This window comes from Gillisia mitskevichiae (assembly GCF_003634585.1).
Taxonomy (GTDB): Bacteria; Bacteroidota; Bacteroidia; order Flavobacteriales; family Flavobacteriaceae; genus Gillisia; species Gillisia mitskevichiae.
The window spans coordinates 403,701-634,386 of record NZ_RBLG01000002.1 but is presented as its reverse complement, the minus strand read 5'-3'; the positions used below and the strand labels follow the sequence as shown (position 1 = coordinate 634,386).

Sequence of the window (230,686 nt, the reverse complement as noted above, 5' to 3'; positions counted from 1 at the left end):
TTTTAGAGCCGCAAGATAGTCAGGTTCTTCGGAAATATCCGGAACTTGTTGACTATGTATCACTTTTCCTTCTTCATCTAAAACAATTACTACTCGAGAAAGCAAGCCTTCTAAAGGGCCATCCATCATTTCTACTCCATAATCTTTTCCAAAATCCCCTTGTCTAAAGTCAGATAGGTTTGTTACTTTATCTAAACCTTCATCATCTACAAAACGTTTTAAGGCGAATGGAAGATCCCTGGAAATACTAAGTACTTCGGTATTTTTTAAACCTGTTGCTCTTTCATTGAAGTTTCTAACAGAGGTAGCACAAACGTTTGTATCTATACTCGGAAAAATATTCATGATCACTCTTTTTCCTTTAAAATCGTTCAAATTAGCCTTAGTCATATCAGAACGGATCAGTTCAAAATATGGAGCTTTTTCTCCATTCTCAGGTAAACTACCATACGTAGTAATTGTTTTCTCTCTTAAAGTTATCTGTGGCATAAATCCCGTGTTTATTGTTATAAAATCTAAATTTAATGTATAAGAAATGGGGTTTTACTAAAATTATCATAAAAACAAAGAAGGCCGATTTAAATTTTAAATCAGCCTTCTTTAATATAAATTATTAAATCTTATCGGTCTATAGAACCCATCACTTTCTTAACAAAATTGTTGGCGGCATCCATTTCAGAATCACCGTTTTCAATCATTTGATGTACTTCTACTGCCCCGCATAAATTAGTGAGTAATTCACCAATCACATCCATTTCCTCATCGGTAACAGATCTGTGCTCTGTAAAACTTTCTAATACATCTATGGTATTTTGAAGTTTTTCAGCGTCATTATTACGTTGCAAATGTTTAATTACTGGTAACTTCATTTACTAGATCTTTAAGTAATTCAAATTTATTTGTTTGAACTTGGTTCACTAATTTTCCATCTTTAAAAGCAGCAAAGGTTGGTAAATTATCCACGTTTGCCATCTTTCTAGATTCAGGAAATTTTTCTGCATCTACCATTAAAAAGGTTGCAGTCTCATTCTCTCCAGCCAATTTTTTAAATTTTGGCTTCATTACTCTACAGTTACCACACCAACCGGCCATGTATTGCACCATTACAGTACCATTTCCAGCGATGATCTCCTGAAGATTATCTTGTTCTAATTCCTTTACCATGATCTTTCTTTTTTTAGTTTAAGCTTAAATATGAAGCCACACCTTTGCGATCTGCCGTCATAGCTTCTTTTCCTTCTTCCCAGTTTGCCGGACAAACTTCTCCTTTTTCTTGTACATGAGTATAAGCATCTACCAAACGGATGAATTCTTGAACGTTTCTTCCTAATGGCATATGGTTTACACCTTCATGAAATACAGTTCCTTCTTCGTCTATTAAGTAAGTTGCACGGTAAGTTACATTGTCACCTTCTACGGTTACTGCTCCAGTTTCTTCATCATACTGCTCATTAGTAACATCTAGGATTCCCAGTTGAGAACTAAGATTTCTGTTAGAGTCTGCAAGTATTGGGTAAGTTACACCTTCAATTCCTCCGTTGTCTTTTGCAGTATTTAACCATGCAAAATGCACTTCAGCAGTATCACAAGACGCTCCAACTACCATTACATTTCTTTTTTCGAAATCTGCTAATGCAGCTTGAAAAGCGTGAAGTTCTGTTGGGCATACAAAGGTGAAATCTTTTGGATACCAGAACAACAATACTTTTTTATTATTTTTTTGAGCTTCTTCAAGGATATTTAATTTGAAGGTATCGCCCATTTCATTCATTGCGTTTACACTTAAATCTGGAAATTTTTTTCCTACTATTGACATATTGATTCTATTTTTTTGTTATTAATTTCTGGGGCAAAAGTATAAAAATAGCCCGCGCTTGCGGGCTATTGAAATTCTAATTTCTTATCACATTATAAACTTTGACTATAGCTATTTAATTTTTGAATAGATTAATTCTATTCTTATCTGTATAGCTGACTAAGCCTGAGCTTGTTGTGCTGTTAATTGTCGTATTTTAATACTGAATGCTGCAAAGAGTAAAGTCATAAATGGGCTAATATAATTGAAGAATGCGAAGCCTGCATAAGAAAGTGTTGGTACTCCTAATACTCCACTATGATATGCTCCGCAAGTGTTCCAAGGTACCAAAACAGATGTTACAGTTCCAGAATCTTCAAGAGTTCTACTTAAGTTTTCTGGAGCTAAGCCTTTATCTTTATAAGCTTTAGCAAACATTTTTCCTGGCACTACGATCGCAAGATATTGGTCTGATGCAGTTACGTTTAAAGCTAAACAACTAAAAACAGTACTAGCGAACAATCCAAAGGTAGTATGGAAAAGATTTAGTAGCGCAGTACTTATTCTGGTTAGCGCTCCAATAGCCTCCATAATTCCTCCAAAAACCATAGCACATAATATTAACCAGATAGTTCCCATCATTCCTGACATCCCTCCAGAGGAGAAGAGATCGTTCAAGGTTTCATTCTCTGTAACAATTGCGGTATCTACCGTCATAGCATTCATTATTGCCTTATATCCAGAAATGAAATCTAAATTCTCTACCCCTGAGATCTGCATTAATATCCCGGGCTGAAAGATCACTGCTGCAGCTGCGCCTAAAAGTGTTCCAATTAATAGGGCAATAAGCGGAGATGTTTTTTTAACTATCAAGAAAATTACGATCCCGGGAATAACAAATAACCATGGGGTAATAGTAAAAGTGGTTTCTATAGTATTTAAGATAGCAGAAGTGTCTGTGGTTCCCGAAACGTCCAAATTTAAACCTATTATGATAAATATAATTAGAGTAATTACAATGGTTGGAACAGTAGTAAGTAACATGTATCTAATATGCGTAAAAAGATCTGTGCCGGCCATTGCAGGAGCAAGGTTCGTAGTGTCACTTAAAGGAGAGATCTTATCTCCAAAATAAGCTCCAGATAGAATGGCTCCGGCCGTCATTCCAACAGAGATATCCAATGCATTTGCAATTCCTATCAAAGCAATACCTACAGTAGCAGAGGTCGTCCAACTACTTCCAGTGGCCACCGATATAATAGAGCATATAACTACACAGGCTGGTAAAAAGATGGTCGGATTAAGAATTTGAAGTCCGTAAAAGATCATGGTGGGGATAATTCCACTTACCATCCAAGTTCCAGCAAGCGAACCTACCATAAGTAAAATTAGGATCGCGCCAGCAGTACTTTGTACGTTATTAGCGACCTCATCTATCATAGCATCAAATTTCACCTTATTGTAAAATCCTACGATCGCGGCTATTGCACCTCCTATTAAAAGGATAAACTGATTTGATCCGCTAAGTGCGTCATCTCCAAAAACATACACGTTAAAGGCTAGTAATCCTATTAAACAAAATACAGGGATAAGTGCTTCCCAGATGCTTAGTTCTCTATTTACAATTATTGGGTCATTTTCTTGGTGATTCGTCGAGCCTTCCATTAAGTGTTATTTTTTGGTTCGTAATGTTACGATTTTAACACATATTTTGCAACCCAAATATTGTCCATGCTATATCTGATAGTAATATTATTAATCCTAATCATTAATAATATTACTTGGTCGAGTTAGATAGGTGTATTAAAAGGATAAAGTAAATTTCTTCTGAAGGGAATGAAACCTCTTAATTCGAAAAATATATTTTACAATAAACTTTTTTCTCCATTAAAAATTGCAATGCCAGAAGAAGTGCCAATACGAGAAACACCAAGATCTATGTAAGCTCTTGCAGTAATAAAATCTCTTATTCCCCCTGAAGCTTTAATCTTCATATTTGAAGAAACATTTTTTTTGATCTCTGAGATCAGGTCTAAGCTAGCTCCTTTGGGACCAAAACCCGTAGAAGTCTTCACATAATCTGCGCCTGCACTTTCTACAATTTTGCTAGCGGTGCTTATTTCTTCTGAAGTAAGATAACAGGTTTCAATAATAACCTTCAGCACTTTTATTCCGATGGTATTTTTAACTGAAGCTATGTCGGTTTCTACAGAATTCAATTTTCCAGATTTTAGAAGTCCTAGATTCATTACCATATCTACTTCATCTGCCCCATAACCAATAGCATCTTCCGCTTCAAATAATTTAGCTCTAGTAGACATTGCGCCTAGAGGAAATCCAACTACCGTACAGATCTTTACTTTAGAATCCCTTAGAAGTTCCTCTGCTAATGGCACATAGTAACCATTTACACACACCGAAAAGAAATAATACTTCATAGCTTCATTGCATAAAGTTGTGATATCGTCTATGCTTGCTGTAGATTTAAGTAAGGTGTGATCGATATAAGAATTAATTGGTTTCATAAAGTGCTGTTTTTAAGTAGTGCTTTGTAGGTCTCTAAGGTAAAACTAATCAATAAAAAATGCCTGTTAGAAAATTCATTCTATCAGGCATAATTTTAAAAGAATGGTTAATCTTAATTTACACTCATGTTTCGCAACAGCCCTACAGTTTCCATACAGTCTTTCATCATTTTATAGGTGCGTTCAATATCATTATCTAATCCTATAGAAAAACGGATAAGACCATCTGAAAGGCCCATTTCAATTTGTTCATCTGCTGGGATTTCAGAAGAAGTAGAAGTTCCAGGAGCGCTGAACAAAGTTTTGTAGAAGCCTAGGCTCACAGCTAAATATCCAAGGTTTCTCTCTTGCATTAATTCCATCAATTCGTTTGCCTTATCTAAGCTTCCAACATCTATGGTTAACATTCCTCCAAATCCGTAATCCTCATTCATCATAGATTTGAATAGTTCATGACTTGGATGAGATTCTAAGCCAGGATATACAGTTCTAAAACCATCGTCTTCAAATTTCTTTGCTAAGAACATCGCATTTTTACTATGTTGCTTCATCCTTATGTGCAAGGTTCTCATATTTTTTAATATAGAAGCAGAACGCAAACTATCCATAGTAGGTCCTAACAACATATTCGCTCCATCTATTACACTTCGTAAGGAATTGATGAATTCTTGCGTTCCACAGGTAACACCACCAACAGTATCGCTACTTCCATTTATAAATTTGGTTAAACTGTGAATTACTACATCTGCACCTAATTCAGTAGGAGTAATAGAGAGAGGAGAAAAAGTATTGTCTACTACTAAAGTAAGTCCGTGCTTCTTTGCAATCTTTGAAAGTCCCGCAATATCTGCCACTTCCAATAAAGGGTTACTAACAGATTCGCAATAGAGAACTTTGGTATTTGGTGTGATAGCCGCTTCTACAGTATCTAATTTAGTGATATCTACAAAACTGGTTTGAATATTAAATCTTGGAGTAAAATTCTTTAAGAAAGCGTAAGTACCGCCGTAAATAGTTCTGCTGGAGACTATATGATCGTCTGCTTTACAAAGCTGTAAAAGTGCAGCTGTGATGGCCCCCATTCCAGAAGCTGCAACATTTGCAGTCTCTGTTCCTTCCATAGCTGCCAAGGCTTCTCCAAGATAAAGGTTAGATGGAGTGGAGTGTCTGGAATATAAATAACAACCATCTGCATTCCCTTCAAAAGTATCGAACATGGTCTTTGCTGAAAGAAAAGTATAGGTAGAAGAATCTGAAATGGATGGATTTACTCCCCCAAATTCACCAAAATATTGAAGGTCTTGAATGTGGTTTGCTGGTTTATATTTCATGATAGCTGTTGTTTGATTTACTTCAAATTAAATAAATAAGAGATGATTAATCAATGCATAAGATAATATTCAGTTTTATTTTCAGTTAACTTTTATTATTATAGATTTTAAGTTTGTAAATTTTTACTTTTAGCATTGTAATTAGAATATTTTTCAGAATGAGTTTAGATGAAATAGATAAGAAGATCCTGCAGAAATTGCAAAATGATAGTAAGATCACCAACAAAAAACTTTCTTCAGAATTAAATCTTTCTGTTACCGCTATTTTTGAACGTATAAAAAGATTGGAGCGTAATAGGGTGATCTCTAGATATGTTGCCTTAGTAAAGCCTGCAGAAGTGGATAGGTCTTTTATGGTATTCTGCCAGATAAAACTCGTGCAGCACTCCAAAAATTACGTTATAAAATTTGAAGAAGAGATCATTCAATTACATGAGGTTTTAGAATGTTACCATGTAAGTGGAGAATACGATTACATATTAAAGATCTTAGTAAAAGATATGGAAGCCTATAGAGAGTTCCTTTTAAATAAGCTTACCAACCTAAATCATATAGGTAGCACGCAAAGCACATTTATAATTAGTCCGGTAAAAAGCACCACTGCGATCGATTTATTATGATCTAAATACCAAAAAGCTCGATCCTGCAGATTGGTCATTGTGTATAATAGTCGTAGTTTTGTAATCGATTTTCATCAAAACATTAAAAACATATTTATGAGCACATATGATGTAGTAATAATTGGATCTGGTCCCGGAGGATACGTGGCAGCCATACGTTGCGCACAATTAGGAATGAAAACTGCGATCATTGAAAAATATTCCACTTTAGGAGGAACTTGTTTAAATGTAGGTTGTATCCCAAGTAAGGCTTTATTAGATTCTTCACATCATTATGACGATGCGGTGAAGCATTTTGAAGAGCATGGAATTGAGATCACTGGTGAGGTAAAGGTGAATTTAGAGCAAATGATGAGCAGAAAATCTTCTGTAGTTTCTCAAACTTGCGACGGAGTGAAATTCCTTATGGACAAGAATAAAGTAGACGTATATGAAGGAATTGGTTCTTTTAAAGATGCTACTCATATATTAGTTGATAAAACTGAAGGTGGTCAAGAAACTCTAGAAGCTAAGCATACTATAATTGCTACTGGATCTAAACCTTCTAATTTGCCATTTATCAACTTGGATAAAGAGCGTGTAATTACTTCTACTGAAGCATTAACACTAAAAGAGATCCCAAAACATTTAGTTGTTATTGGAGGTGGAGTTATTGGTCTTGAATTAGGACAAGTTTATAAGAGACTTGGATCTGAGGTGACTGTAGTTGAATATATGGATAGAATAATCCCAACTATGGATTCTGCTCTTTCTAAAGAACTTAATAAAGTGCTTAAGAAACAAGGAATGAAGATCAATGTGAGCCATAAAGTAAAATCTGTGGAACGCAATGGTGATGAGATCACCATTAAAGCAGATGATAAAAAGGGGAATGAGGTTGAATTTAAAGCAGATTATTGTTTAGTTTCTGTAGGTCGTAGACCTTTTACGGATGGTTTGAATGTAGAAGCAGCAGGAGTTAAAATGGGAGATCGCGGAATGATAGCCGTAAACGATCATTTACAAACAAATGTGAATAATATTTATGCAATTGGAGATGTAGTTCGTGGAGCAATGTTAGCGCATAAAGCGGAGGAAGAAGGAACTATGGTTGCTGAATTGATCGCTGGTCAAAAACCACATATCAATTATAACTTGATCCCTGGAGTTGTTTACACATGGCCTGAAGTTTCTGCGGTTGGTAAAACTGAAGAAGAGTTAAAAGAAGCTGGTGTAGATTATAAAGAAGGGAAATTCCCAATGAGAGCTTTAGGTAGATCTCGTGCCAGTGGAGATACAGATGGATTTGTAAAAATATTAACCGATGCTAAGACCGATGAGGTTTTAGGTGTACATATGATAGGTGCTCGTGTTGCCGATCTTATTACTGAAGCGGTAACCGCAATGGAGTTTAGAGCTTCTGCTGAAGATATAGCAAGAATGAGTCATGCACATCCAACATATGCGGAAGCAGTGAAGGAAGCCGCGATGGCAGCAAATGATAGAGCAATGCACATCTAGGGTCTAAGACCCATTTTTAAACAAAGAATCCCCGTCGGTTAAAGATCGTAGGGGATTTTTTAGTTTTCAATTTTGTCACACTGCAAGTTGTCACACAGCAACTTGTCACACTGAGCTTGTCGAAGTGTGGTTGGTAATTGGAAAGAGTCTTCGACATCCCGATAGCTATCGGGACAGACTGACATATTTTTTATATAGGCTTTGCCTGACAATCGGATAAAAAATGCGAGTTCAAAAATTAGTGATGTAACCTAGCAAAACTTTTGTTACTTTTATTCTATTATTCATAATAACAAGAAATCATGGCTAAAGAAAAATCCCCTTCAAAAAATTCAGCAAAGAAAGAACCTGTGTTGAGTCTAAAAGAGAAGCGTGCTGCAAAAGCTGCAAAGAAGAAAACTAGAAACTAAAACATATCCTTAGGCTATCTTTATAGAGTTAGTAGCACTAAAAATTTGAGTAGGCATTAATTTATTAATGCCTTTTTTATTTTTTAAATCCTGATCTGTGTTCTCAAGATCTGCAATCCCCAGCCAAGGTTCAATGCATACATAAGGAGCATTGGGTTTTGCCCAAATTCCTAGATTTTTGAAATCTGTGTAATTCACTGTTAAGATCCTACCAGAATTCTTGCTGTTAAGACTTACTTCTTTAGAAGGAATGTCTTGAAAAATTAAAGCATCGTTTTTAAAAAGATCTTTCTTTAAATGGATCTTATTTTCGTTTTCTAAAACAGACTTAGATACAGAAGATATTAAACCACCTTCAGATAATGTAGCAGATTGCAATTCCATATCCTGATCAAATTCTAGATAATAATCTTCGTAAGTTTCACCTGGGAATATTGGTGCGTTAAAAGCTGGATGTCCTCCAATTGAAAAATAAATTGGTTTATCATCTAGATTAAAAACTGTATGTTTCACCTCTAACGTCTTTTCCTTCAGAGTAAAACTAATCTCCATTTCGAACTTAAAAGGATAATTGGTTAAGGTGTCTTCAGAATATTTTAAACTAAAAGTGAGATGATCTTTGGCTTGTCGTTTTAAAGTAACAGCTTCATTATTTCTAAAAAAGCCATGTTTAGGTAAATGATATTCTTTTCCTTCAAAAAAGTAAGTATCATTTTTTAATGCTCCAATTATTGGGAAAAGTACAGGAGCGTGACTAGCCCAAAATGCAGGATCTCCTTGCCAAATATATTCTTTACCATTCAGCTTATTTACAATACTGCAAAGTTCAGCGCCAATAGATTTTATGCCTACACTTAATAATTCATTTTCCAATCTATGTATTGCTACATTTTTCATAAAAACAAATTCTTACAAAGTTAAACTCTTATTTTTTATGTCTTCTATTTGCACCCTTATCACCTCTGGTTTGAGGTTTTTTATACTTCTTAGCAATTTCTCGCCTATATGATCCTCCTTGATTCTCCTTAGAGTTTTTCTCACTTCTATCATGAAAAGCAGGTCCTGGAGCATCTTCATCACCTCTTTTATTAGGGTTGTTTATTTCGAAGATCTTAGGTTGTTCTTCAGGAATAAGAATAGTAGAGATCTCTATATTTTCCGGCAACTCAAATTGAGGTACCTTCATATTCATAAGATTTTCGATCTTCTCTAAATTGTCCTGTTCCTTTTCTGTAGTTAAAAGGAAAGAGATCCCTTCTTTTTCTGCACGTCCCGTTCTACCAATACGGTGCATATAATTCTCAGGATATTCTGGAGTATCAAAATTAATAACGTGAGATACATTTTCTATATCCAATCCACGCGCCATAACATCTGTAGCCACAAGGATCCTACTAAAGCCTTCGCCAAATTGCTTAATGCTTCGCAATCTGTAATTCTGCGATTTGTTGGAATGGATCACAGTACATTCATCTACAAACTCTTCGGCCAAACTTTCAAAAAGCCTATCTGCTAAACGCTTGTACGCAACAAAAATAAGCACCTTAGTATAGGTTTCCTTATCTTTTAATAGATCTCTTAGGAAATTTACTTTAGTGTGGAAATTTGGGATCTTATAACCTCGTTGCTCTATATTATCTAGGGGAGTTCCACTAATGGCAACAGATATTTTTACCGGTTGCTTAAAACTAATTTCTATAATTTCTTCAACAGCTTCGGTCATCGTTGCAGAGAACATAATATTCTGTCTGTTCTGCGGAAGCAATTCAATAATATTATTTATCTGAAATCTAAAACCCAGATCTAACATAACATCTACTTCATCTATCACTAATTTCTGAATAGATTTCATTTGTACAGCACGACGTAATATAAGATCATACAACCTTCCAGGCGTAGCAACAATAATATCTAATCCCTGAAGCAGATCTGAATGTTGGGTGTTGATATTAGTCCCACCATAAATTCCTGTACTTCGGGTATTCATGTAAGCAGTTAATTTCTCAATTTCTTCACGTACCTGAACCACCAATTCCCTGGTAGGAACTAAAACTAAAACTCTCGGATTCTTTTGTTCAGAATACTTTAGCATTCTAAGAATTGGCAACATGTATGCAAATGTTTTACCAGTTCCCGTTTGCGCGATCCCTACCACATCTTTTCCAGACATGATCGAAGAAAAGGCCTGTTCTTGAATAGGTGTTGGCGTGTCGAATTTTAAATCTTCTAACGCGTTTAATAGAGGGGTATTTAAATTAAGATCCTGAAAAGTCACTTGAGTTTGTTTTAATTAGCTGCAAAGATAAGTTTTGCAGTTAAGGAATAAGATAAAAAAAGTATGGAAATACTCTTAATAGATAATAAACAGATTTTTAACGCTATTCATTTTAAAAGTATCCCAATAATTTAGGTATTTTTGATATCCTTGAAATACCCTATAATGAAAAAGATATTGGCCTTTGCAGGCTCTAATAGCAGTACTTCTATCAATCATCAATTTATCACTCATATTGCTAATAGAGTGAACGGTCATGATATTAAGATCATTAGATTAATGGATTTTGATATACCTATGTTTAGTATAGACAGCCAGAATACGAATGGATTTCCTTTAGATATTCAAGTTATTAAAAATCTAATTGCTGAACATGATGCCTTGATGATCTCTGTAAATGAACACAATGGAACGGTATCCGCATTTTTTAAGAACATTCTGGATTGGCTTTCTCGCCTTGATCGAAATTTTTTAGCTGATAAAAAAATATTATTAATGAGCACTTCTCCCGGAGCTCGAGGTGCAGCTTCTTCCTTGGAATATACCAAGGGCATCCTGCCGAGATTTGGTGGGCAAATTATAGAAAGTTTTAGTTTTCCTTCCTTCAATGATAATTTTAAAGATGATGCTATTCAAAATGAGGTTTTGAATATGGGGATTGAAGATGTCTTGACTACCTTTGCGCACGAAATTGAAGAATAAGTGCGTACTACAACCGAATTTTTATTAGAAGATCCAGCAGCATTCAAAAAGAAGCTTTTTCAATGGAGTTCTCAATTCTATGAGATCGCTTGGTTAGATAGTAATAACTATCCGCAAACCTCTTCTAATTATGAAGCCATACTTGCCGTTGAAGCTTTTACTGCTTTAAAAACAGATCACCATGGAGCTTTTGAGCAATTAAAAGAATATCAAGAAACTACTAAAGATTGGATCTTTGGATATCTCTCGTACGATCTTAAAAATGATTTGGAGAATTTAAGCTCTAAGAACATAGACGAACTAGAATTCCCAGATCTCTATTTCTTTCAGCCTCAAAAACTGATTTTAGTAGGGAAAGAGAAAGTTGAATTTCGTTATCTTAAAATGGTGGACGACGAGATCAATTCAGATTTTGATGAAATTCTTCAGCAAGAACTGGATTTAAAAAATATTGCTTCCGAAGAAATAATCACTGCAAAACCTATACAGGCAAGGATCTCCAAAGAGCAATATCTATCCAAAGTTTCAGAAATGCTGGAACATATTCATAGAGGAGATATTTATGAAGCCAACTTTTGTCAGGAATATTTTGCTGAGGAAAGAACGATAAATCCTGCAAAAGTGTTTAAAGATCTCAATGAAATTTCTTGCCCGCCATTCGCTACATTTTTAAAGCTTGAAGATTATTATTTGCTTTCTGCATCTCCAGAACGTTATATAACAAAAAAGGGGAACAAAGTGATCTCTCAGCCTATAAAAGGAACTGCCCGAAGAGCAGATACTGAAGAAGAGGATATTAAGATCAAGGAAATGTTGGCAAAAGACCCAAAAGAAATTTCAGAAAATGTGATGATCGTGGATCTGGTGCGTAATGATATTTCTAGAGTTGCTAAAAGAGGTAGTGTGCAGGTGGATGAACTTTGTAAAGTATATTCTTTTAAGCAGGTACATCAGCTAGTTTCAACTATTTCTGCAGACTTAGAAATTGGATGTACACCAATAGAAGTGCTTAAAGCTACTTTTCCTATGGGAAGTATGACTGGAGCTCCAAAAATTTCAGCAATGAAGATCATAGAAGAATTGGAAGTGAGCAAACGCGGTCTTTACAGCGGCGCAGTGGGCTATTTTACTCCAGATGGGGATTTCGATTTTAATGTGGTTATTAGAAGCATACTTTACAACGCGGGTAAACAATACGTTTCTTTCTCTGTAGGTGGCGCAATTACTTCTAGATCTATACCCGAACAGGAATATGAAGAATGCCAGTTAAAAGCAAAAGCTATGTTGGAAGCGCTTAGATCTTAAAAGCCTACAACTTCTTTTGTATTATATAAAAGTTCTCCATTTGCCAAGTCTTAAAACAGGCTTATTTCATATCTTTGAAACTTATGGAAAAAGCCTTCAAAAATCACCTGAAATCTGAATTTCCCTTTTTATGTCAAGGCAAATTACTGCTGGCAGTTAGTGGAGGAGTAGATAGTGTGGTTTTGGCTCATTTATGCAAGCTTGCAAAATTGAACTTTTCCATTGCCCATTGTAATTTCAACCTTCGAGATGCTGAAAGTGATTCCGATGAAGAATTTGTTCTGGATCTGGCTGATAGATTAGATGTAGAAGTCTTTATCGAGAATTTTGATACTAAGGCTTATGCTGAAGATGAAAAGATCTCCATTCAAATGGCAGCCAGAGAATTACGCTATCATTGGTTCGAGGAACTAAGTGTTGCTTTAAAGTATGATTATGTTTTAACTGCACATCATGCAAATGACAATCTGGAAACATTTCTAATCAACTTAGTTCGTGGGACTGGCTTAGAAGGTTTTACAGGAATCAAAGCTGTAAATAATACAGTGATCCGACCACTATTAACTTTCAGTCGAAAAGAGATCGAAGCCTATGCCGAGTTGCATAAAATAAAATGGCGTGAAGATAGTAGCAATGCTTCTAACAAATACCTACGAAACAAAATTAGGCATGATGTTGTTCCTGTACTGGAAGAGTTGAATCCGCAGTTGTTAAATGGTTTTGCCAATACTCAGGCTCATTTAAATGACAGCTTAAATCTTGTGGAAGATTATATTGGATTGATCTATCCAGAAATAGTTTCCAAAACTATGTATGGCTATAATCTGAAAATAGATTTTCTGAAGAAATTACCCAATACTAAAGCGGTACTTTATGAATTGCTAAAGACTTTTGGGTTTTCAGAATGGGAAGATGTATACCAATTATTAGATGCTCAATCTGGAAAAATTGTTTATTCTTCTACGCATAGATTGATAAAGGATAGAGATGTATTGATCCTTGCAGAAAATGAACCTGATAGAAAAATGCAGGAGTATTTCATAGAAGAAGGAGAAAACATATTGATGCTTCCCATGGGAAGATTTACGATCTCTGAGGTTGACGAGATCTCCAAAACCGCCCCTAATTGTGTTTTCTTAAATGCAGAAAAACTTACTTTTCCACTTGTTCTAAGAAAATGGAGCAATGGCGATGTATTTTATCCTTTTGGAATGAAAGGAAAGAAAAAGTTAAGCGACTTTTTTAATGACAATAAATTATCTTTGCCCGAGAAGGAAAGTACTTGGATACTTTGCTCTGGAAATGAAATTGTTTGGATCGTAAATAGAAGAGCAGATAACAGATTTGCCATTACAGATCCTTCTCAAAAAATATTAAAAATTACCTACACTGTATGAAATATTTCTGGTCACTGCTTTTAATTTTAACAGTATCTCTTTCCTCTTTTTCTCAAGTATTTACCTCTGCAGATAATGATCTTCAAATAGAAGAGCCTATTAGCTGGGATTCCCATTTAGAAAAAGAAAACGATAGTATCTATAAAATTAGTTTTACAGCAAAATTAGAAGAAGGCTGGCATTTGTATGCTCAAGATATTGAAGAAGGAGGCCCAATTCCAACAAGTTTTACATTTACCAATGCTGGGGTAGCTTTTGAGTTGGTTGGAGAAACATCTGAACCAAATGTACCAACCATTTTTGATGAGGTATTCGAAATGGAGATCAAATACTTTGAAAAGCAAGCAACTTTTTTTCAAACTATAAAAGTTTTAGATAAAGATGCGGTTATAGAAGTTGAGGTTGAGTTTATGGTTTGTAACGATACTCGGTGTTTACCACCTGATGTGGTGCCGTTTCAATTCTCTGTTGCAGATAATTCTGTGAATAAAGGCTATGCAAATGAGGAGGTCACTCCAATAGATATTCAAAAAACAAAGGATCTTACTTTAGCTTTAAATGGTTGGGATCAATATAAGCCAGAAGTAGAAGATAAAGATGGGTTTTTAACCATTTTCCTTTTAGGCTTCTTGGGAGGTCTTATAGCCTTACTTACTCCATGTGTGTTTCCAATGATCCCTTTAACCGTGTCGTTTTTTACTAAAGGAGCTAAAACCCGAAAGCAAGGATTAACAAATGCAATCCTATACGGCCTTTTTATATTTTTGATCTATTTGTTATTGAGTTTACCCTTCCATTTGTTGGATAGTCTTGCACCAGAGATCTTAAATAATATTTCTACCAATGTCACTCTGAACATCGTTTTCTTTGTGATCTTTATAATATTCGCCTTCTCATTTTTCGGTTATTATGAGATAACTCTACCTACAAGTTGGAGTAGTAAGATGGACGATAAAGCTTCCAGTATTGGTGGTGTTGTTGGTATATTTTTTATGGCTCTAACTCTCGCTTTGGTTTCATTTTCTTGTACTGGTCCTATTCTTGGATCTTTATTAGGAGGATCATTAAGCAGTGATGGAGGAGCCACCCAATTATCCTTTGGAATGGGCGGTTTTGGACTGGCTTTGGCTTTACCTTTTGCTTTATTCGCCTTATTTCCAAACTGGCTGAATTCGCTACCAAAAAGTGGAGGTTGGTTAAATACAGTAAAAGTGGTCCTAGGATTCTTAGAATTAGGTCTTGCTTTTAAATTCTTATCTAATGCAGACCTTGTAGAACACTGGGGAATCCTTAAAAGAGAGATCTTTATTGGGATCTGGATCTTAGTTGGAATTGGTTTAATGCTTTATTTGTTCGGAATAATAAGATTTCCGCATGATGGTCCTAAAAAGAAATTGACCAAAGCTAGATTTGGCTTTGGAGCGCTAACATTCGTTTTTGTTTTATATCTGTTTCCTGGTTTAAGTAACTCTGCTTTTGCTAATCTTAAGTTATTAAGTGGTTTTCCACCACCCCTGTTCTATAGTGTTTACGAAAAGGATACTCAAGGTCCATTGGGTTTAAAAGCTTATAAGAGTTGGGAAAAAGGATTGGAAATCGCAAAGCAAGAGAACAAACCTATTATATTAGATTTTACAGGGTGGGCTTGCGTTAACTGTAGAAAAATGGAAGAGCAAGTATGGAGTGATCCTGCAGTTTATGAAGTTCTAAAAAATAAATATGTTTTGATCTCTATGTATGTAGATGATAGAGAAGAGTTGCCAGAGCAGGAGCAATTCAACTATGTTAGAGCTAATGGAAGCATTAAAAAGATAAAGACTATCGGCGATAAATGGGCAACGTTCCAAACCGTGAATTTTCAGAATAATTCACAACCATTTTATGTGCTTTTAGATACAGATCTTAATCTTCTGAATTCCCCAATTGGATATACTCCAAATGCTAAGGAATACTTAGCTTGGCTAAGTGAAGGCATCCAAAAAGCGGAAATAGAGTAGTATTTAAATTTTCCGGGTTAAAGAGTTAATTTCTATCTTTAGGTTTTTAAAATCTGAAACTATGAAATTAACTTTTTCCCCGCTTATTTTTATAATGAGCCTTTTTCTATCCTTTTCTAGCTTTTCTCAAACTGAAGAGGACTATAAGGTAGCCGATCATTACACAAAACAAGAAGTAGATATTACCATGAAAGATGGTATTAAACTTCATACTACTATTTATTCACCTAAGGATACTTCTAAAAAGTATCCAATTATAATGCAACGTACCCCATATAGTTCTCAGCCTTATGGGCAAGATCAATTCAGATCTAAAATTGGTCCTAATGAGTTTCTTATGAAAGAAGGGAATATCATTGTTTATCAAGATGTTCGTGGAAGATGGATGAGTGAAGGAGTCTATGATAATATGCGTGCATATATTCCGAAGAAAAAAGGGAAACAAGTAGATGAATCCAGCGATACTTACGAAACTATAGATTGGTTAGTTAAGAATGTAAAGAACAACACAGGGAAAGTAGGAACTTGGGGTATTTCATATCCTGGGTATTATGCGTTGTATTCTCTTTTAGATGCACACCCTGCATTAAAAGCAGTTTCTCCACAAGCTGGGATCGGAGATTTTTTCTTTGACGACTTTCATCATAATGGAGCTTATTTATTAAGTTACTGGAGAGCAACAGCACTTTTTGGATATGAAAAGACTACGCCTTCAGATACCGCTTGGTATAAATTTCCTGAATTAAAAGAAAAAGATCAATATCAGTTCTTTCTGGATAATGGTCCCTTAACTAATTTAGATAAGTATTATAAAGAAGATAATGTTTTCTGGACTCAGTTGAAAGATCATTCTAGCTACGATGAGTTTTGGAAATCCAGAGGTTTAATTCAGCATTTAAAAGACATTAAGCCGGCAGTTATGATCGTAGGTGGATTATTTGATGCCGAAGATCTTTATGGGCCACTTCAATCTTATAAGAACATAGAGAAGAAAAGTGATAACTATAACACCATTGTTTTTGGACCTTGGAGCCATGGAGATTGGGCAAGAAACTCTAAAAGGCAAGCCATAGGGAATGTGTATTTTGGAGATGATATTTCCAAGAATTATCAGCAGGAGATAGAAACTAAATTCTTTAATCACTTTTTAAAAGGAAATGGATCTAAAGAATCTGGTTTGCCCGAAGCATATATTTATGATACAGGAAATATGCAATGGGATAGTTTTGATGTTTGGCCTCCAAAAGAAATTACGACTAAGAAAATGTATTTAGGTGCAGATGAAATGTTAACAGATTCCGCCTCAGAAACAGAAGTATCTTTTGTGAGCGATCCTAAAAAACCAGTTCCTTATTCTGAAGATATTAAAATGGTATTCACGCCAAGAAAATATATGACAGACGATCAGCGTTTTGCAGCTAGAAGACCAGATGTTATGGTTTATGAAACTCCAGTCTTAGAAGAAGATATGAGTTTAGTTGGTGCTATTCAAGCACATTTAAATGTTGCAACTACAGGGACAGATGCAGACTGGGTTGTAAAAGTAATAGACGTGTACCCACATGATGCTGAAGATACAGAGGAAACTCAATCCTATCTTAAAATGAGTAACTATCATATGATGGTGCGTAGTGAAGCTATGAGAGGGAGATTTAGAAACAGTTTTGAAAATCCAGAACCTTTTGAAGCAGGTAAGAAAACAGAAGTTTCTTTCGAATTACAGGATGTAAATCACACTTTCAAAAAAGGTCATAAACTTCAAATACAAGTTCAAAGTACTTGGTTTCCTTTAATAGATCTAAACCCGCAAACTTTTGTACCAAATATCTTTAAGGCGAAGGCAGAAGATTTCAAAAAGCAAACTCATACTGTTTTTGGAGATTCTTATGTTGAATTTTCGGTATTAACAGAATAGAATTAATTATAAGTCAGTTTTACATAAAAACACAAATCACTTAAATTTAATTTAATGAAATTCAAAATAAAAAGTATTCTTCTTTTATCCATATTAACGATGTTTTCCTGTAAGGATGATGTTTCAGATAAAGAATTATCCGACTCTATAATTAAAAAAAGTTCAGCAGAATTAAATGCTCATTTCGATGCTGAATTTGAAAAGGACGTAGCAGATTCTCCTATGTTGCAAACCATGTTAGGTAGAAAAACCGATTATGGGAAATGGGATGATTTTTCCTCTCAAAAATATAAGGACGATCTAGAAAAGGCTAAAAAGAGATTGGATTACCTTAATAAGAATATAGATGAAGCCGGTTTAGATGAAAGTACTCAGTTAAGCTATAGATTAGCTAAGCAAAGACTAAAGGATGAAATAACAGATTATGATTACCGTTTTTATAATTATCCTATAAACCAAATGCATGGCTATCATGCCGAATTACCAGCCTTTTTAATTAACATGCATCGTATAGATTCTTTAGCAGATGCTGAAGCCTATATAGCAAGATTGAATGGTATTCCAAAGGTGATCGAACAAATTGTGGAGGGATTAAAGGTGAGAGAACAAAACGGGATCTTACCTCCTAAATTTGTTTTTGAAAAAGTCATCGAGGATTCCCAAAATGTAATTAAGGGTAAACCCTTTACAAATTCTAATGAGGCGAGTACTTTACTGGAGGATTTTAAAAATAAGGTTAAGAATTTGAAGTTAACAGAGGAAGAGCAAGTTGTACTTATTAATAAGGCAGAAAATGCTCTAAATACCTCTGTAAGAAAAGGCTACGAGAATCTAATTGCAGTACTAGAAGACCAACAGCAGCGTGCCACTACAGATCATGGAGCTTGGAAATTCCCTAAGGGAGAAGATTATTACAATAATCGGCTTAAACGGATAACCACCACGAGCTTAACGGCAAATGAAATTCATGAAATTGGATTAAGTGAAGTAGGTAGAATCCATAGAGAAATGGAAGAGATCATGAAAACGACTGGATTTAAAGGGTCTTTACAAGATTTCTTTGAATTTATGCGCACCGATAAGCAATTCTATTATCCAAATACAGCTGAAGGAAAAAAGCGTTATTTAACTGAAGCTACAGGTTTGATAAATAATATGAAGGGGAAACTAAATGAGCTTTTCATTACAAAACCCAAAGCAGATATTGTAGTAAAAGCTGTGGAAGCCTTTAGAGAGAAAAGTGCCGGAAAAGCATTTTATCAGCAGCCAGCAATCGATGGTTCCAGACCTGGAACATATTATGCAAATTTATATGATATGAGTGCTATGCCAACCTATCAAATGGAAGCTTTGGCTTTTCATGAAGGGATTCCGGGACACCATATGCAAATTGCAATAGCTCAAGAATTAGATAGTATTCCAATGTTCAGGAAATTTTCATCTTATACAGCCTACACAGAGGGTTGGGGTTTATACAGCGAATTGATCCCTAAAGAAATGGGCTTTTATAAAGATCCTTATTCAGATTTTGGAAGATTGGCAATGGAGCTTTGGAGATCATGTAGATTGGTAGTAGACACTGGAATACATGCTAAAAAATGGACTAGGGAAGAAGGTATCGCTTATTATAAAGAGAATACTCCAAATGCTGAGAGTGATTGTGTGAAAATGGTGGAAAGACATATTGTAATGCCCGGACAAGCAACTGCTTATAAAATAGGCATGAATAAGATCGTTGAGCTAAGAGAAGAAGCAAAAATACAATTAGGAGAAGATTTCGATATTAGAGAATTTCACGATGTTGTATTAACTAATGGTGCAGTACCACTTAATATTTTAGAAGAAATGGTACAGGAATGGGTGAAATCTAAGAAGACAACCTAGTTGTTCTAAAAGTTTAAACTCTTTTTTTAGGAAATTTAAAAGCATGAAGCCATGAATATAAAATATTCATGGCTTCATGCTTATTTGATTAAAGCTTTTTGAGAATTTAAGTTATTTTTCTAGATCCATTAACCAAAGCGCAGCTTCTGGGAACAAGCTTGCCCAAAAAGCTTCATTGTGTTCTCCGTTGGGAACAGCTTCGATATTTATTTGTGCCTCTGAAATTTGTTTAGAAGAAAGTAGTTCTTTCATTTTTAGCATCAAGGGTACCATTGTTTCACTTTCTTTTTCGCCAGCCCTAAAGTAAAATTGATTTTTAGAAAGACTGTTCAATTCTGCACTTTCTGTTAAATTAAAAATGTCTTCAGAATACCAAAAACTAGGAGAAAAGACTAATGCTTTACCAAAGATATCTGGATGCTTTAATGTTGCATAATAAGCAAAAAGCCCTCCTAACGAGCTCCCTCCAATAAAGGTGTTCTTAGCAGTTGGGGAAGTGTTATAAAGTGAATCTATTTTGGGTTTTAGTGTGTTCAGGATAAAATCTAGATAAGCATCTGCTTTTCCACCCTTATATTCGGGATGAGGATAAGGAGTTAATTCATCTATTCTTTTTTCATTTCCATGTTCAATTCCTATTACAATTAATGGTAGATCTAGACTATCCAAGGTTTCATCTACCTTCCATTCTCCAGAATATGAAGTGGATCTATCAAATAAATTTTGTGCATCTTGAAGATAAAGCACAGGGTATTTTTTTGCGTTTGGGGTATAGGTTTTTGGTAAATACACCCATATTTTTTTTATAGTATCCAGTTGTGGGGCATCAATTAAAAAGCTACTTACGCTTTTAGAAGCGGAAGATTGAGCGATTGTAAGGTTAACAACCAAGAACGCTAGAATTATAAAGCAGGTTTTTAAGAATGTATTTTTATGCATTTGTGGTGGTATTATTTACTTGGAACGTTAAGCTTTCAGCCAAACTAATTAATCTATCTACATCGGCAGTATTTGTTACTGCTTCCTTTGCATCTGTAAGCAATAATGTAGCTTCTGCTTTTATAATATTATAATAATCTTCATTATAGGTTTCTTGCTGAAGTAGGTAATGTAACATGATTAATAACTTCTGATTGAGAGTTACATCATGCTTACAATAGGTTCTAATTGCTACCATTACCTGATAAATAAGCTCTTTAAAATTTACTGTTGTGATCTTTAAAAAAGCAGCTTCATCTCTTCGAATCACATTAATATCTTTTTTCTGCATTCTTAATGCGAACAATTCTGTAAGATAATCTATAGCATTAATGGCAGTTCCAGGGTCGTTAATTCCTGGAGACATCGCTTTCACAATAACTTCGGTTAGCTGTTTAAAACCTAATATATAATTATCTTCTACCAACTCTTCTCGGGCAAAGCTAATATTACTTAAAATTTGAGTTACCTGGTCTTTATTGAGTTCATTTCTAGATCTAAACAAAGGAATACCATTTAAAATAAAACTTCCTTTAAAAGGAATTATATGAAGCTGAGTGTCATTTTCTATACAGAAATCTATCATATTAGTATAAGACATGTTTTGTAGATACCCACTTTTTTCTGAGTGATATTCGTACCAATCTTCACTATCAGGGAAAGGAGCTAAATGAGTGGATTCCTTTTCAATAACCTCGGTCATCCTTATTTTAGACTGACTATAGATCTTCTTTAATATGTTGCTAATTTGTATGGACTGTGAGATATTATGAATAAAAAAGATAAATGCATAAATACATATTACAGTTCCTATGATTCCCATTAGCACTGCAAAACCTGGAATTTGATATTTATCTCCAGTAGGTTGGATAGAAAACAAAATGAAAATATTATACAGTATGGTGGATAGGTAGATCCCTAGAATTATCTGGTGTTTTTTATCTGAAATAAGACCTGGTAATAATCTTGGGGAATAATTACTCGAAGCTTGACTTAATAAAAGCATAACCATAGAAAAGCTAAAAACGATAACCGATATGAGTCCAGAAATTAACGCAGACAATATGGTCATAGCAGTATTTCCATTATCTACCACTAATGCTGGAGCTTTTTCTAACAGATATTTTGAAACTCCAAGATTTTCAAAATACAATAATAGAAAGGCAAAAAAGATTCCGAATATTGCTAAAACAGTAGGGTAGAAGGCGATCTTGCTTTCAACAATATTAAAGAAGGATAGGGCTCTATAAAGTAATTTTTTCATGAAGAAGTTTTCAGGTTTTAAAAATAGCATTTTAAGATTTAGGCTTCTATGTAGTTTACATTATTTTAGTTTTTGTTTCAGTTATAAAAGTCAAAATGACATATTTTTTGTGATGCTAGAAGACAAAATTTCAGAAAATATGGTCTGGAATTTAATTTGATATTAAAAAAATGAAACTAGTATTAATTAAAAATTTGATGTTATGAACTTAATTAAAAGAAATGAAGATCAATGGTTGCCATCTGTTTTTGATGATATTTTTAAAAACGATTGGCTTGGAGGAACTACAAATACTGGAGGTGTTGGTTCCAGAATTCCTGCAGTAAATATTCTAGAAAATGAAGAGAATTTTATTATTGCTGTTGCTGCACCTGGAAAATCGAAAGATCAGTTTAATATCGAGTTGGATAACGATGTATTAACTATCTCTTCTGAAGTTAAGGAAGAACATGAATCTACAGAGACCAATGCTAGGTTCACCAGAAAAGAATTTAATTACAATAATTTTAGAAGAGCCTTCACTTTACCAGAATCTGTAGAAAGCAATAAGATTACTGCTAATTATTCAAATGGAGTTTTGGAAATTAAACTTCCTAAAAAAGAAGAAGCAAAACTACAGGCAAAAAGAATGATTGAAATTGAATAGTAGTAGCTTATTAGGTTTAAATAAATAAAAGCACCACTTGGTGCTTTTATTTATTTAAAAGTATCCAGCGATTCCCAGCGCTCTGAATAGTGTAAATTTGGTTAGCTCCAATGGAAGTTACCAAAGCATTATTACGAACATCATATAGATTATCTGCATTGGAAAAAATAAAATTCTTAGCACCAATTCCATCCCAACCTATTATTCTTATAATTCTACCTTTATTAATATTTGCAGGAGGAATAATTACTTGTGTTAGATCATTATTTATTCTTAAAGTACCTACATCTTCAGTAATAAGGAAGTCTCCAGTTGCGCTCCCGGTGCTCACATAGTTTTGAGTATTAGGATAGCTCCAATTCATGTTACCAGAAGAATCTAATATTAAAACCTGAGAATTACTTCCTCTTGTTGCCGGGAAAACATATTCCTCGGTTGGTGTATTGCCAATGCCTAATCTACCTGCAAAATAGCCGGCATATACTTTATCTGGATTGCTTCCATAAGCCACGCTATAAACGCCATATATTTTACCTGTTCCAGTAATTTGTCCTATTTCACTAAAAATACCATAATTACTGCTATTTGTTCCGAAGGTTTTTCCAACTCTGTTAAAGATCCCGTAAATATCGTTAGTGCCGGAATTTTGATAAGTTTCATTAAAAATACCATAATGTATCCCTATTCCAACTCCACCTACATTATTCTTAATTCCATATTTATTACCATTGGTTGCGCTACGGTTGTCGCTAATTATGCCATAGGTTGTAAGATTATCCACCGTGGGATTATTATTATCTACTTCTAGTCCTTTCTTTATTGCAGCATCTGTAGAAGAGTTTAAAGCGATCTGTAATTTAGAGGTGATATCTTGAGTTCCAATTCCAATATTTCCTGTCCTAAAAAGTGGATCTGTAATATTATTTGGACTCACTGTAGTACTTGGTTTATAGAAATTTTCTGAAGCAATTCCAGATAAAGCTTCCCATTTTAGGGAATCATTATTCCAAAAGTAAAAGCCGCTTTTTGGTGAGAGGCTTATAGAATTTAAAAAGACCAACATACCATGCTGGTCTTTCGAGGGAGGATCAACTGGAAATTTGTGGATTCTAGGAATTAATAATCCATCAATTCCAAGTGGAGTATCGGGGGAATTTGAAACAATGTCTAATTGAGCCTTGGGTGACGATGTATTTATACCAACTTGGCAAAAAGCGATTAATGGTAAAAATAAAAAAGTAAGCACATAATATCTCATCTATAACACAATTAACCAACACAATAAATAGGGTTAATGTGAATAATGAATTTTAAAGATATTAAATTAAATAATTGATTATGAGTTAATTATGGAAACATTTAACGTTAAAAAATTAAATATTAACACATAAGCTTATTTTAACTTAAGGCCTTGGTTTTATCTTGTAGCATTTTTATTTCATCTCGAAGTCTTGCAGCTGTCATAAAATCCAAATCTTTAGCTGCTGTTTCCATTTCCTTTCGTTTAGAACGAATTCGTTTTTCTAACTGGGGTTTACTGAAATATTCTGTTTCCTTTTCAGCAGCTTTTAAAGTTGGTGCAGTTTCTATCTCATAAGCTATCTTCGCTTTAACGAGAGAACTTTCTATACTTTTAACCAATGCTGTTGGTGTAATATTATGTTTAGTGTTGTAAGCGATCTGCTTTTCACGTCTATAATTTGTTTGATCTATAGTTGTTTGCATACTATTCGTGATCTTATCTGCATACATGATCGCTCTTCCTTCCAAATGCCTAGCTGCACGTCCAATAGTTTGCGTCAAGGATCTATTACTTCTTAAAAACCCTTCCTTATCGGCATCTAAAATGGCAACAAGCGATACTTCTGGAAGATCCAGTCCTTCTCGTAATAAGTTCACTCCAATAAGTACATCAAAAATTCCTTTTCTTAGGTCTTGCATTATTTCTACGCGTTCCAGCGTATCCACATCAGAATGAATATATCTACATCTCACATTAATGCGAGTAAGATATTTTGTAAGCTCCTCAGCCATTCTTTTAGTAAGAGTGGTAACTAATACTCGCTGATCTTTTTCTGTTCTTATATGAATTTCTTCAATTAGGTCGTCAATCTGATTCAAACTCGGGCGAACCTCAATAATTGGATCCAACAATCCAGTTGGTCTAATTACTTGTTCTATATAAACCCCTTCGGTTTTTTGTAATTCATAATCTGCAGGAGTAGCACTAACATAGATAACTTGATTTTGCAAGGCCTCATACTCTTCAAACTTGAGAGGTCGGTTGTCCATTGCAGCTGGTAATCTAAATCCGTAATCTACCAGGTTCTCTTTTCTGGAACGGTCACCACCATACATTGCATGCACTTGTGGGATGGTAACATGACTTTCATCTACCACCATTAAATAATCATCTGGAAAATAATCTAAAAGACAGAAGGGTCTTGTACCAGGGAGTCTTCCATCCAAATAACGCGAATAATTCTCGATCCCAGAACAATAACCTAATTCCCTTATCATTTCAAGATCAAAATTCGTGCGTTCATCTAAGCGCTTTGCTTCCAGATGTTTTCCTATATCCTGAAAATAATCTACCTGTTTCACAAGGTCATCCTGAATCTCTCTTATTGCACCTTGCAGCACATCTGGAGAAGTCACGAACATATTTGCTGGATAGATATTTAATTTCTCATATTTCTCCAAAACCTCATTCGTCTGAGGATCAAATTCTTCAATTTCTTCTATATCATCTCCAAAAAAATGAATTCTAAAAGCATTGTCAGCATAACTTGGAAATACATCTACGGTATCTCCTTTTATTCTGAAATTACCATGATTAAAATCTGCTTCAGTTCTGGAGTATAAACTTTGAACAAGCCTATGCAATAATTTCGTTCTTGAAATGTGCATGTCTTTTTCAATAGAAACCACATTCTTTTTAAATTCAACAGGGTTTCCGATACCATAAAGACAGGAAACCGATGCCACTACTAAAATATCCCGTCTTCCGCTTAATAGGGAAGAAGTAGTGCTTAAACGAAGCTTTTCAAGTTCTTCATTTATAGAGAGATCTTTTTCTATGTAAGTTCCAGAGGAAGGTATAAAGGCTTCAGGTTGGTAGTAATCATAATAACTAACAAAATATTCCACTGCATTATCAGGAAAAAATTGTTTGAATTCTGAATAAAGCTGAGCGGCTAATGTTTTATTATGTGCCAAAATAAGAGTTGGTCGTTGGATCTCTTCAATGACATTTGCTACCGTAAAGGTTTTTCCAGAACCTGTTACTCCTAATAAAGTTTGATACTGCTCGTTTTTTTCTATCCCAGAAACTAGCTTTTTTATTGCTTGAGGTTGGTCCCCAGTTGGTTTGTAATCTGATTTTATTTTGAATTTCATGGATCTTTTCTTAGCCTCACGAAATTAAGCAAATATCTTGCCTATTCCATAAATGGCAGAACATGAAATTTCATAGGATAATTTGTTCAAAATTATGGTAATAGATATCCCACGAACAATTTTAATATTTATTAATCCGAGAACCATTTTTAATGAGAGCTTTAATTTTCATTAAAGTATAGAGTGAAGAATGTTTACCTCTTTAAGGTTAAATGATCACCAAATTCTTTTCCGTTAGATAATAAAATCTTAAACCAGTAATCATCACTCGGCATTTCATGTCCGTTAAAAGTACCATCCCAACCTTTACCATTAGGATCTAATTGCTTTAGTAATTTTCCATATCGATCGTAAATATAAATGCCAATTATTTGAAAATTGGGATCGCTAGATTTCTGTGGTTTCCAATGATCATGTATGCCATCATTATTAGGTGTGAAATAAGACGGGAAGCCAAAGGTGACTATTTCTTTCATACTTATATCGCAATCATTTTCTCCTTTTATATATATAATATGAGTTCCTCCCGGTACATCTCTAAAAACTGGATCGGTTTGGTATGGACCATTAATATCATCTAAAGCATATAGAACAGTTACATCTGTAATATTAGAAGTTACAGTAACTTGGCTGTTTACACCATTATTCTCTATTTGAACGTCTTGTATAATTGGACTTTCCTTATCTATTACATTAAATAATATAGTTCTCCCGCAACCTAAGTCTGGATCTTCTAATCTCAAACTATAAATCCCACCCTGTTCTACTAAAATTGTTGAGGTATTTTCTCCTGTACTCCATATAAAACTATAATCCTGTGGATTATTGAGAAGGATTTCTTCTCCTAATTTTATTGGAAATTGTGAAGTACATGCTTCAAATTCATAGCTCATTTCTGTTTTAGGGAAGGATGTTAACTGTAAATCTATTTGCCCAAACCCATAACATATATCATCACTATTCGCTCTTATATAAACTGTTTTTGGCGTTGAAATATAATTTTCGGGAAAGGGGTTCTCGCCAAGAGAGGCATCTGTCTCGTCTGCGTGAAAAGAAAGATTAATTGTGTTGTTTAAGGCTAATTCTGAAATTATAGCAGCTTCTATAGTTGCAAAATTAAATTCGGCAGTACCATCACCTAGATCACATCCACTCGCAGGGCTTGGATTGAGGTTAACGCTAGTTGTTGTTTTAAGTTTAATGCTGGTAATGTTGAAACATTCAGATCCAAAGCCAGTAACTTTTGCGTACAAAGTTTCGTTTGGCTGAGTGTTGCGATAAATATTATTTAATGCATTCTCATTTAAAGCATCATTCTGAGCGGCCTGTTGAGATACATAGAAAAATATTTGCAAAGAATTATTTCCAGATGTGAGATAATCTTTAGCTAGTTGTAAATTAAATTCAGTAATACCATCCGTAGGATTATTATCCTGAGTATCACACTGACTTAACTCAAAATCATTTGGCACTTGAGGAATCTCAACGATAGTGATCTCTTTGCAAACCGGGTCTAATGGAATTCCGTTAAAATTTTTGGTTAAGCTTACTGTATATACTCCTGCTTGAGAATAGGTATGGGTTGGGTTTTCTAAAGTAGATGTTGCACCGTCTCCAAATTCCCATGTAACCGTATCATAATCCTTATTCCCACTTATGGTAAATAATGTGGCATCTCTAAAACAAAGCTCCTCCACATCAAAGTCACTATTAAATAGGGATTGAACAAATGGAGGAAGTCCCAATTTTACATCTCTAGGAGAAATATCAAAACTATTATGTGTGTAATTACTGGCAGTTCCTAATTCCTCTGGATTGTTAATTACAGATAATTTTGAATGATGTTCTGCTCCAGCCCCCATTGGATAACCAGCTCTATAAATTTTACCATCTATAGCTAGTTGTAAAGCTCCAGCCACATTATTAGAGCTGTTTATAAGGGTTTTAGAGGCAAATACATTTGTACTATTAAGATCAAATTGATAAAGTTCTCCGCTTTGTAATCTATCCTCTTCATTAAAAGTATTTGCGGTTGCATACAATTTGGTAGATTCTGGTGAAAACTCAACCCCATAGGGATAAGTGTTCAATAGAATTAATTGCTCATTTGTTACTTTTCCGGTTAGGTCATCAAAATCATATAAAAAAACTTTACCATTACTTTTTGTTCCTCCACCAGATCTTGGGCTTCCTAAAGTTGTTCCGGCATAGGCAGCAGCCATTTTTTTTCCGTTAGGAGAAATTTTTAAATACCCTGCAGCCGTAACATTAATATCTAGGTCATTTATCAGCGGAGGGAAATTATTTGCAAGAGTAGAAATTATAGGGTTTGTATTTACTCCTGCTGCACTTACATTAAAGGAATAGAATTTATTTGTAAACTGTGTTACTACCCAGTAGGAAACACAATCTCCACTAATAACTGCCGAAATTTTCTCTGAACTTTTAAACTCATTTTCTAAGGAATTATTGGGGTTATAAGTTACTAAATGGATATTTTTTTTGCCTTCGATAATTGCCCCATTCCCATTGTTTAAAAACATATCTACTTCAGAATAATGAACCCCTTCTATGGGATTTGTCGCAAGCCTGAAATAATCTGGTTTATCTACAGTGAAGATATAATACCTGCCAGGAGTTGAGGGTCTTGGAACAACTATAGCAGATTGTGTACTGGAAACATTTCCTTTTAAACCAGTACCATTTTGCATTATGTTATGATTCCTGTCGTAAACAGTTATTCCCTCTGTGTAAAAAAGCAAATTTCCGTTTCTGTCTGAAATCGTCGTGGCTCCTTCAATTGTTTGAATTTTACCATCTTGCAATGCTACCGGCGAGCCAGAATTAAATGAGATCCCAGCGTGGTCACCAAAATACCAATTACCTGCTTCCTTTTGTGCTACTGCTTGTTGACAAAGAAGTAGCAGAAAAATGGTAACTATTGGAAATGGATGCCTCATATAAAACGGTATTTTTCAAGATCTATAAATCTCGCTTTTTTAGTAGGGCAAGGGATAAATATACGAAGATAACTGTCCAAATAATTACTATTAATAACTGATACCAATGCACTCCATAATCTTTATCTAATTCTTCCCCAATTTGTGTGGCAGCAGTTTTAATAAAATTTAATCTTGAAAATGGCTCTACCACGATATTGCTCATTGCGGTTAAAGGGAAGAATTGCATAATTTGTTCAGGAATATCACTATCTCTAAAGAATCTAAAATTTAAAACTCCATATAAGATATTCTCAAAAATCCACCAGATAAATAAAAATCCTAAGGCAAAAGCAGAGCGTTTAATTAAAATTCCAATGAACATACAGAATGTAAAAAATCCTAGAAGCTTAATAAAATAACCCATTATATATTCCATGTCTGAAAATACTATGGATAATTCTGTAAAGTCTGAAAATGAATAACCCAGTATTAGCGAAACAACCAATAGGAAAAAGGTTGAGATTACAGCAAATAAGAGAACGGTAATGAATTTTGATAAAACAAATTCTTTTTTACTTAAACCATCTATCAAGTTTTGCTTTAAGGTTCTATGGCTATATTCATTAGACATCATAGAAACAATAACAATTGCGAGAAAAAGCTTTAAAATAGCTGCTATATAGCTATTAAAGTGCCAAATAAAAGGGAAATTGAAGATCCCCTGATCTGCCAGTCTAAAATGTATAGGTCCTAGATCAAATTCAATAGAAGCGATCAATGCGATGAATGTAATTAAGATGAAATAGGTGCTAATAAGGATCTTGGCAGATCTATTATATCTTAATTTATGTAATTCTATATTTAATAATCGTAACATTTACTTGGCAGTTTCGTTGGTTAATTGTAAAAATTGTTCTTCCAGGCTTTCCTTTCTTTTTACCAAATAGGAAAGTATCATGCCTTTTTGATATAAATATGAGTTTAAATCATCTGCTCCCATAGGTTCTTCTAAAATTGCTGTTAAAAGATCTTCGTTTACAGTGATCTTCCCAATAGATGGATGTTCTTCTAGTATTTGCTGAAGTTTAACCAGATCATTTGATTTTAACTCGAAAAAGCCATTACTAGCGTTCATTTCATCAACTCTTCCGCTATATAATTTGATCCCTTTTCTAATGATCACTACGTGAGTACATACCTTTTCTACTTCATCTAATAAATGAGATGCTAGTAAGATAGTGGTTCCCATAGATGCGATCTTTCTAATGATCTCTCTAATTTGATGAATTCCTTGCGGGTCTAATCCGTTGGTAGGCTCATCTAAGATCAATATTTCAGGATCGTTTAATAGGGCAGAAGCGATCGCTAAACGCTGCTTCATCCCCAAAGAAAAAGTTTTAAATTTACTATCCTTTCGGTCTAACAATCCAACTATCTCTAGTTTTTCATCGATCTTATTTTTTGGAACCCCCTTTATTTTACATACCAAAGCAAGATTTTGGGAAGCGGTCATATATGGATAAAAATTAGGATGCTCAATGATGGCTCCTACTTTTTTTAATGCTTCATGTGTAGAATCTGATCCATCAAACCAATGAAAATCTCCACTAGTTTTATTAACTACATTTAGAACCATTCCTAAGGTTGTAGATTTCCCACTTCCATTTGGTCCTAAAATCCCATAAACATTTCCTTTCTTGATCGTAAAGGATAAATTATTTACCGCAGTTAAACTACCATATCTTTTGGTAAGCTGATTTATAGTAAGAATTGTTTCCAAATTATTCTGAATTTTTTAATAGGACGTCGAAGTTAACGTTTTGTTACTTCAGAAGTGAAACAGATACTGTATTTTTGAAAAAACCCTAAGAATGGAAGAAAATTTAATGTCCAGGAAAAAACCTTCCTTTCCTGTAAATGAACGTTTACATAAATATTTGGAAAAATATAACAGAGCTACAAAAATCCATGTTTTTTATGACGATTTGCTTAGATTCTCTGGTTCTATAGTTGTTTATGACCAAAATGATGAAGATACTCTTTGGGTGCGTTGCTACTATTCCGACAGCGAACGTTTAGAAATTGATGAATCTTTAAAGCAAATTTATACCATTTTGCACTCCGATGGAAGTGACGATTCTTTACCTTTTTTAAATATAGATGCAATAGATTATTGCACATTTGGAAATTCTAAACCTTTCAGAATTCGGGTAAGAAATACGCTAAACGATAGTTTTACATATTTCTATGTAAAGATAGCCGATGCTTCAAGAATTTATGGTTTAGAGTTCGAACATATTCTTTCACCAAACAGGATCAATTTTTTAGTTTATAAAGAGACCTTGATCGAAGAGCATATTGCTGGGATCCCTGGAGATGTTTTTATTCAGGATGAATTGCCACATTGTGATGATCGTGCCAAAACCCAAATAGCTAAACAGTTCGTGAAATTTAATGAGCGCTGCACCATTCGTTTGTTAGGCGATATGCGTTCTTATAATTATGTAGTGATCCCTACCCACGATTTTGATCATGTAGAATACACCATTCGAGCGATAGATTTCGATCAACAGAGTTATGAAGGTAATTTAAAAGTGTACCGTCCGCAGTTCTTTAAGGAGAATTTAAAAATGGTAGAATTGGTTACTCAAAAATTAGAGCATAGTTCTATAGAACAGTATAGAAAAGAAGAACGTTCGTTGCTAGCTAAGCGTATGATCAATGCGCAATCCCGATTTAAAGAATTGGTAAGATGTATGATCAATGATCATGTTTCTACTCCAGAAAACGTTAAGAGGCTTAGAAAAGACCTTTATTTGTTCACTAATGACATGAAGTTTAAGAGAGCCAAAACTATGGGTCAAATCTTAAGAACAGCATTGGAATTTGTAAAGAGAAATTACGAAAATGTAAATCTAAAGAAGAGAAGAGTTTAACTCTTTTCTTCTTTATTGAAATATACTAGGTAATAATACATTTGCTTTTCTTCATCCCAACCTTTCTCCACGAATTTTTGAGCAGATTCTGGATTGATAAAATCTAATTTAATCTGGATATTGGTATCCAAATTAATAGTGTTTTTAATAGATTTTCTAGCTGAAGTTACCGCTGCATTTGCAATTGGGAATTCTGTAAGATCTTCAATCTTATATTTTGGAGCTTTCTCTTGCTTGTAATTTTTAAATTCTGGAATAAGGTCTGGATTATCTATAACAGAACTCAAAAAGTTATTTTCTTCGAAAGAGTCATTTTTCGCGAAATAATCTACACTTCTGTTCATGAACATCACTTCTTCCTTTTTATCTTCTGCAGGAAGAACTACGTCTTTAGCGAAATTCTGACAGAATTTAAGGTATTTCTTAGTGTAGAAATTTTCATCTGCAAGTACATCTACTCCCAAGAAGTTTTCTAGCCAATATTTAGTGTCATATCTGTTAGAATCTACAGAAAGGATCTTGTAGCCTTCAGCTCTATTTTTATTGAAAATCAAGGCTCCCTTATCCATTTTCTGAAGATTGATCCCTTGCTGAATAACCATTTCTAACAAAGAACCTTTTTCCTGAAACTGTAGAAAATCATGTTTTAACTCAGATTTAAAGATCCCTATTGCCGAAACCTTTTCATTATCCAATAGCATGTTTTCAAAATAAACAACATACACTTCTCCACTTTTAATATGGGGATGAGATGATTGTTCAAATAACAAAGTGGTTATTTTCTTAGAAACTTCATGTACCGACTCTGGAGCATCAAAAATCTGATTTGCAAAATTATATAGCTCGTTAAACTCTAGATCTGTTTCGTGAGTAAATTGATAGTAATTCTCCTCTTTTTCTCTGAAGGATTTCAAGAAATATTCCTTGATCAAAGGAGCAATTTCATCATTAAGCTCAAAAGGAGCACCAGAAAGGAAAATATTTTCATTTCTACTTTTATTCCCAACTCTATGAATAGATAGGGATTCAATTTGAGCATTATATAGATTGATCATTTACTACTGAGATTTTAAATTAAGTGCTTTATTATCTAGCACGTTTTAAATAAAAGAATTTAATAGAAATTTGAATTTTAAGAAGAAAATTGAATGTCCCCTTAATTCCAAATATCGTCATAAGACAGGTCATCAAAATTATCCAGATCTAAATCTGAATCATCATCATCGTATTCATTTTTATCGGCTATAAATTCTTTATCTGGCGCATCTGTAGGTATTTGTCCATGTACATACATCAAGTTAGGATAGTCTCTGCCATCTTCGATTTCAGCAATATCGGCCAATTCAATAAGGAAGGTCCACATGCTTAGAAAATCGTAAACGTAGATCAGTTTTCTATGATTCTTTGAAACTACACTATCTAAAGTGGTTTCGTTCATCAATCTAACAGAGCCTAATTCTTCGCCAAGATCGAATTGAGATATTTCCTCGCCTTGATTCCATTCGTCATCACTTATATAAAAAGCGGCCATTTCATTTCCATCAAACCCAAAAGCATTCACTATAGAGTTATGAAAATCCTCCAACGTGTCTTCTTCTAAAATTTCAATATCTCTAAAAACGTCATCTTGCGCATCCAAAATAACTCTAAATCTATAAACCATTTTGATAATTTTTGTGGGGGCAAAGTTACAAACTTTTTATGCGAATAGGCGCACGCAAAGCTTCCAATAATATATAAAACTGCAGCCCAAATAATAAGCTTGCAATTACAAGATGTAAGGGTTGGGACAAAGCGGGAAAGTCGAAATTATACATTGCGATTCCGGTAATAACTTCTAATCCAATAATACCTAAAACCCAATTCACCTTATTAAACCCAAGATTCAGTTTCTTATTTTGCCACCAAATAAGTAGGTTCAAAATAACTACTAAAATAGAAAAAGATCTATGTATATAGAATATTACAGAAGGAGTAGCAAGCCATTCACTCGCCATATCATATCCAAGAAGTTTAATCTGTTCATCTACAAATTGTCTTACCTGTGTTCCAAGAATTATTTGGATTAGTGTGAAGATAACAGCAAAAAGACTTAGACTTCTGAAACTTTTTAATCCGATTTTAGTTGAAGAAATGGCTTTTGAAATTTGAAGCAGATATAAAATAAGTGCCACAATTACCAATGCCATTACCATGTGTATAGTGATCTTTACAGGAGATAATACAGAAAAAACGACCGTAGCTCCCAACCATCCTTGAAAACCCATAAGAAATACAGATAACCACGAGAGCAAGGTGATCTTCTTATTATCTCGCCAATATTTTAGAGATAAAAATGCCATGATCAGAACTGCAAGCCCCGCCAATGCCCCAAATAGCCTATTTATATATTCTATCCACGTATGCCAAGGATTAAAAATGGCATAATCGTGTTTGGTATATTTAACCCAATCTTGAGGATTGTATGTAGCGCCAGTTTTAAAATCTTGTGCTGCCGTCATTAGAGATTCGTCAACTATTATAACTTGTCCCTTTTTATAATTTCTATCTTCTTGAAATTGAATTTCAGTGATCTCAGTGGGAGGGATGTAATATCCAAAACATTTTGGCCAATCTGGGCAACCCATTCCAGAGCCCGTCATGCGTACAACAGCTCCAGCAATAATTACCAAATAAACTAGGATCAGCGATATTTTTACAAATTTTCTATACACCTTGTTTGAATTAAGCGCTAAAAGCTACTTATGAATATTTATATATTTTAGAACTGGTTTCATTCTGCACTTTTTAAACCAAGCTCTTTTCCTTTTTTGAACATATAAGCTTTTGCAGCTTCATATTCATTTGGGATTTCTCCTTCTAAAATTGCCTCTTTTATTGCTTCTTTAATAATTCCTATTTCTCTGGAAGGTTTCAAATTGAAAAAAGTCATGATCTCTTCCCCAGATACTGGAGGCTGGAAATTACGAATATGATCTTTTTCCTCAACCTCTTTTATCTTTTCACGAACCTTTTTAAAATTGTTATGATATTTTTTAAAACGCTTCGGATTTTTAGTGGTGATATCGGCTTCACAAAGAGTCATAAGATCTTCAATATCGTTTCCAGCATCAAACACCAATCTTCTTACTGCAGAATCGGTTACATTTTCGTCTGAAATAACAATGGGTCTAGAACTCATTAAAACTAGTTTTTGCACTAATTTCATCTTATCGTTCAATGGCATTTTCATCTGCTTAAAAAGCTTGTATACCATCTTAGAACCAACAAATTCGTGACCGTGGAAAGTCCACCCGATCTTTTTATGAAATTTCTTAGTAGGCGCCTTACCTATATCATGGAGCAATGCCGCCCAGCGTAACCAAAGATCATCTGTATTTTCTGAAATATTATCTACCACTTCCAGCGTATGCCAAAAATTGTCTTTATGCTTTTGGCCCTCAATTTCTTCTATTCCTTCTAAAGCTGTTAACTGCGGAAGGATTATAGGTAAAAGACCTGTTTTATGTAATAAAGCAAAGCCTATAGAGGGTTTTTCTGAAAGAAGAATCTTATTGATCTCGTCTATAATTCGCTCTTTTGAAATGATCTTGATTCTATCTTTATTCTCAGAAATTGAAGCTAAAGATCTCGGTTCAATTTTAAAATGAAGCTGAGTTGCAAATCGTATCGCTCTTAACATTCTAAGAGGATCATCAGAGTAGGTTATATCTGGATCTAAAGGAGTCTGAATTAGTTGTTGTTTTAGATCTTCCACCCCATTAAAAGGGTCTACTAAAGCTCCAAAATTTTCTTCTCCTAAATTTAATGCTAAGGCATTAATAGTGAAATCACGTCTTCTTTGATCGTCTTCAAGACTTCCATCTTCTACAACTGGATTTCTACTATCTTCATTATAGCTTTCTTTCCTAGCACCTACGAACTCGATCTCTAGATCGTATGCCCTAAGCATCGCAGTACCGTAGGTTTTAAAGATTTGTACTTTGGGAGTATTAGGCAGTAATTTAGATACTTCGGTAGCTAAGTCTATTCCGCTTCCAACAGCAACGATGTCTATATCTTTAGGTTCTCCGCGGTCAAGCAGAAAATCTCTTACAAATCCTCCTATTACATAACTTTCCAAATTTAAATTCTCTGCTGCTTGAGAGATGATCTTGAAAATGGGATGTTTTAAAGCTGACTTGTAGTTCGTGTCTTTAGGCATATCTTATTGTCGAATCACTTTAACGCTTCCATCTTTACCAATTTTGATAATAGAAGAAGGTTGGTCTGATATTTTTGAATGCTGCAAATTTACTATATAGTCTACACCTTTTAAAATTTCCGGGCTTATTTGAGAGAAAGATTTTGGGGTTGGCTCTCCACTAATATTTGCAGAGGTAGATACTAAAGCTTTTCTAAATTTATAGATCAGTGGTTCACAAAATTTATCATCTACTACGCGAATAGCAAGCGTTTCATCTTCAGCTATTAAATTATTAGCAACTTTTATAGGATCATCGTAAATAATGGTGGTAGGTTTAACAGCATAATCTATTAGATCGTAAGCGATATTTGGAATTTTATTTACATACTGTTCTAACATCTTTACAGAGTTAACCAAACAGATCATCGCTTTTTTCTCTTCCCTTTTTTTAAGTTTATAAACTTTTGCAACTGCCTCAGGGTTTGTGGCATCACAACCAATGCCCCAAACTGTATCTGTTGGATATAAAATTATTCCACCTTTCTTTAAAACCTCAAGAGTGTTTTCTATTTCTTGTTTTATGTTATTTTCCATGGAGAACCAATTTATATTCTTGTAATGTTTTTTTTGCCATCATTTCTGTGGTATATTTTTCGCGAACCTCATTGTAAGAGATATTCACAAATCTTTCTTTTAATTCTGAATTTTCTAATAATAGAACTACATGATCTGCCAGTTTCATGAAGTCCTCAGCGGTAGCCAGTAAACCATTTGTTTCATGCTCTATAATTTCTGAAATTCCTCCAACATTTGTACTTACAACCGGTACTTTGTTTAAGAACGATTCATAAATAAACTGTGGCACCCCTTCGCTTTTAGATGTGACTAGAGATATGTCGAACTGGAGTATTAACCTAGAAGCATTTGGAATAACATTCGTTAAAGTGATATGTTCTGATAAATTAAACTTTTCTATTTTTTTAATAAGATCTGGAGTTTCTGTAGTGTAATTCCCGATCTGAATAAAATGTAGGTTTTTAATTCCTCTCTCGTTTATCAGATTATTAGCAACATTAATAAAAGTGTCTAGATCTTTTGGCCAATTATGATTTGCAATATTTCCAATGATCTTTTTTAAAGGTTCAATTTCATATTGATCTCTTATATTAATAGCTTCAGTAGAACACGAGCCATTCACTTTTGTTCCATGATATATAGAAACTAATTTACTGGGATCATTTACGTTTGTTGCAGTTATCGCTTTGGTAGCTTCAGAAACACAAAGAATTTTTTTTATTTTTTTATAATTGTATTTATAAAGTGTTTGTTTTCTAGATCTTATTGGGAATGTTGTTTTTTTGCTGAAAACAAACGGAGGTAAATTATATAAATGATCTGCCATAATGCATAGTGTTAGGGCAGTACTATCGTGAATATGTATAAGATCTATATGTTGTTTTCTACAAATAGAGATTAATTTAAAACAGAATCTTAGATCCATTTTAAAATCTATACTAACCGTTTCAAAGGAGATTTTGGAATTTTGAAGTTTCTTATGAAACAGTCCGTTTTTTAAACATAAAACGCTGTTTTGCGTAGACGGAGATATTTGATGGAGTTCATTGCAAAGGTTCTCGATATGGTTCTCTCCACCTCCCCAACTTTTAACGGCCGAAACATGTAAGATATTCATGAATGAGAGCTTAAAAAATGCAAGATGAATTTCATTTAAATTTAATCTTCAAAAATCTATTTGACCTGTTAAATTGCGACACTTCAAAATTACATATTTTTATCTCATTAAAGAATTAGTAAGCGCATCTCTTAATTTTGGTAGTGGGTATTTATGAAAATTGATGTTTTAGACAATTCTCAAATGGATTGTTTATACTTATTTTATCTTTGCGCTTAATTAAAAATAAGATATGCCGGCATTTCTCGTTTCTAATGCTCGAAGTTTATAGGGTATTATGTGTAAATTCATCTGTTTAATTGCCTAGATAAATTATCAAATGAATATAGTTTTAGAGATATGCGATTGCAAATAATTTCCCCATCTGTTTACAAAAAGCAGGAATTGGAATATAGAAATTTAAAGGTATTATGAAAACAGCCCTATTGATCTCAACCTATAATTGGCCAGAAGCTTTGGAGCTGGTGCTTAATAGTGTTTTAGAACAATCTCAATTTCCAGATGAAATTTTAATTGCCGATGATGGTTCTAAGAATGAGACTAAATTATTGATAGATTCCTTCCGGTCAAAAAGCAGTATTTCTATTTTGCATGTATGGCAAAAAGATGAGGGTTTTAGAAAATCTCATATTTTGAATAAAACCATTTCTAAGAGTAAAGCAGATTATATTATTCAGATCGATGGAGATTGCATACTACATAAAGATTTTGTGAAAGATCATATAAGTAGGGCAGAAGAAGGGGTGTTTCTATATGGCTCTCGTGTAAATATTAAAAAGGCCGCGCTTTCTACTATTTTTGAAAATAAGATCTATCAATTTCCATTTTTATCAATGCTCATTAAAAAAAGAACTCGAAATTTAAGGATTCCTTTTCTTAGAGATAGATATAAATCTAGTCCATTATTCTCTACTAAGGTGAGAGGTTGTAATATATCTTATTGGAAAAAGGACTTTTTAGAAGTGAATGGGTATAATGAGAATATGGAAGGCTGGGGAAGAGAAGATTCAGAGTTGATTTTAAGAAAATTAAATAATGGTGTTTTAGGTAAAAGATTGAGATATGGTGGGATTCTCTATCATATTTATCATTTCCAAGCATCCCTGAGTAATTTTGAAGAGAATGATAAGATTGAGCAGAAAACAATACATGAAAATGTGGTGTGGTGTGAAAATGGCGTATCCAAATACCTTTAAAAAATGAAGATCCATATTTCTGAAAAATATAAAGTAAATAAAGAAGAGATTTCCCATTTAATTAGGTCTTTTGAAAACACTGGCGAAGCAATTACGCCTGGGGTGCGTAACCAGATAAAAATCTTTCAACTTGCAAGTCAAAAAATAAATATTAAATCCTTTAAAGTCCCGAATTTTATTAATCAGGTGGCATATAAGTTTTTCAGGAAGTCTAAGGCAGAACGCTCTTTTAATTATGCCCAACATTTAATAGCAAACCAAATAGGAACGCCACATCCTATTGCATATGCTGTAAATAATACTTCTCTCCTTTTTAAGGATAGCTATTATATTAGTGAGCATTTGCCATATGATCTTACGTTTCGAGAACTGGTAAAAGATCCTGCATATCCAGCACACGAGCAAATTTTAAGAGCATTTACTCGCTTTACATACGAATTACACGAAAAACAAATAGAATTTTTAGATCATTCTCCTGGAAATACACTTATACAACTTAATAAAGATTACGATTTTTTTCTAGTAGATCTAAACAGGATGAACTTTAAAAAAATGAATTTTGAAGACCGTATGAAAAACTTTTCTCGTTTAACTCCTAAAAGGGAAATGGTGGAGATTATGGCAGACGAATATTCCAAATTAATTAAGAAGGATGGCAATGAGGTATTTGAGAAAATGTGGTTTTATACTAATAAATTTCAAGAGGCTCACCTTAGGAAAAAAAAGTTAAAGGAAAAATTCAAAATATAGTCCTAACAGAAGCTAGTTTCAAGAAGATCTTTATAAAATAATTATCAATCAGAATCGATTTTAATCAATACTTATGTTTCAACATTATATTCTTACCCGTTTTAATTTAAGAGCAGAACATTGGACTACTACAAAAAATAATGAAAAGGTGCTTACAGAAGAATGGTTAGAAGAGCGCTTCGATCTATTTGAGAATTATTGTTTTAGTTCAGTTAAGAGTCAAACCAATCAAAATTTTAAATGGTTAGTCTTTTTTGATGTTAATACTCCAGAATTTTACAAGCAAAAAGTTGAAGAATATAGGAAGTCTTATGAGAATTTTCATCCGTTCTTTATAGATGGGATGCCTAACTTCTTGCCCGAGATCGTTAAAAATATAAAAGAATTAGATTCGGAAAAATATATTATCACCTCTAGATTAGATAATGATGATTGTATCCATGAAAATTATACCGAGGTTATTCAAAGTTATTTTTCACAACAGGATCATCATGCCTTAGATGTAATAGATGGTTATACTTTGGAAACAGGGAAAAACACTCGGTTAGGTGTTCTTATGAAACTCAATAATCCCTTCATGAGTCTAATTGAAAAGAAAGGAGATTTTAAAACGGTTTGGTTTAGAGAACGTCATGGGTCTTGGAAGTATGAGAAAAACATGACCAAGATCAAGAATAAGAGACTTTGGTTAAGTATCATTCATTCCAAAAATAAGGTAAATAGATTTTCTGGTTATGGGAATGTGAATCCTAAAAAACTTTATGAATTCCATATTTCAAAAACCCGTACCGCAGAGATCATGGAAAGTTTAGTGGACTTTAACTCTTGGAGATTTTTAAGCTTTAAGAATAGATTGAAATATACTTCTAAGCGACACTACAAGGATTTTAAAACATTTATAGGGCTTTATAAAAAGTAAGTTTTTTAGTTTTAAGAAACACTTTTTATACTGATTTTTTAATAGTATATTTTTGTAAATAGGTTTTAAAGGTAAAATAGCCTAGTCTTTTTCTAAGCTTAAATTTTCGGATTAAATTTAGAGGCTTATTCTTTAATTGAGAATTATCTTGATGTAATACCTCAATGCTAGCTTTAATAACACGTTCACTAGATTTCCCATCATTATAAGGATGAAGATCTAAAATGAATTTTTCAATATTAGCTAATAGAATAGTAGATGGGTTGAGGGATTGCTTTAGTGCACTTTCTATATGTTCTACTTCATGAACGTTTATTAAATAATCATATAAAAAGGTGTGATTAAATGCAACTACGGGCTTTTTCTGAAGTAAAAATTCTTGAATTGTGGAAGTAGTATCAGCAAAAAGGACATCACACTTTTTAAAGATTGGTATTAGATCTGTAGTATCATAAAAAGTGAAATTTTTATTTTCTAAGGATTTCCATTTATCTACAATATGGGAAGGTATTTTGGGATGAAGCACCATTTTAAAAGTAAATTCTCCTGTTTCGGATAATCTTTTTATTTCCTCAAAAACATTGTCGTTATAAGCAAGGCTCAATCGTTCAGTAAATGTGGAAGCTATCATTATGGTAGGTTTTGTTCCTTCCTTTTCATCCTTAATTGGAAATAAGGGATCTACTTTAGACCATCCCGTTTCAACTACCTTAAAATGCTTATATTTTTCCTCTAATTTTTTAAAGACACTTGTAGTACTAGGACCTTGAGTGCAATAGAGATCAAAATAACCACGTATATTAAATTCACTAAATAAATGTTTTTTCGAAGGCCTTTTCTTAGCTAAAAACCCATGAAATACCTGCACTTTTAATCCTGAGATAAAATCTGCAACCTCATTGGTAATAGTCAAAACAATATGCGGCTCATAATCTATTAACCCAGCCACATCGTTTATTAAAGTTCCTTGTTCAGGGAAAAAGGTTTTTGGTGGCTCTAGCTCAGAAAACCATTTTACTTCATGTCCTTGCCTTAAAATTTCTTTTTGTAGTGGAGCCCCAATTGGTAATGCGTATGTATGACTTATATAAATTAAAAAGCGATAATTCATTTACTATTAGCGTTTATGAAATTTAGCAATTTCTCTTCAAAATAGGAAGGCTTAAACAAATCATATAGTTCTTTTGACTTCTGTTTTACTTCTCTAGTGGAATATTTAGTAAACAACTCTGGGTGATAATCTTTTATATGAACAGATACATTTGTTGTTCCATTTTCATACATGCTCCAATTCTCTTTAGGTACTCCTGGCGAGAATATAGCAAAAGTTGGAACATCTAAAGCTTTAGCCATATTTACAGCTCCCCCTTCATTTCCAATTAGTGCATCGCAATGAGATGTTAGTGCCATAAATTCTCTAAGATCTTGCCTAAAAATATTTATAAAGATCGATTTTTGGGTGTGAGCATTACAAAGCTCATAAATTTTTAAAGCATCACTTTTTTGACTTGGAATGTAATTAAAAAGAAGCTGAGCATTGGTGTTGGCAACAATAAGATCTAAAATTTCAGCTAAATAATTAAACGGAAAGGTTTTAGATTCTTTACTTCCTAAAACTGAAACCATATAAAGCGTTTTACTACTAATAATTCCAGCAGATTCTAAGTACTCTTTCGCTTTAAGCTTTTCCTTAGCTGTAAGATAAATTTTAGGTTTAATTTCCTTTGGGATGTTTTTTAAAATTGGTTTTAATAGCCGCAGTCGTTTCTCTATTGCTGGTCCCGCATTAGTTTCGGGTATAATGTTTCTACTGAAATGATGGGTATAAAAAGCTTTGGTATACCACTTATTAAAGGATACTCGCACCTCTGCCTTAGAATATTTAGATGCCACAGCCGATCCTAATTTAGCATAGACGTCAATCACCGCATCATATTGCTCATTTCTAATCTCTTTGAGAAAACAAGAGAATTGTATTAGCTTTTTAAATTTAAAATCGAAATGTAGGATCTTGTCTATAAAAGGATTATGCTCAAGAACCGGAGTGGTATGAGCATAAACCAAATAATGTAATTGCGCATTCGGATATTCTTTTCTTAGTGCCTCAAAGAGAATGGAAGATGTTAACACATCACCAATCATTTTTTGTTGAATCACTAATATTTTCATTGCGCAATCATTTTTTATTGTAAAATGCCTTTAACTAAACAGCCACATTGTATTCTCTCAAAGCATCATTTAAAGAAGTCTTTTTGTTGGTGCTCTCTTTTCGCTGCCCAATTATTAAAGCACATGGAACCTGGAATTCTCCCGCAGGAAATTTCTTCGTATAACTTCCCGGAATCACAACAGATCTTGCAGGTATGTATCCTTTATATTCTTTAGGTTCTGCCCCAGTAACATCGATGATCTTTGTGGAGCCGGTAAGAACTACATTAGCTCCTAAAACAGCTTCTTTTTCCACGCGGATTCCTTCTACAACTATACAACGTGAACCTATGAAGGCATTGTCTTCAATAATAACTGGCGCTGCTTGTAGAGGTTCAAGAACTCCACCAATTCCAACTCCACCACTTAAATGAACATGTTTACCTATTTGTGCACAACTACCTACAGTTGCCCATGTATCTACCATGGTGCCTTCGTCTACATATGCCCCTATATTTACATAACTAGGCATTAAGATCACCCCGCTAGAAATATAAGCTCCATGTCTGGCCACTGCATTTGGTACCACACGAATCCCTTTTTCCTTATATCCTCTTTTAAGAGGCATTTTATCGTGATATTCAAAAATCCCTGCTTCTAAAGTTTCCATTTTTTGAATAGGGAAATAAAGCACAACCGCTTTTTTAACCCACTCGTTAACCTGCCAACCCTTTGCTGTAGGTTCAGCAACTCTTAATTCTCCTTCATCCAAAAGATTGATGACCTTTCTAATGGCATTTATTGTAGATTCTTCTTTTAGTAATTCCCTGTTTTCCCAGGCCTCTGATATTTGAGTTTCTAATAACTGCATGGTATATAATTTTCAACAAATATAACTGCTTCACTCCAATTTTTGGATGCATAGGGATATAAACCTTACCTTTGCCTAAAATTTACTATGGCAAGAATTTTGGCCTTGGATTATGGTACTAGACGTACTGGTATTGCAGTTTCGGATGAGATGCAAATTATAGCTTCAGGTCTTACTACGGTTGACACTAGAGAGTTAATGAAATTTTTGGAATCATATTTCGTTTCAGAAAATGTGGAGCTAGTTCTTGTTGGTGAACCTAAGCAAATGGATAATTCTGCTTCACAAAGTGAGGTTGCCATTTCAGAATTCATAAAAAAATTCACTGTGAAGTTTCCGGTGATGCAGTTAAAAAGAGTAGATGAACGCTTTACATCTAAAATGGCCGTTAAAACCATGATAGATAGCGGATTAAAAAAGAAAAAACGTCAGAATAAAGCTTTAGTAGATGAAATAAGTGCGACTATAATTTTACAATCTTATTTATATTCTTAAAAATTTAATATCAAACTTTCAATATTTTATTTAAAATGATTTTACCCATTGTAGCCTACGGAGATCCTGTGTTAAGGAAGAAGGGAATTGAGATCTCGGAAGATTATCCAAAATTAAAAGAGTTTATTGCTAATATGTGGGAAACCATGTATGAAGCATCAGGAGTTGGTTTGGCAGCACCACAGGTAGGAAGAGCTATCCGTTTGTTCATTATTGATGCTTCGCCATTTGCAGATGACGAAAATGTTAGCGAAGAGGAAAATGCACAACTTGCAGAAATGAAAATGGTTTTTATAAATCCAAAAATTATTGCTGAAGAAGGGGAAGAATGGGCTTTTAACGAAGGTTGCTTAAGCATCCCAGATGTTAGAGAAGATGTTTTTAGAAAACCGACGATTACTATAGAATATTTGGATGAGAATTTTAAATCTCATACAAAAACATTTGATGGAATAGGAGCAAGGGTTATTCAACATGAATATGATCATATTGAAGGGATCTTGTTTACAGACAAGCTATCCAGTCTAAAAAAACGTTTAATTAAAGGAAAATTGAGTAACATCTCCAAAGGGAAAGTGCATGCCGATTATAGAATGCGTTTTCCACTCATGAAAAAAGGACGTTAATCCTTTTGATATTAATAGCAGAGATGTGATATTTGTCAGCCAAAATTTATAATACAATATGGGTTTAGAAAAAATTTTATCGATTTCCGGAAAACCGGGATTATATGAGTTATCAGCACAAACAAGAGGTGGTTTTATAGCTAAATCTATTATAGATCAGAAGAAGATCGCTGTGAATGTGCGTCATAACGTAAGCTTACTAAGTGAGATCGCTATCTATACATATTCTGAAGAAGTTCCTTTAGGTACAATTTTTCAAAAAATGTTTGATAAGGAGGATGGGAAAGAAGCAATAAGCGCAAAATCTTCAAAGAAAGAACTAGAGGCTTATTTTTCTGAGGTTTTACCAGATTACGATGCAGAGCGGGTTTACCAAAGCGACATTAAAAAAGTGATACAATGGTATAATTTATTGGTGAATAATGGTTTTACAGATTTTTCTGTTGAAGATAAAGCTAAAGCCGAAGCAAAAACCACATCCGAAGAGAAATCTACTTCAGAAGAGGAAGAATAAAAGTTTAGGATCAATATTATATAAAGCAGTCTTAAGTAATTTAAGACTGCTTTTTTATGTCATTTATTGAGATATTAATATTCAGAAATAAATACACAATCGTATTTTTACAAAAAGCAGCATCATGAATACTAGACAAGATCAATTAAAAGCAATAGATAGACTTTTGACCATTATGGATGAGCTTCGGGCAGAATGTCCTTGGGATAAGAAGCAAACTATGGAATCTCTGCGACATCTTACCATTGAGGAGATCTACGAATTGGGCGATGCTATACTTGATGAAGATTCTGAAGAGATAAAAAAAGAGTTGGGTGATATTTTGCTTCATATTGTATTTTATGCAAAAATAGGAAGTGAGAAAAGCCAGTTTGATATTGCCGATGTTGCCAATAGTATTTGCGATAAACTTATAGATCGTCATCCTCATATTTATGGAGACGTGAAAGTTGCAAATGAGGAAGAAGTAAAACAGAATTGGGAAAAACTAAAACTAAAAGAGGGTAAAAAAAGTGTTTTGGAAGGAGTTCCTGTTTCCTTGCCTTCACTGGTTAAGGCGAGTAGAATTCAGGAAAAGGTTGCAGGTGTAGGATTCGATTGGGAAGAGCCACAACAAGTTTTTGAAAAATTAAAAGAAGAATTAGAAGAACTGCAGCATGAGGTAGATGTAGACGATAAGGATAAAATGGAGGCTGAATTTGGAGATGTTCTGTTCTCTATGATCAACTATGCCAGATTTCTCAATATTAATCCAGAAACGGCCTTGGAACGCACCAATAAGAAGTTTATTAAGCGGTTTCAATATCTGGAAAGTAAAGCCGATGAAAGAAAAACTCCCTTAAGTGATATGAGTTTAGCAGAAATGGATATTTTTTGGGAAGAAGCTAAGGCATTGTAGTTAAGAGTTCAATGAATTGTTTGCCTAAATTTCTATCTCAATTATTTTTAAGACATTCAATTTTCCAAGTAGGATAAATGGTGGTTTTGGTTTTATCCACCCATTCTCCAATCCATTTATAGCCAAAATTGTCCATGTCGTAGAATGTTAACCTAAAAAAACCATCCACTCCATTCGGAGCTTTTTGATCACGGGACAATACAATTTTCCCGTTTTCTTTTCCACCTTCCCAGATAGATAAGGCTTTTGAGGGAGTTGCAGAAGAGTAGTAATGTACAAACCATTTATTTTCATCTTCATGAAATTGTCTAATACTTCCCGAGTGAGCGCCATCTTCTTTTAGCGTTTCATCTTGTACAGCATAACCATTCATAATGTATTTAAATCGCCAAGTCATTTTAACAGGATCTTTCCAAGTCCCATCTGGAGCTCTTGATGTGGAGATGCAACTACATTCCCCTATCATAGATTCGAAATCTTTAATCTCTGCTGGGGCATCTGGATTGGGTAAACCGAATGGATTTTCATTAGAAACCTCATAATTATATTGTGCGTAGGATGTTAGGCTAAAAATGAAAGATGCAATAAATATGGATAATTTCAGCATATTATAAATATTGAAGTTCCCTCAAAGAGAAGTATTTTAAGTGAAACAATTCCAAGAAAAGAAGTGAAGCGCTAAATAATTGATTTAAACCAATCAATTATTTAATTTAGAATTATCCTCAAAAATTTTCTAAAAAATCATTAGGTGTTTTTTTATGCTATAATTAAAAACCCTCCTCATGAATTTATTTCAAGAGGAGGGTAGTTATAATTTTAAATGAACTGTTTGTTTTTTCTAGTATAAAGACTTCACTTTTTGTAATTTCTCTTTCCAGATAATTAATTGCTCTTTTTGATCTGCAATATTTTTATGAACAGATTGTACTAAAGGATTATCATCGTCTACATTAGAAAAGAACAGTAAATTATTCTCCAATTGACGAATTTCTGCTTTGGTTTCATCTACTTTCTTGCTCAAGAAATAATGCTCATTTCGAAGTTTTTTATCGTCATCTGCATCATTTATAGCCTGAATTTTATTTTCATACTTCATCATCTCCGCCTTGGTGTGATCTACATCCAGTTTAGAGAATAATTGATCCAGAACTTTATTGAATTTTCCTTCAATAAATCGCTTATTGTAAGGTACTTTTCCAATATTCTTCCATTCCTCTATAGCCGATTTTATTTTAGGAAGATCTTTCTTTTTATCCCCTTCAAATTCCATTGCCTTTAAAGAATCTAACAATTCTTTTTTCTGATCGAAAGCTTTTGTTTCCTCCTCATTTTCTTCATTACTAGCTTTATGAAGTCGGTCGAAAAAATGATTACATGCAGCCTTAAATTGTTTCCATACCTTATCACTATCTTTTCTTGGTACGTGACCCACCTTTTTCCAGTCGGTTTGTATCTTTTTCATTAAAGGCATGGTCGCTTTAAGATCTTCATTATCCTTATTATCTTCAGCGATCTGAATCAGCTCTTTTTTCTTGTTAAGATTGTCATATTGCTCCTTTTTCAAGGATTTATAATAGGCATTCTTATTGCGATTAAATTGTCTAACCACTTGTTTAAAAGCGCTCCAAGTAGCTTCGTTCTTTTCTCTAGGAACTTTTCCAGCATCAAAAAATGACTGTCTTAAAACTTCTAATTCTTTAATTTTTTGCTGCCATTGGTTATGCGAGCTAAATTCTGTCTCGGCAATGGTCTTTAACTTTTCTATGATCTCTTGTTTAGCTTCAAGATTCTTTTCGAAACCTTTTTCTAGATCATCATAATACGACTGTCTTAGATTATGGATTTTATGGGTAGCTGCACTAAATCGTTCCCAAATATCGTCTCTAAATTCTTTTGCAACAGGGCCCAATTCTTCTTTCCACATTTTGTGGAGCATCTGTAATTCTCTAAATGCACGATTAGTATCAGACTCAAGAGTTAGTTCTTCCGCACGATCTATGATCTTTAATTTTTGTTCTAGATTATGTTTGAAATCCATATCTCTAAAATCCCTATTGAGATGAAGGAAATCATAGAAATTCTCAACATGGTGGTGGTAAGTGTTCCAAACGGTATTGTATTTATCTCTTGGAATTGCCCCCGCTGTTCGCCATTTATCCTGTAATTCCTTGAAGTGTTTGTAGGTGGTATTTATATTTTCTTCTACACTTAGAAGACCTTTTAATTCCTCAATTATCTCCAATCTTAAGTTCAGGTTCTTGTTTAGATCCTGCTTAAGTTGTTGGTAATATTTATTTCTCTTTTCTTTATAATCAAAATAGATAGAATTGAATTCTTTTTTTATTGGAGTAGAGTAATGGAAATCTATTATATTTCCACCATCGGCAAGAAACTCTTCTTTTTTCTCTTCTAATTCTTCATCGAACTTAGCATTGAATTCTGCTTTAATTTCTTCAACATGTTCCTTAATAGCTTGAATTTTTTCAGACATGATAAGTCTTTCCAATTCTTTTACTAAGGCTTCCTTGGTCATGGAATGAAAATCCTTCTTTTCTATTCCATGACGTTCTGTAGCTGTTTCATCTTCACTATCTTCTGCTACAGAATCTTCAAATTCAGATTGAACACTTTTCTTTTCTGTAGATGCAGGAGTTTCCTCTTCTTCATCTTCCAGATCTTGATCTTTACTTAGTTCGTGTTGTTTTTCTTCGATTTCGGAAGATCTACCGGGCGATTTACTTTCATCTACCATGGCATGCTCCAATTCGTATTTTTCTTTTTCAGAAATCGTTTCTTCGGATTTTTTTGAATCAGAAAATGAATTTTCCTTGGATTCATTCCCATCGCTCTCCTTAATTTGTTCTGAAACAGTTTCTTCATTTGTAGAAGCACTTTTTTCAGTAGTGTTTAAATTTTCTTTCGGGAGGTCGTCATTCTTCATTTTTTCATTTTCTTGCTGAGACATATCTTTCAATGTTAAGGTTCTTCAAAATATTAATTGCTGAAAGATAACAACTCCGTAAAAACCTAACAAGGTTTTATATCATTTTATGGTCTATAAGCATAGATCTGTTAAAATTCCTGATTCCAGATTTCCCAAGCTTTTTCTGCCTGAAACTCTAGCATAGCTAGTCCATTTGCAACTTCCGCGTTTTGATTTAACGCAAGGTTCAGCAATTTTGTATGTGAAGGATTATAAATTAAGTCGAAAACAAGATGTTTCGGACTGAGAGATTGAGTGGGAATAGGGGGGAACTGCTCGATGTTTGGAAAGGTTCCCAGTGGGGTACAATTAATAATTAGGTTATATTCCTGCATTATTTCAGGAGTTACTTCTTCATAAGTGAGCTTATTAGGAGACTTAGTCCTAGAAACAAAACTCACTTTTAAACCTAATTTTCTAAGTGCATAGGAAACTGCCTTAGAAGCACCGCCAGTTCCTAATATTAATGCTTTAGTGTGATGTGGTTTTAGATAAGGTTTAAGAGCTTCAGTAAAACCATAAAAATCTGTATTATAACCTTTTAAAGTTCCATCTGCTTTGATTTTTATGGTATTAACAGCTCCAATTTCTTTGGCTGTATCTTCTACTTCATCTAGAAATGGAATAATAGCTTCCTTGTATGGAATTGTAACGTTAAATCCAATTATATTGGAACTTTGCCTAAGCAGTTTTGGAAATTCGGTTATTTCTGTAAGATCGAAATTTTTATAGGTGGCTTCAATTTTTTCCGTAGAAAACTTCTGATTGAAATAGGTTCTGGAAAATGAGTAATCTATGTTTTTCCCAATTAGGCCAAAAATTTTCATAATTATTTATTTCTTTTTTCATACCAACCCAGACCTAAAACAATAAAAATACCGAATAAAATAAATAGGATTGCAAACCAAGTTTCTGATACAGCAAACGTTGGGATATATCTATCATAATTATCCAAGACCTTATTCCCGTGTACATCCAGTGTAAAGTTACCTTCGGCATTTAGCTTGTAGATCTTCTCTTTCCAAGGCCAGACTACACCTAAAGAGCCAGTAATAAATCCGATGATAACTGAATAAGTTTCTTTTTTATAACGTTTAAGAACGAATCCTAATAAATGGGAGAGTGAAACAAGTCCAGCTAAAGATCCTAAGGAGAAAACAACAAGTACTTGTAGTAAGCGTAACCTTTCTGAATTATCTACAAAGGAGAAATCCATTAACAACACATCCTTTATAGTGTCGAATAATGCATTTACAGAATCTACTAGGAGTAATACATAATTACCAAGAAGAATCAATATAAAAGAGCCAGAAAGTCCTGGTAAGGTCATTCCGGAAACACCTATGATCCCGCATATAAAAACAAACCAAAGATTATCATTTTCTCTGGCTGGTTCTAAAAAACTGATCGCTATTCCTGCAACGATCCCCATCATCATGAAGGTGATACTGCGATTAGACCAGCTTTTAAAATCTTTACTAATGTAATAAATGGAACCTATTATCATTCCAAAAAATGAGGCCCAGACATACAGTTCAAAATGAACGATCAAATAGTCGAGAAGTTGGGATATACTAAAATAGCTAATCACCATCCCTAATATTAGAAGGCCTAGAAATTTTCCGTTTACGTATTGGAAGAGGCTTCTAAATCTTCCATTTATAAGCAATTTAAAAGCTTTAAAATTGATCTTTTGAAGGGAGTATATAAATTCTTCGTAAAAACCGGCAACAAAAGCGACAACTCCTCCCGAAACTCCGGGAACTTTGTTGGCGGCGCCCATTGCCAAACCTTTAAGTACTAAAAATACTTTATCACTAAAGGTTCGAGTCTGCTGCATTTTGAGCGATTGGTTTTTGGGTGGCTACTCGCTCTAAGATAAGAATTAAAGTAAATCCTGCAAGAATTAATGCTATTGCCGCAAGTAAATGTGATTCTCCTTGAAAATTAGTAGGCCAAACCGAAGCTTCCCTAAGTACCACAGTCTTTTCACCAATCTTTTCGGATTCTAGAACTTCTTTCCATGGCCATATTTTATTTAGAGAGCCTGCTATAAATCCTGTTAATACCGCTAAAGTTATACTGCTGTAATGATCGAAAAGCCATTTTAAAACTCGGGAAAAAGTTAAAAGTCCCACAATGGCACCTACCGCAACTACACCCAGAGTTTTAAATTCAAAATCATGTGCCGCTTCTGTAATAGTTTTATAAGATCCCAAAAGCACCAAAATAAACGCTCCTGAAATTCCTGGTAATATCATTGCACATACTGCAATGGCTCCAGCTAAGAATAAAAACCAGAGACTGGAATTCGCTCCCAATGGAGGTAGCATAACTATATAAAGAGCTATGGCAGCACCAATTAAAAGCGCTATAATAATTTTAAAATTCCATTTAGGGATTTGTTTCGCTACAAACCAGATACTTGCTAGTATCAAGCCAAAAAAGAAAGACCAGATCATTATCGGGTGTTCTTCCAATAGATAATTGGTTAAACGCATTACCGTAAAAATACTTATTAAGATACCAGAGAGAAGCGCAACCACAAAAGATCCATTTGCCTCTTTCCACATGGCTTTGAAACCTTGCTCTTTCCAAGTTTTAAAAAGTCCTAAATCAATGCCACTTATGGTAGCTATTAATTCTTGGTATATACCTGTAATAAAAGCGATTGTACCTCCAGAAACACCTGGTACTACATCTGCAGCACCCATAGCCATTCCTTTAAGTGTAATTGTAAGGTAGTCCTTGAAACTTCTTTGCATTTTCAAAAATTAAAAATTCTTTCCAAAAGTAACTAAATTATTAGGAGGTCTTTAGGTAAGAATTAATAATTTCTTTCACACTTTTTCTGCTGAAGATCTGCGGAAAAAGTTCTTCTATAATGATATAGTATTCAGAATCTAGTTTAAGTCCGTTATTCAAATGAAAATAACCTTTATCCCCTTCATTCAAATTAAAATATAAACCGGCTAACCTATATTCGATCTCTGCAGAATCTGGATAAAATTCTATCGCCTGCATTAAATTCTGAATAGCGGTTTCGTATTCTCCAAGATTAATAAGAATATCACAACGTCTTATCCAAGTCTCAAGTTCATAATTACCAAGTTCAATGGTTTTTTGATATCCTCGTTCTGCTTCTTCAAAGAAATTAAGTCTGCTATTGATCTTAGCAAAACGTTTCCAATAAAGGACATTCTCTTCATCTATATTAATGGCTTTATTAATATAATAAAGTGCTTTTTGATAATTCTTTTTCTTGAAGTAAAAATCTGTAATGGCGATCCATCCTTTATCCAACAAAGGATCTTCATGAACTGTTTTAGAATAATTTTCCAAAGCATATTCATCTAATCCTAATTTTTCAAAACATTTACCAATTCTTAAATAGGCAAAAGAGGTAGGATCGTCCAGATCTAAAGTGATCTTATAATTCTCTATTGCTTCATTATAACGACCTAATTTTTCTAAGACTTTTCCTTTTTCTAGGTAAGCCCCGATAAAATAATCATCACTAATGATAGCAAAATCAAATGCCATTAAGGCTTTGTCTAATTGTTTCAGGTCGAAATATTGCTTTCCAACTTGGTGCCAAGCAACTTCGCAATAAGGATTTTTATTTAGAAAGTTATTCAGAAAATCTATCGACTCATTTTTCTGTTCCAGAAAATCGAAACAATACATAATATTATATAATGCCGAATAATCTTCCTCATCTGCCTCTAAACACTGCATGAAGCTAAGTTTAGCATTCTCGAAATCTTCTAAGAACAAATATTCCATTCCTAAAAGAGAATAAACATCTGCAGTATCTAGAGTTATTTCTAGTGCGAGTTCCAACATTTGGATCGCCTTTTTATGATCATCTCTTTTAGAGAAAATATTAGCTTTCTGAATAAAGATCTCCTCATTAGAAGATTCTAAAGTATGTAATTCATTTAGTAAACCATCTGCCAAGTCTAATTTATCCTCAAATACAAGGATTTCAACTTTAAATAGTTTCAGGTTTGTAGAAGTGGGGTGTTGAGCCAGTCCTAATTTTACGGCTTTTTTAGCCAGAGCAATCTTTCCATTCTCCAAATAATGATGAATGATATCCTCAAATTCTTCTGAATCAAAAAACAACACATCGTTTGTTTTTAACATAGATTCAAAACGGGTAAGTGAGAAATTGTTTTCTTCGTTATGGCTTAATTGCATACACTGGGGATTACGAGATTTCTACAGTATTAAAGTTATAAATGATAACAGCTAAACTGTAAGGGTATCTATATTGTTTTTAACAAAGTAATTAACAAGTTAAGATTGACTTTCAATTTCATTTAAAATGTCAATAATAATGCCACATCCTTCTTTAATTTCCTGATTAGTAATTGTTAAGGGGGGAGTTATTCTTATGGCAGTTTTTTCAAATAAAAGCCAGAACAAAATTAGACCTTTCTCCTGTGCTTTCAAAATAATTGCAGTTGCCATTTCTTCTGAAATAGTTATGATAGCCAACATAAGCCCCATTCCACGAACCTCAATAATAAGTGGATGAACTAGTAGTTCTCTGAATAATATTTCCTTCTGAAGGCTTTCTGCCATAAGGTCAGATTCTGTAATTTCTTGCAGAGTAGCCAGAGCTGATGCTGCAATTACAGGATTACCTCCAAAAGTGGTAATATGTCCTAATTTTGGATTATCCATTAAAGTGTCCATCACATCTTCTGAAGCCGTGAAAGCACCAATAGGCATTCCGCCACCCATTCCCTTACCCATTACTAGGATATCGGGAATTATGTTGAAGTGTTCAAAGCCAAATAACTTTCCTGTTCTTCCAAAACCTGGTTGTATTTCATCTAAGATTAATAATGCTCCAACTTCTTCGCAATGAGCTTTAAGCTTACTTAAGTAGTTATTTTTTGGGATAATAAAACCTGCACCACCTTGAATTGTTTCAAGAATTACAGCTGCTGTATTCCTTGTGATAGCCTTAAAATCTTCTAGCACATTAAAATTTATAAAACTAACATCTCCAATTAAAGGTCTAAAAGGAGCCACTCTTTCTTCTATACTCATTAAACTAAGGGAGCCCATGGTGTTTCCATGGTAGGCCATTTTAGATGCGATAATTTCAGATCTACCTGTAGATCTTCTAGCTAATTTTAATGCGCCTTCAATAGCTTCGGTGCCCGAATTTGTGAGATAGGTTTTGTTTAAAGATGGTGGTAAAAGTTTTGCTAACAGTTTTGTTAATTCAACAGCAGGGGATAATGCATATTCGCCATATACCATAACATGCAAATATCGTTCTGCCTGATCCTTAATTGCATTCACTATTCTTGGATGGCAATGTCCTAGGCTACAGGCTGAAACTCCTGCTACAAAATCTAAGTGTTTCTTTCCTTGTATAGAATAAATATAAGATCCTTTAGCGTGAGATATTTCTAAAGCTAGAGGATGTGGGGAAGTTTGCGCTTGAAATTTTAAAAATTCTTCTTTCAATTAATTTAACTTTTAGTGGTTCCTTTTCCGGATGGTTTCTTCTTCTCTATTATCTTCTTCTTATCCATTAAAAGTGAGTCAACTTTTTTTATAGGTACGCCCAAACTATCAACTTTAGTGTCTTTAAGATCCTCTGGTGTTAGTCTGGAGTTTTCATTTAACAAGGAAGGTTCTCCATTCGATTCGTCAAAAAAGTCTTCCTGCTCCTCGGGTAAAGGGATTCCTTTTATCTTTGTTAAAACAGGCGGTTCTTCCCCTTTAAATAGGTCGGATTTTTCCAATAATTGCTCTTCTCCACGCCAGCTGAAACCTGGAAGTTCTCTCGCATTGGGTGGAAAATCTTCGGGCGGGGTAAGCGTGCCATCTACTTGTTTATAATAGTAAATATCTCGAATTGTTTTATCTTCAAAAAGAATTTTTATAGAACTAGATAAGGTTTTATTTATACCTAATAATTCATTTTCTTCATTTCTACTATAATATATGGTTTCTGTGTTTTTAATAATATCTACTTGATATAGCTCATTATTCACGAACAATCCGGTGAGTTCCTTTCCTTTTACCTGATTATATCCATCTATACTATCTTTTTGAATTAGGAATGCATCATAAAAAACTTTAAGAGAATCGAGCTTTTCGGTTACTGGATTATTCAAGATATGAATAGTATCCCCGGTCATTTGGTTGTTAGCTGACCATATTACTGGAGAGCGCTTCTTGGAGACAGAGGTAGAGGGCGTATTTCCAATATTAATTAATTTAGTGATCCCTTTTTTCTGATTAACATAAATGGAATCACTCTTACCGCTTAGATCACTCTTAAACAACTTTACATTATAAAATCCTCTAACAATTCTGTTTTCAGGTTTTCCCGTGATCATTAGGGTGTCACTATGAATAAAAATTGAATCGTTGTCTTGGATCGTAGCTGCTAAAGCCCTTTTCGTTATAAAAACAGAATCTTTTTCACGATACACTTCTGCATAATGCCCTGTTATTAAGCTATGATTTAAAGTATCTGTAACTTTTATGTTATTTGTACCAGATGCAAAACTTTTAGCCCGATTAAAATAGAGACTATCTCCTTCAAGAATTCTATTTTCATAATCTATTCTGGAATTCTTTACAAAATATCCTACATCTCCTCGGGTATCATAAAATCCACGTTCACAATACACTGTACTAGTTTCACTCACAATGGTAGTGGGACCGTATAAATAAGCAGCGCCACTTTCTGAATAAAAATCTAATTGCTGAGAATTTATAGTGTATTTAGGATTGGTTACTTTAACATTACTCAGGAAGGAATATTTATCCTGATCCATGTAATATCTACCAATTCTACTGGTAAGTACACTTGCAGTATCGCGAACTGTCCCACCACTTCTATAATAAGCTTGTTGTTTTACTCTATCAAAAAACAATGTATCTGTTTCTATGGAAGATTGAGGCCTGCTCATTTTTACATTACCGCTAGCGAAGGCAAATTGTGTAGTTCCATTATATTCTGCATACTTACTTTGCATAGTAACGGTATCTCCTTGTTGCATTCTAACATTTCCATAAGCCTTAAAAAAGTTCGCTTGATCGTAATGTATTGCCTGATCACACCATATTTCTATTCCTTCATGAATAAAGTGCACCTGATTGGTCACCTTACTTAGGATAATGGCACCGGGATATTTGATCTCATCTTTTAGAGTTCTGTCACTGGTATAATCTATTTTTTTAGATTCCTGAGAGTAGTTCTTACTAATGCTAAACAAGCAAAAAAGAAATATAAATATATAAGAATGAGAAATTTTCAAATCTGTAAAGTTTGAATCAAAAGTAATGAAAAGAGTAGTAACAGAAATAATACTAATTCAAAAACATTAATTAGATATAATTAATAATTCTACAAATGTGCCATTATGAAATGTAAAGGTTAATCGATCAATTTTTAAGATATCTGTTTAATAACACGCGATTTGTTAATATAAGTTAGAGAAAATGAGGTATATCATAAATCTTTCTAAATATTAACTAAAATTAGTAGTTCTAAAATCTGTTTAAGAAAATTTTAACCTTGAACAGAAAACCTTTAAGGATTTTGTCACGTAAGTTTAAATATAATCTAGAAAATTTAATTATGAAAAAACCAATTATTAAAGTGGAAACATCCATTGAAAACCACTCAAAAACAAATAATTCTCGTAGAAGATTTTTAAAAATGGGAGGATTGGCAGTTGCAGGAAGTAGTTTATTGCTTTATGGATGTAGTGATGATGACGATATGGACCCGGTTACACCACCAGATGGAGTATTTGATTTAGGGGCAGGAAATCTTGGGATCTTAAATTATGCATATGCTTTAGAACAGTTAGAAGCAGATTTCTACACTAGAGTGATCGAAGGAAATTATTATAAAGCCTTACCTGATGGTGAGGAAAAAACTCTTCTTGAAGACGTATGGTATCATGAAGTAATACACCGTGAATTCTTTAGAACTGCTATTACTGCAGTTGCACCAGATGATATCACACCAGATCTTGAGTTTGACTATGGAGATTTAAATTTTGATGATAGAGATTCTGTGCTAGCCACCGCTCTTATTCTAGAAGACACGGGAGTAGCTGCTTATAATGGGGCAGGTAAGTTGATTGATGTAACAGCAGCAAATGGGGATGTTTATTTAACATTAGCAGGGAAAATAGTTTCTGTTGAAGCGCGACATGCTTCTGCATTCGCAGATTTAATTAATCCAGGTACTACAGCCTTTGCTAGAGATGGTATTTTGGTTGATTTGGGTGGCACTGGATTGTCTTATGACAGAGCAACTCCTCCAAGTGAAATTCTTGCCGCAGCGGGTGGATTCATTACAACTGAATTTACTGCAAATCAATTACCAACTGATTAATTAATTTATCAACTTAAATTTAAAAAAATGAATTTATTAAAAATATTAGATAACCTTTCTAATGAAGAACTTTTAAACACAAAAAGTTCTAGAAGAGGTTCCATAAGTCAATTTACAAGTGCAAGCAAGAATATAGCTTTAGCATCTATTCCATTTGCATTAGCTGCAACAAGTAGTAAGTCTAAGGCTGCAACGGCAACAATGTCTGCCGCAGCATTTCAAGCTACCCCAACAGAAGTATTAAATTTTGCCTTGACCTTAGAATATTTGGAGCGTAATTTCTATCAAATAGCAATGGATACCACTGGACTAATTCCTGAAGCAGATCGTGCAGTTTTTGCTCAAATTTTGAAGCATGAGACTTCTCACGTGAACTTTTTCGCAGCTGCTTTAGGAGATGCCGCAATTGATGAACCAACGTTCGACTTTACTGGAAAAGGCTTGGGATTAGATACGTTTGAGAACTACGGAACTTTTATGGCCTTATCTCAAGGTTTTGAAGATACTGGAGTTAGAGCATTTAAAGGTCAGGCAGGAGCTTTGGCTAATGACAATGATCTTTTAACTTTCGCATTACAAGTTCACTCAGTAGAGGCACGCCATGCTTCTCAAGTACGTAGAATGAGAGGTCAAAAAGGTTGGGTTACTGGCGGTACTGCTGCGAGTAACGGTATTCCATCGGTATTTGATGGTATATACGAGGGAGAAGCTAACACCGTTCAAGGTGGAGTAGAACTTTCAGGTTTATTTGGAGACTTTGGAGGTCCAGAAGCAGTTAAGGAGGCTTTTGATGAACCTTTGACTATGGCTGAAGTAAACGCAATTGCAACAAATTTTATCGTTTCCTAATTCTAGATTAGTTTGAAATATAACATATTAAAAATGCCTTTCATTTCTGAAAGGCATTTTTTTATATAATATTTTATGTGAAACTATCTCTGGATTGTTTGCTTTCTGTCTGGACCTACAGAGATCACAGAAATTGGAGTTTTCAACTCTTTTTCTAAGAAATTCACGTATTCCATAAATTCAGAAGGTAATTCAGAAGGATCCGTCATTTTCGTAAGATCTTCTTTCCAACCTTTAAATTCAGTATACACCGGAGTAACATTTTCTGGCTCTATATTGTAAGGTAAATGCTTAATTTCTTCGCCTTTGTAAATATATGAAGTACATATTTTCAAGGTTTTAAATCCGCTAAGAACATCACCTTTCATCATGATTAACTGAGTGATCCCATTTATTTGTACCGCGTATTTAAGTGCCACTAGATCTAACCAGCCACATCTTCTTGGACGCCCTGTTGTAGCTCCAAATTCATTTCCAACTACACCCATTCTTTCCCCATCTTCATCGAAAAGCTCGGTAGGGAAAGGGCCACTTCCAACACGAGTAGTATATGCTTTAAAGATCCCAAAAGCATCACCAATTTTATTAGGAGCGACTCCTAATCCTGTACATGCTCCAGCTGCCGTAGTGTTAGAAGAGGTTACAAATGGATAAGTTCCAAAATCTATATCCAGTAAAGATCCTTGAGCACCTTCAGCTAAAATAGATTTTCCATCTTCTTGAGCTGTTTGTAAATATTGCTCACTGTCTATGAACTTTAAAGTTTTTAAAAGCTCCACAGCTTTAAAGAATTCTGTTTCCAATTCAGCCAGATCATATTGTACATCTACATTATAGAAGCTTATCATTGCCTCATGCTTGTCTGCCAATAATCTGTATTTTTCTTTCCAGTTGTCTAATTCAAGATCACCCACTCGAATTCCATTTCTTCCAGTCTTGTCCATATAAGTTGGTCCAATTCCTTTAAGGGTAGAGCCAATCTTGGCCTTTCCTTTAGAAGCTTCAGAAGCGGCATCCAACAATCTATGTGTAGGAAGAATTAAGTGTGCTTTTCTGGAGATGTAAAGATTTTTTCTGTAATCTGTTTTGAAAGCATCTAAATTCTCCAGTTCTTTTTTAAAAATTACTGGATCTATTACAACTCCATTTCCAACAAGATTTATGGTGTCTGTATGAAAGATCCCGGATGGGATGGTATGAAGAACATGTTTCTGACCGTCAAATTCTAAAGTATGACCAGCATTTGGACCACCTTGAAATCTAGCAATTATGTCATATTTCTTGGTAAATACATCTACAATTTTACCCTTTCCTTCATCTCCCCATTGTAATCCGAGTAGTAAGTCTACTGCCATAAATATTTAATTTGTTGGTTGTTTTTTTGTGCCGTAAAAGTATAAAGAATGTTTAGAAATTTCAATATTAAAAACCTCTTCTATTGTTTGTTTTATACTTTGAATTCTAGGATCGCAAAATTCTATTACTTCTCCCGTATCTGTTAAGATAATATGATCATGCTGTCTATCGAAATAAGACTTTTCATATTGAGATTGATTTTGACCAAATTGATGTCTTCTAACCAGACCGCAATCTAAAAGTAATTCTATTGTATTATATAAAGTGGCGCGACTTACTCTATACTTCTTATTTTTCATATTGATATAAAGCGACTCAATATCAAAATGCTCTTCACTGTTATAGATCTCCTGTAAAATAGCAAATCGCTCTGGGGTTTTACGGTGCCCTTTATCCTCCAGAAATTTGGTGAATACGTTTTTAACTACAGCCTGATCATTCTTATTTCCGCTTTTCTTGCTCATAATTTTCCTTCGTTTACAAAGGTATTGGTTTATTCTCTTGACACCTTGTCTATCCCACTAATTTTTTTAAGATGTTCTATTAGTGTATCTAAGATCGAATTGTTTTTTACAATAACCGTGATTTTCCCAGTAAATACTCCATCCGCACTATCAAAATTAATGCTTCGCATATTTACATTCATACTTTTCGAGATTTCTTGTGTGATCTCACTTACCAACCCTAAATTATCTATTCCCGTTAAATTAATGATCGCCTTAAAATCTTGTTGTGTAGAATCTATCCATTTGGCCTGAATGATCCTATATGCATAGTTACTTTGAAACTGAATGGCATTCGGACAATCCTTTTTATGAACTTTTATTCCCTCACTAACCGTAATAAAACCAAACACCCGATCTCCCGGAATAGGATTACAACAGTTAGCTAATTTATAATCTAACACCTCTTCTTCCTTACCAAATACTATCTGATCGTATTTATGAGTGATCTCTTCTTTGTTGAGATCTTCCGCAACCGGTGCTTTTCTAATTTTATTTTTAAAATAGCTTACAAAAGCATTACTTCTAGAAGCAGTAAATTCTTTTAAATTTTTATTATCTATTTTCCCAATTCCAACTCTGTAAAAGAGATCTAAGCTAGTTTTTAACTTAAAATAAATTACCAACTCGTTGATCATGCTTTCATTGAAACTGAGTTTTTGGGCCTTTAACTTTCTCGCTAACACAGCTTTTCCCTCTTCTGCAAGTTCTTTTTTCTCTTCTCTTAACGAAGATTTTATTTTAGATCTAGCTCTTGCGGTACTTGCATAGTCTAACCAGTTAACATTTGGCTTTGCATTCTCTGAGGTAATGATCTCTATTTGGTCCCCACTTTTTAATTCATGACTTAGTGGAACTAGCTTGTTATTCACCTTAGCCCCTCGAGTATGCAGTCCTATGGCCGTGTGAATACTAAACGCAAAGTCTAAGGGAGTTGCTCCTTTTGGTAAAGATTTTAGATCCCCTTGTGGAGTAAACACAAAGATCTCTTTTGCGTATAAGTTCAGTTTAAATTGTTCCACAAAATCTACGGCATTGGCTTCGGAATTTTCTAAAGCTTCCTGCAATCTATTTAACCATTCTTCCATGGTCTTTTCTTCCTGCTCGGCGCCTTGCTTATATTTGTAGTGTGCAGCATAGCCTTTTTCAGCTATTTCATTCATTCGCTCACTTCTAATTTGCACTTCTACCCACCTTCCTTTAGGTCCCATTACAGTAATATGCAAGGCTTCATAACCAGTGGATTTTGGAGAAGAGATCCAATCTCTAAGGCGAATAGGATTTGGTCTAAAATGATCTGTTACTATAGAATATATTTTCCAGGCTAAGAATTTTTCATTTGCGATATCACCCTTATAAATTATACGAACGGCGAATTTATCGAAGACCTCATCAAAAGTGATATTTTGGGTTTTTATTTTTCTCCAGATAGAATAGATAGATTTTGGCCTTCCCTTAATGGTATATTCTAATTGCTCTTGATCTAAAGAATCCTTTATAACTTTTGTAAAAGCATCAATATAGGCATCCTGCTCTTGTTTACTTTCCCGAATTTTCGTTAAAATATCATTGTAAACCTCAGGTTCTGTATATTTTAAACTAAGATCTTCAAGCTCCGTTTTAATGCTATATAATCCTATTCTATGTGCCAGTGGAGCGTAGATATATAGGGTTTCTGAAGCTATTTTAACCTGTTTATCTGGTTTCATAGCATCCATAGTTTGCATATTGTGCAACCTGTCTGCAATTTTAATAATGATCACCCTAACATCGTCGTTGAGAGTAAGCAGCATTTTCCTGAAATTTTCTGCTTGCAGAGAAACGTCTTTATCTTGTTGTTGCTGTAAGTGGGAGATTTTGGTAAGTCCATCTACAATTAAGGCAACGGTTTTACCAAACATCTTTTCAATTTCTTCTATGGAATATGTGGTGTCTTCTACCACATCATGTAATAGCGCTGCGGCAATAGAGGTTGCATCCAAGCCAATTTCTGAGGCAACTATTTTTGCAACCGCTATTGGATGAAATATGTAGGCTTCTCCAGATTTTCTCCGTTGATCCTTGTGCGCTTCTACAGAAGTATCGAACGCCAATCTAATTAAATTTTTATCTTCTTTAGTTAGGGTTCTATAACTTATGCGTAACAATTCCTTATACTGGCGAGCAATTTCTTTATTCTCTTTTACTATTGCAGCTTCTGTCATAACTTAAAATTACGATTAACATTGTAAAGAAACAACTACAAACTAAGAGCTTAAGTTTTTAATTCGCTGTAATAAGGTTGGGTGCGAATAATGCATAAAAACATAAGCTTTATGTGGGGTTAAGTTGCTTAAACTAGATTTGGATAATTTTTTAAGACTAGAAATTAATGATTCTGAATTATAGGTGTTTTTGGCAAAATCATCTGCCTGATATTCGAATTTCCGGGATAAATAATTCATAATTAATCCGGTGATTTCTGAAACAGGGCTGTACAAAATCCCGAAAGCTATCAATCCTATATGAAAGCTCGGATTTTCTACTCCCAAGGCTTGAGAAAGCAATGCATTCCCAACAAATAGGGAAAGAACCCATAAGGTTAATCCTGTGGTTAATATGGAAACTATTAAATTTACAATGATGTGTTTTTTCTTATAATGCCCCACCTCATGCGCTAAAACACTCACTATTTCTTCTTCGCTCAAGTCATTAACCAAAGTGTCATAAAGAGTGATCCTTTTTTCCTTTCCAAAACCAGAGAAATAAGCATTTGCTTTTGTGCTGCGTTTGGAGCCATCTATAATAAAAATATTGTCTAGCTTAAAACCAACGTTATCGGCATAGGCCTCAATTTTGGATCGAAGCGATCCGTCTTGTAAGGGAGATTGTTTATTAAAAAGAGGAACTATCAACTTAGCATAAAACATATTGGTAAATAGTATAAAAACAGTAACCATGATCCAGGAATACCACCAAAAGTTGGCTGAAGTTAACTGATAGAACCAAACGATCAAGCCCAAAATCCCTCCACCAACGATGATCATTAAACCCCAAGATTTTAATTTATCTAATATAAATAATTTTCTTGTTGTTTTATTAAATCCATATTTCTCTTCGATCACAAAAGTGCTGTAATAGGAGAAAGGAAGTGTGAGAATATCACTGGCAAGCATAATTATCCCGAAGAAAATCAAGGCTTTGTAAATTGGGTTCTCAGTAATATCACTTGCAATTCCATTTACATACGCAAATCCTTCAAAAAAGAGGAAACCTAATAAAAGTAGCAATGAGAAAACCGAAGAAACTACTCCAAACCTATACACCTCTTTTTTGTAATTCTGAGATTTTCGGTATTCTGCATCATCATAAACATCTTCCAATTCTTTAGGGATTGGATCGTTAAACCGACTAGCATTTAATGAATCTAAGATCTTATCGATTATAAAATCGATTAAAATGATGGCAATTATTATATAAAATAAAGTTTCAGCACTCACGTAGGTTCGGGTTTTGAGAGTTTGGGATTAATATAGGTTTAATATTCTGAATGGTTTCAAAATTTGTTTTAAATGCTAGTTTTAACAGTCGAAAAGTTTTAATTAAAGCCTCGTTGGCGTTTGGCTTCAAAAATTAAAATTCCGGCAGCTACAGATACATTCATACTATCTATTTCTCCACTCATAGGAATAATGATATTTTGAGTAGAATTAGCTATCCACTCTTCACTTAGACCAGTTGCTTCTGTACCAACAACTATTGCTGAAGAATTAGTGAAATCTATTTCCGAATAATTTTTTGAAGCTTGTAGTGCAGCAGTATATATGGAGATTTTATGTTTCTTTAAAAAACTTATTATTTCTGAAGTGGTTCCAACAGCGATGTTATTTGTAAACACACAACCTACGCTAGATCTTATGATATTAGGATTAAAAAGATCTGTTTTTGGATTGGCAATTATCACCGCATCTACATTTGCAGCATCTGCAGTTCTTAAGAGGGCTCCAATATTTCCAGGTTTTTCTGGTGCTTCAGCAATTAAGATCAATGGGTTTTCCGAGTTTAGTTGAAGCGATCCTATGGACAATTCTTTAGATCTAAATACTGCCATTACACCTTCTGTACTGCCTCTGTAAGCTATTTTTTCATAGACTTCTTTAGAAAACTCTGTGATTAAAGCTTGGTTTTCAGGATTCGTACCTAGATCCTTCAATCCTTCAGCAGCAAATAAGGAATCACAAAAAAAGAATTCCTCGCAGCTATAATTTCCTTTAAAAGCAAGCTGAATTTCTCTAACACCTTCAACTATAAAAACCCCTTCTTTTTTTCGATTTCTAGATTTCTCCTGAAGTTGAAGCAACCTTTTTACTACTGGATTTTGTGCGCTGGATATTTGTTTGATCATATTGTAAAAATAGACACTTCTTGAGAGTTATAAATAAAAAACCTCTGAAAATATCAGAGGTTTTTTATTTGATTTGAACTAATTCGACATGCAGAATTTATTTTCAGCATCTCATGCTTCTAAACTAAGGATAAGTAATTTTTGAAGCCCTAAAACAAGTTCAGGGTTATGATAGTCCTTTTAAGCTTTTCATAATGCTGAACCGGTTTAATCATCTTTTCGGAAATACTAATTTAATTCTTATCTCAAAATTAATCTTCTTTCTGGCTTTCATATTTATCAGAATACCTATGATATAATTCTGTTTGATGACTTTCTAAACTCAATTCTCGTCCTTGTATGTATGCTTTCGTCAATTTGTTTGTTCGCATATCTAAGGCATCACCTTCACTTATAAAAAGTGTAGCATCCTTTCCTTTTTCTAAAGTTCCTAATCTATCATCGATCCCTAGGATTTTAGCATTGTTCAAGGTGATCAATTTCAAAGCTTCTTCCTTATCCATTCCATTTGCTGCAACAGTTCCGGCATAAAAAGGCAAGTTTCTGGTACTAGCACGTTCCATTTGCCCGCTGCTTTCCAATCCTACTAAAATTCCTTTATCACTAAGTAGTTTGGCAAGTTTGTAATTATAGTCATAATCTTCATCATCTTGATTGGGAGTAGTATGTGGGCGAGGAGTTAATACTGCAATATTTTCGGCTTTGATAAGATCTGCAACCTTCACAGCATCATATCCACCTACAATTACCATATCTTTTATATTCTGATCTTTTTTAAACTGAATAGCATCCACAATTTCCCGTTCCCCATCTACATGAATAAACACCTTTTTACCATTAGAGAAAACTGTCTCCATAGATTTAAAAGGTAAATTTTCTTGTTTTTGATCTCCCTGAATATAAGCTCTAGAGTTATTAAAGAACTGCGTGAGTTTTAGAACATCTTCAGCGTAATCCTCATTTGGTTTCAAACCTCTTTCTTCACCTAGCCACCATCTGCCACGTTTTAAGCTATTTGGCCAATTAATATGAAGTCCGTTGTCTTTCTTAATGGCAGCATCTTCCCAGTTCCAAGCGTCAAATTGAACGATAGAAGAAGTTCCAGATATTGTTCCACCTCTTGGAACTATTTCTCCTATTAAAACACCATTTGGTCTCATGCTTTCTACAATTTGACTTTCAGCATTATATGCTACCAAACTTCTAATATGTGGTAACATTTCTCCAATTTCATCTTCATCATCTGTTGGTCTAAGAGAAGCGATTTCAACTAAACCAAGAGTGGTATTTGGAGCAATAATGCCTGGGTACACATGTTTGCCTTCAGCATTTATAATAGTTCCTCGATATTGCATTTTTGTAGTGGTAGCATCTAAAACCTGAGTTAAGATCCCGTTTTCAAAAATGATCAAACTGTTTTCTATGATTTCTCCATTTCCTATATGTGCAGTTGCGCCAACGATACTTACTGCTTCACTTTGAGCAGGAGTAGGCGTTTGCTGAGCATATAATGAACTTGTTATTATTAAAATACTCAGTAGGAGTGTTATTTTTATTCTTTTCATCTTTTTCAATATTAGTAGGTTTCCAAAGTGTCACAATGCATTTTTTGATCTTCTTTCTTGGTTGCAGGCTGTGTTTTTGCTCCTCCGTTTTTAGCACTTAGCATCTGGCCAGTAAGCATATTCTTCTGTTGAGCAATTTCTTTCCTAAGTTCCTTGTCTTTTTCAATGTCAAAATAGACAGCACCTTCAATGAGCGTTTTTTCAGCTTTGCTATAAATAGATAATGGATTACCAGACCATAGCACCACATCTCCATCTTTCCCAGTTTCTATACTTCCAACACGATGATCTAAATGCAATAATTTTGCAGGATTTAGGGTGACAAATTTCCAAGCTTCTTCTTCAGAAATGCCTCCATATTTCACACTTTTCGCAGCTTCTTGATTTAATCTTCGGCTCATTTCCCCGTCATCACTATTTATAGCCACAGTAAGACCTGCGTTGTGCATTATAGCCGCGTTATAAGGAATAGCATCTTTCACCTCGTATTTGTAAGCCCACCAATCTGAAAATGTAGAAGCTCCAGCGCCATGTTCCTTCATTTTATCGGCTACTTTATAACCTTCTAAAATATGAGTGAAGGTGTTAATTCTAAAATCAAATGCTTCAGCAACTTTCATAAGCATATTTATCTCACTTTGTACGTAAGAATGGCTACTTACAAAACGTTCTCCATTCATAATTTCAATTAGAGTTTCCATTTCTATATCCTTCCTGTAGTTTCCAGTTTTCTTAGCTGCTTCGTAATCTTTAGCCTGACTAAAATAATCTGTAAACACTTGTTCTACGCCCATTCTGGTTTGTGGAAACCTGCTTTTACTATCCCAGTTTGCTTGTTTTACGTTCTCTCCAAGCGCAAATTTTATAAACTTAGGAGAATCTGGAAAGATCATTCCATCTGCGCTCGAGCCCCACTTTAATTTCATAATTGCAGATTGGCCACCAATAGGGTTAGCAGAACCATGTAATAATTGAATAGTAGTTACACCTCCTGCAAGATTTCTATAAATATTAATATCGGTAGGATCTATAACGTCTTCCATAGAAACCTCTGCGGAAGAATTTTGTCCTGCTTCATTAATTGCTGATGCTCCAATATGTGAGTGTTCATCTATAATACCGGTGGTTAAGTGTTTTCCTGTGGCATCGATAACCTTAGCTTTTCCGGCATTAAGATTTGTACCTACACCAGCTATTTTTCCATTCCTAATTAAAACATCTGTTTTCTCTAAAATCCCTTTTTCGGTATTCGTCCAAACCGTTGCATTTTTAAACAGAACATCTCCTTGCTTAGGAAGCTCCTTAAAACCGTACGCCATATTAGGGTAGGTGAGTGGCACAATAGGTAGAATAGTTTCTTCTTTATCGTCTTCTTTTTTCTTATCTACTTTGGTTGAATCTGCAGACTTTGTAGCTGTAAAAGCAGTTTCTTGACCATTGCTTAAAATAGCTCGCCCATTTATTTTATTGCTTCCTTCGCTTACTTTTGCGACTAATCTTGTGTATTCTGTTTTGGTAGAATCTGGTGACGATAGTAATAGTTGCATCCAAGTATCTGAATAAGATAACTTAGATTTTATTTTTGTATCGCCCAATTTTACTTCGGCTTTCGGAGCATTTGGTTTTCCTGAAATTTCCAGATCATACTTTTTTCCATCTACGGCTAAAGTATATTTACCCTCCAGATTTTCTGTGTTCATATTTTCCAGAACAACTTTTTTACCTTGGATCCAATTCTCAAAAAGCACGGTTTCTTTATCAAATATCTCTCCTGAGGTAATTAAAAAATTAGCCCAAGCTCCTTGTTTGATCACTCCTAATTTATTCTCTTCACCCAAAAATTTTGCGGGAGTTGTGGTTAGTGCAGCAAGAGCTTTCTTTTTATCTAAGCCGTAAGAAATGGCTTTTAGAAGATTCTCTCTAAATTTCTTTTCATCCTTTAAATTTTGAGTGGTTAATATGAAAGGAATATCGTTTTTGGCAAGTTGCATTAAGTTAGAAGGAGCCTGATTCCAACGCTTCATATCTTGTAAGCTCACATTATTTGCCATAAATGGATTTTCAAGATCATAGGCTTCTGGGAAATCCAACGGAATTATAAAAGTGGCGTTTGTGTTTTTTATTTCAGCAATGTTTTCAAATTCATATCCACTACCAAATATGAGATATTGAATCCCGTATTCATCTCCAACTTTATCTGCTCTTAATTCATCAAATAAGTTATCGGTCTTAAAAATTTGGGTTAAAGATTTATTTCTATTTAAGGCTTCTAAAGCCAAATCTTTATTAGATATATTTCCTTTTTCATACCATGCTGCGTCTATGTAGGTTTGTCTTAATAAAGCCATGGCTCCCATTATAGAAGTAGGATAAGATTGTCTGGATTTTACACTCTTATCGAAAGAGAGAAAATTAGCAGATCTATCTTTTAAAATCCGATCTCCTTCAGAACCTGCAGTATTTAAACTTACCAACATTCCTGTTCCCCGCATAATGCCATCTGCAAGATGCGTATTTACAACTCCAAATCCGTTCTTCTGAAATTTTTCTGCTTCAGATTTATCAAAAGAAAAAGACTCCAGTGCATTTGTTTCTGGGCGAATGTGATCGTTCCAATAATAGCCTTCGCGACTTGCATTGTATTGTGGTTGACCATTTTCGCTTCCAGCTTTTGTTGCTTTTTTCATCCCAAAATCACTATAGATCTCGATGAAAGAAGGATAAACGTCTTTCCCTTTTAAATCTATAACAATACTATTTTTTGGAACTGATATGTTTTTTCCAACAGCAGTAATCTTGCCTTCTCTAACAGCGATCATTCCATTTTCTATAATAGTAGTAGGATCTACGTGAATTTTTGCATTTTTAAAAATGGTGTAATTCGTATTTTCCGTGTTAACCCCATCATTGTTGGGAAAGTAATCTTGTGCGTACAAGTTCAGCCCAGAAAAAAAGACTAGGCTTAAGAGTAGAAATTTTAATCTCATAAAATTAATTGTTTAAAAGTGGTTTGCTTTAAAAAATAAGAAAGCTGAATTTAAGAATTATTTATGAAATGAAACGGGCTATTAAAAAGCATTCTCTACATCGTCGAAATAGTTAACGAGTAGCGCCACCACATAACTATAGCTTTTCATTCCATCTGCTTGATTATTAGCTTTAAGAAAGCCATTGTAAGTGATCTGGAACATAGGTTCCAAGGGGTTTTTATGGGTTTCCCAAAAATCTCTCACTTCTTTATAATTAGCCAAGATCCCTGGATGGATCTTTTTTAACAATTGATCTGCTTTGGCTTGATCTCTAACATATAGTTCATTCAAACAATAACGCAGTGCAAAAGTAAATCCTGCATATTGAAAATAGGGATCTGGATGATTCATAGTTGCAAGACAGGCTATAAAATTTGCTTCGTTCTCTTTGGCAAAACCCAACTGATGACCAATTTCATGACTTGCAGTTGTTGGGATCTTATATCTTAAGATCTGGGTATTTACCTGAGCTTCATTGGTGAGTGGATTTAAATACCCATTAAATCCCATATAAGTTAAGGGTAAACTATAAAGAGATCGTTTTAAGCTTTTACCCTCGTAGGTAAGTTTAGGGTATTTGTGACTTAAACTTTCATAACCTTCAATAGTTTTACTGAAAAGTGTTGTCTTCTTAAAATTATAGTTCACTTTTAAAGAATCGTTATCCACCAGACCTGTGTGAACCTGATTTGATTTCTTAATTAAGGTTTCTGTTAAGAGAACTAATTCTTCTGTTGTATATGTGTTTTTAATTTTTAAAGTTCGGTGGAGTGGAAGTCTATAGTAATTGAAGCCCCAAAAAATATGAAAACAAGCATAGATAATAGAGAAAGTAGCAAGTAATTCCACAAACCATTTTTTATAGCTTCTAAATTTGGTTTTAAATCTAATATAAAGCCATCTAAATATAGAGATGATAAAGAAAGTGTATAACAGATCTCCTAGAGAGAACGGAAACACCCCAAGCGAAAACCTCATTATTTTAGAGATTAACGGATACAAACCTGTACTATACCATCTTTCAACAAATTCTGGAAATGCCGAAATTATTTTAATAGCAATAATTTGTACTGGCAATAAAATGGCTAAAATGAGACTTGTTTTATTTTTCACTTCCTAAATAAATTCTAATAAGCTGCTACAAAATTTCGTGGTTTGTGAATTACCAATATCTTTGTGAATATAGCAAATATTAATACTATGAATGAAGAAATAAGAGCACAAGAACCTAAAGTTTTATGGAACAAATTCGCCGATCTTAATGAAGTTCCCAGACCATCTAAAAAAGAGGAAAGGGTTATAGAGTTTATAAAAAACTTTGGTAATACACTTAAATTAGAAACGCTTGTTGATAAAGTAGGGAATGTAATAATCAAAAAACCTGCAACTTCTGGAATGGAAGATAGAAAAGCCGTTGTGTTACAATCTCACTTAGATATGGTACATCAAAAAAATAATGATACCAAATTCGATTTTGATACACAGGGAATAGAAATGTATGTAGATGGAGATTGGGTAAGAGCAAAAGGAACTACGTTAGGTGCAGATAATGGATTAGGAGTTGCTACGATCATGGCAATCTTAGAAAGTGATACTATAGAACATCCTGCTCTTGAAGCTTTATTCACTATAGATGAGGAAACTGGAATGACCGGTGCTAAAGGTTTGGAGCCTGGACTGTTAAAGGGAGATATTCTTTTAAATCTGGATACTGAAGAGGATGATGAAATAGGAATTGGTTGTGCAGGAGGAATAGATGTTACAGCTACTAGAAAATATACGCAAGAAGATGCTCCAGAAGACATGAGCGCTTTTAAGATCACGCTTAATGGTTTACAAGGCGGACATTCTGGAATGGATATCATTAAAGGTTTGGGAAATGCCAATAAGTTAATGAACCGTTTATTGTACTCAGCTTCTGAGAATTTTGGGATTCGTATTGCTGAAATAAAAGGGGGTGGGCTTAGAAATGCTATTCCCAGAGAAAGTGAAGCAACTGTCTTGGTAGATGATTTTCAGATCAAAGCATTCGAATCTGAATTAATGAATGATTTTGAAGCCATTAAGACCGAATTTGCTAAGCTAGAGCCTAATATGAAGTTGGAATTGGTGAAAATGGATTCTACTAGCAAGGTAATGGATACTGAAACTCAGGAAACCATTTTAAAATCTATGTATGCTTTGCATAATGGAGTTTTTAGAATGAGCCCAGAAATTGAAGGTTTAGTAGAGACTTCTAATAATTTAGCCAAAGTTGAAGTTAAAGATGGAAACATCAACCTTAAATGTCTTACAAGATCTTCTGTAGAATCGTCTAAAGACGATCTTACAAATTCCTTAAGAGCTAGTTTAGAACTTGCGGGTTTTGAAGTTACTTTATCTGGAGATTATCCTGGTTGGGCTCCAAACAGAGATTCTGACATCTTAAAAGTATTGGATAATTTATATTCTGAATTATTTAATGAAAAGGCAGATGTAGCTGCATGTCATGCAGGATTAGAATGTGGGATAATTGGAAGTCATTACCCAGAAATGGATATGATTTCTTTTGGACCAACGATTAGAGGAGCGCATTCTCCAGATGAGCGTGCTAGCATCAGTTCTTCTCAGAAATATTGGAAATTCGTTTTAGAGATCCTTAAAAATATTCCGAAGAAATAATTATTAAAGACTTAGAATAATTAATAGCATAAAAAAATCCCGCTTCCTAAAAGGAGCGGGATTTATAATTTTATATAATTTAAGATTTACTTCTGAATCTCTACTATTTCTAATTCAAAAATAAGATCAGTATTTGGAGGAATAGCATCACCAGCTCCTCTTTCACCATATCCTAAATGAGAAGGAATAAAAACCACAGCGCGGTCTCCTACATTCATATTTAATAATCCTTCTTTAAATCCTGGAATCATAGGTGCGTCTGGGCCATATTTAGTTGGCATTGGTTGGTAACCACCTTGATCTCGTTTAGCATGATTAAGTGCATCATTCTTTTCTGCAACATCTTGCCAGCTAGTGTCGAATATAGTTCCATCCTCAAAATACCCAGCATAGTTCACCATAACAGTAGACCCTTGTGGAATCTTAGTGTCTTCACCCTTTTTTAGGAAATGAATTTTAACTCCACTTTCTAATTCTTCTGTATCAGATTTTAAAGAGCTGAATTTACTAGCATTTTCTTTCTTTATTTCTGCAGTAGCTGCAGCCTTTTTTTCTTCATCTATCTTAGCTTGAGCTAATTTAGATTCAAAAGTTTTCGCAGCTTTAAAAGCTTTCGCATCTTTTCCTTTACGGATGATCTTTACGCTTTCTAAAACTACATCTTTTTCTGGCTTATCTCTTGCAAGGGTTTTAACCATCCCAATACTATCTACTACGGCTTGACCTTCCAATACTTTACCAAAAATGGTATGTTTTCCGTCTAACCAAGGAGTTGGAGCTAAAGTGATGAAAAACTGACTTCCATTAGTTCCCGGACCTGCATTTGCCATAGATAAGGTTCCTTTAGTAGCATGACTTAAAGTGTCTACTATTTCGTCTGGGAATCTATATCCAGGATCTCCACTTCCGGTTCCAGTTGGATCTCCACCTTGTATCATAAAACCTTTTATAACACGGTGAAAAATTAATCCGTCATAGTATTTTTTTCCTTTAGAGGTACTGTCAACCATTTCATGACTATCTCCTTCAGCTAAAGAAACAAAGTTAGCAACCGTAGTTGGAGTTTCCTTGTAATACAATTCAGTTATAAAAGAACCTTTATTAGTGTTGAATTCGGCATAAAGACCATCTTTAAGGTCTGGATAATCCTCTTTACAACTTACTAGGCCAAGTAGAATGGCACAAACCAAAAGCATGCTTAATCTTTTCATATTAATTAATTATCAGATTTATTAGTGTTTATTTCTTGGGTAATTGTGTGTAATGAAACTTCAGTAATAATAGGAATATTGGTGCCAATTCTATCTTTATCACCATAATAACCAAATGCTTTGTGAGAAGGGAAGATAAAAGTAACAATTTCGCCCTCTTTCATAAGTTTTAGACCTTCTCTTAAACCTCCAAATAGATTTTCCCTGTCCATAGCATATCTTTTAGTTGGAATTTCTCCAACATCGTAGATATAGTTGCCATTCAAATCTTTAATATTATAATCGAATCTCACGACATCGCCATACTCCGGCATATTAATATTTAAAGAATCGGTAGATCTTTTATTGTAATAATACCAGAAGCCATTGCTGGAGGCAATATATTCTTTAGTAGAATCCTGCTCGATCATTTTAAGAATAATAGCTTCTTCCTTTGCAACTAGTTTTTTATTTCTTTGAATAGATTCATTAATAAAGGAACCAGAATTTTGAGTGACAGGTCTTCGGGCTTCTGGAGATTTACACCCCATTACACCTAGTATTAATACGAGTATAGTTATGAGTTTTATCTTCATAAACTTAATTTTTCCTTGTATTGTGGAAGTACGCTATTAAATTTAATGATGGTGTTTTCCAATGAAATATCACTTTTCCCCCCAGCAGCATTTACATGGCCGCCTCCTTGGAAATGAGCTCTTGCAAATTCATTTACATTGAAACTTCCTTTAGAACGGAAGCTTATTTTAATAATACCATCTACTTTATGTTCTATGAATATGGCGGCAAAAATAATACCTTCCAGCGATAATCCATAATTTACAAATCCCTCGGTATCTCCTTTTCTGAAATTATTTTTATCTAATTCTTCCTGCGAAATAGTGATGTATGCAGTCCTTGATTCTTTATTAACTCTAAGGTTTTGAAGCGCTACTCCTAATAATTTTAATCTGCTTTCTGAAGAGGTATCATAAACTTCCTGATGGATTTTAGCATTATCGGCACCTTTTTCAATAAGATCTGCGATCACCTTGTGGGTTTCACTAGATGTAGATCTAAATCTAAAAGAACCAGTATCGGTCATTATCCCAGTATATAAACAGGTAGCAATTTCTGGAGTGATGCTTTTTACAGCTCTTAGCTTTTTAATGAATTGATACACCATCTGGCAAGTAGAACTCATAGAAGCGTCACTATAAGTATGGTGAGCATATGTTGATGGTTCAGGATGATGATCTATCATTATAAAGGTAGCTTCAGCCTGAGTTAAAGGATCTTGCATATCTCCGGTTCTTGAAAGATCGTTAAAGTCTAGAGTGAAGATAATATCTGCATTAGTGATCAAAGGTTTACATACCATATAATCCTTTTCATAAATCAAGATATCTTCCTGCCCTGGTAGCCATTTTAAGAAGTCTGGATAGTCGTTAGGAGCGATCACATTTACATGATGCCCTTTACCTTTTAAAAAATGGTAAAGTCCCAAGCATGAGCCAATGGCATCGCCATCCGGTCCTTTATGTGGTACAATTACAATGTTGTTGGCCCTTGATAGGTCTGAGGTGATCTCTAAAATGCTTTGTTCAATCATATTTTAATGCCAATTAAAGCGGAATTACAACAAAGTTGAAATATTCTATTCCAATTTCAAAAAAAACTCAAATCTTATTCTGAAGTTTTCTTAATAATACTGTTGAATCCAACTTTAAATTCGTGGGTGAAATTACAAAATATATATTTTATAAAATGATGGAATGTCGCTATTATAAATCGGGAATTTATAAGATAGTTAAAAGCAATTGCTGCAGTAGTTAGAATAAATTATCATTTTTAAAGTTGCCTTTAAGAGTAGTTATACTTTATGAATTTGTACCATACCTAAACTTTAGAAAAAATAACATACTAGAAGGATCATAAATAAAAAGTAAAATCTTGCATAAAGTGTTCAAATTCGTACTTTTGCAAAAAATTAAAAACCATATCATGGCTAAGAATAGAACTTTTACAATGCTTAAACCCGATGCAGTTGAAAACGGGAACATCGGTGCGATCCTTGAACTTATTAATACTTCAGGATTTAGAATCGTTGCAATGAAATTAACTCAGATGTCTCGTAAAGATGCTGAAACTTTTTATGCTGTTCATAACGAACGTCCGTTTTTTGGAGAGTTAGTAGAATACATGACAAGAGGACCTATTGTTGCCGCAGTATTAGAAAAAGATAATGCAGTTGAAGATTTTAGAACATTAATTGGTGCTACAAACCCAGCTGAAGCTGCAGAAGGAACTATCCGTAAGAAATATGCTGCTTCTATTGGAGAAAATGCTGTTCACGGAAGTGATAGTGATGAGAATGCTGCTATAGAAGCTGCTTTTCATTTTGCAGGAAGAGAATTATTCTAGATGTAATTTAGATAGAATTAAAAAAGCCGTTTCCTTATAGGAAGCGGCTTTTTTTGTTTTTTATTTATTTTATGATTGTAAAATAAAATCCGTCATTTTGAACTTGATCCAGAATCCCTCTGAAATAATTCCAATAACTATAGGAACAGGACGACGTGTTATGTTACCTAAGGACTAATTTTGTGATCAAATCCTTTTTAAGTGCTTCATTTAGAATCTTAATGATCTTCTCTCTCCCGTAACTCAATTCTTCCCTTAACACAGAAGAACTAAGTTGAATAAACAATGTGCTGCCTTCCAGCTTTATAGCCGTGGTATATTTTACAATTCCAGGTCCCATTTGGTCATTCCAAACATCCTTAACGTTTACTTTATCTAAACCTTTTTGAAGCTTATTTGAGGACACAAAACTTTCTAATGCCTCACTCAACTTCATATTCTCATTCATTCTCTTTTTCATCTAAATCTAATTTTAGAGGTTTGTATCGTTTATAGTGATAAATGATTCCACGCTCATTTTTTAAACTAAGTTCCTCTTTTTTGGAAGCTACAATAAATTCTTTCCAATTATTAAAAGATGTAGAATAATGTAAAACCACTTTTTTATCTTCTATTTTAACAAGGATTTTTTCTGGCTCTCCCGCAGGCTTATATGTGCCATCAAACTGTGGTTTTACTTTTATTCTAAAGCCAACACTATCCACGATCTCGATGTAATCTACAATTTCATTGATCTTAAAATCTCTAATGGAATCTTTTGTAAATTCAACTTTTTCAATGCCCCAATAGCCATTAATATGTTCTAATTGCTCTTCAGGTTTATTTGTACAACTGTTTAAGGAGATCATTAGGATTAATAGGATGCTAATTCTCATCATAATTTAAATATTTTGAAGGTTTGCTTGCTTTCTTTCATCACCTTTTCAGTTCTATCTTCATGTGTATCGCTAATAAAGATCTGTCCGAGTTCGTCTGTGGCTACAAGCGCTATAATATGTGCTACACGTTGTTCATCTAACTTATCGAAAATATCATCTAATAATAAGATTGGATTTACCTTGCTTACTCTTTTAATAAAGTCGAATTGTGCCAGCTTTAATGCAATAAGAAAGGATTTTTGTTGTCCTTGAGATCCAAACTTTTTAATAGGATGCCCATCTATTTCGAAACTTAGATCATCTTTATGCAGTCCTACGCTAGTATATTGAAGGACCATGTCTTTTTGAAGATTCTCCTCCAATAAAGTTGAAATAGACTTTTCAAATAATTTGCTCTTATATTCTAATCTAACTTCTTCCTGATTATTTGCGATCTCTGAATAGCGTTCGTTGAAGATCGGAATAAATTCATTTAAGAAATCCTTTCGCTTTTCAAAGATGATATTTCCAAATTCTGATAATTGCGCATTATAGATCTCTAGAGTATCACGATCGAATTTTGTGTTCGCTGCAAAATATTTTAATAAGGCATTTCGCTGCGCTAGTACTTTTCCGTAGGAAATCAATGAATTTAGATAAAGTTGATCGCTTTGTGAAATTACGCCATCCATAAATTTCCTTCTGGTATCACTACCTTCTATAATAAGGTCGCGATCGCCGGGAGAGATCATAACTGCAGGTATAAACCCAATATGTTCACTAAATTTCTCGTAAGGCTTATTGTTTCTTTTAATCACCTTCTTTTGTCCACGCTTCGCACTAACAAGGATGTGTTCTTCTCGCTCATTTTTATCTAAAGAGCCTTCAATAACAAAAAAATCTGCATCGTGATTGATGTTTTGACTAGTAATTGGGTTGAAATAACTTTTACCAAAAGATAAATGATAGATACTATCTAAAACATTGGTTTTTCCAACGCCATTTCTACCCACAAAACAATTTATTTTGGAGTCGAAATCAAAACTGGAGGAATCTAAATTTTTATAATTGACTAAGGAAAGCGTTTTTAAAAACATAAAATGCTGGTATTCAGCTTAATAATTATTAATTTCAATTTAATAAAGGTAATAGAAACGCGCCGAAAGTATTAAAAAATAAGAAATAATTTCTCTTTCAAATAAGAATAAAAATTTTATTTTTGCGACTCATTAAACCAATTTTATGGCTACGTACAAGAAAAAAGCTTCTAAACCTTCTACTAAAGAAGAAAGAAAGAATCATATAGAGGAAGAATCTACAACTGCAGAAGTTTTTAACACCTTAGATGAAGGTGCTGGAAGAACAGAAGAGTGGGTTGCAGAAAACCAAAAATGGATCTACATTATTGTTGGACTGGCGGCTGTTGTTGTTTTAGGATATTTAGGATGGCAACGTTTTATCCAAGAGCCTAATGAATTGGAAGCTTCTAACGAAATGTTTCAAGCGCAACAATATTTTGACACTGCTCTAGCTGGATCCGGCGCAGAGAGTGACTCTTTATATACTATGGCATTGAATGGTGGGGAAGGAAAATATGGTTTCTTAGATATCATAGATAACTACGGAAGCACAAATGCAGGAAATCTAGCTCATTACTATGCTGGATTTGCATATTTAAATACCAATAAGTATCAGGAAGCGATAGATCATTTAGAAGATTTTGATGGTGACGATGAGATCCTATCTGCTTTAGCTGTTGGTGGAATGGGAGATGCATTTCTTCAATTAGATCAGCCTAAAGAAGCATTAAATTATTACGAGAAGGCAGCAACTATGCGTTCTAACGACTTTACTGCTCCAAGATTTTTATTAAAAGCTGCTATCACTGCTATCCAATTAGGAGAAGGTGAAAAAGCTACTGAATATTTAAATAGAATTAAAGACGAATTTGCTAATACTCCAGAAGCAAATCAAGTTGCTATCTATTTAGGTAAAGCAGAAGCAATGAACTAAAGATTTTCTATGGCAACTCAAGGAAAAAATCTTAGCGAATACGATAAAAGCCAAATGCCGGAAGCTAAAAACTTCCGGTTTGGTCTTGTTGTAGCCGAATGGAATGAAAATATTACGGAAGGACTTTTTAAAGGTGCTTTTGATACTTTGAAGGAAAATGGGGTGATCAACGAGAATATTGTTCGTTGGAATGTTCCGGGAAGCTTCGAGCTTATTTATGGTTGTAAAAAAATGCAACAAAGCTATGATATGCTAGATGCAATTATTGCTATTGGAAGTGTAGTGGAAGGGGAGACCAAACATTTCGATTTTGTATGCCAAGGAGTAACTCAGGGAATTAAAGATCTTAATGTTCAAAATGATATTCCTGTAATTTTTTGTGTCCTAACAGATCAAAATATGCAACAAGCTATAGATCGTTCTGGAGGAAGATTTGGCAATAAAGGTTCTGAAGCTGCTGTTACCGCTATTAAAATGGCACAATTAAGAATAGACGCCAAGTTTTAATACTTATTCCTTTAGGCATTATTCTTGTACTTTTCTTTTTGCTTGAACAAGCTTTCTTTTCTCTCGCTTTTTAAGTAAATTTGAAGTTCTATTAAGAAATAAAAAGTATTTTGAAATTCAGCCTGTATAAATCTAAGAAGAACACCCGATATAATTACACTCCACGTTATTATAAGGGTAAGGATACAGGGAATATTTACGATTTCGATTCTAAATTCAACAAATATAAAAACACCACAAATTCTATAGACTTCGGTGCTCAATGGGCAGATGCCAGAAGTTCTAGTAGGACTAGAGGTAATCGCGAGATCAATAAACGTGTGATCTATATTATTATCATCTTGGTAATAATTTTCTTGTGGATCATAGATTTTGATTTATCCATCTTTTAGAATTAATTTTCCATGACCGATGTAATTCATCTACTGCCAGACCATGTGGCTAACCAAATCGCTGCGGGAGAGGTAGTACAAAGGCCAGCTTCTGTAATTAAAGAATTGCTTGAGAATGCTATTGATGCAAACGCATCAACTATACAAGTTTATATTAAGGAAGCCGGCAAGATCCTTATAAGTGTTATAGATGATGGTTCTGGAATGAGCATTACCGACTCCAGACTAAGTTTTGAGCGTCACGCTACCTCTAAAATTAAAGCTGCTGAAGATCTTTTTCAACTTCAAACCAAAGGATTTAGGGGAGAGGCACTAGCCTCTATAGCCGCAATTGCTCATGTTGAATTAAAAACAAGAAGAGAGGAAGATGAAGTTGGAACTTGCATAAAAATTGAGGGCAGCCAGATTACTTCTCAAGAAGTTTGTGTTACGGCAAAAGGAACTTCTATAAGTGTAAAGAATCTTTTTTATAATATTCCTGCCAGAAGAAACTTCTTAAAGTCGGATACGGTTGAAACCCGACATATCATAGATGAATTTCAGAGGGTAGCTTTAGCACATCCAGGAATTTCATTTTCATTAGTTCATAATACAGGAGAATTATTTAATCTTCCCGCTTCTAATTATCGGCAACGAATCACCAATATTTTAGGTGGAAAATCCAATGAGAAATTGGTTCCAGTTAATGAAGAAACAGAGATCCTGAAAATTTCTGGATTTGTTGGAAAGCCAGAATATGCTAAGCGAACAAGAGGAGAACAATTCTTTTTCGTGAATGACAGATTCATAAAAAGCCCTTATTTAAATCATGCAGTAAGTGCGGCATTCGAAGGACTTTTAAAGGATAGAGCTTATCCTAGCTACTTTTTATATCTGCATGTAGATCCTAAGAGTATAGATATTAATATCCATCCCACCAAGACAGAAATAAAGTTTGATGATGAGCATGCTTTATATGCAATTTTAAGAAGCGCCATAAAACATAGTTTGGGACAATTTAATGTAGCCCCAATTCTGGATTTTGAAAGAGATCCCAATTTGGATACGCCTTATAATTATGAAAATAAGCGAGCTTCAACCCCACAAGTTGAAGTAGATAGAAGCTTTAATCCTTTTAAAAATGAAGCTTTAACTTCTTCAAATTATAAAAGTAATTTTAAAAAGGAATCCTCGAGTTGGGAAAGCCTTTACACAGGTTTGCAATCTGAAACTATTGGTAACGATATAGATGTTCGCCAGATAGAATTTGAGAGTGAAGAAGTAACAGGGAATTTGTTTGGAGCTAGCAATACAGAAGAGACCCAAAGTTCCACTTTTCAGTTAAATAAAAAATTCATTATTAGCACTCTTAAAAATGGGATGTTAGTAATAGACCAACATAGAGCGCATACGAGAATTTTATACGAAGAGCTTTTAAAAAGTATTACGGTTTCTGCAGCAGTTAGCCAGCAGTTGTTATTTCCGTTAGTGCTTCAGTTTAATCAACAAGAGACTGAGTTGCTTAAAGGGATCAAAGATTCATTAGAGCAAACAGGTTTCATATTTTCTGAGATCACTGCTAATTCCGCAGAAATTATTGGGATTCCAACCTCTATTTCAGAGAGTGAAGTAGAAATGTTATTAGAGCAACTATTGGTAGATTTTCAAAATGAAGTGCCAGAAAACAATTTTTCTCATACAGATCTACTTGCTAAATCTTTGGCAAAGAGTATGGCTGTTAAGTCTGGAAATTTGTTGAATGCTACAGAACAGCAACATATTGTTAATGGATTATTTGCTTGTAAAGAGCCTAGTTTAACTCCGTTTAACAAACCTGTTTTTATTACCTTGCCAGTGGAAGAACTGGAAAAAAAATTCATGTAAATGGGAAGAATTACAGATACTGTTAAAGTACTTATTATAATTAATGCCATCTTTTTTATTGGTACTATGTTTATTGGGGATTATACCTATAAATTATTTTCCCTTTGGTTCTTTCAGAACGAGAACTTCGGAGTTTGGCAAGTTGTTACACACATGTTCATGCATGGAGGTTTTATGCATATTCTTTTTAATATGTATGCGTTATGGGCTTTTGGTAGTCCCATAGAACAAATGCTTGGGAAGAATAAATTCATTTTCTTTTATTTCTCCTGCGGAATTGGAGCTGCAATTATACATTCTTTAGTTAATTATTTTCACGTTCAATCTGGTTTCAATGCGTTATTAGATGCGGGAATGAATCCTGTAGATATTCAGCAATTATTAGAAACAGGGCAATATAATACTTCCATTTTAGGTAGTGTTTCTAAAGACACTCTAGAAGGCATGTTTACGGCATATAATACTCCTGCTGTTGGTGCTTCTGGAGCAATTTATGGAGTTTTAGTTGCATTTGGTATGTTATTTCCAAATGTTGAATTATTTTTACTATTCGTACCAGTGCCAATTAAGGCGAAGATATTTATCCCTATTTTAATAGCAATAGATCTATTCTCTGGCGTAACCGGATATTCATTATTTGGTGGAGGAATAGCTCATTTTGCACACGTTGGTGGGGCTCTATTTGGCTTTATAATGATGTGGTACTGGAAAAAGAATCAGTTTGAACAAAATAGGTGGGATTGATGGGACCAGCAGATAAATTCAGATATAAATTGCAAACAGCAACAGTAGTTGAAAAACTGATTGCGATAAATGTATTGGTATTTATCTTGTTTTTCTTGATTAAAACCATCACGTTTCTCTTCAAGCTGCCTTCAGATTTTATTACCGAATGGTTGGTTTTTCCTAAAGAAATTGGAGAATTTGTTTTTAAACCTTGGTCTATAATTACTTATTCCTTTTTGCATTCAGGGATTTGGCATATACTTTCCAACATGCTTATCCTTTATTATGCAGGGATCTATTTTCTGAATTATTTCTCTTCAAAAAAACTGCTCACATTTTATTTCCTTGGAATTATAATAGGCGCCTTAGTTTATATGTTAAGTTATAATCTATTCCCTGCTTTTGAGGCCACTGGTAAGTCTTATTTGGTAGGTGCTTCGGCAGGTGTAATGTCGGTCTTGGTAGGTGTAGCCACTAAGGTCCCTAATATGAGAATTAGGTTGATGTTCTTAGGATCTATAAAGTTTTGGTATATCGCCGCCTTTTTAGTAGTAATAGATATTATACAAATTCCATTTGGTAATGCAGGTGGGCATTTCGCACACTTGGGTGGTGCTTTCTTTGGATATATGTATACCAAGCAACTGGCACAAGGTAATGATATAGCAAGTGGTTTTGAGAAGTTTATAAATTGGTTCATTTCTTTATTTGATTCTTCCAAAAAGCAGAAAGCTACAATGAAAACCGTTTATAAGAAAAAAAGAGCTAGTCCATACAAAACAAAGGTTCCCATCATTAATAAAGATGAAAAGCAGCAAAAAATTGATGCTATTCTAGATAAGATTAGTACTAGCGGGTATGATAGTTTAACTAAGCAAGAGAAAGATTTTCTATTTCAAGCAGGTAAAGACAAATAAATGAAGAATCTCGGCCTGTTGGATAAACTAATATTTGTCTTAAACTCGTTTATGGCCTTCGCGCTATTACTTTCTTACTTATTGCCATATGTCCCTCCAAAAACTTTTCCGCTACTTTCTGTACTTAGTTTAGGAGTACCATTATTAATTCTATGTAATTTCATTTTTTTACTTTTTTGGGCAATTCGTTTTAAAAGACAGTTATTCCTATCATTAATTGTTTTAGTATTAGGTTATAACTATGTGCTTTCCTGGATCCAATTTTCCAGTGAGCCAGACTCTATAGGAGAAAACAGTATTTCCTTGATGAGTTATAATGTGCGGATGTACAATGCTTATAAATGGGCAGAAGATGATAAGATTCCTGAAAAGATTTCTAGTTTTATTGCTGAAAAGGATCCAGATATTTTAGCCACTCAAGAGCATTTTGTAGGTGTTTCAGGAATGGCAAAAAGATATCCTTATAAATTTATAAAGTTGAAAGAAGGCGGTTCCGAGTTTGGCTCAGCGATCTTTTCAAAATATCCTATTATTAAAAGTCATTCTGTAGATTTTCCTGAAAGTGGAAACAATAATGCGATCTTTGTAGATATTGTTAAGAATGAGGATACATTGCGTATTTTCAATGTTCATTTTCAATCCTTAAATATAAAGCCAGGAATAGACGATCTGCAAAAGGAAGATTCTAAAAAGCTTTTTGGAAGGATTGGTCATGGGTTCAAACTTCAGCAAAAGCAAGCGGAAATGATGATGGCAGAGGTGAAAAATTCTCCTTACAAGACTCTGATCATGGGAGATTTTAATAATACGGCATTTTCATATATCTACAAACTAGTAAGGGGAGATAGGTTTAAAGATGCTTTTCTTGAAGTGGGTAGTGGGTTTGGAAAAACCTTCAATCTAAGTTATTTCCCGCTCAGAATCGATTTTATGATGATAGATGAAGGCTTAAAAACTCAAACTTTTGAGGTGTTTCCTGTGAAATTATCAGATCATTATCCAATATTTTCTACTATTAGTTGGTAAGTATTCTAAATAGATTTTAGATATTCTATAGCGTTTGGTCCTTCATTAAAAAGTAGATCTAAGATACATAGGTTATGTAGAAAGCCATATTTTTCTTGAAAGACTTGCATATATTTAGGGATCTCCACTAAACTTTTAGCATTTATTAAATTCCGAAGATCACTTATATTTTCCGGCTGTTTGTTGTATTCAAAAGTGTATGCTTTTTCGAGATCTAATTGAAGGCATTCCAATACCGTTTCAAAACAATCCATATTAAACTCATAGAGGGTTTCATATACTTTGCTGAACAAAGGAGCAAGTTCATCTTCGTAGAATTCAAAAAATGGAGAGGTCTGGTATGCAGTCTTCAGAGATTTCCAATGAACACTTTGCCATTTATCATCATTATCTATTTTAACCTCACTATATTTTTGGTGAACCTTAACCTTGGTTTTAGGTACATGTTTTATAGGGATATTCAAACTGAGCTTTCCATTCGCCCCATAAATATACATTCGGTTGCGATAGGTTTGCTTTTGGAAATTATCTTCTTTTTCTATCCAAACTTTATCTGCATTCACTAATTCCTTAAACTGAGAAATAGGACCAAAATATGGAAGACTTACTAAGATCTCTTTCATGAGAATTAAAATTAATTATGGATTATCCTTATTTATTCAGAAAGATACTTGACCATCTCGTCACTTTGAATTTGTTTCAGGGTCTTCATCAGAATTACTGAGATGCTGAAACAAGATCAGCATGGCTACAAGTCTGAATATAGATAGTAAAAATGATTACTGTCGCCAAAATGAACAAAGATTTAATTTTATCTAAGAATCTCTTTTCTTCTTGAAGAAATTATAACCGAATAATGCCAATAACCCAATTAAGAAATATGGTAAATAGGAAGTAGGTTCATCATCTCCACTAACGGTTGTGAATAAACGCTCCCAACGAATTTTATTCATGATCCCTGTTCCATTCGTATCCCAACTAAACCAAACAAATACTGGTTTTCCTACTACGTGATTTTCCGGGACAAATCCGAAATAACGGCTATCTAAGCTATTATGGCGATTATCTCCCATCATCCAGTAGTAATCCATTTTAAAGGTGTAAGTGTCTGTAGGCTGTCCGTTAAGAAGTACTTGAGTGCCATTTACACTTAGCTTATTATCGATTCCTAATTCAGATCCTTCATAAACTTCTATTAATCTCTTGTAGAAAGGTAAAGTTTCAAGGTTTAACTTAGTAGTTGTTCCTTTCTTCGGAATATAAATAGGTCCCAAATTATCCTTATTCCATGATAGGCTTTTAGATTTCGGAAACAAACCTTGTTCTTTATTTCCAACTGAATCATTTATGCGTTCAAGAGCTTCAACATTCGGGTGATTCTTGAACTTATTGTAAGAATCCTCCGTAAGATTTATAACAAATCTATTAGAACTCTGATCGTAGCTGTAAGGATCTGTAATGTCATATCGTTCATATAAATAATATGGGTCGAATGCTTTTCCTTTGGAAAGTCCTATATAATTGTATTGTAATTTGGCTCTTCCTGGTAATTTAAGTGGATCATTATTTATATAAACTTTACCATCTACAATGCTTAAAGAATCTCCTGCAACCCCAACAGCACGTTTTACGTAATTGGTTTTCTTGTCTATTGGTTTGTAATAGTATTTATCGGTAGTCATCATATATCGCATAGTATCAACCGGCCAGTTGAAAACCACGATATCTGAACGTTCAATTTTTTCAAATCCCGGGAGTCTGAAATAAGGGATTTGAGGTTTTGGTAAATATGATTTAACTCCTAACACAGGAATAGTATCATGAACCATTGGGAAAGCAACTGCCGTTAATGGAGTTCTCGCACCATAATGGAATTTACTCACAAACAGAAAATCTCCTACCAATAATGTTTTTTCTAAAGACGAAGTAGGGATGGTAAATGGCTGAATAAGATATGTATGTACTAAAGTTGCCGCGATCACAGCAAATAATATAGAACTTATCCATTCTCCAGCTGCACTTCTGGGATGTAAACTTCTATCTTGGATGTAAGTTACATCTGCCATGTAGTTTACATAGTAGATATAAAGGCCAAAGGTAGCCACCACTAAAATGGTATCCAGTAAAGAATGTTTTCCAAAACTTCGAATAGTTTCTACCCAAATCACGGGGAACATGATCAAGTTTACTATTGGTATAAACAATAAAATAGTCCACCACCAAGGTCGGTGGATGATCTTCATTAAAACTACAGCATTATAAACTGGAATAGCAGCTTCCCAAGCTTGTCTTCCTGCTTTTATGTATAATTTCCAAGTTCCTAAAAAATGGATAACCTGAATGATCAGGAAAAACAAGAACCACTGCGTAATAGTCATATATTTTATGTTTATGGTATAGGTGTCTTATTTAAAGATACCGTTACATTTATTTAGGTCAAATTTTGTAGGACGTCCTTCATAGAAAACACTCCTTTTTTATCTTTAATCCATTCTGCAGCAATTACAGCGCCCAGAGCAAAGCCTTCTCTAGAATGTGCTGTATGCTTAATTTCTATGGAATCTACCTCAGAAGTATAAGAAACAGTATGTGTTCCAGGAACGTTTTCTTCACGTTTTGCTGTTATAGGGATTTCATTTTCTTCAGCGTGATCCAATTGCCAGCCTTCCTTTCTGGAATTGGTAATTATTTGTTGCGCCAAACTAATTGCCGTGCCACTTGGAGCATCTAATTTTTGAAGATGATGTATTTCTTCGATCTCTACTGAATAATTCTGAAAAGGATCCATGATCTTAGCTAACTTCTCATTTAGATCGAAGAACAAATTCACACCGATGCTAAAATTGGAAGCATATAAAAAAGCTGAATTTTCAGCTTCGCAAAGTTTTACAGCTTGCTCATAATTATCTAACCAGCCCGTGGTTCCAGATATTACAGGTAGCTGACTTTTAATACAAGTTTTAATATTCGTAAATGCAGCCTTAGGAATGCTAAAATCTATTGCAACATCAGCTTCAGAAAGATCTATATTTTCTATGTTTTCAGTAATTTTATGAGAAATGCTATGTCCGCGTTCTATTGCTACGCGCTCAATAATTTTTCCCATTCTGCCGTAACCTAAAAGTGCTATCTTCATATTTAGAAGTTGAAATTTAAGGACATTCCGTATCTCGTCTTTCCTGAGAATTCATCAAAATTAACGGCGGGTTTAAAGGATAGATCTTCGCTTACGTTGAATTGCTGAAGATGGGCATCTACATTGGCATCTATAATATTTAAAATATAAATTCCAGCAGTAACCAATAACGAGATCTCCTTATTTCGCTGATAAGCTTTTTGAGCCCTAATTAATCCTGGCGTGCTAACTTGAACAACTCCATCTACAATGAATTCATCGTTTTCAAATCCAGCTAATCTACTTTTGTAAGCATCACGATATCTATCATATTTTTTATCGTTATCCAGATAAATACCAATACCAATACCAAGACCGACATAAGCAATTGGGATCTTCCAATATTTCCCATTATAAGCTTGTCCTAAACCAGGTAAAACAGCGGAGTAAAATGCTGCTTTTGCAGGAGCTAATGGGTCGTATTCCTTATAATCTTTTTTTGTTTCTACAAGTGTTTCTTGATTGGTTTTAATCTGCAAAGTATCCTTTTGAGCCACTACTAAAGTAGTCACCATAAAAAAGACAAAAGCAGTAAATAGATACTTAAGATTCACCCTGGATCATTTTTTTAATTCTATTAAAATCTTCTTCTGAAGTAAATGGAATTATAAGTTTTCCTTTTCCTTTTGAAGCGACCTTAATATCCACTTTAGCGCCAAGATATTCAGAGAATTCTTTGATGCCTTTTTTATATTCCTGAGAAAGACTTGGGCTTTTAGAAACAGTCTTCTTTGTTTCTCCGCCAGATAATTCCCGAACTAATTTCTCTGTATCTCTAACAGATAAAGAACGTTCTAAGATCTTTTCGTAAATATCCAACTGTAGCTGCGGATCTTCAATATTGATTATTGCTCGACCATGACCCATAGATAAAAAGCCATCTCTCATTCCTGTTTGAATGATCGGATCTAATTTCAACAATCTTAAATAATTCGCAATGGTAGATCTATTTTTCCCTACACGATCGCTTAATTGTTCTTGAGTAAGGTTAATTTCATCTATTAATCTTTGGTAAGAAAGTGAGATCTCAATTGGGTCTAGATCTTGGCGCTGAATATTCTCTACCAAAGCCATTTCCAAAGATTCCTGATCGTTCGCAATACGAATGTAGGCAGGAACAGTTTTTAAACCAATAAGTTTGGAGGCTCTAAATCTTCGTTCTCCAGAAACTAACTGGAATTTATTAAAGTCTAATTTTCTTACAGTTATTGGCTGTATAACACCCAATTCCTTTATAGAAGAAGCTAATTCACGTAAGGACTCTTCATTGAAACTTGTTCTTGGCTGAAATGGATTTACTTCTATAGAAGTAAGTTCCAGTTCAACAATATGTCCAACAAGTTTATCGGCATTTTTATCTTCCGCAGATTTTATATCCTGCTCTGGATCTTTCAGTAGCGCTGAAAGCCCGCGGCCTAATGCTTGTTTTTTGGTAGCTTTCGCCATCGTTTAGCTATTTTTCTTAATTATTTCATGTGCCAGACTTAAATAGTTACTGGCTCCTTTGCTTGCAGCATCATAATTTATAATGCTTTCCCCGTAACTAGGGGCTTCACTTAAACGCACATTTCTTTGAATGATTGTTGTAAATACCATTTCATTAAAATGCTTCTGAACTTCTTCTACCACCTGATTGGACAGTCTTAATCTAGAATCGTACATGGTTAATAAAAGGCCTTCAATATCTAATTTATCGTTATGGATCTTCTGTACACTTTTAATGGTATTCAATAGTTTACCAAGACCTTCTAAAGCAAAGTATTCACATTGGATCGGAATGATTACAGAATCTGAAGCAGTTAATGCATTCAAGGTTAATAAGCCTAAAGAAGGCGCGCAATCTATTAAAATATAATCGTAACTATCTTTTAAATGGGTGATGGCTTTCTTTAGCATGTATTCTCGTTCATCTTGATCTACCAATTCTATCTCTATAGCAACAAGATCGATATGAGAAGGAATGATATCCAGATTTGGAGAATTCGTCTTTATTATAGCCTCTTCAGCTTTGCAAGAATGTTCTAAAAGTTGATAAGTTCCTAATTCTACAGCTTCCACATCTATCCCTAAACCAGATGTTGCATTGGCTTGAGGATCTGCATCTATTAGTAATACTTTTTTTTCAAGAACTCCTAAGGAAGCCGCTAAATTTACTGAAGTAGTAGTTTTACCAACTCCACCTTTTTGGTTCGCAATAGCAATGATTTTGCCCATTAATTGTATTCTATTTTAGAAGGTAAAAATACAATTTATTATAGCTTAATAAAATGATTTTGTTAACAGCTTCTACAATGTTAAAAAGATTGAATCCCTCAATGAGGGTTTAATTTCTAGGTCTTGCCTCGAATTTTTAAAAAGGGTTTCCATACTCATACCGCATGACTCTTTCCCCGATATTCTAAATCTATATTTTTATTTGCTCTTCTTAGATCGAATCATAGCTTCCAACTGATCCCACATTTCCTCTGGAATTGCTTCTAATAAATTGAATTGTCCAGCTCCTTTAAGCCATTCTCCACCATCTATAGTGATCACTTCCCCATTTACGTAAGCAGAAAAATCTGATAGCATATAGGCAGCAAGATTTGCCAATTCTTGATGGTCCCCAACTCTTTTTAAAGGAACTTTTTTTGCAAGATCAAACTTCTCCTTTAAATCTCCTGGTAATAATCTGTCCCAAGCTCCTTTAGTAGGAAATGGTCCTGGTGCAATAGCATTAGATCTAATTCCGTATTTCGCCCATTCTACAGCCAAAGACCTCGTCATCGCTAAAACACCTGCTTTTGCAGTAGCACTAGGTACAACATATGCAGATCCAGTCCAAGCATAGGTAGTCACGATGTTTAAAATAGTTTTATCTACTTCCTTTTTATCTATCCAATATTTTCCAAAAGCAAGGGTACAGTTCTTACTTCCTTTTAAAACAATATCTATAATAGTATCAAAGGCATTTGCACTTAATCTCTCGGTAGGAGAAATGAAGTTTCCAGCTGCGTTGTTTAATAATGAATCTACCTTACCAAATTTAGCTACAGTTGCTTCCAACATTGCTTCAACTTGATCGTAATGACGAACATCACACTGTAATGGTAAACAAGTTCCACCAGTTTCAGCTTCCAATTCTTTTGCGGTATTTTCTAGCTTCTCCAAATTTCTGGAAGTAATTGCCACATTGGCTCCTAATTCCAAGAAATATTTAGTCATCGCTTTTCCAAGTCCGCTACCACCACCGGTAACAACAATAGTTTTACCTTTTAAGGCATCATCACGAAGCATTTTTTTAGTATAATCCATATTTTTCAGTGTTCAGTATTTAGTTTTCAGTTCCTATTAATAGATCTGGATTAATAGGCTTACTGTGACTACATACTTTTTGGTTAATTAATCTATTAATATTTCTAAAAGCTGAATGGCAGCTTCACTTATTTTGGTACCCGGACCAAAAACAGCAACTGCACCGGCATCAAATAAGAATTGATAATCCTGAGATGGAATAACCCCACCCACAATTACCATAATATCTTCTCTGCCATGCTTTTTTAATTCTTCTATTACTTGCGGAACTAAAGTTTTATGTCCTGCCGCTAATGAGGATACTCCTAAGATATGAACATCATTTTCCATAGCTTGTTTTGCAGCTTCCGCAGGAGTTTGAAATAAAGGTCCAATATCTACATCAAAACCAAGATCAGCATAGCCAGTAGCTACTACCTTTGCGCCACGGTCATGTCCATCTTGTCCCATTTTAGCGATCATGATACGGGGACGTCTTCCATCTTGTTCCGCAAATTTATCGGCTAGTTCTCTTGCTTTAATAAAGGAAACATTGTCTTTCATCTGTTTTGAATATACGCCACTAAAGGTTTGAATTTTCGCTTTATATCTTCCGTAAACTTCTTCTAAAGCATCGCTTATCTCACCCAAGGTAGCTCTTTCTCGAGCCGCAGATACTGCTAATTCCAACAAATTACCGTCCTTATTTTTAGCGGCACTAGTTAAAGCTTTTAAGGCAGCATTCACTTTTTCTTGATCTCTGCTTTCTTTTATTTGCTTTAACCTTTCAAGTTGTTGCAAACGAACGGTTTGATTATCCACTTCCAAAGTAACAAGAGGATCTTCCTTTTCTAATCTATATTTGTTGTTTCCAACAATAATATCGGTCTCGCTATCTATTCGTGCTTGTTTATTGGCTGCAGCTTCCTCTATACGCAACTTAGGAATTCCAGCTTCAATAGCCTTGGTCATTCCACCTAATTCTTCAACTTCTTCAATTAGCTTCCAGGCTTTTTGCGAGATTTCATGAGTTAGGCTTTCTACATAATAACTTCCTGCCCAAGGATCTACCGTTTTGGTAATATTGGTTTCTTGCTGCAGATATAATTGTGTGTTTCTGGCAATTCTTGCCGAAAAATCGGTAGGTAACGCAATCGCTTCGTCTAAAGCATTCGTATGCAGAGATTGGGTGCCTCCAAAGGCTGCCGCTGCTGCTTCTATACAAGTTCTGGCAACATTGTTAAAAGGATCTTGCTCTGTTAAACTCCATCCACTTGTTTGGCAATGAGTTCTTAAAGCTAGAGATTTCTCACTTTTCGGGTTAAATTGTTTTACCAATTTTGCCCACAGCATTCTGGCAGCTCTCATTTTGGCGATCTCCATAAAATGGTTCATTCCAATAGCCCAGAAAAAGGAAAGTCTTGGCGCAAAACTGTCAATATCCATTCCTGCTTCCAGTCCTTTTCTTATATATTCCAATCCGTCAGCTAAGGTATATGCCAATTCAATATCGCAAGTTGCTCCTGCTTCCTGCATATGATATCCTGAAATACTTATGCTATTGAATTTCGGCATCTTTGCTGAAGTGTATTCAAAGATGTCAGATATTATTCTCATTGAAGGAGTAGGAGGGTAGATGTACGTATTACGCACCATGAATTCCTTTAAAATATCATTCTGTATAGTTCCAGATAATAAGGAAAGATCTACACCTTGCTCTTCTGCTGCAACTATATAAAATGCCATAATTGGAAGTACTGCCCCATTCATGGTCATAGAAACCGACATTTTATCTAGTGGGATTTGATCGAAGAGGATCTTCATATCTTCCACAGAATCTATAGCAACCCCTGCTTTTCCAACATCTCCAACCACTCGTTCATGATCACTATCATAGCCTCTATGTGTTGGCAGATCGAATGCTACAGAAAGTCCTTTTTGGCCCCCTGCTAAATTTCTTCTATAAAAAGCATTGCTTTCTTCAGCAGTAGAAAAACCTGCATACTGGCGAATTGTCCAGGGTCTTCTCACATACATAGTGCTATAAGGTCCACGCAAATAAGGCGCAATTCCCGCAGCAAAATGTAAATGCTCCGCATCTTCAATATCATTTTTAGAATACACTTTTTTTAGCGGAATATCTTCTGCTGTCATAAAAGTGCTATCCAAATTACTATTCGAAGATGCAGGTGAAGCTTCTTTCTTAAGTTTTATATGTTGAAGATTTTTTCTAGACATTTGTTTTATACTTAATGCTATTGTTCCGTTTTTAATCTTTCTTGCTCCGATCTTTCTGAAAGGCGTCTTTCCAAAATTGGCTGGAGTAAGGTTTTTCTCGGATTCATTTTCAGGAAGGGATACAATTCTAATTCTTTTGCCATTCTATCCTCTGGATTTTGGAATTTATTGGTTCCTATAAGAGTGATCTTTCCAGCATCGAATAGTTCCTGTTCTTTGGTAGCACTTTCAGCTATCTTTCGTTGAATGATTCCTTCCTTTAACTGCTTTAAAAATCCGCCGGCATTTTCTATCTCCTTAAAGATCTCTAAGGCTTTCTCTGCAAACTGCAGAGTTAGTGATTCTATATAATAAGCTCCATCTGATGCATTGGAAACCTTATCGAAATAGCTTTCATTTTTCAATACTAATAATTGATTGCGGGCAATCCTATCTCCAAATTCATTGTTCTTATGGTAAATGGCATCGTAAGGAGAATTGTAAACTTCATCTGCACCACCAAGTACTGCACTCATGCTTTGAGTGGTTGTTCGGAGGAGATTGACATTATAATCGTATAAGGTTTTATCTCTTTTTGAAGGTTGAGCTAAAATGCTGCATTTTTCTGAAACTTTATATTCTGAAGCTAAACTTGAAAATAACAATCTAAACGCTTTCAGTTTTGCGATCTCAAAAAAGTAATTGGAACCGGTAGCGGTTAAGAATTGAAGCTTAACTTCAGTATTAGTATTCTCCTCATTGTTAAAATGATTCAAATATTCGTTTGCATGGGCGAGCATATAGGCCAATTCCTGGGGAATCGTTGCCCCGGCATTTTGATACAAAGTACCATCTACGCTAATTACAGATTCGAAACCTTTGGTATTAGTAACTATTTTGTTCAAGATCTCATGATCCTTTTTTAAGTCATGATACCAGTTTCCAGAACGTGCTAAATTCCCAATAATATCTACCTGTAAGCTTATCTTATGTTCCTTTCCTGCTAAAAATGAAATTAAATTATTAGTAGTCTCTTCAGAAAGAAATTCAAAAGAAATATAAATAGGAGTATCGTTTAGTTCGACATTTTTAAATAGGGTTTTAAAATCTATTTTTTCCGAAGAAATAACAAACCATAAACTTTCTGCTCCTTTGTTAAGAACTTCCAAAGCTTTGATGTTGCTTTTAATATCCGATGCTACGTAGATCTTCTCACAAACATTCCAAGAAGTTGGGTTTGCAACAGAGATATTTTCTTTTAGGTCTTCAGCATTATAAAAGGGTTTTACCGAAATCCCATCTTTGCTATGAAAAATAAGGGTTTCATTATAATCTGCTCCTTTCAAATCGAATTGAATTTTCTGCTTCCATTCTTTGGCAGAAACTTCACGGAATTCGTTGAATAAGGTGTGACTCATAATAGCTGTTTTAAAATATAAATTTGTAAAACCAAAGTATGCTTAATCTATGGTGTCGTAATGAATGATATAGATATCTTCATCGGCTCTTTTCATGTAATAATGCTGTCTGGCATAACTTTCCAATTCAAAAGAATCGTTAAGATTTTCTATGATAGCTTTATCCTTAGAGATTTCTTTTTGGTAGTATTCTTTATTTACTTGTAATTTATTTACTTCTTCATCTAGTTCTCTATGGATTAACCAAGAGTTACTATCTAAAAAAAGCATCCATCCGCCAAAAATAAGTAAGATCAGCACGTATTTGTTACTGATGATTTTAAACCATTTTTTATTGCGAAGTTCCTTTAGTTTCATAAGTTTTAAAGATACAAAATTACGCCAATCTGTCTTTGATGATAGTTTGAACAATATCTACCGCCACGTTGTTATATCTATTGGTTGGAATAATGATATCTGCAAATTCTTTTGTAGGCTCAATAAACTGCTGATGCATAGGTTTTAAAGTAGTTTGATAACGCCAAAGCACTTCATCCAGATCCCGTCCTCGATCATTAATGTCGCGTTTTAATCTTCTAATTAAACGCTCATCACTATCTGCATGAACGTAGATCTTTATATCGAACATATCCCGAATATCTGCATGAGTAAGAATAAGAATACCCTCTACAATGATCACTTTTTTAGGCAGAATCGTTACAGTTTCTCCAGTTCTATTGTGTTCTTTAAACGAATACACAGGCTCTTCTATAGAATTTCCGCTCTTAAGCTCTTTAAGATGAGACACAAGAAGATCAAAATCGATGGATTTAGGATGGTCGAAATTTATCTTTACACGTTCTTCCAAAGACAAATGGCTGGTATCCTGATAATAAGAATCTTGAGAAATAACGGCAACCTCCTCATTTTTTAATTCATTAATGATCTGATTCACAACCGTGGTTTTTCCACTACCGGTACCACCGGCTATTCCAATAATAAGCATCTATAAATATTTTGGCGCAAAGTTAATTATAAGTTTGAAATAGGGGAGTAGTCCATCATTTTTATTGAATTTTAGATTGCCAAATCTATATGATCTAGAAAAGTATATGAAAAGCTTTATTTAGAGATAGCCTTAACCTCTTCTATAGTTACTTCTTTCTTAGAGCTATTACCCCATGAATTGGAAATATAATTCATAACATCTGCCACTTCTTGATCACTTAAACCCTGTGGGGCCATCACATTATTATAGCTTTCACCATTTACTTCAATAGGCCCAGATAAACCATATTTTATAGCTTTAAGACTCTCCGTTCTCTTATCTACTAGCCAATTAGAGCCAGCTAGTGGTGGGAAGTTACCTGGAATTCCTTTTCCGCTTGGTAAGTGGCAGGTTACACAAAAATTTGAAAAGACTTCTTTACCTCTTGCAAAACTTTCTGAAACTTTTTCCTGCTGTAGGTTATCTGAAATAGTGAATTCTTCTGAACTTGAGGTATTTTGATCTTTCTTTTTTTCTGAATTACAAGCCAAAAATAAGCTTGCCGTAAATAGTATAGGGAGTAGTTTCATTTATTTTGTTTTAGTTTCGTTAGCAATTAGTCTTACAATTCCAAGCCCTTCTACAGCTATATAAATATAGCCGTCTGGCCCTTGTCTTACGTCTCTTACTCTCCCAATTCCTTCCAGCAATCTTTCTCTTTTTACAACTTTTTCGCCGTCGAGAATATCCAGTTCCAAATATTGGAATTTAAGAGAGCCAATTAATAAATTATCTTTTAAATGCGGATATTTATCTGAAGTCACATAAGCCATTCCACTTGGTGCTATAGAAGGGATCCAATAATAAATAGGATCTTCCATATCTGGCCTGGAAGTTTCTGAGGTTATGGAAGTCCCGCTATAATTTTGACCAAATGTAACTACCGGCCACCCATAATTAGCACCTTTTTTAATAATATTAATTTCATCTCCGCCCATTGGTCCGTGTTCGTGTGCCCAGATTTCTCCAGTAATTGGATGAAGGATCATCCCTTGAGGATTTCTATGACCGTAACTATAAATAGCTTTTTTGGCAGTTTCATCATTTACGAATGGATTATCAGTTGGAATACTTCCGTCATCATTCAACCTATAGATCTTTCCATTATCTCTGGTAATATCTTGTGGATTCACATCTCTTTCTCCTCGCTCCCCAGCTGAAAAGTATAAATAACCCTCTTTATCAAATGCGATCCTTGATCCAAAGTGTTGACCCTTGGTAGTGTTTGGCGTAGCTTTATAAAGAACTTCCAATGAAGTTAACTGATTGTTCTGAAATTTAGCTCTAGATAAAGTCGTGTTTCCTCCTTCTTCATTTCCTTCTGAAGATGCGTAGGTGAAATAGATCCAGCCATTCTGTTCATAGTTTGGATGCAAAACAATATCTAATAAACCACCCTGTCCTCTGTTATAAACTTCTGGTATTTCCTGTACTTGTTGTTTTTTACCATCTTGGAAATGGATCAACTCGCCACTTTTTTCTGTAATTAGCATACTTCCATCTGGTAGAAATGCAATTCCCCATGGAATTTGGAGGTCGTCGACAATAGTTTCTACTGTGTAAGTATAGCTGCTGGCTTCTATGGTGGTGTCTTTTTGCGCACAAGCAGATAAAGACAGAAGTAGGACGTTAATTATGAGGAGATTAAATTTCATAAGTATGGTTTTAATTTATGTTAAAAATCGGAATTTGAATTTAAGTTAAATCCAAAAATTAATATAAGATAAAAATAATTCATTTAAATTTAATTGGGCGTAGGTAGATTGAAAGTAATTCTTATATTTGCAGCCGCTATGACAATAAGTATTTGTTACTTGTTAATTAGATAACCTTCGGGGTGTAGCGTAGCCCGGTTATCGCGCCTGCTTTGGGAGCAGGAGGCCGCAGGTTCGAATCCTGCCACCCCGACCAAATGGGTATTAAAACCCACCAAAACACTGTTAATCTCTTGATTATCAGTGTTTTTTGTTTTTAATGATATCAAATAATATCATTTAAATACATAAGTCTGGTGAATCATTCGGTGAATCCTTTTATTACAGATATTTACGTAACTTCATAGAGCATTTAACTGATTTGACTTTCGTCTTTGCAAACTGATTGTTTCATTAACGACGCTTGAAATGCCTAATTACACTACCTTTTCCGTATTATTCTTTGTTCGTAAACACCATAACGACACAAAGAAATTATTTATTTATGCCCGAGTTACCGTGGATGGAAAACGTTCAGAAATCAGCCTAAAAAGATCAATTTCGGTGAATCATTGGGACGCCTCAAAAGGACGTGCCAAGGGAACTACTCCAATAGCAAGAACCTTAAACCAGTATTTAAACCAGATCTATACTAAATTCTTGGACTGCCATAAACAACTTTCCTCAGAGAATAAAGTGGTTTCCGCCCAGAGTATCAAAGCCCGGTTCTATGGGAATGATGAACACCAGAAAACTTTGTTGGAATTAATGAGTTATCACAATTCCCACATGAAAAACGTGTTGAAACCCGGAACGATGAAAAATTATCATACCACCGAAACCTATTTAAAAGAGTTTTTAAAGCAGAAAATGAGCTGCAATGATATCGACATCAAACAAATCAACTATCGGTTCGTAACCGACTTTGAACAGTTTCTACGCCTATATTCTGTTAAGGTTTCTCGCAAGACTTGTGGCAATAATGGCACGATGAAACATTTGGAACGTTTTAAAAAGATGTTGAATCTTTCCATTAGGCTGGAATGGTTGGTTAAAAACCCTTTTGACAATTTTAAATTCAGGTTCGAGAAAAATGAGCGGCAATATTTAAGCAAAAGAGAACTTCAACTAGTAGAGAGCACTGCATTTACCAGTAGCAGCTTACAAAAAGTAAAAGACATTTTCATCTTCTCCTGTTATACAGGGCTTTCTTATATAGATCTAAAAGAATTGACCATTCATCAGATTATTAAAGGAATCGATGGCAACAATTGGATCTATACCAAACGGGAGAAAACAGACGAAACAGTAAAGGTGCCACTTTTGCCTCAGGCCCAAAATATTATAGATCAATATGCCGATAGTATAAAAGACGAATTTTTATTCCCGGTATTTTCTAACCAGAAAGTCAACAAATATCTAAAAGAGGTGATGCTGCAATTGAAAATAAAAAAAACAATTACCTTTCATTCTGCCAGGCACACTTTTGCGACCACGGTTACCTTATCGAACGGCGTTCCTATAGAAACTGTTTCCAAGCTTTTAGGACATACCAAATTATCTACCACTCAGATTTATGCACGAGTTTTAGAGAATAAATTAAGCGAGGATATGATGCTACTGAAAGAAAAACTAGGATCGTGATTTTAATAACGAAGATGTGTGCCTATTGCCTATATCTTTATACTACCGATGGTCACGTCACGTTTAAAAAATTCAGGCTTAGAGGCAAGTAGATGAATCTCTGAAAAGAAAAATTGAGCTTAAAAAGAAATTTTTAAACTTACCAGAAGTTGGGTAGGCCTAAGTCTATAGGTACTCTGAATATATGAGAACTCCGAATTAGATACTCTCACAAATTCATTGGTATTTAAAACATTATTCCAACTAGCTCTTAAATCAAAAGCCGGTTTTTTAAAGGTGTATTGATAATTTAAATTCAGGAAATAGTTATTACGATTTCTGTTTGAAATACTATTATAATAATATTCAGAATTTGCACTTAAATATTGCCGCTCACTTAAATAAAAGAAGAAATCTACGGAATGTGATTGAGTTCTTATTGGTTCAGTCTCTCTACTTTCTATAATAGTGTATAAATAACTTAAATCAGCATTATAAGTAGTGCTTAACCAATCTGTAATTTCAGATTCCAATTTCGCATTAAAATTCAAATTTTGATTTTGTATGTCTGCAAAACGCTCATTTAACAATTGTTCCCGTTCAATACTTGAAAAAGTAGAGCTTAAACTTAAAGTAGTATTGATTTTGCTAAAATATTTACTGCCCCTAAGGTTTAAAGTATGTGAATTAGAATAATTTTCCTTTACCAACGCTTCAAAAACGGTAGCTCCATTTTGATTTATAAGGTTGCTATATAAAAGGTTGTTTTTTGTTTGAGAAAATGAATAAGAACTACTGGCAAAAATGGAATTAATAGGATTACGGTAGGAAATTCGCCAGCTATAATTTTGTTGAAAATTCTCTGATATTGGTGCATTGTACCGTTGTAAATTCCGGTAGTCGGTAAGGATAAATCCGTAGTATAAATTAGTAACATCGCCAAAATTATTCTTAAGATTTGCGTATATGCTAGCTTCCCAAAATACTGAAAACTCTTTTTTAATAAATAAATCAGGTTCAAAAGTGAAGCGGATTAAGTTTTGCACTTTGTCTAAATTACGATCTTCAATATTAAAAATTCGGTAATTGAAAGGTGTTTGAAGGCGTATATTCCAGCTATTTTTCTTGTAGATAAACTTGCTTGTAAAATAAATATTTGAAGAAAAGAAATTGAGATCATTACGGTAATTTCCCTTAAGGGTTTCAGTTTCATTATTGTCAATTAGAATTAACTGACTATCCAATTTTTGATTTTGTATCGCAAAACCAATCTCAGGTGCAATAGTAATATCTTTTAATCCTTTGGTAAAGCCTGCGGAGTTTTCGGTAAAAAAAGTAAAAGATTTTAAAATCTGATTTGTACCTGTATAAGGCTGATTTTCATTCAATAATTCTTTGTATCGACCAGGATTTACATTTAGATTTTGTGAGGATCCTGTATAGCCGGTATTTGATGCAAAGGTAATTAGTTGTTTTCCGAATGGTTTAAGAAGTTTTAATTTATTTCTAAACGCCGAGAATGGGTTGTTAAGTGCTTGTAAGATTTGGTCATCTTGGGTACGAATATTACCAAACTGTGAATCCCAAAAATTATTGATTTCCAATGTGTTTTTCAGGTAATTATCATCTGTGTTCTTTTCCAAAATAAATTTAGACTGTAAATTTTTGTTATAAAAATTATTATTCACTCTTTCCAAAATAGAAATGGTATCATTCTGTGTAAAGAAAAGGGTTTGGGTATTTCCCATTTGTTGTTGACTATCGTTCAAATAAGATACATTTATCTTTAGGTCAATATCATTTTTAAGCCGAAACAAATAGTTAGCTGATCCTAAATGTACATTATTGTCCAGCCAGCGTTCTTGGGAAAAAGATGGTGCTGCAATTTTACGAATTGAAATCCAATCCCTTTTGTTGATATTAAGTTCCTGCCTTCCAAAATCTTCAAAGGAAAAGTCCCTGATCTCGAGAGATACATCGTTACCTGTATTGTTGCCTTGATAAGAAAAAATTGCTTGTTGTTTTTTGGTAAAAACCATCGGGGTAATATTTGCTTTCCAAAGAATGGGTGAAATACCGCTGCCCAGTTCAGCACTTCCTGTGAGGGTTACTTTTTTTTTAAGTTTTATATTTAAAGAAGCCCTTTCGGAAAACTCCAGACTGTCCAATAGCTTTATGGGTTGGTGGTTTTCCAGTATTTGAACCTGTGATACATCATCTGCCGAAAGGTTATTGTTGGCGAGGTTATACCTGCCTTCCAAAAGATCAAGGCCTTCTATATAATATTTCTGAATGGGTTCCCCTTGATAGTAAATTTGACCTGAACTGCGTATTTCTATTCCTGGCATTTTTTTTAGCACATCGGCTATTACCCGGTCTTTTTGATCTTTAAAAGCTGAAACGGAATAACTAAGGGTATCCCCTCTTTTTTCTATTATTTTTGATTCTATATGCACCTCTTTCAATTCTTCTGATGATTCTGTAAGTTGCACTATAATATGTTGAGTTTTATTTTGAAATTTATTATTCCAATTTTTAAAGCCCAAGTGTGCAACCTTGACGAAAAAGTATTCCGAATCAGTCTTTACATCTATCTGAAATTTGCCATAACTATCTGAAATACCATACGCAATTATATTTGCAGTTGAATCTTGGGTTATAGTAATGGTTGCCCCGCTCAAACGTTGGTTATCTTTATCAGTAATTTCGCCGGTAATAACTGTTTGCGAAAAACCTTTGCAAAAGAAAAATAACAACAAAAGGAGAAAGCAGGGTTTTAACTTCATTTACTTTATTCAAGTTCGATTGGATTATTTTGATTTTTCAATCTTGCCCGTTGATTTCTATCATATTTATCCAATCCTTCTTTTGGGATATGTATTCCGGGATTGTTTAATATTAAGGATGGCTTTTCTTTTATTTTTTTTCGAAACAAATCCAAATCAGCATCTGAAATTTTGGTGTAATCTTTTTCAGCAACATTTACAGATTCCTTAATTTTCTCTATACCTTTGGCTGTAAAGTGATAGTGACTTTTTGAATCATAAATTTCAAGGATCATTCCGGGCAGCCCGTGAAATTTGTAAGGGCCTTCAGGAACCGGAAGGTTAGAGGCAAACCAGGCTTCATAATCCCTGCCCTTAAAGTGTGTACGAGCCAAGGTAGTTTCATAACCCAATATATTTTTTTTGCTGTTCTCAATTTTCCAAACTAATTGAGATAATTTATTCTCCGTTTTATATTTAAATGTGGTAAAATCATATAAGCAGATCAAATTATCATTTTTCTGATCCTTATATATTTTATATCTAAATTTCGATTTTTGAATCCCAAATAATGCCCTAGGATTTTTAGAACTTAATATAGAATCTTTGAGGTGCGTAGTTTGACTTCTGAACACAGAAACTTTATCGTCTACATCTAAGTACATATATTCTGTATCTACAGAAAATCGATCTAAAGAATCAATTTGAAATGACAGTTCATAAGTTACCCGCAGCATATTATTGCTTTGTTGAGAAAATAAGAGTATTGGGAAAAAGTAAAAAAAATGGCAGAAAACTTTTTTTAATATCATTTATTAGAGTCCTTATTCCAATTCTATGGGGTTATTTTGATTTTTAAATTTGTTCTTAATTCGCTTTTTATCTTGTGGGCTAAGCATTAGGGTAATACCTCTTGCTTCGGCTCTTTGGAAAAAGTTTTCGTAATATTCTTTTTTAAATTTAAAAAATTCTTCTTTTTCAATGACCACATAATTATTAGTGTAATCTTTATTTTCTACAAGTTCATCTTTATTAATGTTTTCCCATTTTATTAATTGATAATTGTAATGATTTTGAGCATCTTGAATTTGAATAATTAAACCAGGTAAACCTGAAAATTTATAAGGCCCCTCACTAATAGGAAGTTCCTCAGTGAACCAAGCAATGTAATTTCTTCCTGCAAAATAAGTCTTTGCCTTCTGTACCTTGTACCCAGCTACAACTTTTGTTTCTGGCAAAATTCTCCAATCTAATTGCTTTAACTCTTCCGTATATAAATAATCATCTTTTCCTTTTTTCTCTGTAGTAATTATTTGGTTCTGTTCTCTATTTTTATAAACTGTCTCTGCAATATTTGTTTTTGGTAAATCCAGCCCCATTAAGTTTATTGAACCTGAACTGGTTTGATTTTTAATGGTTTCTCTCATTATAGAGTCTCTTATTATTCTTGCTTTACTTATAAATTTAGACTGGCTATCTCCTATTAATAGTAATAGTTCTTCATGTTTTTGATCTGATAAGTTTGTAGTGTCTGTCTTAAATTTCAATAAATATGTGGCTTTAAATTTTAAAGAAAATTCCTTAGAGATCGTTTGCGATGAGATGCCTAATGTGTATAAAAAACATGTAATAATGAGTAAATTTTTCATAGATATATAATTTTAATAATGTGGGCGTAAATAATACGCCCACAATGTAATGATTAACATAATTCGTCTTCAAAATAGTAAATTTCGTTCATAAGCTGCTCAAATGTATCTAAGTTACAGGCTAAGCCACCTATTCCACAGGATAAAGTAAATTTAACACAATCTACATTTTCGATCGATTTAGAATTTTCAATAGAATTGTTAGAGAAGCCATAAGAAAAAGCAAAAATCCCTACTAAAGTTAAAGTTAATTTTTTCATGATAATTAATTTTTAAAACGATTATAAATATTTTTTAGTGTCTGCGAAGAACGCTACATTTGCAGCATATTCCTCTGGTTGGTAAGTAGCATGTTACATAGGCAAGTTATTTAAGAGATTAATAATTAAGCAATATTAAGAACTCCCCAATCAGGGGTTTTTTGTATTTATAATAAAAAGTTATTGATTCGAAGTAGGGTGTGAATCCTTAAAAATTAAAAATATACAAAAATTTTATAAAATCAATTTTTTCGATTAAAGAAATTTCTTACAGAGTTGAAAAGTTTTTCACTGAATTTATGTAGTTTGTGCTGTATTACTGTATTTAAGCATTCCATAGAACAATATAAAATAAATTTATCAGACGAATTACTTTTCTTTTTACCTTTGCAACCTCCGGGCGCAAAGCAAGATTGTCATGACAATGACACATCTTGCTTTGCTTATTTAAATCGTCAATCAATTATTAGAGTTAACGGCTGAAATCTAAACATCCAACCGCTATAAATATTAAAAATATAATTGGTAAAATTACTTCCAAAAGCCGTTTTCAATAATTTTGTCGCAAAAATGAGCCTGTTTTCAGGGGCTTTCAAGGCATTTGTCTCAAATTTAGTAAAATAAGATAAACTAATATATTATAAATAACTTACAGTCAATGAATTAGGAATATGCAACATCGCGCAGCGTGTTACCCTCTTGCTATTCCTAATTTCATTTTTAATTAAAATAAAAACGGAATACTAATTGAAAAAATAGTCTCACGGTGCTACATACAATTTACTTTTTTTATCCTAAGCACTTTCCTTTTTTGATTGACCTTAAATTTTTCTGAAAATAAATATTCCCAAACCATTAAATCAATTTACTTCTTCCAGAGCCTTCGCTACTACCTTTTTTTGATGCTGTTCCTTTCAAGATTTAGAATTAGGAAAGGACTTATAAAAGGGCAAAGTATGAAGCCCGGCTTATGCAGTCCGGCTAACTTCTAAATCTTGTCCATTTGCATCTACTAAAAAAAGTAGCAGGAAAATGGAAAACTAGTTTTTAGGAAAGTCTATTTTAAAGAAAATCATATCTTTACAACACAAAGACGACTAAATAATATGAAGCTCTTTGTTTTATGAAGTTTGGTGAATCATTCGGTGAAACATCAATTTGATTTTCAGTGAAAGCACTGTGGATAGGGAGTTTGTTCTTGAATAAATTATCCTGCCACCCCGACGAAAAAAAGCCTTGAATGAAAGTTCAGGGCTTTTTTAGTTCAAAAAAAATCGAATATCGCAGGTTCTCTCGAACTATAAGAAGCCTTGAACGAAAGTTCGGGGCTTTTTAAATTATTTGGACTATCCTATTTTATGACGATGATCATAATCCAACCCAACTGGCCTTTGTAAATTTATTTTGTGATAGGAGCTAGACATTCATAATCCATAAATAATATGAGAAAAATAGGTTTAATAGGAGGGACTTCTTGGCATTCAACAATTGTATATTATAGGATGATCAATGAAATGGTTGGTGAGAAAAGAGGTACTTGGGGCAACCCGCCATTAATTATTTATAGTTTGAATATTGAACTTATGCGCGAACAGAATAAGGAAAAAATTAATATGGCCTATCTGGATATTGCAAAAAAATTGGAAAGTATCGGAGCAAAAGCGCTCGTAATTTGTGCGAATACCCCTCATATGGTTTTTGATTATGTTCAGCCTAAAATAGGAATTCCTATCTTACATATTGCAGATGCTGTTGGGTTAGAAGCTACAAATAATAAAATAAAGAAGTTGGGATTATTGGGTAACCAACCTACGATGACACGTGGTTTTATGCAGGAGTATTTAAAAGGAAATTTTAGTATTGAGACAATAATTCCCGATCCTGAGTATATAGATAAATGTCATTATTATATTTCTAATGAATTAACTCAGGGAAAATTTACAGAAGAAGCTAAAAGTTTTTTTATAGACCAGATGGAATTGCTTAAAGCAAAAGGGGCTGAGGGGATCATTTTAGGATGTACAGAACTTCCAATGCTTCTTAAGCAAAATAATTTTAATTTACCATTATTGGCTACTACTGATTTACACGCAGAGATGGTGGTGAAATTTATTCTTGAAGATTCGATTGTTAGCTAAAATAAAAGGCCCTGTAATTTTTTACAGGGCCTTTTGTTTATGTTCATTGTTTCCTTAGAAAGTTACAGCAAGCTTACCTCTAAGGAAGAACGGGGTTCCAGGAGTAAAATGTATTTCTTCTACAGGTGCAGATTCATTAAATAATCGGCTTTCTGTAGCAAATTGAGTCTCGTTCCATTCAGTATTAAAAATGTTCTCTACAATAATTCCGTAAGACCAATTTTTCCAATTATAACTAACATTAAGATCTGTAATAAAATAACCTTCAGCTACAATAGAGTTATCTTCATTGGCAGGTCTATTATCTACAAATCTATAGGTTAGACCTCCCGAAAAACCATTGAGATCGTTAATGCCAATTCCTCCAGATGAAGTAAAGCTTGGGGATAATGGAATGAAATCTTGCCCTTTTGTTTGCTCTGTACTTCTAGCATAGGTATAGTTAACATCTGTATAAAGATATAACCAATCCCGGGCTTGGTAACGCGCCCCTAATTCTATACCTAATCGTCTAGTCTTTCCGCTTGGTTCTACAATACCTGCGTCTCCTACATACACAAACTCTTGATCTAGGAACAAACTCCAAAGTGCAGCATTTAAAGCTAATTTTTGCACAGGCTTAAATATCGTTCCAAAATCCAATCCATACGCGGCAGGTAAAATAGATCTCCCGTCGTTGGCAACCACTACTCTGGCATCGTTAGAGTGAAATCCTATTCCAGATTTAAGAAAAAGTTGCCAATCTCTATTTACCGAATAGATCGTATTAAGTTTTGGGCTAAATGCGAATTTAGTTTCACTTTGATTATTGTAAGTGGGAGTTATCTTATTTAAATAATCGAATTTAAAATAGTCTAATCTAAGTGCTGGATTAAGAGTCCATTTTCCTAATTTAAATTTGGTGTTCAAAAAAGCATACGTGTTTACCTCATCTATATCTCCATAAGAGATTTGATTTAATGTTGTTTGCCGGTTTAGGGTGCTAGAAAGTTCCACATCGTTTACCTTATCATAGCGAAACCCAATTCCCGAAGCATACTCTAACTCACCATTGCTTCCAAGATCTATGTTTTTTCTCTCAAAAACACTCTCTGCTCCAATGAGTACACGATTTTCTTTTTGTCTTATTTGATCCCCGTTTACAGGGTCTTCAAGAAAAAAGGTAAAGTTGGAGTAGAGCTCAAAATCATACTGAGAAATAAATGCTTTCGATTTTATAACGCTATTACCATCAATTCTTTTAAAATGATTAATAAGTAGGTTAGATCTACTAGTATTCCCGCCTTCTGTGTCGTCTATAGCCCCAAACCTTCCAATTAAATTTTGGTCTATTGCCCTTTGAGGTATTTGTCCTGAGGCATCCCACTTACTTTGGAAATGAGAAGCAGTAATTGTTAATTCTTGATCTCCAATTAAATTATAATTATATCTACCTATTATGTTTATTCGGTTAAAATTCTGGGGAGAATCAAAGGGGCCGTCAGATAGTGATAATTCAGACGCCACATAGGCCTTGCTATTTCCAGATTCCACAAGTTTAAACATGCTTACTAGACGTTTGCTATTAAACTGGCCAGCCTCTAAAGAAATTAAATTTTTATCCAGATCTTTTTTTAATTGAAGGTTTATATAGCCTGCAGTATTAAAATTGCCCTTATCCGAATAAAATGGTCCCTTGCCAAAATTTAAATTCTCGATGGTTTCGGGAATCACAAAATGTAGATCTGCATAACCTTGCCCATGAGCGTGAGACACCATATTTACTGGCAATCCATCTACGCTAATTGCTATATCGGTTCCATGATCCACATCAAAACCTCTTAGAAAAATCTGTTCTGCTTTTCCACCGCCTGCATGCTGACCGATTATTAAACCTGGTACTTTTCTAAGTATTTCCTGAGATGATTTTACAGGATTTGTCTGAATGTCTATCTCCATTAGTCTACTAAGTGCATTCACTTCAGAAACCAATACTACTTGTTCTAAAGATATACTAGACTCTTCCATTACAAGGGTGAATGGCTGGTCGATATTTTCTGCTGAGATGATCGCAAGTTTAGTTTTGTAGCCGAGGTTCGAAAAATATACGGAGTCCTTTAGATTACTTTTAGAGAGGTTAAATGAACCTGAGGCATCAGAGTGACTATGTTGGCCGGTATTTTTATTAAATATCGCCACATTTTCCAGGGGTTGGTTATTCGAACTAACAACGATGCCTTCAATTTTTTGAGCAAAGAGGACATGGGTAAAGAGTATTATAAATATTGTAATTATATATTTCATTTTGGAAATTTATTGAGTTATTAGGATCCATGAAAGATCGCTTTATGTAAGTATGTTAACAGAATACATATCACAAGAATCTAGACCTTAGAAGTTTTAGGAATAGATAAGCACTCAGCAAAAGATAATAATAGATTAGATGGATGTAAAATCCATTCATTCTCTATTTCTGCTGAAATAAATTAAGATATGTTTTATGAAAGCGTACTTTGAGGAGGAGGAATTACAATTTCCAAATTCAGGCCTTTAAATAAGTTATAGTAGAACCATAAACACTTCTTTTCATATTCCTTAATGGAGTAAGCTAATTCCAAATTAAAAGAGAGTATATGTTTATCTATTTTATTTTTGATAAAATCTTTTTCATTATTATTTTGTGAATGATCTGTAATAAAAAGTGAGTTGAAAAAGGATATTAACTCGTGTTTGTGAGTTTCAATTTTTCCTTTAGAATGCTTGTCTATTTTCAATTCATTATGACTTGAAACCAAGAATTCATGGTCGTGAACCACATTTTGATGATGATGTTTTTCAGTATGTTTTATAGCATGATGATCATCTGGAACTTGCAGTGCAGCTATGACATTATGAGAAATCTTATGAAGGAGTATATTAAATTCTGAGTGTAATGGAGAAATCACATATAATAAGGATATTACAACCAGTAGGCTGCGAACAAAAATAGAATGACTGGATCGTTTGGTCCTCAAGTATAATTTAGAATTAAATAAAAATATGAATTACCTCTATATCTACGTGATAAAATACAGAGAGGTTTTAAAAATGTTAAAGGTTTTTAATTTTAATATAAATCGTTGCTTAGAAATTGGCTCTTTTAATTCGTTGTGAATATTAATATTTAAGAAAATTGAGATAATATGGCTGGACTAAGAAAGCAAATAAATTCTTATTAAAATTTACAGAATGAATAATTTTAGAAATTAGGATCGAGCTTAAGATATAGTAAATAGAAGCCTCTTCTATATCTGCTTTCATTTCAGAATTTTAGAATATCCAAAAAGACTAAAGTAGTATTGAAAAATAATTCTATTTTTGAATACTTTAAAAAATACGGTTTACCCCAAATCACCTATTTTAACATTTTGAGAATGGCAAAGGATACAAAACGAATTTCATTAAAAGAAAGATTAGTTCACGCTACAAGATACTTTGCAAGTTTTTCGCTTATTTGGTTGTTACTCATGTTTGTGTTTAGTGCAGTAGAGTTAAGCCTTAATTCTTTTACTAATGGTTTACCTAGTGGATTTTTTAACCTATTACTTTGGAGTGGATATTTAGACCTATTATTTTGGTTAAAATGGGTGCTTATAATTTATATTATATATGTCCCAATTTATTTGCTTTCTCCCAGATTAGCGAGATTAAGTTTCCAGATTTTAATGATCTTGTTTTTTGTAATTCAAATTTTACTGCTAAATTATTTTAATGCTGCATTGGTAATGCTGGGAGCCGATCTTTTTGGTTACAGTATAGAAGACATTAAGCAAACTGTTGGTTCTTCTGGTGGCTTAAATGCAGTTTCTATTATTACTTTTATAGTTCTTATTAGTATTGTTATTTTTTCTACTCATTTATTTACCAAAAGGGTGAAGCCAACATTTTATATTGCTCTCATTTTGCCACTGGTTTCGCTTTTATTTATGTCCTTTAGTGAATATAAAGCAGTTGGAAAGGTAAATTTAGATTCAGATTATGCCAATAGTTTGGTCACCAATAAATCTGATCATTTTTATAGCAGCGCATATTCCTATTATAATCCAGTGATTTTTGAAACAGATATCTATGCCGATAATTATATTGGTGACTTTTTTAATAAGTTTAGTGAAGGCATTACATTTAATTTTATAGATGAAGAGAATTATCCTTTTTTACATGAGGAAGTTACTAACGATGTATTATCTCCATTTTTCACTCCACAAGAGAAAGCTCCAAATATTGTTATTATTTTAGTTGAAGGCTTAGGAAGGGCGTTTACAAATGAAGGAGCATATTTAGGGAATTTCACACCGTTCTTGACAGATCTTGCAGAAGACGGAATGTATTGGAAAAACTTCCTAAGTCAAGGGGGAAGAACTTTTGCTGTATTACCATCTTTACTTGGCTCTTTACCTTTTGCAGAAAACGGATATTTAGGGATGGGTAATAACATGCCTAAGCAATTGTCTTTATTGAATACTCTAAAATTTAATGGTTATAACACCTCTTTCTATTATGGAGGTGATGCACAATTTGATAATATGGCACTCTACTTAAATGCCAATAAAATAGATGAATTGAATGATGAAAAAACATTCCCTTCAGGATATAAAAAATTACCAGCAAATAATGGATTTTCATGGGGATATAACGATAAAGAGCTATATAGATATTTTCTGAATTCTAGAAAAGAAGTAGAAGAAAAACCCCAGTTAAGTGTGCTTTTAACGGTCACTACGCATAGTCCGTTTCTAATTGATGAGGTAGATAAATACAACACCAAATTTGAAGAACGAATGGATTATCTCAGATTTAATGAATCTGAGAAGGAATCTCATAGAAATTATGCGAAGCAATATCTAACTATATTGTACGCAGATGATGCCTTGAAAAATTTCTTCGAAGAATACAAAAAGAGAGCAGATTATGATAATACGATCTTTCTTATAACTGGAGATCATAGGATTCCGGAAATCCCAATGAGCACGAAAATAGATAGATATCATGTGCCGTTAATTGTTTATTCTCCCTTATTAAAGAGGACTGCAGAGATTGAATCTGTTTCTACACATTTCAATATTACTCCAAGTATATTATCTTATTTAAAAAGCAATCATAATATTAAATTACCTAAATACACAAGTTGGGTAGGGCAGGGCTTGGATACTACCAGAAGCTTTCAGAATATTCATTACTTACCATTGATGCAAACAAAAACTAATTTAGATGATTTTATTATGGGAGAATATCATCTAAATGGGACAGATCTTTTTAAGATGAACAAAGATTTGGGTGAAGATCTAGTGGATGACGAAACTGAAAAGAATAGGTTAATGGGAGCTTTTGAATTGTTTAAACAACGTAATTCTGAAATAATTATAGGAAAACAAATGATACCAGATTCCATTTATTCCAATTACACGCCTAATTAATAATGGAAATTACTATTCTTCAATATATTCCTCAAGAATAGTGTTTATTAAAGGGCGATAATATTTCCAGAAAAAACTTGTTCTTTCTGTGATATCATTTTCATCGTAAAACATCCCTTTAAAGTATCCTATGCCTTTAAAATAAGAAGAATTATAATTTATAGGATTATCGCTAAAATCTCCTGAAAGATAAAAGAAACTATAATCCTTGTTTTTATGCATTGTAATTGCAGGGAATATGTTAGGAATACCGTATTTATTTAGTTCCTTCATACCTTCTTTATTGGTGCTTATATTAAACGATGATATTACTTCATTGACCTTTAAATCTGGTTTCATTACATCAAACCAGAATGAGTATCTAATCTTTTCAGGTAGACCATAATGATCTTGAGCAAATTCTGTACTAATTATATGCGGCATTGCATTGCTTAAATGAGTGTCCTCTTCTAAGATCACCACTTGGTCTTGATCATTCACAAATGCAATTCCAGATTTTGTAAAAGGCCATTGATTATTATGAGATTTTTTGTAATTTTTAATTAACCACTGTGGTAATTCTTTATTCACTTCCAGATCTAAATTATCAAAATATCTGGCGGTCCAGCCTGTCCATTTTAAAGCAAACATTTCCTCAAAAAGAGCTCTATTTCTAGATTGTGTGGGAGAGCCAATAGTATTGAATTCGGTAATTATTAACTTTTTTTTCTCCTTCATTAAAGCTAGTAACTCTAGGTCTTTATCACTTAAACCTCCATATAACATTCCGGAACGTTCGTTAACATTCGTTTTCTGAAACCATTCATTGTTATAAATTCCATAGGTATCTGTAAAATATACCATATCTGCATCATCACTTAATTGGTCTATTTGCTTGGAGGTAAATCTTTCAAGACCTTTTAACTTATACTTTTCATCTTCCAAAGGGAAAAATCCAAAATAATCATGATCAATTTCGTAAGGATCTATGGATGTTTTTGTATATCTATTATAATTAAGGATCCAGTTAAATGATATATGTTCTTGCCCTTGTGTGGTAAGTACTGTTTTATCTATAATAGCTGCTACAAACTTTGTTTTAGGAGTAAAGATCCAAGCTAGCCACATGAAAAATGGTAAGAAAAGGAGTAATAAAATAATTGTAAATACAATGTTCTTTTTCATTATTAAAACCTTTTGGTATAGCCTGCACCTATAGTGAACTGATAGCCTTTTTGATCTAATTTGTATTCTTGATTTTCCGCACTTAAATCAATGGAAAATATATTTGTTTTATTTATAGACTTTCTATACCCCAAATTAATATTACTAGATTTTAAATCCTCTTGTTTAATTGTTCCTATGATATCATTATCATCATTATATAAGATATAATTTTCAGGTCTATCTGGGGAGAGTCCCGTTCCAATTCTTAAGCTTAAGAAATCATCTGCACCAGCTAAATAATATCTCACAGTTAAAGAAATAGATTTAGATAGAGAATTATTGGAAGGTGTTAAATAGGTTCTTAAATTAAACCAATAATTACTGTAATACTTACCTACAGATGCTGTATAAATCCATGTAGATTTGCTGAAACTTAGAAACCTAAATCCGGCATCTGCTTCAAAGGATTTGGGAAGATTGGCATACAAAGAAAATCCAGCACGATATCTAGGGAAAATCCCACCGTTCTCTGAGATACCACCGCTCACATAAGCATAAAATGTATCGGAGATTCTAGGATATGCATCTACTTCAAATTGCACTCCATTAGTAGTAAATCTATTTGCGTAATTAAATCTTCCTGTAACAGAACCTAATGCTGTTGCTCTTCCATAACTTATACTTCCCAAATGCCATGGATCACTAAAACGTTCATCGAAATAGACAAAATCATAGTCTACACCAATTTGGTTTTTTGAGGATAGATTCTTGATGGTCTGACTAAAAGCTCTGGCTTCAGAATAATTGGGATGAAAAGCAAGTAATTCATCTAGGGTAGTATTGGCTTCAGTAAATCGTTCTAGATTATTTAGAATCTTAGCCTTCAGCATCATTAATCCTTTAGAGTCCGGATTTTTATCTATTCCCGGTTGAACAACTTCTAAGGCTTTTTTTGGATTATCATTCCAATACTCTAAATAACCGTAGGCTAAATGAGCATCTTCATATCCCGGACTTTTTTTAATTACTCTATCGAATTCTTTTCTTGCCATTTCTACTTCATCGGTCCAAGTGTAGAGTCTTCCAAGAAAAATTCTAATATCGGCGTAATCTGGACTTATTTCTAAAGCTTGTTTTGTAATTCTTATTGCTTTTGGGTAATCATCTTCATCGAAAGCTGCTGTTCTTGCGTTTATAAATAACTCGTCTGATGATAGCGTGTCTTGAGCATTTAATGAAGAAGAAAAAACTAGAAAAATCAATATTAAACTGAAGGCGGAGAAAAAGTTGATTTTTCCACACGCTAGATTAGGTAGGTGATGTATCACAAATGGGGTTTTAGGGTGCTTTTTAATAATTGGATAAACATAAAAACAATAATCGACTAATATAATGTTAGTTATAGGTTGTTTAAACCAATAAAAAAATAAAGATAAATAAATTCTAATCTCTCAAAAATAAGTTTTCACTTTATTTGTCTCATTTCTATCTTAAAAGTCTGTAGTTTATTTTCAAAACTTAAATCCAAAACGTAGATCCATGCATTTAAAAAACCAAATTTGATGGTTCTTCGCAAGTGTTTTTTTGTTAGTAAAGGACAGATTAATAGAAGTCTTCTTTATTGTGTTATATCAATAAAAAGTGATAATATTACGCCATCACTTTTATATTTCTGTTTTAGTAATTACTTAATTTAAAATTTGCCTATAGATAAAAAAATACTGTTTGAACTTTAAAAATCCCCAATGAATATTTATACCTATCTCGGTGTTATGAATTTTCGTACTTCTTAATGCGAAAAGCACTGGTAATACAAGAGGATATTATTATCCTAAAGATCATAGAGCGTTTGGTTGTACTAAACCATTACGAATGCAAGGCTATTCGATCTATTAACGATCTGGATATAGAAGATCAATCTGAAAATTTCGATGTTATAATCTCAGATATTCTTTTTGATGGAATTGCACCTTTAGATTTTGTATTTCAAATTCAGGAAATTATCCTTCATAAATCTTTGATCATTGTAACCAATATGGGGCAAAAAAAGATCCAGAAAGAGATATTAGCTTCACAAAATGTAATTGGCTTTTTTCCTATTCCCTTAGATATGGACAATATTCAAAAATTAATAGCCTGATGGAAGCTGAGATTTTAAAGCTACTTATAAAATTTTTGCTATTAGTTTTGCTAATTACTTTTGGTTCTATCGCCTATACCATGTTATATAGAAAATGGCGAACTAGGCGTTTAAAATTAATAGAGAACAGTTTTGCAAACATATGCTCCTTGTATCTATATCCTAAACCAAATGAAAAGCCTAATCTTATTGAGATACAAAGAGAATTGAAAGCTGTAGGCATCGTTCCATCTAAACCTAGGAACGTTCAATATTTGATAGATCTTATGATTAGAACCCAACGATCTATACTCGGGGTGAATTATATAAAACTTAAAACACTTTTCACACAAATACCACCTTATGGAGCTTCAGCAAGTAAGCTGAACAATAAGAAATGGTATATAAAAGCAAGAGGGATTCGGGAGATCTATGAAATGGATCAAAGTCAATATACACGTGAACTAATAAGGCTTAGAAATAATAAGAATATATATGTAAGAAGGGAAGCTCAAATTGGTATTGTGATCTTTCTAGGTTGGAAGAGTCTTAGGTTTTTGCCATATTTGAAACGACAAATGACCCTTTGGCAACAAATTAAAATTGTAGAAAAGTTAAATGACCTTTATCCTGTTCCAGATCTTAAGCATTTAAGAAGGGCTTATAATAGTGACAGGCCTTATGCTAATGAATTGATTATGAGAATTATTAGAAAATTCCATCTAACCGAGGATGTTGCATATATCATTCAGTTTATAGATAATCCAAAATTTGAGACAAGGGAAGCAGCCATTTATTGCATCTCTTCTTTTTTATTAAGCGATGAGCAATTAGTGGAAATAAAGGAAAAATTTAAAAATATTAATAATACCGAGCAGCAATTATTGCTACTTAAATATATTCAGAGAATATCTTCGGAAATAGATCTGTCATTTTATAAAGACCTGTTATATAATGGTAATGATATTATTAAACTTAGTACGGCAGATATTTTATGGAACAACGGGTTTAAAGAAGAAGTTCAGGATTACTACTACCACCAGTATACACAAAATGCTGACAGTGAATCTATTTCAGTTTAAATAAATTTTAATGGAAATAGATCTTTATTACTACATATATTTGGTTCTAAAATACTTTTTCCTTTTCTACGGATTCTGTTTAATAGCGCTGTATTTTTTCGCAATTCTTCTTTCTAACCGATCTGTAAATAGAAATAAAAGAAAAGCAAGGTTCTTACAAGTAAACGATATTGTAAGTGCAACCGATATTCCTTCCATCACACTAATAGCACCGGCATTTAATGAGGGAAGAACGATCGTGGAAAATGTAAAATCCTTGTTATCACTTCAGTATCCTTTCTATGATTTGATCATAGTAAATGATGGAAGCACCGATAATACGTTAGAACTATTAATAGATAAATATGATTTGGAGCCTTTCGATTCCACCTTTATAACTCAACCTATTCCCACATCTACGGTAAATAAGATCTATCGAAGTAGAAAATTACAGTACAGACAACTTACTGTTATAGATAAGAATAACGGTGGGAAATCTGATGCGAATAATGCTGGAATTAATTTTGCGGCGACAGAGCTGGTTCTTTGTACAGATGCAGATTGTATTATAGAGCAGGATGCGCTTCTTAAAATGGTTAGGCCTTATCTAGAAGAATTTGATCAGGAAATTGTGGCCTGTGGAGCAGCAATAGGAATTATAAACGATTCTATTGTGAAAAATGGGGTGGTGGAAAAACTACGTTTACCAGATAGATTAATTCCAATGATACAGGTAGTAGAGTATATTAGAGCATTTTTATTGGGTAGAATGGCTTGGAGTGAAATTAACGGGGTGATGTTGGTTTCAGGGGCTTTTGGCCTATATGCGCGAAACAGAATGATTGAGGTAAATGGCTTTAATATTCATACTGTAGGGGAAGACCTCGAACTTGGAATCCGACTTAGAAAACATATGGAAGAGATTAAAGTACCTTATAAGATGGTATATCTTCCAGAAACATTATGTTGGACGGAAGCGCCAAATAGTATAGATGTTCTAATAAAACAAAGGGATAGATGGGCACGTGGACTTTGGGAAACCATGAGACTTCACAAAGATCTCTTTTTTAACCGTAAGTATAGAGATATGGGGCTATTCTACTACCCATATTGGATGTTTTTTGAATTAGGCGCCCCCATTGTGGAATTTGTGGGATTTTTAAGTCTTATAGTATTTACCATTCTTGGCCTTATTAATTGGAATATAGCAATTCTACTTTTTACAAGTGTTTACCTCTTAGGCTGTATATTTTCTACAATTTCAATATTTATATACGTCAAAAATTTCAAACATTATAGTACAGGAAAAGAGGTGGTAGAACTATTACTCGCTGCTTATTTAGAACCTTTTATATATCACCCAATTCTCGTTTTAGGGCAGGTGCAAGGCTATTATAAAAAGATATTTGGAGTTAAATCTGGGTGGGGAAATATGGATAGGAAAGGTTTTCAAGCCCTACCTAAAGAAAAACAGTAGCTTGTTTTATTCGAATTAAAATTCGCACTGATTTTCGATATCAGCTTAATTATAACTACAACTAAGAATTACTTCAAATTATTAGAGTAGAATTTTGTTTTAGAGTTTAGCCTCAAATAGATTTGCGCCTTATATTTAAGGATGCTCTGCCAAATGTTACCCCTGCAATGTAATAAGTGGTGTATTCCATAATGGTCCAAAATTCGAGATCCAAGAGGTGGTAAATCCGCACTTTCTCCAAATACTGGGTTTTCTATCTACCAAACAAATAATTTTACCAGAACAATCATTCGTTAACTCTTTAATTTCTTTCATAGTATCTATATAATCTATTTCAACCGCATTATCAGAATGCATATTAATTGATAATTGAAGCAGACTATTATTCGATTGTTTAGGAGAGTACTTTTTGTTATTCGCAGTAAGCTTAACTATTTTAATTGTTCCTTTTGTAATTTTAACTAATTCACACCAATTCTGAATTTCAAGTTTAGAAGGTTCTTTTCGAGAGTTTAACACGAATACGAATTCTGGCGATTGCTGAAATTTTACTGAAGGAGGTAGAATAATAACAGGACATTCCCCAATATTTTCTATAATTCTCTTAGTATCAGGATGATATTTGCTATTATTTTTTGTTGAATTATTTTTTCCAGCGAGAAGAACAATATCAATTCCCTTTTCTTTTATAGTTTTCTTTAAACCCTTTATTAAACTTGTTCCCTCAATAACTGCACTAAAAAAATGTTCTTTAGCTCTATTATTGTAGCGGTATTTTTGTAATACAGCCCTCGTTTTATTTTCAGAATCCTTTTTTGGTTTTTCATACCAATCTTCATCTGCTTGGAGTAGTTCTATTGCATTTAAGCCATGTATTTCTAAATCGAAATTGTTGAAAAAGTAAAAATGACAGGGCGCTTTTTCGAAAAATTTAATCGCGTAGTCTATAGCAGCATAATCATTGTAATTAAAATTGATGGGAATTAAAATGTTTTTCATCTTTTCAATGTTGCTATTTTCGTTGATATTGAGTTAACAGAATGTATATTTCTCTTTTAAGCAAAGTGAACTCTTGTATGAAAGCGGCATGAACATCTCGTCTTTTCTCATGCTCTTTTGCACGCATTAAATTATATTCATTTTTCCCGTATTCGTATTCTGTATTTAATTCTTGCTCATATTTACATAGCATTCCCATTAATAAAGTATTCTTTCTACGCAAGCCTTGAAGGTTCACATTAATACTGTTGTTCTTTAAAAGCTGCTTCTCAATTAATTTTAAATAATCTACTTCTTCATTAATGTTAGAAAGGATATCTATCCATTGACTTAGCTCTATAAGATCCTTTCTTATGCACAGCTTTCTATGAACATCAGTTTTATATGATAATGCAGTTTCCAATACTATTTAATTTCTTAAGACTGAGGATTTAGCCAAGTGAATTTGCCCTGAATTTTGCTGAAAAATTCATCTTTTAACTTTCTGTATTTATCCAGATGATATAAGTAACTTCTACGATAACTCTCGTGCTCTGTTATATAAATCATATCACATTGGGTATCTTCACATTCCCGGATATCACTTCTAGAACCCATGTATTTGTGAAGGGCTTTTAGTAATAGATCATTTTCTGAATCTTTCTTCTGAAATTTTTGAAGGATACTTTCATCTTCTAATTTATCACTTAGATCTTGGCCATAAAGACCAATTAGATTACTCAATTCTTTTTTAATATATATTAAATGATTGATCCAATTATCTAATTCTGTCGAGTTTATTTTATGCGTTACATCAATTTCAGAATCGTGATTATATATTTTTGTTTCTAGTGTTTCCATTTTTATAATTATTTAAATAGGTGTCTTAATTTTGTTTTGATTCTCATCCTGAACAACCGCCACGATCTTAATTACTTGTTTCCCAGATGGAAAATCCCATTCTATAGTATCTCCTTCAGAATAACCAAAAAGAGCGGCACCCATTGGAGTAAGAATGGAGATTTTGTCTTGCTTTGCATCCTTGTCTTGTGGGATCACAAGCTGAATAGACCTTTCCCAGCCATTTTCTGAATACACCATGATCTTACTATTAAATCTAATAACATCTATAGGCATTTCACTATCATTTACAATTTGGGCATTCTTAAGCTCACCCATCAAACGTTGAATGGAATTCTTCGTTTGAAGATCTTCAGCATAGCCCGAGATATTGAGTATGCGCTTTAAATACACATACTCTTTTTTATCTATTATTAAACTACCGTATTTCATCTCATTTATTTAAAATGCGTTTATGTATTATGGGAAAATCCCTCTTTGTATATATGCTTTCTCTATACGTTTTATCGCAATACAGAAGGCTGCTGTGCGCAAGTCCATTGCTTCTCTTTCGGAATATTCATATACTTTATTAAAAGACTCTAACATCTTTTTATCAAGTTTAGCCATTACTTCATCTAGTTGCCAAAGCTCTCCATTTCGGTTCTGTAACCATTCAAAATAACTTCCAACGACACCACCAGAATTACATAAGATATCAGGGATAATTGTGATGCCTCTTTCTAATAGAACCTTTTCACCTTCAACACTTGTAGGTCCATTTGCTCCTTCAGCAATTAACTTAGCTTTAATTGTATGTGCATTACTTTCAGTTATCTGGTTTCCTAAGGCTGCAGGAATACAGATATCACATTCAGTTCCGTAGAAATTTTCATTACTCATTCCGGTGGCTTCAGGAAAAGAAACGATGCTTCCATTATTTGCGATACTGTAATTAAAAAGGTCTTCTACAGAAATCCCATTTTTATTTTCTACACTTCCAAAAGCATCTTGTACTGCTACTAATTTTGCCCCTTCTTTCTCTAAGAAATGAGAAGCCCAATAGCCAACATTACCAAAACCTTGCACAATAAATTTCTTATCTAAAAGAGTCTCATTATTGCGTTTAGCCCAAAATTTTATATTTAAGAATACGCCATAACCTGTTGCGCGATCACGACCTTCCAAACCTCCACTACCATCAGGTTTCCCAGTAACCACATGCTGGTTTGCGGTACGTTCTGCCGGAGGACGTGTGCTCATGTAAGTGTCTGCAATCCAAGCCATGGTTTGACTGTTCGTGTTTACATCTGGGGCTGGAATATCATGTTCTGGTCCAATATTATCTGCTAAAGCAAATGTAAATCTACGAGTGATACGCTCTAGTTCTCCTTCAGAATATATGGAAGGATCTAATTGAATACCTCCTTTTCCTCCACCATAAGGTAAACCTGCAAGGGACGTTTTCCATGTCATCCACATTGCTAATGCTCTAGCCGCATCTATATCTACTGTTGGATGATAACGTAATCCACCTTTATATGGTCCTAAAGCATTATTATGTTGCACTCTATACCCAGTGAAAATTTCTACTTCTCCACTGTCCATTTTCACAGGGAAATGTACTACGATCTCATTGTTTGTTATACTTAATATTTTGCGAATATTTGGATGAAGATTAATATGGTCTGCAGCACTGTTAAACTGTTGCATAACATTCTCCATCATACCTTTTACAGGAGCTTTTTTAACTTCGTTATTTAATTTTGCAGTTATTGTTGTCATAATTATAGACTGTTTATAGAGTATTTTAAAATTTGTTTATTTAAATAGACGGTTGCTAATACGCCTTTGCTCATATTTACTTTTATAAGAAATCTCATTTGTCCCTGAGGTGATTGTTCCAGAGTTCGACTTATTATTTGATCTTCTATTTTTAAAAGCAGATATTAAGTTGTTGATATTCATAGGTATTAATTATTTTAATTTTATGCCATTGCCATCTCTGGCTGGTCTTCTATAGAAATAGTGGCGCGAGAATCATCGGTAGATTTTAAGTCCGAAGTTTCTTCGTCATATTCACTACATGACCAAACTTGGTTTTTTTGCTGAGTTAATACACAGGTTTCCCTGTGCATACACGTGGGACAAATATTAAATGGATTAGATTTCATAGTACATGCTTATAGTTTTGTCTAAAAAGGCAATGTGCATGCCAGCGAAAAGGAATAGTGGAAAGTGAGAGGGTTAAAGTTTGAAAAGTGATGCGTGGTAGGACTTAAGGAAGAATTAAGAGAAAGGCTCCTAAAATTCAAAACGATACAAAATTACCCGGCTGGGAGAATTTGTATCAATTTTAAATTAAAATAATTATTGAGTTCTATTTTATTTTTTCGATATTCATTTAAGCTAAACATTTAAATATTTTAATATGGAAGAGATTAAAATTAGCACAATCGTGAATGCGGATATAAAATCTGTTTGGGAAAAATGGATATTGCCGGAACATATTAAAAATTGGTACTATGCTTCCGAAGATTGGCACTGTCCAAAAGTTGAAAACGATTTAAAAGAAAATGGGAATTTCAACATTAGGATGGAAGCTAAGGATGGAAGTATGGGCTTCGATTTTGAAGGTTTCTATACTGAGGTGGTGGAGTTTAAGTATATAGCATATAAAATGACAGATGGGAGAAAGGTGGGAATTACTTTCAGCAAAAATGAAAAGGGGATTTTAATCACCGAAACTTTTGAGGCAGAAACTCAAAACTCAATAGAAATGCAAAAACAAGGATGGCAAGCTATCTTGGATAACTTTAAGAAATATGCTGAAGAAAAGAATTAATCTTCTAATTTCATTCTTATCGTTTTACGATCAATTCCCAAGATCTCTGCAGCTTTAGTTTTATTATTATTCGTAGCATTAAGTACTTTTTGTATGTATAACTTCTCCATGTCTTTTAAAGGGAGCAATTCATTATCTGGGAACTGAATACTATATTTTAATGAGTCTGGTAAATTCTCTACATCCACTATTTTATCGCACATAATTACAGCACGCTGAATTACATTTTCCAATTCACGAATGTTTCCCGGCCAGTCATAACGTTCTAAAATAGCCGAAGCTTCTGGACTTATCTTTATAAAACGATCCTTATACTCTACGCCATATTTAAAGAGAAATTTTTCTACCAATAATAAAATATCTTCTTTTCGTTCCCTTAATGGTGCTACATCTATCTCTACCACAGTAAGACGATAATAAAGATCTTCCCTAAAAGTTTCTTTCTTTATCATCTCCTTTAGATCGCTGTTTGTAGCAGCAATAATGCGTATATCTATTTTCTCTGCTTTTTGTGCGCCAACCTTAACAACTTCTTTTTCCTGTAATACTCTTAGTAAGCGTGATTGCACAGCGGTGGATGCATTTCCTATTTCATCTAAAAATATAGTACCTCCATTTGCTGCCTGAAAAAATCCATCTCTGTTTTTTTCGGCTCCCGTAAAGGCACCTTTAGTATAACCAAACAGTTCTGCTTCTAATAAATTTTCGGGAATTCCGCCACAATTTACTGTGATAAAAGGAGCTCTGGAGAATTTGCCTTGATAATGTATTGCTCTTGCAACCAATTCTTTTCCAGTTCCACTTTCTCCCTTAATAAAAATAGTAGCTTTATTATCTTTTACACGTTCTATAATTTGAATTACATCATGGATCTTTTCTGAATTCCCAATAATTTCTCCATAGGTGCTGTCCTTAAGATTTTCTGCTTTTGAAAGAGAAGTAACAACATCTGTTTTTCCATCTACAGATTTGTTGATGGCTTGTTCTAACTCAGCCTTAGTAAAGGGTTTTGTCAAATAATCTACCACTCCAGATTTAATCGCAGATAGTGAATCTTGCACTGATGGATATCCTGTAATTACAAGTTTGGGTAATTTTGGATAATGTTCTGAAACAAATTTTATAAGTTCGGAGCCATCAATCTCGGGCATTCTTAAATCTGTTATAAGCAAATCTATTTTAGTGTCGCGTAAAATTCCCACCGCTTCTTTTACCGAAACAGCTTTGTAAGTATGATAATTCCAGGACTGTAGGTGACGTTGCAATAACTCTCGAATATTGATATCATCATCTACAATTAATATATTTTCTTTTTTAAGTTGCATAGCCCACTAAATTAATCAAGTTTTAGGAAGTCTTACTGTAAACGTCGCGCCATTTTTTGGATTATTTTCTGCTCTTATAGATCCGCCGTGACTTGCAATAATTCCATGTACAACACTTAAACCTAAGCCAGAGCCATCTCCTGTGGGCTTAGTGGTAAAGAAGGGTTGAAAAATTTTATCCATTGCTCCTTCTGGCAAGCCAGTACCTTCGTCTGAGATCTTAAAAATGATCTCCTTTGTAGATTGCAAAGCTTCAATTATGATCAAGCCATTTTTAGGTGAAAAGTATATCGCGTTGATAATTAAATTAAAAATAATTTGAGTTAACTGGATGGTATCTGCTCGTAAATAAAGTTCCTCCTCCTCAATTTTGACAATATATTTTACTTCGGCTTTTTTAAAGGAGGCGTCTAATAGCGCAACAGCATTTTTTATACTTGGTACGATATTCACTTGTTGCATTTCTTGTGGCATTTCACAGGCAAAGAACATCAGTTTTTTTACCACTTCTCTAGAGAAAATGGCATTTTGGATGATCTTATCCAAATCTTCTGAAAGTCGTTTATCTTTAGAGAGATCTGCTTTAAGTAATTCTGCAAAACCAAGAATATTAGCTAGCGGGGTGTTGAGTTCGTGGGAGATTCCAGCGGTTATTTCTCCCAATATTGAAAGACGATCTGTGCGTTCCATCTGTCTTTTCAAAGAAGTTTCATTTTGCTGGATTTCTAAACGTTCAAGAAGATTCCCAATTTTTAAGGCAACACTATCTAATAATTGTTTCTCTTCCTTTAAAAATGAACTTTTATCGTCTTTTAAAGATGCCACAATAGCTCCATTGGTTTTATTGAAAACCCTGATCTCGGATGATAAATTTAATGTTTCATTGCCAGCCCCAGTTTCAATGGAGTTTATGGAGGTTTTAATAGCGATCTCTGTATGCTTAGGATATTGAAATCCTTTCTTTAAACTGAAAGCTATAGCCTTTAATGTTTCTTGCATCTCATCTACATCGGCGTTCACTATAATCGAAGACACTTCATAAAGACATGTAAGCTCTTTGATACGTTCTTTAAGTGCTTTTTCAGTATTTTTCATTTACAATTGTGTTCCTAGTGGTTTGAAAGATTTTATAAAATTGAATATTTAAGATATCCAACTAACTCTCTTTAATTTTCTCACTCCTGTTAACTTTCTTTTCTTTCATCACAATAGTTCTGTATGGATAAGGAATTTCTATATCCTCTTTGTCAAATCTTTTCTTGATACTCTCTAACACAGATATTTTAAGTTCAAAGCAATCATTAAAAGTTTTTCCCCAAGCCCAGGCGCGAATTGTAATAGAGAAATCATTTAAAGAAACAACTGCGGTTTTAACTATTGGGCTGTCACTTTCCTTTTCATAAAGAGACCTATTATCGTAGATAAGAGGATGCGCTTCACATTCTTCTTGCATTATTTTTTTCGCCAAATCTATATCGCTATCGTAGGATATCCCAATTTCTATACGTTCGCAACATTTAAGTTCACCAAGATTATAATTTATAAGCTTTTCTTTATTAATGATAGAATTTGGAATTACTATCATCTTATTTTCAAAATTTCTAATAACAGTATGTCGTAGGGTAATATCGGTCACATTTCCTACCATCGCATCTGTCACCTTAATTAAATCTCCTACTCTAAATGGTTTAAATGAAATAATAAATACACCACCTACTAAATTAGCCAATGCCTCTTGAGATGCTACTCCAATTACTATGGCAATAACTCCTGCACCTCCAAGAGCTGTTTGAGCTACGCCTCTTAGAGAGGGAAAAGCCATGATCCCAAATAATACTCCCATAAAATATATTGCAAATACAGCCACATATCTTAAAAACTTAAAACTTGTAGGATCATATTGATGCTGAATTTTCTTTAGGATACTTTTTTTGAACCACATATTTGTGGATGTTGCCGCAACAATTGTAAACACAGCTAAAAAGCCAAGGTATAGTACCAGTCTAAAATTTGCTCTTACCATTGCTTCCTTATCTTGATCTACAAAAGCTGCACTAATTGCTATAACACCAAGAACTAACCACAGAGCGTTAAGCAACCGTTTAATAATAATTATTGGATTAGGTTGTTCTTCTGGGAATTGCTCTTTTTCCTTTCTTAGAAGCCATTTGTAAACTAAATTTGTAAGTAAATGCAATACAGAAACTACTGCAGCAACTCCCAAAATCCATATAATGTCTGGTTTGTACGTTATTAAAAAATCTTTCATACTTGATGCTTTTTAAAAGAGTTGGCTTTTTCTAATTTCTTTCCAAAGCTATTAACTTTATTCAATTTTAAATAATTCATTTCGCTGAATAACCTAGAGTTCTAATTTTATCTAATGTAAAACATGTGTTTTAAACTTTATATTAATAAATATCATAGCCGTTTATCCTTGTTAAAGACTATTTTATTTAAGGTTCCTGTTTTTAAATAATTAGATATAAGCACTTTATCGTATTTGAATAATTATATTTTTATAAAAAAAAAGAGAGCTGGAAATTTTTTCCAGCCCTCTTCAACCATCATCAATCCTAACTAAAATTCTTATTTAATAATGCTGCCATCTGCTGCAATAAGCATTTTCACATCATCATTAAACCATTTTTCTAATTCTACTTCATAAATCTTTTTACCATTCTCCTCAGTTAGCTCTATTTCGTCAATATCATAATTTGGATAATTATTTTTAATAGTTGCTGCAACCGCAGTAGGTATATCTTCTATAGCAACCTCCATTTCGGTTTTTAAAACTTCCCCATTTTTAGAATACCAGATCTCTTTTTCCATTTTGTCAAGATCAAATTCTACTTTGTAATTTCCTTTATCCAGTTCCCATTCTATATCTGTAGCATTGGCATATTCCTTTTGAAAGTTGCTGTTTAAATTAGCTGGAACTTTATCAATTGCTATTTCCTGTGCGCTTAATGCTGCCGTCGCGAATAAAGCAAATACGGCGATCTTTAAATTTTTCATTTCGTATGTTTTTTAATTTATACAAAGCAATGAACCAAATCTGGAAAGAAAAGGGAATGTAAGCATGAGCAATGTTAAAGTATTGTCAATTTCAGTTTTATAAAAATTAATAAGATTTCATTTCAGATCTTATTAAACATTCGTTCTATTTATATTTCTGAAATAATTACAAATTCCAGAATGTTTATAGATTTCTATTATATTATTGTAAAAATAATTAGTTAACATGAAAATTCTAATCGTCGAAGATGAACCGCAAATGCTTGAAAATATGCGCCAAAGTCTTGAAAAAGAGCATTACAATGTGGAAGCTGTTTCCAATTTTAAGTCGGCATTAGAAAGGATAGGAGTTTACAATTATGATTGCATTTTGCTCGATATAGGTTTGCCAGATGGCAATGGATTAGAGCTGCTGAAACAATTGAAAAAAATGAATAAAACTGGAGGGGTGATAATTGTTTCTGCAAAAGATTCTCTGGATGATAGATTAAATGGACTTGACTTGGGTGCAGACGATTATTTGCCCAAACCATTTCATATGGCAGAGCTACATGCGCGTGTAAAGGCAGTAATGAGACGTCGTAATTTTGAAGGGAACAAGATCGTTGAAATTGGGAATGTATTGATCAATCTAGAAAGTAGATCTGTACAAATTGAGGGGGAAGAAATAGTTTTTAATCGAAAGGAATATGATATTCTAATGTATCTAATAACCAATAAAACCAGATTGGTAACCAAAGCAGCTCTTGCAGAACATGTATGGGGAGACCATATAGACCAAGCAGATAGTTTCGATTTTATTTACTCTCAAATGAAAAACCTGAGAAAAAAACTGGAAAATGCAACTATCAATGTAGAAGCTGTTTATGGGGTTGGTTATAAACTGCAAATTAGCTAATGAAATTACTTAATTATACTTCTAGATATCTAGCTTTCTTACTATTGTTACTAATATCTGTGTGGGCAATATTGTTTTATTACGCAATGCTCGAGGAGATATATGATAGTTTAGACGATGGCTTGGAAAATCAAAAGTTTTTAATGGTAGAACGAGCTGCAGAAGATCCTAGCATTCTTTCTCAAGATGATCCTGAGTTTAAAAAACACATCTATAATTTCACTCCCATTTCTAAGGAAAACTATCAGAATTTTAAAGAAAGTTATCGGGACACTTTAATGTATATGCTCAATGAAAAAGATTTTGAGCCAGTTCGAGTATATGAAAGTGCAGCGATCTATGGGGACGAGTATTATAAATTAAAAATAATTACCTCTATGGTAGAGGAGGATGATCTCGTACATGATCTGGCGGCATATATTATTGGTTTATACCTAATTCTTTTAGCCAGTATATTGTTTTTGAATAACCTTTTACTTAAAAGAATATGGAAACCTTTTTATTTTCTCATCGAACAGCTTCGAAAATTTAAAATTGAAAAAGGAGAATCTATAGTGATCCAAGAAAGTCCTATTGAAGAGTTTAATTTACTAAATTCTACAGTAGAAAAGTTAACACAAAAATCTACAAATACATACATCGCACAGAAGCAGTTTATAGAAAATGCTTCTCACGAATTACAAACACCACTTGCCATAAGTATTAATAAGCTGGAGTTGTTGCTAGAGAAAAACGATCTTACTGAAAGTCATTCTCAAGACATCGCTACGGTTTTAGATAATTTAGAACGGCTTACTCGACTTAATAAATCCCTTTTATTATTGTCTAAAATTGAAAATAAACAATTCGAATTTGAAGAAGTGGTGAGTTTTGCAGAATTGACCAAACATATAGTGGCAGATTTCGAAGATCTTGCCGAACACAGGGAAATGAAAATTATGATCGCCTCCAATCAGGAATTGAAATTTCAGATTAATGAAGATCTTGCAATTGTTTTACTTATTAACCTTATTAAAAATTCTTTGATACACGGAAAAAAAGGTGAGCTTATTAAAATTGATATTCTGCCAGATCGTTGGCATATAAGTAATCTTGGTGATCCTAAGTCTTTGGATGAAACTTCACTTTTTGAGCGATTCGCAAAGGCAGGTTCAAACAAAAGATCTACAGGTCTCGGATTGGCAATTGCGAAAGCTATTGCCGATAGGTATTCAATAAATTTAAGCTATAATTTTAAAGGTGCTCATATTTTTGTATTGCAATTTCCAAAGACTTAGAAAACCCCGTAAAATTTCTATTTAATATATTTTCCAATTTCTTTACAGAATCATGATGCAATTTTGTTTATCAAAAATAATTTTCCAGTAATCAATTGTACACACAAATGCTGAATATATTGATAGAAATGTTTTCAGCGAAAAATTAAATAAAGGGGAATTAATTATTATAGATAGAAGAGCAATATTGTCTTAAAATTAAAAAAATAGATCATGAAAACTCTAAAATATGCATCAGGAATAATTATCGCGGTATTCGCACTAGTAGCGATATTCGGATTTATGATATTGAGTAAAGCAGACGATAAAGAGGTGAAATTAAATTATACCATAAAACAAATTTGGGAGTTGCCAAAGGAGCTAAGGGAGGTAAGTGGTATAGCCTGGCTGGAGGATGGTAAAATAGCGAGCGTTCAAGATGAGGATGGTATTATTTTCATTTATGATCTGGAAACGGAAAAAATTACTGAACAAATTGATTTTGCCGAAGGTGGAGATTACGAAGGAATCGCTATTAATAATAATGATGCCTATATTTTAAGGAGTGATGGGACACTATTTGAAGTTTTAAATTACCTCGATAATCGAAAAGTGACCAATAGCTTCAAGACTGGTTTTTCCTCAAAGAATAATATTGAAACACTTGAAATAGATAAAGAACATCAAAATCTTATTGTGGCACCAAAAGATAGAGATAATAAAGATAATTTTAAAGGTTTATACAGAATCGCTATCAATTCAAAGAAAATGGAAGCTATACCAATGGTTAAAATAGATATGAATGATAAGGTTTTTAATAATGAAAATAAGAAAGCCTATAAAAACTTTAATCCGTCAGACATGGCAATTCATCCTCAAACTGGAGAATACTATGTGTTAGATGGTAAAAACCCTAAATTGGTAATTTTAGATAAAGCTGGAACAATTATAAAGATTTATAAATTAGATAAAAATGATTTTGCTCAACCGGAAGGAATAACATTTAGTCCAAATGGAATACTTTATATTTCCAATGAAGCTGGAGATAATGAGGCAAACATAATAGAGATAGAATTAAAATAATGGCTAATAAGAAAACTAAAAGTACACAGAAAAGTAAAATTCCATTATATCTATCTATTGCCTTATTAGGTGCTATTTTAGCTAGCTATTTTTTAATTCCTAGTTTTCAACAATCATTGAACGAAGCTTGGAATGTATTAACCAGTAATGATAATCAGCGTATTAGGCAGTGGGTAGAAGGATTTGGATATTACGCACCCTTGGTAATTGTTATTGCTATGGTATTGCAAATGTTTCTATTAGTGATTCCTTCTATAGCGCTTATGATAGTTTCCATTCTTGCCTATGGACCTTATTGGGGGAGTGGCGTAATTTTGATATCTGTGTTTTGTGCATCGTCAGTAGGATATGTTATAGGAAAATATTTTAGCCAGACTTTGGTAACTAAACTACTTGGAAAAAAAACCGAACATAAAATAGAAGATTTCATAGAAAGTTATGGTTTTTGGGCTGTGATCGTAACTAGGCTCAACCCATTCCTCTCCAATGATGCAATAAGCTTTGTAGGTGGTGTTTTAAAAATGGGATATTGGAAATTTATTGGCGCAACAATGTTAGGTATTTTACCGCTAACTGTATTTATTGCTATTTTAGGAAGGGATACAGACCAATTAAAATCTGGATTGTTGTGGGGATCTTTGGTGAGTTTAATTTTATTTGGATGCTATATTTGGTGGGATAAATCTAAGAACAAAAAAACTTCTAATTAAAACTGTCAGATTATTTTAATTTTAAATAATGATGCTATTTGGTATTAAGTGGGAGTCATTATTTTACGCTACTATTATGACCTTTTATTTAAATTATAGATTGTTGAATTATAAATAGCATTAAGAATATATAGCATTTAATAAAGATATAGAATTTGGGTTTTTGGTTTTTTTCCACTGAACAGTTTAACCTAGAGAGTAGGTAGCTGTCGATTTTTATCAATTGGATCTTCAACCTATTTCTATTAAGATCCTTAAAATTCAATATTAATTTTTCTTCTACAAACTTTGATCAGTTGTTAAATAGCTATTAAAAAATCCTTGATTTATAAAGCTTTAACGTCCATTTAAGAGCCTTTCCTTTTGTATTATTTTACTTTTAAACTTCAAATTTTTAATTAAAATAAAACGAAATGTCTTCAGAAAAAGAAAATATACAAACAATTAATCCAGCTACTGGAGAGAAATTGAATACTTATGAATTGATGTCGGCTAAAGAGGCGGAAGATGCGGTAAAGAAATGTCATGAGGCATTTTTAGATTGGAGATTGGTTACGCCAGAAGATAGAGCGAAACAAATACAAGCAATAGGTAAAAGTTTAGGAAAATATAAGGATGAATTGGCAAAATTAATGACCTCAGAAATGGGGAAATTAGAAAGTCAAGGGGGAGATGAAATAGATCTTTGTATTGGTATTTGCGATTGGACCGCCGCTAATGCCCCAGCAAGTTTAAAAGCAGACGAAAGAGAACTTCCTAATGGAGGAAAGGGTTTTGTAACTTATTCTCCTATGGGTGTGATTTATGGAATTCAACCTTGGAATTTTCCAACTTACCAGGTTATTAGATACGCAATTGCCAATTTAATGGCAGGAAATGGTGTTCTATTAAAACACGCCGAGAATGTGACTGGTTCTGCCTTACTTCTTGAAAAGATGTTCTTGGATGCAGGATTGCCTAAAAACCTATTTACAGTACTTAGAATTTCTCATGAAGTTTCAGATAAGATCATAGAAAATGATTTAGTTCGCGGGGTGACCTTAACTGGGAGTCCAAAAGCAGGAAAGTATATTGGTGAGCTTGCAGGGAAGAATTTAAAGAAATCTGTTCTGGAATTAGGATCTAATGATGCTTATATGGTCTTGGCAGATGCAGATATTTCTTTAGCAGTGGAGAAGTGTGTAGAAGGTAGAACATATAATAATGGAGAAACCTGTGTTGCTGCTAAAAGATTTATAGTAGTAGACGAAGTTTTTGAGGAATTCAAAAAAGCCTTTGTATCTAAAATGAGCGCAATTAAACATGGAGATCCTACAAAAGAAAGTAGTGATATTGGACCAATGGCAAGGGAAGATCTAAGAGACGAACTGCATGAACAAGTAGAGGAAAGTGTGAAAAATGGAGCAGAGATCTTATGCGGTGGAAAAATTCCTGAAGGAAATGGTTTTTATTATCCAGCAACCGTGCTAGGTAATGTGAAGCCGGGACAACCTGCTTACAGCGATGAATTATTCGGACCAGTTGCTTCATTAATTCATGCTAAAGATGACGAAGATGCAATGCGAATTGCAAATGATAGTAGGTTTGGCCTTGGAGGAGGTATCTTCTCTAAAGATGAAGATAAAGCAGTAGAACTAGCTAGCAAATATTTTGATACAGGAATGGTGTTTATAAATTCTTTCGGATTAGCACAACCTAATATGCCATTTGGAGGAGTTAAAAATTCTGGTTTTGGAAGGGAGCATGGTGGATTTGGATTACATGAATTTGTAAACGCAAAATCTGTGATGATCTTAAAGAGTTAAATTTTTCTTTATACTATTTTTTAAAAAGGTGATGGTAAAACATCACCTTTTCTTTTTTTATATATAATATCCTTTAAAAATTAAAATACTCACTTAGTGTTATGCTGAAATTATCAATTAAATAATATTATTTTTAAACTTTAGAAATAATTTACATGGTACAAGAAGTATTTGATGCTTATTCGTTTGTTTTTGAAGAGGAGCTTTTAGAAGAAATTTCCACAGTAGGAATTATTAAAGAGTTTAAAGAGAACGAAAGAATAATAGAAATAGGGGATCACGTTACTTCTATGCCTTTATTGATAAGTGGGGCTATTAAAATATTGCGCGAAGATCAAGATGGAGACGAATTGCTGCTTTATTTTTTAGAGCGAGGAGATACTTGCGCTATGACGCTTTCATGCTGCTTAGGACACACCAAAAGTGAAATACGTGCTGTGGCAGAGTTGCCAACTAAATTAATCATGATTCCTATTGAGAAGATGGAAGAATGGACCTCGAAATATAAAAGTTGGATGAATTTTGTGTTTGAAAGTTATCACACAAGACTTTCTGAAATGCTAGATACTATAGATACCATCGCATTTTTGAATATGGATGAGCGCTTATTGAAATATCTTAGAGATAAAGCTAAGATAAATCAAAATGAGTTGGTACAAATAACACACCAACAAATAGCTTACGATCTGCACACATCTAGGGTAGTGATCTCTAGATTATTAAAAAAATTAGAGTTAAAAGGAACTATTGCACTTAACAGGAACAGCATTAAAGTAATAGATCTTTAAAATGAATTAGGTGTGTAACCAATGTTACTGTATAAGGAAAGTAGACGCAATACATTTGCACTATTCTAAAAAATAATAATGGGTATTATCGAAATCTTAGGTTACTTAGGCGCTTTAGTAATAGGACTTGTATTAGGTTTAATTGGTGGAGGAGGTTCTATCCTCACGGTACCGATTTTAGTTTATTTATTGGCAGTAAACCCAGTCACGGCAACTGCATATTCCTTATTTGTTGTTGGTGCCACTTCTTTGGTTGGAGCAATCAAGAATATTAGGAGAAAACAGGTAGATTTAAGAACAGCTTTTGTTTTTGCAGCACCTGCCTTTATTACGGTCTATGCTACCAGGATGTATTTGGTGCCAGCCATCCCAGATGTTTTATTTAGTGTTGCAGGATTTGAAGTAACTAAGAACATAGGTATTATGCTCTTTTTTGCCATTATAATGGTAGTGTCTTCAATTTCTATGATCTTAAATAAAAGGGTAGAAAGTGATGTTGAAGAAAAAACAGTTTACAATTATCCATTAATAATTTTAGAAGGAGTAGGAGTTGGTTTACTTACTGGTATTGTAGGTGCTGGAGGAGGGTTTTTAATAATTCCAGCTTTGGTATTATTGGCTAAATTACCAATGAAAAGGGCTGTAGCAACTTCCCTTTTAATTATAGCCATTAAGTCTTTAATAGGTTTTATTGGAGATATACAGAATATGGAGATAGACTGGGTGTTCTTACTTATCTTTACTGGCTTATCTGTTATAGGGATATTTATAGGTATGTATTTAAATAAATTTATAGATGGTAAGAAGCTTAAAAAAGCTTTTGGCTGGTTCGTATTAGTAATGGGTGTATATATTATATATAAAGAAATAAGCGCTTAAAATTTAAGATATGTCAAAATTAAAATTAGTTATTATTATGGGATTATTTGCTTCTATTTTTGGTTTGAAAGCTCAAAGTATAAAAGAGATCACGGTTTTAGATGCAACAGAGTTTAAAGAAGAAATTTCTGAAGGTAAAGTTGCTTTGGTAGACGTTAGAACAGAAAATGAGTATAATGCTGGAAATATTAAGAATTCGGTAAATATCGATTTTTTCGATCCTCAGTTCATCACTTGTTTTACAGAGTATGATAAAGAACAACCAATATATGTGTATTGTCAAAGTGGTAATAGAAGTGGGAAAGCTTCAAAAAAATTGGCTGCACTGGGATTTACTAAGATATACGACTTAAAAGGTGGGTATGCAGGTTGGAAGAATTCTTCAAAATAAATTATAAATATGGATCACGTTGAATCTAAAAAGAAGCACTGGGAAACTATTTATAATACCAAAAAGTTACAGGAAGTAAGCTGGTATCAGCCCGTGCCTGTAACTTCCTTAAATTCGATCAACGCCACTCAGTTAGCAAAAGATTCTCAAATTATTGATATAGGTGGTGGAGACAGTTTCTTGGCAGATAACTTGCTTTCTCTAGGATATACCAATGTGAATGTGTTGGATATTTCTGAAAATGCTATTAATAGAGCTAAAGAGAGATTAGGACAAAAAGCCGATGATGTTACCTGGATAGTGTCTGATATTACAACTTTTAAGCCCTCTATTTCTTATGACCTCTGGCATGATCGTGCTGCATTTCATTTTTTGACTTCAGAAGAGGATATTCGTAAATACTTGGATACCATGCAACAAGCAATAAAACCAAACGGATTTTTAATTCTTGGGACTTTTTCTGAAAACGGGCCTACAAAATGTAGCGGTATAGAGATTAAGCAGTATTCTATAGAACAACTTAAGGCAGTTATTCCAAATACTTTCACGTTTATTGAAGGCAAAAACATAGATCACCCAACTCCTTCAGGAAGTTTACAGAACTTTACTTTTTGTAAGTTTCAGAAAAAATAAATAGAGGTAATAAATCTAATATCTGTAGAAACTTGGATATTATCTTATACTTAAATGACTTACCAATTATAATTATTAAACCCCTCCTTATACTAAAATAAAGAGGGGTTTTACTTTATAAGCCTTATAAAGCCAAGCTCCTATATCCTTTTTTCTGAAGTTGAAAATCATATAAAATACCATTTGGTACAACTTCTAATTCTTCCGGAATTTCATTTTCATCTATTTTGAATTTCTTCAATGAAAATCCGCACACCACGATTTTTACTTTTTGTGCTTCAGCCTTATGTATAAAATCATGCATTAGATCTTTGTTTTTAAGATCTTCTACAGTCTTTCCACAAATGATGATTTGGAAATCTCCATAGTTATTTCCATCTTCCTGCTCAAGAGCATCTGCGGTTAATAAAATTGGTTTTAGTTGTGGGATCTTACTGGTAAGAACTACATAATTGTTTTTGCTTAGCCTGTCTTGTGCATTCGCTTGCAGGCTAAATAATGAAATGATTACAGTGAAAATACTTAAGATTATAGTTTTCATAAATTGTTTGTTTTAATGTTGTAGTTAAAATCATTTAAAATAAAAAACAGGAGCCCTCCTAAAATGGCTATGTTCTTGAATAAAGGTCCAAGAGTAGTTATTTGTCCTACCTGGATTGTAAGTGTAATAGGGATAAGTACAGCGCAAAGTAAAATAGCCGCCCATTTTGTTTTATATCCTATAAGAAGACTAAAACCAGCTATCAACATAACAATTCCAGAAGCAATGACCATTATTTTTGGTTCTCCAAAAAAATGAGCAATTCCTTTGAATCTTGCCTGCTCTATACGTAGTAGCGTTTTTTGTAAGTTTAATAAATGGCTAAAACTTGCTACCAAAAAAATACCGCTTAACATCACTCTAAATAAAATTAAAGAGTTTTTGCTAACCAAAATTTCTGTTTTCATATTTAATTATAATTAATTGAGTTCCTCAAAAGACCAAAGGTGCTAATGAGTAAAAAAAATGTTATAAAAAAGATGAATTAAACTTTTGGTGGTGGATAAAGCTTTTTAGGATAATTGGAAGAAAATGATATTACTCTATAACTTATACTTTGCTGATAATCTAAGATAATTAGATCTTCCCAAGTAAATAGCTCTAAGTTATAAGGAGCAGAGCATAAATAATTTAAAAGATGAATAGGCTGTTGATTTTCTAAAGAAAGATTAGAAGTTGAATTTGAGTCGTTAAATTGAGATTTCTTACAATTTGGATTTACATGAGATATAAAATCATTTTCAAAAGTAAATTCTATAATTTTAGCATCTACAGAAATTAGTTTTGCTATAAAGATTATTAGCAGAAAGCAGCCTATGTAATTTGTATATCCCATTTAGATCAGCAAATATATGGGAGCAGTACAAAAATATATGTGACCTTTGTTACACAACTCTTAAATAACCGATCAGTTTAAATGAATAAGGAAGAAAATAAAATAATAATTAGCGGTTACAGACATACTTTACACAAAACAGAATCTCTTTCTAAAGATAAAATGATAGAGAAGAGTCAGGAGTTTTTGAAATGGTTAGATAAACGACGCTCTGTAAGGGACTTTTCTGAAAAAGAAGTGCCTAAGGAAGTGATAGAAAACATTATTAAAGCAGCATCTACTGCTCCTTCTGGAGCACACAAACAGCCCTGGATTTTTTGTGCCATCTCAAATTCAGTATTAAAATCGAAGATTAGAGAAGCTGCGGAGGTAGAGGAGGAGGAGAACTACTCTGGACGGATGAGCGAAAGTTGGCTTAGAGATCTGGCACCTTTGGGAACCACTATGGAAAAGCCATTTTTAGAGGAAGCCCCATGGTTAATCGTTATATTTAAAAAAGTATATGAATTAGATGAAAAGGGATCCAAGCATAATAATTATTATGTTAATGAATCTGTGGGAATAGCATGCGGGATGTTGATAAGTGCCATTCATAATGCTGGTTTGGTGACTTTAACCCACACTCCAAGCCCAATGAATTTTCTCACTAAAGTATTGGAACGCCCCTCTAATGAGAGACCTTATTTATTATTACCCATAGGTTATGCTAAAGAGCCGGCTTATGTTCCAGATATTCAAAGAAAAAAGCTTGATGAGGTAGCCGAGTTTTACGAATAGACTTTTCTAAAACTAATTAAAAAGAACTACAATGAGCTTTAATTTCCCTAATCTAAGCTTGAGTATGAGATGTGTAACATATGTTACTTCCTTAAAGCATGCAAATGTTTATTTTTGCGAAGTAAACTTGAAATAAGTTGGAGAAGTATTTAAAAATTATACAAGAATCGTTCTCAGGATATTTTAATTATCTGGTACAAGAAATAACCAATCCCTCATGGACAAATTATTTCTATTGGTTAATTGGATTGTCATTATTGGTTTGGACTTTAGAAGTTCTTATTCCTTGGAGAAAAGAACAAGGAGCTTTTAGAAAAGGTTTTTGGTTAGATTCATTTTATATTATTTTTAATTTCTTTCTTTTTTCTCTTATTGGATACAATGCAATATCTAATGTAGGAGTAGAATTATTCAATGACTTTTTAGGTTTATTTGGTGTAGAGAATTTGGTGGCTATCAATGTTCAAAATTTGTCTGTTGGTGTTCAATTACTAATAATGTTTGTGGTAGCCGATTTTATTCAGTGGAATGTACATAGGCAGTTGCATAGAATTCCGCAATTATGGGAGTTCCATAAGATACATCATAGTGTAAAGGAAATGGGATTTGCAGCTCAATTCAGGTTTCATTTTATGGAAACCATAATTTATAAAACAGTACAGTATATACCTCTGGCCATGATAGGTTTTGGGATCCAAGAATTCTTTGTGATCTATATGTTCTCGGTATTTATAGGACATCTTAATCATGCCAATGTAGGATGGAACTATGGTTTTTTAGGATACATACTAAACAACCCAAAAATGCATATTTGGCACCATAGTAAAGAATTGCCAGAAGCGCATCCTTATGGTATGAACTTCGGGTTATCATTAAGTATCTGGGACTATTTATTTGGTTCAGCATATGTTCCGAAGAATGGAAAAGATATAGAATTAGGATTTGAAGGAGATGAAGATTTTCCGGATAATTTTGGGAGCCAAATTATGTTTCCCTTTTTAAATAAAAATAAATCAACTCAAAAAAAATAATAACAAAAAACGTAGAAGATGAAAGTAAAACAATTTAACGATGCCCCATTGGCACATTATTCCTACGCAATTGTAAGTAACGGTAAAATGGCCTTAGTAGATCCTAGTAGAGATCCAATGCCTTATTATAAATATGCTGAACAAGAAAATGCAGAGATCGTTGCGGTTTTTGAAACCCATCCTCATGCAGATTTTGTAAGTAGTCATTTACAGATTAGTGAAGAAACTGGAGCCGATATTTATGTGAGTAAACTATTGGGCGCAGATTATAAGCATAAGTCCTTCGATAATGGAGATTCATTAAAGATGGGAGATGTTGCATTTAAAGCTATTAATACTCCAGGACATTCTCCAGATAGTATTACTATAGTTGCTGAAGAAGGAAAAGAAACAGTTTTGTTTACGGGAGACACTTTATTTATTGGAGATGTGGGAAGACCAGATCTACGTGAATCGGTTGGAAACATGACCGCAAAAAGAGTAGAACTTGCTAAAGATATGTACGATTCTATCCAGAACAAGTTCAATGATCTTCCAGACGATGCGATTGTTTATCCAGCCCATGGTGCAGGATCTTTATGTGGAAAGAATATGAGTAGCGATTCTTCTAGTACTTTAGGGAACGAACGCAGAGGAAACTGGGCATTTCAAAAGCAAACAGAAGAAGAATTTTTAGCTGAAATATTAAAAGATCAACCATTTATACCATCTTATTTTGGTTTTAATGTAGACATCAATAAAAAAGGTGCAGACAATGTAAATAAGTCTAAGGGTATAGATCTTAGGTTGAATGTGAATGAACTGGATTCCAGCATTATTAAAGTAGATGTTAGAGAGCAGGAAAGCTTCAAAAAAGCACACCTTTTTAATAGCATTAACATCATGGCTAGTACACCAACTCAAAAATTCGAGACTTGGTTAGGAGCAATAATAGAACCTAATGAAGCCTTTTATATAGTAGTAGATAGTGTAGATGATATAGATGAAATTTTAAGTAGAGTAGTTAAAATTGGATATGAAAAGCAAGTGATGGCATTTGTGACTTTATCTAAGGAGGTTTCAAACTCTTCAGATGAGTTAGATCTAAAAGATTTCAAAAACAATCTAGATAATTATACCATTGTAGATATTAGAAATGAAGGGGAAATTGCTGAAGGTAAGATCTTCGATAAAGCAATTGGTTCACCTTTAAATGAACTAAGAGATAACTTAGATGGCATTCCAACAGATAAACCAATTGTGGTTCATTGTGCAGGAGGATATCGTTCTGCAGCTGGAAGTAGTATCCTAGAGAACAAGTTCAAGAATACTAAAGTATATGATCTAAGTGAAGCTATAAACGAATTCAACTAAAAATTTAAATAGAAAAGATTTCTCTTTTCTAAACGTTTTCTACCCCAATTAGAAAGTTTTAAGGCCTTTAAAGTGTAATTACTTTAAGGGTCTTTTACTTTTATAGAATCCCAACTTCATTACGGAATTATTAAAATTTCCTTTCACATTTTTCTATATTTACAACTTTCAAAATATATTGGCTTTCAAACTATGAATAATGGATAAAAAATATAAAGTAAAGGTGAATGGTTCTTACGAGCATCAATTCACCAATGAGGATATTAATTCCCTCGATACTCAAGAAGTTTCAGCTTCAAAAATTCATGTTTTAAAAGATAGTTCCTCTTTTAAAGCAGAGATAATAAGTTCAGATTTTTTGAATAAAACATATGCTATAAAGATCAATGCAAACATTTATGAGGTGCAGATCTCTAATGAATTGGATCTTTTAATAGAAGAAATGGGCTTGTCTATAGTTTCTTCTAAAATAGTGAATGATATTAAGGCTCCAATGCCTGGGTTGATCCTTGATGTTTTGGTAGAGCAAGGTGCAGTAGTAAAAGAAGGCGATTATTTGGTTGTTCTGGAAGCTATGAAAATGGAGAATACGCTAACGGCACCAAGAGATGGAGTAGTTAAAGCTATTTCAGTTAATAAAGGTCAAACCGTAGATAAGAATCAGCTTCTTATTGAAATGGAATAAAAAAGTCCTTCGGATTTTCTTCCGAAGATTTCAAGATATAATAGATCACAATTCTAGATTTAAATGAAAAAGATATTAGTTGCTAATCGTGGGGAGATCGCTTTAAGAGTGATGAAAACTGCGAGAAAAATGGGTATTAAAACGGTAGCGATTTTCTCTAAAGCAGACAGAAATGCTCCGCATGTAAAATTTGCAGACGAAGCTGTTTGTATTGGAGAAGCACCTTCCAATCAATCCTACTTATTAGGAAGCAAGATCATACAAGTTGCAAAAGAGCATAATGTAGATGCAATTCATCCCGGATACGGGTTCCTTAGTGAAAATGCCGATTTTGCAGAGGAAGCAGAAAAGAATGGGATCACCTTTATTGGCCCAGGATCTAAAGCTATTCGAATAATGGGAAGTAAGCTAGCTGCTAAAGACGCAGTTAAAGCTTATGACATACCAATGGTTCCTGGAATAGATGAAGCGATCACAGATGTGGAAAAAGCAAAGGGAATTGCTAATGAAATAGGCTTTCCAATCTTAATAAAAGCTTCTGCCGGAGGTGGAGGTAAAGGAATGCGTGTAGTAGAAAAGGAATCGGAATTAGGAGACCAGATGAAAAGGGCGATTAGTGAAGCAGAATCTGCTTTTGGTGATGGTTCCGTATTCATAGAAAAATATGTAGGTTCTCCAAGGCATATAGAAATTCAGGTACTGGCAGATACTCATGGAAATTTTGTTCATCTTTTTGAGCGGGAATGCAGTATTCAGAGACGCCACCAGAAAGTAGTGGAAGAAGCTCCGTCTGTTATTTTAGATGATAAGCTTAGAAAGGAAATGGGAGAAGCAGCCATTAAGGTAGCAAAAGCATGTGATTATGTTGGAGTTGGAACTGTGGAATTCTTAATGGACGAACAGAAAAAATTCTATTTTCTTGAAATGAATACTCGTTTACAAGTAGAGCATCCCGTAACAGAATTTATTACAGGAATAGATCTGGTAGAACAGCAAATTAAGGTTGCTAGAGGTGAAAAATTAGCTTTTGGGCAGGAAGACCTTAAAATTAAAGGACACGCTTTAGAATTACGTGTATATGCTGAAGATCCTATGGAAGATTTTATGCCAAGTGTAGGAACTTTAGAACGTTATATAACTCCGAGTGGAGAGGGAATAAGAATGGATGATGGTTTTGAAGAAGGAATGGAAGTTCCTATTTATTACGACCCAATGTTGGCAAAGTTGATCACATTTGGTAAGACAAGGGAGGAAGCTATTCAATTGATGATTTCAGCAATAGATTCTTACGAAGTTGCAGGAGTCCAAACCACACTACCTTTTGGGAAATTTGTTTTTGAACATGATGCTTTTAGAAGTGGGAATTTCGATACTCATTTTGTGAAGAATTATTACTCTGCAGAGAAACTGGCTTCTAAAATTGAAGAAGAGGCAGAGTTAGCTGGCATCATAGCGATCAAACAGTATTTAAAGGATCAACAATTAACAAGGTTACCTCACAACTAATTTCAGTTTAGGTTGAAAATGAAGTGTGATGGTAAGTTGAATTAAAAAGAAAAATCATAATAGAATTATGAGCAAGAATATAGAAATTTTAAATAATAAGATAGCTGAAGCTCATTTGGGTGGAGGTGAGAAACGTATTGCCAAGCAGCACGAAAAAAAGAAATTAACCGCTCGGGAACGAGTAGATTATTTTCTGGATGAAGGCTCTTTTGAAGAGATCGGGATCTTAGTAACTCACCGTACTACAGATTTCGGAATGGAGAAGCAGCAATATTATGGAGATGGAGTTGTTACCGGTTACGGAACTGTAAATGGAAGATTAGTGTATGTTTTTGCTCAAGATTTTACCGTTTTTGGAGGAGCCCTTTCTGAAACTCATGCAGAAAAGATATGTAAGGTAATGGATCATGCCATGAAAGTGGGAGCTCCTATAATTGGATTGAATGATTCCGGTGGAGCTAGAATTCAGGAAGGTGTAAAATCTTTAGGTGGATATGCAGATATTTTCTACCGCAATGTGCAGGCTTCAGGAGTTATTCCGCAGATCTCTGCCATAATGGGACCTTGTGCCGGCGGAGCCGTTTATTCTCCAGCTATGACAGATTTTACTGTAATGGTAGAGGGAAGTAGTTATATGTTCGTGACTGGGCCTAATGTTGTAAAAACTGTGACCAATGAAGAAGTAACTTCAGAAGAATTAGGAGGAGCAAGTACCCATTCTACAAAGTCTGGTGTAACGCATTTAACTTCTAATAATGATATCGCTTGTTTGGAAGACATCAAGCAATTATTAAGTTATTTACCTCAGAATAATAAGGAAAACGCTGCAAAGCTCCCTTATGAATTAACAGATGAAATAAGAGAAGTTCTGGATGATATGATCCCAGATAGTGCTAATAAACCTTATGATATGCATGAGGTGATAAAAGGCATTATAGATGAAGATTCCTTCTTTGAGATCCATAAAGATTATGCAGATAATATAATTGTTGGTTTTGCCAGACTTGGAGGTAGAAGTATTGGAATAGTTGCAAACCAACCTATGAGTTTGGCAGGAGTTTTAGATGTAGACTCTTCTAAGAAAGCAGCAAGATTCACGAGATTTTGCGATTGCTTTAATATTCCACTTTTAGTCTTAGTAGACGTTCCTGGATTCTTACCAGGTACAGATCAAGAATGGAACGGGATCATTTTACATGGTGCTAAGCTATTATATGCTTTAAGTGAAGCAACGGTGCCAAGAGTTACAGTAATTACTAGAAAGGCCTATGGAGGTGCTTACGATGTAATGAATTCTAAACATATTGGAGCCGATCTAAACTTTGCGTGGCCAACTGCAGAAATTGCTGTGATGGGAGCAAAGGGTGCCAGTGAGATAATTTTCAGAAAAGAGATACAAGAGTCTGATAATCCAGAGTTAAAACTTTCTGAAAAAGAAGCAGAGTATGCAGAGAAATTCGCAAATCCTTTTGAAGCTGCTAAACGTGGATTTATAGATGAGGTGATCATGCCTAGAGATACCAGAAAGAAATTATTGAAAGCTTTTAGTATGTTAGAGAATAAGTCTGTACTTAGAATAGACCGTAAACACGGGAATATTCCACTTTAATCCCTCGCAGAGGTTTTCGAGTGAAGTGTTTACAGAATTTATTATTATAAAATACACCTTAAACCTTAAGGCTATCAGTAAGGTTTTTACCTTCAATATATTAAGTAAAAGGCCGGATCACTAAATTGATTCGGCTTTTTTTTAGTTTCTTTAATTATTTCCGACTGTAACAATTGTTACTGTAAACCCCTCTAAAAATGGTGTTATTTGCACTCAATGAAAATTTAAATTATGGAATGGATCTTTGAACCTTGGCCTTGGTATGTTGCCGGCCCTTTAATAGCATTAATAATGTTTCTCTTGATCTTTGTTGGGAAACAATTTGGAATGTCTTCTAACCTTCGAACTTTTTGTACGATGTGTGGAGCAGATAAAAAGGCAGACTTTTTTAAATTCGATTGGAAAGCACAACGCTGGAACTTGGTTGTAGTAGTGGGTGCAGCCCTTGGTGGATTTATTGGGTCTCATTACTTATCTAATGATATAGCAGTAGCTATAAACCCAGAAACGATTTCAACTCTTCAGGATCTTGGTTTTAGTAGTGCTGGAAATGCGTATTTACCAGATGAGTTATTTAGCTTAGAAGCCTTAACAAGTGTAAAATCTTTAGGCCTTTTATTACTTGGTGGATTATTAATTGGATTTGGCGCAAGATATGCTGGAGGTTGTACTTCTGGTCACGCAATTTCAGGATTAAGTAATTTACAGTTACCATCACTTATTGCCGTAATAGGATTCTTTGTAGGAGGATTATTTATGGTTCATGTTTTATTCCCCTTAATATTTTAAAGATGAAAAGAACACTTAGTTATTTATTTATAGGAATTCTCTTCGGAATTGTAATGTACAAATCTGAAGCAGCATCATGGTTTAGAATCTATGAAATGTTTCAATTTCAATCTTTTCATATGTATGGGATTATTGGATCGGCATTGGTTTTAGGTGTTGCTGGAATACAATTGATAAAAAGAAATAATATAAAATCGTTTTTTGGGGAACCTATTAGGTTCGTTCCTAAGGAAAGAGGCTTTACAAGATATATGGTAGGTGGAACTATCTTCGGCCTGGGCTGGGCTTTAGCTGGTTCTTGTCCTGGACCCATCTATACTTTAATTGGTGCAGGATATGTTTCAATAATTGTAGTACTTATTGGAGCAGTTGTTGGTACTTTTATTTATGGTTTGCTTAAAGACAAATTGCCTCATTAGATATGTGGCGGATGTAAGTCTTCAGTATCTATAGTAAAAGAGGGAAGTGCTATTTTAAATTTTACCACAACTAATCGTATACTTATTACAATTAGTGAGGTAACTATGTAAATAATGTCATTATCTACATTTAAATTAAATAAGATCACATATCCTAATGCACCAACTATACAAGCGGTTGCATAAATTTCTTTTCTAAATATCACTGGGATCTCATTACATAAAATATCACGTAGAACACCGCCAAAAGTTCCAGTTATAGCTCCAAGTGCAATAGATATTATTGGGCTTAATCCGTTTTCTATTCCAGCTTCTACCCCGGTTATAGTAAAAACACCTAAGCCTATAGTATCAAAGAGAAATAGTGAGGTTTTTAAATGATTGATCTTTTGTCTAAAAACTACAGCTAAGAAGGTAATAACACTAATAAGGTAGATGTAAAATGTTTTTTCCATCCACATTACAGGACTATTCCCAATAAGAATATCTCTAACCGTACCGCCACCTGTAGCAGTAACAAAAGCAATTATAAAAATCCCAAAGAGATCAAGCTTTCTGGACATAGCAGCTAGTGCCCCAGAAATGGCAAAAGCTATAGTTCCTAGAATATCGAAAGTGCTAAAAAGTGAAATATCTATCATCGGTGGCAAAGTTAATTCTAAAAATAGTATTTACTAATAGGATCTTATAAAATCGCCTGTTTTAAGCCCTGATATTTATTAGAATTATAAACAAATAGTAAATCTTAATAACAATTCCTGTAAGTTTTTGACTAAACTCCCTACTTTTACAGGACTAAATAAATATTGAAATGTCAGATACAGTAGAAAGAATAAAATGTTTGATTATTGGATCGGGACCTGCTGGTTATACAGCAGCCATATACGCAGCCCGAGCAGATATGAAACCTATTATGTACACAGGAATGGAGCCTGGAGGTCAGTTAACAACAACTACAGAAGTTGATAATTTTCCAGGATATCCAGAAGGTATAGATGGTCCTGCAATGATGGTAGATCTGCAAAAACAAGCAGAGCGTTTTGGAACACAAGTAAGATTTGGAATGGTTACAGAGGTTCAGTTTAACAATGAGCCAGGTGGTATACATAAAGCTTGTGTAGATAACTCTACATGGATAGAAGCAGAAAGTATTATTATTTCTACAGGAGCTACCGCAAAATACTTAGGATTGCCAAGTGAACAACGTTTACGTGGAGGTGGAGTTTCTGCCTGTGCTGTGTGTGATGGTTTTTTCTATAAAAATCAGGAAGTTGCGATTGTTGGGGGAGGAGATACTGCTGCTGAAGAAGCTACCTATCTTGCTAATATTTGTAGTAAAGTTACAATGCTTGTAAGAAAGGATGAAATGAAAGCTTCTAAAGCAATGCAACACCGAGTTACCAATACTAAGAATATTGTTTTAAAATACAATACTCAAGTAGATGAGGTTATAGGAGAGCAAGTAGTAGAAGGTTTAAGAATGGTTAATAATGTTACTGGCGAAAAGGAAGAAATTGAGATCACTGGTTTGTTTATAGCTATTGGACATAAGCCGAATACAGATATCTTTAAAGGACAATTAGAGATGGATGATATGGGATATCTAATAACCAAAGGAAAGTCCACGAAAACCAACATTCCAGGAGTTTTTGCTTCTGGAGATGTACAAGATAAAGAATATAGACAGGCTATTACTGCTGCAGGTACAGGTTGTATGGCAGCTTTAGATGCAGAGCGTTATTTAAGTTCTGTTGAAGAATTGATAGAAAGTAATGCTGAAGCGAATTTATAATTCTTACAGAATATATTTTATAATAAAAAAAGCCTCTGCATTTGCAGAGGCTTTTTTTATTTGCGAAAAAGAGAATTAATCGTCTATTTTCACTTTCTTTTCTACTGAACCATCTTCGTTCACTTCAATTTTAATCTTTTTATCGTCGGTTTTAATCTTCACTTTGTCTCCCTCATCACTTACTTTAACCTTATCATCTCCATCTAAGTTCATTTCTTTACGAATTGCACTTTCATCATCCATATCATCTGTCTCATGTTTTTCATCTCGACAAGACACTAATGCTATTGCTAGCATAGAAAAAATCAAACCATTTCTTAAAATATTTTTCATTCTATTGTAATTTAGAAATTAATATGAGTGTAAACATACTCTAATTTCGAGAATGCCAATCTACTATTTAACTTTTTTTAGCAAGTATTGCTTTTTGAGAAAATTCAACTAAATCTATATCGGGAGTATTATAAAGATCGATCTCGCTTTTATCTTTAGCAGATAGTTTTAAGCTTTTAGAAACATTAATACTATTCTTAGAATTTCCAGTAGTAAAAACTTCAGCAGATTTTGCAGATAATTTTTCGCCATCGAACTTAGAGGATTTTGAAGCGCTTAAACTTAGCTCGTCTATAGCTCCTTTAAGTTTAGCTGAGGATTTATCTAATGCTTTCACCGTTAGCATAGAAGATTTTAAAGAACCATTTAAATCACTAGACTCCTTTAATTCTAAAGTTGTTTTTTCTGAAGTTATTTCTATTTCAACTTTAGCATCTCCAGTGTTATTTAAAGTGAATGAGGTTGTAGTTGCAGCAAACCTACTTTTTGATTTCCCTTTAGAAACAAACTCAAAACTACTTAAATATAATTCCTGTAATGTTTCAAATTCTACTTTTCCATCTACTGTGATCTTTGTTAAGGTATCATTGAAGGTGATCGTTAGCTTTTGCTTTTTACTATTAGATATCTTAGTGGAAGGTTTAATATAAAGAACATTATTAACGACTTCAATTTGTATAAGCTCATGTAAATTATCATCTGCTTCAACTTCAACCATAGATCGACTACCTTTTAAAAGACCTACTTCAAATTCTCCATCCAACTCTATAGATGTGAAAGAATTAATGTCATTTTGCTCTGTTGTAACGTTTCTACTTCCCTTTACATTCTTTTGAGCTTGAGAACTCAATCCAATAAAAAGAAAGGCAATAAGTATATATTTATACATAGTTTAATAATTAAAATTCAGGCAAATATAGAAAAAGCCCCCAAACTTTGGGGGCTTTATTTAGCTTGCTATGCAGGTTTTGGAACACCTGGAGAGCATGTCTATTTTTTGCTGTTGCAATAGCTCTAAGTACTGACTAGTTTCCGTTATCTTTTCTTCAGCTGGTTCTCCGGAGAAAACCGATAAAACCAAAACGATTATAAGTTTAATTAATGCGATCATGACTAGTTCTTTTTAATTTCTATTCCGTTTTCATCAATTTTTATCTTCTTGTCATTATTTTTATTTATTTGAACTCCATCTGAAATGATTCGAACCTTTACATTATCGTCGTCACTAAAATTGCTAGATTCCTCCCAATTGTCTTTTTTCTTGTTTATCTGCACACCATCAGAATTTATACGAACATTAATTTCATCATCCTCATTAAATGAATCTGATTCGTCCCAGTTGTCATCGGAGTTCCAAGAATTATCGTTAGACTCGAAACTTTCTATAGGGCAAGTTTCGCAAATAGTGGCATTCTCAATTACTTTTACAAAGTGCTCTTCTTGATCGTATTTTAAGATTCCACCAGCGTAATCTGAATATCTGTAGTAATCACTAACATTTTCATCTACGAATAAAACACTTCCTTCAGGAACATAAACAGTCACTTTAACTTCTTGATCTCTGTAGTATTTATTTAAATGAGAGGTAAGATAAGAGTCTAAATACAGCTTGTTTCCCTCTAAACTTGTGTTGTAGCTAATATTTTTTGCTCTGTCCTTTGCGTCTTTATAGTCGCTACCTTCTGCGGTTTTAATAATTTCTATTTTTCCAATTGAATCCTTGGTGGATTTTACTACCACAACTATATCTGTGATGTACATGATCTTTGTATCATTATCATCATATTTAATCTCTAAACCTTTTCTCCAAGTATTTGAAGAATATTCCGGATTAGATCTCATTGCTAGATATAAAGTGTCTTGTGGGCTGATTGGTAATTTTTCAGTAATTACTATTTCACCATCAAAAGCTCTTAGGGTAGCTTGTTTTACACCTAAGAAAGCTAATCCAAATACGGATAATAACCAAAGCCCTAATAAGACCATCTTTGCAAGTGTACCAATTGATTTTAGTTTTCTTACCATTATTTTCAATCCTAAAATGAAAAGGAAGAAAAACGGAATTCCTACTGCAAAAAATGTAAGTAAAGAGATCACCCAAATTGGAGCGCCAATTGCAGCCATTTCAATATAATCTGTCCAAGGTGCTTCTACAATTCCGAAAGTTCCAACAGTGAATAATCCTATAAATAAAGCGATAAGAGTAGACCCTGCAATTAATAGGATAAGTAAGCCTATAAATTTCACGAAGATGTTAAGTATTGCTAAGATGGCAGAACTTATACCGGTTGCGGCAGAACTGGCTCCAGATTTTACTTGTCTCCCGTATTTATCGTAATCTGCATTTCTAACTTTTCCAGCAACATCGTCAAAACCTTCTTTGATCTTGCGTTCTATATTAGAGATATTAACCTCTTCTCCGCGCATAGATAGTTTATCTGCTGTAGACTTAGCTTCAGGAACAAAGATCCATAATGCAATATAGATAAGTATAAATGCGCCACTGGATGCAACGGTTAAAACCACCCATAGCAAACGTACCCAAAGAGCTTGAATTCCTAAATAATGACCTAACCCTGAAGATACCCCACCCACATAAGAGTTTTCTGTATCTCTAAAAAGTTGTTTTCCAGTAGAGGAAGATTTAGTATAGCTAGGTTCATCTTCAAAGATCTCTTCGTCTAACATATAATCTTCTGGTTGTCCCATAGTTGCTATTACTGCTTCCACTTCGGTATTCCCTATTACTTGCTTTTTATCCTGAATTTTTTCATTAAAAAGTTCAGCAATACGAGCTTCAATATCTGCAATTATCTCTTCCTTGCCTTGAGTGTTAGTAAGTGAGCGTTTTATTGCCTCTAGATAATGCTGTAGTTTAGCGTATGCATCTTCATCAATATGAAAGAAAATGCCGGCAAGGTTTATATTTACTGTCTTATTCATGATTTTTGTTTTTTTGAGTGGTTACAACTTGTACAGCGGTTTGAAGTTCATCCCAGGTATGGGTTAGTTCGGTTAAAAATAATTGGCCAGTATCTGTTAAGCCATAATATTTTCTTGGGGGTCCACTGGTAGATTCTTCCCAGCGATAGCTTAATAATCCAGCATTTTTAAGCCGGGTAAGCAAAGGATAAATTGTTCCTTCCACCACTAATAATTTTGCGTCTTTAAGGGTGTCTAAGATCTCTGCCACATAGGCATCTGTATCTTTCAACACCGATAGAATGCAATACTCCAGCACTCCTTTACGCATTTGTGCTTTGGTGTTTTCAATCTTCATAGCGTTTGATTTTGATTGTTGTTAAACTGTTCATTTTTTGATTGATTGTTGCCAACTTGAGTTGGCTTGATGAAATTGATGGTTAAAGGATATTTATATAATTGTCCTTCACTTGCTTTGATGGTAGCAAGGATTACAGCTACAATATCTAGAACAAATAACCCTAATAATAGGAATCCTAGAATTGCTGCAAATACGAACAACGATATTAAATTATGAGGATGACCTGTGCTTATATAATTCTCTGAAATAATAAAAGGATCATCTAAATTAAAGTGAACTCCCCAAAAGACTACTCCAGCAATTCCAATACATACTAATAGTATAAAATATAGAAACATACTTATTTGAAAATTCAAGGCTTGTTTGCCATGATGATCAACAAAAGGATCCTTCTGTTTAGCAGTCCATAGAATTAAAGGAAATATGAAGTTTCCAAACGGAAATAGATATTTACTAAAGGTCGAAAGATGGACAAATGCGGCAACTGTTTTGTCTGGTTGTGATGATGTAGTTTCCATAGTTGATTGATTTTCTTATACAAATATATATCTTTAAGATGGTATTATGCAAAACAAAGTACTGTATTGTTATTAATTTTAAGAAAAGTTTAACATTTCGGGGTTCAATAATTTTTAGATACTTTTAGGAAAAATTAATATCGATAATGAAGATAACACCAGGGAAACTCAATAAATTTTTAATTTTGAAACTACCTAGCGCTTGGTTGTGTGGAGTTCGAGTTAAAGAGATCAATCAGGAAAGCTGTACAGTTAAAGTTCGGCACAAATGGATCAATCAAAACCCGTTCAATTCTATGTACTTTGCGGTACAGGCAATGGCTGCAGAGTTAAGTACTGGCGCAATGGTCATTGGTCAGATCCAAGAAAGTGGTAAGAAGATCTCTATGTTAGTAGCTCAAAATAAAGCACATTTCACAAAGAAAGCTACAGGGAAATTAGAATTCACATGTAATGACGGGCATCTAATTACAGAAGCAATTCAAGAAACAATTAGAACTGGTGAAGGTCAAACTTTTTGGATGAAATCTGTGGGATTAAATGAAGACGGAGTAGAAGTTTCTACATTTGAATTTGAATGGACTGTTCGATTAAAGAGCAAAAACTAGGGAATTCTATTATAGGATTGTAACATTTTTAAACTTATACTACCTATTTGCATAAACAAGTTATTATGAATGCACACGAAATAGATTACCAAATATTCGGCGAAGAAATGCAATATGTAGAATTGGAGTTAGATCCAAATGAGGCAGTTATTGCAGAAGCAGGAAATTTTATGATGATGGATAGTGGGATTAAAATGAACACTATTTTTGGAGATGGATCCAAACAAAATGAAGGCTTTCTAGGGAAAGTACTTGGAGCTGGAAAAAGATTGCTCACAGGAGAAAGTTTATTCATGACTCTTTTTTCTAATGAGATTTCTGGTAAGAAAAAGGTGAGTTTTGCTTCACCTTACCCAGGAAAAATATTGCCAATAGATCTTAGTAAATATGGAGGGAAATTCATTTGTCAAAAAGATGCTTTCTTATGTGCTGCTAAAGGCGTTTCTATCGGAATCGAATTCAGCAGGAAATTAGGGAGAGGACTTTTTGGCGGTGAAGGTTTCATTATGCAAAAATTAGAAGGAGATGGAATGGCTTTCGTGCATGCTGGTGGAACAATGGCTCGCAAGGAATTAAAAGTTGGTGAAAAACTATGTGTAGATACTGGATGTATCATTGGTTTTACGCAAGATGTGAATTACGATATCGAATTTGTTGGAGGTATTAAAAACACCATTTTTGGTGGAGAAGGTTTATTCTTTGCAACTCTAACAGGTCCTGGTGTTGTCTATGTTCAGTCTTTACCTTTTAGCAGATTGGCCAATAGAGTACTACAAGCAGCGCCTCAAGGTGGTGGTAAAGATAAAGGTGAAGGCAGTATTTTAGGAGGAATTGGAGATATAATTAGTGGAGATAATAGATTCTAAATTATTAAACAATTGCTTCATTGCAGAACTGTTTAAATTTTCCTATATTAGAGAGGATTTAATAAAACCTGCCTATAGTATAATTCTACTTTTACTTAAATTAAATCAACAACTTAAAACAGTATCAAATTATGGCGAGAGCGATGTTTGAATACACCAAAACAATACTTGACAAAGTAAGTTTTGATGCCGTACTTTTCTGCAAAGAAGTTAAAAAGGCACTTCAAAGATTATTACCTCACGAAATTGAGGAATTGAAAATCTGGATAGTTTCCCTTACTCAGCAGAATCCTGAATTAAATCAGTGTCTAATATATTTAAATTAAAAGATCGGCCATTTGGCCGATCTTTTAATTTGTAACATTCTTTCTATTATTTAAGGGACTTATAATCTTTACATTCTGGAAAGCTATAGCTCCTTTAATAACTCCTGCAATTGTTGTGCGGAGTGCTTCTATAATTTGCATTTTTAATTCACTTTTGGTGTAAATTAAACTTACTTCCCTAGCCGGTGCAGGTTCTACGAACATTTTTAATCTCTGGCGTTCTTTCTCCCCCAGATCCAAGGTATGCAAGTATGGAAGTAAAGTCATACCTAATCCTTCATTGGCCAATTTTAAAAGTGTTTCAAAACTTCCACTTTCTAATTGAAAGTTGTCTCCATCGTAATTTCTGGAAGCTTTACATAGATTAACAATGCCATCTTTAAAGCAATGGCCATCCTCCAAAAGCAACATATCGTCTATATCTAGATCTTCAACGTTTAAGTTATTTTTCGTGGACAACCGATGACCTTCAGGAATGTAAGCTACAAAAGGTTCATAGTATAACACCTGTTCTTTTATTCCATCCAATTCTAAAGGAGTTGCAGCAATAGCCGCATCTAAATGTCCATCATTTAAACGTTCAATTATCGCTTCTGTATTTAATTCTTCAATTTTTAGCTTAACCTTTGGGTATTTCTTAATGAAGTTTGTAAGAAACATAGGTAATAAGGTTGGCATTACGGTTGGAATTATACCTAATCTAAATGTACCCCCAATAAAGCCTTTTTCTTGATCTACTATATCTTGAATGCGGTCGCTCTCATTCACGATATTTCGTGCCTGATTTACGATTTTTCTTCCAGTCTCGGTTAATTGAATAGGTTTCTTGGTTCGGTCAAAGATCTTAACACCAAGTTCCTCTTCTAATTTCTGAATTTGCATACTCAAAGTTGGTTGAGTGACAAAAACCTTGAGGGCTGCTTTTGTGAAATTTTGATGTTCTGCAACTGCTAGAACATATTGAAGCTGAGTTATAGTCATATAATAGAATTAATACGAATGTAAAGGTATTGATTTTTTCTATTAAAACTTATAATTCAGCTTCACTTACCTATAGTTAGTTGGTTAACTTGATAGTCATGTTTAGGGATTCATTTTCCAGTTCAAATTTAGCATCTGTCCAAAGTGGTGGTCCATAATCGTTTATCTTATTATTAGATATTCCATAAGGTTCTAAAGGCATTCCCGTTGGTTCAAAATCCATTTGTGAATTGGCGTTTTTATCATGGAAACATGAAATAGCATAGGTTCCTGATGGCAAATCCTTAAATGTAACACTCGCTACTCCATCTACAATTTTACTTTGTGCACTAAATTCTGGAGCGGCTTTAAGAAAAGTGTTCTTAGAATAAACTCCGAATAATATCATTCCATTATCACTTTTAATGTTCTCTACACTCACCGAAATTTCCGGCGAGGTAGCAGATTGCGCATAAAATAGTTGACTTAAAAATAATGCGATTAACACTGCAATTGTTTTCATAATTTAAAGTTTTATTAGTTATAAGATCAAATATAGACTCAGATCTTATTTGTTTAATATTTTAACTTACTGAATTGTATAGATTTAAAGATGAATTGAATTTGTACTAAACTACCTATAATTATTTTAGGATCTCTACTGTAATAGGAATATTGATTAAAGGCCATTCTCCTTCTCCAATAGGCTGTTTAGCAATTTCATCTACTACGTCCATGCCTTTTATCACTTTTCCATAAACAGTGTGATCATTATCCAAATGATGAGCACCTCTTTCACTTTGCACAATAAAGAACTCAAATGGCGAAGATGCTTTACTAACATTTTGTTCTGCATATTTAGCTGCTGAAAATGCACCTCGAGTATGTCTATGTCCGGCTTCAAATTCACTTGGAATTAAGTAGGAGCCAATATTATTTCTCTTAATACTTGTGTCTTTATTATCTGAGTTCCCTCCTTGAATTACAAAGCCATTAGCAACTCTATGGAAAAAAGTACCATTAAAATATCCTTCTTTAATTAGTAAGATCATATTAGCCCTATGTAATGGAGTGTCGTTATAAAGTACAATATCTATATCCCCAAACCTGGTACTTATTCTAATCTTGTTTTCTGTATTTTTCTTTCCATATTCAGTTAAAAATGGAATTAACTTTTCTTGAACAAGCATGGGTTCATCATGAAGGAATAATTTGTCCTTTTTTTTCTTAGATGAATTGATTTTATTTTCTGAAGAGTCTTTTACCTTTGTTATAGTATTAGAGGAAGATGAACCTGTATTTTTGATCTTTGATTTTTGTGTATCTTCACAACTTGCCAATAATAGAACAAAAGAAATTAAAAGATAAGAAATTTTTCGTGTCATGAATTTTACTGAATTTACATATAAAATTTCAAATTTAAAGAATTTAGAACTCCCTGGCGTGGAGGCTCAACATAAATTAGCTCCATTATTACGAATTAAGGAATTAGCAGATATAGATATAAAAGCTAATAAGCCCAATAAAGCGGGGGTTATGGCGCTATTTTATCCTAATAGAAAGGAAATCACGAATTTGGTTTTAATTCTAAGAAAGACATATAAAGGGGTTCATTCCAATCAAGTTGGATTTCCTGGTGGACGAGTAGAGAATTTTGATAAAAATTTAAAATATACGGCTCTTCGGGAAACGGAAGAAGAAGTTGGGATTCCACAAGCAGAGGTGAGGGTTGTAAAAAAATTAACCAAATTATATATTCCTCCCAGTAATTTTTGGGTTCATCCCTATGTTGGACTTATAGATAGAACCCCGGAACTTATTCCACAGGAATCTGAGGTTGAAAAAATACTGGAAATAGACTTGGAAGATTTTATGGATGATAGAAACTTGGTCTCTCAAGAATTAAGTACATCTTATGCTGAAAATATACAAGTGCCAGCTTTTTCTCTGAATGGTCATATAGTATGGGGTGCAACTGCAATGATGCTAAGTGAATTAAAAGATTTATTGAAGCAGGCACTCTAAACTTTATTAGTATCTTTGACTTTTTAAGATAATATTAACAATTCAAGATCAATCATATTCACATGGGATTATTTACTAAAAATCCATTTGGACATTACCTATTTATAAAAAAATGGTTAATTCGTATTTTTGGTGTACTATCCCATAGACGCTATAGAGGATTTAATGAATTACACATTGAAGGCTCCGATATTATTAAGAATCTTCCCAGTACTAACGTGCTTTTTGTTTCTAATCACCAAACTTATTTTGCAGACGTTACAGCCATGTTTCATGTTTTTAATGCGAGTTTAAGTGGGAGGGTAGATAACATTAAAAACGTAGGGTACTTATGGCAACCAAAATTGAACTTATATTATGTAGCTGCCAAAGAAACTATGCAGGCAGGCTTACTTACTAGAATCATGGCTTATGCTGGAGCGATCACTGTAGAAAGAACTTGGCGTTCTAAAGGAAAAGATATAAAAAGGGAAGTAAATACAGAGGACACCGACAATATAGGAGTCGCATTAAAGGATGGATGGGTGATCACTTTTCCTCAAGGAACTACCAAGCCTTTTAAACCTATTAGAAAGGGAACTGCTCACATAATAAGACAACATAGACCAATAGTTATTCCCATTGTTATAGATGGATTTAGAAGATCTTTTGATAAGAAGGGGATTCGACTTAAGAAAAGAGGTATTCTTCAAAGTTTCCAAGTTAAACCAGCTTTAGAATTTGATTATGAAAATGATTCTATAGAAGATATAGTTGAAAAATTAGAATATGCTATAGAACAACATTCGTCGTTTTTAAAGGTTATTCCACAGGAAGAAATTGACCATATGGAGGAATTGAATGAGAAAAGAAAGTGGGAGTATTAAATTAATTTTGAAAATTAATAGTCACTAGATTTTTCCAATATTACATTAAACTTTATGGAAATGAAATTTAAAAAGTTAACTATCCATTTTTAATTCTTTCCGCATCTCTTTAACGGTTTTGGTACTCCCATCATGGCTCCAGCCAGGAGGTCCAAACACATACATGAATTTATGTTTCCAGTTCTTTGATTTCTTGGTATCCTGCCAGATATTTTGGTATTCATGAGTTAGGATAACCCATAGATTAAAAGAATCGGGTGGAGTAGAAACTCCATATTCTATATCTACTGAAGGATCCAACTCTTTCCAAGTACCAAAAATTCTATCAAAAATATTTAAAATACCACCATGATTTTTATCCATATATTCCAAATTCTTGGAATGATGTACTTGGTGCATAGTATGGGTATTGAGAAACTTTTCTATAATTCCCATTTTGGGAACATATTTGGTGTGTAATTGGAATTGCCATAAGGCTTCAATTCCTAGGCATACCACCACCATTTCTGGTGGAAATCCTATTATTACAATCCACACATAAAAAAAAGGTTTATAGATAATAGTGAACCAGCCATTACGAACCGCTGTTCCAAGATTAAAATTATCTGAAGAATGATGTACGATATGGGCTGCCCAGAAAAAACGTACCATGTGATTTTGCCTATGAAACCAATAATAACTGAAATCGTCTAATAACATACATAAGATCCAGACATACCATGCATAACCAAAGGATTTCCACCCCATAATATTTGTTCTTACCCCATCAACAATCGGGTTGAACAATTCATAGACAAATTCGAATAAAAGAATGATGGAAACTGTTTTTATCAATGCAGCTATTACCGCAGATCCAATACCCATAGAAAGGCTTGAAAAAAGATCTTTCCATTTATACAACTCTTCGTTGTGATGGGTTTTACTATAAGTTAATTCCAACACGATAAGTGCTAAAAAAACGGGCACCCCGTAAATAAGGGGGTTTGTAAATTCCATTCTTTTGAATTTTTAAATAATGAGGGCAAAATTGATTTTTGCAAAAGTAACGTATTTAAAAGGGTTTGGAGGATAAACCGATTTAAAACATTATTAAAAGATAAGACGGGAGAGGAGATATAAAGAGTAAGAAAAACAAAGTCTATAAATGGAATTAGGAATTGGAAATATTTCAATTCCATTTATAAACTATAAATTACATTTCTAACTTCTTCAATTCTATATAATTTTTTTTCAGTCTTCTTAGTAATATTCCGTAAAGTAATCTGTAAAATACCCAAATTAGACCTAGGAATAAGGTTAAAATCAATACACTTATACCAATAAATTTAACCCAATCCATCATTTCAAAAGAATATTTGGAGATCTCCTTGGCATCAGGATTCGTATGATTTAAAAGCATATAACTAAATAGGCCAATAGCTGTTGCTCCAGTAGATATTAGAACATAAGCTATATAGTATTTTACAGTTTTTCTTGTTCTTAGAATGTTCTTCATTAAAGTTGCAGCATCATCTGTAGTAGAGATCATTTTATAATTCTTGTAGAATCTATAGATAAAATAAAACGTGATGGCATAACTTAAAATATAAAGGACGGTAACTATCTCCTTCAAATTGTTTTTTTCGATATCCTCCCAATATTTATCTCCAGAGAAAGCAATATTCAAAATAGTAGCGAAAATAAGTTCTATGATACTTATATAGAAGATCCATTTCACGATAGAATGAGAACGCTTCCAAATCATTTTGTAGATCTCATCAAAGCTAAGCTTAGGATAATTCCCTTGCTGCCTATTCCAGTCCCTTTTTAACAAGTCTAATTCATCCATATGCTTACGGATTTAATATTTTTTTTAATTTAGTTTTCACTCTATTCATCTTCACTCGAGCATTCACTTCACTAATCCCCATTGTTTCAGATATTTCTTTGTAATTTTTGTCTTCTAAATACAGAAAAACCAAGGCTTTATCTATATCGTTTAATTCTTTAACGGCATTGTACATTAATGATAAACGTTGCTCTGTCTCATCATCATATTCATCTACCTTAATTCTAAAATGAACAGAATCGTAATCTTGAGTCTGAATTCCTCTTTTTTTCTTACGATATAAAGTAATAGCAGTATTTAATGCCACCCTATACATCCATGTGCTAAATTTAGAATCTCCTCTAAATTTTGGATATGCTTTCCACAGTTGTATAGTTACTTCCTGAAATAAATCATTGTGAGATGCCTGATCATTAGTATAAATTCTACAGATTTTGTGTACAATATTTTGATCTCTCTCCAGATTGGTTACAAATTGATGTTCTAATTCTTTCTCCACAGATGCTATTTACAAATTGTTAGTCTTTGAATGTTGCACAGTGTTACATCTAGCAGGGTAAATTCTAAACTGTTTGATTGGATTTATTTAAAAGCCAAATTATTCTTATTTTCGAAGATATATAAATTGGTGAATAATTGTTAAACTAATACCTATTTATATTACCCACTATAATCTCTAATTGATAAATGAATATACCTAAAACCAATTTACCGCGTGTTGTAATAATAGGAGGAGGATTTGGAGGAATTTCTTTAGCCAGGAAACTTTTAAAGAAACAAGTGCAAACGGTATTAATAGATAAACATAACTACCACACATTTCAGCCCCTTCTTTATCAGGTTTCTACCTCTGGATTAGAGCCAGATTCCATTGCATATCCGCTTAGAAAGATAATTAGAACTAGCAACAGAGGCTATTTTAGAATGGCAGAAGTATCTAATATAGATTCAGGAAGACAGATAATTCAATCTAATATAGGGGAACTTCATTATGATTATTTAATAATTGCTACAGGTTCTAAAACCAACTTTTTCGGGAATGATAGTATAGAAAAGAATGGAATGTGGATGAAATCGGTACCGCATGCTTTAAACATTAGGAGTCTTATTTTAGAAAATCTTGAACAAGCAGTGATCACCGAAGATCCAGTAGAACGTAAAGCCTTACTTAACTTTGTACTTGCTGGGGCTGGGCCAACTGGAGTAGAATTAAGTGGAGCAATTGCTGAGTTAAGAAATCATGTAGTTCCAAAAGATTATCCAGATCTGGATGCTTCGGAAATGGAAATTCATCTTATTGAAGGTATGGATAGAGTATTACCTCCAATGAGTGAAAAATCTTCGGAGAAGGCTGCCAATTTTTTAAAGGAATTGGGAGTGCAACTGCACCTAAATACTCAAGTTGAGTCTTATGATGGGCGAGAGGTATTAACTAATACATCTACAAAATTTGACACGTATACTTTTATATGGAGTGCAGGGGTAACTGGCGCTCCAGTTAAAGGACTCAAGGCAGAGGCTTTAATTGAAAAAGCTAATAGGTATGTTGTAAATAAATATAGCCAGATAAATGGGTATAATAACATATTTGCTATTGGGGATATTGCAGTAATGGAAAGCGATGAATTCCCGAAAGGACATCCTATGGTGGCTCAACCTGCAATCCAACAAGGAAAACATTTAGCTAAGAATATTAGTCACTTATTAAATAACGAAGAATTAGAGCCTTTTAAATATTTTGATAAAGGTACTATGGCAACTGTAGGAAGAAATCGGGCGGTTGTAGAGTTGGGTAAATTTAAATTTGGTGGCTTCTTTGCATGGTTCGTATGGATGTTTATACACCTTTGGTTTTTAATAGGTTTCAGAAATAGGCTGGTCACTTTCTTTAATTGGGTGTATAACTATGTGAATTTTGATAAAGCAGCAAGACTAATCATTAGACCGTTTAAAGAAAATCAAAAACAATCTAAATCAGATAGAGCTCTATAGTAGTTGTTGCTGAAAATATGTTGAGTTTGAAATATAAAAATCCGCTTCAATTCATTTGAGGCGGATTTTTCTTTAATTAATAAATCAAAAATTATCTGTTCTTAGTGATCTCTTTATTATAATCTGATGCCAATGAGATCTTTTGTTTTTCAGTTAGCGCTTTTCCTGCCATTTGGAAGACTTCATGTTCTTCTTCATCCAAATGGTGAGTTACCTTATGCTCAAGATCTTTTGCTATTTTTAACCAGTTAGATGCACTCATGTCTGTATCATCTAATTGTTCCATTAGTTCATCCATTTCGTGATGTTCTGCAACACTGTGTCTAGCTTTTTCTTGCGTAAGATCTTTCTGGATTAAAGGAACATAAAAATGTCTTTCTTCCGCATCTGCATGTATCTTAAGCTCGTGTTTTAACTGCTCATAAATTTTCTTTCTTTCCTGAGTATCTCCATGGGTAGACACCAGTTTTTTAACTAGTTCTCTTTGGATTTCATGTTCTTGCCTTAAAGCTTCAAAAATATTCATAATTTGGGTTAGATTGATTTTAAGAATTCAAGGTATTAATTATAGTGTTAAAATTTATTTAAAACGGTAATTAATATCTAGTTGAAATTAAGTCTAAATTGTAATTCTATACAGTTCAACCTATAAAAATCACAGTTCAGTTTAAAAGTCTTTAATAGAATTAATGATTTAAAGATATTTGATCTATTCTAAAGTAATAATTACAAAACGATGTATAAAATTGTTCTCAAACTAATTAAGATAAGCCTTATAATTACTATAATCTTGGTCTTATTAGATATGGTATTTAATCAGGCTACTACTTTAGAAGATTTGTTAAGTGTTTCAAATTGGGGTCTTTACTTCTTTTACAGTTTTGTCCTATCTGGAGTAAATGGTTTGTTCTTTTATTTTATGAATGATAAGGTGAACTGGGAAGGTAAAGGTGTGCAACGAGTAATAATAGGGGTTGTTGGAAGTATAATTTTAACTTTGATAGCTTATTTTGTATGTAGAATAATACACTTAGTTTATTTTGAGAATAGATATAATATCGATGAATTTTTAGCCAACGAGCGTATAGGGTATTATTTTTTTCCTTTACTATTTACGGCGATCATTTCTCTAAGCTTTCACTTGTTTTATTTTTATAAAGCTTTACAGGAGAGAAGGGTTGCTGAACAAAAAATAATTGCCGGTACGGCTTCTGCCAAATTCGATGCACTTAAAAATCAATTAGATCCACACTTTTTATTCAATAGTTTAAATGTATTAACTTCTTTAATTGAAGAAAATCCAATTGCTGCTCAAAAATTCACCACTTCTTTATCAAAGACATATAGGTATGTATTGGAGCAAAAAAATAAGGAATTAGTAGAATTATCTGAAGAAATAAAATTTGCGAAAACCTATATTAATCTTCTTAAAATGAGATTTGAAGATGGAATTAATTGTTCTATTCCATTAGAGCTTAATCTTGCTGAAGCTAAAGTAGTTCCATTATCGCTTCAATTACTACTAGAAAATGCAGTTAAGCATAATAGAGTATCTCCACAGCAGCCATTACAAATAGAGATCTTTGAAGACAGGAATGAATTAGTTGTAAAAAACAACCTTCAGGAAAAAGAAATATTAGGGAAAGGAAGTAGAGTTGGGTTAATCAATATTCAGCAGAGATATGGGCTGTTAACCAATAGAAAAGTTAAAATAAATAAATCAGAAAATTATTTTGAAGTACGATTGCCATTACTCACCAAAAAGATTGAAGTTATGAAAAGAGAAGAAACATTAGATGCAGATAATAGTTATCTACGGGCCAAAGAGAAAGTGAAAAAACTAAGAGGCTTCTATGGTAATCTAACTTCTTATTGTATCGTTATCCCCGCTTTAGCAATCTTTAATTTACTTTCTAGTAACGGATTTCCCTGGGTGATCTTCCCTACAATTGGATGGGGGATAGGCTTGCTCTTTCATGCTATGGAAGTATTTGGCTACAACCCTTTATTAGGAAAAGATTGGGAAGAAAAGAAAATAAAAGAATACATGAAACGTAATCAATAATTAAGATGGAAAATTCAGAGAAAAATTATCAAAGAGCAAAAGAGAGAGTAGAAGAATTAAAAAAATTCTACAGTCATCTACTTAGTTATATTGTAGTTAATATATTTCTTGCAGCAGTGAATTATTATTCAAATGAATGGAGATATCCATGGTTTTTATGGGTGACTGCAGGTTGGGGAATTGGGCTGATATTCGACGCAATGAGAGCGCATCAAATTAATCCTATGTTCAATAAGGATTGGGAAGAGAGAAAGATAAGATCTTTTATGAAGGAGGAGGAAAAACAAAAATGGGAATAGTACTTAAATTAATTAAATGCAAGTAGTAATTATAGAAGACGAAAAACCTTCTGCGAGAAGACTTAATAGAATGCTTAAAGGTTTAGAACTGGAGGTAATTGTTATGTTACACAGTGTAAATGACGCGGTGGAATGGTTTAAAAACAATGAGCATCCCGAACTTATTTTTTTGGATATTCAACTAAGTGATGGCTTATCTTTCGAGATCTTTGAAAAGGTTGAAATTAAAAGCGCCATTATATTCACAACTGCCTATGATGAATATGCCTTAAAGGCTTTTAAGTTGAATAGTGTAGATTATTTATTAAAACCTATAGATGATGAAGAGTTGGAGGAAGCTGTACAGAAATACGCTTCTAATAGCGCTAAAAAGAGCCCTAGTTTTATAAGTGCGGAAGATATTCAAAAAATGTTTCAGCAACCTTCACCTAAGGAATATAAGAAGCGCTTTACTATACAAGTAGGGCAGCATTTAAAGATTTTTGAGGTAAATGATATTTGTTGTTTTTATTCAGAAAATAAAGGAACATACTTACATACCAATAATGATAGAAGCTATTTGTTAGATCTTAGTTTAGAAAAATTAGAGCAAGATCTGGATCCAAATAAATTCTTTAAGATTAGTAGAAAATTTATTGTAAACCTAAATGCTATAAAAGATATTGTAAGCTATTCTAACTTACGTTTGGAAGTAAAGTTGGAATGTTTCAATAAACATCAGTTAATAGTAAGTAGAGAGCGAGTAAAACTTTTTAAAGAATGGCTAGAATAAGTAAATGGATGTTAAAATTTCCAAAATATAAAACCGTAACATATTTATTCTCGTAAATATGTTACAAGAGAGTTATTAAGAGCAGCGCAATAAAAATAATTTACCCTAAATTAAATTTTATTGCTTAAATATTAAAGCTAAATAAGGCTACTATTTTAAATTCTACTCTAATAATTGTTTATGATTTTTTTGGTTGGTTAGTGAAGAGTTTGTTTCTTAAGGAAGCAGACTCTTTGCATTTATAACCGGTTTCCATTGGATACTCAAAAGAAAATCAGCTTTAAATTCACGATATATTGTGAACTTAAAGCTGATTATTTTATTAGTCTAATTACTATTTCTAAGAAGAAACAACTCCCAAGGTATATAATTGTTCCATAGTAGGGGATTCACTACCACCTTCAGGTTCTAATGTAATTCCAAATGCTTCAGATGGATTTATATTCTTCAAAGCAAATATTTTATTTTCGTCTTCCTCATACGTATCTAAAATTCCTATGCTCGTTGGAGTTAATGGTTCTAATTTTAAAGACCATACTTGATAAACCATTCCTCTTGGAGGCTCTGGTAAATCCTTAACATCTATATAGGTGGTATTTGTGTTCTTGTCCCAGTAAGCGGCAGCATAAGCGTCTGGAGCCACTGCTTGCCCTGCTAAAGGAACTTTAATTATATTTTTATCTCTTATTATAGATAGGAGTTCTTTAGATTTGTCTGCATCGGTTCTTGCATCAGCAATTTGAGTTTCCATTTGCGCCTTTTCTCCCTGTAAAGCTTGAAGATCTTGTCTAAGTTCTCTGTTCTTATTGAACATTACAAACAACCCAATTAAGAATAACAAACTTGCAGCCCATCCTATGTACATAGGAATGTTAGATCTTCTGCTTTCCATGCTTACTACTTTTGGATTGTGTGCAAGCTTTTGCTTGATGGCCAAAATTAAATTCTCGGCATCGGCTGGTGCTACGGCAGCAGATAGTTGAATAAGTGCTTCTTCTATTTGACTGACCTCAGATTCAACTTCCGGGTATTGTTTTAAAATTCTGGTAACCTCTCTACTTTCTGTTTCAGAAAGTGCACCATATACATATAGTTCAAGAATACCAGATGATATATAATTATTAATATCCATTATCGTAATACTTTAGATCGTAATTTATCTATACAAACCCTGTTCTTTGTCTTTACTGTTCCCAGAGGCATTTCAAGTTCTTCTGCGGTTTCCTTTTGAGTATAGCCTTTAAAGAACAACAAGTCTATTAAACTTTTACAAGTTTCTCCCAAAGCATCAATATACTTTTGTAAACCAATAGCATCAATTTTACCGAAGAAGTTCGTTTTAGACTCCAATATATCTACGAAATTATCACTCTTTAGGTTTAGCTTTTTATTTTTAAAATCTTTCGATCTAATTTTATCTATAGAAGCATTTCTGGCAATATTAAGGACCCAAGTGAAAAACCTGCCTTTATCGGGGTTATAACTTGAGGCATTATTCCATATTTTAATAAAAACATCTTGCAAAATTTCTTCTGAAATTGAGGTGTCTTTTATAATACTATATATAATACCATAGGTACTATGGGAATAAAGCTCATAAATGCGTTCAAAGGCTTTTTGGTTACCAGCCTGAAGCTCTTCTATTAACTTATCTTGTTGCATAGGATAGAAATTATGCTTAAAAATATAAAATTATTCTGTTTAAAATAATAAAAGCAACCCGAAGGTTGCTTTTATTAAAATATTCTCAAAAATAGGGTCTACATCTTAATAGAACCACATCCAACTCTTGTTCCAGCAGCACCAGAAGGTTGAGATGTAAAATCGTCTACCCCGTCATGAATTACTACTGCTTTCCCAATAATATTCTTAGCATCATCATCACAGCCAATACACCATTTATCTGTAGTCATAGTTATAGTACCATTCCCATTTCCATCTACTTTGAAATTTCCTATATCTCCTCTATGATATCCTGAAGCATCGCCCCATTTTCCATGTTGTTCGAAGGTAGGGTTCCAGTGACCTCCAGCAGAAGATCCGTCCTTAGCTGAACAATCTGCACTTTCATGAATATGAATAGCATGCATACCCTCAGCTAGACCATCTATAATAGCAGTCATTGTTACCTCTCCGTTCTCCTCTGTGAAAACAACATTCCCAGAAAGCTTGCTATCGCTTTTTGGCTCTAAAGTGAGTTTTACCTTTTTAACCTCAACTTCTTTTTCCTGAGTCATTTCAGTGTCGGAAGTTTTATTTTCATCTTTTTCTTTTTTGTCATTTTTACACCCAATAATTAATAGGGATGCGCAAAATAGTAGTGATAAACTAATACGTTTCATAATTTGTATAGATTGGTTTTACATTGAATTCATCTAAATTACTTGTATAATAAGGAATCTCCAAAGATTTAAGGATTGCTTAACATAGATAGTACTTTAAAAATTCAGGATCTTTAGTTCCTTATTTTTGATCTATTAAACTAGTAATAATTTGTGTTTCTGAATGTAGCGTTTTATGTACAGGACATTTATTAGCGATCTCTAAAAGTCTTTTCCTTTGTTTCTCATCCAGATCTCCTTTTATAATGAGTTCTCGTTTAAAAGTGTCTATTTTTGTACCCTCATCTTCACATTTTTCGCAATCTACAGCGTGATCTTTCCCATAATTTACATGTGTCTCTACAAAATCTACATTCCAGCCTTTACGCTTCGCATACATTTGTATGGTCATAGAAGTGCAGGCAGCTAAGCCAGCAGATACAAATTCGTAAGGATTGGGTCCAAAATCGTTTCCTCCAACATGTTCCGGTTCATCGGCAACTAGATGGTGCCTTCCAGCCTTAATTTGTGTTGTAAAACCTTCTGGGCCTAAATGTGCAATAACATCTAAATCAGTCTTTAAATCAGCTTGCTCGGGAATATCAAGATATCTATTTGCCCATGTTCCAATAAGATCACCCACATAATTAGAATCTACTTTATTAGATAGTAAATGATCTGCACCATCTAAGGAAATAAAGCTTTTGGGATGTTTAGCTGCAATATATATTTCTTCAGCATTTTTAATACCAACGATGGTATCTTGTGGAGAATGTAGAATTAACAAGGACTTATTTAATTTTGAAATAATATCTGGTAGATCGTTGTTTTCTAGATCATCCAAAAATTGCTTTTTTATTTTGAAGTTTCTACCGCCTATATTTACTTCAGCACTGCCGTTTTCATGAATATCTGCTATATCACTTTTCAATATATTTTTTACATGTCCAATATGAGAAGGCGCTCCAATAGTTGCGACTGCACTTACTGAATCTAGTAATGTTGAAGCAAATATTACTGCGGCGCCACCAAGGGAATGACCTATTAAAAGAGAAGGGGCTTTGTAATTATCTTCTAAATAACTAGAAGCGCAAACAAGATCTTCAATGTTTCCAGAAAAATTAGAATCTGCAAACTCTCCTTCACTTTCTCCCAAGCCTGTGAAATCGAATCTAAGAACCCCAAAACCTTTTGCGGTTAAAGCTTGACTTATGTTTTTTACGGCTCGAAAATTCTTGTTACAAGTAAAACAATGTGCGAATAAAACAAAATTATGAGGAGTTCTATTATCTGGTAATTCTATACTTCCTTTAAGATCTAAGCCTTCTTTATTCTTAAATGTAATTTTTGAAGTGCTCATAGTTATATTTTTTCTGAATTATTATTTCTATTTAAAGCAGGATTAAAATTTTTAGAAACTGCAACTCGTAGCTTTTGGTCTGAAACTTTAACCACAACTTTCTTTCTCTTTCCAATAAACTCTCCATCAATTTGAAAGGCGACTGGATTTTTACAGGTAATTGTAGCTTCCTCTACAGAGATGGCTTCTACGAAATTGGAATTCAATTGGGAATTCTTAATTAAGGTCTTTAATATTTGAAAGATGCTTAATCTTTTAAAAATAAGAATTTCAAATTTTCCATCATCCAATTTTCCATTGGGATTTATATTCGCTCCAGTTCCAAATTTATTTGCGTTGGCAATAGCTAAAAGCACTCCTTTTTTTACATATTTATGCCCTTTAGCTTCAATAGTAAATTTATAAGGATAATTAGATTTAAATAAGGTTGGGAAAGATTGAAGAAAATAACCAAACTTCCCTCTAATATTAGAATGCTCATAAAGTCTAATAAGCTCTGCATTTATACCAAGATCTGATATATGTAAACACATTTCTCCATTTAATTCTAAAGTGTCAATAGTAAAAGTGGTCTCACCTGTAGCCACTTCAATTTGATCATTAAGATTATCTGGTAGATTTAAATTAATAGCAAAACCATTTGCAGAGCCTGCAGGCAAGATCCCTAGGCTAAGATCAAAATCTTTAAGAACTTTTGCTACAAGTTGTATAGTTCCATCTCCGCCAGCTACTAATAAACGTTCGGGTTGATGCTGATTTATCAACTTACTAATAGCTTTTATATCTTCATGACCTTTAGTTTCGTAGACTTCTACTAGTATATTTTTATTAGCTAGTTTTGTTTTAACTGTATTAATGAGGTTAGCTTTGTCAAAATTTCCAGAAATTGGATTAACAACTAGTAAAATTTTATTTTTTGGTTCCATGTACTGTAGATTGTTGCTAAAATTAGCTATTTTGGAAGTATTCTTTCGTTAATAAAATCTCAATTGACAAAAATCGACTTAAAATTATATCGTGGATATTTAAACGACCAAGAGCTGGTGGTTTTTGGTCATGTCTTTAAATCCTGGGCTCCAGATAAATACCGAATTGATAGACGAGGAATTAAACATGCCATGTCTATCATGCATATGTTCAATATAAAACCGATTTCTAATATTAGAGTGACCTTAGAATTTCAAGGTCTCATTGTTCAAACAAAAACATTAGATGATGGATATTTTAGATTCAATATTCCTTTCGATCAAGAGTTGGAAAGTGGATGGCATGATTATCAAATAACCTGCCAGTTCAACGGTTTCGGTATTGTGGATAAAGGAGAGGTGCTAAAACCTTTTGAAAGTAAATATGGAATCATTTCGGATATTGATGATACTTTTCTTATTTCTTATAGCGGTAGTTTTTTTAGGAAGCTGTATGTAATGTTGCTCAAAAATATAAATAAAAGAAAAATTTTTGAAGACGTTGTTCCACATTATAGAGCATTAAGTTCCTATGGACAAGACAAAGAGCATGCATTTAATTCTTTTTTTTATGTTTCTAGTAGCGAATGGAATTTATACGATTTTATAAATGAATTTGCTAAAAGACATGAATTGCCTAAAGCAGTTATAAAATTGAAGAAGATTAAAACTGGGATTTCAGATTTTCTAATGACCGGGCGAGGAGGACACGATCATAAATTCGAAAAAATTAAAGATATCATCTCATTTTATCCAAATCTTAAATATGTACTTATTGGTGACGATTCCCAAAAAGATCCATATATCTACGAGCGCATCTGTAAAATATTTCCTTTAAATATAAAAGCGGTCTACATTAGGAAGACCAATAAAGTAAAAAAAGAAAAGGTGTCCACAGTATTAGCTAATTTGAATGACATGGGCGTAAGCACCTGTTACTTTATTCATAGTGAAAAAGCAATTGAGCATTCTAAAAAAATAAATATTATCTAATTCTCTAGATATATTAAGATAAATTAGAATCCCGGTATCTTTGTTTTTATTACTTAAAACAAAAGACTTGGAGTTAATACCTTATATAAAATCTAAAATCAACGTTCCCGAAAGATCTATTCTTAATACTGTTGGCTTACTAAATGAAGATGCGACCATTCCTTTTATTGCTCGCTATAGAAAGGAATTAACTGGTAATTTAGATGAAGTTGAGATTGAAAATATATCTGACCTATTAAAATCTTTTGCTGAATTAGAACGTCGTAAAAAAGCGATCATCAAGGCTATTGAAGATCAGGATTTCATGACAGATCCCTTATTGTCTAAGCTTCAGAATTCAGATTCGCTAGTAGAATTAGAAGACCTATATCTTCCTTTCAAAAAGAAGCGTAGAACAAAAGCTGAAACAGCTAGGGAAGCAGGGTTGGAACCTTTTGCTAAAATTATTATGTCGCAAAATGGAGCTAATTTAGAGCAAGTGGCAAATCGATTTTTGTCTAATGAGATAAAATCTACTAGTGATGCATTAGAAGGAGCACAGCATATAATTTCTGAATGGATAAGCGAAAACCCATATGTAAGGCAGAAGCTTAGGAGGTTGTTTCAGAACAGCGCAGATATTGCTTCAAAACTCGTGAAATCTGAAAAGGAAAATCCTGCAGCATTAAAATATAAGCAATATTTTGACTGGAATGAACCTTTAAAAAGAATCCCTTCTCACAGATTATTAGCCATTCTTCGGGCTGAAAGTGAAGGTGTTATAAAACTGAAGCTTGAGGTAGATAAAAACGAAGCTTTAAGACAAATAGATAATGTTCTCCATATTAAAAATTCTTCAGCAGCTAAGTATATCAATGAAGCAATAGAAGATTCTTACAAGCGACTCTTAAAACCAGCTTTTTCTAATGAAGCTTTATCTGAAGCAAAGAATAGAGCAGATGAAGATGCAATTCAGGTCTTCGCTGAAAATCTAGAGCAACTTTTGTTAGCGCCACCTCTTGGTAATAAAAGGATCTTAGCTTTAGATCCTGGGTTTAAGTCTGGTTGTAAATTGGTTTGCTTAGATGAAAACGGAATGTTGCTTCACAATGAAACCATTTTTCCCCATCCTCCACAAAAAGAAATGACACTTGCCATTAAAAAAATTAGATCTCTTGTAAATGCTTATAATATTGAAGCGATCTCTATTGGTAATGGAACTGCTTCCCGAGAAACGGAGCAATTTGTTAAAAAAGTCCCCTTTAATAGAGAAGTTGAGGTATATGTGGTGAACGAAGCAGGTGCTTCAATTTATTCCGCCTCTAAAATTGCTCGAGAAGAATTTCCAGATTATGACATTACCGTTAGAGGAGCGGTTTCTATTGGTAGACGTTTAATAGATCCTTTGGCAGAATTAGTGAAGATAGATGCTAAGTCTATTGGAGTAGGGCAGTACCAGCATGATGTAGATCAAACGAGATTAAAGAACAAACTGGATGCGGTAGTTATGAATTGCGTTAACCGAATTGGAATAAACGTAAATTCTGCGAGTAAAGAACTGCTTTCTTATGTGTCTGGGATAGGACCTGTATTAGCGGAAAATATTATAAAATATAGATCGGATAAAGGAAGTATTAAAAGTAGAGAAGAATTACTTAAAGTTCCCAGATTAGGGGCTAAAGCTTACGAGCAGTCTGCGGGATTTTTAAGAATTAAAAATGCGAAAAATCCCTTGGATGATTCTGCAGTTCACCCAGAACGCTATAGTTTGGTTAATAAAATTGCGAAAGATTCAAAAACGGCATTGCATCAAATAATAGGAAACAAAGAAGTTCTTCAAAAAATAGAATTAAGTACATATGTTCAAGAGGATCTTGGATTGCCGACACTTACAGATATAATAAAAGAACTTGAAAAACCAGGTTTGGATCCTAGAAGTAAGATCAAGGTTTTTCAATTTGATGAAAATGTAAATACCATTAAAGATTTAAGAACGGGGATGAAGCTTCCTGGGATCGTAAATAACATCACCAATTTTGGATGCTTTGTAGATATTGGTGTTAAAGAAAGTGGGCTAATCCATATCTCCAAATTAGCAAATGAATATATTAGCGATGTGAATTCTGTTGTAAAATTAGGCCAGCATTTAACGGTCACTGTATTAGAAATAGATTTAGATCTTAAAAGGATACAGCTTTCATTGATAGATTAAAAAAAGTCCTGAGATAAGTAATTATCTCAGGACTTTTTAGAGTTATAAGATTTTGGATTATCTAAAGGTCGAGGAGGGAAAAGAAACTAAGCTTTCATGCCCATTCTTACCTACTGCCACAACACCAAAAAAATAGTTGTCTATTACAATACCATCAAGCATAAATTCTGAAACATCACCCACAAATCGGGAATGCTCCCAAACCGGGGAAGTAGTATCTCTCCAATAAATTTTATATCCTGCGATTTCTCCAGAAACCTTTTCCCATCGTAATTTTGTAGAAGGTTCAACAATACCTCCAATAGCCACTTGTGAAGGAGCAGGTGGTGCCCAAGCTAAACTAGCCAGGTTAATAGCATTTACAGCAGTAAGTTTTGCTGCATAATTAAAATTAACGCCTTCAATAACATCGCCATATTCTATTCCGTTTTCAGTTCGAATGTCTTGATGTTGTCTGTTATAATTTTCATGAGCCTCCATTATTCTTATTCCCGCGAATCCAAGATCGTTAAAAGACCTATGATGTCCACCACGACCAAATCTATCTAATCTATAGATCATCATTGGATTCATTTCTGGCATATAGGTTTCAACAGTACTATGAATATATCTGGCAAGCTGTCTGGAAATCCCATCCACTTCTCCACCATAATATCTTCTTGCATTTCGTTCTTTCTCTGTTTCAGTAGGAGGAACAGGTTCAGAAAATATTCTAAAACTTCTGTTATCAATAACTCCGTCAACACCTTCTATATTACCGATCATATCATTATTTAATATTCCAATGATCTCCCAGTTGTTGTTTTTTGCATATTGAGCCAGTCCTTTTCCACCAAATAATCCTTGCTCTTCACCAGAAAGGCCAACATAAATTATGCTGTTTTCAAATTTATATTTAGATAAAACTCTAGCAGCTTCCATAGTTCCAGCCATTCCGCTTGCATTATCATTTGCACCTGGAGCATCGGTTTCAAAATCCATAGTATCACTGGCGCGGGAATCTATATCCCCACTCATAATAATATATCTATTTGGATATTTAGTTCCTTTTTGTATGGCTACAACATTTACTACCCAGGCTTCCTTAGGCACCCGGTTTCCATCATCTGGAGTTACCAGGTCTTTTTGATAAAAAACATCTAGACAGTTGTTGCAATCCTTAGATGTTTTATCAAATTCAGATTTAATCCAGCGCCTTGCAGCTCCAATTCCTCTAGTAGTAGAAACAGTATCACTAAATGTGTTTCTTGTTCCAAACCCTGCTAATTTTCTTATATCACTTTCAATTCTATCGGCAGAAACAGAATCGATTATATCATAGATTTTAGAATCTGTATTTTGTGCAGCTATTTCTTGGAAGCTTAGAAATGTGAAAAAGCAACAGGTAATGCTTAATAGGGAGGAATTAATTTTCATTATTTAATATTATTTAATTGAGATTTCTAAAGTAAGAAATGTTTTTTAAAAAAGATTCCAGTGAAAGTTCAGAATATTTTAAATAAAAAACCTCGGAAAGAATCCGAGGTTTAGTGTAATATATTTTGAGATTAGCCTAGCTAGCTCTCATATCATGAATATCTGCTTTAGTATCATGAAATTTTTCTTCAACTTTAGAACCACTAGTTGCAGCTTTTGATCTTTCTTTGATCGCTTCAACTTTTTGATTTAAACTGTCTGAAAGATCATTGATCTTACCTTTAGCACCTTTTAAGTAGCTATCTCCAGATTCAGTAATTGATTTACGAGTGTCTGCTCCTTTTTTAGGTGCAAATAATAAACCTATAGCTGCTCCTACTGCTGCTCCTGATACTAATCCTGTAATTAACTTTCCTACTTTCATAATTATAATTTTTTAAATATTGGTTGTATAAATTTGACGATGTAAAGTTACTTCTAATTAGAAGCTTAGAGGATTATCTTTAGTTAAGTTTGATATAATATTTCAGAAGAATTACTAATGAATTTAACACTTTATCAATGATATCTTGATTCTAGTTTTAACCAATATTTAATTTAAAAAACCCTGCAATAGTTCTCTTACTTTGCGGGTGTTATTTACATAGTAAGTGGCGCTAGTATTTTTGAGTCCAACTTTTACCGTTACTGCAGAATCTGGTAATTCCTGAAATAAGTATTCATCTGTCCAATCGTCTCCGATAGCAAAAATAAAATCGCTTTCTTTTTTTAAAAGCAATTTAGTAGCAGCCTTTCCCTTATTAACTTCACTACTTTTAATTTCCAATACCTTATTTCCATCTAAGACGCTTAACCCATGATTCGAAATTAAATCTTTCAAAACGGTAGAAAGTTCATTGGCACGCTTTTCACCTAGATCGGGATCCGACTTTCTATAGTGCCAGGCCAAGGAATAATTTTTCTCCTCTATAAAACTTCCAGGAGTTCTGTCTACGAAGGCATCAATAACCGGACGTATAGATTCCATCCAATCATTTCTCACATTTTCATTTAGCCTCCAATCTTTTTTTGGTTTTTGCGCCCAAACTCCGTGCTCTGCAATAAGCTCTACATTAGATTCTCGCCACCAATTCCCCAAAGTTTCCTTATCTCTTCCGCTAATAAGAACAACACTAATGTTTTCTACATTGGCAAGTTCATTTATTAATGTGATAAGCTCTTTATCTGGTTTTGCGTCTTCTGGTTTATCTACAAAATTCACTAGAGTTCCATCATAATCAAGAAATAATACCCGGTTTTTAGATTTTTTAAAATCTGAAAATATGGATTCTTGAATGTCTTTGGAAATATGAATTGCTTTATTGCTTTGTCTGGTTTCCTGTGTTTTAGTTAGAGATTTCATAAAGTCGTTTGCCCATTTTTCTACATCATAACGCTTCAATCGTTTCTGAAGGGTTTTGTTTCTTTTAATTTGTTCTTCTTCAGGCATCTCGATCGCCTGATTTATAGCATCTGCAATTTGTTCAAAATTATTAGGGTTTATTAAAAGCGCTTCGTTCATTTCCTGCGCTGCACCGGTCATTTCACTTAAAATAAGCACTCCTGTTTGATCTTTTCTACTTGCAATATATTCTTTTGCTACTAAATTCATTCCGTCCCTAATAGGGGTTAACAATGCTATATCGCAAGAAGCATATAGGTCTATTAAGTTATTAAATGGCATAGACCTATAGAAATACCAAATAGGGGTCCAGCTAACTGTTGCGAATTTTCCATTTATTCTCCCTACTAATGCATCAATTTCTTTTTTAAGTAATTGATATTGTGGCACTTCCGATCTTGAAGGCACGGCTAGCATTACTAAGCGTATTTTTTCTATATACTGCGGATATTTTTCTAAGAAATATTCAAAAGCTCTTATTCTATGAGCGATACCTTTTGTATAATCTAACCGATCTATACTCAGGATTAATTTTGCTCCTGGAGCTCCTTTTCTATGATGATCTAATCTGCGTTGCAAATCTGATTGATTTTCCAAAGAATTTTCAAAATGATCTTGCGCAGCCTGCTCAAATTTGTTGTAATCTATACCCATAGGAAAAGAATCTACCTTTACCATTCTCTCGGGAAGACTTACTTCATTAAAATTAACTTGATGCCTTAAAATTCGACTTACAGAGCTCAAAAAATGTCGTTCATAATCGTAGGTATGGAAACCAATAAGATCGGCTCCCAGAAGTCCTTTAAGAATTTCTTCTCTCCAAGGCATGGTTCTAAAAACTTCATAGGAAGGGAAGGGGATATGATTAAAGAAACCTATTGTTGCATTTGGAGCTTGTTCGCGAACCATATTGGGTACTAAAAGAAGTTGATAATCATGAATCCAGATCTTATCACCGTCTTTATAATTTTTCAAGATTGCATCTGCATATTTTTGGTTTACCCTTTTATAGGTTTCCCAATGCCAGCTTTCCCATTCTGTAAATTCCATAAAGTAATGGAAGAGGGGCCAAATACTTCTATTACTAAAACCATAATAAAAACCTTCTATTTCTTTTTCAGTAAAATTAATTGCTATACAGGCCTCATCTTTGGCCTTTTGAGTAACTTCATTTATTAAGTTTTCAGGAAGTTCTTCTGCAGTTAATCCACTCCATCCAATCCAAACGCTATCCCCATCTCTATGGAAGGATTTTAAACCTGTTGCTAAACCTCCTACACTAGGAGTTACATTTAATTTTCCTTTTTTTATGGAAATTTGAAGAGGTAATCTATTAGATATAATGATAGTTTTACTCATAATTTATTTATAATTGAAGCGAAAAAAAAATTGAATTTTCTTAAATTTCCGAAAATGAATTGTGTTAACCTTCCTTTTTAAAGAAATTTTATCTTTCATGAAGAATTTAGACTACGGTATTATTGGAAATTGTAAAAGTGCAGCCCTAATTTCCAAAACAGGATCACTAGACTGGTGTTGTTTGCCAAATTTTGACTCTGCTGCAGTATTTGCTAAATTATTGGATACTAATAAAGGCGGAAATTTTGAGCTTTTAGTTACTGAGGATTATAAGATCACTCAAGAATATCTATGGGGAACCAATATCCTAAGTACGGTCTTTGATAATGGTAAAAATGCATTTCAATTAATAGATTTTATGCCACGTTACCAACATCAAGACGGTTCTTATTATTCTGCTCCAGATGTTATACGTTTTATTAGACTTATTAAAGGTAAACCCTCTTTTAAAGCATTATATAATCCGAAATTAGATTTTGCAAGGGAAAAAACGTACAATGAAAATAAAGGACAGTATATAAAAAGTTATACTACCGAAGGGAAATTTGAAACTATATTTCTATACTCAAGTTTTGATCTTGATGCTATTCTAGATCAAAAGGAAATTGAAATTACAGGTAATGGATATTTCTTAATGGGATATCATGAAAAATTGGTAGAACAATCCTTAGATAGGACTTATTTAAAGTACCAACGAACCAAGACCTATTGGATGAATTGGAGTGAACATACCACAAAATATAAATATTATAACGAAGAGATATTGCGAAGTGCATTAGTGCTAAAGGCTTTAACATTTAAAAAGTCTGGTGCAGTGCTTGCGGCTGCTACTACTTCACTTCCAGAAACTATAGGAGAAGAGCGAAATTGGGATTATAGATTTTGCTGGATTAGAGATGCTTCTATGGTTATTAAGGTAATGGCAGGATTAGGTCATGATAAATCTGCTAATGATTTTCTTCAATTCATACTTAATTTAATTCCACATAAGGATGAAAAAATCCAGATCATGTATGGTATCAATGGGGAGAAAAATTTAACTGAGCATATATTAGATCATTTAGATGGGTATCAAGGATCAAAGCCTGTAAGAACAGGAAATGCTGCATATATCCAAAAACAGAATGATATTTATGGAATTTTGATGGAGGTGATCTATCAGCAATTCGTTCAGTTTGAAACCAATTTGGAAAATAGCGAAGAATTGTGGACAGTGACTAGGGGGATTGTAAAAATTGTTGAATCACATTGGAAAGAACCCGATAAAGGAATTTGGGAACTTCGCACAGAGGAGAGACATTTCGTTTTCTCTAAATTATTATGTTGGGTTGCTATAGATAGAGCAGTGAAAATAGGGGAGATCCTTAGGAAAGGTGTTAATGATACTAAGTGGATCTCTTTAAGATCTGAAATTTATGATGATATTTATAGAAATGGATGGAATGATGAGGTGCAAGCTTATACACAGTCTTATGGCTCTAAAGATCTGGATGCTTCTACACTCTTAATGGAAAATTATGGATTTATAGACGCTAAGGATCCTAGGTATATTAGCACAGTGAAAGCTACAGAAAAGGAGCTTTCTCGGGACGGGCTATTGTATCGATATAAAAATAAAGATGACTTTGGTTTACCAACTTCCTCTTTTACAATATGTACATTTTGGTTTATTAATAGCCTTTACAAAATAGGAGAGAAGGAGAAATCTAAGAAATTATTCGATCAGCTTTTATCTTATAGCAATCATTTAGGATTATTTAGTGAGGATATAGATTTTGAAACAAAGCGTTTATTAGGGAATTTCCCTCAAGCCTATTCCCATTTAGCTTTAATTGAAGCTGCTACAAACTTTAGCATGGGTGAAATGATAATGGATAATTGAATTTTCTCTTAAACATAATTATAAAAAAAAAGCCATCCAATTTGGATGGCTTTTTGATTTTCTTAATTAAAATCGAATATTATTAGCAATTGTCGCTTTTGGTGCAGATAATTTGCACTTTAACTATATATTTAAGTTGGATGAATATTCTATTTAGTGAAACATTAGATCGCATTACTAACATATCTTGTTTATCCCAAGAAAAGGAACAATTTCGTCTGTTATCTTGTCGTTAATTTTAGTCGCTTTTAGATTGCTACTTAACTGTTTTTTTCGAGGTTTACACGCTGTTTAGATAGATAGTGTCCATCCTCAAGCTCTCCTATATATTGTATTAACTCTTCCCTTAATCTACAGCGAAGACTCCAAGTGGTGGGGAAATCCTTTGCACTGCATAGACATCTCATTTTAATTGTTCTTTCATTTATTTCGGTAACTTCAACCAGAGGTTCATAGACACCATCCCACTCATCGGACTGTTTTAAGAGTTCTGAAAATTTTGATCTCACCTTTCCAACATCAATTCTAAAATCAGCAAAAAGTTCAATCTCTCCCAAGGTTTGGGCATCGGTCATGGATAGGTTTTTAAAGCTTTCAGAAATCACATCGGTTAAGGGAATAACTTTTCTATGTAAATTCCATGTTCTCACTACCATATAGGTAAATCGAATATCCTCTACTACCCCATAATCATCTTTAATAAATAGTGAATCTCCAATTCTTACAGGTTTAGTGATTGCTATTTGAATTCCTGCAATAATATTTCCCAGAGTACTTTGTGCTGCAATACCGACTATTAAAGTTGCCAAACCAGCAGATGCCATTAATGAAATCCCGAACTTCTCTAAAGTGGGAAATTGTGAAATCATAATAGATACTGCAATGATAAATATTACAAAAATAAATATTCTCCTACCTACAGAAACATAGGTTAGCATTCTTCTAGCTTCATGATTTTCTTCAGCTGTAATGTCACCAATTTTGCTTTTGGTGAAAAAATCCATGAAATAATCTATAATTCTCATTACTAACCAAGTAAAAATAATAATTACAGAAAGTAATAGGACAGCATAAATACCTTGAGCTAAAGGGCCGGAGAATGAAATTAATTTGTTTAGTAGGATGTAGAAAAGTAAAATTCCTAGAGCAGATCCAGCAGGTGAAGATAATTTATTAGATATATCTTTCAACCAGTAAATATCGGAATTAGAAAATATCTTTCTTATTATTATGGCAAATAATCTGGCTATTAAATAGGATAGAAGCATTAAAAATATAGTTCCTAAGTATTTCCAAAAAGGAACACCAAATAACTCAAAACTTACAGAACCTGGCATAATTTCATCCAGTCGTCGAGGTCCATAAACCTTATAAAGTGGTTCGATATTTTCTACGGTTTGTGATGAAATTAACCATATTGGACCTCTATCTTTAAATTTTAAACGTTGTAAGCGAAAAACTATATCCCGGCCTTCGAGGTCTATTTTACCAAAACTGATACTTCTTCTTGGCTTTCCAGCAACAACTTTATTAGTAGGAGTTGTGATATCTACTTGACCATCTGGTCTATCGGGTATATCGTCCCATGCAATTCCTACTCGCTGATTCATTATAAAATATAATTTTTCAGCAATCGTTGCCGCATCCTCTTTGGTAATATAATCTGATAATAGATTAAAATTTAAAGCGTGAGAAGCTTCCTGAAATCTTTTATTCCGTGAATTAACTATAAAGTGTTCTAACGTAGCTTGTGGGGTGGTGAAATTATATTTATTAGGTGGTAAGCCAATGGCTTTATTTAGTTGATTAACAATGTAGTAATTTTCTGAATATTCCATTATCGGATTATCATCAAAGCCAACAGTGTCTTTTAAAACCAAGGATTTCTTGGGTGAGTTTTGATTTTCTGTTCTAGAACTATCCTTTTGACTTTGAATTGCAAAAGTATTTTGAACAATCAACATGAGTCCAGCCAGAAACCAAATTCTAAGTGTTGGTATATACATAAGGATTTTCAATTGGTCTTTATTAAAGTAAACAATAAAAGTAAATAAAAAAAAAGCCACCCTAAAAGGGTGGCTTTGTAAATATTTAAAGTCCGAATTAAGGAGCCATTGCAGCTCTTGGTCCAGAACTTGCAAAAACAGTTCTTAAACGAGATTTTTGACCTTCAGAAAACATATACATACAGGAATCATTTGTATAGTCCATGTAATTCATTGTCATGTCTGTACTACGACAGTTTGTTGTTGGGTAAGAAGGGCATCCATAGTTAGGACCATCAGAAGATGGAGTATCTGCTACATAATCATCTTGATTACATCTTCCATCACCCCAAATGTGGCGTAAGTTTAAATAGTGTCCAACTTCATGAGTTACAGTTCTCCCCTTATTAAATGGAGCAGATACATATCCTGTATTACCAAAATAATTTGGTCCTACAACAACTCCATCCGTCGCAGCTGGACCTCCTGGAAATTGCGCATATCCTAAAATACCCCCACCAATATTACAAACCCAGATGTTTAAAGTAGTAGCTGGTGAAACAGGAGGATATTGGCCTTTAACAGCATCGTTTGTACCCCATTGAGTAGTAGAACTGCTGAAACGACGAACTCCCGCAAGAGTAAATTGAACTTCAGTATCTGCAACTAGAGAAGCAAATTCTGAAGGAGTGTTGGATGCATCAGAATTATTTTTTCTGAAATCTGCATTCATAACAGCGATCTGAGAATCAATTTGTGCTTGAGAAATATTCTCTTGAGAGTTACTATATACTACAGTAACAACCACGGGAATCGAGATCACCCCTAAATTATCTGTTGGAGGAGGAGTAGTTCCACCACCACCTGAACCAGGCTTTCCTTTAGCGGCATTTGCTTGTTTTGCTAATATCGATCTGGAATTTTTCTCTATGTTATACATTTTTTTGTAAAGCTTATCATCTTCCTCTAATAAGCGATTAAGATTTTTCATGGTGTAGCATGCTTTTTCTGCATTTGCACCTTTTCCATCTTCATCATGAAAATCTGTGTACGCAACAAAATCGCTCATGTCTATACTTTCTTGGGCTAATTCATTACTGGTTTCTGGTTGGTCATTTTCACAAGAAGTAAAAATTAAGGCTAAAGCAGCCATTCCCATAATTAGTTTTTTCATTTAATAAGTTTTTAGGGTTGTTAGAAAAGCACAATATATAAATAACTTAAAGTTATACTAACAATTTGATAACTTTTTTATTAACGTTTTTAATATTAATTAGTCAAAAGACTGAATTATTGCGATTGTATAGATTTGGAAAAGCCTTATGTATAAAGGATTCATTAATTATTATAGATTTTTAACAATATTCAATATTTTGTATAATATATTATAAATTACATAAAATATACATCCTATAAATTTAAATATTCCCTTAAAATTAACGCTAGAATTGATGTTAGTGTATATGATATTTACTATCTAAAAATTTGGAAGTTTTTATTCTCAATATTTATATTTTTTATTCTAATAAATTTGAGATTAACGGTTTCAAAGCATCATAAATTAATTGTCATTTTAATTAAAAGAAGACTTGCGGAGCTAGTTTAATGAAGTTTAACCTCTCTCGAAGTTGCTGAAAAATCGCATTATTTGAAATCGTCTAGTTAATTATACACAAAAATAGCTTGCTACTTTTATCTATAGTGAGGAAGATGATGGAATAGATCTCGATCGTTCTAAAGAAATACTAGTTCTTCCATCTATACGCTCGTAAGAAATTTCAATAGCGGTAATAGGACTAAATAAATGTCCATATAAGACTGAAATAATTTGGATTTACCTACATATTATACTAACTGCGGACAGAATATAATTTTCTTAATAAACATGGAAATACAGATTTCGATCTAACAAGTTTTGGTACAAATGTTACAATTGAAAGCTATACAATACTAGTTTATATTTTCGATTTTGTGTTTAACTGAGGTAATAGATAGGGTTATATCTATTCTAATTGTTTCCGCGTGGTTTAGCAGCTTTAAATATTTTAAAATGAAATAGACGCGTATACTCCGGTAAAAGTTCTTTAAAAGCTTCTACTGATGATCTAGCTGAATACTGGAAAATTTTTTATTATGGTAATAGCCTCGAAAATTATTATTGAGTATTTAGTCTAAAAAAACTAATCAATGAAAAAAGCCAATTCTAAAATAGAATTGGCTTTCTTTTCTTGAAATAGAAATCAGTTACAAACTAATTAAAAACAATAGGTGTTCTCTGAAGTTAATTTATCTGCAATTGTATTTCTTAATGCAACAACGTTAGGGTGATTGTCGTATTTAGTGAAACGTTTAAGTCCCATTAACATCATTCGTTGCTCATCTCCTTCAGCAAAAGATACAATCCCTTCCTTAGCTTTTTGATTTATAATATCTACGGCATGATATAAATACAATTTAGACATTGCAATTTGTTCTTTTTGCTTGTCTTCTCCGTATCTATTCACATTTTTCTCTGTTCTTAATATAGCAGATTCCGCCATGTAGATCTCTATTAAAATATCTGCGGAAGCCAGTAGCAATTGTTGGTGCTCCTCTAGTTTAGGTCCGAATTTTTGAACAGCACTACCAGCAACCATTAAAAATACTTTTTTCAATCTCTTTAAAAGATCTTTTTCTTCAGCAAATAACACTGAGAAATCTGGTTTTTCAAAAGATGGAATTCCGGTAAGTTCTTCCCCAACTTTCGTTGCTGGCCCTAAAAGATCTACATGACCTTTCATCGCTTTCTTAACAAGCATTCCAACTGCCAACATTCTGTTTATTTCGTTGGTACCCTCATAGATTCTAGAAATACGTGCATCTCTCCAAGCAGACTCCATTGGAGTATCTGCAGAGAAGCCCATTCCACCAAATACCTGGATGCCTTCGTCACTGCAATTTTGAATATCTTCTGAACATGCAACTTTTAGGATAGAACATTCAATAGCATACTCTTCTACACCTTTCAGTTCTGCTTCAGCATGTGAATTTCCTTCTTCTAATCTTTTATTAATTCTGTCTTCAATATTTTTAGCTGCTCTATATGAAGCAGATTCTCCAACATATGCTGAAGTTGCCATTTCTGCCAACTTATATTTTATAGCTCCAAATTGTGCGATAGGAGTATTAAACTGAACTCTATCATTAGCATATTTTACTGCTTGATCTGTTACTCTTCTTTGAGCATCTAAACATGCAGCAGCTAATTTAATACGTCCAACATTTAATGCATTCATGGCAATTTTAAATCCGTCTCCTCGTCCTGCAAGCATATTTTCTACCGGAACTTTGGTTTCATTAAAGAAAACCTGACGAGTAGAGGAGGAGTGAATACCCAATTTCTTTTCTTCTTCCCCAAAAGTGATTCCATTGCCTTCCTCATTTTCTACGATAAATCCAGTAATATTTTTATCATCTTCTATTCTAGCAAATACAATAAACACCTTTGCAAATCCAGCGTTAGAGATCCACATTTTTTGTCCGCTAATACTGTAGCTTTTTCCATCATCAGAGATAACTGCTTTAGTTTTACCAGAATTTGCATCACTTCCTGCCCCAGGTTCTGTTAAGCAATAAGCTCCAAACCATTCTCCAGTTGCCAGCTTTGGTACGTATTTTTTCTTTTGCTCTTCTGTACCATATAAGGTTATTGGCATAGTTCCAATTCCTGTATGTGCACCAAAAGCTGTAGCTATAGAGCCTGTAGCACCACTAATATAATCACACACCAACATGGTAGATACAAAGCCCATACCTAGACCATCATACTCTTCAGGAACAGAAATACCTAGAAAACCAAGTTCTCCAGCTTTACGCATGATTTCTTCTGTAAGTGCATAATTCTTTTTCTCGAATTCTTCCTTATTCGGCCAGATCTCACGATCTACAAATTCCTTAACCGAATCCTTCATCATTTTCTGCTCCTCGGTAAAGTCTTCTGGCGTAAAAACATCTTCACTTAATGTTTCTTTTACCAAGAACTGACCTCCACGAAGTAATTCTTTATTAGTTGTCTCTGTGCTCATTTTTATTTAGTATTTAGGCGTGAGATTTTTGTATTGAGAATCTCACTTTATAGATTATTTTATTTGCTGTTCTACCTGAGATCTAATTACTTAAATCTCAATACTCATGTCTAACTAAGGAATTCGTAAACTCCTGCTGCTCCTTGTCCTGTACCTACACACATAGTTACCATTCCATATTTATTCTTTAGATCACGTTTACGCATCTCATCGAATAATTGAACAGATAGTTTTGCACCGGTGCAGCCTAGTGGATGTCCCATAGAAATAGCTCCTCCATTAACATTCACTCTATCTGGATCTAAATCTAAAGTTCTTACTACAGCTAACGATTGTGAAGCAAAAGCTTCATTAAGTTCTATAAGTTCGAGATCTTTTTGCTGAAGTCCAGCTTGCTTTAATGCCTTGGGGATTGCAGTGATTGGGGCAACACCCATAATTCTAGGTTCAATTCCTACAGCGGTATAGCTTACTAATCTTGCAATAGGTTCAAGGTTGAATTCCTTCACCATTTCTTCACTCATGATCAATGCAAAGGCTGCACCATCACTCATCTGCGAAGAATTCCCGGCTGTTACACTACCACCATCTGCAAATACAGGTCTCAATTTTGCCAAGATTTCCTTTGAAGTATCTGCTCTTGGGCCTTCATCTTTATTTACAGTAAAAGACCTAGTTTGTTTTTTACCATTTCCATCCACATAAGTTTCATCTACAGTAATAGGTACTATTTGATCCTGAAATCTATCTTCACTTAAAGCCTTCAAAGATTTTTGATGTGAGTTAAAAGCAAATTCGTCTTGATCTTCTCTACTAACTTTATACTCGTTTGCAACTGCCTCTGCAGTAAGACCCATTCCCCAGTAATAGTCTTCGTGACCTGCTGCGGCTAACTTATAATCTGGTACTGGCTTATATCCACCCATTGGGATGTAACTCATACTTTCTGCTCCACCCGCAATAATACAATCTGCCATTCCTGCTTGGATCTTTGCAGATGCCATTGCGATAGTTTCTAATCCAGATGCACAGTATCTATTTACAGTTACTCCGGGAACTTTTACAGTATCTAATCCCATTAATGAGATCAATCTCCCAACATTTAAACCTTGTTCTGCTTCGGGCATTGCATTTCCAACAATAACATCTTCTATCCTTTCTTTATCAAAATTCGGAAGTTTTTCCATCATATACTTGATGGTCTCAGCAGCTAGCTCATCTGGTCTTTTAAAACTGAATACTCCACGAGGTGCTTTTCCTACTGCTGTTCTGTATGCTTTTACTATATATGCTGTTCTCATTTTATTAGATTTTAGATTTTAGTACTTAGTATTGAGATCTTATAAAGATTTTTGAAATCCGTAATTCATTTTTTGTATCTCAATAATATTTTCAAGTATAGGTTTTATTTTTTCTTCTGAAATTAATTCAAGTTCCATAGAAAGCATCAACTGAGTTTGCAATTCATAGGAGGAACCATTAGCAATAGATAGAAAGTGTGCAAATTCTTTTTTGGAATTTCTTCCGGCACCTTCAGCAATATTTGAAGGTATTGAAACTGCACATCTTTTTATCTGAGATATAAGTCCGAATCGTTCATCGGATGGTAATTCAGCACAAATCTTATAAACTGTTTTTGTCAACTCCATTGATTTTCTCCAGATTTTCAATTCTTCAATTTTGTGCATTTTCTTTAAAATTACTCGCTACTCACTACTCACTTCTCATTACTCAATTCTAATTTCTAAGCGGCTTTCCTTTTTTGATCATATGTTCTAAACGCTCTAAAGTCTTTCTCTCTCCCGTAAGTGAAAGGAATGCCTCACGTTCCAGATCTAATAAGTATTGCTCGCTTACATAGTTGGCAGCAGAAAGATCCCCTCCAGCCATTACATAGGCCAATTTATTAGCGATCTTCTTATCATGCTCACTTATATATTTTCCAGCGTACATTTGGTCTGTACCTACGTAGAAAGTTCCCAAAGCTTGTTTCCCTAGAACTTTAATATCTGTTCTTTGTATTGGTTGGGTATATCCATTATCTGCCATTAACAATGCATGTTTCTTAGCAATTGCTAATTGTCTGTCTGGATTTACTACTACTATATCTTTACCTTTCTGAAGGATATTAGTATCAAATGCTTCATATGCAGAAGTAGATACTTTAGCCATTGCGATAGTTAAGAAATGCTCTCTTAATCTATTCAACTCTACATCATCTTTATGAAAAGTATCAGAAGCTCTTAAGGTCATTTCCTTAGAACCACCACCACCAGGTAGTACTCCAACACCAAATTCCACTAATCCAATATAAGTTTCTGCTGCAGCAACTACTTTATCTGCATGCAGAGAAAGCTCACATCCTCCACCCAAGGTCATTGCATGAGGAGCTGCTACGGTTGGAATAGAAGAATATCTCATTCTCATCATAGTATCTTGGAAATATTTAATAGCCATATTAAGCTCGTCATATTCCTGTTCCACCGCCATCATAAAAATCATCCCGATGTTTGCTCCCACAGAGAAATTTGCTCCATTATTAGCAACTACCAAACCTTGATAATCTTTTTCAGCAATATCTAAAGCTCTATTTAAGCCATCTAGAACATCGCCTCCAATAGAATTCATTTTACTTCTAAATTCTACATTTAAAATTCCATCACCAAGATCTTCAACTACAACCCCAGTATTTTTAAATACTTCTTTAGACTCTCTAATATTATCGAGAATAATAAAAGCATCTTGTCCTGGCACTTTTACTTGTTCTTTCTTCGGAATGTCATAATAATAAGTGTTTCCCTCTTTAATGGTGTAGAAACTCTTGCTACCAGATTCCAACATTTCTGTAACCCAAGCAGCCGGTTCTTCACCTTCTGCCTTCATCATCTCTATTCCTTTTTCAACTCCAACTGCATCCCAGATTTGAAATGGTCCATGTTCCCAACCGAATCCTGCTTTCATAGCATCATCGATTTTGTAAAGTTCGTCTGTGATCTCTGGAATTCTATTAGAAACATATGCAAAAAGCGCAGAAAGATTTTTACGATAAAACTCTCCTGCTTTATCTTTTCCACCAACCAATACTTTAAACCTATCTACTACATTATCTATAGATTTGGTAAGTTCTAAAGTTGCGAAATTTGCTTTTTTAGCAGACCTATATTCCAGTGTCTTAAGGTCTAACGACTGAATTTCACTTGAACCATCTTCATTTTTAATTTTCTTGTAAAAACCTTGTCCACTTTTACTTCCTAACCATTTTTTCTCCATCATCGAGTCGATGAAATTTGGTAGGGCAAAAAGATCATGTTTTTCATCACTAGGAACTCCCTGATGAAGTCCGTTTGCAACATGTACCAAGGTGTCTAATCCAACTACATCTACAGTTCTAAAAGTGGCAGATTTTGGTCTTCCTATAACCGGACCGGTTAATTTATCTACTTCTTCTATGGTCATTCCTAACTCATCTACCATATGGAAGAGACTCATAATACTGAAGATACCAACTCGGTTTCCTATAAAAGCTGCAGTATCTTTAGCAACTACAGATTTTTTTCCAAGGAATTTCTCTCCATATTCATTCATGAAATCCAGAACTTCTTTTGAAGTTTCTGGTCCAGGAATGATCTCGAACAATCTTAAATAACGAGCTGGATTAAAAAAGTGAGTTCCGCAGAAGTGTTTCTGGAAATCTTCACTTCTTCCTTCACTCATTAATTTAATTGGAATACCTGAAGTATTCGAAGATATTAGAGTGCCTTTTTTACGGTGACTATCTAATTGTTCAAAAACCTTCTTCTTAATATCAAGTCTTTCAACAACAACTTCTATGATCCAATCTACTTCTGAAACTTTTGCAATATCATCTTCTAGATTTCCGGTACGAATTCTACTTGCAAAAGATTGACTATAAATAGGGGAGGGCTTAGATTTTAAGGAGGCTTGTAAAGAATCGTTTACAAGTCTATTTCTAACTACTTTATCTTCTAAAGTTAAACCTTTACTTTTTTCTTTATCTGTAAGTTCACGAGGAACTATATCTAATAGCAATACTTCTACGCCAATATTTGCGAAATGACATGCAATCCCGCTTCCCATAATACCGGAACCTACGATTGCAACTTTGTTAATTCTTCTTTTCATATGTAAATTTTAAATAGAAACTGTTTCTGGCAAAGCCTGAAATTTATTTTCTGTTATATTTATTTTAAACTTATCTCTTGATTATAGATCTTCTTATTTGAAATTAGACCCGTTATGGAATTAGCTACTCGAATAAAGGTTTTAAGATCTTCTTCACTTACATTTTCCTTTACCGCCTCGTCGAATTTTAAAACTACCCCTTTGGAGAACTCTCTCATTTCTTTACCAAAATCTGTAAGATGTAACAAAACACTTCTTCCATCGTTTGGATTTTTTTTCCGGAGGATTAATCCTTTTTCTTCCATCGATTTTAATATTCGGGATAAACTGGTAGCTTCCATTCCCATTTTTGGACCTAGTGAGGTAGATGGGGTTCCTTTTTCGGGATCTATACTTAAAAGGGCAAAACCTGTAGCCATAGTGCTTCCGGCTTTACCGGCTTCTTCGTTATACATTTTGGAGACAGCCATCCAGGTTGCCCGTAATACATAATCGATAGTTTTTTCCTTCATGGTTATTTTAGAATGAACCCAAAGTTAAGAAAATTTATTATGCGCGCATAATAAATTGGAGAAATATTTCAACTATCTAATAAACAACCTAAATTTACTCTTTATACATAAAAAAACTCCCCAAAAGAGGAGAGTTTAACAATAACTTAATGATATAGGTGATAATTCTATCTTCCGTAGATGGAATTGTAAAGATCCATATATCTTTCTTTAATATTTCTTCTTTTTAATTTCATAGTAGGGGTAAGTTGATCATTCTCTATACTCCATACTTCTGGAGTAAGTTCAAACTTCTTGATCTTCTCCCAACTACCAAATTTTTCATTATAAAAATCTACTTCTTCCTGAATTCTTGCAATCACATCTGAATTTTTAACGATATCCTCATTGGTATTACCAATATCTAGATTTTTACGATGTGCCCATTCCTCAATAAATTCAAAGTTAGGTTGGATTAATGCTGCAGGCATTTTTTCTCCCTCCCCAATAACCATTATCTGCTCTATAAAACGAGATTGTTTCATAGTATTTTCGATTATCTGAGGAGCTACGTATTTCCCTCCAGATGTTTTAAACATCTCTTTCTTTCTATCTGTGATCTTTAAGAAACGCTCAGCATCAATTTCTCCAATATCTCCAGTATGAAACCAGCCATTAGCATCTATTGCCTCATCTGTTTTTTCTTTGTCATTAAAATAACCCATCATCAAATTAGGTCCCTTTGTAAGGATCTCCCCATCTTCAGCGATCATTACTTCAACATTATCTATCACTCTACCAACAGTACCAATTTTGAAGCCACCATTGCGAACATCGTTTACTGCTACCACAGGAGAAGTTTCTGTTAATCCGTAACCTTCCATTACCGGGATCTCTGCTGCTGCGAAAACTCTAGTTAACCTAGGCTGTAATGCTGCACTTCCAGATACAATTAGTTCGATGTTTCCTCCAAGACCTTCTTTCCATTTAGAAAATATTAATTTTCTTGCAAGACTAAGTCGTGTTTCATACCACCAACCATTTGCACCATAAGGTTCATATTGTAAACCTAATTCTACGGCCCAATAAAATAATTTTTGTTTGATCCCACCTAATGCGGTTCCTTTTGCAATGATCTTATCGTATACTTTCTCAAGTAGTCTTGGTACTGCCGTGATTACATGTGGTTGTACTTCTTTTAAATTATCACTAATCTTTTCTATAGATTCTGCGAAATAAATGGAAACACTATAATATTGATATAAATAGGAGATCATTCTTTCAAAAATATGACAGATAGGTAGAAAGCTTAATCCTACATATTTACCGGTTTCAAAAGGTACTCTAGGTGCGCTATTTAACACATCACTTACAATATTCTTATGAGAAAGCATAACTCCTTTTGGTCTTCCCGTAGTTCCAGAAGTATAAATTAAAGTAGCCAGATCTTCTTCTGTTACAGCATCTTTTAATGCGTCCACTTCTTTCTGATTGCTTTCGTCTTTACCTAATTCAACTATTTCGTTCCAGTTTTTACAAGTATCTATTTTATCAAAACTAAATACTTCCTTTATCTGGGTGTTATGTTTAATTGCATTTACCTTATCAAGAACTTCTTGATCTGAAACGAAACAATAAGTTGCGCCACTATGATTTAATACATATTCATAATCTTCTTGAGAGATGGTAGGATAAACAGGCACGTTTTGAGCTCCTAATTGAAGGATACCAATATCCATCACATTCCACTCTGTTCTGTTGCTAGAGGAAATGAGGGCTATTTTATCATTAGGCTTTACACCTAAGCGCAGTAAACCTCTACTAACGGCATTTGCTTTATCTAAATATTGCTGTGTGCTTAGAGCTTCCCATTTGCCATTATATTTAGTAACTAATGCTTTCTCTAAGGGGTGATTTTCCAATTGAAAGTAAGGAAAATCAAAAAGACGTTTAATTTCGGTCATGTTATTGGATAAGATATTCCTTGCAAAATAGCAAAATTGCTTGCTATATCAAATGAATACCAAAAAAAAAGAAGGGAAATTTTATCTTCCCTTCTTAAATATATATAATATAATGAATTTACTATTTCTTCTTCAACCAGTTATGAGCATTCACAAATCCTTCTAACCAAGGAGTTACTTCATCTTTTCGGTCTTTTGGGTAGTACGCCCAGTTCCAAGAAAAAGTAGAACGTTCTAAATGTGGCATCATTACTAAATGTCTTCCCGTAGCATCGGTTAACATAGCGGTGTTAAAATGTGAGCCATTTGGGTTTGCTGGATATTCCTCGTATCCGTATTTTCCAACTATGCTATATTTACTTTCCTCATAAGGGAAGCTAAACTTTCCTTCTCCGTGAGCAGACCATATTCCTAATTTGCTTCCAGCCAAGCTAGAAAGCATAACAGAATTGTTCTCCTGAATTTCTACGGAAGTAAAATTACATTCAAATTTATGAGACCTGTTATGAAGCATTTTTGGTTTTTGTTCATGATCTGGATTTATAAGTCCTAATTCTATGAATAATTGGCAACCATTACATACTCCTAGCGATAATGTATCATCTCTTTTAAAGAAATTATCTAAGGCAGCTTTGGCTTTTTCATTATATAAAAATGCTCCTGCCCAACCTTTAGCGCTTCCTAATACATCTGAATTTGAGAAGCCACCAACTGCAGCTATAAATTGAATTTCTTCCAAATTCTCACGTCCCGAGATAAGATCTGTCATATGCACATCTTTTACATCGAATCCTGCAAGATGCATAGCACGAGCCATTTCTCGTTCACTGTTAGAACCTTTTTCGCGAATGATCGCTGCTTTAATTCTAGGTTGTCCTTCAGAAATCACAGGAAGTTTCCCTGTAAAATTCTCAGGAAATTTAAATTCTAAGGGTTGATTCTTATAATTATTAAAACGTCGTGTTGCATGATCTGTCCCGCTTTGTTTCTTGTCTAGCATAAATGAAGTACTATACCAAACATCTCTATAGGTAGGAATGTCAAAATCAAATGAATCGGTTCCATTAACTACTGAAACTATATCTCCTTCAATAGGTTCTCCAATTTTATGGAATTCAATATTATTTTCATTTAAAGCAGCTTCAACTGAAGCATCTTTCGCTTGAAAGACAATTCCGCAGTTCTCATTAAAAAGAAGTTTTACGGAATCTTTCTCATTTAGAGAGGAAAGATCCAATTTAGCACTTCTGTTAACTTCAGAAAAACACATTTCTAATAAAGTGGTTATTAACCCACCAGAAGCCACATCGTGACCTGCGATAATTTTTTCTTCAGAAATTAATTTTTGAAGCGTATTAAAAGTGGTAACAAAGTTTTCTGAGTTTAAAATAGTTGGAGCTTCTGTACCTATTTTATTCTGAGTCTGAGCAAAAGAACTTCCACCAAGTTTAAAAGTGTCTTGAGAAATATTGACATAATAAATAGGGCCTTCTGGCTGTAATACCGGTTCTACAACTTTAGTGATATCCTTACAATGTCCTGCTGCAGAAATTATAACTGTTCCCGGAGAGATCACCTCGCTACCATCTTCGTTATATTTTTGCTTCATAGATAGAGAATCCTTTCCTGTTGGAACATTGATGCCTAATTCTATAGCAAAATCTGAAACTCCTTGAACAGCTTCATACAATCTCGCATCTTCACCTTCATTATTACAAGGCCACATCCAGTTTGCAGATAAGGAAACAGATTTTAAGCCTTTTTCTAAAGGTGCCCAAATAAGATTTGTTAAAGACTCTGCAATAGAATTTCTGGAACCTGCCACAGGATCTATCAAAGCCGAAATAGGGGAGTGCCCAATAGAAGTAGCAATTCCTTCTTTTCCTTTATAATCTAGCGCCATTACCCCACAGTTATTAAGTGGTAATTGCAATGCTCCTGCAGTTTGCTGTTTTGCAACTCTCCCGGTAACACATCTATCTACTTTATTTGTTAACCAATCTTTACAAGCCACAGCCTCTAACTGAAGCACCTGCTCTAAATAATTATATATTTTATCTTGAGAATAACTTAATTCCTCATAATTTCTAAGAACAGTTTTATCTGTCATGATCGTTTTTGGAGAACTCCCAAACATATCTTCCATTTTAAGATCCATAGGTTTTTCTCCAGTGGTCTTACTTTTAAAAATAAAATTATGATCTTCGGTTACCTCTCCAACGTCATACATTGGAGCTCTTTCTCGTTCAGAAACACGTTTTAAGACATCCATATCTTTTTCAGGAATAATTAGACCCATTCGCTCCTGAGATTCATTCCCAATAATTTCTTTTGCAGAAAGAGTAGGATCTCCTACAGGTAATTTATCCAGATCTATATTTCCACCTGTTTCCTCTACCAATTCACTCAAACAATTAAGGTGTCCACCTGCACCGTGATCATGGATAGAAACTATAGGATTTGTTTCACTTTCTACCATTCCTCTAATGGCATTGGCAGCACGTTTTTGCATTTCTGGATTGGCACGTTGTACAGCATTTAGTTCTATCCCACTGCTAAACTCTCCGGTATCTGCTGAAGAAACTGCAGCTCCACCCATTCCAATTCGGTAATTGTCTCCACCTAGAACCACAATTTTGTCGCCTTTATTAGGGACATCTTTAATGGCTTGGTCTGCTTTTCCATAACCAATTCCACCGGCAAGCATAATTACTTTATCATATCCTAAAAAGCGATTATGCTCTGAATGTTCAAAAGTTAATACAGACCCAGTAATTAAAGGTTGACCAAATTTATTCCCAAAGTCTGAAGCTCCGTTGGATGCCTTAATTAGAATATCCATTGGGGTTTGATACAACCATTTACGTTCTTCTGTTGCTTTTTCCCATTCCTTGGTTTCATCTAAACGAGAATAAGAGGTCATATAAACTGCAGTTCCAGCTAATGGAAGTGATCCTTTACCACCGGCCAATCTATCTCTTATTTCTCCCCCACTTCCTGTTGCAGCACCATTAAAAGGTTCTACAGTTGTTGGGAAGTTATGGGTTTCAGCTTTTATAGAGATCACAGAATCGAAATCTGTATTCTGATAAAAATCTGGTTTATCTGGTGTTTTTGGTGCGAATTGCTCCACTCTAGGTCCTTTTACAAAGGCTACATTATCTTTATAGGCTGAAACTATATCGTTCGGATTTACTTCCGAAGTCTTTCGTATCATTTTGAAAAGAGAAAAAGGTTTCTCCTTACCATCAATCACAAATGTTCCATTAAATATTTTATGACGGCAATGTTCTGAATTCACTTGAGAGAATCCGAAAACTTCAGAATCTGTTAAAGGTCTTTCCAGTTTAACAGATAAATTTTTTAAATAGTTTACTTCTTCCTCATTAAGAGCCAGGCCTTCCTGTTTATTAAAAGCCTGAACATCATTAATCTCTAAAACAGGTTGTGGTTTGGTGTTCACTGTATAGATCTCTTGGTCTAAGCCGTCAAATTTTTGAGAAAGCATAGGGTCGAAATCATGAAAGTGAGAATCTACTTTTAAAAACTCTTCAATTCTAATAATTCCAGGGATCCCCATAGTTTGGGTGATCTCTACGGCATTGGTACTCCATGGAGAAACCATTGCGGCTCGGGGACCAACAAAAAAATCTGCCAGTGCAGATTTGTTAAGTAGTTGAGCGTCGCCAAAAATCCAGTCTAATTTTGAAATGTTTTGAGCAGATAAGGAAGAGTGCGTTTGCACAGCATAAACCTTTGAGGTTTGCGTTCCGAAGAATAGGATCATTCTAAGTTTTTTTGTGTGTTGATGTTAGCACAAAAATAACTTTTTTAGAGAGAAATATTAGCCTAAAACTAAATTATTACAAATAGCTTATTGACAAAAGCTAACATGAAAATTTAATTACAAAACCTTATCTCAAGGGTTTATTTCCAATTATTTTCTGCTTTGGGTCCACCCCAAATTAATGTGGCTAAATATGGATTATCTATAAATGGATTTCTATTTCCCTGCGCTTTAAAAATGATCTCGTTGCGTTGAATCTCAATTGGAGAGACCGGATCTTCAGCATTCCATTTTAGGAATAGATCTAGATTTCCAACAGATTCAAAGTCTTCGTTATATCTTAAATTTAAATAGAACATCATTCGGGAGACGTCTCCAACCCATTCCTCACCGGGATACCAAGAATTATTCGAGACTAATTTATAATTTCCACTTCCAGATGTAAAGGGATAGTTCCTTCTTTTAGCATTAATTTTGGTGTCTGCAGTTCTTAAATGATGAAGATCTGCTTCGGCAGTATTCTCTATAAAGGAACGAGGATAAATATGCTCTGTATTGAAGGTTTGAAATGGATGTTTATTACTGCCAGAATAAAACTCTCTTTTATCTCTACTTTCACCAGAGTAGATTAATAAAACATTTTTAGAATTAGAAGGGTCTTCATCTGTTTTATACAAATATCGATGTCTCTCATAATATTCTAAAAAGCGAGTATGTTTAGCAATTGTAGTAACAGAAAGTTCATCTTTTAAATCCTCACCTAGAAGATTAAAATCTACGTCTTCATAGTAAGAAACAAGCTCGGATGGAATATTTATAGCTTCTACATTAGTATTGGCAATTTCTAAATTCCTATTTTCAGATTTACATCCAGCAAGAATTAATAGAGAAAAAACTAAATATAACACCCTAGCTCCCATTAATTAAGTCCTAATTTTTCTGAAGAAGTGCCATGTAAAATCCATCATATCCAGATTCTGAGGATAATAATTTTTTATCTTTTATCAATTTGAAATCTTTCCCATTTTCACTAGCAAGAAATTTTTCTACTTGCTCTTGATTTTCTGAAGGTAAAATAGAACAGGTTGCATACACTAATTTCCCGCCATCTTTTACAATTCTAGAATACGTGTTTAAGATTTCGGCTTGCGTGTTTTTGATTTTTTCAATAAACTCTGGTTGAAGTTTCCATTTGGCATCTGGGTTTCTGCTTAGAACTCCCAAACCACTACAAGGAGCATCAATAAGAACACGGTCTGCAGTTCCATATAGCTTTTTAATAACCTTAGTAGATTCTATCGCTCTAGGATCTATATTGTGAGCATGTGCTCTTTTTGCTCTTCTTTTAAGCTCCTTTAATTTATTTTCATAAATATCTGTCGCTATTATTTGCCCTTTATTTTCCATTAAAGCAGCGATATGAAGTGTTTTACCTCCTGCACCTGCACAAGTATCAACAACTCTCATCCCTGGCTTAACATCCAAAAATTCTGCTACTAATTGAGAATTGGCATCTTGGACTTCGAAAAACCCCTTTTTAAAGGCTTCAGTTCTAAAAACATTAGAACGTTCTTCCAATTGAAGTGCATAAGGATAGCCTTTAACAGGTTCGGCCTTTATGCCTTCGTCATTTAATACACTTCTTAAATTATCTCTTGTAGTATTTAAAGTGTTAACTCTAAGCACAACAGGAGCTTGCTCGTTTAATGCGTGAATCTCTTTCTCCCAAACTTTTTCGCCTAATTCTTTTACACCAAGTTCATCCATCCAATCTGGAACAGATTCTCGATATTTTCTAATTTTAGAAAGCTCATCAAATTTTCCTTTGATCTTTCTGCTTGGAGTTGGCTCAATTTGTTTCCAATCTGGTAGGGTTACTCCTCGTAAAGTAGCCCAAACAGCGAAAACTCTAAATAGGTTTTCTCTAGAATAAGGTTCTTTAACTTCAGCTATTTCGGTATATAGACGTTTCCAACGTACGATCTCGTAAACGGTTTCTGCAATAAAACTTCTATCACGGGAACCCCAGCGCTTATCGCGTTTTAGTGTTTTTTCGATAACTTTATCGGCATAGTTTCCTTCATTGAAGATTTCTGATAATGCATCGATGGTTGCAAAGACTAAATTTCGGTGTAAACGCATAGTATAATTTTAAGGTGGCAAAGGTACTCAATTTTGACGTCGATTATTTTATATTTGAATCAAATTCTTATAGATGAAACTATTCTACCTTATTGGCCTATTTTTAATTATTAGCTGCAATTCAAAACAGAAGAAATCCAGCCCTTCTTTTTTCACCTCTGTAGAGGTAGAAATAATTTTGGAAGACTCTATAAGTGTTAGAGCTATAGAGCTGATGGGAGAGAATCTTGCATTTGCTGCCAACAATGGTATTTATGGAATGTACAATGCTCAAGAAGATAAATGGAAAACGAATATTCAAAAATACGACAGTCTTGTTCCGGAGTTTAGGGCCGTTGCTAGTACTTCTACAGATTTCTTTATGCTAAGCGTTGCAAATCCAGCACTTTTATATAAAACTGGTGATTCTGGTAAAATGGAACTTGTGTATAAGGAAGAAAATGAAAAAGTATTTTATGATGCTATGTCTTTTTGGAATGATGAAGAAGGAATTGCAATGGGAGATCCTGTAGATAATTGTCTATCTATAATTATAACCAGAGACGGAGGGAAAACTTGGAAGAAAATTTCATGTGAGAATTTACCAGCTTCAGCAGAAGGGGAAGCAGCATTTGCGGCGAGTAATTCTAATATAGCGATCCAAGGTGATAAAACCTGGATCTTAACAGGAGGAATGAGATCTCGCGTGTTTTTCTCTGCAGATAAAGGAGCATCTTGGGAAGCATTTGATACACCAATTGTTCAGGGAGCTGCTACTCAAGGAGGTTATAGTCTGGATTTTTATGATGAGAGTAATGGTTTCATTATAGGTGGAGATTACACAAAGCCAGATGAAAATCAAGCTAATAAAGCTATTACAAAAGATGGAGGAAAAATCTGGGAATTAGTTGCAGTAGGGCAGGAGCCAGGTTACAAAAGCAGTGTGAGATATGTGCCGGGAAAAAAGGGAGAAGAATTGGTTGCAGTTGGATTTACAGGAATATCTTATTCTAAGGATTCTGGGAAAAAATGGGAAAATTTATCTTCTGAGGGATTTTATACCATTCGGTTCTTGAATGATTCTACTGCCTATGCAGCTGGAAAGAATAGAATTGCAAAGTTGAATTTTAAAAAATAGTTCCAAAAAGCGAAAATCCGGATCGCGAGACCCGGAAATTCTAACTAACCAACCAAAACTTATAAAATAACTTAATTAATTTTTTCTCTGCTCTTTAGCTTTTCGTTCTCTATATTCTTTTAATAATTTCTTATTAAAATCTGATTCCAGCTTATGGAGTTTTATAATTTCTTTAGAAGAAATTATCTTTTTAAGATCAGTGAAAAGTGATTTTTTAATTTGATATTCTTCATTCTCAATTTCCTGATATTCCATTAACATTTTCTCAGCTTCTTTTTCAGACAGAGATTCAATATCATTAAGCTCTTCATGTTCCCGTCTATGTAAATCCATTTTCTGGCATTCATACTTGTTGTAGATAGGCCAAAATTTCTGAGCTAATTCTGGAGTCATGCTCATTTCCTGTGTAATAAAGGCAACTTTCATCGCTTTTATACGCTCCCTATGTTGTTCTCTGTCTTTATTATCTTGAGCCTGAAGACCAAAAAAGGAAATAAACAATATTAATATTAGTGTTACTTTTTTCATATTTACTCTATAATTAAACCTGAATCTTCTACATTTTCATTCAAATATTCAAATACTGCTTGCTCACTTAAACTATAGGAATTAAAATCATCCATTATTAATCCCTCTTCGTAGATAAGGTTGGAAATATCATTGTAATTCAAATCCATATCCTCTTCATCTATATACTGCTCTATTGCTGCATAATCTAAATTATTTAAATCTGAGGTTTGTGTAGATTTTAATAAACCTGTACTAAATACTATTAACAATATAGCAGCAATTGCAGAAGCATAGTAAAGCTGTTTATTAGAGAATAAATTTATTAATCTACCCCTTTTACTATTAATATTTAACTTAGCCTGAATAGTATCTTCGAAAGTATCAAAATAGTCTGTAGGAACCTGAAATCCAGATTTGTTCTCTTTTCTTTCAAGCGAAGAAATTTCTAGTTTTTCAAATAAATTTACTTCAAAATCCTCCATATAATTATCGGGGACCTTAAAGCCAGAATCGTTTTTATATTTTTCTAAATTCATTTTCATGTAATATTTAGACTCTAATTATATAGCAAGGTTTAATCCGTTTTTAAAAATTCTTCGATCTTTTTTACCGCAATGTGATAAGAAGCCTTAAGAGCGCCTTCGCTGGTTCCTAAAATATCGGCGATCTCTCTATACTTTAATTCCTGAAAATATTTCATATTAAAGACTAATTGCTGCTTTTCGGGTAGCATTGCTATGGCTTTTTGAAGTTTAAGCTGGATCTGATCTCCTTCAAAATATACATCACTCTCTAAATTGTCTATTAAACTTTGTTGAAGCTCTTCAGAATTTAAATGAACTCTCTTGGACTTATTATTTAAAAATGTAAGAGATTCATTAGTCGCAATTCGGTACATCCAAGAATAGAGTTGACTATCCCCTTTGAAACTTTGAATATTCTTAAAGATCTTTATAAAAGTATTTTGAAGGATATCATCTGTATCATCATGATCCTTAACAATATTTCTGATATGCCAATACAAACGTTGCTTATATAACGTAACTAACTCCCCAAACGCCTTTTTAAGAGAGTTGGGATCTTGTAACCTTTTTAATAATATTTCTTCCTCTAATTTCAAATATTAAAATTATTTAATAATAATGTTTTGTATTTAAACATGCTTTTCGGGCTTAAAGACTAAGAATTTGTAGGAATTTTGTAGGAATAAAAGTTAAAATTAACGATTAAATACATTATTTTTGGTTTAAATACATTTTTTATTTGGAGAAGCCAATTAATCTTATATCTTTGAAGTGTTAATATTTTGTAATCTTTTTTTGCCCCAAAGGTTATTAATTGAATTAAACCTACGTTTTCATTTCCCCAAGATGAAAACTATTTCAAAAAAAAGGATGAACCTACTTCATCCTTTTTTTTATTTGTAAAAGTAAATATTAGCCATTTATATCAAACTTTCTAGACGCTTCTTCCTATTTTAATAAACGTAGTTTATTCAAAAGATTGCATTTCCACTAACTTTCTATAGGTGCCATTTTTTAATAGTAATTCACTGTGTTTTCCTTGTTCTACGATCTCTCCTTTTTGCATTACAACTATAAGATCCGAATTTTGGATTGTGGAAAGTCTATGTGCAATTACAATAGAAGTTCTATTGCGCATCATGTTCTCTAATGCTATTTGAACTAATTTTTCACTCTCCGTATCTAAAGCCGATGTTGCTTCATCTAAGATCATAATTGGTGGATTTTTTAGAACTGCACGTGCAATAGATAGACGTTGTTTTTGTCCTCCACTAAGCTTGTTCCCACTATCTCCAATATTTGTATCCAATACTTTTGGAAGGTCTTTCACGAATTCCCAAGCATTAGCGATTTTTAATGCTTCAATTATCTCTTCTTCTGTAGCATTTGTCTTTCCTAAAGCTACATTATCCCTAATAGAATCATTAAATAAAATGGAATCCTGAGTAACCAATCCCATTAGATCTCTTAAGGATCTCTTTGTGATATCACGAATATCTACTCCATCTACCTTGATGCTTCCAGAGTTCACATCATAAAAACGGGTGACAAGGTTTGCTATAGTAGATTTACCGCTACCAGATTGCCCTACAAGGGCTACGGTGCTACCTTTTGGGACGTTCAAACTAAAATTCTTTAAGACAAGTTCGTCTTCGTATTTAAAATCTATATTTTCAATTTGAACATTAGAATTAAAATCTGTAGCGATCACAGCATTCTTGGCATCAACAATAGTAGATGGTGTTTCCAGCACATCAATAATTCTTTCAGCTGCGGCATTTCCTTTTTTTACAGAATAGGTAGCTTTCGAGATCTGCTTTGCAGGTGTTAAAATATTATATGCTAAACCTAGGAATGCTATAAAAGCAGCCGGATTTAAACTTTTTTCAATTAACACCATATTTCCTCCAAACCAAAGAATAATTACAATTACGAATATTCCAAGAAATTCACTGGTTGGTGAGGCTAGGTTTTGCCTATTTATCAGACTATTCAATATTGAATTCAGTCTATTAGTGGAGCCTTCAAATTTCTCCTGAAATTTATCTTCAGCATTAAAACCTTTCACAATTTTTAAGCTAGATAAAGTTTCTTCAACAATAGATAAGAAATTCCCATTCTCTTCCTGAGCTTTTAAAGACTGACTTTTTAATTTTTTTCCGATCAGGGAAATTATAAATCCAGATATAGGAAGAAAAATAAATACGAAAATGGTAAGTTTTGCACTTATCATTAACATAGCAATTATAGTGAAGATAATAGTAAGTGGTTCTCTAACTATAAGTTCTAAAATGGATAGAAAAGAAGTTTGTACTTCATTAACATCTGCAGTGATCCTAGATATAGTATCTCCTTTTTTCTTTTCTGAAAAATAAGAGATTGGTAGGTGAAGGATCTTATTGTATAATGCATTTCTTACATCCCGAAGTACTCCATTTCTTAAAAAAGTGATGAAAAATGCAGCTAGATAGCCAAAGAGATTTTTCAAGAAGAACAATAAAACAACAATTCCGCAGATAAATATTAATGCGGAAACTTCATCTTCAATTACTTTTTGAGTAACATGATAATTAAAGTAGTCTACTATAAAGTCTTTAGCGCTAGATAAGCCTTCATAATCTGGTTTTATTGCAACTCTTTTACTTTTATCAAAAAGTATATCTATAACAGGAATTAATGCTATAAAAGAAAGCGTACTAAAAAGTGCATAAAAGATATTACATACTATATTTAAAACTGCGAACTGCTTATAGGGCTTCGCATACTCAAGAATTTTTCTAAAATAGGTCATTCGTTAATTTTAATCTACCTGAAGATCTGCTCTAATTCCGGCAATTTTTTGTTGTAATAATTTTTCGGTTTTTTCAAAATCTGAAGAAGATTTTAATTCTTCATTGACGCTGATATAAAACTTTATTTTAGGTTCTGTACCGCTAGGTCTAGCGGCTATTTTAGAACCTTCTTCAGTATAATAGATTAACACATTAGATTTTGGAAGATCTATCACAGTTTCTGAATGATCCTGTATGTTTTTAGAAGTTGAGGCTTGATAGTCTTCTATAAGAACCACTTTTTCTCCATTGATCTCTTTTAAAGGATTCTCTCTAAGATCTACCATCATTTGTTTGATCTGTGACTCTCCCTCGATTCCTTTTTTTACTAGAGAGATTAATTCTTCTTTATAAAATCCAAATTCTTTATACAGTTCTATTAATTGTTTGTAGAACGAGCTGCCTTTCTCTTTCATTTGCGCAGCAATTTCACAAGCGAGTAGTGTAGCAGTGGTGGCATCTTTATCTCTTACGAATTCACCTACCATAAATCCAAAACTTTCTTCACCGCCACCAACAAAATCCATTTCTGGATGATCTTTTATCATTTTTGCGATCCACTTGAATCCAGTTAAAACCTCATGATATTGTGCGCCATATGCTTGAGTGATATTTTTAAGCATTGGAGTAGAAACTATGGTAGAAGCTACAAAAGAATTTTCGTTAAGTGCATCCCTCTTTTTCCATTGCTCTAATAAGAACCAAGTCATTACAACCATGGTTTGGTTTCCATTAAGCAATAATAGTTCGTTATTAAGGTCTCTAATAGCGATGCCTAATCTGTCTCCATCTGGATCTGTTCCAATTACGATATCTGCATTTTCTTTATCTGCAAGTGCTAAAGCCATTTTTAGAGCTTCAGGTTCTTCCGGATTTGGAGATTTAACGGTTGGAAAATTAGAATTTGGTGTTGCTTGTTCTTCAACTAAAAAAACATTTTTATAACCAGCTTTCTTTAAAACCTGAGGTGTAGCAGTAGAAGATGCTCCATGTAAAGAGGTGAAAACTATTTTTAAATTTTCTTTTGCTGAATAAGAAGTTCCAAAACTTCCATTTTTTACTGAAGCTGTTTGAAAAGCTTCATCTACTTCTTTATCTATAAATTCGATTAATGACGGATTTGAATCAAATTTAATTTCAGAATAATCTAAAGACTCAATTTCTTCAATTATCTTATTATCCTGTGGTGGAACTAATTGTCCACCATCTTGCCAATAAACCTTATAACCGTTATATTCGGGAGGATTATGGCTAGCGGTAAGTACAATTCCGCAGTGACAATCCAAATGTTTTACGGCAAAAGACAATTCTGGAGTTGGTCTCAATTCAGAAAAAAGAAAAACTTTGATTCCATTTGCTGAAAAAATATTTGCAACTATTTGTGCGAATTCTTTGCTATTTTTTCTACAATCATATGCAATTACAGCTCGAATTTCCTCACCTTCAAATTCTCTCTTAAGATAATTGGAAAGTCCTTGCGTATTTTTTCCTAAAGTATATTTATTGATCCTGTTTGGACCCGCGCCCATAACTCCGCGCATTCCTCCAGTTCCAAAAGCGGCATTTTTATAAAAGCTTTCTTCTAATTCCTTGGGATTATTTTCTATAAGATCGTTTACCTGAGAATGTGTCTCTTTATCAAAAGTATCGGTTAACCAAAGTTTAGCTTTAGAGAGAATATCGGTTTTAATTTGAGTCATGAGATCAAAATTTTAATCAAAAATAAGGAATATTGCGTAAAGTGCTTATTGGATTCCGGTAGTTTTACTTATAAGATATCTTTCTGTATCTCGCCTACTTCTTAAAATAAGTTCTCCTAAAAACCCAGCAAGGAAGAATTGGGTTCCTATCACCATCAAAATTAGGGAGATAAAAAACCATGGATTTTCTGTAACTAATATATTAGGTAATTGATGGTATAACTTATAAAGTTTAGAAACACCTATCCAAGCGGCGGCGGAAAATCCAAAAAAGAACATTAGGACTCCAAGTGCACCAAAAAGATGCATTGGTCTTTTACCGAATTTAGACAAAAACCAAATGCTAATAAGGTCAAGAAATCCATTTATAAATCGATCCATTCCAAATTTTGTCTTCCCGTATTTTCTGGCTTGATGTTTTACTTCCTTTTCAGTAATGTTACCGAAACCAGCATTTTTAGCCAACACAGGGATATATCTGTGCATTTCTCCATACACATCTATATTCTTAACAACTTCTTTTCTGTATGCTTTTAATCCGCAGTTAAAATCATGCAATTTAACTCCTGAAGTTTTTCTTGCTGCGGCATTAAAAAGTTTAGAAGGGAGGTTTTTACTAAGAAGAGAATCGTACCGCTTCTTTTTCCAACCAGAAACAAGATCGAAATGATCTTTTTGAATAAGATCGTAAAGTTCTGGGATCTCTTCAGGATTATCCTGCAGGTCTGCATCCATAGTAATTATTACATCGCCTTGAACTTCTAAAAATCCTGCATGTAAAGCTTGAGACTTCCCATAATTTCTATTGAATTTTATTCCTTTAACATTGGCATCTTGTAGCGATAGATTGGAAATAGTTTTCCAAGAGGTATCTGTACTACCATCATCAATAAAAATTATTTCATAAGAATAGGAATTGGATTGCATCACCGATACAATCCAATTATATAATTCTGTTAAAGATTCTTCCTCATTTAATAGAGGAATAACTATAGATAGTTGCATTAAAATTTGTTTAGGCTATCCTTCCATAGGATTTTTATTCTTCATTATTAATCCTGCGATCAAAGATATTATTAATCCAAAAAATAAATTCCCAATTAATGAAAATGCAACCACCATTATAGGAGAAGTAAATTTAGCAGTCATTTCTTCTGCCGCATTTAGTTGAGATTCTGTCATGTCTGGTTGCGCCTCTATCATTTTTTCTCGATTAACTTCCATCATCTGGCTCATATAATCTGGTTCAATATAATTCATTAAGACAAAAGACCATAGTGCTGCAATAATACCTCCAACAACTGCTACTCCAATTCCAACCTTTAAGGCCTCACCTAGGCTTAAGAAACCGGTGTTTTCAGATTTAAAAGCTTTAATAGCTAATGTTATAATTGTTATTAAAATCAAGAATCCAATTATAGTGTATATCATTCCTGGATCTAAATATACATTGGTAACGTACATTATTACTCCAAAAATAACAGAGACAATCCCTAATAACATTCCGTAATTAAGCACAAATTTTTTAGCAGTAGCTTGTTGATTTTCCATAAAATTAAGATTGAAAGATTAGTTTTGTGGTTAGTTAACAAATATAGTAATTCGTTACAAACATTAATATTTATTGTTTTGTTGATATCATTGAAAAAATAACGCAGATATAGTTTGATATTTATTAAAATTGATTAAATTTGCCACTCGAAAAACGAACACCATTTTTAAAGAATAAATAGATGAAGCAGGGAATCCATCCGGAAAATTATAGATTAGTAGCATTTAAAGACATGTCTAACGAAGAAGTCTTTCTTACTAAATCTACCGCGAACACTAAAGAAACTATTGAAGTTGACGGAACTGAGTACCCATTAGTTAAAATGGAAATCTCAAGAACATCACATCCATTTTATACTGGTAAATCTAAATTATTGGATACAGCAGGTAGAATTGATAAATTCAAGAACAAATACGCTAAATTCAAGAAATAATTCTTGGTTTAGTGATCCTTTAAAGCCTTCAGAAATGAAGGCTTTTTTTATGATATATATTTTCATCTAGGTTTAAGTGAAAATATACTCGAATAAGGAATTTAAATAATGCAATTTCCTTAGTATTTTTGCATTCAAATTATAGAACATGAATTATATACTTTTTGATGGCTCTTCTAGAGACCAGCTCTTACCCTTTACCTTTACCAGGCCAGTAGCAGATATAAGAATAGGGATTCTTAGTATTCGTGAAAAGTGGGAAAGGATTCTTGGTAGCACAACTTCTACTATAACAGAGGATTATTTAGCTAACAAGTGGCCTATGGTAGAGTTGGAGCAGAATATAATGATAAATGCTTCTTTTTTACCAACACCAGAATTTATTGCTCAAATAGAAAGCTTAGAAGAAAATCAGGCTATCTTTTTTGAAGAGGATGTAGTTGCATTTTATGCTTTAGAGGATCAAGAGGTAGATTTTTCTACTTATACCGCATTAGAGTTAGCTGGTGAACCATTTCAAATAGCACATACCTGGGATATTTTCTCTAAAAACGGAGATGCTATTGCTTCAGATTTCGAACTGCTTACTCAAGAGAAGGAATCTCAGCCAATCCCTACTTCTAATAATGTAATTAACCCGGAAAATATTTTTATTGAAGAAGGAGCTAAGGTGGAATTTGCAACATTAAATGCTTCTACTGGCCCTATTTATATAGGAGCAAATTCAGAAATAATGGAGGGCAGTTTGGTTCGGGGTCCTTTCGCACTTTGTGAAAATGCTGTTGTAAAGTTAGGAGCTAAGATATATGGTCCTACCACAGTTGGTCCGTATTCCAAAATTGGAGGAGAAGTTAATAACGTGGTAATGTTTGGGTCTTCTAATAAAGGCCATGACGGATATTTAGGAAACTCTGTAATAGGAGAATGGTGTAATCTAGGAGCCGATACCAATAACTCCAATCTAAAAAACAATTATGCGGAAGTAAGACTTTGGGATTATGAAACAGAAGGTTTTGCGAAAACAGGTCTTCAGTTTTGTGGTTTGATGATGGGAGATCACAGTAAATGTGGAATTAATACAATGTTTAATACTGGCACCGTAGTAGGAGTAAGTTCTAATATTTTTGGTAGTGGATTTCCGCGGAATTTTATTCCAAGTTTCAGCTGGGGTGGAAGCGCAGGTATGACCACCTATAAAACATCTAAAGCTTTTGAGGTTGCTGATATAGTAATGAAACGTCGAGGAATTGAATTTTCTGAAGACGATAAGGAGATCTTAGGACAGGTATTTGAAGATACTAAAAAGTGGAGAAGAGATTAATCTAAATCCATATTGAGCAATATCTAGATATTTTATCAACCCAAGAAAAGTTGGTATATTTGCAGTCCGAAATTTTAAAGATAACTCTCAAGTATTTGTATATAGCCGAGAGGTTTGAGTTTGAAAATTAATTTCAAAATCGAGCTAAGTCTCGTAGAAATAAACCCTCAATGAGGGAATAAAGTTTTAATCAATGGCAAATCTTCAAAAAGTAGCTTTTTATACTTTGGGCTGTAAGCTCAATTTTTCTGAAACAAGTACTATAGCTCGATCCTTTAAAAATGAAGGCTTTCAAAGAGTGGAATTTTCAGAAAGAGCAGATATCTATGTTATTAATACCTGTTCTGTAACAGAGAATGCCGATAAAAGATTTAAAACCATTGTAAAGCAGGCGCAAAAAGCGAATGAGGATGCTTTTGTAATTGCTATTGGATGTTATGCCCAATTAAAACCTGAAGAACTTGCAGATGTTCATGGTGTAGATCTTGTTCTTGGTGCTACCGAGAAATTTAAGATTACAGATTATCTAAATGATCTTACAAAACACGAATTCGCAGAAATTCATTCTTGTGAAATTGCTGATGCCGATTTTTATGAAAGCGCATATTCCTTCGGAGATAGAACGAGAGCTTTTTTGAAAGTTCAAGATGGCTGCGATTATAAATGTACCTATTGTACAATTCCGTTAGCTAGAGGGATTTCAAGAAGTGATAATTTAGAAAATGTTCTAAAAAATGCTTCAGAAATTGCAGCAAAAGGAATTCAGGAAATTGTGCTTACCGGAGTTAATATTGGAGACTATGGAAAAGGTGAATTTGGAGATAAAAAACATGAACATACCTTCTTAGATCTAGTTAAAGCACTAGATGAAGTAAAGGGTATTAATAGATTAAGGATATCTTCTATAGAGCCTAATTTACTTGAAAATGAAACTATAGATTTTGTAGCCCAAAGTAATAGTTTTGTACCCCATTTTCACATTCCTCTTCAAAGCGGTAGTAATGAGATTTTAAAGGCAATGCGTCGCAGATATATGCGTGAATTGTATGTAGAAAAAGTTTGTCAGATTAAAAGAGTAATGCCAAATGCCTGTATTGGGGTAGATGTGATCGTTGGGTTTCCTGGAGAGACCAATGAGCACTTTCTAGAATCTTACAACTTTTTAAATGAATTGGATATTTCTTATCTGCATGTTTTTGCGTATTCTGAAAGAGAAAATACACTAGCGGCAGAAATGGATGATGTTGTTCCATTAAGTACTAGAAAAAAGAGAAGTAAGATGTTAAGAGGTCTTTCAGCTAAAAAACGAAGAGCTTTTTATGAAAGTCAATTAGGAACTACACACACCGTATTATTCGAAGGTGAAAATAAAGAAGGTTATATTCACGGGTTTACTGAGAATTATGTAAAAGTAAAAACTCCGTGGAATCCGGAGTTAGTAAATACACTTCATCAAATTAAGTTAGAAAAAATTGACGAAGATGGGATTGTAAGATTTAGCTATTTAGAGTTAGAAATAGCAAGTTAGATATTCATTCCAACAGGTAGAAGATCTTTATATTTTCTTCTGTGCTTTCTCATATATTTAGCAATTTCAGGATTTGTTGGAACAACTTTATGTGTTCCTTCCTGAATATAGCTCAAAAGTGATTCTAAAAAAGGTTCTAAATATCCGCCTTCTTTTAGCACATCTGGCATCTTAAGTTTTGTTAAGAACACTTTTCGCTCCTGTTGAGAATATTCTACTATTACCAAGTCTTCGTTTATCACAGATTCAAATTGTCTTAAAAACTCATTATCTGTAATCTTAATTTCTACATCAATCATCATCGTAAGGTTTTAATTCAAAGATACTTCAATATGAAGTATTATTAATGCTTGTTTAAGTATCATTTCAATTTTATGCTAATTGCAATTCTATTTAACATTTATCCTTGGTTATTTATTAGAAACTAAAGTCTAAGTTTAGGAGTTGAGAATTTCTTAAATATCTATAGCTTCTTGATCTCAAAAATTTAGAAAGCCTTGAAAAAATTAGCTATTATTTAGGAAAGGAAAATCATAGTTTATTTGATTCTTGAAATGAGAAAAACGGCAAATATTCGCTATTAAAATTTAATAGATCTTACTTGTATAAGCCAGAAAAATAGTGGTAATTTGAACAGTAAATTTACGATAATACTTCTCATAATAATGTTACATACCTGTTAAAATGCTGAATACTAATGAGATCGTGCATGTGTATTTCGTGCCAGGCATGGCGGCTAATCCTTCAATTTTCGAATATATTAAGTTGTCGACAGATCAATTCCAAATTCATTGGCTGGAATGGTTAATTCCTGAACCTAAGGAGTCTTTAAAAGAGTATGCGTTAAGAATGAACTCTTTCATTAAACATGATAATGTTGTATTGATAGGTGTGTCTTTTGGTGGGATTGTTGTACAGGAAATGAGTAAATATTTATCTCTAAGGAGACTAATTATTATTTCTAGCGTTAAATGTAGGAGGGAACTGCCTAGAAGAATGAGATACGCCTCTAATAAAGGCTTGGTGAAATTTATTCCAACTAGTTTATTAAATCATATAGATCATTTTGAGAAGTTTGCTTTCGGAGATTTTTTGAAAAAAAGAACAGAACTTTATAAGAAGTATTTATCTATTAGGGATGTTAATTATGTAGATTGGGCGATTGAGAATATGATTAATTGGGATTGTAAAGAACCAATTCCTGGAATTATTCATATTCACGGAGATGAAGATATTGTTTTTCCTTATAAATATATAGATGGATGTATTACGGTTAATGGAGGAACTCATATTATGGTGGTGAATAGATTTAGATGGTTTAATAAATACCTGCCTTCTATTATTATGACTGGTAAAAAGGGAGATTAAAAATTAAAATTGTTATAGAAATGAAAATATTGAAAATTTTATTGATGAGCATTGGATTCATTAGTATTTGTGCAGTGAGTATACAGGCAGTTCAGGATGGAGGTGACACTGAACTTTCCAAAGAACCAGAGATAAAAGTTGTAGGTGAGCATTATACCATACATGCTTTGCCTATGCCAGAAAATTTAAACTTTGCCGGAGAGCCTGTGCCTATAGAGAACCCAGATATTTATGAAAGAATGGATAGGGAGCTGCTGGTAAATACGTATTGGCAGTCTAATGCTTTGTTGTTACTAAAGCGTGCAAATAAATATTTCCCTGTAATAGAGCCAATTCTCGCAGAATACGGGGTGCCAGATGATTTTAAATATTTAGCGGTTATAGAAAGTGGACTAACTCAGGCTGTTTCACCTGCTAGAGCGGTTGGATTTTGGCAAATTTTGGAAGGAACAGGAAAAGATTTTAAACTTGAGATCAATGATAATGTAGATGAACGTTACCATATTGAAAAATCTACAAGAGTTGCTTGTGAGTATTTAATAAAGTCTAAAGAACGTTTTGGTACATGGACGATGGCTGCCGCAGCGTACAATGCTGGAAATACAGGAATGCTAAGACAATTAGAAAGACAAGACGTGAGTAAATACTACGATTTACTTTTAGGAGAAGAAACAGGTCGATATGTGTTTAGGATACTTGCTCTTAAAGAAGTTATGAGTAACCCTGAAAAATATGGCTTTCACTACACTAAAGACCAGTTATACAAAGACATTCCTACTGCCAAAGTTAAAGTAGATACGGCGGTAACAGATTTCGCTGCGTTTGCTAAAGGGATGGATCTAAATTATAAAATATTAAAGATCCATAATCCTTGGTTAAGAGATTCCTACCTAAATAATAAATCTGGAAAAACCTACTATTTAGATATTCCAGAAAAAGGATATTACAAATAAGAATCTATAACAATTAAAAAAGGTGGCTAATTAATTAGCCACCTTTTTTTTAAACTGCAAATAACCTATGCGTTAATTAATTGCAACAGTTTCTTGATTTGTATTGTATTTTTTATCCCCTAATAAGTGATTAGCGATCCCATCAAATATGGAGTTGTAATTTAAATCGAAGGATTCTTCAAAACTCTTATTTAAGGCATGTGTAACGCCTCTTCTTATATCAAGTATCTTTTTATCTTTATCTAATAAAAAAGTGGTTGGTAGCCCTAAGGAATGCTTTAATTGACTAACCACATGAGCACCTCGATTGTTTAATTCATTTACATAGAGGATTCTAATATTTTTATTATAAGATTTTGCCATCTTTTTGGTAGTTCTTTGATCATCCCAAAAAAGGATTACAAAATCTATTTCTTCACTATACTTATTTGCTAGTTCATTTATTGCAGGAATTTCTCCCTCTGTGCCTACACACCAAGACGCATATGTAATTAAATAAGTAGGCTTTTTAAAGTCGTATAAGGATATTTCTTTGCTATTAAGCTGTTTAAATTTAAAGTCATCCATATAACTTCCATTTAAACCGTACGCTACTAAAGAATCAAAAAGTCTGTTGGCTTTTTTATAATCACGATAGTAATAAGCCTTTTCTGCGCTGGAATCATATTTTGGAAGATGCATAGCGAGAGCGTCAGTGAAGAAAATTTTATTCTCTTCCTCCTGAGCGAATGTCGGGGAAACCAAAAAAAATAAACTAAAGAGGGGTAATAGTTTTATCATTCGTTGTATTTACAAACTAATAATATCAAAGATATGATAGATGTAAATATCAGCGAAAGTTATTCGTTAAAAGCCCGCTATTTTAGCTAAAGTGCAGGTTTAAAAAGTTATCCCCTAAGTTGTTAACAGATCTTTGACTATATTTTTTTCATTTGCTGTTTCATCATGGTAATTTGCTCTTTCAGCATGCCATGTTTATCCAACTTTTTTGCCTCTGTAAGAAGTAGTTGAGCTTCTCTTTTTCTTCTTTTGGTCATGGCAATTCCGGCAAGATTTAATTTTGCCATTGCAAGATCTTGATCCATTGCTAAACCTAATTTAATGGCTTTTTTGAAATATTTTCCTGCCTGAGTAATATTCGTTTGAGAAAGCATTAATCCATTTAGATACCAATAGTAGCCTTGTTGCTTTTGGGTAAGTGCAGTTTCTGGATCCTTTATTTTGTCCAACCATTTTTTAGCTCCTGGAAAATCCTGTTTTCTAAGTCTTAAAAATGCCATAAGGATCATTTCATTTTTAAAATATAGAAAAATGAAGATCAAAGAGAGAAGAATTAGCATAATACCATTTCCAATGTGTCCTTCTATGAATTGCCATATAGAAGCGATTAGGATTAACCCGGCTATTACTAATTTGAAATTTTTATTGAACATAAGGCTACTTTTTTTTAAGAGCGCAAAGTTAATAAAAACAATTACAAATTATTTTAAATTTGTTTTTGGAAGATATATAAGTCTTTGTATATTTGCCCGCAGTTTTAGAGATAGGTCTAAACTAGTTAACCCAAGAATTCCACAGAAGATTAAAGATAATTAAAATGAAAAGAACATTTCAACCATCCAAGAGAAAAAGAAAAAACAAACACGGATTCAGAGAGCGCATGGCGAGTGTGAACGGAAGAAAGGTGTTAGCTAGAAGACGTGCAAAGGGTAGAAAAAAATTATCTGTTTCTTCAGAAACTAGACACAAACACTAGTGAAAATTAGTATTGAAATAATAAGGTGTTACTTTTATAAGTAACGCCTTTTTTTATATCTAATCGTCTCCTTGTTTTATTATAACTATTAAATTCCTCTTTAAATGCCTAAAAACAGCCAACTTAAATGTGTTTTATTAATCGGTTCAGGTCCAATTGTTATTGGTCAAGCCTGTGAATTTGATTATGCAGGTGCTCAATCCCTAAAATCACTTCGGGAAGAGGGAATTGAAACAGTGCTTATCAATTCCAATCCTGCAACAATCATGACCGATCCTACAATGGCCGATCATGTGTACTTATTGCCTCTTACTACAAAATCTATTGTAGAGATCCTTAAAAAACATCCAAATATAGACGCCGTTCTTCCTACTATGGGAGGTCAAACTGCCTTAAATCTTTGTATTGAAGCAGATGAAAAAGGGATCTGGAAGGATTTTAATGTAAAACTTATAGGTGTAGATATAGATGCTATAAATATTACAGAAGATAGAGAGAAATTCAAGCAGTTAATGGGAAGGATAGATGTTCCAGTAGCACCAGCTAAAACTGTTACATCTTATTTACAAGGAAAAGAAGTTGCTCAGGAATTTGGTTTTCCTCTAGTTATTCGTGCCTCATTTACCTTAGGAGGAAGTGGAGCAGCCTTCGTTCATAGAGCAGAAGATTTTGACGAATTGCTTACAAGAGGGCTTGAGGCTTCACCAATTCATGAAGTTTTAATAGATAAAGCCTTACTTGGTTGGAAGGAATACGAATTAGAACTTCTTAGAGATAAGAATGATAATGTTGTAATTATTTGTTCTATCGAAAATATGGATCCTATGGGAATCCACACTGGAGATTCTATTACTGTTGCTCCAGCAATGACATTGAGTGATGTTACCTTTCAGAAAATGAGAGATCTTGCCATCAAGATGATGCGCAATATTGGTGATTTCTCTGGAGGTTGTAATGTGCAGTTTGCTGTAAGTCCAGATGAGAACGAGGATATTATTGCTATTGAAATAAATCCTAGAGTTTCAAGGTCTTCAGCTTTAGCATCTAAAGCAACGGGTTATCCAATTGCAAAGATCGCTACCAAATTAGCTATTGGATTTACCTTGGATGAGTTGGAAAATCAGATAACCAAATCTACTTCAGCTTTATTTGAACCTACCTTAGATTATGTGATCGTGAAGATCCCACGATGGAATTTCGATAAATTTGAAGGAAGTGATCGTACGTTAGGACTTCAAATGAAATCTGTAGGAGAAGTGATGGGAATTGGAAGATCTTTTCAGGAAGCTTTACATAAGGCCACACAATCTTTAGAAATAAAGAGAAATGGACTTGGAGCAGATGGGAAAAGTTACACCAATTACGACCAGATCATAGATAAATTAACTCATGCGAGTTGGGATCGTGTTTTTGTGATCTATGATGCAATCCAAATAGGGATTCCATTAAGTAGGATACATGAGATCACGAAAATAGATATGTGGTTCCTTAAGCAATATGAGGAATTATATGCACTACAGGTTGAAATCTCAAAATTCAATATAGATAACTTACCTAAAGATCTGATGTTAGAAGCCAAACAAAAAGGTTTTGCAGATAGACAGATCGCGCATATGTTGAAGTGTTTAGAAAGTCAGGTTTATAATAAACGTGATGAACTAAACATTAACAGAATATTTAAATTGGTAGATACCTGTGCTGCTGAATTTAAAGCTGAAACTCCCTATTACTATTCTACTTTTGAAGCTGAAATTGAGAAGGCAGATGGTACAAGATATGTAGATAATGAGAGTAAAATAAGTGATAAAAAGAAAATAGTAGTTCTAGGATCTGGGCCAAATAGAATTGGACAGGGAATAGAATTCGATTATAGTTGTGTTCATGGGGTGTTAGCTGCATCAGAATGCGGATATGAAACAATAATGATAAACTGTAACCCAGAAACTGTTTCTACAGACTTTGATGTTGCAGATAAGTTATATTTCGAGCCGGTTTTCTGGGAACATATCTACGATATTATAAGACACGAGAAACCAGAAGGTGTGATCGTTCAATTAGGTGGGCAAACGGCACTTAAATTGGCTGAGAAATTAGATAGATACGGAATCAAGGTTATTGGAACTAGTTATCAATCATTAGATCTTGCTGAGGATAGAGGTAGTTTCTCTAAACTATTAAAAGATAATGATATTCCTTTCCCGGAATTTGGAGTTGCTGAAACGGCTGATGAAGCCTTAGCAATTGCAGACGAACTTGACTTCCCAATATTAGTGAGACCTTCTTACGTTTTAGGAGGCCAAGGAATGAAGATAGTTATAAATAAAAAGGAATTAGAAGAGCATGTGGTAGATCTTCTTAGAAAGATCCCTAACAATAAATTGCTTTTAGACCATTATTTAGATGGAGCAATAGAAGCGGAAGCAGATGCTATTTGCGATGGTGAAAATGTTTACATCATTGGAATTATGGAGCATATTGAGCCTTGTGGAGTTCACTCTGGAGATTCCAACGCTTTACTTCCTCCTTTTAACTTAGGAGATTTGGTAATGCAACAAATAAAAGATCACACTCATAAAATTGCATTGGCTTTAAATACGGTTGGATTAATAAATATTCAATTTGCCATTAAAGATGATGTAGTATACATTATTGAAGCTAATCCTAGAGCTTCTCGTACAGTACCTTTTATTGCGAAGGCATATGGAGAGCCTTATGTAAATTATGCTACTAAGGTAATGCTAGGAGAGAAGAAGGTGACAGATTTTAACTTTAATCCTCAGTTAACAGGATACGCGATCAAACAACCGGTATTTTCGTTTGATAAGTTCCATAATGTGAATAAGCAACTTGGTCCAGAAATGAAGAGTACAGGAGAAAGTATCCTTTTTATAGATAGTTTGAAAGATGATATCTTTTACGACCTATATGCAAGAAGAAAAATGTATTTGAGCAAGTAATCCTCAATTTAAATATAAATTAAAAAGGCTATCCTTAAATGGATAGCTTTTTTTTGTTTATAATTTTTTTGCAACTCGCTCTATAGTATTCCAGTTTCTGGTGGTAATTTCTGAACCAAAAAAAGTTTCTAAAGCATTCATAGCTTTCGGAGTTTTTGAAACATTAAGATCTAGAATACTTATTACAACTCTATCCTTTATCTCTAGTATTCTGAAGGAATTATCGGAGCTCCTCCATGGAAGGTCTATATTGGGAATGGTACCATTTTTCAAGAAAGAAACATATAAGCGAATATCTTTTGTGATCTCCTCCTTCTGAAATGGGGCATCATCGAACAATTGTTTAATTGTTTTTTCCTTTCTAACAATTGTAGGGATTGGAAAACCAAAAGCATTCTCTAATTTTTCTGAAATCAAAATTTCAAGGCTCTTCAGATCTGTTGAGGCAGTATTGAAAATAATATTCCCTGAATTTAAAATGGTTTCAACTTTCTCAAAACCCGATTGCTCTAATTCTTCACGCAAGTCTTGCATTGGCACTTTGTGATGGCCACCTACATTTATTCCTCTAAGAAATAATACATATTTTTCCTTTAATTTCTCAGATGCCATAAGATTAGTTTTTCTTGAGTTATGCCTTTATTTATAAGGAGGTTTCATTCTTTAATTTCTATTTTATTTGTTCTCTAAAATATCACTTTTCTTTCGAAAACCCGTTATTTGCAATTATTCAAATTAAGTTGATTTAATATTATGAAAGAACTAATGCTTATTGTTGGCGGAGTTTATGGTGGTTTAGCTGTATTATTTGGAGCATTTGGAGCGCATGCCTTAAAGAAAAGGTTTTCTGAGGAGCTTCAAAAAAGTTTTGAGACTGGTGTGCGTTATCAAATGTATCATGCCATAATTATTATAATATCTGGAATTATATTTCCTTTTATAAAAACATCTCAGCAAATTATGGGTTGGTGTTTTTTATTAGGAGTGATATTGTTTTCCTTCAGTATATACGGGCTCTGCCTAAGTTCTTCTAGTAATAATAACTGGAAATTTTTAGGGCCAATTACTCCCTTAGGAGGCTTACTTTTATTAGTAGGTTGGATCTTGTTCACTATTAATGCTTCAGAAATAGCGCTGTATTTGTAAACTAGAGAGGTCCTATTCGGCAATATCATCTTCTCTTTTGCTAAGGTTTTCAGCAAATATAGTTACTACAAAGAGTTGCAAAATATGGTACAGCATTATTGGAAGTAAAAATATACCAACACTTGCACTGGCGCCAAATATGATCTTTACCATGACCGATCCGTGAACTAGGGATTTTTTTGTTCCGCAGAATTTTGCTGTGATGGTATCTTTTAAATTGAATCCTAAGTATTTGCAGACTATTCCTAAAAAATAATACATTCCGAAGAATAAGAGGAGAACAATTCCAGCGATCTTAATTAGATCAATAATTTTAATCATTTCAAATAAGCCAGAACTAAAGGAATGACTGAAACTAGTGTATACGATCAAGAAGATTATGGCCTTATCAAAATAGCTTAATTCTTTGCTATACTTTCTTGCTAATTTACCAAAATAGGGCTGAAGTATCAGTCCTAAAAACAGGGGTAACACAATTTGTAAAAAGAGTTTATAGAGAATGCTCAGGAAATCAAAATCTCCAGATTTTGCCATAAAGAAACTCATCCATAATGGAGTGATTAAAATTCCAATTAATCCTGATATACTCGCATTGAAAATGGCTGTGGGTAAATTACCCCTTGCAATTGCTACCATAACCACAGAAGAAGAAACTGTGGAGGGTAATACTCCTAGGAAAAATACAGAAAGCCATAATTCAGAGTGAATTCCGCCTTCAAAAAGAGGGATAAATAAAAAGGTTAATAATGGAAAAAGTAAGAAGGTAGATAATTGAATTACTAGATGAGATCTATAATTTAGAAATCCTAATTTTAATTCTTCTGGAGCCAATTTGAGTCCGTAGAATAAAAAAATTAGCCCGATTCCAATATCTGTAATTATTTTTACTGGAAATTCTTGTAAAGCGGTTGGAAAGAAGTAGGCCAATATTATGGCAACAACCAAACTAATTATAAACCCGTTTAATTTCAATTACAGTTCAATTTTAACGTTATAGTCCTCAAGTATGTGAATATATTCATTGGAAGAAAAGTCCGTTTCATGAAATTCGGTTTTACGCTTTGCCTTCATTTTATTTCGCTTAATACTTTTTACAAACCTTCTTATATCATGATCTCCTTCCAGAATTAGACCAGGAACAGGTAGCGATTTTCCATCCTTATCTTTTGCAACCATTGTAAAATAAGACGAATTACAATGTTTTACTTCTCCTGTTAATATATTTTCTGCTTCTACGCGTATTCCAATGACCATAGAACTGTTTCCAACGTAATTTACAGAGGCTTTTAAAGTTACTAATTCTCCAATCTCTATTGGTTTAAGGAAATCTACTGTGTCTACGCTTGCAGTAACGCAATAGGCTCTGGAATGTTTTGAAGCACAAGCAAAGGCTATTTGGTCTAAGAGTGACAATAAATATCCTCCATGGATCTTTCCATTAAAATTGGAATGGGAGGGAAGCATCAATTCAGAAATCACTACTTGAGATTCAGCTATTTTTTTATATGTCTTTTCCATTATCGATCTCTAAAATGTGGGGATTGTGATTCTTCAACTTCGGTAATAAAATATTTGCTATCTCCCCAAAAGAAGAAGGTGGTATAACGTTCTATATAAGTTAGTTTTACATAATTACCTTCATTCTCCTGAAGTTTTTTAATTACCTCGTCATTTTTAGCTAACACCGAAAATTGAAAGATCTGGGCACCACTAATTCCTTGACTAATTTCACCTTCCCAAGTCTTTACAACCACTCCTTTATTACTGAATTTTATAAGTTCCCCACTTCTGGTTCCTTCACTGTAGGGTACTAAGCTTACAAATGCGAAATAGAGAATGTAAACTACTACAAGAGCTCCAAGGAAATAAAATAAAAATTTCTTCATATTATAATGCGTTATATACTTTGTTCATAAATGTTTCTATTTTTGAGGGTTCCAACCATCTTGTAACCACCACTAAATTCTGGGCTTGATCTATTACTATAAAGTTTCCACCAAATCCAGCTGCATAGAAAATATTTTCAGATAGACCTTTCCAATTTCTATCTCCTGGTTTATTTAACCACCACATATATCCATAGTTAGAGTTAGGGATGGAGGGCTGAATAGCTTCCATTATTGCCTCAGCAGCAAATAATTGAGTTCCATTCCACATTCCGTTATTCTCGAAAAGCAATCCAAATTTAGCCATATCTAAGGTATTAATGAACATTCCACCTCCAGAATGTCCACCTCCGGTAACAGATTGCATTTTTAATCCGTCTAGATCTACCCAAGCATTATCAGATCCAAACCAACGCCAGGTGGAGGAAGCACCAATAGGATCCATGATCTTTTCCTTTAATACCTGAGGAAGTGGTTTGCGCCAAACTTGCAACAGGGAATAAGCTAACAAATTAACCCGCACATCATTATATTCAAAGACAGTTCCAGGGGTATTAAATTTTCTATTTTTCCAATCGTCTAGATCTCCAATAGATGGAGGTCTATCAGCCCAATCTAAGCCACCCCATAATTCTCCACTCCAATCAGAATTTTGTTGTAATAAATGTTTCCAAGTAATTTCAGCATTGTGCTCTCCTTCAAAAGTTCCATCCCAAACATAGTTTTTTACTGGATCATCAAAGTTATCGATCAATCCTTTTTCTAAAGCGAGTATAGCTGTTGTAGATAGAAAACTTTTAGTTACACTAAAGGTCATATCAACACGATCAGTCTCTCCCCATTGAGCAATAATATATCCGTCTTTTAAAATGACACCTGCTGGGCCTCCACGCTTCTTAGTTGGTCCTGTGATCTCATGAAAAGGTTCTTTTTTAAATCCTTCTAAAATTGCGATTCTTAGATCCTTAGAGCCAGAATATTCATTTTCGGCAGCAAATTTTACTGCTTCATTGAGCTTAATTGCATCTATCTTAAAATCTTTAGGTTCCTTCACTTCCCAAGTACTTTTAGTTGGGAAATAAGTGGATTGTGAGTATATGGAGCTAGTAAAAAGGAAGGAGATAAAAAACAAACTTAGAAATAGTTTCATATTATTTAGAGTTTAAAGTACTGTCTTTTGTTTCCATATTTTCGTCTAAATCCTCCTGAGATTGAGATAACAATTTAGTATCTAATTGTTTACTGGCTTTGGCCCCTAACTTTTTTAATCGCTCTACTTTCCTAATTAAATTTCCCTTCCCAGTAAGTTTCTTCATGGCAGTGTCGTAGGTGTTTTGCACTGTTCCTATTTGTTTGCCAACCTTTAAAAGGTCTTCGGTTAAATTAGTAAAAGAATCATATAAAGCTCCGGCTTGGGTGGCAATATCTATAGCATTTTGTTTTTGCTTCTCATTTTGCCACATACTATCTATAGTTTTTAGCACGGCCAATAGAGTAGTAGGGGTTACTATTATTATATTCTTATCGAAGGCATCATTATATAAATGAGGATAGTTATTTGAAGCAACAGCAAAGGCTGCTTCTATTGGGATAAAAAGTAAAACAAAATCTGGACTTTCCATTTGATAAAGCGAATGGTAATTCTTTGCACCTAATTCTTCCACTCTCTTTTTTACAGATATTACATGGTTCTTTAAATGAGTGCCCTTTTGAAAATCATCCTCGTCATTCATATAGCGCTCGTAAGCATTCAATGAGACTTTAGAATCTATGATCATTTTTTTATCACCTGGTAAATGGATCACCACATCTGGCATCACTCTTTTGCCATTTTCATTATGAAAGTTCTGCTGAACAAAATATTCACTGTCTTTTTGAAGTCCGCTTCGTTCTAAAACCCGTTCCAGAACCATCTCTCCCCAATTCCCCTGCATTTTGTTATCACCTTTTAATGCTTTGGTAAGATTGATTGCTTCTTCACTTATTTTAAGGTTTTGCTTATTTAAATGTAAAAGTTGCTCTCCCAGTTGAGCATGCCTTTGGATAAAATCGGTATTATTTTTATCTACTTTTTGCTCGAAACTTTTAATTTTTTCTCCTAAAGGATTCAATATATTCTGAATATTCTCTTTGTTCATTAAAGTGAATTTCTCAGATTTTTGATCGAAGATCTTATTGGCGAGATTTTCGAATTCTTTGCTGAATCTCTCTTGTAATTTCTCTACTTCTTGTTTTTGTTCAGAATTTTTTTGTGCTAAGTTTTCAAATTCAGAGTTTCTCGTGGCTAATTCTGTACTCAAGAAATCCTTTTCTTTTCTAATAGAATCACGTTCGGTTTCTATTTTAGATAAGTGTTTTTCTAAAAGGATTTTTCCTTCTGAATTTGTTTTGTTTAGGTTATCTAAAGTGTTGGAATGCTGATTTTTAATATCCTCTAAATGATTTTTTAATTGAAGGTTTTCAGCTTTAATTATTTCAACAGAAGCCTTCAATTTAAGCTTGGATAGAAAGTAACCAACCACAATACCTATAACCAGTGCTATACTAAAAATGAGGGGTATTAGAATCGATTGGGACATAGAGAGCTTAGCTTTGCTCAAATATACTTAATTGAATTTCTTTTGCAGAGAATAATATTGAATTCTAGAGCTATTCTCTAAGTTCTAATTTTAAAGGAAATAGATTCCTTGTCGAAGTAAATAAGATCGCTTGGAAAGATATTGGAAAATGCATTTTTCTCAATAAGCTCCTTTGGGGAGCCAGCAGTTACCTTATCTTTTTCCATGATTATTATTTTATCACAAAGTTGTAGCGCTAAATTAATTTCATGAGTTGCAAATAGGATGCTCTTGTTAGTCTCCTGGGTTAGTTTCTTTAAGAGTTTAAGAACATAGGCTTGATGATACATATCTAAATGCGTAGTAGGTTCATCTAGTATGATAAAAGGAGTGTCCTGCGCTAAAGCTCTTGCTATTAGCACTTTTTGAAGTTGTCCATCACTAAGCTCGAAACATCTTTTATCTTTAAGAGCTTCAATATTCACTAATTCTACAGCAGTCTGAATTTTATTTCTATCTTCTTTGGAAAGAGACCCGATCCAATTAGTATAAGGTTGTCTTCCTAAAGCGATCAATTCAGAAACACTTAAATTTTTAGAGATAGGTTGTTCTGTAAGGACAACACTAATAGTTTTCGCTAATTCTTCAGAAGAAAGTTTACGCAGATTTTTATTTAAAATAGAAACTTCGCCTTTTAAATAAGCTTGCACTCCGCTTAAACTTCTTAATAAAGTAGATTTCCCAACCCCATTTACTCCAATAAGTCCAACTAATTCTCCTTCTTCTATTTCAATATTTATAGCGGCCGCAATGCAGGTATCACCCGATTTATTTAGGTATCCAATGCTTAGATCACTGGCGCTAATCACTTTATTTGAGGTAGTTGTTTTAATCTTAAAATATAAATTTTCGTTTTCTAATCAATAGCCAAATTACAACAGGTGCTCCAACGAGCGATGTAATTGCATTTATTGGTAAAGTATATTCAGTTCCGGGTAATTGTGCGGCAATATCGCAAACTAACATAAGTATTGCACCTCCAAAAATAACCGCTGGTAATAAGATTTTATGATCGTTTGTTGGTATTACTTGTCTAATTAAATGTGGGACAGCAAGACCTACAAAGGCTATTGGTCCTGCAAAGGCGGTAATGCTTCCTGCTAATAAACTGGTAGCAATTATAATTATAAACCGATTAGTACTTATTTTAACCCCTAAACTTCTTGCATAATTTTCTCCTAAGAGAAGGGTGTTTAAATTCTTGATACAGAATACAGCTAATACAATTCCTAAAAACCAGAAGATAGCTAATATTGAAACTTCTTGCCAAGATAAATTCCCAAGGCTTCCAAAAGACCAAAAGATATATTGCTGTAATTGCTCTGCAGGGCTAAAATATGCCAAAACACTTACTACTGCAGCAGTAAGACTTGCAAACATTAAACCTATAATAAGAATTGCCATGGTGTCTCTAAGCTTTGCTGAAGCCATTAAAACCGCTAAAAGAACTAATAGACTTCCTAAACTGGATGCAATCACTAAACTCCATTTAGAAAGTAAAAAGGCGGCGGCTCCTGCACCAAATACAGATGCTCCCATAATTACAATCGCTACGCCTAAACTAGCACCACTACTTAGTCCCAAAACATATGGACCTGCTAGTGGGTTTCTAAAAAGAGTTTGCATTAATAAACCGCTCACGGCCAGTCCAGATCCTGTGAATATTGCTGTAAATACTTTGGGAAGCCTATATTCTAGAATAATATATTGCCAACTTTCTTGATTTGTTCCCTTTGTGAATAAGATGCTAAAAATATCTTTTAACGGGATTTCTACAGATCCTAGGCTAACATTTACGAGTGCCATTAATATCACTAAGATAAAAAGCAATAACAAAAGTCCTTTATATCTTGCTGTATATGGCATTTATTGCAAGACTTTAAAAAAAGTTGGCTGATAGTCTGGCAATAATTCTGGATGAAAAATTGAAATTAGATCCTTCAAAACTAAATCCGGTCTTGTGGGAGCAAGTTCGTAATAAAGTACGCCGCCAGATGTTCCTAAAGAATTACTATAGGTGAACACTTTTTTATCGTGTACAGCTTTAAATTGTTTATAATGAGACGATGTTTCTAATAATTGCTGAAAAGATTGAAATTGCCCTGGAGCTACCCAATATGCTGCATCTTTACTTTTATCTAAAACACTTTCAAAAGATAATGCAATGCTACCAGAACCTTTTGTGTCCTTGTAGATATAATTAGCATTTGCATCTTGAATAAATTGTGCCTGCCACGAGTTCCCATAAGGTACATACCATTGATCTTTGTACATAGAACCGCTTAATACTGTAGGACTTATATTTGCATCCTTTGCTAATTCTATTGATTCCAAGTAGGAATCTCTAATTTCATTAAATTTCAAGGAAGCCAGTTCATCCTTATCGTAAAAGGCTCCAAAGAATTTAATCCATTCTGCTTTGCCTAAAGGAGATTCTTCAGTCCAATCTCCATTGTAAATTACTGGAATTCCGCTTTTTTGAATGGTATTAAAAGTTTTATTGTTTCCATCTATAGCAAAACCAATTACTAGGTCTGGATCTAAAGAAATAAGTATTTCTGTATTTATAGACTCATTTTGGCCTAATTCGGTGACAAGACCTTTCGAAATACGAGTTCTAACTTTATTAGAAGAAATATAATCTAAGCCAGGAAAACCAACCAGACTTTGCTCTTCGTTCAAAATTTCTATGGATGGAATGTGAGTGGTAGAGGTAACTACGATCTTTTGTACAGGTATATCTACTTTTTGATCATATTGAACTTCAGTAGGAATATTTGCACCTTTTTCTACTAACAAATAGGTAAAACTTTTATCTGCTTTCGGCCATGGATCATTTACTACTAGTAATTTATAACCTTCAAATTGTTTTATTTCAAAACCCTTTGCATATTCTACTGGAACTACTTCTCCATTTGAATTTGAATAAACTGTCTTAGACTCTTCATTTTTACAAGAAGAGATAAGGACAAGACACAAAAGCATATATAGTTTATACAAGGCTAAGCTGTTTGAGCTTCAAAAGTAATATTATTTAAAATTTTTCAAGCCTAAGATGGATAAATGTTTAATTTCGCACAGAATTTTTGGTTTGATGCCTTCTTTTAATAAAGAGATACTGCATCAATTAAAAGGGAATTTGGTGATTTATTTTCAGAAGTGTTTCTGAAAATAAAAAATCCAAAGCTGTTCCCGCAACTGTAAGTTTAGTCCTATCTCGATAGCTATCGGGATAATAAGGATGCCTATTGTTACTACTTCTTAAAACCACTGTGCAACTTGCATGGGAAGGTAAACAATAGGACACAAGCCAGGAGACCTGCCAAGATTCGCTAATGTCAAACTTTCGGGATAAAAGTTTGGTGTAGGTTATTCTACATCTTTTTTCCTGGCAAAAATTTAATTATGCTAAAAAAATTATGGATTTGTGGTGCCTTGTTGTGCACCGGATTGTTCTATGGGCAACAAAATGAAACAGCAGTAGACACTTTAGAAGAAGTTGTCTTGATCGACTCAAAATTTAAATTGAAACGCGAGAACAGCGGGAAGGTTATTACGAAAATTACCGCTAAAGAATTGGAAAGAAGTAGCGGACAAAGTTTACCTGAAGTAATTAATAGGGTAAGTGGAATCGAGATTAATGGAACCAGAAGCAATGATGGTCAAAATTTAGGCTACTATGTACGTGGAGGGAGAAATCGACAAGTTGTAATACTGGTAGATGGGGTGCAACTAAGCGATCCTTCTGCTATTTCTAACGATTTTGATCTACGGCTTTTACCTTTAGATCAAATTGCTTCTATAGAGATTATTAAAGGAGCATCGAGCACTCTTTATGGATCTGGCGCAGCAACAGCGGTTATTAATATCACAACTAAAACACCGGAGAACAAACAGATAGGAATGCAGTTGCAAACGGTTCTGGGAACCAATCAAACTCAAAATAATGCAAATAATAACATCGCTCAATTCGATAATTCTATTGGCGTAAGCGGTAAACTTTCAAGATTTGATTATCAGGTGAATTTTAGTAATCGGTATTCAGAAAATATGTCGTCCGTTGCTTCTGGGAATGAAGATGAAAAGTTTGATGATAATCCTTTTTCTAAATACAATGTGTATGCACGTGTAGGATATAAGATAAGCGAAAAATTAAAATTCTACTTCTACGGGAATTACGACGATTTTGAATCTTCCTATGATGATGCCTTCATGTATGCAGATGCAGATAATATACTGGAAAGTCAGCAATTTAGAACTGGAAGTCATTGGGTAGCTACGTATAAAAACGGAAGCTTCATATTTAGCGATAGTTATACGGAACTAAACCGTGAGATCATTTCTGATTATCCAAGTAAGTACGATAGTAAAGTATACGCCTTTGATGCTCATAACAAATACATCTTCAATAATAAATTCCACACCATTGTTGGCTTAAATGGAGTTTTCAGCAGTTTTAATAGTTATAGCATTCCTTTTGGGGCAACTGAATTTGCGCAAACGGTAAGTGAAGATGTTGCAGAATTTGATATTATAGATCCTTATGTTAATATGGTTTATGTTTCTGGAAATGGCTTCAACCTTAATACAGGTGCCAGATTAAATATTCATAGTGAATATGGTACCAATTGGGTATATAATATTAATCCTTCTTATAATTTTAAATTGAAGGATAACAATTTAAAGGCCTTGGGATCCTACAGCACCGCATATATTACACCTTCATTATATCAGCTATATGACAGCACTTATGGAAATCTAGAATTAGATCCTGAAGAAAGCAGCACGATAGAAGCAGGTTTAGAATTCAGCTCATCTTTGCTAAGGATTAGTGCCGTTTATTTTAACAGGGAAACTACCAATTATATAGATTTTGTAACTGTAGATCCTGTTAATTTTATTTCTGAATATAGAAATATAGATGAAAAATTTAATGCAAGTGGAGTGGAGTTGGAGCTAGATTATAGCTTTTCAGATAAATTAAATATTAAAACCAATTATACTTTTACTGAAGCTGAAGAACGATTTGCTTTAAGAATTCCTAAGCATAAGGCGAATGCATCTCTTAATTATACTATTTCTAACAACTCTCTAGTTTCTCTTACTTACCAATTTAATGATGATAGAACAGATTCTTATTTTGATAATGAAACCTTTGAGAGTAAAGAAGTGACGCTAAAAAGTTACAATCTTCTAGATTTATATGTAAGTCACAGAGTGAATGAATATATAAAGATCTTTGGGGGAATAAGTAATTTAACCAACGAAAAGTATCAAGAGATTTATAGATTTAATACCCGTGGAAGAAATGCTAGAGTTGGATTGGCATTAAGTTTTTAACGCACTAATCTGAAATTAAATTAAAAAGGGTTTCGATAGCATCGAAACCCTTTTTTAATATTATAATTTAAAGCTTATTTTTCAATTAAAGCAGGCAATTTATCAATATACATTCTTTGATAATTAAGATCTTTCATAGTGCTTTCTCCTACGAATTTGTATTTCTTAAAATCATTATCAATACTTATTCTATTTCCAATAACAGCATTTACTGCTACCTTAAGCATAGGCTCATTTACATCTCCAAGAACTCCTAGAGTTCTAATATTCTCTATTACTTCAATATCTGGAACTAAACCATTAATATAATCTGATACTCCAGCAGAATTCACAGATTTTAATACTAAAGGCTGAATAGCATAAGTATGTTTTGAGTTAGCATTTTGTCTTCCAAAGTTGGAAGAATCATATAAGGTTACAGAAGCTTGGAATTTCCCAGTAGTAGTTTCCCCAACTTGAACAACATCTATATAAGGAATAAGTCCATTTATCACTAGTTCACTTGCAGATGCAGAACGCTCTGTAGTTATTACATAAACACGACTTAAGTTTAAGCTATTAATAGCTTCTCCAGATTTAATAGAAGTATTAAAATTGTTTAACAATCTTTCTGGAGCTTGACTTTCATAATAAGCCTGATACTCTGCATTCCAAAATTCTTTCATAAATAATTGTCCCGGAAATTGACCTGTGATCATAGAAGCAAGATCTGTTGCAGTTCTTACAGAACCTCCACCATTATAACGTAAATCTAAAATAAGATCTGTAACTCCATCTGCTTTAAATTGTCCAAATGCAGCATTCAATTGTGGGTCATAATCTGCAGTAAAACTATTGTACATTAGATATCCTACTTTTTGCCCCTCTACATCTAGAGTTTTCGCGATAAATACTGGATTTGTATTATAATCGGTAATTTTAGTTAGGTCGTATGTTACATCTAAAGGAGTAATAGTGCTATCATCTAAAGTAGCTAAACCAACAGTAAAAGCATCTGGAGCGAAAACTTGAGTATAATTATCTATAGTTATTTGCTCTCCATTTACTCTATTAATAATATCTCCTCTTTTTAATCCAGAATCTGCAGCTGGAGTATTTGGTAATACATATCTCACATAAGCGAAAACCTCATTACATGAGGCGCAGTAACGCACCAAACCATAAGATAAACCAGAAGTTTTACTAACTCCACTAAAAAGATTCTCTAGTTCTATATAATCATCCACTATAAAGCTAAATCTGTCTTGAGGAGCAACCAGTCCATCATAAAATAAATCTTCAGGAGTAGAATAATTATCTAGGAAGTCATCTTTAGCCTCTTGAGAAGCAAAGTAGTTATTAGCCAAAACAGGAACATCTGCTTTATATAAATAGATTTCGTTCATTCCACGATACACAAAGTTTTCAACGGTTAAATCTTTCGCTGTAGGTTCCACTACTGGTGGCTTTTCGTCGTCTTGATCACTAGAACATGAAGTGATAAATGAGCCAAATAGAAGGGTAAGTAGTACGGTTTTAAAAATTTTCATAGTAGTTTTAATCGTTTTTAATTAAGATTCTAAAAATAGAGACAAATTTGCATTAAATACAAAATTGTTGTTACAAAGTTTGATATAAATCGTCTTAAGTATAAGAGGGGTATAAACCAACCAACCAACTTAATGAATCATCAATCCTTTTTAAGGTTAATAGATCCCGTTAAAGATAAAATGTTTCGTTTGGCATTGCGTTTGCTTGTTTCAAAAGAAGCGGCAGAAGATGCAACCCAGGAAGTGATCTTAAAGCTTTGGAATCGAAAGGATAAGGTCAAGGACTATGCCAATATTGAAGCTTTTATGATATCGGTTACAAAAAACTATTGTTTGGATCAATTAAAAGCGAGGTCTAACAATAATTTAAGAATAATCCATACTAATTATGATAGTAATGAATTATCGGTACATTCTAAGGCAGAGTTAAGTGATGAGCTCGATCAAATAGAAAGGATTGTAGAGATGTTGCCAGAGCAGCAAAAAGTGATCTTTCAGTTACGGGATATTGAAGAATATGATTATAGTGAAATTGCTGAAATCACTAAGATGAGGGAGCCAGCAATACGGGTTACATTGTCTAGGGCAAGGAAAAAAATAAAAGAAGAGTTACTAAAAACGCATCGATATGGAATTAAATGATTTGCGAATTTTATTGCAAAAATATGAAGAGGGAAATACATCTCTTCAGGAAGAACTTGATTTGAAGAAATATTTCAGTTCAAATGAAATTCCTTCAGAATTTATGGCTTACAAACATATTTTCAACTTTAATATTGAATCTAAAAAAATAGCCTATTCCAATAAAATTCAGCTAAAATCTAGCCCGAAAAGAAAATGGGCTTATGCAGGAATAGCTGCCAGTATTCTAATAGTTATGAGTTTTCTATTTTTTAACGATCTAGCGAATAAAAAAATAGAAGATCAAAATTTAGGAACTATCGAAGATCCAGAACAAGCTTATTTAAAAACAAAAGAAACTTTAAAGATGGTTGCAGATGTTTTTAGTGAGGGAAGAGAAGATCTGGAATATTTAAATGAATTCAATAAAACCAAAAACAAATTTATTAAAGAACAATAAAAACCAATACCCATGAAAAAATCAATTTTAGTTATTGCCTTAAGTTTAGTTTCATTAATAGGATATTCTCAGAGTTTTGAGAAATATGAAAACATGAAAGAAGTAGATGCCATGATCATGACCAGTAAAATGTTCAAGCTATTGGCTAAAGTAGATTTAAGTTCTACAGATCCAGAGGCACAACAATATATTAATCTTATTGAGAACTTAAAGGAAATAAGAATGTTCACGAGCTCTGCACCAGGAGTGAGATCTCAAATGCAATCGGATGTTACTTCTTATTTAAGTAAAGGTTCTTTAGAACAATTAATGAGAGTGAATGAAGATGGTAAAAATATTAAGTTTTATTCTAAAGCAGGAAGAAATGACAATTTTGTAAGTGAACTATTTATGTTCATGGATGGAGAAAAAGATGGAAAACCAATTTCAATGATCCTTAGTATCACTGGAGATATAGACCTTACCCAACTTTCTAAATTGGCTACAGATCTAAAAGTTCCTGGAGCTCAAGAATTAAAGAAAGTAAATAAAAAATCTAAAATTTAAATTATGAAAATATTTAAACGTATAGCCCTTTTTTGCGCTGTCATTCTTATAGTTTCTTGTGATAATAATCAAAGTTTACAAGAATATTATGTAGATAATCAAGGCGATAAAGAGTTTGTAGCTGTAGATGTTCCAACAAGTCTTTTTGCTAACACAGAAACCTTATCTGCAAATCAAAAGAAGACCTTAGAAACAGTTAAGAAGATCAATATTTTAGCAATACCTAAAAAAGAAGAAAATCAAACTAAAATAGATGCTGAAAAAACGAAGATAACCAATATCCTAAAAGATGAGAAATATCAACTTCTAATGAAGTATGGAGGAGGAAAATCTAAAATGGCAGTTTATTTTACAGGAACTGATGAAGCTGTAGATGAAATTATAGTTTATGGCGAGGACGAGAAGAAGGGGATGGGAATCGCGAGAGTATTAGGAGATAACATGAATCCATCAGATATTTTACAATTGGTAAGATCTCTTCAAAAAGGAGATATAGATATGGATGGCCTAGAAGGTATTTCTAAGATGTTTGCAAGTGATAAGTTGTAAACTGATTATATCAGAATTAAAAAAGCCCTTGAAAATAAATTTCAAGGGCTTTTTTTTTATTCAAAAATAGGTTTAAATACCTGTGTAATTTTGAGGAGTAATAACTTTTAATTCATTTTTGATCTCTTGAGAAACCTCCAGGGTTTCTATAAAATCTCCCATACTTTGTTTGGTTATAGCGGTGTTGGTTCTGGTTAAACCTTTAAGAGCTTCATATGGATTTGGATAACCTTCCCTTCTTAGAATTGTCTGTATAGCCTCCGCAACAACAGCCCAGTTATTTTCAAGATCTAACTTAATTTTGTCTTCATTTAAAAGAAGTTTATTTAAACCTTTTAATGTAGATTGAAATGCAATAAGTGTGTGCCCTATTGGAACTCCAATATTTCTAAGAACTGTACTATCTGTAAGGTCACGTTGCAATCTACTTACTGGTAATTTAGAAGATAAATGTTCAAAAATAGCATTTGCTATTCCAAGGTTTCCTTCGCTATTTTCAAAATCTATAGGATTTACTTTATGCGGCATAGCAGAAGAACCTACTTCTCCTTTTTTAATACTTTGCTTAAAATAATCCATAGACACATAGGTCCAAAAATCTCGATCTAGATCTATAAGTATTGTATTAATACGTTTTAAGGCATCAAATAATGCTGCCATATGGTCGTAATGCTCTATTTGAGTTGTTGGAAAAGAATGATGTAATCCTAAGGTGTTTTCAACAAAGTTAGAGCCAAATTTTTTCCAATCTATTGTTCCATAAGCAACCTTGTGAGCATTGTAATTTCCTGTAGCACCACCAAATTTGGCTGCATTTGGAATATTTTTTAAAGCTGCTAGTTGTTCATTTAATCTGGTTGTAAAGACTTCCATTTCCTTCCCTAAGCGGGTAGGGGAAGCGGGTTGCCCATGAGTTCTTGCTAGTAAAGGAATATTTGCCCAATCTGCACTTAAGCTTTCTAATTTTTCAATTATTTCTGTAAGTGCTGGAATATACTCATTAGAAATTGCTTCCTTTAAACTTAAAGGAACTGCAGTGTTATTTATGTCTTGAGAGGTAAGTCCAAAATGGATAAATTCTTTAAAAGGACTTAACGAAAGATCTTCGAATTTATCTTTTATAAAATATTCTACTGCTTTTACATCATGATTAGTGGTCTTTTCAATTTCTTTGATGGCCGATGCATCTAGAGATGTGAAATTGTTATAGATATCGCGCAACTTCGGAAAAATTGAAGAATCTACATCTTTTAACTGTGGAAGCGGAATTTCGCACAAGGAGATAAAATATTCAATTTCAACTCGAACCCTATATTTTATTAGAGCTTCCTCACTAAAATAGGCAGATAATTTTTTTGTTTTTTGATGATATCTTCCATCAATTGGAGAAATTGCACTAAGGGGTGTCATTTTAAACAGCTTTTAAAAATTAAGCCTCAAAGGTAAGGCTTCAAAATCTTCTATAGAACTGCTATTCTAATTTCTTTAATATTTTTCTAGCACGGGCTTTATATCCTGCCGAATGAGAGTTGTAATCTTTTATTAAAATTGCTTTTAGATCATCTTTTACCCAGTGATATTCTGAGGAAAGCAGGTACAAAGCCTCCATGCTAAATACTTTTACAGCTACCTTTTCTTGAGATAATAACCAATCAAAACAGATGGGAATGATCTTTTCTTTTTGCTGAAAATTTAATTGTAGATCTGTGTCTTTAATGAAGATTGATATAATTTTAGATAAAGCTCTTCTTCCTGCTTGCCCAGAATAATCTTTAGCTATATCTATCAATACATCTAAAAAAGGAAATAATATGCTTAAGTTTTTCCTAGAAGTAAATTCCAGTGCTGCTAATAGTTTTTCTGAATATTTAAATTCTGAACTGTTCAAAAATCGAATAGCTTCTTGAATCTTATTGGGGTCTTTTAATAATTCTATAGCGAAGTGCTCTCTACTTTTTATACTAAAATCGAGGGAATCAAGTTCCTGGAGTAAATTCATTTTTTATTGATCTAGATTATAGAGAAATAAGTGAATTAACTAGTTCTACCAGTCCTTTCGTAGCCTTTTCAGTAATGATAGTAAGATTTTCAGCAGAAGAAATATTGGGTATTGGATCTATAAAATAAACTGGAATTTCTTTTTTCAGATAATTTAAAAGTGCAGCAGCCGGGTATACTTGCATAGAGCTGCCAACAATAATTAATATATCTGCATCCTCAACAATCTCTACCGCTTTTGCAAACATGGGCACAGCTTCACCAAACCAAACTACATGTGGTCTTAGTTGATGGTGATGTTCGCAAAAATCTCCAAGCTTTAAATCATTTTTCCAATCCATAATTAGATCTGGGTCAAAAGTACTTCGCACTTTTAATAATTCGCCATGAAGATGAACAACTTTGGAGCTCCCTGCGCGCTCGTGTAAGTCGTCTATATTTTGAGTGACTATACTAACTTTATATTTGGTCTCGAGTTTAACTAAGGCTGCGTGAGCCTTATTTGGAGCTACTTGTAATAACTGTCTTCTACGCTGGTTGTAAAAATCTAATACTTTTTCTCTATTTCTTTCCCAACCAATTGGAGAGGCTACTTCCATAATATCATGTCCTTCCCAAAGCCCATCGGAGTCACGAAAGGTTTTAAGTCCGCTTTCTGCGCTTATTCCTGCGCCGGTTAGAACTACGATATGCTGCATTGCTAAAGAGATTAAAAGCTAAATTATCAGATAATTAGGTATTAAGATATAACTTAAAAACAGGAAAGAAAATTATGGACATAAAAAAAACCGATCAGAATTTAAATTCTGATCGGTTTAAGTAGCGAGAACGAGATTTGAACTCGTGACCTCTGGGTTATGAATCCAACGCTCTAACCAACTGAGCTACCTCGCCAAATTATGTATTCAATTGCAAACAAATGGATTAGAAGAACCACTAATAATAATGGGCGTTACAACCTTAAAGTTTGCGGCTGCAAATATAAAAACTATTTGTTTTAGCACAAGTTTTATTTTATTAAACTTTTAATTTGTTTTCTTTCAAGGTTAGCAATTAATATTTATATTGCCCAAAATCTAATTAAAAAAGCATGGAAGATAAAGTTAAGTACGAAATGGAATTTCCAATACAAGCTTCCCCTTCGTTATTATATCAATATATTTCAACACCTTCTGGTCTTAGCGAGT

General features: G+C 33.6%; 216 protein-coding genes, 2 tRNA genes and 1 riboswitch (2 of these 219 only partly in view). Of the genes, 81 read left to right on the top strand and 137 right to left on the bottom strand.

The features are described from left to right. The 7 genes from tpx to BC962_RS08590 form a co-directional block, all read right to left on the bottom strand. Positions 1 to 489, bottom strand: the 5' portion of a protein-coding gene (gene tpx, locus BC962_RS08620; RefSeq protein WP_121345592.1) for a thiol peroxidase. It extends 12 nt beyond the left edge of the window; the window shows 489 of its 501 coding nt (coding positions 1-489); its start codon is at positions 487 to 489; the stop codon falls past the left edge of the window. 131 nt (positions 490 to 620) lie between these two features. Further along, positions 621 to 869 carry a DUF6952 family protein gene (locus BC962_RS08615; protein WP_121345591.1) on the bottom strand — a complete coding sequence of 83 codons (249 nt, stop codon included), beginning with the start codon at positions 867 to 869 and terminating at the stop codon, positions 621 to 623. Further along, the gene (locus BC962_RS08610; RefSeq protein WP_121345590.1) at positions 850 to 1,164 is read right to left on the bottom strand and encodes a thioredoxin family protein; all 315 of its coding nucleotides are present in this window, start codon (positions 1,162 to 1,164) and stop codon (positions 850 to 852) included. Before BC962_RS08610 ends, BC962_RS08615 begins: the two co-directional genes overlap by 20 nt. Before the next feature lie 13 nt (positions 1,165 to 1,177). After that, complete coding sequence (locus BC962_RS08605; RefSeq protein ID WP_121345589.1) at positions 1,178 to 1,816, bottom strand: peroxiredoxin; 639 nt, start codon at positions 1,814 to 1,816, stop codon at positions 1,178 to 1,180. A 159-nt stretch (positions 1,817 to 1,975) separates the two neighbouring features. After that, positions 1,976 to 3,460: a Na+/H+ antiporter NhaC gene (gene nhaC, locus BC962_RS08600; protein WP_121345588.1), complete on the bottom strand. Its 1,485-nt coding sequence runs from the start codon at positions 3,458 to 3,460 to the stop codon at positions 1,976 to 1,978. Between the two features lie 200 nt (positions 3,461 to 3,660). Beyond that, positions 3,661 to 4,320: a deoxyribose-phosphate aldolase gene (gene deoC, locus BC962_RS08595; protein ID WP_121345587.1), complete on the bottom strand. Its 660-nt coding sequence runs from the start codon at positions 4,318 to 4,320 to the stop codon at positions 3,661 to 3,663. A 113-nt stretch (positions 4,321 to 4,433) separates the two neighbouring features. Next, a complete protein-coding gene (locus BC962_RS08590; RefSeq protein WP_121345586.1) occupies positions 4,434 to 5,651 on the bottom strand; it encodes an aminotransferase class I/II-fold pyridoxal phosphate-dependent enzyme in 1,218 nt (405 codons plus the stop codon). Positions 5,652 to 5,809: 158 nt separating this feature from the next. Between BC962_RS08590 and BC962_RS08585 the strand changes: the two genes are divergently transcribed. Then, positions 5,810 to 6,271 carry an Lrp/AsnC family transcriptional regulator gene (locus BC962_RS08585; protein WP_121345585.1) on the top strand — a complete coding sequence of 154 codons (462 nt, stop codon included), beginning with the start codon at positions 5,810 to 5,812 and terminating at the stop codon, positions 6,269 to 6,271. A gap of 96 nt (positions 6,272 to 6,367) precedes the next feature. After that, entirely contained in the window at positions 6,368 to 7,771 is a 1,404-nt protein-coding gene (gene lpdA / locus BC962_RS08580) for a dihydrolipoyl dehydrogenase (protein WP_121345584.1), read from the top strand. A 419-nt stretch (positions 7,772 to 8,190) separates the two neighbouring features. Here the strand turns inward: lpdA and BC962_RS08575 are convergent, their stop codons facing one another. Together BC962_RS08575 and BC962_RS08570 are read right to left on the bottom strand one after the other, a co-directional pair. After that, on the bottom strand, positions 8,191 to 9,078 hold the full coding sequence (locus BC962_RS08575; protein ID WP_121345583.1) for an aldose 1-epimerase family protein: 888 nt from the start codon (positions 9,076 to 9,078) through the stop codon (positions 8,191 to 8,193). Positions 9,079 to 9,106: 28 nt separating this feature from the next. Then, positions 9,107 to 10,456 carry a DEAD/DEAH box helicase gene (locus tag BC962_RS08570; RefSeq protein ID WP_121345582.1) on the bottom strand — a complete coding sequence of 450 codons (1,350 nt, stop codon included), beginning with the start codon at positions 10,454 to 10,456 and terminating at the stop codon, positions 9,107 to 9,109. Positions 10,457 to 10,621: 165 nt separating this feature from the next. Here BC962_RS08570 and BC962_RS08565 point away from each other — a divergent pair, with 165 nt between their 5' ends. The 6 genes from BC962_RS08565 to BC962_RS08540 all read left to right on the top strand — a co-directional run bounded on the left by BC962_RS08565 (position 10,622) and on the right by BC962_RS08540 (position 19,656). After that, positions 10,622 to 11,158, top strand: a complete 537-nt coding sequence (locus tag BC962_RS08565) for an NADPH-dependent FMN reductase (RefSeq protein WP_121345581.1) — start codon at positions 10,622 to 10,624, stop codon at positions 11,156 to 11,158. Next, positions 11,159 to 12,463: an anthranilate synthase component I family protein gene (locus tag BC962_RS08560; protein ID WP_121345580.1), complete on the top strand. Its 1,305-nt coding sequence runs from the start codon at positions 11,159 to 11,161 to the stop codon at positions 12,461 to 12,463. 83 nt (positions 12,464 to 12,546) lie between these two features. Next, on the top strand, positions 12,547 to 13,860 hold the full coding sequence (gene tilS / locus BC962_RS08555) for a tRNA lysidine(34) synthetase TilS (protein WP_121345579.1): 1,314 nt from the start codon (positions 12,547 to 12,549) through the stop codon (positions 13,858 to 13,860). Beyond that, positions 13,857 to 15,857, top strand: a complete 2,001-nt coding sequence (locus tag BC962_RS08550; protein WP_121345578.1) for a protein-disulfide reductase DsbD family protein — start codon at positions 13,857 to 13,859, stop codon at positions 15,855 to 15,857. The genes tilS and BC962_RS08550 overlap by 4 nt, the downstream gene beginning before the upstream one ends. A 61-nt stretch (positions 15,858 to 15,918) precedes the next feature. After that, positions 15,919 to 17,772 carry a CocE/NonD family hydrolase gene (locus BC962_RS08545; RefSeq protein ID WP_121345577.1) on the top strand — a complete coding sequence of 618 codons (1,854 nt, stop codon included), beginning with the start codon at positions 15,919 to 15,921 and terminating at the stop codon, positions 17,770 to 17,772. Positions 17,773 to 17,826: 54 nt separating this feature from the next. Continuing rightward, a complete protein-coding gene (locus tag BC962_RS08540; RefSeq protein ID WP_121345576.1) occupies positions 17,827 to 19,656 on the top strand; it encodes a DUF885 domain-containing protein in 1,830 nt (609 codons plus the stop codon). A gap of 111 nt (positions 19,657 to 19,767) precedes the next feature. Here the strand turns inward: BC962_RS08540 and BC962_RS08535 are convergent, their stop codons facing one another. Both BC962_RS08535 and BC962_RS08530 read right to left on the bottom strand, forming a co-directional pair. Continuing rightward, complete coding sequence (locus BC962_RS08535) at positions 19,768 to 20,595, bottom strand: alpha/beta hydrolase (protein WP_183075471.1); 828 nt, start codon at positions 20,593 to 20,595, stop codon at positions 19,768 to 19,770. Further along, entirely contained in the window at positions 20,588 to 21,898 is a 1,311-nt protein-coding gene (locus BC962_RS08530; RefSeq protein WP_121345575.1) for a DUF2254 domain-containing protein, read from the bottom strand. Before BC962_RS08530 ends, BC962_RS08535 begins: the two co-directional genes overlap by 8 nt. 202 nt (positions 21,899 to 22,100) lie before the next feature. On the opposite strand from BC962_RS08530, the gene BC962_RS08525 reads away from it, so the two are divergent. After that, positions 22,101 to 22,544: an Hsp20/alpha crystallin family protein gene (locus BC962_RS08525; protein ID WP_121345574.1), complete on the top strand. Its 444-nt coding sequence runs from the start codon at positions 22,101 to 22,103 to the stop codon at positions 22,542 to 22,544. A 46-nt stretch (positions 22,545 to 22,590) separates the two neighbouring features. Here the strand turns inward: BC962_RS08525 and BC962_RS08520 are convergent, their stop codons facing one another. From BC962_RS08520 to BC962_RS08500, 5 genes are all read right to left on the bottom strand, one after another. Beyond that, a complete protein-coding gene (locus BC962_RS08520) occupies positions 22,591 to 23,802 on the bottom strand; it encodes a hypothetical protein (protein WP_121345573.1) in 1,212 nt (403 codons plus the stop codon). 140 nt (positions 23,803 to 23,942) lie between these two features. Beyond that, positions 23,943 to 25,943, bottom strand: a complete 2,001-nt coding sequence (gene uvrB / locus BC962_RS08515) for an excinuclease ABC subunit UvrB (protein WP_121345572.1) — start codon at positions 25,941 to 25,943, stop codon at positions 23,943 to 23,945. A gap of 194 nt (positions 25,944 to 26,137) precedes the next feature. Beyond that, positions 26,138 to 28,903, bottom strand: coding sequence for a T9SS type B sorting domain-containing protein (locus BC962_RS08510; RefSeq protein ID WP_121345571.1), 2,766 nt, complete (start codon positions 28,901 to 28,903; stop codon positions 26,138 to 26,140). A gap of 22 nt (positions 28,904 to 28,925) precedes the next feature. After that, on the bottom strand, positions 28,926 to 29,762 hold the full coding sequence (locus tag BC962_RS08505; RefSeq protein ID WP_121345570.1) for an ABC transporter permease: 837 nt from the start codon (positions 29,760 to 29,762) through the stop codon (positions 28,926 to 28,928). Then, entirely contained in the window at positions 29,763 to 30,665 is a 903-nt protein-coding gene (locus BC962_RS08500) for an ABC transporter ATP-binding protein (RefSeq protein WP_121345569.1), read from the bottom strand. It lies immediately after the preceding gene. Between the two features lie 91 nt (positions 30,666 to 30,756). Here BC962_RS08500 and BC962_RS08495 point away from each other — a divergent pair, with 91 nt between their 5' ends. Continuing rightward, positions 30,757 to 31,821, top strand: a complete 1,065-nt coding sequence (locus BC962_RS08495; protein WP_121345568.1) for a hypothetical protein — start codon at positions 30,757 to 30,759, stop codon at positions 31,819 to 31,821. Here the strand turns inward: BC962_RS08495 and BC962_RS08490 are convergent. The 6 genes from BC962_RS08490 to BC962_RS08465 all read right to left on the bottom strand — a co-directional run bounded on the left by BC962_RS08490 (position 31,818) and on the right by BC962_RS08465 (position 37,700). Next, a complete protein-coding gene (locus BC962_RS08490; protein WP_121345567.1) occupies positions 31,818 to 32,876 on the bottom strand; it encodes a nucleoid-associated protein in 1,059 nt (352 codons plus the stop codon). The genes BC962_RS08495 and BC962_RS08490 overlap by 4 nt on opposite strands. A 101-nt stretch (positions 32,877 to 32,977) precedes the next feature. Next, complete coding sequence (locus BC962_RS08485) at positions 32,978 to 33,484, bottom strand: IS1096 element passenger TnpR family protein (RefSeq protein ID WP_121345566.1); 507 nt, start codon at positions 33,482 to 33,484, stop codon at positions 32,978 to 32,980. A 25-nt stretch (positions 33,485 to 33,509) separates the two neighbouring features. Further along, positions 33,510 to 34,535, bottom strand: coding sequence for a COX15/CtaA family protein (locus BC962_RS08480; RefSeq protein ID WP_121345565.1), 1,026 nt, complete (start codon positions 34,533 to 34,535; stop codon positions 33,510 to 33,512). A 59-nt stretch (positions 34,536 to 34,594) separates the two neighbouring features. After that, positions 34,595 to 36,025, bottom strand: coding sequence for a CCA tRNA nucleotidyltransferase (locus tag BC962_RS08475; RefSeq protein WP_121345564.1), 1,431 nt, complete (start codon positions 36,023 to 36,025; stop codon positions 34,595 to 34,597). A gap of 3 nt (positions 36,026 to 36,028) precedes the next feature. Then, the gene (locus BC962_RS08470; RefSeq protein ID WP_121345563.1) at positions 36,029 to 36,601 is read right to left on the bottom strand and encodes an L-threonylcarbamoyladenylate synthase; all 573 of its coding nucleotides are present in this window, start codon (positions 36,599 to 36,601) and stop codon (positions 36,029 to 36,031) included. Next, on the bottom strand, positions 36,591 to 37,700 hold the full coding sequence (locus BC962_RS08465) for a glycosyltransferase family 4 protein (protein WP_121345562.1): 1,110 nt from the start codon (positions 37,698 to 37,700) through the stop codon (positions 36,591 to 36,593). Before BC962_RS08465 ends, BC962_RS08470 begins: the two co-directional genes overlap by 11 nt. Before the next feature lie 410 nt (positions 37,701 to 38,110). Between BC962_RS08465 and BC962_RS08460 the strand changes: the two genes are divergently transcribed. The 3 genes from BC962_RS08460 (at position 38,111) to BC962_RS08450 (ending at position 40,565) form a co-directional block, all read left to right on the top strand. Further along, positions 38,111 to 38,896: a glycosyltransferase family 2 protein gene (locus BC962_RS08460; protein WP_121345561.1), complete on the top strand. Its 786-nt coding sequence runs from the start codon at positions 38,111 to 38,113 to the stop codon at positions 38,894 to 38,896. 3 nt (positions 38,897 to 38,899) lie between these two features. Then, positions 38,900 to 39,646 (top strand): lipopolysaccharide kinase InaA family protein, encoded by a 747-nt coding sequence (locus tag BC962_RS08455; RefSeq protein WP_121345560.1) that lies wholly within the window; start codon positions 38,900 to 38,902, stop codon positions 39,644 to 39,646. 73 nt (positions 39,647 to 39,719) lie between these two features. Beyond that, the gene (locus BC962_RS08450; RefSeq protein WP_121345559.1) at positions 39,720 to 40,565 is read left to right on the top strand and encodes a glycosyltransferase; all 846 of its coding nucleotides are present in this window, start codon (positions 39,720 to 39,722) and stop codon (positions 40,563 to 40,565) included. A 25-nt stretch (positions 40,566 to 40,590) separates the two neighbouring features. On the opposite strand, the gene BC962_RS08445 is transcribed toward BC962_RS08450, so the two are convergent. Genes BC962_RS08445 through BC962_RS08435 form a run of 3 tightly spaced genes read right to left on the bottom strand, consistent with a single transcriptional unit; the run spans position 40,591 to position 43,584 of the window. Then, on the bottom strand, positions 40,591 to 41,676 hold the full coding sequence (locus BC962_RS08445) for a CDP-glycerol glycerophosphotransferase family protein (RefSeq protein ID WP_121345558.1): 1,086 nt from the start codon (positions 41,674 to 41,676) through the stop codon (positions 40,591 to 40,593). Next, positions 41,673 to 42,734, bottom strand: coding sequence for a glycosyltransferase family 9 protein (locus tag BC962_RS08440; protein WP_121345557.1), 1,062 nt, complete (start codon positions 42,732 to 42,734; stop codon positions 41,673 to 41,675). Before BC962_RS08440 ends, BC962_RS08445 begins: the two co-directional genes overlap by 4 nt. A 34-nt stretch (positions 42,735 to 42,768) precedes the next feature. After that, entirely contained in the window at positions 42,769 to 43,584 is an 816-nt protein-coding gene (locus tag BC962_RS08435; RefSeq protein WP_121345556.1) for a 2,3,4,5-tetrahydropyridine-2,6-dicarboxylate N-succinyltransferase, read from the bottom strand. A gap of 87 nt (positions 43,585 to 43,671) precedes the next feature. Here BC962_RS08435 and ruvX point away from each other — a divergent pair, with 87 nt between their 5' ends. From ruvX to mazG, 4 genes are all read left to right on the top strand, one after another. Further along, positions 43,672 to 44,079 carry a Holliday junction resolvase RuvX gene (gene ruvX, locus BC962_RS08430; RefSeq protein WP_121345555.1) on the top strand — a complete coding sequence of 136 codons (408 nt, stop codon included), beginning with the start codon at positions 43,672 to 43,674 and terminating at the stop codon, positions 44,077 to 44,079. A gap of 35 nt (positions 44,080 to 44,114) precedes the next feature. Next, entirely contained in the window at positions 44,115 to 44,705 is a 591-nt protein-coding gene (def, locus tag BC962_RS08425; protein WP_121345554.1) for a peptide deformylase, read from the top strand. Between the two features lie 58 nt (positions 44,706 to 44,763). After that, positions 44,764 to 45,219 (top strand): DUF5606 family protein, encoded by a 456-nt coding sequence (locus tag BC962_RS08420; RefSeq protein WP_121345553.1) that lies wholly within the window; start codon positions 44,764 to 44,766, stop codon positions 45,217 to 45,219. A gap of 124 nt (positions 45,220 to 45,343) precedes the next feature. After that, on the top strand, positions 45,344 to 46,117 hold the full coding sequence (gene mazG, locus BC962_RS08415) for a nucleoside triphosphate pyrophosphohydrolase (RefSeq protein ID WP_121345552.1): 774 nt from the start codon (positions 45,344 to 45,346) through the stop codon (positions 46,115 to 46,117). A 37-nt stretch (positions 46,118 to 46,154) separates the two neighbouring features. On the opposite strand, the gene BC962_RS08410 is transcribed toward mazG, so the two are convergent. The 8 genes from BC962_RS08410 to BC962_RS08375 form a co-directional block, all read right to left on the bottom strand. Then, entirely contained in the window at positions 46,155 to 46,724 is a 570-nt protein-coding gene (locus BC962_RS08410) for a hypothetical protein (RefSeq protein WP_121345551.1), read from the bottom strand. A 234-nt stretch (positions 46,725 to 46,958) separates the two neighbouring features. Beyond that, the gene (locus BC962_RS08405; RefSeq protein ID WP_121345550.1) at positions 46,959 to 49,085 is read right to left on the bottom strand and encodes a DUF349 domain-containing protein; all 2,127 of its coding nucleotides are present in this window, start codon (positions 49,083 to 49,085) and stop codon (positions 46,959 to 46,961) included. Positions 49,086 to 49,192: 107 nt separating this feature from the next. Then, positions 49,193 to 49,930, bottom strand: a complete 738-nt coding sequence (locus BC962_RS08400; RefSeq protein WP_121345549.1) for a shikimate dehydrogenase family protein — start codon at positions 49,928 to 49,930, stop codon at positions 49,193 to 49,195. Positions 49,931 to 49,932: 2 nt separating this feature from the next. Continuing rightward, positions 49,933 to 50,943 carry a DUF368 domain-containing protein gene (locus BC962_RS08395; protein WP_121345548.1) on the bottom strand — a complete coding sequence of 337 codons (1,011 nt, stop codon included), beginning with the start codon at positions 50,941 to 50,943 and terminating at the stop codon, positions 49,933 to 49,935. Beyond that, positions 50,921 to 51,868 (bottom strand): DUF368 domain-containing protein, encoded by a 948-nt coding sequence (locus tag BC962_RS08390; protein ID WP_121345547.1) that lies wholly within the window; start codon positions 51,866 to 51,868, stop codon positions 50,921 to 50,923. The genes BC962_RS08395 and BC962_RS08390 overlap by 23 nt, the downstream gene beginning before the upstream one ends. 40 nt (positions 51,869 to 51,908) lie before the next feature. Then, positions 51,909 to 53,306: a tetratricopeptide repeat protein gene (locus tag BC962_RS08385; protein WP_121345546.1), complete on the bottom strand. Its 1,398-nt coding sequence runs from the start codon at positions 53,304 to 53,306 to the stop codon at positions 51,909 to 51,911. A 99-nt stretch (positions 53,307 to 53,405) separates the two neighbouring features. Then, complete coding sequence (locus BC962_RS08380) at positions 53,406 to 54,593, bottom strand: aspartate aminotransferase family protein (RefSeq protein ID WP_121345545.1); 1,188 nt, start codon at positions 54,591 to 54,593, stop codon at positions 53,406 to 53,408. A 5-nt stretch (positions 54,594 to 54,598) separates the two neighbouring features. Continuing rightward, on the bottom strand, positions 54,599 to 56,395 hold the full coding sequence (locus tag BC962_RS08375) for an OstA-like protein (protein ID WP_245984143.1): 1,797 nt from the start codon (positions 56,393 to 56,395) through the stop codon (positions 54,599 to 54,601). A 329-nt stretch (positions 56,396 to 56,724) separates the two neighbouring features. Here BC962_RS08375 and BC962_RS08370 point away from each other — a divergent pair, with 329 nt between their 5' ends. Both BC962_RS08370 and BC962_RS08365 read left to right on the top strand, forming a co-directional pair. Beyond that, positions 56,725 to 57,492 carry a ferritin-like domain-containing protein gene (locus tag BC962_RS08370; RefSeq protein ID WP_183075470.1) on the top strand — a complete coding sequence of 256 codons (768 nt, stop codon included), beginning with the start codon at positions 56,725 to 56,727 and terminating at the stop codon, positions 57,490 to 57,492. Between the two features lie 27 nt (positions 57,493 to 57,519). Then, on the top strand, positions 57,520 to 58,341 hold the full coding sequence (locus BC962_RS08365) for a ferritin-like domain-containing protein (RefSeq protein WP_121345543.1): 822 nt from the start codon (positions 57,520 to 57,522) through the stop codon (positions 58,339 to 58,341). Positions 58,342 to 58,424: 83 nt separating this feature from the next. Here the strand turns inward: BC962_RS08365 and BC962_RS08360 are convergent, their stop codons facing one another. From BC962_RS08360 to BC962_RS08325, 8 genes are all read right to left on the bottom strand, one after another. Next, positions 58,425 to 59,696 carry an adenylosuccinate synthase gene (locus tag BC962_RS08360; protein ID WP_121345542.1) on the bottom strand — a complete coding sequence of 424 codons (1,272 nt, stop codon included), beginning with the start codon at positions 59,694 to 59,696 and terminating at the stop codon, positions 58,425 to 58,427. Positions 59,697 to 59,702: 6 nt separating this feature from the next. After that, entirely contained in the window at positions 59,703 to 60,161 is a 459-nt protein-coding gene (locus BC962_RS08355; RefSeq protein WP_121345541.1) for a Fur family transcriptional regulator, read from the bottom strand. 29 nt (positions 60,162 to 60,190) lie between these two features. Beyond that, on the bottom strand, positions 60,191 to 62,404 hold the full coding sequence (locus BC962_RS08350; protein WP_121345540.1) for a RelA/SpoT family protein: 2,214 nt from the start codon (positions 62,402 to 62,404) through the stop codon (positions 60,191 to 60,193). Positions 62,405 to 62,446: 42 nt separating this feature from the next. Continuing rightward, entirely contained in the window at positions 62,447 to 63,679 is a 1,233-nt protein-coding gene (locus BC962_RS08345) for a M48 family metallopeptidase (protein WP_121345539.1), read from the bottom strand. 98 nt (positions 63,680 to 63,777) lie between these two features. After that, the gene (locus tag BC962_RS08340) at positions 63,778 to 64,584 is read right to left on the bottom strand and encodes a TrmH family RNA methyltransferase (RefSeq protein WP_121345538.1); all 807 of its coding nucleotides are present in this window, start codon (positions 64,582 to 64,584) and stop codon (positions 63,778 to 63,780) included. Between the two features lie 251 nt (positions 64,585 to 64,835). Next, positions 64,836 to 66,149, bottom strand: coding sequence for an amidohydrolase family protein (locus BC962_RS08335; RefSeq protein ID WP_121345537.1), 1,314 nt, complete (start codon positions 66,147 to 66,149; stop codon positions 64,836 to 64,838). A gap of 11 nt (positions 66,150 to 66,160) precedes the next feature. Beyond that, entirely contained in the window at positions 66,161 to 69,136 is a 2,976-nt protein-coding gene (locus tag BC962_RS08330) for an amidohydrolase family protein (protein ID WP_121345536.1), read from the bottom strand. Between the two features lie 81 nt (positions 69,137 to 69,217). Then, the gene (locus BC962_RS08325; RefSeq protein WP_121345535.1) at positions 69,218 to 70,291 is read right to left on the bottom strand and encodes a DUF3810 domain-containing protein; all 1,074 of its coding nucleotides are present in this window, start codon (positions 70,289 to 70,291) and stop codon (positions 69,218 to 69,220) included. A gap of 87 nt (positions 70,292 to 70,378) precedes the next feature. On the opposite strand from BC962_RS08325, the gene BC962_RS08320 reads away from it, so the two are divergent. Next, positions 70,379 to 71,839 (top strand): aminoacyl-histidine dipeptidase, encoded by a 1,461-nt coding sequence (locus BC962_RS08320; RefSeq protein WP_121345534.1) that lies wholly within the window; start codon positions 70,379 to 70,381, stop codon positions 71,837 to 71,839. A gap of 86 nt (positions 71,840 to 71,925) precedes the next feature. Here BC962_RS08320 and BC962_RS08315 read toward each other — a convergent pair whose 3' ends face one another. The 3 genes from BC962_RS08315 to BC962_RS08305 are packed head-to-tail and all read right to left on the bottom strand — an operon-like array spanning position 71,926 to position 74,638. Further along, positions 71,926 to 73,050, bottom strand: coding sequence for a peptidylprolyl isomerase (locus BC962_RS08315; protein ID WP_121345533.1), 1,125 nt, complete (start codon positions 73,048 to 73,050; stop codon positions 71,926 to 71,928). Positions 73,051 to 73,055: 5 nt separating this feature from the next. Next, the gene (gene gldI, locus BC962_RS08310; protein WP_121345532.1) at positions 73,056 to 73,625 is read right to left on the bottom strand and encodes a gliding motility-associated peptidyl-prolyl isomerase GldI; all 570 of its coding nucleotides are present in this window, start codon (positions 73,623 to 73,625) and stop codon (positions 73,056 to 73,058) included. Beyond that, the gene (locus BC962_RS08305) at positions 73,622 to 74,638 is read right to left on the bottom strand and encodes a DHH family phosphoesterase (RefSeq protein WP_121345531.1); all 1,017 of its coding nucleotides are present in this window, start codon (positions 74,636 to 74,638) and stop codon (positions 73,622 to 73,624) included. The genes gldI and BC962_RS08305 overlap by 4 nt, the downstream gene beginning before the upstream one ends. Before the next feature lie 392 nt (positions 74,639 to 75,030). Here BC962_RS08305 and BC962_RS08300 point away from each other — a divergent pair, with 392 nt between their 5' ends. Further along, a complete protein-coding gene (locus BC962_RS08300; RefSeq protein ID WP_121345530.1) occupies positions 75,031 to 75,450 on the top strand; it encodes a nucleoside-diphosphate kinase in 420 nt (139 codons plus the stop codon). A 163-nt stretch (positions 75,451 to 75,613) separates the two neighbouring features. Here the strand turns inward: BC962_RS08300 and BC962_RS08295 are convergent, their stop codons facing one another. The 3 genes from BC962_RS08295 to recF are packed head-to-tail and all read right to left on the bottom strand — an operon-like array spanning position 75,614 to position 77,404. Further along, positions 75,614 to 75,910, bottom strand: a complete 297-nt coding sequence (locus tag BC962_RS08295; protein WP_121345529.1) for a DUF721 domain-containing protein — start codon at positions 75,908 to 75,910, stop codon at positions 75,614 to 75,616. After that, on the bottom strand, positions 75,891 to 76,328 hold the full coding sequence (locus tag BC962_RS08290; RefSeq protein ID WP_121345528.1) for a hypothetical protein: 438 nt from the start codon (positions 76,326 to 76,328) through the stop codon (positions 75,891 to 75,893). Before BC962_RS08290 ends, BC962_RS08295 begins: the two co-directional genes overlap by 20 nt. Beyond that, a complete protein-coding gene (recF, locus tag BC962_RS08285) occupies positions 76,325 to 77,404 on the bottom strand; it encodes a DNA replication/repair protein RecF (protein WP_121345527.1) in 1,080 nt (359 codons plus the stop codon). Before recF ends, BC962_RS08290 begins: the two co-directional genes overlap by 4 nt. Positions 77,405 to 77,549: 145 nt before the next feature. On the opposite strand from recF, the gene BC962_RS08280 reads away from it, so the two are divergent. The 7 genes from BC962_RS08280 to BC962_RS08250 all read left to right on the top strand — a co-directional run bounded on the left by BC962_RS08280 (position 77,550) and on the right by BC962_RS08250 (position 83,751). Beyond that, complete coding sequence (locus BC962_RS08280; protein ID WP_121345526.1) at positions 77,550 to 78,320, top strand: tetratricopeptide repeat protein; 771 nt, start codon at positions 77,550 to 77,552, stop codon at positions 78,318 to 78,320. Positions 78,321 to 78,329: 9 nt separating this feature from the next. Further along, positions 78,330 to 78,827 (top strand): 6,7-dimethyl-8-ribityllumazine synthase, encoded by a 498-nt coding sequence (gene ribH, locus BC962_RS08275; protein ID WP_121345525.1) that lies wholly within the window; start codon positions 78,330 to 78,332, stop codon positions 78,825 to 78,827. Positions 78,828 to 78,937: 110 nt separating this feature from the next. Continuing rightward, positions 78,938 to 79,219 (top strand): hypothetical protein, encoded by a 282-nt coding sequence (locus BC962_RS08270; RefSeq protein WP_121345524.1) that lies wholly within the window; start codon positions 78,938 to 78,940, stop codon positions 79,217 to 79,219. A gap of 12 nt (positions 79,220 to 79,231) precedes the next feature. Next, complete coding sequence (gene mutL / locus BC962_RS08265) at positions 79,232 to 81,082, top strand: DNA mismatch repair endonuclease MutL (protein WP_121345523.1); 1,851 nt, start codon at positions 79,232 to 79,234, stop codon at positions 81,080 to 81,082. Beyond that, complete coding sequence (locus BC962_RS08260; RefSeq protein ID WP_121345522.1) at positions 81,083 to 81,826, top strand: rhomboid family intramembrane serine protease; 744 nt, start codon at positions 81,083 to 81,085, stop codon at positions 81,824 to 81,826. Further along, positions 81,826 to 82,725, top strand: a complete 900-nt coding sequence (locus BC962_RS08255; protein ID WP_121345521.1) for a rhomboid family intramembrane serine protease — start codon at positions 81,826 to 81,828, stop codon at positions 82,723 to 82,725. Before BC962_RS08260 ends, BC962_RS08255 begins: the two co-directional genes overlap by 1 nt. Continuing rightward, entirely contained in the window at positions 82,726 to 83,751 is a 1,026-nt protein-coding gene (locus tag BC962_RS08250) for an endonuclease/exonuclease/phosphatase family protein (RefSeq protein ID WP_245984125.1), read from the top strand. Positions 83,752 to 83,756: 5 nt separating this feature from the next. Here BC962_RS08250 and BC962_RS08245 read toward each other — a convergent pair whose 3' ends face one another. From BC962_RS08245 to BC962_RS08185, 13 genes are all read right to left on the bottom strand, one after another. Further along, positions 83,757 to 84,374 (bottom strand): WbqC family protein, encoded by a 618-nt coding sequence (locus tag BC962_RS08245; RefSeq protein ID WP_121345520.1) that lies wholly within the window; start codon positions 84,372 to 84,374, stop codon positions 83,757 to 83,759. A 192-nt stretch (positions 84,375 to 84,566) separates the two neighbouring features. Further along, positions 84,567 to 86,129, bottom strand: coding sequence for a signal peptidase I (gene lepB / locus BC962_RS08240; protein WP_121345519.1), 1,563 nt, complete (start codon positions 86,127 to 86,129; stop codon positions 84,567 to 84,569). Positions 86,130 to 86,182: 53 nt separating this feature from the next. Then, positions 86,183 to 86,887 (bottom strand): 4-hydroxy-tetrahydrodipicolinate reductase, encoded by a 705-nt coding sequence (gene dapB, locus BC962_RS08235; RefSeq protein WP_121345518.1) that lies wholly within the window; start codon positions 86,885 to 86,887, stop codon positions 86,183 to 86,185. Positions 86,888 to 86,889: 2 nt separating this feature from the next. Next, a complete protein-coding gene (locus tag BC962_RS08230) occupies positions 86,890 to 87,480 on the bottom strand; it encodes a DUF5683 domain-containing protein (protein ID WP_121345517.1) in 591 nt (196 codons plus the stop codon). Next, on the bottom strand, positions 87,470 to 88,372 hold the full coding sequence (locus tag BC962_RS08225; protein ID WP_121345516.1) for a ParB/RepB/Spo0J family partition protein: 903 nt from the start codon (positions 88,370 to 88,372) through the stop codon (positions 87,470 to 87,472). The genes BC962_RS08230 and BC962_RS08225 overlap by 11 nt, the downstream gene beginning before the upstream one ends. A 3-nt stretch (positions 88,373 to 88,375) precedes the next feature. Next, on the bottom strand, positions 88,376 to 89,140 hold the full coding sequence (locus BC962_RS08220; RefSeq protein WP_121345515.1) for a ParA family protein: 765 nt from the start codon (positions 89,138 to 89,140) through the stop codon (positions 88,376 to 88,378). 198 nt (positions 89,141 to 89,338) lie between these two features. Beyond that, a complete protein-coding gene (locus tag BC962_RS08215; RefSeq protein WP_121345514.1) occupies positions 89,339 to 90,220 on the bottom strand; it encodes an SDR family oxidoreductase in 882 nt (293 codons plus the stop codon). A gap of 87 nt (positions 90,221 to 90,307) precedes the next feature. Then, positions 90,308 to 92,437 (bottom strand): methylmalonyl-CoA mutase, encoded by a 2,130-nt coding sequence (scpA, locus tag BC962_RS08210; RefSeq protein ID WP_121345513.1) that lies wholly within the window; start codon positions 92,435 to 92,437, stop codon positions 90,308 to 90,310. Positions 92,438 to 92,454: 17 nt separating this feature from the next. Continuing rightward, positions 92,455 to 93,834: a methylmalonyl-CoA mutase subunit beta gene (locus BC962_RS08205; protein ID WP_121345512.1), complete on the bottom strand. Its 1,380-nt coding sequence runs from the start codon at positions 93,832 to 93,834 to the stop codon at positions 92,455 to 92,457. 42 nt (positions 93,835 to 93,876) lie between these two features. Next, positions 93,877 to 94,191, bottom strand: a complete 315-nt coding sequence (locus BC962_RS08200; protein WP_121345511.1) for an FtsB family cell division protein — start codon at positions 94,189 to 94,191, stop codon at positions 93,877 to 93,879. A gap of 19 nt (positions 94,192 to 94,210) precedes the next feature. Then, positions 94,211 to 94,819: a uridine kinase gene (gene udk / locus BC962_RS08195; protein WP_121345510.1), complete on the bottom strand. Its 609-nt coding sequence runs from the start codon at positions 94,817 to 94,819 to the stop codon at positions 94,211 to 94,213. A 116-nt stretch (positions 94,820 to 94,935) separates the two neighbouring features. Beyond that, positions 94,936 to 95,391 (bottom strand): c-type cytochrome, encoded by a 456-nt coding sequence (locus BC962_RS08190; RefSeq protein WP_183075469.1) that lies wholly within the window; start codon positions 95,389 to 95,391, stop codon positions 94,936 to 94,938. Then, on the bottom strand, positions 95,392 to 96,516 hold the full coding sequence (locus BC962_RS08185; protein ID WP_121345509.1) for a PQQ-dependent sugar dehydrogenase: 1,125 nt from the start codon (positions 96,514 to 96,516) through the stop codon (positions 95,392 to 95,394). It lies immediately after the preceding gene. Between the two features lie 178 nt (positions 96,517 to 96,694). On the opposite strand from BC962_RS08185, the gene BC962_RS08180 reads away from it, so the two are divergent. Continuing rightward, a tRNA-Pro gene (locus tag BC962_RS08180) sits at positions 96,695 to 96,772 on the top strand. A gap of 212 nt (positions 96,773 to 96,984) precedes the next feature. Next, entirely contained in the window at positions 96,985 to 98,199 is a 1,215-nt protein-coding gene (locus BC962_RS08175; RefSeq protein WP_121345508.1) for a site-specific integrase, read from the top strand. A 119-nt stretch (positions 98,200 to 98,318) separates the two neighbouring features. Here the strand turns inward: BC962_RS08175 and BC962_RS08170 are convergent, their stop codons facing one another. Genes BC962_RS08170 through BC962_RS08155 form a run of 4 tightly spaced genes read right to left on the bottom strand, consistent with a single transcriptional unit; the run spans position 98,319 to position 102,852 of the window. Beyond that, the gene (locus BC962_RS08170) at positions 98,319 to 100,964 is read right to left on the bottom strand and encodes a carboxypeptidase-like regulatory domain-containing protein (RefSeq protein ID WP_121345507.1); all 2,646 of its coding nucleotides are present in this window, start codon (positions 100,962 to 100,964) and stop codon (positions 98,319 to 98,321) included. A 5-nt stretch (positions 100,965 to 100,969) separates the two neighbouring features. Next, complete coding sequence (locus tag BC962_RS08165; RefSeq protein WP_121345506.1) at positions 100,970 to 101,755, bottom strand: GLPGLI family protein; 786 nt, start codon at positions 101,753 to 101,755, stop codon at positions 100,970 to 100,972. Positions 101,756 to 101,767: 12 nt separating this feature from the next. Beyond that, on the bottom strand, positions 101,768 to 102,592 hold the full coding sequence (locus tag BC962_RS08160) for a GLPGLI family protein (RefSeq protein WP_121345505.1): 825 nt from the start codon (positions 102,590 to 102,592) through the stop codon (positions 101,768 to 101,770). A gap of 53 nt (positions 102,593 to 102,645) precedes the next feature. Then, positions 102,646 to 102,852: a hypothetical protein gene (locus BC962_RS08155; protein ID WP_121345504.1), complete on the bottom strand. Its 207-nt coding sequence runs from the start codon at positions 102,850 to 102,852 to the stop codon at positions 102,646 to 102,648. A gap of 1,442 nt (positions 102,853 to 104,294) precedes the next feature. Here BC962_RS08155 and BC962_RS08150 point away from each other — a divergent pair. After that, entirely contained in the window at positions 104,295 to 104,990 is a 696-nt protein-coding gene (locus BC962_RS08150; RefSeq protein ID WP_121345503.1) for an aspartate/glutamate racemase family protein, read from the top strand. A gap of 54 nt (positions 104,991 to 105,044) precedes the next feature. Here BC962_RS08150 and BC962_RS08145 read toward each other — a convergent pair whose 3' ends face one another. Together BC962_RS08145 and BC962_RS08140 are read right to left on the bottom strand one after the other, a co-directional pair. Beyond that, positions 105,045 to 107,273, bottom strand: coding sequence for a TonB-dependent receptor (locus BC962_RS08145; RefSeq protein WP_121345502.1), 2,229 nt, complete (start codon positions 107,271 to 107,273; stop codon positions 105,045 to 105,047). A 194-nt stretch (positions 107,274 to 107,467) separates the two neighbouring features. Beyond that, complete coding sequence (locus tag BC962_RS08140; protein WP_147405638.1) at positions 107,468 to 107,983, bottom strand: hypothetical protein; 516 nt, start codon at positions 107,981 to 107,983, stop codon at positions 107,468 to 107,470. Positions 107,984 to 108,382: 399 nt separating this feature from the next. Between BC962_RS08140 and BC962_RS08135 the strand changes: the two genes are divergently transcribed. Continuing rightward, complete coding sequence (locus tag BC962_RS08135) at positions 108,383 to 110,422, top strand: LTA synthase family protein (RefSeq protein WP_121345500.1); 2,040 nt, start codon at positions 108,383 to 108,385, stop codon at positions 110,420 to 110,422. 12 nt (positions 110,423 to 110,434) lie between these two features. Here the strand turns inward: BC962_RS08135 and BC962_RS08130 are convergent, their stop codons facing one another. Both BC962_RS08130 and BC962_RS08125 read right to left on the bottom strand, forming a co-directional pair. Then, positions 110,435 to 111,586: a hypothetical protein gene (locus BC962_RS08130; RefSeq protein ID WP_121345499.1), complete on the bottom strand. Its 1,152-nt coding sequence runs from the start codon at positions 111,584 to 111,586 to the stop codon at positions 110,435 to 110,437. A 2-nt stretch (positions 111,587 to 111,588) separates the two neighbouring features. Continuing rightward, a complete protein-coding gene (locus BC962_RS08125) occupies positions 111,589 to 112,830 on the bottom strand; it encodes a YaiO family outer membrane beta-barrel protein (protein WP_245984123.1) in 1,242 nt (413 codons plus the stop codon). Between the two features lie 530 nt (positions 112,831 to 113,360). Here BC962_RS08125 and BC962_RS08120 point away from each other — a divergent pair. Genes BC962_RS08120 through BC962_RS08110 form a run of 3 tightly spaced genes read left to right on the top strand, consistent with a single transcriptional unit; the run spans position 113,361 to position 116,225 of the window. Then, on the top strand, positions 113,361 to 113,708 hold the full coding sequence (locus BC962_RS08120) for a DNA-binding transcriptional response regulator (RefSeq protein WP_121345498.1): 348 nt from the start codon (positions 113,361 to 113,363) through the stop codon (positions 113,706 to 113,708). Then, positions 113,708 to 114,769, top strand: a complete 1,062-nt coding sequence (locus BC962_RS08115) for a hypothetical protein (protein ID WP_121345497.1) — start codon at positions 113,708 to 113,710, stop codon at positions 114,767 to 114,769. Before BC962_RS08120 ends, BC962_RS08115 begins: the two co-directional genes overlap by 1 nt. Positions 114,770 to 114,779: 10 nt before the next feature. After that, positions 114,780 to 116,225, top strand: a complete 1,446-nt coding sequence (locus BC962_RS08110) for a glycosyltransferase family 2 protein (protein WP_121345496.1) — start codon at positions 114,780 to 114,782, stop codon at positions 116,223 to 116,225. A 156-nt stretch (positions 116,226 to 116,381) separates the two neighbouring features. Here BC962_RS08110 and BC962_RS08105 read toward each other — a convergent pair whose 3' ends face one another. The 6 genes from BC962_RS08105 to BC962_RS16250 all read right to left on the bottom strand — a co-directional run bounded on the left by BC962_RS08105 (position 116,382) and on the right by BC962_RS16250 (position 120,217). Then, a complete protein-coding gene (locus BC962_RS08105; RefSeq protein ID WP_121345495.1) occupies positions 116,382 to 117,224 on the bottom strand; it encodes a hypothetical protein in 843 nt (280 codons plus the stop codon). A gap of 13 nt (positions 117,225 to 117,237) precedes the next feature. Beyond that, positions 117,238 to 117,627, bottom strand: a complete 390-nt coding sequence (locus BC962_RS08100) for a hypothetical protein (protein ID WP_121345494.1) — start codon at positions 117,625 to 117,627, stop codon at positions 117,238 to 117,240. A 14-nt stretch (positions 117,628 to 117,641) separates the two neighbouring features. Further along, positions 117,642 to 118,064, bottom strand: a complete 423-nt coding sequence (locus tag BC962_RS08095; protein WP_121345493.1) for a hypothetical protein — start codon at positions 118,062 to 118,064, stop codon at positions 117,642 to 117,644. A 12-nt stretch (positions 118,065 to 118,076) separates the two neighbouring features. Continuing rightward, positions 118,077 to 118,496: a GreA/GreB family elongation factor gene (locus tag BC962_RS08090; RefSeq protein WP_121345492.1), complete on the bottom strand. Its 420-nt coding sequence runs from the start codon at positions 118,494 to 118,496 to the stop codon at positions 118,077 to 118,079. A gap of 27 nt (positions 118,497 to 118,523) precedes the next feature. Next, complete coding sequence (locus tag BC962_RS08085; RefSeq protein WP_121345491.1) at positions 118,524 to 119,828, bottom strand: Glu/Leu/Phe/Val family dehydrogenase; 1,305 nt, start codon at positions 119,826 to 119,828, stop codon at positions 118,524 to 118,526. A gap of 203 nt (positions 119,829 to 120,031) precedes the next feature. Continuing rightward, the gene (locus tag BC962_RS16250) at positions 120,032 to 120,217 is read right to left on the bottom strand and encodes a hypothetical protein (RefSeq protein ID WP_147405637.1); all 186 of its coding nucleotides are present in this window, start codon (positions 120,215 to 120,217) and stop codon (positions 120,032 to 120,034) included. Positions 120,218 to 120,474: 257 nt separating this feature from the next. Here BC962_RS16250 and BC962_RS08080 point away from each other — a divergent pair, with 257 nt between their 5' ends. Further along, entirely contained in the window at positions 120,475 to 120,888 is a 414-nt protein-coding gene (locus BC962_RS08080) for an SRPBCC family protein (protein WP_121345490.1), read from the top strand. On the opposite strand, the gene BC962_RS08075 is transcribed toward BC962_RS08080, so the two are convergent. The 4 genes from BC962_RS08075 to BC962_RS08060 form a co-directional block, all read right to left on the bottom strand. Next, entirely contained in the window at positions 120,885 to 122,213 is a 1,329-nt protein-coding gene (locus BC962_RS08075) for a sigma-54-dependent transcriptional regulator (protein WP_121345489.1), read from the bottom strand. The two genes, BC962_RS08080 and BC962_RS08075, sit on opposite strands and share 4 nt — an antisense overlap. Positions 122,214 to 122,228: 15 nt before the next feature. Next, positions 122,229 to 123,308: a sensor histidine kinase gene (locus tag BC962_RS08070; RefSeq protein WP_121345488.1), complete on the bottom strand. Its 1,080-nt coding sequence runs from the start codon at positions 123,306 to 123,308 to the stop codon at positions 122,229 to 122,231. 61 nt (positions 123,309 to 123,369) lie between these two features. Then, positions 123,370 to 124,482, bottom strand: a complete 1,113-nt coding sequence (locus tag BC962_RS08065) for a mechanosensitive ion channel family protein (RefSeq protein ID WP_121345487.1) — start codon at positions 124,480 to 124,482, stop codon at positions 123,370 to 123,372. A gap of 320 nt (positions 124,483 to 124,802) precedes the next feature. Next, positions 124,803 to 125,231 (bottom strand): PepSY-like domain-containing protein, encoded by a 429-nt coding sequence (locus tag BC962_RS08060; RefSeq protein ID WP_121345486.1) that lies wholly within the window; start codon positions 125,229 to 125,231, stop codon positions 124,803 to 124,805. A gap of 226 nt (positions 125,232 to 125,457) precedes the next feature. Between BC962_RS08060 and BC962_RS08055 the strand changes: the two genes are divergently transcribed. From BC962_RS08055 to BC962_RS08015, 9 genes are all read left to right on the top strand, one after another. Next, entirely contained in the window at positions 125,458 to 126,129 is a 672-nt protein-coding gene (locus BC962_RS08055; RefSeq protein ID WP_121345485.1) for a response regulator transcription factor, read from the top strand. Then, positions 126,129 to 127,406, top strand: coding sequence for a sensor histidine kinase (locus tag BC962_RS08050; RefSeq protein WP_121345484.1), 1,278 nt, complete (start codon positions 126,129 to 126,131; stop codon positions 127,404 to 127,406). Before BC962_RS08055 ends, BC962_RS08050 begins: the two co-directional genes overlap by 1 nt. Positions 127,407 to 127,619: 213 nt before the next feature. Next, positions 127,620 to 128,468 carry an SdiA-regulated domain-containing protein gene (locus BC962_RS08045; RefSeq protein ID WP_121345483.1) on the top strand — a complete coding sequence of 283 codons (849 nt, stop codon included), beginning with the start codon at positions 127,620 to 127,622 and terminating at the stop codon, positions 128,466 to 128,468. Beyond that, entirely contained in the window at positions 128,468 to 129,178 is a 711-nt protein-coding gene (locus BC962_RS08040) for a TVP38/TMEM64 family protein (protein ID WP_121345482.1), read from the top strand. Before BC962_RS08045 ends, BC962_RS08040 begins: the two co-directional genes overlap by 1 nt. A gap of 413 nt (positions 129,179 to 129,591) precedes the next feature. Then, complete coding sequence (locus BC962_RS08035) at positions 129,592 to 130,983, top strand: NAD-dependent succinate-semialdehyde dehydrogenase (RefSeq protein WP_121345481.1); 1,392 nt, start codon at positions 129,592 to 129,594, stop codon at positions 130,981 to 130,983. A 155-nt stretch (positions 130,984 to 131,138) separates the two neighbouring features. After that, positions 131,139 to 131,771 carry a Crp/Fnr family transcriptional regulator gene (locus BC962_RS08030; protein ID WP_121345480.1) on the top strand — a complete coding sequence of 211 codons (633 nt, stop codon included), beginning with the start codon at positions 131,139 to 131,141 and terminating at the stop codon, positions 131,769 to 131,771. Positions 131,772 to 131,849: 78 nt separating this feature from the next. Continuing rightward, entirely contained in the window at positions 131,850 to 132,650 is an 801-nt protein-coding gene (locus BC962_RS08025; protein WP_121345479.1) for a sulfite exporter TauE/SafE family protein, read from the top strand. 10 nt (positions 132,651 to 132,660) lie between these two features. Further along, positions 132,661 to 133,041, top strand: coding sequence for a rhodanese-like domain-containing protein (locus BC962_RS08020; RefSeq protein ID WP_245984121.1), 381 nt, complete (start codon positions 132,661 to 132,663; stop codon positions 133,039 to 133,041). A 9-nt stretch (positions 133,042 to 133,050) separates the two neighbouring features. Further along, positions 133,051 to 133,674 carry a class I SAM-dependent methyltransferase gene (locus tag BC962_RS08015; protein ID WP_121345478.1) on the top strand — a complete coding sequence of 208 codons (624 nt, stop codon included), beginning with the start codon at positions 133,051 to 133,053 and terminating at the stop codon, positions 133,672 to 133,674. Between the two features lie 124 nt (positions 133,675 to 133,798). Here BC962_RS08015 and BC962_RS08010 read toward each other — a convergent pair whose 3' ends face one another. From BC962_RS08010 to BC962_RS08000, 3 genes are all read right to left on the bottom strand, one after another. Further along, complete coding sequence (locus BC962_RS08010) at positions 133,799 to 134,215, bottom strand: DsrE family protein (protein ID WP_121345477.1); 417 nt, start codon at positions 134,213 to 134,215, stop codon at positions 133,799 to 133,801. Further along, positions 134,212 to 134,622 carry a DoxX family protein gene (locus BC962_RS08005; protein WP_121345476.1) on the bottom strand — a complete coding sequence of 137 codons (411 nt, stop codon included), beginning with the start codon at positions 134,620 to 134,622 and terminating at the stop codon, positions 134,212 to 134,214. The genes BC962_RS08010 and BC962_RS08005 overlap by 4 nt, the downstream gene beginning before the upstream one ends. 77 nt (positions 134,623 to 134,699) lie before the next feature. Continuing rightward, the gene (locus BC962_RS08000; RefSeq protein WP_121345475.1) at positions 134,700 to 135,050 is read right to left on the bottom strand and encodes a hypothetical protein; all 351 of its coding nucleotides are present in this window, start codon (positions 135,048 to 135,050) and stop codon (positions 134,700 to 134,702) included. Between the two features lie 81 nt (positions 135,051 to 135,131). Between BC962_RS08000 and BC962_RS07995 the strand changes: the two genes are divergently transcribed. The 8 genes from BC962_RS07995 (at position 135,132) to BC962_RS07960 (ending at position 143,219) form a co-directional block, all read left to right on the top strand. After that, the gene (locus BC962_RS07995; protein ID WP_121345474.1) at positions 135,132 to 135,827 is read left to right on the top strand and encodes a nitroreductase family protein; all 696 of its coding nucleotides are present in this window, start codon (positions 135,132 to 135,134) and stop codon (positions 135,825 to 135,827) included. A gap of 137 nt (positions 135,828 to 135,964) precedes the next feature. Next, positions 135,965 to 136,858 carry a sterol desaturase family protein gene (locus BC962_RS07990; RefSeq protein ID WP_121345473.1) on the top strand — a complete coding sequence of 298 codons (894 nt, stop codon included), beginning with the start codon at positions 135,965 to 135,967 and terminating at the stop codon, positions 136,856 to 136,858. Between the two features lie 18 nt (positions 136,859 to 136,876). Then, the gene (locus tag BC962_RS07985; RefSeq protein WP_121345472.1) at positions 136,877 to 138,211 is read left to right on the top strand and encodes an MBL fold metallo-hydrolase; all 1,335 of its coding nucleotides are present in this window, start codon (positions 136,877 to 136,879) and stop codon (positions 138,209 to 138,211) included. A gap of 199 nt (positions 138,212 to 138,410) precedes the next feature. After that, positions 138,411 to 138,896, top strand: a complete 486-nt coding sequence (locus BC962_RS07980) for an acetyl-CoA carboxylase biotin carboxyl carrier protein subunit (protein WP_121345471.1) — start codon at positions 138,411 to 138,413, stop codon at positions 138,894 to 138,896. Between the two features lie 63 nt (positions 138,897 to 138,959). Next, positions 138,960 to 140,402: an acetyl-CoA carboxylase biotin carboxylase subunit gene (gene accC / locus BC962_RS07975; protein WP_121345470.1), complete on the top strand. Its 1,443-nt coding sequence runs from the start codon at positions 138,960 to 138,962 to the stop codon at positions 140,400 to 140,402. 67 nt (positions 140,403 to 140,469) lie between these two features. Next, positions 140,470 to 142,011 (top strand): acyl-CoA carboxylase subunit beta, encoded by a 1,542-nt coding sequence (locus BC962_RS07970; protein WP_121345469.1) that lies wholly within the window; start codon positions 140,470 to 140,472, stop codon positions 142,009 to 142,011. A gap of 231 nt (positions 142,012 to 142,242) precedes the next feature. Beyond that, a complete protein-coding gene (locus tag BC962_RS07965; RefSeq protein WP_121345468.1) occupies positions 142,243 to 142,800 on the top strand; it encodes a YeeE/YedE family protein in 558 nt (185 codons plus the stop codon). Between the two features lie 2 nt (positions 142,801 to 142,802). Further along, positions 142,803 to 143,219, top strand: a complete 417-nt coding sequence (locus BC962_RS07960; RefSeq protein WP_121345467.1) for a DUF6691 family protein — start codon at positions 142,803 to 142,805, stop codon at positions 143,217 to 143,219. Here BC962_RS07960 and BC962_RS07955 read toward each other — a convergent pair. Next, positions 143,216 to 143,860, bottom strand: coding sequence for a trimeric intracellular cation channel family protein (locus tag BC962_RS07955; protein ID WP_121345466.1), 645 nt, complete (start codon positions 143,858 to 143,860; stop codon positions 143,216 to 143,218). The two genes, BC962_RS07960 and BC962_RS07955, sit on opposite strands and share 4 nt — an antisense overlap. 170 nt (positions 143,861 to 144,030) lie before the next feature. Between BC962_RS07955 and trxB the strand changes: the two genes are divergently transcribed. Next, a complete protein-coding gene (gene trxB, locus BC962_RS07950) occupies positions 144,031 to 145,011 on the top strand; it encodes a thioredoxin-disulfide reductase (RefSeq protein ID WP_121345465.1) in 981 nt (326 codons plus the stop codon). Between the two features lie 75 nt (positions 145,012 to 145,086). On the opposite strand, the gene BC962_RS07945 is transcribed toward trxB, so the two are convergent. From BC962_RS07945 to BC962_RS07925, 5 genes are all read right to left on the bottom strand, one after another. Beyond that, positions 145,087 to 145,308 carry a hypothetical protein gene (locus BC962_RS07945; RefSeq protein ID WP_245984118.1) on the bottom strand — a complete coding sequence of 74 codons (222 nt, stop codon included), beginning with the start codon at positions 145,306 to 145,308 and terminating at the stop codon, positions 145,087 to 145,089. Between the two features lie 103 nt (positions 145,309 to 145,411). After that, a complete protein-coding gene (locus tag BC962_RS07940; protein ID WP_121345463.1) occupies positions 145,412 to 146,233 on the bottom strand; it encodes a GIN domain-containing protein in 822 nt (273 codons plus the stop codon). 224 nt (positions 146,234 to 146,457) lie between these two features. After that, positions 146,458 to 148,287, bottom strand: a complete 1,830-nt coding sequence (locus tag BC962_RS07935) for a PspC domain-containing protein (RefSeq protein ID WP_121345462.1) — start codon at positions 148,285 to 148,287, stop codon at positions 146,458 to 146,460. Beyond that, positions 148,280 to 148,624: a PadR family transcriptional regulator gene (locus BC962_RS07930; protein WP_121345461.1), complete on the bottom strand. Its 345-nt coding sequence runs from the start codon at positions 148,622 to 148,624 to the stop codon at positions 148,280 to 148,282. The genes BC962_RS07935 and BC962_RS07930 overlap by 8 nt, the downstream gene beginning before the upstream one ends. Beyond that, on the bottom strand, positions 148,621 to 149,145 hold the full coding sequence (locus BC962_RS07925) for a DUF4870 domain-containing protein (protein ID WP_121345460.1): 525 nt from the start codon (positions 149,143 to 149,145) through the stop codon (positions 148,621 to 148,623). The genes BC962_RS07930 and BC962_RS07925 overlap by 4 nt, the downstream gene beginning before the upstream one ends. A 146-nt stretch (positions 149,146 to 149,291) precedes the next feature. Here BC962_RS07925 and BC962_RS07920 point away from each other — a divergent pair, with 146 nt between their 5' ends. The 3 genes from BC962_RS07920 (at position 149,292) to BC962_RS16485 (ending at position 150,945) form a co-directional block, all read left to right on the top strand. Further along, entirely contained in the window at positions 149,292 to 149,753 is a 462-nt protein-coding gene (locus tag BC962_RS07920; RefSeq protein WP_121345459.1) for a DUF4442 domain-containing protein, read from the top strand. 65 nt (positions 149,754 to 149,818) lie between these two features. After that, complete coding sequence (locus tag BC962_RS07915; RefSeq protein ID WP_121345458.1) at positions 149,819 to 150,619, top strand: TIGR00266 family protein; 801 nt, start codon at positions 149,819 to 149,821, stop codon at positions 150,617 to 150,619. Between the two features lie 131 nt (positions 150,620 to 150,750). Then, complete coding sequence (locus BC962_RS16485) at positions 150,751 to 150,945, top strand: hypothetical protein (RefSeq protein WP_121345457.1); 195 nt, start codon at positions 150,751 to 150,753, stop codon at positions 150,943 to 150,945. A gap of 24 nt (positions 150,946 to 150,969) precedes the next feature. On the opposite strand, the gene BC962_RS07905 is transcribed toward BC962_RS16485, so the two are convergent. The 3 genes from BC962_RS07905 to BC962_RS07895 form a co-directional block, all read right to left on the bottom strand. Further along, positions 150,970 to 151,926, bottom strand: a complete 957-nt coding sequence (locus BC962_RS07905) for a LysR family transcriptional regulator (protein ID WP_121345456.1) — start codon at positions 151,924 to 151,926, stop codon at positions 150,970 to 150,972. 76 nt (positions 151,927 to 152,002) lie between these two features. Then, complete coding sequence (locus BC962_RS07900; RefSeq protein ID WP_121345455.1) at positions 152,003 to 152,428, bottom strand: DUF2141 domain-containing protein; 426 nt, start codon at positions 152,426 to 152,428, stop codon at positions 152,003 to 152,005. Positions 152,429 to 152,549: 121 nt separating this feature from the next. Then, complete coding sequence (locus tag BC962_RS07895; RefSeq protein WP_183075468.1) at positions 152,550 to 153,290, bottom strand: peptidylprolyl isomerase; 741 nt, start codon at positions 153,288 to 153,290, stop codon at positions 152,550 to 152,552. Here BC962_RS07895 and BC962_RS07890 point away from each other — a divergent pair. Together BC962_RS07890 and BC962_RS07885 are read left to right on the top strand one after the other, a co-directional pair. After that, positions 153,289 to 153,930 (top strand): NUDIX hydrolase, encoded by a 642-nt coding sequence (locus BC962_RS07890; RefSeq protein WP_121345454.1) that lies wholly within the window; start codon positions 153,289 to 153,291, stop codon positions 153,928 to 153,930. The genes BC962_RS07895 and BC962_RS07890 overlap by 2 nt on opposite strands. Before the next feature lie 62 nt (positions 153,931 to 153,992). Next, a complete protein-coding gene (locus BC962_RS07885) occupies positions 153,993 to 154,796 on the top strand; it encodes a lysophospholipid acyltransferase family protein (RefSeq protein WP_121345453.1) in 804 nt (267 codons plus the stop codon). Positions 154,797 to 154,871: 75 nt separating this feature from the next. Here BC962_RS07885 and BC962_RS07880 read toward each other — a convergent pair whose 3' ends face one another. The 3 genes from BC962_RS07880 to BC962_RS07870 form a co-directional block, all read right to left on the bottom strand. Continuing rightward, positions 154,872 to 155,792, bottom strand: coding sequence for a sterol desaturase family protein (locus tag BC962_RS07880; RefSeq protein ID WP_121345452.1), 921 nt, complete (start codon positions 155,790 to 155,792; stop codon positions 154,872 to 154,874). 196 nt (positions 155,793 to 155,988) lie between these two features. Next, complete coding sequence (locus BC962_RS07875; protein WP_121345451.1) at positions 155,989 to 156,624, bottom strand: hypothetical protein; 636 nt, start codon at positions 156,622 to 156,624, stop codon at positions 155,989 to 155,991. Between the two features lie 4 nt (positions 156,625 to 156,628). Beyond that, a complete protein-coding gene (locus BC962_RS07870; protein ID WP_121345450.1) occupies positions 156,629 to 157,123 on the bottom strand; it encodes an RNA polymerase sigma factor in 495 nt (164 codons plus the stop codon). A 188-nt stretch (positions 157,124 to 157,311) separates the two neighbouring features. Between BC962_RS07870 and BC962_RS07865 the strand changes: the two genes are divergently transcribed. Next, on the top strand, positions 157,312 to 158,616 hold the full coding sequence (locus tag BC962_RS07865) for an NAD(P)/FAD-dependent oxidoreductase (RefSeq protein ID WP_121345449.1): 1,305 nt from the start codon (positions 157,312 to 157,314) through the stop codon (positions 158,614 to 158,616). A gap of 91 nt (positions 158,617 to 158,707) precedes the next feature. On the opposite strand, the gene BC962_RS07860 is transcribed toward BC962_RS07865, so the two are convergent. Beyond that, positions 158,708 to 159,142: a hemerythrin domain-containing protein gene (locus BC962_RS07860; RefSeq protein WP_121345448.1), complete on the bottom strand. Its 435-nt coding sequence runs from the start codon at positions 159,140 to 159,142 to the stop codon at positions 158,708 to 158,710. A 210-nt stretch (positions 159,143 to 159,352) separates the two neighbouring features. Here BC962_RS07860 and BC962_RS07855 point away from each other — a divergent pair, with 210 nt between their 5' ends. The 3 genes from BC962_RS07855 to BC962_RS07845 are packed head-to-tail and all read left to right on the top strand — an operon-like array spanning position 159,353 to position 161,752. Then, positions 159,353 to 160,681, top strand: coding sequence for a 2TM domain-containing protein (locus tag BC962_RS07855; RefSeq protein ID WP_121345447.1), 1,329 nt, complete (start codon positions 159,353 to 159,355; stop codon positions 160,679 to 160,681). A 5-nt stretch (positions 160,682 to 160,686) separates the two neighbouring features. Further along, positions 160,687 to 160,980 (top strand): 2TM domain-containing protein, encoded by a 294-nt coding sequence (locus BC962_RS07850; RefSeq protein WP_121345446.1) that lies wholly within the window; start codon positions 160,687 to 160,689, stop codon positions 160,978 to 160,980. Between the two features lie 16 nt (positions 160,981 to 160,996). Continuing rightward, positions 160,997 to 161,752 carry a LytR/AlgR family response regulator transcription factor gene (locus BC962_RS07845; protein WP_121345445.1) on the top strand — a complete coding sequence of 252 codons (756 nt, stop codon included), beginning with the start codon at positions 160,997 to 160,999 and terminating at the stop codon, positions 161,750 to 161,752. A gap of 340 nt (positions 161,753 to 162,092) precedes the next feature. On the opposite strand, the gene BC962_RS07840 is transcribed toward BC962_RS07845, so the two are convergent. From BC962_RS07840 to BC962_RS07820, 5 genes are all read right to left on the bottom strand, one after another. Then, positions 162,093 to 162,884 (bottom strand): anti-sigma factor, encoded by a 792-nt coding sequence (locus BC962_RS07840; protein WP_121345444.1) that lies wholly within the window; start codon positions 162,882 to 162,884, stop codon positions 162,093 to 162,095. After that, on the bottom strand, positions 162,884 to 163,414 hold the full coding sequence (locus BC962_RS07835; protein ID WP_121345443.1) for an RNA polymerase sigma factor: 531 nt from the start codon (positions 163,412 to 163,414) through the stop codon (positions 162,884 to 162,886). Before BC962_RS07835 ends, BC962_RS07840 begins: the two co-directional genes overlap by 1 nt. 98 nt (positions 163,415 to 163,512) lie before the next feature. Next, the gene (locus tag BC962_RS07830) at positions 163,513 to 164,094 is read right to left on the bottom strand and encodes a superoxide dismutase family protein (protein WP_121345442.1); all 582 of its coding nucleotides are present in this window, start codon (positions 164,092 to 164,094) and stop codon (positions 163,513 to 163,515) included. A gap of 121 nt (positions 164,095 to 164,215) precedes the next feature. After that, positions 164,216 to 165,433: a bifunctional alpha/beta hydrolase/OsmC family protein gene (locus BC962_RS07825; protein ID WP_121345441.1), complete on the bottom strand. Its 1,218-nt coding sequence runs from the start codon at positions 165,431 to 165,433 to the stop codon at positions 164,216 to 164,218. 2 nt (positions 165,434 to 165,435) lie between these two features. Then, positions 165,436 to 166,359, bottom strand: a complete 924-nt coding sequence (locus BC962_RS07820) for a diacylglycerol/lipid kinase family protein (RefSeq protein ID WP_121345440.1) — start codon at positions 166,357 to 166,359, stop codon at positions 165,436 to 165,438. Positions 166,360 to 166,422: 63 nt separating this feature from the next. Between BC962_RS07820 and BC962_RS07815 the strand changes: the two genes are divergently transcribed. Both BC962_RS07815 and BC962_RS07810 read left to right on the top strand, forming a co-directional pair. Next, entirely contained in the window at positions 166,423 to 167,391 is a 969-nt protein-coding gene (locus BC962_RS07815) for an App1 family protein (protein ID WP_121345439.1), read from the top strand. A 67-nt stretch (positions 167,392 to 167,458) separates the two neighbouring features. Continuing rightward, positions 167,459 to 169,582 carry a Tex family protein gene (locus BC962_RS07810; protein ID WP_121345438.1) on the top strand — a complete coding sequence of 708 codons (2,124 nt, stop codon included), beginning with the start codon at positions 167,459 to 167,461 and terminating at the stop codon, positions 169,580 to 169,582. 57 nt (positions 169,583 to 169,639) lie between these two features. Here the strand turns inward: BC962_RS07810 and BC962_RS07805 are convergent, their stop codons facing one another. The 3 genes from BC962_RS07805 to BC962_RS07795 all read right to left on the bottom strand — a co-directional run bounded on the left by BC962_RS07805 (position 169,640) and on the right by BC962_RS07795 (position 173,798). Next, complete coding sequence (locus BC962_RS07805) at positions 169,640 to 170,998, bottom strand: M28 family metallopeptidase (RefSeq protein ID WP_121345437.1); 1,359 nt, start codon at positions 170,996 to 170,998, stop codon at positions 169,640 to 169,642. Between the two features lie 136 nt (positions 170,999 to 171,134). Continuing rightward, positions 171,135 to 171,422 carry a YtxH domain-containing protein gene (locus BC962_RS07800; RefSeq protein ID WP_121345436.1) on the bottom strand — a complete coding sequence of 96 codons (288 nt, stop codon included), beginning with the start codon at positions 171,420 to 171,422 and terminating at the stop codon, positions 171,135 to 171,137. A gap of 168 nt (positions 171,423 to 171,590) precedes the next feature. Continuing rightward, a complete protein-coding gene (locus BC962_RS07795; protein WP_121345435.1) occupies positions 171,591 to 173,798 on the bottom strand; it encodes a bifunctional alpha,alpha-trehalose-phosphate synthase (UDP-forming)/trehalose-phosphatase in 2,208 nt (735 codons plus the stop codon). 97 nt (positions 173,799 to 173,895) lie between these two features. Here BC962_RS07795 and BC962_RS07790 point away from each other — a divergent pair, with 97 nt between their 5' ends. Further along, on the top strand, positions 173,896 to 175,680 hold the full coding sequence (locus BC962_RS07790) for a glycoside hydrolase family 15 protein (protein WP_121345434.1): 1,785 nt from the start codon (positions 173,896 to 173,898) through the stop codon (positions 175,678 to 175,680). Positions 175,681 to 175,940: 260 nt separating this feature from the next. Here BC962_RS07790 and BC962_RS07785 read toward each other — a convergent pair whose 3' ends face one another. From BC962_RS07785 to BC962_RS07735, 11 genes are all read right to left on the bottom strand, one after another. Next, entirely contained in the window at positions 175,941 to 177,686 is a 1,746-nt protein-coding gene (locus tag BC962_RS07785) for a mechanosensitive ion channel family protein (protein ID WP_147405636.1), read from the bottom strand. Between the two features lie 97 nt (positions 177,687 to 177,783). Continuing rightward, positions 177,784 to 178,839: a zinc metalloprotease gene (locus tag BC962_RS07780; protein ID WP_121345432.1), complete on the bottom strand. Its 1,056-nt coding sequence runs from the start codon at positions 178,837 to 178,839 to the stop codon at positions 177,784 to 177,786. Between the two features lie 1,081 nt (positions 178,840 to 179,920). Next, positions 179,921 to 181,729 (bottom strand): acyl-CoA dehydrogenase family protein, encoded by a 1,809-nt coding sequence (locus BC962_RS07775; RefSeq protein WP_121345431.1) that lies wholly within the window; start codon positions 181,727 to 181,729, stop codon positions 179,921 to 179,923. Positions 181,730 to 181,839: 110 nt separating this feature from the next. Then, complete coding sequence (locus BC962_RS07770) at positions 181,840 to 183,030, bottom strand: acetyl-CoA C-acyltransferase (protein WP_121345430.1); 1,191 nt, start codon at positions 183,028 to 183,030, stop codon at positions 181,840 to 181,842. Positions 183,031 to 183,069: 39 nt separating this feature from the next. Then, positions 183,070 to 183,417, bottom strand: coding sequence for a four helix bundle protein (locus BC962_RS07765; RefSeq protein ID WP_121345429.1), 348 nt, complete (start codon positions 183,415 to 183,417; stop codon positions 183,070 to 183,072). A 49-nt stretch (positions 183,418 to 183,466) separates the two neighbouring features. Next, complete coding sequence (locus tag BC962_RS07760; protein WP_121345428.1) at positions 183,467 to 185,872, bottom strand: 3-hydroxyacyl-CoA dehydrogenase/enoyl-CoA hydratase family protein; 2,406 nt, start codon at positions 185,870 to 185,872, stop codon at positions 183,467 to 183,469. 59 nt (positions 185,873 to 185,931) lie between these two features. Further along, on the bottom strand, positions 185,932 to 186,384 hold the full coding sequence (locus BC962_RS07755) for a MarR family winged helix-turn-helix transcriptional regulator (RefSeq protein WP_121345427.1): 453 nt from the start codon (positions 186,382 to 186,384) through the stop codon (positions 185,932 to 185,934). Positions 186,385 to 186,551: 167 nt separating this feature from the next. Then, positions 186,552 to 188,327, bottom strand: coding sequence for an AMP-dependent synthetase/ligase (locus tag BC962_RS07750; protein ID WP_121345426.1), 1,776 nt, complete (start codon positions 188,325 to 188,327; stop codon positions 186,552 to 186,554). A gap of 121 nt (positions 188,328 to 188,448) precedes the next feature. Then, entirely contained in the window at positions 188,449 to 192,114 is a 3,666-nt protein-coding gene (purL, locus tag BC962_RS07745; RefSeq protein ID WP_121345425.1) for a phosphoribosylformylglycinamidine synthase, read from the bottom strand. Between the two features lie 140 nt (positions 192,115 to 192,254). Beyond that, on the bottom strand, positions 192,255 to 193,034 hold the full coding sequence (locus BC962_RS07740) for an endonuclease I family protein (RefSeq protein WP_121345424.1): 780 nt from the start codon (positions 193,032 to 193,034) through the stop codon (positions 192,255 to 192,257). Between the two features lie 10 nt (positions 193,035 to 193,044). After that, the gene (locus BC962_RS07735; RefSeq protein WP_121345423.1) at positions 193,045 to 194,256 is read right to left on the bottom strand and encodes an RsmB/NOP family class I SAM-dependent RNA methyltransferase; all 1,212 of its coding nucleotides are present in this window, start codon (positions 194,254 to 194,256) and stop codon (positions 193,045 to 193,047) included. Positions 194,257 to 194,329: 73 nt separating this feature from the next. On the opposite strand from BC962_RS07735, the gene BC962_RS07730 reads away from it, so the two are divergent. Next, positions 194,330 to 195,373 carry a WD40/YVTN/BNR-like repeat-containing protein gene (locus BC962_RS07730; protein WP_121345422.1) on the top strand — a complete coding sequence of 348 codons (1,044 nt, stop codon included), beginning with the start codon at positions 194,330 to 194,332 and terminating at the stop codon, positions 195,371 to 195,373. Positions 195,374 to 195,448: 75 nt separating this feature from the next. Here BC962_RS07730 and BC962_RS07725 read toward each other — a convergent pair whose 3' ends face one another. From BC962_RS07725 to BC962_RS07695, 7 genes are all read right to left on the bottom strand, one after another. Then, a complete protein-coding gene (locus BC962_RS07725; RefSeq protein WP_121345421.1) occupies positions 195,449 to 195,901 on the bottom strand; it encodes a hypothetical protein in 453 nt (150 codons plus the stop codon). A 2-nt stretch (positions 195,902 to 195,903) separates the two neighbouring features. After that, positions 195,904 to 196,419 (bottom strand): hypothetical protein, encoded by a 516-nt coding sequence (locus tag BC962_RS07720; RefSeq protein ID WP_147405635.1) that lies wholly within the window; start codon positions 196,417 to 196,419, stop codon positions 195,904 to 195,906. 38 nt (positions 196,420 to 196,457) lie between these two features. Further along, the gene (locus tag BC962_RS07715; protein WP_121345419.1) at positions 196,458 to 197,003 is read right to left on the bottom strand and encodes an RNA polymerase sigma factor; all 546 of its coding nucleotides are present in this window, start codon (positions 197,001 to 197,003) and stop codon (positions 196,458 to 196,460) included. A gap of 371 nt (positions 197,004 to 197,374) precedes the next feature. Further along, a complete protein-coding gene (locus BC962_RS07710) occupies positions 197,375 to 199,198 on the bottom strand; it encodes an ABC transporter ATP-binding protein (RefSeq protein WP_121345418.1) in 1,824 nt (607 codons plus the stop codon). A 9-nt stretch (positions 199,199 to 199,207) separates the two neighbouring features. Next, the gene (locus BC962_RS07705) at positions 199,208 to 200,938 is read right to left on the bottom strand and encodes a phospho-sugar mutase (RefSeq protein WP_121345417.1); all 1,731 of its coding nucleotides are present in this window, start codon (positions 200,936 to 200,938) and stop codon (positions 199,208 to 199,210) included. A gap of 45 nt (positions 200,939 to 200,983) precedes the next feature. Further along, entirely contained in the window at positions 200,984 to 201,943 is a 960-nt protein-coding gene (locus BC962_RS07700) for a glycosyltransferase family 2 protein (protein ID WP_121345416.1), read from the bottom strand. 15 nt (positions 201,944 to 201,958) lie between these two features. Beyond that, positions 201,959 to 202,489: a DUF4199 domain-containing protein gene (locus tag BC962_RS07695; RefSeq protein WP_121345415.1), complete on the bottom strand. Its 531-nt coding sequence runs from the start codon at positions 202,487 to 202,489 to the stop codon at positions 201,959 to 201,961. A 182-nt stretch (positions 202,490 to 202,671) separates the two neighbouring features. On the opposite strand from BC962_RS07695, the gene BC962_RS07690 reads away from it, so the two are divergent. From BC962_RS07690 to mtaB, 3 genes are all read left to right on the top strand, one after another. Continuing rightward, entirely contained in the window at positions 202,672 to 202,923 is a 252-nt protein-coding gene (locus BC962_RS07690) for a type B 50S ribosomal protein L31 (protein ID WP_034922001.1), read from the top strand. A 148-nt stretch (positions 202,924 to 203,071) separates the two neighbouring features. Next, positions 203,072 to 204,244, top strand: a complete 1,173-nt coding sequence (locus BC962_RS07685; RefSeq protein ID WP_121345414.1) for a GlmU family protein — start codon at positions 203,072 to 203,074, stop codon at positions 204,242 to 204,244. 193 nt (positions 204,245 to 204,437) lie between these two features. Then, a complete protein-coding gene (gene mtaB, locus BC962_RS07680; RefSeq protein ID WP_121345413.1) occupies positions 204,438 to 205,772 on the top strand; it encodes a tRNA (N(6)-L-threonylcarbamoyladenosine(37)-C(2))-methylthiotransferase MtaB in 1,335 nt (444 codons plus the stop codon). Here the strand turns inward: mtaB and BC962_RS07675 are convergent. Next, on the bottom strand, positions 205,769 to 206,074 hold the full coding sequence (locus tag BC962_RS07675; RefSeq protein WP_121345412.1) for a GNAT family N-acetyltransferase: 306 nt from the start codon (positions 206,072 to 206,074) through the stop codon (positions 205,769 to 205,771). The two genes, mtaB and BC962_RS07675, sit on opposite strands and share 4 nt — an antisense overlap. A gap of 382 nt (positions 206,075 to 206,456) precedes the next feature. Between BC962_RS07675 and BC962_RS07670 the strand changes: the two genes are divergently transcribed. Together BC962_RS07670 and BC962_RS07665 are read left to right on the top strand one after the other, a co-directional pair. Then, a complete protein-coding gene (locus tag BC962_RS07670) occupies positions 206,457 to 207,140 on the top strand; it encodes an alpha/beta fold hydrolase (RefSeq protein WP_183075467.1) in 684 nt (227 codons plus the stop codon). Between the two features lie 20 nt (positions 207,141 to 207,160). Continuing rightward, positions 207,161 to 208,093, top strand: coding sequence for a lytic transglycosylase domain-containing protein (locus tag BC962_RS07665; RefSeq protein WP_121345410.1), 933 nt, complete (start codon positions 207,161 to 207,163; stop codon positions 208,091 to 208,093). Positions 208,094 to 208,165: 72 nt separating this feature from the next. Here the strand turns inward: BC962_RS07665 and BC962_RS07660 are convergent, their stop codons facing one another. Together BC962_RS07660 and BC962_RS07655 are read right to left on the bottom strand one after the other, a co-directional pair. Then, positions 208,166 to 208,873, bottom strand: coding sequence for a TlpA family protein disulfide reductase (locus tag BC962_RS07660; RefSeq protein ID WP_245984116.1), 708 nt, complete (start codon positions 208,871 to 208,873; stop codon positions 208,166 to 208,168). 137 nt (positions 208,874 to 209,010) lie between these two features. Continuing rightward, positions 209,011 to 209,526, bottom strand: a complete 516-nt coding sequence (locus tag BC962_RS07655; RefSeq protein WP_121345408.1) for a DUF2892 domain-containing protein — start codon at positions 209,524 to 209,526, stop codon at positions 209,011 to 209,013. A 164-nt stretch (positions 209,527 to 209,690) separates the two neighbouring features. Here BC962_RS07655 and rpmH point away from each other — a divergent pair, with 164 nt between their 5' ends. Continuing rightward, entirely contained in the window at positions 209,691 to 209,849 is a 159-nt protein-coding gene (gene rpmH / locus BC962_RS07650) for a 50S ribosomal protein L34 (protein ID WP_006990417.1), read from the top strand. A 104-nt stretch (positions 209,850 to 209,953) separates the two neighbouring features. Then, positions 209,954 to 212,806, top strand: a complete 2,853-nt coding sequence (gene carB / locus BC962_RS07645) for a carbamoyl-phosphate synthase large subunit (RefSeq protein ID WP_121345407.1) — start codon at positions 209,954 to 209,956, stop codon at positions 212,804 to 212,806. 57 nt (positions 212,807 to 212,863) lie between these two features. Here carB and BC962_RS07640 read toward each other — a convergent pair whose 3' ends face one another. Continuing rightward, on the bottom strand, positions 212,864 to 213,418 hold the full coding sequence (locus BC962_RS07640; protein ID WP_121345406.1) for a DUF1697 domain-containing protein: 555 nt from the start codon (positions 213,416 to 213,418) through the stop codon (positions 212,864 to 212,866). A gap of 141 nt (positions 213,419 to 213,559) precedes the next feature. Here BC962_RS07640 and BC962_RS07635 point away from each other — a divergent pair, with 141 nt between their 5' ends. Next, the gene (locus tag BC962_RS07635; protein WP_121345405.1) at positions 213,560 to 213,952 is read left to right on the top strand and encodes a DUF423 domain-containing protein; all 393 of its coding nucleotides are present in this window, start codon (positions 213,560 to 213,562) and stop codon (positions 213,950 to 213,952) included. 12 nt (positions 213,953 to 213,964) lie between these two features. Here the strand turns inward: BC962_RS07635 and BC962_RS07630 are convergent, their stop codons facing one another. The 8 genes from BC962_RS07630 to BC962_RS07595 all read right to left on the bottom strand — a co-directional run bounded on the left by BC962_RS07630 (position 213,965) and on the right by BC962_RS07595 (position 221,456). Then, positions 213,965 to 214,924 carry a bile acid:sodium symporter family protein gene (locus BC962_RS07630; protein WP_121345404.1) on the bottom strand — a complete coding sequence of 320 codons (960 nt, stop codon included), beginning with the start codon at positions 214,922 to 214,924 and terminating at the stop codon, positions 213,965 to 213,967. Further along, on the bottom strand, positions 214,925 to 215,470 hold the full coding sequence (locus BC962_RS07625) for an acyl-CoA thioesterase (protein ID WP_121345403.1): 546 nt from the start codon (positions 215,468 to 215,470) through the stop codon (positions 214,925 to 214,927). It lies immediately after the preceding gene. Further along, positions 215,470 to 215,838 carry a 6-phosphogluconate dehydrogenase gene (locus BC962_RS07620; RefSeq protein WP_121345402.1) on the bottom strand — a complete coding sequence of 123 codons (369 nt, stop codon included), beginning with the start codon at positions 215,836 to 215,838 and terminating at the stop codon, positions 215,470 to 215,472. Before BC962_RS07620 ends, BC962_RS07625 begins: the two co-directional genes overlap by 1 nt. A 1-nt stretch (position 215,839) precedes the next feature. Then, the gene (locus BC962_RS07615; protein ID WP_121345401.1) at positions 215,840 to 216,988 is read right to left on the bottom strand and encodes a serine hydrolase domain-containing protein; all 1,149 of its coding nucleotides are present in this window, start codon (positions 216,986 to 216,988) and stop codon (positions 215,840 to 215,842) included. A 1-nt stretch (position 216,989) separates the two neighbouring features. Then, on the bottom strand, positions 216,990 to 218,417 hold the full coding sequence (rmuC, locus tag BC962_RS07610) for a DNA recombination protein RmuC (RefSeq protein WP_183075466.1): 1,428 nt from the start codon (positions 218,415 to 218,417) through the stop codon (positions 216,990 to 216,992). A 77-nt stretch (positions 218,418 to 218,494) separates the two neighbouring features. Continuing rightward, positions 218,495 to 219,265, bottom strand: a complete 771-nt coding sequence (locus tag BC962_RS07605) for an ABC transporter ATP-binding protein (RefSeq protein WP_121345400.1) — start codon at positions 219,263 to 219,265, stop codon at positions 218,495 to 218,497. A gap of 25 nt (positions 219,266 to 219,290) precedes the next feature. Next, the gene (locus BC962_RS07600) at positions 219,291 to 220,322 is read right to left on the bottom strand and encodes an iron ABC transporter permease (protein WP_121345399.1); all 1,032 of its coding nucleotides are present in this window, start codon (positions 220,320 to 220,322) and stop codon (positions 219,291 to 219,293) included. Beyond that, positions 220,323 to 221,456, bottom strand: a complete 1,134-nt coding sequence (locus BC962_RS07595) for an ABC transporter substrate-binding protein (protein WP_245984113.1) — start codon at positions 221,454 to 221,456, stop codon at positions 220,323 to 220,325. It lies immediately after the preceding gene. A 69-nt stretch (positions 221,457 to 221,525) separates the two neighbouring features. Then, positions 221,526 to 221,797: riboswitch (cobalamin riboswitch) on the top strand. A 64-nt stretch (positions 221,798 to 221,861) separates the two neighbouring features. On the opposite strand from BC962_RS07595, the gene BC962_RS07590 reads away from it, so the two are divergent. Beyond that, a complete protein-coding gene (locus tag BC962_RS07590; RefSeq protein ID WP_121345397.1) occupies positions 221,862 to 223,796 on the top strand; it encodes a TonB-dependent receptor plug domain-containing protein in 1,935 nt (644 codons plus the stop codon). A gap of 74 nt (positions 223,797 to 223,870) precedes the next feature. Here BC962_RS07590 and BC962_RS07585 read toward each other — a convergent pair whose 3' ends face one another. After that, positions 223,871 to 225,325, bottom strand: coding sequence for a S41 family peptidase (locus BC962_RS07585; RefSeq protein ID WP_121345396.1), 1,455 nt, complete (start codon positions 225,323 to 225,325; stop codon positions 223,871 to 223,873). Between the two features lie 132 nt (positions 225,326 to 225,457). Here BC962_RS07585 and BC962_RS07580 point away from each other — a divergent pair, with 132 nt between their 5' ends. The 4 genes from BC962_RS07580 to BC962_RS07565 are packed head-to-tail and all read left to right on the top strand — an operon-like array spanning position 225,458 to position 227,501. Continuing rightward, a complete protein-coding gene (locus BC962_RS07580) occupies positions 225,458 to 225,967 on the top strand; it encodes an RNA polymerase sigma factor (protein WP_121345395.1) in 510 nt (169 codons plus the stop codon). After that, a complete protein-coding gene (locus BC962_RS07575) occupies positions 225,954 to 226,406 on the top strand; it encodes a hypothetical protein (protein ID WP_121345394.1) in 453 nt (150 codons plus the stop codon). The genes BC962_RS07580 and BC962_RS07575 overlap by 14 nt, the downstream gene beginning before the upstream one ends. 12 nt (positions 226,407 to 226,418) lie before the next feature. Beyond that, positions 226,419 to 226,952: a DUF4252 domain-containing protein gene (locus BC962_RS07570; protein WP_121345393.1), complete on the top strand. Its 534-nt coding sequence runs from the start codon at positions 226,419 to 226,421 to the stop codon at positions 226,950 to 226,952. A gap of 3 nt (positions 226,953 to 226,955) precedes the next feature. Next, the gene (locus tag BC962_RS07565) at positions 226,956 to 227,501 is read left to right on the top strand and encodes a DUF4252 domain-containing protein (protein WP_121345392.1); all 546 of its coding nucleotides are present in this window, start codon (positions 226,956 to 226,958) and stop codon (positions 227,499 to 227,501) included. 72 nt (positions 227,502 to 227,573) lie between these two features. Here BC962_RS07565 and purB read toward each other — a convergent pair whose 3' ends face one another. The 4 genes from purB to BC962_RS07545 all read right to left on the bottom strand — a co-directional run bounded on the left by purB (position 227,574) and on the right by BC962_RS07545 (position 230,393). Further along, a complete protein-coding gene (purB, locus tag BC962_RS07560) occupies positions 227,574 to 228,911 on the bottom strand; it encodes an adenylosuccinate lyase (protein WP_183075465.1) in 1,338 nt (445 codons plus the stop codon). Between the two features lie 61 nt (positions 228,912 to 228,972). Continuing rightward, positions 228,973 to 229,500: a hypothetical protein gene (locus BC962_RS07555; protein ID WP_121345390.1), complete on the bottom strand. Its 528-nt coding sequence runs from the start codon at positions 229,498 to 229,500 to the stop codon at positions 228,973 to 228,975. Positions 229,501 to 229,516: 16 nt separating this feature from the next. Next, complete coding sequence (locus BC962_RS07550) at positions 229,517 to 230,197, bottom strand: SIR2 family NAD-dependent protein deacylase (protein WP_121345389.1); 681 nt, start codon at positions 230,195 to 230,197, stop codon at positions 229,517 to 229,519. 122 nt (positions 230,198 to 230,319) lie between these two features. Continuing rightward, positions 230,320 to 230,393: transfer RNA gene (locus BC962_RS07545), tRNA-Met, on the bottom strand. A 196-nt stretch (positions 230,394 to 230,589) separates the two neighbouring features. Between BC962_RS07545 and BC962_RS07540 the strand changes: the two genes are divergently transcribed. Further along, positions 230,590 to 230,686: the start of an START-like domain-containing protein gene (locus tag BC962_RS07540; protein WP_121345388.1), read on the top strand. The gene runs 290 nt beyond the window's last position; the window shows 97 of its 387 coding nt (coding positions 1-97); its start codon is at positions 230,590 to 230,592; the stop codon falls past the right edge of the window.

Coding starts and splice junctions, on each gene's coding strand:
- BC962_RS08615 (WP_121345591.1), bottom strand. CDS start 869: ATGAAGTTACCAGTAATTAAACATTTGCAACGTAATAATGACGCTGAA.
- BC962_RS08610 (WP_121345590.1), bottom strand. CDS start 1,164: ATGGTAAAGGAATTAGAACAAGATAATCTTCAGGAGATCATCGCTGGA.
- BC962_RS08605 (WP_121345589.1), bottom strand. CDS start 1,816: ATGTCAATAGTAGGAAAAAAATTTCCAGATTTAAGTGTAAACGCAATG.
- nhaC (WP_121345588.1), bottom strand. CDS start 3,460: ATGGAAGGCTCGACGAATCACCAAGAAAATGACCCAATAATTGTAAAT.
- deoC (WP_121345587.1), bottom strand. CDS start 4,320: ATGAAACCAATTAATTCTTATATCGATCACACCTTACTTAAATCTACA.
- BC962_RS08590 (WP_121345586.1), bottom strand. CDS start 5,651: ATGAAATATAAACCAGCAAACCACATTCAAGACCTTCAATATTTTGGT.
- BC962_RS08585 (WP_121345585.1), top strand. CDS start 5,810: ATGAGTTTAGATGAAATAGATAAGAAGATCCTGCAGAAATTGCAAAAT.
- lpdA (WP_121345584.1), top strand. CDS start 6,368: ATGAGCACATATGATGTAGTAATAATTGGATCTGGTCCCGGAGGATAC.
- BC962_RS08575 (WP_121345583.1), bottom strand. CDS start 9,078: ATGAAAAATGTAGCAATACATAGATTGGAAAATGAATTATTAAGTGTA.
- BC962_RS08565 (WP_121345581.1), top strand. CDS start 10,622: ATGAAAAAGATATTGGCCTTTGCAGGCTCTAATAGCAGTACTTCTATC.
- tilS (WP_121345579.1), top strand. CDS start 12,547: ATGGAAAAAGCCTTCAAAAATCACCTGAAATCTGAATTTCCCTTTTTA.
- BC962_RS08550 (WP_121345578.1), top strand. CDS start 13,857: ATGAAATATTTCTGGTCACTGCTTTTAATTTTAACAGTATCTCTTTCC.
- BC962_RS08545 (WP_121345577.1), top strand. CDS start 15,919: ATGAAATTAACTTTTTCCCCGCTTATTTTTATAATGAGCCTTTTTCTA.
- BC962_RS08540 (WP_121345576.1), top strand. CDS start 17,827: ATGAAATTCAAAATAAAAAGTATTCTTCTTTTATCCATATTAACGATG.
- BC962_RS08535 (WP_183075471.1), bottom strand. CDS start 20,595: ATGCATAAAAATACATTCTTAAAAACCTGCTTTATAATTCTAGCGTTC.
- BC962_RS08530 (WP_121345575.1), bottom strand. CDS start 21,898: ATGAAAAAATTACTTTATAGAGCCCTATCCTTCTTTAATATTGTTGAA.
- BC962_RS08525 (WP_121345574.1), top strand. CDS start 22,101: ATGAACTTAATTAAAAGAAATGAAGATCAATGGTTGCCATCTGTTTTT.
- BC962_RS08520 (WP_121345573.1), bottom strand. CDS start 23,802: ATGAGATATTATGTGCTTACTTTTTTATTTTTACCATTAATCGCTTTT.
- uvrB (WP_121345572.1), bottom strand. CDS start 25,943: ATGAAATTCAAAATAAAATCAGATTACAAACCAACTGGGGACCAACCT.
- BC962_RS08510 (WP_121345571.1), bottom strand. CDS start 28,903: ATGAGGCATCCATTTCCAATAGTTACCATTTTTCTGCTACTTCTTTGT.
- BC962_RS08505 (WP_121345570.1), bottom strand. CDS start 29,762: ATGTTACGATTATTAAATATAGAATTACATAAATTAAGATATAATAGA.
- BC962_RS08495 (WP_121345568.1), top strand. CDS start 30,757: ATGGAAGAAAATTTAATGTCCAGGAAAAAACCTTCCTTTCCTGTAAAT.
- BC962_RS08490 (WP_121345567.1), bottom strand. CDS start 32,876: ATGATCAATCTATATAATGCTCAAATTGAATCCCTATCTATTCATAGA.
- BC962_RS08485 (WP_121345566.1), bottom strand. CDS start 33,484: ATGGTTTATAGATTTAGAGTTATTTTGGATGCGCAAGATGACGTTTTT.
- BC962_RS08475 (WP_121345564.1), bottom strand. CDS start 36,025: ATGCCTAAAGACACGAACTACAAGTCAGCTTTAAAACATCCCATTTTC.
- BC962_RS08470 (WP_121345563.1), bottom strand. CDS start 36,601: ATGGAAAATAACATAAAACAAGAAATAGAAAACACTCTTGAGGTTTTA.
- BC962_RS08465 (WP_121345562.1), bottom strand. CDS start 37,700: ATGAATATCTTACATGTTTCGGCCGTTAAAAGTTGGGGAGGTGGAGAG.
- BC962_RS08460 (WP_121345561.1), top strand. CDS start 38,111: ATGAAAACAGCCCTATTGATCTCAACCTATAATTGGCCAGAAGCTTTG.
- BC962_RS08455 (WP_121345560.1), top strand. CDS start 38,900: ATGAAGATCCATATTTCTGAAAAATATAAAGTAAATAAAGAAGAGATT.
- BC962_RS08450 (WP_121345559.1), top strand. CDS start 39,720: ATGTTTCAACATTATATTCTTACCCGTTTTAATTTAAGAGCAGAACAT.
- BC962_RS08445 (WP_121345558.1), bottom strand. CDS start 41,676: ATGAATTATCGCTTTTTAATTTATATAAGTCATACATACGCATTACCA.
- BC962_RS08440 (WP_121345557.1), bottom strand. CDS start 42,734: ATGAAAATATTAGTGATTCAACAAAAAATGATTGGTGATGTGTTAACA.
- BC962_RS08435 (WP_121345556.1), bottom strand. CDS start 43,584: ATGCAGTTATTAGAAACTCAAATATCAGAGGCCTGGGAAAACAGGGAA.
- ruvX (WP_121345555.1), top strand. CDS start 43,672: ATGGCAAGAATTTTGGCCTTGGATTATGGTACTAGACGTACTGGTATT.
- def (WP_121345554.1), top strand. CDS start 44,115: ATGATTTTACCCATTGTAGCCTACGGAGATCCTGTGTTAAGGAAGAAG.
- BC962_RS08420 (WP_121345553.1), top strand. CDS start 44,764: ATGGGTTTAGAAAAAATTTTATCGATTTCCGGAAAACCGGGATTATAT.
- mazG (WP_121345552.1), top strand. CDS start 45,344: ATGAATACTAGACAAGATCAATTAAAAGCAATAGATAGACTTTTGACC.
- BC962_RS08410 (WP_121345551.1), bottom strand. CDS start 46,724: ATGCTGAAATTATCCATATTTATTGCATCTTTCATTTTTAGCCTAACA.
- BC962_RS08405 (WP_121345550.1), bottom strand. CDS start 49,085: ATGTCTCAGCAAGAAAATGAAAAAATGAAGAATGACGACCTCCCGAAA.
- BC962_RS08400 (WP_121345549.1), bottom strand. CDS start 49,930: ATGAAAATTTTTGGCCTAATTGGGAAAAACATAGATTACTCATTTTCC.
- BC962_RS08395 (WP_121345548.1), bottom strand. CDS start 50,943: ATGCAGCAGACTCGAACCTTTAGTGATAAAGTATTTTTAGTACTTAAA.
- BC962_RS08390 (WP_121345547.1), bottom strand. CDS start 51,868: ATGCAAAGAAGTTTCAAGGACTACCTTACAATTACACTTAAAGGAATG.
- BC962_RS08385 (WP_121345546.1), bottom strand. CDS start 53,306: ATGCAATTAAGCCATAACGAAGAAAACAATTTCTCACTTACCCGTTTT.
- BC962_RS08370 (WP_183075470.1), top strand. CDS start 56,725: ATGAAAAAACCAATTATTAAAGTGGAAACATCCATTGAAAACCACTCA.
- BC962_RS08365 (WP_121345543.1), top strand. CDS start 57,520: ATGAATTTATTAAAAATATTAGATAACCTTTCTAATGAAGAACTTTTA.
- BC962_RS08360 (WP_121345542.1), bottom strand. CDS start 59,696: ATGGCAGTAGACTTACTACTCGGATTACAATGGGGAGATGAAGGAAAG.
- BC962_RS08355 (WP_121345541.1), bottom strand. CDS start 60,161: ATGAGCAAGAAAAGCGGAAATAAGAATGATCAGGCTGTAGTTAAAAAC.
- BC962_RS08350 (WP_121345540.1), bottom strand. CDS start 62,404: ATGACAGAAGCTGCAATAGTAAAAGAGAATAAAGAAATTGCTCGCCAG.
- BC962_RS08340 (WP_121345538.1), bottom strand. CDS start 64,584: ATGATCAAACAAATATCCAGCGCACAAAATCCAGTAGTAAAAAGGTTG.
- BC962_RS08335 (WP_121345537.1), bottom strand. CDS start 66,149: ATGAAAAGAATAAAAATAACACTCCTACTGAGTATTTTAATAATAACA.
- BC962_RS08330 (WP_121345536.1), bottom strand. CDS start 69,136: ATGAGATTAAAATTTCTACTCTTAAGCCTAGTCTTTTTTTCTGGGCTG.
- BC962_RS08320 (WP_121345534.1), top strand. CDS start 70,379: ATGAATGAAGAAATAAGAGCACAAGAACCTAAAGTTTTATGGAACAAA.
- BC962_RS08315 (WP_121345533.1), bottom strand. CDS start 73,050: ATGAAAAGATTAAGCATGCTTTTGGTTTGTGCCATTCTACTTGGCCTA.
- gldI (WP_121345532.1), bottom strand. CDS start 73,625: ATGAAGATAAAACTCATAACTATACTCGTATTAATACTAGGTGTAATG.
- BC962_RS08305 (WP_121345531.1), bottom strand. CDS start 74,638: ATGATTGAACAAAGCATTTTAGAGATCACCTCAGACCTATCAAGGGCC.
- BC962_RS08300 (WP_121345530.1), top strand. CDS start 75,031: ATGGCTAAGAATAGAACTTTTACAATGCTTAAACCCGATGCAGTTGAA.
- BC962_RS08295 (WP_121345529.1), bottom strand. CDS start 75,910: ATGAAAAAGAGAATGAATGAGAATATGAAGTTGAGTGAGGCATTAGAA.
- BC962_RS08290 (WP_121345528.1), bottom strand. CDS start 76,328: ATGATGAGAATTAGCATCCTATTAATCCTAATGATCTCCTTAAACAGT.
- recF (WP_121345527.1), bottom strand. CDS start 77,404: ATGTTTTTAAAAACGCTTTCCTTAGTCAATTATAAAAATTTAGATTCC.
- BC962_RS08280 (WP_121345526.1), top strand. CDS start 77,550: ATGGCTACGTACAAGAAAAAAGCTTCTAAACCTTCTACTAAAGAAGAA.
- ribH (WP_121345525.1), top strand. CDS start 78,330: ATGGCAACTCAAGGAAAAAATCTTAGCGAATACGATAAAAGCCAAATG.
- mutL (WP_121345523.1), top strand. CDS start 79,232: ATGACCGATGTAATTCATCTACTGCCAGACCATGTGGCTAACCAAATC.
- BC962_RS08260 (WP_121345522.1), top strand. CDS start 81,083: ATGGGAAGAATTACAGATACTGTTAAAGTACTTATTATAATTAATGCC.
- BC962_RS08255 (WP_121345521.1), top strand. CDS start 81,826: ATGGGACCAGCAGATAAATTCAGATATAAATTGCAAACAGCAACAGTA.
- BC962_RS08250 (WP_245984125.1), top strand. CDS start 82,726: ATGAAGAATCTCGGCCTGTTGGATAAACTAATATTTGTCTTAAACTCG.
- BC962_RS08245 (WP_121345520.1), bottom strand. CDS start 84,374: ATGAAAGAGATCTTAGTAAGTCTTCCATATTTTGGTCCTATTTCTCAG.
- lepB (WP_121345519.1), bottom strand. CDS start 86,129: ATGACTATTACGCAGTGGTTCTTGTTTTTCCTGATCATTCAGGTTATC.
- dapB (WP_121345518.1), bottom strand. CDS start 86,887: ATGAAGATAGCACTTTTAGGTTACGGCAGAATGGGAAAAATTATTGAG.
- BC962_RS08225 (WP_121345516.1), bottom strand. CDS start 88,372: ATGGCGAAAGCTACCAAAAAACAAGCATTAGGCCGCGGGCTTTCAGCG.
- BC962_RS08220 (WP_121345515.1), bottom strand. CDS start 89,140: ATGGGCAAAATCATTGCTATTGCGAACCAAAAAGGTGGAGTTGGTAAA.
- BC962_RS08215 (WP_121345514.1), bottom strand. CDS start 90,220: ATGGATTATACTAAAAAAATGCTTCGTGATGATGCCTTAAAAGGTAAA.
- scpA (WP_121345513.1), bottom strand. CDS start 92,437: ATGTCTAGAAAAAATCTTCAACATATAAAACTTAAGAAAGAAGCTTCA.
- BC962_RS08205 (WP_121345512.1), bottom strand. CDS start 93,834: ATGAGTCACACCTTATTCAACGAATTCCGTGAAGTTTCTGCCAAAGAA.
- BC962_RS08200 (WP_121345511.1), bottom strand. CDS start 94,191: ATGAAACTAAAGGAACTTCGCAATAAAAAATGGTTTAAAATCATCAGT.
- udk (WP_121345510.1), bottom strand. CDS start 94,819: ATGCTTATTATTGGAATAGCCGGTGGTACCGGTAGTGGAAAAACCACG.
- BC962_RS08190 (WP_183075469.1), bottom strand. CDS start 95,391: ATGAAACTACTCCCTATACTATTTACGGCAAGCTTATTTTTGGCTTGT.
- BC962_RS08185 (WP_121345509.1), bottom strand. CDS start 96,516: ATGAAATTTAATCTCCTCATAATTAACGTCCTACTTCTGTCTTTATCT.
- BC962_RS08175 (WP_121345508.1), top strand. CDS start 96,985: ATGCCTAATTACACTACCTTTTCCGTATTATTCTTTGTTCGTAAACAC.
- BC962_RS08170 (WP_121345507.1), bottom strand. CDS start 100,964: ATGAAGTTAAAACCCTGCTTTCTCCTTTTGTTGTTATTTTTCTTTTGC.
- BC962_RS08165 (WP_121345506.1), bottom strand. CDS start 101,755: ATGATATTAAAAAAAGTTTTCTGCCATTTTTTTTACTTTTTCCCAATA.
- BC962_RS08160 (WP_121345505.1), bottom strand. CDS start 102,592: ATGAAAAATTTACTCATTATTACATGTTTTTTATACACATTAGGCATC.
- BC962_RS08155 (WP_121345504.1), bottom strand. CDS start 102,852: ATGAAAAAATTAACTTTAACTTTAGTAGGGATTTTTGCTTTTTCTTAT.
- BC962_RS08150 (WP_121345503.1), top strand. CDS start 104,295: ATGAGAAAAATAGGTTTAATAGGAGGGACTTCTTGGCATTCAACAATT.
- BC962_RS08145 (WP_121345502.1), bottom strand. CDS start 107,273: ATGAAATATATAATTACAATATTTATAATACTCTTTACCCATGTCCTC.
- BC962_RS08135 (WP_121345500.1), top strand. CDS start 108,383: ATGGCAAAGGATACAAAACGAATTTCATTAAAAGAAAGATTAGTTCAC.
- BC962_RS08130 (WP_121345499.1), bottom strand. CDS start 111,586: ATGAAAAAGAACATTGTATTTACAATTATTTTATTACTCCTTTTCTTA.
- BC962_RS08120 (WP_121345498.1), top strand. CDS start 113,361: ATGCGAAAAGCACTGGTAATACAAGAGGATATTATTATCCTAAAGATC.
- BC962_RS08115 (WP_121345497.1), top strand. CDS start 113,708: ATGGAAGCTGAGATTTTAAAGCTACTTATAAAATTTTTGCTATTAGTT.
- BC962_RS08110 (WP_121345496.1), top strand. CDS start 114,780: ATGGAAATAGATCTTTATTACTACATATATTTGGTTCTAAAATACTTT.
- BC962_RS08105 (WP_121345495.1), bottom strand. CDS start 117,224: ATGAAAAACATTTTAATTCCCATCAATTTTAATTACAATGATTATGCT.
- BC962_RS08095 (WP_121345493.1), bottom strand. CDS start 118,064: ATGGAAACACTAGAAACAAAAATATATAATCACGATTCTGAAATTGAT.
- BC962_RS08090 (WP_121345492.1), bottom strand. CDS start 118,496: ATGAAATACGGTAGTTTAATAATAGATAAAAAAGAGTATGTGTATTTA.
- BC962_RS08085 (WP_121345491.1), bottom strand. CDS start 119,828: ATGACAACAATAACTGCAAAATTAAATAACGAAGTTAAAAAAGCTCCT.
- BC962_RS16250 (WP_147405637.1), bottom strand. CDS start 120,217: ATGAAATCTAATCCATTTAATATTTGTCCCACGTGTATGCACAGGGAA.
- BC962_RS08080 (WP_121345490.1), top strand. CDS start 120,475: ATGGAAGAGATTAAAATTAGCACAATCGTGAATGCGGATATAAAATCT.
- BC962_RS08075 (WP_121345489.1), bottom strand. CDS start 122,213: ATGCAACTTAAAAAAGAAAATATATTAATTGTAGATGATGATATCAAT.
- BC962_RS08070 (WP_121345488.1), bottom strand. CDS start 123,308: ATGAAAAATACTGAAAAAGCACTTAAAGAACGTATCAAAGAGCTTACA.
- BC962_RS08065 (WP_121345487.1), bottom strand. CDS start 124,482: ATGAAAGATTTTTTAATAACGTACAAACCAGACATTATATGGATTTTG.
- BC962_RS08060 (WP_121345486.1), bottom strand. CDS start 125,231: ATGAAAAATTTAAAGATCGCCGTATTTGCTTTATTCGCGACGGCAGCA.
- BC962_RS08055 (WP_121345485.1), top strand. CDS start 125,458: ATGAAAATTCTAATCGTCGAAGATGAACCGCAAATGCTTGAAAATATG.
- BC962_RS08050 (WP_121345484.1), top strand. CDS start 126,129: ATGAAATTACTTAATTATACTTCTAGATATCTAGCTTTCTTACTATTG.
- BC962_RS08045 (WP_121345483.1), top strand. CDS start 127,620: ATGAAAACTCTAAAATATGCATCAGGAATAATTATCGCGGTATTCGCA.
- BC962_RS08040 (WP_121345482.1), top strand. CDS start 128,468: ATGGCTAATAAGAAAACTAAAAGTACACAGAAAAGTAAAATTCCATTA.
- BC962_RS08035 (WP_121345481.1), top strand. CDS start 129,592: ATGTCTTCAGAAAAAGAAAATATACAAACAATTAATCCAGCTACTGGA.
- BC962_RS08030 (WP_121345480.1), top strand. CDS start 131,139: ATGGTACAAGAAGTATTTGATGCTTATTCGTTTGTTTTTGAAGAGGAG.
- BC962_RS08025 (WP_121345479.1), top strand. CDS start 131,850: ATGGGTATTATCGAAATCTTAGGTTACTTAGGCGCTTTAGTAATAGGA.
- BC962_RS08020 (WP_245984121.1), top strand. CDS start 132,661: ATGTCAAAATTAAAATTAGTTATTATTATGGGATTATTTGCTTCTATT.
- BC962_RS08015 (WP_121345478.1), top strand. CDS start 133,051: ATGGATCACGTTGAATCTAAAAAGAAGCACTGGGAAACTATTTATAAT.
- BC962_RS08010 (WP_121345477.1), bottom strand. CDS start 134,215: ATGAAAACTATAATCTTAAGTATTTTCACTGTAATCATTTCATTATTT.
- BC962_RS08005 (WP_121345476.1), bottom strand. CDS start 134,622: ATGAAAACAGAAATTTTGGTTAGCAAAAACTCTTTAATTTTATTTAGA.
- BC962_RS08000 (WP_121345475.1), bottom strand. CDS start 135,050: ATGGGATATACAAATTACATAGGCTGCTTTCTGCTAATAATCTTTATA.
- BC962_RS07995 (WP_121345474.1), top strand. CDS start 135,132: ATGAATAAGGAAGAAAATAAAATAATAATTAGCGGTTACAGACATACT.
- BC962_RS07985 (WP_121345472.1), top strand. CDS start 136,877: ATGAAAGTAAAACAATTTAACGATGCCCCATTGGCACATTATTCCTAC.
- BC962_RS07980 (WP_121345471.1), top strand. CDS start 138,411: ATGGATAAAAAATATAAAGTAAAGGTGAATGGTTCTTACGAGCATCAA.
- accC (WP_121345470.1), top strand. CDS start 138,960: ATGAAAAAGATATTAGTTGCTAATCGTGGGGAGATCGCTTTAAGAGTG.
- BC962_RS07970 (WP_121345469.1), top strand. CDS start 140,470: ATGAGCAAGAATATAGAAATTTTAAATAATAAGATAGCTGAAGCTCAT.
- BC962_RS07965 (WP_121345468.1), top strand. CDS start 142,243: ATGGAATGGATCTTTGAACCTTGGCCTTGGTATGTTGCCGGCCCTTTA.
- BC962_RS07960 (WP_121345467.1), top strand. CDS start 142,803: ATGAAAAGAACACTTAGTTATTTATTTATAGGAATTCTCTTCGGAATT.
- BC962_RS07955 (WP_121345466.1), bottom strand. CDS start 143,860: ATGATAGATATTTCACTTTTTAGCACTTTCGATATTCTAGGAACTATA.
- trxB (WP_121345465.1), top strand. CDS start 144,031: ATGTCAGATACAGTAGAAAGAATAAAATGTTTGATTATTGGATCGGGA.
- BC962_RS07945 (WP_245984118.1), bottom strand. CDS start 145,308: ATGCTAGCAATAGCATTAGTGTCTTGTCGAGATGAAAAACATGAGACA.
- BC962_RS07940 (WP_121345463.1), bottom strand. CDS start 146,233: ATGTATAAATATATACTTATTGCCTTTCTTTTTATTGGATTGAGTTCT.
- BC962_RS07935 (WP_121345462.1), bottom strand. CDS start 148,287: ATGAATAAGACAGTAAATATAAACCTTGCCGGCATTTTCTTTCATATT.
- BC962_RS07930 (WP_121345461.1), bottom strand. CDS start 148,624: ATGAAGATTGAAAACACCAAAGCACAAATGCGTAAAGGAGTGCTGGAG.
- BC962_RS07925 (WP_121345460.1), bottom strand. CDS start 149,145: ATGGAAACTACATCATCACAACCAGACAAAACAGTTGCCGCATTTGTC.
- BC962_RS07920 (WP_121345459.1), top strand. CDS start 149,292: ATGAAGATAACACCAGGGAAACTCAATAAATTTTTAATTTTGAAACTA.
- BC962_RS07915 (WP_121345458.1), top strand. CDS start 149,819: ATGAATGCACACGAAATAGATTACCAAATATTCGGCGAAGAAATGCAA.
- BC962_RS16485 (WP_121345457.1), top strand. CDS start 150,751: ATGGCGAGAGCGATGTTTGAATACACCAAAACAATACTTGACAAAGTA.
- BC962_RS07905 (WP_121345456.1), bottom strand. CDS start 151,926: ATGACTATAACTCAGCTTCAATATGTTCTAGCAGTTGCAGAACATCAA.
- BC962_RS07900 (WP_121345455.1), bottom strand. CDS start 152,428: ATGAAAACAATTGCAGTGTTAATCGCATTATTTTTAAGTCAACTATTT.
- BC962_RS07890 (WP_121345454.1), top strand. CDS start 153,289: ATGAATTTTACTGAATTTACATATAAAATTTCAAATTTAAAGAATTTA.
- BC962_RS07895 (WP_183075468.1), bottom strand. CDS start 153,290: ATGACACGAAAAATTTCTTATCTTTTAATTTCTTTTGTTCTATTATTG.
- BC962_RS07885 (WP_121345453.1), top strand. CDS start 153,993: ATGGGATTATTTACTAAAAATCCATTTGGACATTACCTATTTATAAAA.
- BC962_RS07880 (WP_121345452.1), bottom strand. CDS start 155,792: ATGGAATTTACAAACCCCCTTATTTACGGGGTGCCCGTTTTTTTAGCA.
- BC962_RS07875 (WP_121345451.1), bottom strand. CDS start 156,624: ATGGATGAATTAGACTTGTTAAAAAGGGACTGGAATAGGCAGCAAGGG.
- BC962_RS07865 (WP_121345449.1), top strand. CDS start 157,312: ATGAATATACCTAAAACCAATTTACCGCGTGTTGTAATAATAGGAGGA.
- BC962_RS07860 (WP_121345448.1), bottom strand. CDS start 159,142: ATGAATATTTTTGAAGCTTTAAGGCAAGAACATGAAATCCAAAGAGAA.
- BC962_RS07855 (WP_121345447.1), top strand. CDS start 159,353: ATGTATAAAATTGTTCTCAAACTAATTAAGATAAGCCTTATAATTACT.
- BC962_RS07850 (WP_121345446.1), top strand. CDS start 160,687: ATGGAAAATTCAGAGAAAAATTATCAAAGAGCAAAAGAGAGAGTAGAA.
- BC962_RS07845 (WP_121345445.1), top strand. CDS start 160,997: ATGCAAGTAGTAATTATAGAAGACGAAAAACCTTCTGCGAGAAGACTT.
- BC962_RS07840 (WP_121345444.1), bottom strand. CDS start 162,884: ATGGATATTAATAATTATATATCATCTGGTATTCTTGAACTATATGTA.
- BC962_RS07835 (WP_121345443.1), bottom strand. CDS start 163,414: ATGCAACAAGATAAGTTAATAGAAGAGCTTCAGGCTGGTAACCAAAAA.
- BC962_RS07830 (WP_121345442.1), bottom strand. CDS start 164,094: ATGAAACGTATTAGTTTATCACTACTATTTTGCGCATCCCTATTAATT.
- BC962_RS07825 (WP_121345441.1), bottom strand. CDS start 165,433: ATGAGCACTTCAAAAATTACATTTAAGAATAAAGAAGGCTTAGATCTT.
- BC962_RS07820 (WP_121345440.1), bottom strand. CDS start 166,359: ATGGAACCAAAAAATAAAATTTTACTAGTTGTTAATCCAATTTCTGGA.
- BC962_RS07805 (WP_121345437.1), bottom strand. CDS start 170,998: ATGAAAATTAATTCCTCCCTATTAAGCATTACCTGTTGCTTTTTCACA.
- BC962_RS07800 (WP_121345436.1), bottom strand. CDS start 171,422: ATGAAAGTAGGAAAGTTAATTACAGGATTAGTATCAGGAGCAGCAGTA.
- BC962_RS07795 (WP_121345435.1), bottom strand. CDS start 173,798: ATGAGTAAAACTATCATTATATCTAATAGATTACCTCTTCAAATTTCC.
- BC962_RS07790 (WP_121345434.1), top strand. CDS start 173,896: ATGAAGAATTTAGACTACGGTATTATTGGAAATTGTAAAAGTGCAGCC.
- BC962_RS07785 (WP_147405636.1), bottom strand. CDS start 177,686: ATGTATATACCAACACTTAGAATTTGGTTTCTGGCTGGACTCATGTTG.
- BC962_RS07780 (WP_121345432.1), bottom strand. CDS start 178,839: ATGAAAAAACTAATTATGGGAATGGCTGCTTTAGCCTTAATTTTTACT.
- BC962_RS07775 (WP_121345431.1), bottom strand. CDS start 181,729: ATGAGCACAGAGACAACTAATAAAGAATTACTTCGTGGAGGTCAGTTC.
- BC962_RS07770 (WP_121345430.1), bottom strand. CDS start 183,030: ATGAGAACAGCATATATAGTAAAAGCATACAGAACAGCAGTAGGAAAA.
- BC962_RS07765 (WP_121345429.1), bottom strand. CDS start 183,417: ATGCACAAAATTGAAGAATTGAAAATCTGGAGAAAATCAATGGAGTTG.
- BC962_RS07760 (WP_121345428.1), bottom strand. CDS start 185,872: ATGAAAAGAAGAATTAACAAAGTTGCAATCGTAGGTTCCGGTATTATG.
- BC962_RS07755 (WP_121345427.1), bottom strand. CDS start 186,384: ATGAAGGAAAAAACTATCGATTATGTATTACGGGCAACCTGGATGGCT.
- BC962_RS07750 (WP_121345426.1), bottom strand. CDS start 188,327: ATGACCGAAATTAAACGTCTTTTTGATTTTCCTTACTTTCAATTGGAA.
- purL (WP_121345425.1), bottom strand. CDS start 192,114: ATGATCCTATTCTTCGGAACGCAAACCTCAAAGGTTTATGCTGTGCAA.
- BC962_RS07740 (WP_121345424.1), bottom strand. CDS start 193,034: ATGGGAGCTAGGGTGTTATATTTAGTTTTTTCTCTATTAATTCTTGCT.
- BC962_RS07735 (WP_121345423.1), bottom strand. CDS start 194,256: ATGCGTTTACACCGAAATTTAGTCTTTGCAACCATCGATGCATTATCA.
- BC962_RS07730 (WP_121345422.1), top strand. CDS start 194,330: ATGAAACTATTCTACCTTATTGGCCTATTTTTAATTATTAGCTGCAAT.
- BC962_RS07725 (WP_121345421.1), bottom strand. CDS start 195,901: ATGAAAAAAGTAACACTAATATTAATATTGTTTATTTCCTTTTTTGGT.
- BC962_RS07720 (WP_147405635.1), bottom strand. CDS start 196,419: ATGAATTTAGAAAAATATAAAAACGATTCTGGCTTTAAGGTCCCCGAT.
- BC962_RS07710 (WP_121345418.1), bottom strand. CDS start 199,198: ATGACCTATTTTAGAAAAATTCTTGAGTATGCGAAGCCCTATAAGCAG.
- BC962_RS07705 (WP_121345417.1), bottom strand. CDS start 200,938: ATGACTCAAATTAAAACCGATATTCTCTCTAAAGCTAAACTTTGGTTA.
- BC962_RS07700 (WP_121345416.1), bottom strand. CDS start 201,943: ATGCAACTATCTATAGTTATTCCTCTATTAAATGAGGAAGAATCTTTA.
- BC962_RS07695 (WP_121345415.1), bottom strand. CDS start 202,489: ATGGAAAATCAACAAGCTACTGCTAAAAAATTTGTGCTTAATTACGGA.
- BC962_RS07690 (WP_034922001.1), top strand. CDS start 202,672: ATGAAGCAGGGAATCCATCCGGAAAATTATAGATTAGTAGCATTTAAA.
- BC962_RS07685 (WP_121345414.1), top strand. CDS start 203,072: ATGAATTATATACTTTTTGATGGCTCTTCTAGAGACCAGCTCTTACCC.
- mtaB (WP_121345413.1), top strand. CDS start 204,438: ATGGCAAATCTTCAAAAAGTAGCTTTTTATACTTTGGGCTGTAAGCTC.
- BC962_RS07675 (WP_121345412.1), bottom strand. CDS start 206,074: ATGATGATTGATGTAGAAATTAAGATTACAGATAATGAGTTTTTAAGA.
- BC962_RS07670 (WP_183075467.1), top strand. CDS start 206,457: ATGCTGAATACTAATGAGATCGTGCATGTGTATTTCGTGCCAGGCATG.
- BC962_RS07665 (WP_121345410.1), top strand. CDS start 207,161: ATGAAAATATTGAAAATTTTATTGATGAGCATTGGATTCATTAGTATT.
- BC962_RS07660 (WP_245984116.1), bottom strand. CDS start 208,873: ATGATAAAACTATTACCCCTCTTTAGTTTATTTTTTTTGGTTTCCCCG.
- BC962_RS07655 (WP_121345408.1), bottom strand. CDS start 209,526: ATGTTCAATAAAAATTTCAAATTAGTAATAGCCGGGTTAATCCTAATC.
- rpmH (WP_006990417.1), top strand. CDS start 209,691: ATGAAAAGAACATTTCAACCATCCAAGAGAAAAAGAAAAAACAAACAC.
- carB (WP_121345407.1), top strand. CDS start 209,954: ATGCCTAAAAACAGCCAACTTAAATGTGTTTTATTAATCGGTTCAGGT.
- BC962_RS07640 (WP_121345406.1), bottom strand. CDS start 213,418: ATGGCATCTGAGAAATTAAAGGAAAAATATGTATTATTTCTTAGAGGA.
- BC962_RS07635 (WP_121345405.1), top strand. CDS start 213,560: ATGAAAGAACTAATGCTTATTGTTGGCGGAGTTTATGGTGGTTTAGCT.
- BC962_RS07625 (WP_121345403.1), bottom strand. CDS start 215,470: ATGGAAAAGACATATAAAAAAATAGCTGAATCTCAAGTAGTGATTTCT.
- BC962_RS07620 (WP_121345402.1), bottom strand. CDS start 215,838: ATGAAGAAATTTTTATTTTATTTCCTTGGAGCTCTTGTAGTAGTTTAC.
- BC962_RS07615 (WP_121345401.1), bottom strand. CDS start 216,988: ATGAAACTATTTCTAAGTTTGTTTTTTATCTCCTTCCTTTTTACTAGC.
- rmuC (WP_183075466.1), bottom strand. CDS start 218,417: ATGTCCCAATCGATTCTAATACCCCTCATTTTTAGTATAGCACTGGTT.
- BC962_RS07600 (WP_121345399.1), bottom strand. CDS start 220,322: ATGCCATATACAGCAAGATATAAAGGACTTTTGTTATTGCTTTTTATC.
- BC962_RS07590 (WP_121345397.1), top strand. CDS start 221,862: ATGCTAAAAAAATTATGGATTTGTGGTGCCTTGTTGTGCACCGGATTG.
- BC962_RS07585 (WP_121345396.1), bottom strand. CDS start 225,325: ATGAAAATTTTTAAAACCGTACTACTTACCCTTCTATTTGGCTCATTT.
- BC962_RS07580 (WP_121345395.1), top strand. CDS start 225,458: ATGAATCATCAATCCTTTTTAAGGTTAATAGATCCCGTTAAAGATAAA.
- BC962_RS07575 (WP_121345394.1), top strand. CDS start 225,954: ATGGAATTAAATGATTTGCGAATTTTATTGCAAAAATATGAAGAGGGA.
- BC962_RS07570 (WP_121345393.1), top strand. CDS start 226,419: ATGAAAAAATCAATTTTAGTTATTGCCTTAAGTTTAGTTTCATTAATA.
- BC962_RS07565 (WP_121345392.1), top strand. CDS start 226,956: ATGAAAATATTTAAACGTATAGCCCTTTTTTGCGCTGTCATTCTTATA.
- purB (WP_183075465.1), bottom strand. CDS start 228,911: ATGACACCCCTTAGTGCAATTTCTCCAATTGATGGAAGATATCATCAA.
- BC962_RS07555 (WP_121345390.1), bottom strand. CDS start 229,500: ATGAATTTACTCCAGGAACTTGATTCCCTCGATTTTAGTATAAAAAGT.
- BC962_RS07550 (WP_121345389.1), bottom strand. CDS start 230,197: ATGCAGCATATCGTAGTTCTAACCGGCGCAGGAATAAGCGCAGAAAGC.